At 71.4% G+C, this 230,686-nt stretch carries 187 protein-coding genes, 1 tRNA gene, 2 rRNA genes, 4 pseudogenes and 1 riboswitch (2 of these 195 running past the window's edge); of the genes and pseudogenes, 126 read left to right on the plus strand and 68 right to left on the minus strand.

The features are described 5' to 3' along the window. The 4 genes from QOL88_RS29150 to QOL88_RS29165 all read left to right on the plus strand — a co-directional run. Nucleotides 1-2,666: ribosomal RNA gene (locus QOL88_RS29150) — 23S ribosomal RNA — on the plus strand (it extends 455 nt beyond the left edge of the window). A 96-nt stretch (nucleotides 2,667-2,762) separates the two neighbouring features. Beyond that, nucleotides 2,763-2,879, plus strand: a 5S ribosomal RNA gene (gene rrf, locus QOL88_RS29155). A 114-nt stretch (nucleotides 2,880-2,993) separates the two neighbouring features. After that, nucleotides 2,994-3,656 (plus strand): DegT/DnrJ/EryC1/StrS family aminotransferase, encoded by a 663-nt coding sequence (locus tag QOL88_RS29160; protein WP_097221255.1) that lies wholly within the window; start codon nucleotides 2,994-2,996, stop codon nucleotides 3,654-3,656. A gap of 74 nt (nucleotides 3,657-3,730) precedes the next feature. Beyond that, a tRNA-Thr gene (locus QOL88_RS29165) sits at nucleotides 3,731-3,803 on the plus strand. Nucleotides 3,804-3,851: 48 nt separating this feature from the next. On the opposite strand, the gene QOL88_RS29170 is transcribed toward QOL88_RS29165, so the two are convergent. Continuing rightward, nucleotides 3,852-6,605: a SpoIIE family protein phosphatase gene (locus QOL88_RS29170; protein WP_097221257.1), complete on the minus strand. Its 2,754-nt coding sequence runs from the start codon at nucleotides 6,603-6,605 to the stop codon at nucleotides 3,852-3,854. A gap of 378 nt (nucleotides 6,606-6,983) precedes the next feature. Between QOL88_RS29170 and QOL88_RS29175 the strand changes: the two genes are divergently transcribed. The 9 genes from QOL88_RS29175 to QOL88_RS29215 all read left to right on the plus strand — a co-directional run bounded on the left by QOL88_RS29175 (nucleotide 6,984) and on the right by QOL88_RS29215 (nucleotide 21,636). After that, nucleotides 6,984-12,455: a HAMP domain-containing protein gene (locus QOL88_RS29175; protein WP_097221260.1), complete on the plus strand. Its 5,472-nt coding sequence runs from the start codon at nucleotides 6,984-6,986 to the stop codon at nucleotides 12,453-12,455. A 307-nt stretch (nucleotides 12,456-12,762) separates the two neighbouring features. Then, complete coding sequence (locus QOL88_RS29180) at nucleotides 12,763-13,443, plus strand: response regulator (protein WP_097221262.1); 681 nt, start codon at nucleotides 12,763-12,765, stop codon at nucleotides 13,441-13,443. Nucleotides 13,444-13,570: 127 nt separating this feature from the next. Then, nucleotides 13,571-16,339, plus strand: coding sequence for a DNA translocase FtsK (locus tag QOL88_RS29185; protein WP_179878993.1), 2,769 nt, complete (start codon nucleotides 13,571-13,573; stop codon nucleotides 16,337-16,339). Nucleotides 16,340-16,602: 263 nt separating this feature from the next. Further along, the gene (locus QOL88_RS29190) at nucleotides 16,603-17,448 is read left to right on the plus strand and encodes a helix-turn-helix domain-containing protein (protein WP_097221265.1); all 846 of its coding nucleotides are present in this window, start codon (nucleotides 16,603-16,605) and stop codon (nucleotides 17,446-17,448) included. Nucleotides 17,449-17,540: 92 nt separating this feature from the next. Next, nucleotides 17,541-19,040 carry a 30S ribosomal protein S12 methylthiotransferase RimO gene (gene rimO, locus QOL88_RS29195; RefSeq protein ID WP_097221266.1) on the plus strand — a complete coding sequence of 500 codons (1,500 nt, stop codon included), beginning with the start codon at nucleotides 17,541-17,543 and terminating at the stop codon, nucleotides 19,038-19,040. After that, nucleotides 19,037-19,924: a CDP-diacylglycerol--glycerol-3-phosphate 3-phosphatidyltransferase gene (pgsA, locus tag QOL88_RS29200; protein ID WP_097221268.1), complete on the plus strand. Its 888-nt coding sequence runs from the start codon at nucleotides 19,037-19,039 to the stop codon at nucleotides 19,922-19,924. Before rimO ends, pgsA begins: the two co-directional genes overlap by 4 nt. After that, nucleotides 19,921-20,466 carry a CinA family protein gene (locus tag QOL88_RS29205; protein ID WP_097221270.1) on the plus strand — a complete coding sequence of 182 codons (546 nt, stop codon included), beginning with the start codon at nucleotides 19,921-19,923 and terminating at the stop codon, nucleotides 20,464-20,466. The genes pgsA and QOL88_RS29205 overlap by 4 nt, the downstream gene beginning before the upstream one ends. 109 nt (nucleotides 20,467-20,575) lie before the next feature. Continuing rightward, complete coding sequence (locus QOL88_RS29210; RefSeq protein ID WP_030853394.1) at nucleotides 20,576-20,956, plus strand: helix-turn-helix domain-containing protein; 381 nt, start codon at nucleotides 20,576-20,578, stop codon at nucleotides 20,954-20,956. Between the two features lie 209 nt (nucleotides 20,957-21,165). After that, nucleotides 21,166-21,636 (plus strand): Dps family protein, encoded by a 471-nt coding sequence (locus QOL88_RS29215; RefSeq protein ID WP_097221272.1) that lies wholly within the window; start codon nucleotides 21,166-21,168, stop codon nucleotides 21,634-21,636. 371 nt (nucleotides 21,637-22,007) lie between these two features. On the opposite strand, the gene QOL88_RS29225 is transcribed toward QOL88_RS29215, so the two are convergent. The 3 genes from QOL88_RS29225 to QOL88_RS29235 form a co-directional block, all read right to left on the minus strand. Then, the gene (locus tag QOL88_RS29225) at nucleotides 22,008-22,772 is read right to left on the minus strand and encodes an SDR family NAD(P)-dependent oxidoreductase (protein ID WP_097221277.1); all 765 of its coding nucleotides are present in this window, start codon (nucleotides 22,770-22,772) and stop codon (nucleotides 22,008-22,010) included. 32 nt (nucleotides 22,773-22,804) lie between these two features. Continuing rightward, nucleotides 22,805-23,626 (minus strand): Fpg/Nei family DNA glycosylase, encoded by an 822-nt coding sequence (locus QOL88_RS29230; protein ID WP_097221279.1) that lies wholly within the window; start codon nucleotides 23,624-23,626, stop codon nucleotides 22,805-22,807. A 62-nt stretch (nucleotides 23,627-23,688) separates the two neighbouring features. Next, complete coding sequence (locus QOL88_RS29235; RefSeq protein WP_097221281.1) at nucleotides 23,689-28,602, minus strand: ATP-dependent helicase; 4,914 nt, start codon at nucleotides 28,600-28,602, stop codon at nucleotides 23,689-23,691. A gap of 285 nt (nucleotides 28,603-28,887) precedes the next feature. Here QOL88_RS29235 and QOL88_RS29240 point away from each other — a divergent pair, with 285 nt between their 5' ends. The 3 genes from QOL88_RS29240 to QOL88_RS29250 are packed head-to-tail and all read left to right on the plus strand — an operon-like array spanning nucleotide 28,888 to nucleotide 30,775. After that, the gene (locus QOL88_RS29240; RefSeq protein WP_097221283.1) at nucleotides 28,888-29,718 is read left to right on the plus strand and encodes an AraC family transcriptional regulator; all 831 of its coding nucleotides are present in this window, start codon (nucleotides 28,888-28,890) and stop codon (nucleotides 29,716-29,718) included. 23 nt (nucleotides 29,719-29,741) lie between these two features. Then, on the plus strand, nucleotides 29,742-30,467 hold the full coding sequence (locus QOL88_RS29245; RefSeq protein WP_097223229.1) for an AzlC family ABC transporter permease: 726 nt from the start codon (nucleotides 29,742-29,744) through the stop codon (nucleotides 30,465-30,467). Then, a complete protein-coding gene (locus QOL88_RS29250) occupies nucleotides 30,464-30,775 on the plus strand; it encodes an AzlD domain-containing protein (protein ID WP_097221284.1) in 312 nt (103 codons plus the stop codon). Before QOL88_RS29245 ends, QOL88_RS29250 begins: the two co-directional genes overlap by 4 nt. On the opposite strand, the gene QOL88_RS29255 is transcribed toward QOL88_RS29250, so the two are convergent. After that, nucleotides 30,776-31,720 (minus strand): hypothetical protein, encoded by a 945-nt coding sequence (locus tag QOL88_RS29255; RefSeq protein ID WP_097221285.1) that lies wholly within the window; start codon nucleotides 31,718-31,720, stop codon nucleotides 30,776-30,778. 80 nt (nucleotides 31,721-31,800) lie between these two features. Between QOL88_RS29255 and QOL88_RS29260 the strand changes: the two genes are divergently transcribed. The 5 genes from QOL88_RS29260 (at nucleotide 31,801) to recX (ending at nucleotide 36,488) form a co-directional block, all read left to right on the plus strand. Next, nucleotides 31,801-31,995, plus strand: a complete 195-nt coding sequence (locus tag QOL88_RS29260) for a DUF3046 domain-containing protein (protein ID WP_030853368.1) — start codon at nucleotides 31,801-31,803, stop codon at nucleotides 31,993-31,995. Between the two features lie 365 nt (nucleotides 31,996-32,360). Further along, the gene (locus QOL88_RS29265; RefSeq protein WP_097223230.1) at nucleotides 32,361-33,632 is read left to right on the plus strand and encodes an AI-2E family transporter; all 1,272 of its coding nucleotides are present in this window, start codon (nucleotides 32,361-32,363) and stop codon (nucleotides 33,630-33,632) included. Between the two features lie 269 nt (nucleotides 33,633-33,901). After that, nucleotides 33,902-34,306 (plus strand): hypothetical protein, encoded by a 405-nt coding sequence (locus QOL88_RS29270; RefSeq protein ID WP_097221286.1) that lies wholly within the window; start codon nucleotides 33,902-33,904, stop codon nucleotides 34,304-34,306. A gap of 235 nt (nucleotides 34,307-34,541) precedes the next feature. After that, nucleotides 34,542-35,666: a recombinase RecA gene (gene recA / locus QOL88_RS29275; protein ID WP_097221287.1), complete on the plus strand. Its 1,125-nt coding sequence runs from the start codon at nucleotides 34,542-34,544 to the stop codon at nucleotides 35,664-35,666. A gap of 3 nt (nucleotides 35,667-35,669) precedes the next feature. Then, nucleotides 35,670-36,488 carry a recombination regulator RecX gene (recX, locus tag QOL88_RS29280; RefSeq protein WP_097221288.1) on the plus strand — a complete coding sequence of 273 codons (819 nt, stop codon included), beginning with the start codon at nucleotides 35,670-35,672 and terminating at the stop codon, nucleotides 36,486-36,488. A 22-nt stretch (nucleotides 36,489-36,510) separates the two neighbouring features. Here the strand turns inward: recX and QOL88_RS29285 are convergent, their stop codons facing one another. The 8 genes from QOL88_RS29285 to QOL88_RS29315 form a co-directional block, all read right to left on the minus strand. After that, complete coding sequence (locus QOL88_RS29285) at nucleotides 36,511-36,930, minus strand: rhodanese-like domain-containing protein (protein WP_257027916.1); 420 nt, start codon at nucleotides 36,928-36,930, stop codon at nucleotides 36,511-36,513. Continuing rightward, entirely contained in the window at nucleotides 36,927-37,463 is a 537-nt protein-coding gene (locus QOL88_RS29290; protein ID WP_097221289.1) for a cupin domain-containing protein, read from the minus strand. Before QOL88_RS29290 ends, QOL88_RS29285 begins: the two co-directional genes overlap by 4 nt. 96 nt (nucleotides 37,464-37,559) lie before the next feature. After that, a complete protein-coding gene (locus QOL88_RS38680; protein ID WP_324605734.1) occupies nucleotides 37,560-37,721 on the minus strand; it encodes a putative leader peptide in 162 nt (53 codons plus the stop codon). Nucleotides 37,722-37,824: 103 nt separating this feature from the next. After that, a complete protein-coding gene (locus tag QOL88_RS29295; protein WP_097221290.1) occupies nucleotides 37,825-39,432 on the minus strand; it encodes an FAD-dependent monooxygenase in 1,608 nt (535 codons plus the stop codon). Between the two features lie 176 nt (nucleotides 39,433-39,608). After that, nucleotides 39,609-40,502 (minus strand): amino acid ABC transporter permease, encoded by an 894-nt coding sequence (locus QOL88_RS29300; protein WP_097221291.1) that lies wholly within the window; start codon nucleotides 40,500-40,502, stop codon nucleotides 39,609-39,611. Beyond that, a complete protein-coding gene (locus QOL88_RS29305) occupies nucleotides 40,499-41,164 on the minus strand; it encodes an amino acid ABC transporter permease (protein WP_097221292.1) in 666 nt (221 codons plus the stop codon). Before QOL88_RS29305 ends, QOL88_RS29300 begins: the two co-directional genes overlap by 4 nt. 84 nt (nucleotides 41,165-41,248) lie before the next feature. After that, the gene (locus QOL88_RS29310; RefSeq protein WP_097223232.1) at nucleotides 41,249-42,088 is read right to left on the minus strand and encodes a glutamate ABC transporter substrate-binding protein; all 840 of its coding nucleotides are present in this window, start codon (nucleotides 42,086-42,088) and stop codon (nucleotides 41,249-41,251) included. Between the two features lie 79 nt (nucleotides 42,089-42,167). After that, nucleotides 42,168-42,944, minus strand: a complete 777-nt coding sequence (locus QOL88_RS29315; RefSeq protein ID WP_097221293.1) for an amino acid ABC transporter ATP-binding protein — start codon at nucleotides 42,942-42,944, stop codon at nucleotides 42,168-42,170. Nucleotides 42,945-43,233: 289 nt separating this feature from the next. Between QOL88_RS29315 and QOL88_RS29320 the strand changes: the two genes are divergently transcribed. Together QOL88_RS29320 and QOL88_RS29325 are read left to right on the plus strand one after the other, a co-directional pair. Next, nucleotides 43,234-43,920 (plus strand): response regulator transcription factor, encoded by a 687-nt coding sequence (locus tag QOL88_RS29320; protein WP_097221294.1) that lies wholly within the window; start codon nucleotides 43,234-43,236, stop codon nucleotides 43,918-43,920. A 9-nt stretch (nucleotides 43,921-43,929) separates the two neighbouring features. Beyond that, the gene (locus QOL88_RS29325) at nucleotides 43,930-45,336 is read left to right on the plus strand and encodes a sensor histidine kinase (RefSeq protein ID WP_097221295.1); all 1,407 of its coding nucleotides are present in this window, start codon (nucleotides 43,930-43,932) and stop codon (nucleotides 45,334-45,336) included. A 52-nt stretch (nucleotides 45,337-45,388) separates the two neighbouring features. Here QOL88_RS29325 and QOL88_RS29330 read toward each other — a convergent pair whose 3' ends face one another. Further along, a complete protein-coding gene (locus QOL88_RS29330; RefSeq protein ID WP_097221296.1) occupies nucleotides 45,389-46,390 on the minus strand; it encodes a TAXI family TRAP transporter solute-binding subunit in 1,002 nt (333 codons plus the stop codon). A gap of 97 nt (nucleotides 46,391-46,487) precedes the next feature. Here QOL88_RS29330 and QOL88_RS29335 point away from each other — a divergent pair, with 97 nt between their 5' ends. Further along, nucleotides 46,488-46,895: a pyrophosphohydrolase domain-containing protein gene (locus QOL88_RS29335; protein ID WP_030853323.1), complete on the plus strand. Its 408-nt coding sequence runs from the start codon at nucleotides 46,488-46,490 to the stop codon at nucleotides 46,893-46,895. A 135-nt stretch (nucleotides 46,896-47,030) separates the two neighbouring features. Here the strand turns inward: QOL88_RS29335 and QOL88_RS29340 are convergent, their stop codons facing one another. Both QOL88_RS29340 and QOL88_RS29345 read right to left on the minus strand, forming a co-directional pair. Continuing rightward, a complete protein-coding gene (locus tag QOL88_RS29340; RefSeq protein ID WP_097221297.1) occupies nucleotides 47,031-48,248 on the minus strand; it encodes a cation:proton antiporter in 1,218 nt (405 codons plus the stop codon). A gap of 4 nt (nucleotides 48,249-48,252) precedes the next feature. Then, the gene (locus tag QOL88_RS29345; protein WP_031103500.1) at nucleotides 48,253-48,738 is read right to left on the minus strand and encodes a cation:proton antiporter regulatory subunit; all 486 of its coding nucleotides are present in this window, start codon (nucleotides 48,736-48,738) and stop codon (nucleotides 48,253-48,255) included. A gap of 138 nt (nucleotides 48,739-48,876) precedes the next feature. Between QOL88_RS29345 and QOL88_RS29350 the strand changes: the two genes are divergently transcribed. From QOL88_RS29350 to QOL88_RS29365, 4 genes are all read left to right on the plus strand, one after another. After that, a complete protein-coding gene (locus QOL88_RS29350) occupies nucleotides 48,877-49,938 on the plus strand; it encodes a sensor histidine kinase (protein WP_097221298.1) in 1,062 nt (353 codons plus the stop codon). After that, nucleotides 49,938-50,591, plus strand: a complete 654-nt coding sequence (locus QOL88_RS29355; protein WP_097221299.1) for a response regulator — start codon at nucleotides 49,938-49,940, stop codon at nucleotides 50,589-50,591. Before QOL88_RS29350 ends, QOL88_RS29355 begins: the two co-directional genes overlap by 1 nt. Nucleotides 50,592-50,655: 64 nt before the next feature. Continuing rightward, nucleotides 50,656-52,170 (plus strand): tRNA (N6-isopentenyl adenosine(37)-C2)-methylthiotransferase MiaB, encoded by a 1,515-nt coding sequence (gene miaB / locus QOL88_RS29360; protein ID WP_097221300.1) that lies wholly within the window; start codon nucleotides 50,656-50,658, stop codon nucleotides 52,168-52,170. 64 nt (nucleotides 52,171-52,234) lie between these two features. Continuing rightward, nucleotides 52,235-52,948, plus strand: a complete 714-nt coding sequence (locus QOL88_RS29365) for a class III extradiol dioxygenase subunit B-like domain-containing protein (RefSeq protein ID WP_097221301.1) — start codon at nucleotides 52,235-52,237, stop codon at nucleotides 52,946-52,948. Between the two features lie 174 nt (nucleotides 52,949-53,122). On the opposite strand, the gene QOL88_RS29370 is transcribed toward QOL88_RS29365, so the two are convergent. Both QOL88_RS29370 and QOL88_RS29375 read right to left on the minus strand, forming a co-directional pair. Next, complete coding sequence (locus tag QOL88_RS29370; RefSeq protein WP_097221302.1) at nucleotides 53,123-53,485, minus strand: antitoxin; 363 nt, start codon at nucleotides 53,483-53,485, stop codon at nucleotides 53,123-53,125. Nucleotides 53,486-53,511: 26 nt separating this feature from the next. Beyond that, nucleotides 53,512-53,790 (minus strand): hypothetical protein, encoded by a 279-nt coding sequence (locus QOL88_RS29375; protein ID WP_097221303.1) that lies wholly within the window; start codon nucleotides 53,788-53,790, stop codon nucleotides 53,512-53,514. Between the two features lie 182 nt (nucleotides 53,791-53,972). Between QOL88_RS29375 and miaA the strand changes: the two genes are divergently transcribed. The 6 genes from miaA to hflX all read left to right on the plus strand — a co-directional run bounded on the left by miaA (nucleotide 53,973) and on the right by hflX (nucleotide 62,397). Next, on the plus strand, nucleotides 53,973-54,911 hold the full coding sequence (gene miaA / locus QOL88_RS29380; RefSeq protein ID WP_097221304.1) for a tRNA (adenosine(37)-N6)-dimethylallyltransferase MiaA: 939 nt from the start codon (nucleotides 53,973-53,975) through the stop codon (nucleotides 54,909-54,911). Nucleotides 54,912-55,019: 108 nt separating this feature from the next. Further along, nucleotides 55,020-55,532, plus strand: coding sequence for a hypothetical protein (locus QOL88_RS29385; protein WP_097221305.1), 513 nt, complete (start codon nucleotides 55,020-55,022; stop codon nucleotides 55,530-55,532). 28 nt (nucleotides 55,533-55,560) lie between these two features. Next, the gene (gene dapF / locus QOL88_RS29390) at nucleotides 55,561-56,433 is read left to right on the plus strand and encodes a diaminopimelate epimerase (protein ID WP_097221306.1); all 873 of its coding nucleotides are present in this window, start codon (nucleotides 55,561-55,563) and stop codon (nucleotides 56,431-56,433) included. Between the two features lie 297 nt (nucleotides 56,434-56,730). Further along, nucleotides 56,731-58,908: a RelA/SpoT family protein gene (locus tag QOL88_RS29395; protein WP_097221307.1), complete on the plus strand. Its 2,178-nt coding sequence runs from the start codon at nucleotides 56,731-56,733 to the stop codon at nucleotides 58,906-58,908. Between the two features lie 231 nt (nucleotides 58,909-59,139). Beyond that, a complete protein-coding gene (locus tag QOL88_RS29400; RefSeq protein ID WP_257027920.1) occupies nucleotides 59,140-60,777 on the plus strand; it encodes a M1 family metallopeptidase in 1,638 nt (545 codons plus the stop codon). A 126-nt stretch (nucleotides 60,778-60,903) separates the two neighbouring features. Next, a complete protein-coding gene (gene hflX / locus QOL88_RS29405; protein ID WP_097221308.1) occupies nucleotides 60,904-62,397 on the plus strand; it encodes a GTPase HflX in 1,494 nt (497 codons plus the stop codon). A 79-nt stretch (nucleotides 62,398-62,476) separates the two neighbouring features. Here the strand turns inward: hflX and QOL88_RS29410 are convergent, their stop codons facing one another. Together QOL88_RS29410 and QOL88_RS29415 are read right to left on the minus strand one after the other, a co-directional pair. Continuing rightward, on the minus strand, nucleotides 62,477-63,676 hold the full coding sequence (locus tag QOL88_RS29410) for a trypsin-like serine peptidase (protein ID WP_097221309.1): 1,200 nt from the start codon (nucleotides 63,674-63,676) through the stop codon (nucleotides 62,477-62,479). 259 nt (nucleotides 63,677-63,935) lie between these two features. Then, on the minus strand, nucleotides 63,936-65,159 hold the full coding sequence (locus tag QOL88_RS29415) for a trypsin-like serine peptidase (protein WP_097221310.1): 1,224 nt from the start codon (nucleotides 65,157-65,159) through the stop codon (nucleotides 63,936-63,938). Between the two features lie 347 nt (nucleotides 65,160-65,506). Here QOL88_RS29415 and QOL88_RS29420 point away from each other — a divergent pair, with 347 nt between their 5' ends. From QOL88_RS29420 to QOL88_RS29435, 4 genes are all read left to right on the plus strand, one after another. Next, nucleotides 65,507-66,961 carry an aminotransferase class III-fold pyridoxal phosphate-dependent enzyme gene (locus QOL88_RS29420; RefSeq protein ID WP_097221311.1) on the plus strand — a complete coding sequence of 485 codons (1,455 nt, stop codon included), beginning with the start codon at nucleotides 65,507-65,509 and terminating at the stop codon, nucleotides 66,959-66,961. A gap of 236 nt (nucleotides 66,962-67,197) precedes the next feature. Then, on the plus strand, nucleotides 67,198-69,186 hold the full coding sequence (locus QOL88_RS29425; RefSeq protein ID WP_179878994.1) for an IucA/IucC family protein: 1,989 nt from the start codon (nucleotides 67,198-67,200) through the stop codon (nucleotides 69,184-69,186). An 84-nt stretch (nucleotides 69,187-69,270) separates the two neighbouring features. Continuing rightward, nucleotides 69,271-69,996, plus strand: a complete 726-nt coding sequence (locus QOL88_RS29430; RefSeq protein ID WP_097221312.1) for a GNAT family N-acetyltransferase — start codon at nucleotides 69,271-69,273, stop codon at nucleotides 69,994-69,996. 276 nt (nucleotides 69,997-70,272) lie between these two features. After that, nucleotides 70,273-72,264, plus strand: coding sequence for an ATP-dependent DNA helicase (locus QOL88_RS29435; protein WP_283445910.1), 1,992 nt, complete (start codon nucleotides 70,273-70,275; stop codon nucleotides 72,262-72,264). A gap of 169 nt (nucleotides 72,265-72,433) precedes the next feature. On the opposite strand, the gene lexA is transcribed toward QOL88_RS29435, so the two are convergent. Further along, on the minus strand, nucleotides 72,434-73,213 hold the full coding sequence (lexA, locus tag QOL88_RS29440; protein WP_031108030.1) for a transcriptional repressor LexA: 780 nt from the start codon (nucleotides 73,211-73,213) through the stop codon (nucleotides 72,434-72,436). 621 nt (nucleotides 73,214-73,834) lie between these two features. Between lexA and nrdR the strand changes: the two genes are divergently transcribed. Continuing rightward, entirely contained in the window at nucleotides 73,835-74,395 is a 561-nt protein-coding gene (gene nrdR, locus QOL88_RS29445; RefSeq protein WP_097221313.1) for a transcriptional regulator NrdR, read from the plus strand. Nucleotides 74,396-74,559: 164 nt separating this feature from the next. Continuing rightward, nucleotides 74,560-77,451 (plus strand): vitamin B12-dependent ribonucleotide reductase, encoded by a 2,892-nt coding sequence (locus QOL88_RS29450; RefSeq protein WP_097221314.1) that lies wholly within the window; start codon nucleotides 74,560-74,562, stop codon nucleotides 77,449-77,451. Nucleotides 77,452-77,534: 83 nt separating this feature from the next. On the opposite strand, the gene QOL88_RS29455 is transcribed toward QOL88_RS29450, so the two are convergent. Continuing rightward, nucleotides 77,535-78,068 carry a TerD family protein gene (locus QOL88_RS29455; protein WP_097221315.1) on the minus strand — a complete coding sequence of 178 codons (534 nt, stop codon included), beginning with the start codon at nucleotides 78,066-78,068 and terminating at the stop codon, nucleotides 77,535-77,537. A gap of 154 nt (nucleotides 78,069-78,222) precedes the next feature. Here QOL88_RS29455 and QOL88_RS29460 point away from each other — a divergent pair, with 154 nt between their 5' ends. From QOL88_RS29460 to QOL88_RS29470, 3 genes are all read left to right on the plus strand, one after another. Then, entirely contained in the window at nucleotides 78,223-78,828 is a 606-nt protein-coding gene (locus tag QOL88_RS29460) for a YdbC family protein (RefSeq protein WP_097221316.1), read from the plus strand. A gap of 193 nt (nucleotides 78,829-79,021) precedes the next feature. Further along, complete coding sequence (locus tag QOL88_RS29465) at nucleotides 79,022-79,681, plus strand: histidine phosphatase family protein (RefSeq protein ID WP_097221317.1); 660 nt, start codon at nucleotides 79,022-79,024, stop codon at nucleotides 79,679-79,681. Between the two features lie 12 nt (nucleotides 79,682-79,693). Beyond that, nucleotides 79,694-80,599, plus strand: coding sequence for an ADP-ribosylglycohydrolase family protein (locus QOL88_RS29470; protein ID WP_097221318.1), 906 nt, complete (start codon nucleotides 79,694-79,696; stop codon nucleotides 80,597-80,599). A gap of 356 nt (nucleotides 80,600-80,955) precedes the next feature. Here the strand turns inward: QOL88_RS29470 and QOL88_RS29475 are convergent, their stop codons facing one another. Then, nucleotides 80,956-82,503, minus strand: coding sequence for an MFS transporter (locus tag QOL88_RS29475; RefSeq protein WP_097221319.1), 1,548 nt, complete (start codon nucleotides 82,501-82,503; stop codon nucleotides 80,956-80,958). A 187-nt stretch (nucleotides 82,504-82,690) separates the two neighbouring features. Between QOL88_RS29475 and QOL88_RS29480 the strand changes: the two genes are divergently transcribed. From QOL88_RS29480 to QOL88_RS29490, 3 genes are all read left to right on the plus strand, one after another. Next, complete coding sequence (locus QOL88_RS29480; protein WP_097221320.1) at nucleotides 82,691-83,311, plus strand: TetR/AcrR family transcriptional regulator; 621 nt, start codon at nucleotides 82,691-82,693, stop codon at nucleotides 83,309-83,311. Nucleotides 83,312-83,459: 148 nt separating this feature from the next. After that, on the plus strand, nucleotides 83,460-84,161 hold the full coding sequence (gene rnhB, locus QOL88_RS29485; RefSeq protein ID WP_097221321.1) for a ribonuclease HII: 702 nt from the start codon (nucleotides 83,460-83,462) through the stop codon (nucleotides 84,159-84,161). A 68-nt stretch (nucleotides 84,162-84,229) separates the two neighbouring features. Beyond that, nucleotides 84,230-84,859, plus strand: a complete 630-nt coding sequence (locus tag QOL88_RS29490) for a hypothetical protein (protein ID WP_097221322.1) — start codon at nucleotides 84,230-84,232, stop codon at nucleotides 84,857-84,859. A 279-nt stretch (nucleotides 84,860-85,138) separates the two neighbouring features. Here QOL88_RS29490 and QOL88_RS29495 read toward each other — a convergent pair whose 3' ends face one another. Both QOL88_RS29495 and QOL88_RS29500 read right to left on the minus strand, forming a co-directional pair. Further along, a complete protein-coding gene (locus QOL88_RS29495; RefSeq protein WP_097221323.1) occupies nucleotides 85,139-85,750 on the minus strand; it encodes a hypothetical protein in 612 nt (203 codons plus the stop codon). Between the two features lie 310 nt (nucleotides 85,751-86,060). Beyond that, nucleotides 86,061-88,226, minus strand: a complete 2,166-nt coding sequence (locus QOL88_RS29500) for a RecQ family ATP-dependent DNA helicase (RefSeq protein WP_097221324.1) — start codon at nucleotides 88,224-88,226, stop codon at nucleotides 86,061-86,063. A gap of 142 nt (nucleotides 88,227-88,368) precedes the next feature. Between QOL88_RS29500 and QOL88_RS29505 the strand changes: the two genes are divergently transcribed. From QOL88_RS29505 to QOL88_RS29535, 7 genes are all read left to right on the plus strand, one after another. Continuing rightward, nucleotides 88,369-90,234, plus strand: coding sequence for a DUF4192 domain-containing protein (locus QOL88_RS29505; protein ID WP_097221325.1), 1,866 nt, complete (start codon nucleotides 88,369-88,371; stop codon nucleotides 90,232-90,234). Between the two features lie 620 nt (nucleotides 90,235-90,854). Further along, nucleotides 90,855-92,774, plus strand: coding sequence for a glycogen debranching N-terminal domain-containing protein (locus QOL88_RS29510; RefSeq protein WP_097221326.1), 1,920 nt, complete (start codon nucleotides 90,855-90,857; stop codon nucleotides 92,772-92,774). A gap of 129 nt (nucleotides 92,775-92,903) precedes the next feature. Then, nucleotides 92,904-93,662 carry an NUDIX hydrolase gene (locus QOL88_RS29515; protein WP_097221327.1) on the plus strand — a complete coding sequence of 253 codons (759 nt, stop codon included), beginning with the start codon at nucleotides 92,904-92,906 and terminating at the stop codon, nucleotides 93,660-93,662. A gap of 146 nt (nucleotides 93,663-93,808) precedes the next feature. Then, nucleotides 93,809-96,184: an ATP-binding cassette domain-containing protein gene (locus tag QOL88_RS29520; RefSeq protein WP_097221328.1), complete on the plus strand. Its 2,376-nt coding sequence runs from the start codon at nucleotides 93,809-93,811 to the stop codon at nucleotides 96,182-96,184. A 161-nt stretch (nucleotides 96,185-96,345) separates the two neighbouring features. Continuing rightward, complete coding sequence (locus QOL88_RS29525) at nucleotides 96,346-97,233, plus strand: FadR/GntR family transcriptional regulator (RefSeq protein ID WP_097221329.1); 888 nt, start codon at nucleotides 96,346-96,348, stop codon at nucleotides 97,231-97,233. 426 nt (nucleotides 97,234-97,659) lie between these two features. Beyond that, entirely contained in the window at nucleotides 97,660-99,201 is a 1,542-nt protein-coding gene (locus QOL88_RS29530; protein WP_097223234.1) for an RNA polymerase sigma factor, read from the plus strand. 137 nt (nucleotides 99,202-99,338) lie between these two features. Next, a complete protein-coding gene (locus QOL88_RS29535) occupies nucleotides 99,339-100,187 on the plus strand; it encodes a S1 family peptidase (RefSeq protein ID WP_097221330.1) in 849 nt (282 codons plus the stop codon). A 221-nt stretch (nucleotides 100,188-100,408) separates the two neighbouring features. Here the strand turns inward: QOL88_RS29535 and QOL88_RS29540 are convergent, their stop codons facing one another. Next, on the minus strand, nucleotides 100,409-100,639 hold the full coding sequence (locus QOL88_RS29540; RefSeq protein WP_031103326.1) for a DUF7455 domain-containing protein: 231 nt from the start codon (nucleotides 100,637-100,639) through the stop codon (nucleotides 100,409-100,411). Between the two features lie 441 nt (nucleotides 100,640-101,080). Here QOL88_RS29540 and QOL88_RS29545 point away from each other — a divergent pair, with 441 nt between their 5' ends. From QOL88_RS29545 to QOL88_RS29570, 6 genes are all read left to right on the plus strand, one after another. After that, a complete protein-coding gene (locus QOL88_RS29545; protein ID WP_097221331.1) occupies nucleotides 101,081-103,204 on the plus strand; it encodes a DNA gyrase/topoisomerase IV subunit B in 2,124 nt (707 codons plus the stop codon). Nucleotides 103,205-103,575: 371 nt separating this feature from the next. Then, entirely contained in the window at nucleotides 103,576-104,100 is a 525-nt protein-coding gene (locus QOL88_RS29550) for a DUF1453 domain-containing protein (protein WP_097221332.1), read from the plus strand. Next, nucleotides 104,097-105,248 (plus strand): sensor histidine kinase, encoded by a 1,152-nt coding sequence (locus QOL88_RS29555; RefSeq protein ID WP_097221333.1) that lies wholly within the window; start codon nucleotides 104,097-104,099, stop codon nucleotides 105,246-105,248. Before QOL88_RS29550 ends, QOL88_RS29555 begins: the two co-directional genes overlap by 4 nt. Then, nucleotides 105,245-105,928, plus strand: coding sequence for a response regulator transcription factor (locus tag QOL88_RS29560; RefSeq protein ID WP_097221334.1), 684 nt, complete (start codon nucleotides 105,245-105,247; stop codon nucleotides 105,926-105,928). The genes QOL88_RS29555 and QOL88_RS29560 overlap by 4 nt, the downstream gene beginning before the upstream one ends. Nucleotides 105,929-105,996: 68 nt before the next feature. Continuing rightward, nucleotides 105,997-106,557: a DUF485 domain-containing protein gene (locus QOL88_RS29565; protein ID WP_097221335.1), complete on the plus strand. Its 561-nt coding sequence runs from the start codon at nucleotides 105,997-105,999 to the stop codon at nucleotides 106,555-106,557. After that, nucleotides 106,554-108,146: a monocarboxylic acid transporter gene (locus QOL88_RS29570; protein ID WP_097221336.1), complete on the plus strand. Its 1,593-nt coding sequence runs from the start codon at nucleotides 106,554-106,556 to the stop codon at nucleotides 108,144-108,146. Before QOL88_RS29565 ends, QOL88_RS29570 begins: the two co-directional genes overlap by 4 nt. Before the next feature lie 72 nt (nucleotides 108,147-108,218). Here QOL88_RS29570 and QOL88_RS29575 read toward each other — a convergent pair whose 3' ends face one another. The 4 genes from QOL88_RS29575 to QOL88_RS29590 form a co-directional block, all read right to left on the minus strand. Next, nucleotides 108,219-108,899, minus strand: a complete 681-nt coding sequence (locus QOL88_RS29575; RefSeq protein WP_097221337.1) for a response regulator — start codon at nucleotides 108,897-108,899, stop codon at nucleotides 108,219-108,221. Further along, entirely contained in the window at nucleotides 108,899-110,572 is a 1,674-nt protein-coding gene (locus tag QOL88_RS29580) for a sensor histidine kinase (protein ID WP_097221338.1), read from the minus strand. The genes QOL88_RS29575 and QOL88_RS29580 overlap by 1 nt, the downstream gene beginning before the upstream one ends. A gap of 144 nt (nucleotides 110,573-110,716) precedes the next feature. Further along, nucleotides 110,717-111,661 (minus strand): ferredoxin family protein, encoded by a 945-nt coding sequence (locus tag QOL88_RS29585; RefSeq protein ID WP_097221339.1) that lies wholly within the window; start codon nucleotides 111,659-111,661, stop codon nucleotides 110,717-110,719. A 53-nt stretch (nucleotides 111,662-111,714) separates the two neighbouring features. Next, nucleotides 111,715-113,013 carry a citrate synthase gene (locus QOL88_RS29590; RefSeq protein ID WP_097221340.1) on the minus strand — a complete coding sequence of 433 codons (1,299 nt, stop codon included), beginning with the start codon at nucleotides 113,011-113,013 and terminating at the stop codon, nucleotides 111,715-111,717. Between the two features lie 110 nt (nucleotides 113,014-113,123). Here QOL88_RS29590 and QOL88_RS29595 point away from each other — a divergent pair, with 110 nt between their 5' ends. Then, nucleotides 113,124-114,284, plus strand: coding sequence for a citrate synthase/methylcitrate synthase (locus QOL88_RS29595; RefSeq protein WP_097221341.1), 1,161 nt, complete (start codon nucleotides 113,124-113,126; stop codon nucleotides 114,282-114,284). 258 nt (nucleotides 114,285-114,542) lie between these two features. On the opposite strand, the gene QOL88_RS29600 is transcribed toward QOL88_RS29595, so the two are convergent. After that, nucleotides 114,543-114,770 carry a hypothetical protein gene (locus QOL88_RS29600; protein WP_037818801.1) on the minus strand — a complete coding sequence of 76 codons (228 nt, stop codon included), beginning with the start codon at nucleotides 114,768-114,770 and terminating at the stop codon, nucleotides 114,543-114,545. A 275-nt stretch (nucleotides 114,771-115,045) separates the two neighbouring features. Continuing rightward, a complete protein-coding gene (locus QOL88_RS29605; protein WP_097221342.1) occupies nucleotides 115,046-115,603 on the minus strand; it encodes a DUF6082 family protein in 558 nt (185 codons plus the stop codon). A 321-nt stretch (nucleotides 115,604-115,924) separates the two neighbouring features. On the opposite strand from QOL88_RS29605, the gene QOL88_RS29610 reads away from it, so the two are divergent. Then, nucleotides 115,925-116,992, plus strand: a complete 1,068-nt coding sequence (locus QOL88_RS29610; RefSeq protein WP_097221343.1) for a CobW family GTP-binding protein — start codon at nucleotides 115,925-115,927, stop codon at nucleotides 116,990-116,992. On the opposite strand, the gene QOL88_RS29615 is transcribed toward QOL88_RS29610, so the two are convergent. Further along, entirely contained in the window at nucleotides 116,989-119,445 is a 2,457-nt protein-coding gene (locus QOL88_RS29615) for a DNA gyrase/topoisomerase IV subunit A (protein WP_097221344.1), read from the minus strand. The two genes, QOL88_RS29610 and QOL88_RS29615, sit on opposite strands and share 4 nt — an antisense overlap. A gap of 342 nt (nucleotides 119,446-119,787) precedes the next feature. Between QOL88_RS29615 and QOL88_RS29620 the strand changes: the two genes are divergently transcribed. From QOL88_RS29620 to QOL88_RS29635, 4 genes are all read left to right on the plus strand, one after another. Beyond that, nucleotides 119,788-121,170, plus strand: a complete 1,383-nt coding sequence (locus QOL88_RS29620; protein WP_179878995.1) for a M16 family metallopeptidase — start codon at nucleotides 119,788-119,790, stop codon at nucleotides 121,168-121,170. Beyond that, nucleotides 121,167-122,555: a M16 family metallopeptidase gene (locus tag QOL88_RS29625; RefSeq protein ID WP_097221345.1), complete on the plus strand. Its 1,389-nt coding sequence runs from the start codon at nucleotides 121,167-121,169 to the stop codon at nucleotides 122,553-122,555. The genes QOL88_RS29620 and QOL88_RS29625 overlap by 4 nt, the downstream gene beginning before the upstream one ends. 190 nt (nucleotides 122,556-122,745) lie before the next feature. Then, a riboswitch (cyclic di-AMP (ydaO/yuaA leader) is annotated at nucleotides 122,746-122,910 on the plus strand. A 12-nt stretch (nucleotides 122,911-122,922) separates the two neighbouring features. Next, complete coding sequence (locus QOL88_RS29630) at nucleotides 122,923-123,711, plus strand: M23 family metallopeptidase (protein ID WP_097221346.1); 789 nt, start codon at nucleotides 122,923-122,925, stop codon at nucleotides 123,709-123,711. Between the two features lie 188 nt (nucleotides 123,712-123,899). Beyond that, complete coding sequence (locus QOL88_RS29635; RefSeq protein ID WP_097221347.1) at nucleotides 123,900-124,595, plus strand: GntR family transcriptional regulator; 696 nt, start codon at nucleotides 123,900-123,902, stop codon at nucleotides 124,593-124,595. A 284-nt stretch (nucleotides 124,596-124,879) separates the two neighbouring features. Here QOL88_RS29635 and QOL88_RS29640 read toward each other — a convergent pair whose 3' ends face one another. Then, nucleotides 124,880-125,161 carry an HPr family phosphocarrier protein gene (locus QOL88_RS29640; RefSeq protein ID WP_003993478.1) on the minus strand — a complete coding sequence of 94 codons (282 nt, stop codon included), beginning with the start codon at nucleotides 125,159-125,161 and terminating at the stop codon, nucleotides 124,880-124,882. A 179-nt stretch (nucleotides 125,162-125,340) separates the two neighbouring features. Between QOL88_RS29640 and QOL88_RS29645 the strand changes: the two genes are divergently transcribed. From QOL88_RS29645 to QOL88_RS29660, 4 genes are read left to right on the plus strand one after another with little or no spacing between them, the layout of a single operon-like run. Beyond that, nucleotides 125,341-128,175: a bifunctional acetate--CoA ligase family protein/GNAT family N-acetyltransferase gene (locus tag QOL88_RS29645; protein WP_097221348.1), complete on the plus strand. Its 2,835-nt coding sequence runs from the start codon at nucleotides 125,341-125,343 to the stop codon at nucleotides 128,173-128,175. 43 nt (nucleotides 128,176-128,218) lie between these two features. Then, nucleotides 128,219-128,815, plus strand: coding sequence for a DUF5998 family protein (locus tag QOL88_RS29650; protein WP_097221349.1), 597 nt, complete (start codon nucleotides 128,219-128,221; stop codon nucleotides 128,813-128,815). Then, entirely contained in the window at nucleotides 128,815-130,011 is a 1,197-nt protein-coding gene (locus QOL88_RS29655) for an alkaline phosphatase family protein (protein ID WP_179878996.1), read from the plus strand. The genes QOL88_RS29650 and QOL88_RS29655 overlap by 1 nt, the downstream gene beginning before the upstream one ends. A gap of 58 nt (nucleotides 130,012-130,069) precedes the next feature. Next, complete coding sequence (locus QOL88_RS29660; protein ID WP_031108015.1) at nucleotides 130,070-130,720, plus strand: thymidine kinase; 651 nt, start codon at nucleotides 130,070-130,072, stop codon at nucleotides 130,718-130,720. 104 nt (nucleotides 130,721-130,824) lie between these two features. Here the strand turns inward: QOL88_RS29660 and QOL88_RS29665 are convergent, their stop codons facing one another. Next, nucleotides 130,825-131,628, minus strand: coding sequence for a VOC family protein (locus tag QOL88_RS29665; RefSeq protein ID WP_097221350.1), 804 nt, complete (start codon nucleotides 131,626-131,628; stop codon nucleotides 130,825-130,827). Nucleotides 131,629-131,879: 251 nt separating this feature from the next. Here QOL88_RS29665 and QOL88_RS29670 point away from each other — a divergent pair, with 251 nt between their 5' ends. Further along, the gene (locus tag QOL88_RS29670; protein ID WP_097221351.1) at nucleotides 131,880-132,728 is read left to right on the plus strand and encodes a sulfurtransferase; all 849 of its coding nucleotides are present in this window, start codon (nucleotides 131,880-131,882) and stop codon (nucleotides 132,726-132,728) included. A 117-nt stretch (nucleotides 132,729-132,845) separates the two neighbouring features. On the opposite strand, the gene sepH is transcribed toward QOL88_RS29670, so the two are convergent. Continuing rightward, nucleotides 132,846-133,874 (minus strand): septation protein SepH, encoded by a 1,029-nt coding sequence (gene sepH, locus QOL88_RS29675; protein ID WP_097221352.1) that lies wholly within the window; start codon nucleotides 133,872-133,874, stop codon nucleotides 132,846-132,848. Between the two features lie 470 nt (nucleotides 133,875-134,344). Between sepH and QOL88_RS29680 the strand changes: the two genes are divergently transcribed. Next, a complete protein-coding gene (locus QOL88_RS29680) occupies nucleotides 134,345-135,169 on the plus strand; it encodes a hypothetical protein (RefSeq protein ID WP_097221353.1) in 825 nt (274 codons plus the stop codon). Here the strand turns inward: QOL88_RS29680 and QOL88_RS29685 are convergent. Both QOL88_RS29685 and QOL88_RS29690 read right to left on the minus strand, forming a co-directional pair. Next, nucleotides 135,093-136,412 carry a D-arabinono-1,4-lactone oxidase gene (locus QOL88_RS29685; protein ID WP_097221354.1) on the minus strand — a complete coding sequence of 440 codons (1,320 nt, stop codon included), beginning with the start codon at nucleotides 136,410-136,412 and terminating at the stop codon, nucleotides 135,093-135,095. The two genes, QOL88_RS29680 and QOL88_RS29685, sit on opposite strands and share 77 nt — an antisense overlap. Beyond that, entirely contained in the window at nucleotides 136,372-137,613 is a 1,242-nt protein-coding gene (locus QOL88_RS29690; protein WP_097221355.1) for an MFS transporter, read from the minus strand. The genes QOL88_RS29685 and QOL88_RS29690 overlap by 41 nt, the downstream gene beginning before the upstream one ends. 171 nt (nucleotides 137,614-137,784) lie before the next feature. Between QOL88_RS29690 and QOL88_RS29695 the strand changes: the two genes are divergently transcribed. Both QOL88_RS29695 and QOL88_RS29700 read left to right on the plus strand, forming a co-directional pair. Then, nucleotides 137,785-138,912, plus strand: a complete 1,128-nt coding sequence (locus tag QOL88_RS29695; RefSeq protein ID WP_097221356.1) for a ferrochelatase — start codon at nucleotides 137,785-137,787, stop codon at nucleotides 138,910-138,912. 8 nt (nucleotides 138,913-138,920) lie between these two features. Continuing rightward, on the plus strand, nucleotides 138,921-139,736 hold the full coding sequence (locus QOL88_RS29700) for an inositol monophosphatase family protein (protein WP_097221357.1): 816 nt from the start codon (nucleotides 138,921-138,923) through the stop codon (nucleotides 139,734-139,736). A gap of 121 nt (nucleotides 139,737-139,857) precedes the next feature. Here QOL88_RS29700 and QOL88_RS29705 read toward each other — a convergent pair whose 3' ends face one another. Continuing rightward, the gene (locus tag QOL88_RS29705) at nucleotides 139,858-140,031 is read right to left on the minus strand and encodes a hypothetical protein (protein WP_179878997.1); all 174 of its coding nucleotides are present in this window, start codon (nucleotides 140,029-140,031) and stop codon (nucleotides 139,858-139,860) included. Between the two features lie 414 nt (nucleotides 140,032-140,445). Between QOL88_RS29705 and QOL88_RS29710 the strand changes: the two genes are divergently transcribed. From QOL88_RS29710 to QOL88_RS29725, 4 genes are all read left to right on the plus strand, one after another. Continuing rightward, nucleotides 140,446-141,099: a response regulator transcription factor gene (locus QOL88_RS29710; protein WP_003993508.1), complete on the plus strand. Its 654-nt coding sequence runs from the start codon at nucleotides 140,446-140,448 to the stop codon at nucleotides 141,097-141,099. A 6-nt stretch (nucleotides 141,100-141,105) separates the two neighbouring features. Continuing rightward, the gene (locus QOL88_RS29715; protein ID WP_097221358.1) at nucleotides 141,106-142,338 is read left to right on the plus strand and encodes a sensor histidine kinase; all 1,233 of its coding nucleotides are present in this window, start codon (nucleotides 141,106-141,108) and stop codon (nucleotides 142,336-142,338) included. A 405-nt stretch (nucleotides 142,339-142,743) separates the two neighbouring features. Then, nucleotides 142,744-143,040 (plus strand): DUF4193 domain-containing protein, encoded by a 297-nt coding sequence (locus QOL88_RS29720; RefSeq protein WP_003993510.1) that lies wholly within the window; start codon nucleotides 142,744-142,746, stop codon nucleotides 143,038-143,040. 13 nt (nucleotides 143,041-143,053) lie between these two features. Beyond that, complete coding sequence (locus QOL88_RS29725; protein WP_097221359.1) at nucleotides 143,054-144,022, plus strand: hypothetical protein; 969 nt, start codon at nucleotides 143,054-143,056, stop codon at nucleotides 144,020-144,022. Nucleotides 144,023-144,068: 46 nt separating this feature from the next. Here the strand turns inward: QOL88_RS29725 and QOL88_RS29730 are convergent, their stop codons facing one another. After that, nucleotides 144,069-144,527 (minus strand): DUF3093 domain-containing protein, encoded by a 459-nt coding sequence (locus QOL88_RS29730; RefSeq protein ID WP_097221360.1) that lies wholly within the window; start codon nucleotides 144,525-144,527, stop codon nucleotides 144,069-144,071. Nucleotides 144,528-144,585: 58 nt separating this feature from the next. Here QOL88_RS29730 and QOL88_RS29735 point away from each other — a divergent pair, with 58 nt between their 5' ends. The 8 genes from QOL88_RS29735 (at nucleotide 144,586) to QOL88_RS29770 (ending at nucleotide 152,522) form a co-directional block, all read left to right on the plus strand. Next, a complete protein-coding gene (locus tag QOL88_RS29735) occupies nucleotides 144,586-145,170 on the plus strand; it encodes a PaaI family thioesterase (protein WP_097221361.1) in 585 nt (194 codons plus the stop codon). 95 nt (nucleotides 145,171-145,265) lie between these two features. Continuing rightward, entirely contained in the window at nucleotides 145,266-145,835 is a 570-nt protein-coding gene (gene dut, locus QOL88_RS29740; RefSeq protein WP_031106684.1) for a dUTP diphosphatase, read from the plus strand. A gap of 1 nt (nucleotide 145,836) precedes the next feature. Then, on the plus strand, nucleotides 145,837-146,589 hold the full coding sequence (locus QOL88_RS29745; RefSeq protein WP_031106683.1) for a DUF3710 domain-containing protein: 753 nt from the start codon (nucleotides 145,837-145,839) through the stop codon (nucleotides 146,587-146,589). A 159-nt stretch (nucleotides 146,590-146,748) separates the two neighbouring features. After that, entirely contained in the window at nucleotides 146,749-147,924 is a 1,176-nt protein-coding gene (locus QOL88_RS29750; RefSeq protein WP_097221362.1) for an alginate lyase family protein, read from the plus strand. A 174-nt stretch (nucleotides 147,925-148,098) separates the two neighbouring features. Further along, on the plus strand, nucleotides 148,099-150,642 hold the full coding sequence (locus QOL88_RS29755; protein WP_097221363.1) for a sensor histidine kinase: 2,544 nt from the start codon (nucleotides 148,099-148,101) through the stop codon (nucleotides 150,640-150,642). Further along, on the plus strand, nucleotides 150,639-151,322 hold the full coding sequence (locus QOL88_RS29760) for a response regulator (RefSeq protein ID WP_097221364.1): 684 nt from the start codon (nucleotides 150,639-150,641) through the stop codon (nucleotides 151,320-151,322). Before QOL88_RS29755 ends, QOL88_RS29760 begins: the two co-directional genes overlap by 4 nt. 63 nt (nucleotides 151,323-151,385) lie before the next feature. After that, nucleotides 151,386-151,784: an OB-fold nucleic acid binding domain-containing protein gene (locus QOL88_RS29765; protein ID WP_097221365.1), complete on the plus strand. Its 399-nt coding sequence runs from the start codon at nucleotides 151,386-151,388 to the stop codon at nucleotides 151,782-151,784. Between the two features lie 3 nt (nucleotides 151,785-151,787). Beyond that, a complete protein-coding gene (locus tag QOL88_RS29770; protein WP_097221366.1) occupies nucleotides 151,788-152,522 on the plus strand; it encodes a DUF3159 domain-containing protein in 735 nt (244 codons plus the stop codon). Nucleotides 152,523-152,611: 89 nt separating this feature from the next. Here QOL88_RS29770 and QOL88_RS29775 read toward each other — a convergent pair whose 3' ends face one another. After that, nucleotides 152,612-153,286 carry a potassium channel family protein gene (locus tag QOL88_RS29775; protein WP_097221367.1) on the minus strand — a complete coding sequence of 225 codons (675 nt, stop codon included), beginning with the start codon at nucleotides 153,284-153,286 and terminating at the stop codon, nucleotides 152,612-152,614. Beyond that, complete coding sequence (locus tag QOL88_RS29780) at nucleotides 153,286-153,957, minus strand: potassium channel family protein (RefSeq protein WP_094053911.1); 672 nt, start codon at nucleotides 153,955-153,957, stop codon at nucleotides 153,286-153,288. Before QOL88_RS29780 ends, QOL88_RS29775 begins: the two co-directional genes overlap by 1 nt. Before the next feature lie 248 nt (nucleotides 153,958-154,205). Here QOL88_RS29780 and QOL88_RS29785 point away from each other — a divergent pair, with 248 nt between their 5' ends. From QOL88_RS29785 to QOL88_RS29800, 4 genes are all read left to right on the plus strand, one after another. Next, nucleotides 154,206-155,180: a PfkB family carbohydrate kinase gene (locus QOL88_RS29785; protein ID WP_097221368.1), complete on the plus strand. Its 975-nt coding sequence runs from the start codon at nucleotides 154,206-154,208 to the stop codon at nucleotides 155,178-155,180. A 352-nt stretch (nucleotides 155,181-155,532) separates the two neighbouring features. Further along, nucleotides 155,533-157,584 carry an APC family permease gene (locus QOL88_RS29790; protein WP_097221369.1) on the plus strand — a complete coding sequence of 684 codons (2,052 nt, stop codon included), beginning with the start codon at nucleotides 155,533-155,535 and terminating at the stop codon, nucleotides 157,582-157,584. Between the two features lie 156 nt (nucleotides 157,585-157,740). Beyond that, the gene (locus QOL88_RS29795; RefSeq protein WP_097221370.1) at nucleotides 157,741-159,069 is read left to right on the plus strand and encodes a class I SAM-dependent RNA methyltransferase; all 1,329 of its coding nucleotides are present in this window, start codon (nucleotides 157,741-157,743) and stop codon (nucleotides 159,067-159,069) included. Nucleotides 159,070-159,482: 413 nt separating this feature from the next. Next, nucleotides 159,483-159,905 carry an alcohol dehydrogenase catalytic domain-containing protein gene (locus QOL88_RS29800; RefSeq protein WP_257028092.1) on the plus strand — a complete coding sequence of 141 codons (423 nt, stop codon included), beginning with the start codon at nucleotides 159,483-159,485 and terminating at the stop codon, nucleotides 159,903-159,905. 116 nt (nucleotides 159,906-160,021) lie between these two features. Here QOL88_RS29800 and QOL88_RS29805 read toward each other — a convergent pair whose 3' ends face one another. Continuing rightward, nucleotides 160,022-160,858 (minus strand): helix-turn-helix domain-containing protein, encoded by an 837-nt coding sequence (locus QOL88_RS29805; protein ID WP_179878998.1) that lies wholly within the window; start codon nucleotides 160,856-160,858, stop codon nucleotides 160,022-160,024. A 334-nt stretch (nucleotides 160,859-161,192) separates the two neighbouring features. Here QOL88_RS29805 and QOL88_RS29810 point away from each other — a divergent pair, with 334 nt between their 5' ends. From QOL88_RS29810 to QOL88_RS29825, 4 genes are all read left to right on the plus strand, one after another. Continuing rightward, a complete protein-coding gene (locus QOL88_RS29810) occupies nucleotides 161,193-162,362 on the plus strand; it encodes an MFS transporter (RefSeq protein WP_257027922.1) in 1,170 nt (389 codons plus the stop codon). Nucleotides 162,363-163,010: 648 nt separating this feature from the next. After that, nucleotides 163,011-163,319 (plus strand): hypothetical protein, encoded by a 309-nt coding sequence (locus QOL88_RS29815; RefSeq protein WP_097221373.1) that lies wholly within the window; start codon nucleotides 163,011-163,013, stop codon nucleotides 163,317-163,319. Nucleotides 163,320-163,367: 48 nt separating this feature from the next. After that, nucleotides 163,368-164,627, plus strand: coding sequence for a nucleotide sugar dehydrogenase (locus tag QOL88_RS29820; RefSeq protein WP_097221374.1), 1,260 nt, complete (start codon nucleotides 163,368-163,370; stop codon nucleotides 164,625-164,627). A gap of 196 nt (nucleotides 164,628-164,823) precedes the next feature. Beyond that, a complete protein-coding gene (locus tag QOL88_RS29825) occupies nucleotides 164,824-165,354 on the plus strand; it encodes an EF-hand domain-containing protein (RefSeq protein WP_097221375.1) in 531 nt (176 codons plus the stop codon). 112 nt (nucleotides 165,355-165,466) lie between these two features. Here QOL88_RS29825 and QOL88_RS29830 read toward each other — a convergent pair whose 3' ends face one another. The 6 genes from QOL88_RS29830 to QOL88_RS29855 are packed head-to-tail and all read right to left on the minus strand — an operon-like array spanning nucleotide 165,467 to nucleotide 171,348. Further along, on the minus strand, nucleotides 165,467-165,913 hold the full coding sequence (locus tag QOL88_RS29830) for a DUF6917 domain-containing protein (protein WP_097221376.1): 447 nt from the start codon (nucleotides 165,911-165,913) through the stop codon (nucleotides 165,467-165,469). Further along, complete coding sequence (locus tag QOL88_RS29835) at nucleotides 165,910-166,860, minus strand: Gfo/Idh/MocA family protein (RefSeq protein ID WP_097221377.1); 951 nt, start codon at nucleotides 166,858-166,860, stop codon at nucleotides 165,910-165,912. The genes QOL88_RS29830 and QOL88_RS29835 overlap by 4 nt, the downstream gene beginning before the upstream one ends. Next, nucleotides 166,857-167,984, minus strand: a complete 1,128-nt coding sequence (locus tag QOL88_RS29840; protein WP_097221378.1) for an Ldh family oxidoreductase — start codon at nucleotides 167,982-167,984, stop codon at nucleotides 166,857-166,859. Before QOL88_RS29840 ends, QOL88_RS29835 begins: the two co-directional genes overlap by 4 nt. Nucleotides 167,985-167,994: 10 nt before the next feature. Further along, nucleotides 167,995-169,368: a M20/M25/M40 family metallo-hydrolase gene (locus QOL88_RS29845; protein WP_097221379.1), complete on the minus strand. Its 1,374-nt coding sequence runs from the start codon at nucleotides 169,366-169,368 to the stop codon at nucleotides 167,995-167,997. After that, nucleotides 169,365-170,270 (minus strand): sugar phosphate isomerase/epimerase family protein, encoded by a 906-nt coding sequence (locus QOL88_RS29850; RefSeq protein ID WP_097221380.1) that lies wholly within the window; start codon nucleotides 170,268-170,270, stop codon nucleotides 169,365-169,367. Before QOL88_RS29850 ends, QOL88_RS29845 begins: the two co-directional genes overlap by 4 nt. Nucleotide 170,271: 1 nt before the next feature. Then, complete coding sequence (locus QOL88_RS29855; protein WP_179878999.1) at nucleotides 170,272-171,348, minus strand: Gfo/Idh/MocA family protein; 1,077 nt, start codon at nucleotides 171,346-171,348, stop codon at nucleotides 170,272-170,274. A gap of 356 nt (nucleotides 171,349-171,704) precedes the next feature. Between QOL88_RS29855 and QOL88_RS29860 the strand changes: the two genes are divergently transcribed. The 9 genes from QOL88_RS29860 (at nucleotide 171,705) to QOL88_RS29900 (ending at nucleotide 184,588) form a co-directional block, all read left to right on the plus strand. After that, nucleotides 171,705-172,799 (plus strand): DegT/DnrJ/EryC1/StrS family aminotransferase, encoded by a 1,095-nt coding sequence (locus tag QOL88_RS29860; RefSeq protein ID WP_257027924.1) that lies wholly within the window; start codon nucleotides 171,705-171,707, stop codon nucleotides 172,797-172,799. Next, nucleotides 172,796-173,938 (plus strand): DegT/DnrJ/EryC1/StrS family aminotransferase, encoded by a 1,143-nt coding sequence (locus tag QOL88_RS29865; RefSeq protein WP_097221382.1) that lies wholly within the window; start codon nucleotides 172,796-172,798, stop codon nucleotides 173,936-173,938. The genes QOL88_RS29860 and QOL88_RS29865 overlap by 4 nt, the downstream gene beginning before the upstream one ends. A 114-nt stretch (nucleotides 173,939-174,052) precedes the next feature. Then, on the plus strand, nucleotides 174,053-175,027 hold the full coding sequence (locus tag QOL88_RS29870; protein WP_097221383.1) for a UbiA family prenyltransferase: 975 nt from the start codon (nucleotides 174,053-174,055) through the stop codon (nucleotides 175,025-175,027). Beyond that, entirely contained in the window at nucleotides 175,024-176,394 is a 1,371-nt protein-coding gene (locus QOL88_RS29875; RefSeq protein ID WP_097221384.1) for a protoporphyrinogen/coproporphyrinogen oxidase, read from the plus strand. Before QOL88_RS29870 ends, QOL88_RS29875 begins: the two co-directional genes overlap by 4 nt. Beyond that, nucleotides 176,381-177,964: a class I adenylate-forming enzyme family protein gene (locus QOL88_RS29880; protein WP_179879000.1), complete on the plus strand. Its 1,584-nt coding sequence runs from the start codon at nucleotides 176,381-176,383 to the stop codon at nucleotides 177,962-177,964. Before QOL88_RS29875 ends, QOL88_RS29880 begins: the two co-directional genes overlap by 14 nt. Nucleotides 177,965-178,326: 362 nt before the next feature. Continuing rightward, on the plus strand, nucleotides 178,327-179,148 hold the full coding sequence (locus QOL88_RS29885; protein ID WP_257027925.1) for a class I SAM-dependent methyltransferase: 822 nt from the start codon (nucleotides 178,327-178,329) through the stop codon (nucleotides 179,146-179,148). Further along, entirely contained in the window at nucleotides 179,145-180,968 is a 1,824-nt protein-coding gene (locus QOL88_RS29890) for a CoA transferase (protein WP_257027926.1), read from the plus strand. Before QOL88_RS29885 ends, QOL88_RS29890 begins: the two co-directional genes overlap by 4 nt. Beyond that, nucleotides 180,965-182,722: a class I adenylate-forming enzyme family protein gene (locus QOL88_RS29895; RefSeq protein ID WP_097221387.1), complete on the plus strand. Its 1,758-nt coding sequence runs from the start codon at nucleotides 180,965-180,967 to the stop codon at nucleotides 182,720-182,722. The genes QOL88_RS29890 and QOL88_RS29895 overlap by 4 nt, the downstream gene beginning before the upstream one ends. A gap of 201 nt (nucleotides 182,723-182,923) precedes the next feature. Next, nucleotides 182,924-184,588, plus strand: a complete 1,665-nt coding sequence (locus tag QOL88_RS29900; RefSeq protein ID WP_179879001.1) for a phytoene desaturase family protein — start codon at nucleotides 182,924-182,926, stop codon at nucleotides 184,586-184,588. A gap of 32 nt (nucleotides 184,589-184,620) precedes the next feature. Here the strand turns inward: QOL88_RS29900 and QOL88_RS29905 are convergent, their stop codons facing one another. The 4 genes from QOL88_RS29905 to QOL88_RS29920 all read right to left on the minus strand — a co-directional run bounded on the left by QOL88_RS29905 (nucleotide 184,621) and on the right by QOL88_RS29920 (nucleotide 190,029). After that, nucleotides 184,621-185,172, minus strand: coding sequence for an EF-hand domain-containing protein (locus QOL88_RS29905; RefSeq protein WP_097221389.1), 552 nt, complete (start codon nucleotides 185,170-185,172; stop codon nucleotides 184,621-184,623). 134 nt (nucleotides 185,173-185,306) lie between these two features. Next, nucleotides 185,307-187,604 carry a molybdopterin-dependent oxidoreductase gene (locus QOL88_RS29910; protein WP_218892921.1) on the minus strand — a complete coding sequence of 766 codons (2,298 nt, stop codon included), beginning with the start codon at nucleotides 187,602-187,604 and terminating at the stop codon, nucleotides 185,307-185,309. A gap of 317 nt (nucleotides 187,605-187,921) precedes the next feature. Next, nucleotides 187,922-189,502, minus strand: a complete 1,581-nt coding sequence (locus QOL88_RS29915; protein WP_097221391.1) for a SpoIIE family protein phosphatase — start codon at nucleotides 189,500-189,502, stop codon at nucleotides 187,922-187,924. Next, on the minus strand, nucleotides 189,499-190,029 hold the full coding sequence (locus QOL88_RS29920; protein WP_097221392.1) for a methanogen output domain 1-containing protein: 531 nt from the start codon (nucleotides 190,027-190,029) through the stop codon (nucleotides 189,499-189,501). The genes QOL88_RS29915 and QOL88_RS29920 overlap by 4 nt, the downstream gene beginning before the upstream one ends. A 268-nt stretch (nucleotides 190,030-190,297) precedes the next feature. On the opposite strand from QOL88_RS29920, the gene QOL88_RS29925 reads away from it, so the two are divergent. From QOL88_RS29925 to QOL88_RS29940, 4 genes are all read left to right on the plus strand, one after another. Next, nucleotides 190,298-190,702: an ATP-binding protein gene (locus QOL88_RS29925; protein WP_097221393.1), complete on the plus strand. Its 405-nt coding sequence runs from the start codon at nucleotides 190,298-190,300 to the stop codon at nucleotides 190,700-190,702. Between the two features lie 254 nt (nucleotides 190,703-190,956). After that, a complete protein-coding gene (locus QOL88_RS29930; RefSeq protein ID WP_257027927.1) occupies nucleotides 190,957-191,313 on the plus strand; it encodes an STAS domain-containing protein in 357 nt (118 codons plus the stop codon). Then, nucleotides 191,313-192,245: an anti-sigma factor RsbA family regulatory protein gene (locus QOL88_RS29935; protein ID WP_097221394.1), complete on the plus strand. Its 933-nt coding sequence runs from the start codon at nucleotides 191,313-191,315 to the stop codon at nucleotides 192,243-192,245. Before QOL88_RS29930 ends, QOL88_RS29935 begins: the two co-directional genes overlap by 1 nt. A 125-nt stretch (nucleotides 192,246-192,370) precedes the next feature. Then, a complete protein-coding gene (locus tag QOL88_RS29940; protein WP_097221395.1) occupies nucleotides 192,371-193,219 on the plus strand; it encodes an RNA polymerase sigma factor SigF in 849 nt (282 codons plus the stop codon). A gap of 568 nt (nucleotides 193,220-193,787) precedes the next feature. Here QOL88_RS29940 and QOL88_RS29945 read toward each other — a convergent pair. Beyond that, on the minus strand, nucleotides 193,788-195,527 hold the full coding sequence (locus tag QOL88_RS29945; protein WP_097221396.1) for a SpoIIE family protein phosphatase: 1,740 nt from the start codon (nucleotides 195,525-195,527) through the stop codon (nucleotides 193,788-193,790). Nucleotides 195,528-195,822: 295 nt separating this feature from the next. Between QOL88_RS29945 and QOL88_RS29950 the strand changes: the two are divergent. Then, nucleotides 195,823-195,987, plus strand: a pseudogene (locus QOL88_RS29950) (Fic family protein); the annotation flags it as partial. A 165-nt stretch (nucleotides 195,988-196,152) separates the two neighbouring features. Here QOL88_RS29950 and QOL88_RS29955 read toward each other — a convergent pair. Further along, nucleotides 196,153-196,425, minus strand: coding sequence for a DUF3253 domain-containing protein (locus QOL88_RS29955; protein WP_097221397.1), 273 nt, complete (start codon nucleotides 196,423-196,425; stop codon nucleotides 196,153-196,155). Nucleotides 196,426-196,785: 360 nt separating this feature from the next. On the opposite strand from QOL88_RS29955, the gene QOL88_RS29960 reads away from it, so the two are divergent. Both QOL88_RS29960 and QOL88_RS29965 read left to right on the plus strand, forming a co-directional pair. Then, the gene (locus QOL88_RS29960; RefSeq protein ID WP_097221398.1) at nucleotides 196,786-198,063 is read left to right on the plus strand and encodes a sensor histidine kinase; all 1,278 of its coding nucleotides are present in this window, start codon (nucleotides 196,786-196,788) and stop codon (nucleotides 198,061-198,063) included. Beyond that, entirely contained in the window at nucleotides 198,051-198,719 is a 669-nt protein-coding gene (locus QOL88_RS29965; protein WP_097221399.1) for a LuxR C-terminal-related transcriptional regulator, read from the plus strand. The genes QOL88_RS29960 and QOL88_RS29965 overlap by 13 nt, the downstream gene beginning before the upstream one ends. Nucleotides 198,720-198,760: 41 nt before the next feature. Here QOL88_RS29965 and QOL88_RS29970 read toward each other — a convergent pair whose 3' ends face one another. The 3 genes from QOL88_RS29970 to QOL88_RS29980 all read right to left on the minus strand — a co-directional run bounded on the left by QOL88_RS29970 (nucleotide 198,761) and on the right by QOL88_RS29980 (nucleotide 201,314). Beyond that, the gene (locus QOL88_RS29970; RefSeq protein WP_097221400.1) at nucleotides 198,761-199,930 is read right to left on the minus strand and encodes a glycosyltransferase family 4 protein; all 1,170 of its coding nucleotides are present in this window, start codon (nucleotides 199,928-199,930) and stop codon (nucleotides 198,761-198,763) included. A gap of 28 nt (nucleotides 199,931-199,958) precedes the next feature. Beyond that, nucleotides 199,959-200,087, minus strand: a complete 129-nt coding sequence (locus QOL88_RS29975; protein WP_257027928.1) for a hypothetical protein — start codon at nucleotides 200,085-200,087, stop codon at nucleotides 199,959-199,961. Nucleotides 200,088-200,162: 75 nt separating this feature from the next. Further along, on the minus strand, nucleotides 200,163-201,314 hold the full coding sequence (locus QOL88_RS29980) for a glycosyltransferase 87 family protein (protein ID WP_257027929.1): 1,152 nt from the start codon (nucleotides 201,312-201,314) through the stop codon (nucleotides 200,163-200,165). Between the two features lie 461 nt (nucleotides 201,315-201,775). Between QOL88_RS29980 and QOL88_RS29985 the strand changes: the two genes are divergently transcribed. Beyond that, nucleotides 201,776-202,609 (plus strand): SDR family NAD(P)-dependent oxidoreductase, encoded by an 834-nt coding sequence (locus tag QOL88_RS29985; RefSeq protein ID WP_097221402.1) that lies wholly within the window; start codon nucleotides 201,776-201,778, stop codon nucleotides 202,607-202,609. A gap of 201 nt (nucleotides 202,610-202,810) precedes the next feature. Here QOL88_RS29985 and QOL88_RS29990 read toward each other — a convergent pair. Both QOL88_RS29990 and QOL88_RS29995 read right to left on the minus strand, forming a co-directional pair. Then, nucleotides 202,811-203,163 (minus strand): annotated as a pseudogene (locus QOL88_RS29990) (transposase); the annotation flags it as partial. A gap of 16 nt (nucleotides 203,164-203,179) precedes the next feature. Next, entirely contained in the window at nucleotides 203,180-206,419 is a 3,240-nt protein-coding gene (locus QOL88_RS29995) for an AfsR/SARP family transcriptional regulator (RefSeq protein ID WP_097221403.1), read from the minus strand. 486 nt (nucleotides 206,420-206,905) lie between these two features. Here QOL88_RS29995 and QOL88_RS38685 point away from each other — a divergent pair. Together QOL88_RS38685 and QOL88_RS30000 are read left to right on the plus strand one after the other, a co-directional pair. Beyond that, nucleotides 206,906-207,169, plus strand: a pseudogene (locus tag QOL88_RS38685) (thioesterase II family protein); the annotation flags it as partial. Between the two features lie 29 nt (nucleotides 207,170-207,198). Continuing rightward, nucleotides 207,199-209,601, plus strand: coding sequence for an AfsR/SARP family transcriptional regulator (locus QOL88_RS30000; protein ID WP_097221404.1), 2,403 nt, complete (start codon nucleotides 207,199-207,201; stop codon nucleotides 209,599-209,601). 320 nt (nucleotides 209,602-209,921) lie between these two features. Here QOL88_RS30000 and QOL88_RS30005 read toward each other — a convergent pair whose 3' ends face one another. Continuing rightward, the gene (locus QOL88_RS30005; RefSeq protein WP_097221405.1) at nucleotides 209,922-210,509 is read right to left on the minus strand and encodes a maleylpyruvate isomerase N-terminal domain-containing protein; all 588 of its coding nucleotides are present in this window, start codon (nucleotides 210,507-210,509) and stop codon (nucleotides 209,922-209,924) included. Nucleotides 210,510-210,755: 246 nt separating this feature from the next. On the opposite strand from QOL88_RS30005, the gene QOL88_RS30010 reads away from it, so the two are divergent. Together QOL88_RS30010 and QOL88_RS30015 are read left to right on the plus strand one after the other, a co-directional pair. After that, on the plus strand, nucleotides 210,756-211,175 hold the full coding sequence (locus QOL88_RS30010; protein WP_257027930.1) for a hypothetical protein: 420 nt from the start codon (nucleotides 210,756-210,758) through the stop codon (nucleotides 211,173-211,175). Further along, on the plus strand, nucleotides 211,145-212,032 hold the full coding sequence (locus tag QOL88_RS30015) for an NAD(P)-dependent oxidoreductase (protein ID WP_097221406.1): 888 nt from the start codon (nucleotides 211,145-211,147) through the stop codon (nucleotides 212,030-212,032). The genes QOL88_RS30010 and QOL88_RS30015 overlap by 31 nt, the downstream gene beginning before the upstream one ends. A 195-nt stretch (nucleotides 212,033-212,227) precedes the next feature. Here the strand turns inward: QOL88_RS30015 and QOL88_RS30020 are convergent, their stop codons facing one another. Then, nucleotides 212,228-212,623, minus strand: coding sequence for a VOC family protein (locus QOL88_RS30020; protein WP_097221407.1), 396 nt, complete (start codon nucleotides 212,621-212,623; stop codon nucleotides 212,228-212,230). A 149-nt stretch (nucleotides 212,624-212,772) separates the two neighbouring features. Between QOL88_RS30020 and QOL88_RS30025 the strand changes: the two genes are divergently transcribed. From QOL88_RS30025 to QOL88_RS30050, 6 genes and pseudogenes are all read left to right on the plus strand, one after another. After that, nucleotides 212,773-212,976, plus strand: a complete 204-nt coding sequence (locus tag QOL88_RS30025) for a mycothiol transferase (RefSeq protein WP_097221408.1) — start codon at nucleotides 212,773-212,775, stop codon at nucleotides 212,974-212,976. Further along, nucleotides 212,964-213,047: pseudogene (locus QOL88_RS30030) on the plus strand (IS5/IS1182 family transposase); the annotation flags it as partial. The gene QOL88_RS30025 and the pseudogene QOL88_RS30030, both read left to right, overlap by 13 nt. A 254-nt stretch (nucleotides 213,048-213,301) precedes the next feature. Continuing rightward, on the plus strand, nucleotides 213,302-214,363 hold the full coding sequence (locus QOL88_RS30035; protein ID WP_097221409.1) for a peptidoglycan recognition protein family protein: 1,062 nt from the start codon (nucleotides 213,302-213,304) through the stop codon (nucleotides 214,361-214,363). Nucleotides 214,364-214,743: 380 nt separating this feature from the next. Next, the gene (locus QOL88_RS30040) at nucleotides 214,744-215,865 is read left to right on the plus strand and encodes an acyltransferase family protein (RefSeq protein WP_257027931.1); all 1,122 of its coding nucleotides are present in this window, start codon (nucleotides 214,744-214,746) and stop codon (nucleotides 215,863-215,865) included. A gap of 56 nt (nucleotides 215,866-215,921) precedes the next feature. Beyond that, on the plus strand, nucleotides 215,922-216,152 hold the full coding sequence (locus QOL88_RS30045) for a hypervirulence associated TUDOR domain-containing protein (RefSeq protein WP_097221411.1): 231 nt from the start codon (nucleotides 215,922-215,924) through the stop codon (nucleotides 216,150-216,152). 6 nt (nucleotides 216,153-216,158) lie between these two features. Then, nucleotides 216,159-216,494 carry a DUF3140 domain-containing protein gene (locus QOL88_RS30050; protein ID WP_097221412.1) on the plus strand — a complete coding sequence of 112 codons (336 nt, stop codon included), beginning with the start codon at nucleotides 216,159-216,161 and terminating at the stop codon, nucleotides 216,492-216,494. Between the two features lie 48 nt (nucleotides 216,495-216,542). On the opposite strand, the gene QOL88_RS30055 is transcribed toward QOL88_RS30050, so the two are convergent. The 5 genes from QOL88_RS30055 to QOL88_RS30080 all read right to left on the minus strand — a co-directional run bounded on the left by QOL88_RS30055 (nucleotide 216,543) and on the right by QOL88_RS30080 (nucleotide 225,138). Then, on the minus strand, nucleotides 216,543-216,713 hold the full coding sequence (locus QOL88_RS30055; RefSeq protein ID WP_179879003.1) for a hypothetical protein: 171 nt from the start codon (nucleotides 216,711-216,713) through the stop codon (nucleotides 216,543-216,545). A 223-nt stretch (nucleotides 216,714-216,936) separates the two neighbouring features. Next, nucleotides 216,937-217,167, minus strand: a complete 231-nt coding sequence (locus tag QOL88_RS30060) for a hypothetical protein (protein WP_097221413.1) — start codon at nucleotides 217,165-217,167, stop codon at nucleotides 216,937-216,939. A 679-nt stretch (nucleotides 217,168-217,846) separates the two neighbouring features. Further along, nucleotides 217,847-218,869, minus strand: coding sequence for a hemolysin family protein (locus QOL88_RS30065; RefSeq protein ID WP_097221414.1), 1,023 nt, complete (start codon nucleotides 218,867-218,869; stop codon nucleotides 217,847-217,849). Further along, nucleotides 218,866-220,209: a hemolysin family protein gene (locus tag QOL88_RS30070; RefSeq protein WP_097221415.1), complete on the minus strand. Its 1,344-nt coding sequence runs from the start codon at nucleotides 220,207-220,209 to the stop codon at nucleotides 218,866-218,868. The genes QOL88_RS30065 and QOL88_RS30070 overlap by 4 nt, the downstream gene beginning before the upstream one ends. Nucleotides 220,210-220,953: 744 nt before the next feature. Continuing rightward, the gene (locus tag QOL88_RS30080) at nucleotides 220,954-225,138 is read right to left on the minus strand and encodes a bifunctional nitrate reductase/sulfite reductase flavoprotein subunit alpha (RefSeq protein ID WP_097221416.1); all 4,185 of its coding nucleotides are present in this window, start codon (nucleotides 225,136-225,138) and stop codon (nucleotides 220,954-220,956) included. 193 nt (nucleotides 225,139-225,331) lie between these two features. Here QOL88_RS30080 and QOL88_RS30085 point away from each other — a divergent pair, with 193 nt between their 5' ends. From QOL88_RS30085 to QOL88_RS30100, 4 genes are all read left to right on the plus strand, one after another. Further along, complete coding sequence (locus tag QOL88_RS30085; RefSeq protein ID WP_030838486.1) at nucleotides 225,332-225,727, plus strand: cell division protein SepF; 396 nt, start codon at nucleotides 225,332-225,334, stop codon at nucleotides 225,725-225,727. Between the two features lie 144 nt (nucleotides 225,728-225,871). Next, on the plus strand, nucleotides 225,872-227,008 hold the full coding sequence (locus QOL88_RS30090) for an AAA family ATPase (RefSeq protein WP_097221417.1): 1,137 nt from the start codon (nucleotides 225,872-225,874) through the stop codon (nucleotides 227,006-227,008). Next, the gene (locus QOL88_RS30095) at nucleotides 227,001-227,324 is read left to right on the plus strand and encodes a nucleotide pyrophosphohydrolase (RefSeq protein WP_097221418.1); all 324 of its coding nucleotides are present in this window, start codon (nucleotides 227,001-227,003) and stop codon (nucleotides 227,322-227,324) included. The genes QOL88_RS30090 and QOL88_RS30095 overlap by 8 nt, the downstream gene beginning before the upstream one ends. A gap of 211 nt (nucleotides 227,325-227,535) precedes the next feature. Then, entirely contained in the window at nucleotides 227,536-228,006 is a 471-nt protein-coding gene (locus tag QOL88_RS30100) for a DUF6099 family protein (protein ID WP_097221419.1), read from the plus strand. Between the two features lie 34 nt (nucleotides 228,007-228,040). On the opposite strand, the gene QOL88_RS30105 is transcribed toward QOL88_RS30100, so the two are convergent. Then, entirely contained in the window at nucleotides 228,041-228,229 is a 189-nt protein-coding gene (locus QOL88_RS30105) for a hypothetical protein (protein ID WP_097221420.1), read from the minus strand. A gap of 241 nt (nucleotides 228,230-228,470) precedes the next feature. Between QOL88_RS30105 and QOL88_RS30110 the strand changes: the two genes are divergently transcribed. Both QOL88_RS30110 and QOL88_RS30115 read left to right on the plus strand, forming a co-directional pair. Beyond that, nucleotides 228,471-229,391: an LLM class F420-dependent oxidoreductase gene (locus QOL88_RS30110; protein ID WP_097221421.1), complete on the plus strand. Its 921-nt coding sequence runs from the start codon at nucleotides 228,471-228,473 to the stop codon at nucleotides 229,389-229,391. 156 nt (nucleotides 229,392-229,547) lie between these two features. Then, nucleotides 229,548-230,686, plus strand: partial view of a 3' terminal RNA ribose 2'-O-methyltransferase Hen1 gene (locus QOL88_RS30115; RefSeq protein WP_179879004.1) — the 5' portion only. Its footprint extends 325 nt past the window's final position; 1,139 of the gene's 1,464 nt are visible here — the first part of the coding sequence; the start codon lies at nucleotides 229,548-229,550; its stop codon lies beyond the right edge, outside the window.

Raw genomic sequence — 230,686 nt, forward strand, 5'->3', positions numbered from 1 at the left:
CCAAGTAGCACGGGGCCCGAGAAATCCCGTGTGAATCTGGCGGGACCACCCGCTAAGCCTAAATATTCCCTGGTGACCGATAGCGGATAGTACCGTGAGGGAATGGTGAAAAGTACCCCGGGAGGGGAGTGAAATAGTACCTGAAACCGTGTGCCTACAAGCCGTGGGAGCGTCGGAATGAAGCTTGCTTCATTCTCGTGACTGCGTGCCTTTTGAAGAATGAGCCTGCGAGTTTGCGGTGTGTTGCGAGGTTAACCCGTGTGGGGAAGCCGTAGCGAAAGCGAGTCCGAATAGGGCGTTTCAGTAGCACGCTCAAGACCCGAAGCGGAGTGATCTAGCCATGGGCAGGTTGAAGCGGAGGTAAGACTTCGTGGAGGACCGAACCCACCAGGGTTGAAAACCTGGGGGATGACCTGTGGTTAGGGGTGAAAGGCCAATCAAACTCCGTGATAGCTGGTTCTCCCCGAAATGCATTTAGGTGCAGCGTCGTGTGTTTCTTGCCGGAGGTAGAGCACTGGATAGGCGATGGGCCCTACCGGGTTACTGACCTTAGCCAAACTCCGAATGCCGGTAAGTGAGAGCGCGGCAGTGAGACTGTGGGGGATAAGCTCCATGGTCGAGAGGGAAACAGCCCAGAGCATCGACTAAGGCCCCTAAGCGTACGCTAAGTGGGAAAGGATGTGGAGTCGCAGAGACAACCAGGAGGTTGGCTTAGAAGCAGCCACCCTTGAAAGAGTGCGTAATAGCTCACTGGTCTAGTGATTCCGCGCCGACAATGTAGCGGGGCTCAAGCGTACCGCCGAAGTCGTGTCATTGCGATATATACCCCCAACGGGGATCGTGATGGGTAGGGGAGCGTCGTGTGCCGGGTGAAGCAGCCGCGGAAGCGAGTTGTGGACGGTTCACGAGTGAGAATGCAGGCATGAGTAGCGATACACACGTGAGAAACGTGTGCGCCGATTGACTAAGGGTTCCTGGGTCAAGCTGATCTGCCCAGGGTAAGTCGGGACCTAAGGCGAGGCCGACAGGCGTAGTCGATGGATAACCGGTTGATATTCCGGTACCCGCTGTGAAGCGTCAAACATCGAGCATCGTGATGCTAAGGCCGTGAAGCCGTTCCGGACCCTTCGGGGAAAGGAAAGTGGTGGAGCCGCCGGACCAAGCGGTTAGTAGGTGAGTGATGGGGTGACGCAGGAAGGTAGTCCATCCCGGGCGGTGGTTGTCCCGGGGTAAGGGTGTAGGCCGTGATCCAGGCAAATCCGGATCACATAAGGCTGAGACCTGATGCCGAGCCGATTGTGGTGAAGTGGATGATCCTATGCTGTCGAGAAAAGCCTCTAGCGAGTTTCATGGCGGCCCGTACCCTAAACCGACTCAGGTGGTCAGGTAGAGAATACCGAGGCGTTCGGGTGAACTATGGTTAAGGAACTCGGCAAAATGCCCCCGTAACTTCGGGAGAAGGGGGGCCACACCTGGTGAGAACACTTGCTGTTCGAGCTGGGGGTGGCCGCAGAGACCAGCGAGAAGCGACTGTTTACTAAAAACACAGGTCCGTGCGAAGCCGTAAGGCGATGTATACGGACTGACGCCTGCCCGGTGCTGGAACGTTAAGGGGACCGGTTAGCTCCATTTCGGTGGGGCGAAGCTGAGAACTTAAGCGCCAGTAAACGGCGGTGGTAACTATAACCATCCTAAGGTAGCGAAATTCCTTGTCGGGTAAGTTCCGACCTGCACGAATGGCGTAACGACTTCTCGACTGTCTCAACCATAGGCCCGGTGAAATTGCACTACGAGTAAAGATGCTCGTTTCGCGCAGCAGGACGGAAAGACCCCGGGACCTTTACTACAGTTTGATATTGGTGTTCGGTTCGGCTTGTGTAGGATAGCTGGGAGACTGTGAACTCTGGACGCCAGTTCAGGGGGAGTCGTCGTTGAAATACCAGTCTGGTCGTGCTGGATGTCTAACCTGGGTCCGTGATCCGGATCAGGGACAGTGTCTGATGGGTAGTTTAACTGGGGCGGTTGCCTCCTAAAGAGTAACGGAGGCGCCCAAAGGTTCCCTCAGCCTGGTTGGCAATCAGGTGTTGAGTGTAAGTGCACAAGGGAGCTTGACTGTGAGACCGACGGGTCGAGCAGGGACGAAAGTCGGGACTAGTGATCCGGCGGTGGCTTGTGGAAGCGCCGTCGCTCAACGGATAAAAGGTACCCCGGGGATAACAGGCTGATCTTCCCCAAGAGTCCATATCGACGGGATGGTTTGGCACCTCGATGTCGGCTCGTCGCATCCTGGGGCTGGAGTCGGTCCCAAGGGTTGGGCTGTTCGCCCATTAAAGCGGTACGCGAGCTGGGTTTAGAACGTCGTGAGACAGTTCGGTCCCTATCCGCTGTGCGCGTAGGAATATTGAGAAGGGCTGTCCCTAGTACGAGAGGACCGGGACGGACGAACCTCTGGTGTGCCAGTTGTTCTGCCAAGGGCATGGCTGGTTGGCTACGTTCGGGAGGGATAACCGCTGAAAGCATCTAAGCGGGAAGCCTGCTTCGAGATGAGTATTCCCACCTCCTTGAGAGGGTAAGGCTCCCAGTAGACGACTGGGTTGATAGGCCGGATATGGAAGCACGGTAACGTGTGGAGTTGACCGGTACTAATAGGCCGAGGGCTTGTCCTCAGTTGCTCGCGTCCACTGTGTTGGTTCTGAAACCACGAACGGCCCCATGCCATCGTTGATGGTGTGGTGCGGCATTGTTCGACAGTTTCATAGTGTTTCGGTGGTTATAGCGTAGGGGAAACGCCCGGTTACATTCCGAACCCGGAAGCTAAGCCTTACAGCGCCGATGGTACTGCAGGGGGGACCCTGTGGGAGAGTAGGACGCCGCCGAACAATCATTGAAAGGGTTGGTCCCGAAACTTCGGTTTCGGGACCAACCCTTTTTTGTTGTGCGTCACTTGAAGTTCACGTTGCGCAACGAGCATCCAGAGCATGGGTACTGCTGCAATGCTCAGGGCCGCCGGTGTCGGACTCGGTGACGAGGTCGTCGTGCCGGCCTTCGGGAACGTCGAGGTCGCCGAGGCCGTGGCCATGGCCGGGGCTCTGCCGGTGTTCGCCGACATAGACCCCGCCACCTACTGCCTCGACCCCGCTGCCGTGGAAGCGGCGGTCAGCTCGCGGACCGCTGGTGTGGTGGTCGTACACCGCTTCGGCCGGCTCGCCGACATCGCGCGGCTGCACGCCGTGGGTCAGCGGCACGGACTGCTGGTGCTGGAACAGGGAGAGTCCGAGGCGCCGTACGACGAGATAGCCCAGCGCCGGGAGCGCGCGGCCTATCTCGACATGAAGCTGAGGGGTGTGCGGACGCCGGACGACGGTGACGGGCACACCTATCAGCAGTACGTCGTGCGGGTTCCGGGCAATGGGCGACCCGATCGGGATGCCTTCGCGCGGGCCGTGCGTGCGAAGGGAGTTGGGTGCCGGGTGCCGGTGAAGACGCCCGTGCACCGGCTGCCCGAATTCCGGCGGTGTGTTTCGCTTCCGGAGACCCAGCGGGCTTCGGACGAGACGCTCGCGCTGCCCGTGGACGCGTCTTTGACCAAGCGGGACATGCAGCGGATCGTGTCCGCCTGTAATGCCCTCGGAGGGCTTCTCCAGCCCGCCTTCTGACGTGGTTGGGAGCACGGGTCTGTTCGGGGTATGATCTATTCCGTTGCCGCGGGGGAGACCTCACAAAGCAACAGGCCCCTATAGCTCAGTCGGTAGAGCGTCTCCATGGTAAGGAGAAGGTCAGCGGTTCGATTCCGCTTGGGGGCTCACATCGAAAAGGCCCCACCCTCACGGGTGGGGCCTTTTCGCGTTCTCCTAGTCCTTGTGGAGACCCGGGACGCGCATCGCCAGGATCGCCATGTCGTCCGAAGGGGCGTCCGACGCGAAGCGTTCCACCGCACGCATGATGCGGGCCGCGACCGCCCCGGCCGTGAGGCCCGTGCAGGTCGTGAGGACGTCGGCGAGGCCGTCGTCGCCGAGCATCCGGGCGCCCTCCCGGCGTTCGGTGACGCCGTCCGTGACGCACAGCAGGACATCGCCCGGGTCGAGGGTGACGGTCTGCTCGTAGAGCTCCAGGTCCTCGATGACGCCGAGGAGGGGCTGGGGCTCCGCGGCCGGTTCGACCGAGCCGTCCTGACGCAGGCGCAGCGGGAGCGGATGGCCGGCGCAGACCACCTTCAGTTCCGCGCTGCCGTCCTCCTGCGGGCGCATCTCGCCGTAGAGGAGGGTGAGGAAGCGGCTGCGGGCGCCTTCGTCGAGGATCGCGGAGTTGAGGCGCTCCAGGACTGCCGGGCCGCTGAGGCCCTCGCGGGCCAGGAGGCGCAGGGCGTGGCGGGCCAGGCCCGTGACCGCTGCCGCGTTCGGGCCCGTGCCGCAGACGTCGCCGATGGCGAAACCGTAGGCGCCGTCGCGGATGGGGAAGACGTCGTAGAAGTCTCCGCCGACCTCGTTGCCCTCGCCGGCCGCGCGGTAGATGACCTCGACTTCGACGCCGTCGATCAGCGGCAGCTCCGGTGGCAGGAGGCTGCGCTGGAGGGCCTGGCTGATCGCCGTGCGCTCCGAGTAGAGGCGGGCGTTGTCCAGGGCCAGGGCCGCTCGGCGGGAGAGGTCCTCGGCGAGTTCCAGAATCTCCTGGCGGAAGTGCTCGTCGGTGGGCTTGCCGAGGGTGAGCATGCCGATGACACGGTTGCGGGCGACCAGCGGGAGGACCACGGTCTCGCCACCGACGGCGGAGGCGGTCGCCAGGGTGGGGCCGATGCCGGGGGTGACCTGGCGGGTCTGGCTGCCACTGAGACCGAGGCTGCGCATGGAGCTGCGCAGGGCCGCCTGGTGGGCCATCTCGCCGGGGGCCGACCAGACGCGGGCTCCGGGGGTGGGGACCGGGTCGGGCGGGGCGATCTTCGACAGCAGGGACTTGATGCCGTCGATGAGTTCCTCGTCCTCGTGCAGGACGTACGACAGGTATGGCTCCGAGGCCTGGTGGGCGATGGTGTAGACGGCGCACCACGTGGCGAGGGTGGGGACCGTCATCTGGGCCATTAGGGCCAGGGTCTGGTCGCGGTCGAGGGTGCCTGCGAGCAGGTCGGAGGCCTCCACCAGGAAGTTCAGGGAGCCGCGGCGCAGGCGTTCCAGTTCGCCGAGCCGGGCCGATTCGACGGCGAGTGCGATGCGGTCGGCGGCGAACTGGAGGCGCAGGGCCTCTTCGTTGGAGTATCTGCCGGGCGCCTCGGCGGCGACGCCGAGGGAACCGGTGAGGCGGCCTTCCACCTTCAGCGGGACCGTGACGATCGAGCGCATGCCCGTGCCGTTCAGCAGCGGTACCGCGCCGGGGACCGCCGTCAGATCGTCGTGGACGGTCGGCATGCGGGCCGAACCGTAGCGGCCGGGGCCTGCCTCGACGGGGACGCGTGCGAAGCGCTGGCGGGCCGAGGGCAGGCCCGTGGAGGCACGGACCTCCAGCTCCGTCTCGTCGTCGGTCGCCAGCAGGAGGAACGCCGAGTCGCCGTCGAGCATGTCGCGGGCGCGCTCCACCGTGCGCTGGAGGAGGCCGTCGAGGTCGTCCGGGGCGGGGTAGCCGATGAACACCTCGAAGGGGTCCGTGTTCTGCCCCTCGGAGCGGGTGGAGGTGTCGGAGGCGGGGACGCGCAGGGGTGTCTGCAGAACGGCCCGTTCGTGGTCCCGTACGAGGAGGCAGACGGTTGACGGTTCGCCGCCGGTGTCGCGGACGCGCAGGTGGGAGGCGTAGACGGGGGTGACGCGGCCGGTGGCGGTGCGGATGCCGTAGCTGCCCTCCCAGCGGGAGAGGCGGAGGGCCTCGGCGATGCCGGTGCTGGTGCCGGGGGTGTGCGGCCAGGCGGCGAGGTCGGGGAGGGGCTTGCCGGTGACCTGCTCGGCCGGGTAGCCGAAGAGTTCCTCGGCGTCCTCGTTCCAGGCGGTGATGTGGCCGGTGCGGTCGATCTGGATGACGGCCACGCGGACCCGGCCGTCGGCGAGGGGGAGGAGCTCTGAGGGGAGGGCCGGTCCGGCCGCTCGGGTGCCCACCGCGCGTGCGGGCAGGTCCAGCTGGAACCAGACGGTCTTGTGGGTGGGGGTGTACTCGACGCCCCAGCGGCCGGCGAGGGCCGCGCACAACTGGAGGCCCCGGCCGCCCTCGCGGTCGGGGTTGCCCATGTTGCTGGCGGTGCCCTGGAGGGGGATCTCGCGTTCGGGGTAGCGGTCGGCCACCTCGATGCGCGCGCCCTCGTCGCTGCGCAGGCACAGCACGTCGGCGGAGGTGCCGGCGTGGACGACGGCGTTGGTCACGAGTTCGCTGGTGAGAACGACGGCGTCATCGACGATGTCGGCGAAGCCCCAGCCCTGGAGGGTGTCTCGAACGAAGGAGCGGGCGCTCGCGACCGATCGGCCGACGGGCTCGAAACTGGCGGCCGCGCGCGCGGTGATCACAGAACTCCTCGACCGGTTCTCGACGTGCTGGGCTGCGTGGCCGACCGGCTCGCACCGCTGTTGCGGCAGGGCGCCCGTCGGCCGGGGGTCCGGGGGCTGTCCCCCCGGGATCAGTCCGGTGGTCATGTGTGCGGCCGCCCCTCCGATGCCCGCTCGTCTTCGTGCCACCGCCCAGGCCGGACGGACCGGCGCGGCTGGACAGCCGGATGCAAGGTTACTTACCTTCGCGGTCCATGCGGATGCCGGTCTGCAGTGTTTCCGTCCGGAGGGTGTGCGGACGATGTGCGAAGCTGCCGAACTGTTATGGCCTGGTTCGGCCAGGGTGAAACACTGGGCAAGCTTCCTGTGAAGGTCCGGGCGGGCCGTGTGCCCGATGCCGACCTTGGGCAGCAGCCCCCTGGAGACGGCCTGGTATGCAGGGCAGAGAATACGCAGTAGTAACTGGTACGCCGAGCGTGGTACCCGAGCACAGCAGTGACGGTCGACCCCTGCGGGAGGGACACAGTGGAGTCTGGCGCAGCGACGCGTGGCAAGAAGGCGCGCGCGAAAGGCGGACAGTCCCCGATCAACCAGGGCAAGGTGCGTAGTGGCACGACCGAGGTGGACACGGCGGCCCTGAACCGGCTGATGGCGGCCCTGGTGTCGATGCGGGACGGGAACTTCCGCAAGCGGCTGACGGTGTCCGGTGACGGCGTGATGGCCGAGATCGCGGCGGTCTTCAACGAGGTGGCCGACCGCAATCTGCATCTGACGGGTGAGCTGTCGCGGGTGCGGCGGATGGTGGGCCGCGAGGGCAAGCTCACCGAGCGGTTGGAGACGGGTGCCTGTGAGGGCTCCTGGGCGACGGCGATCGACAACTCGAACGCCCTGGTGGACGACCTGGTGCGGCCGGTTTCCGAGGTCGGCCGGGTGCTGTCCGCGGTGGCGGAGGGTGATCTGTCGCCGCGGATGGAGCTGCGGACGCAGGTGCCGGACGGCAACAGCCAGCCGCTGCGGGGTGAGTTCCTCAAGGTCGGGCGGACCGTCAACAACCTGGTCGACCAGCTGTCGACGTTCACCGACGAGGTCACGCGTGTGGCCAGTGAGGTGGGCACCGAGGGCAAGCTGGGCGGGCAGGCCCGTGTGCGGGGCATGTCGGGTTCGTGGCGGGACCTGACGGACTCCGTCAACACGATGGCGTACCGGCTGACTGCCCAGGTGAGGGACATCGCGCTGGTGACGACGGCCGTCGCCAAGGGTGATCTGTCCCGGAAGGTCACCGTTCAGGTGGCCGGCGAGATGCTGGAGCTGAAGAACACCGTCAACACGATGGTGGACCAGCTGTCGGCGTTCTCCTCCGAGGTGACCCGGGTGGCCCGTGAGGTGGGCACGGAGGGCGCGCTGGGCGGTCAGGCGCAGGTGCCCGGGGTCGACGGTGTGTGGAAGGAACTCACCGATTCGGTGAACACCATGGCCGGGAACCTCACGGCCCAGGTGCGCGGGATCGCGGAGGTGACGACCGCGGTCGCCAACGGTGACCTGTCGCGGAAGGTGACCGTGCCGGCGCGGGGCGAGGTCGCGCAGCTCGCCGAGACGATCAACCAGATGACCGAGACGCTGCGGATCTTCGCTGACGAGGTCACGCGGGTGGCCAACGAGGTCGGGGCCGAGGGACGTCTCGGCGGCCAGGCGAACGTGCCGGGCGCCGCGGGGACGTGGAAAGATCTCACCGATTCGGTGAACACGGTCTTCCGGAATCTGACCACTCAGGTGCGGGACATCGCCGCGGTGACGACGGCGGTGGCCAACGGCGACCTCTCGCAGAAGGTCACGGTCGACGTGGCCGGCGAGATGCTGGAGCTGAAGAACACCGTCAACACGATGGTGGACCAGCTGTCCGCCTTCGGTGCCGAAGTGACGCGTGTGGCGCGGGAGATCGGTGTCGAGGGTGAGCTGGGCGGCCAGGCGCAGGTGCCCGGCGCGGCGGGAACGTGGAAGGACCTGACGGACTCCGTCAACACGGCGTTCCGGAACCTCACCGGTCAGGTGAGGAACATCGCCCAGGTGACGACGGCGGTGGCCAACGGCGACCTCTCGCAGAAGGTCACCGTCGACGTCTCCGGCGAGATGCTCAAGCTGAAGAACACCGTGAACACGATGGTGGACCAGCTGTCGAGCTTCGCCGACCAGGTGACGCGGATGGCCCGGGACGTGGGCACGGAGGGCCGCCTGGGCGGTCAGGCCCGGGTGGACGGTGTCTCGGGCACCTGGAAGGAGCTCACCGACTCCGTCAACTCGATGGCCGGGAACCTCACTTCCCAGGTGCGCAACATCGCGCAGGTGACGACGGCCGTGGCCCGGGGTGACCTGTCCCAGAAGATCGACGTCGACGCGCGCGGCGAGATCCTGGAGCTGAAGAACACCATCAACACGATGGTCGACCAGCTCTCGGCCTTCGCCGACCAGGTGACCCGGGTCGCGCGCGAGGTGGGTACGGACGGCCGGCTGGGCGGTCAGGCGCAGGTGCCGGGCGTGGCCGGTGTGTGGCGTGACCTGACGGACTCCGTGAACGGCATGGCGTCCAACCTGACCGGTCAGGTGCGCAACATCGCCCAGGTGGCGACGGCGGTGGCCCGGGGTGACCTGTCCCAGAAGATCACCGTGGACGCGCGCGGGGAGATCCTGGAGCTGAAGAACACCCTGAACACGATGGTGGATCAGCTGTCGTCGTTCGCCGAAGAGGTCACGCGTGTGGCCCGCGAGGTGGGTACGGAAGGCATCCTGGGCGGTCAGGCCGAGGTGCAGGGCGTCTCCGGCACCTGGAAGGACCTCACCCAGTCGGTGAACGGCATGGCGAACAACCTGACCATTCAGGTGCGCAACATCGCCGAGGTCACGACAGCGGTGGCCCGGGGCGATCTGTCGAAGAAGATCACCGTCGACGCCAAGGGCGAGATCCTCGAGCTGGTCACGACGGTCAACACGATGGTGGACCAGCTGTCCTCCTTCGCCGAGCAGGTGACCCGGGTGGCCCGTGAGGTGGGTACCGAGGGCATCCTGGGCGGCCAGGCGCACGTGCCGGGTGTCACGGGCATCTGGAAGGACCTGAGCGACAACGTCAACCTGATGGCGAAGAACCTCACCACTCAGGTGCGGAACATCTCCCAGGTCTCGGCGGCGGTCGCCAACGGTGACCTGACGCGGCAGGTCACGATCGAGGCGCGCGGTGAGGTCGCGCAGCTCGCCGACACCATCAACACGATGGTGAAGACGCTGAGTTCGTTCGCCGAGCAGGTCACCAAGGTGGCCCGTGAGGTGGGCACGGACGGCATCCTCGGAGGTCAGGCGCACGTGCCCGGTGTGGCCGGCACGTGGAAGGACCTCACCGAGTCCGTGAACCAGATGGCGTCCAACCTGACCGGTCAGGTGCGCAACATCGCCATGGTGACCACGGCCATCGCCAAGGGTGACCTGACGAAGAAGATCGACATCGACGCGCGCGGCGAGATCCTGGAGCTGAAGACGACCATCAACACGATGGTCGACCAGCTGTCGTCCTTCGCGGAGGAGGTCACCCGGGTCGCCCGCGAGGTGGGCACGGAGGGGCAGCTCGGCGGCCAGGCACGCGTGCGTGACGTCGACGGCACCTGGCGGGACCTGACCGAGTCGGTGAACGAGATGGCCGGGAACCTGACCCGGCAGGTGCGTGCCATCGCGCGCGTGGCGACGGCGGTGACCCGTGGCGATCTGAACCTGAAGATCGACGTGGACGCGTCCGGGGAGATCCAGGAGCTCCAGGACTACATCAACAAGATGATCGCCAACCTGCGCGACACCACGATCGCCAACAAGGAGCAGGACTGGCTCAAGGGCAACCTGGCCCGCATCTCGGCGCTGATGCAGGGCCGCCGCGATCTGGAGGACGTGGCCTCGCTGATCATGAGCGAGCTGACGCCTGTGGTGTCCGCGCAGCACGGGGCGTTCTTCGTGGCGATGCCGCTCGTCGACGGCGAGGACGTGAGCGCCACGGACGAAGACCAGTACGAGCTGCGCATGCTCGGCAGTTACGGCTACTCGATGGGCTCCATGCCGACGTCGTTCCAGCCGGGCGAGGCGCTGGTCGGGACGGCTGCCGAGGAGAAGCGCACGATCCTGGTGGAGAACGCGCCTAGCGGCTATCTGAGGATCTCCTCGGGGCTCGGCGAGGCGCCGCCCGCGCAGGTGATCGTGCTGCCGGTGCTGTTCGAGGGCAGCGTGCTCGGCGTCATCGAGCTGGCGTCCTTCACGCCGTTCACGCAGATCCAGAAGGACTTCCTCAACCAGATCGCCGAGATGATCGCGACGAGCGTCAACACCATCTCCGTCAACACCAAGACCGAGCTGCTGCTGGCGCAGTCGCAGGAGCTGACCGAGCAACTGCGGGAGCGCTCGGCCGAGTTGGAGCAGCGGCAGAAGGCCCTCCAGGCGTCCAACGCCGAACTGGAGGAGAAGGCAGAGCTGCTGGCCCAGCAGAACCGCGACATCGAGGTGAAGAACACCGAGATCGAGGAGGCGCGGCAGGTCCTGGAGGAGCGCGCCGAGCAGCTCGCGGTGTCGATGCGCTACAAGAGCGAGTTCCTGGCGAACATGTCGCACGAGCTGCGTACGCCGCTCAACTCGCTGCTGATCCTGGCCAAGCTGCTCGCCGACAACGCCGAGGGGAACCTCTCCCCGAAGCAGGTCGAGTTCGCCGAGACGATCCACGGGGCCGGGTCCGACCTGCTCCAGCTCATCAACGACATCCTCGATCTGTCGAAGGTCGAGGCGGGCAAGATGGACGTCTCCCCGACGCGGATCGCGCTCGTCCAGCTCGTGGACTACGTGGAGGCCACCTTCCGGCCGCTGACCGCGGAGAAGGGCCTGGACCTGTCGGTGCGGGTCTCGCCGGAGCTGCCCGCGACCCTGCACACCGACGAGCAGCGGCTGCTGCAGGTGCTGCGCAACCTGCTGTCGAACGCGGTGAAGTTCACCGACTCGGGGTCGGTGGAGCTGGTCATCAGGCCGGCGCGGGACGACGTGCCGCAGAAGATCCGGGAGCAGTTGCTGGAGACCGGGTCGCTGACCGATCCGGACGCCGAGCTGATCGCGTTCTCCGTGACCGACACCGGGATCGGCATCGCGTCCAGCAAGATGCGGGTGATCTTCGAGGCGTTCAAGCAGGCCGACGGCACCACCAGCCGCAAGTACGGCGGTACGGGCCTCGGGCTGTCCATCTCGCGGGAGATCGCGCAGCTCCTCGGCGGTGAGATCTTCGCGCAGAGCGAGCCCAGCCGTGGCTCGACGTTCACGCTGTACCTGCCGCTGCACCCGAGCGAACTGCCGCCGCAGGGCTATCAGCAGCAGCTGCCCAGCCTGGAGGCCGGCGACCTGGTCGCGTCGAAGTCCGACCCGTCCGCGCCGGCGGACGCGGAGGTCGAGACGCCGGCCGAGGTGACGTCGTACCGCGAGACGCAGAACGGGCCCGCCGCCCTGTTCCGGCGGCGCCGCAGGATGCCCGAGCTGCCGCCGCAGCCCGCGCAGCTGGAGCAGTGGACCCCCGCCGAGCAGCAGCCGGCGCCGCGGCCGACCCGCGGCATCCGGTTCGGCGGCCAGAAGGTCCTGATCGTGGACGACGACATCCGCAACGTCTTCGCCCTGACCAGCGTCCTGGAGCAGCACGGCCTGTCCGTGCTGTACGCCGAGAACGGCCGTGAGGGGATCGAGGTCCTGGAGCAGCACGACGATGTGGCGGTCGTGCTGATGGACATCATGATGCCCGAGATGGACGGGTACGCGACGACCACGGCGATCCGCAGGATGCCGCAGTTCGCCGGGCTGCCGATCATCGCTCTGACCGCGAAGGCAATGAAGGGCGACCGTGAGAAGGCGATCGAATCGGGCGCTTCCGACTACGTGACCAAGCCGGTCGACCCCGATCACCTGCTGGCGGTGATGGATCAGTGGATGCGAGGGGAATGAGGGGAACGTCGGTCAGTTGCGCGACCATGACGGGAAGGTTCGGTGTTCACGCGGAGGTGCCGACTCGGTGTGCGCATAGTCGTGTAGAAGTACAAGATCTGGGGAACCTTCTGGTCTCCTGCTGCGTTTCTGCTATGTGCACAGTGACATCACGGTGACAGGGTGTGGTGACGGGCGGGGTGCGGCTACGATGACCGGCACAAGGACGGGCGACGCAAGGGAGTCGTCCCCTGGGGCGGCACCCACCGGTGCTTCCACAGGTCCTGCGGACAGGGGAGGCCCCACGCCGGGGCGAGGAGGGCGGGCCATGGTGCAGAAGGCCAAGATCCTCCTGGTCGATGACCGGCCGGAGAATCTGCTGGCGCTGGAGGCGATCCTCTCTGCGCTCGATCAGACGCTGGTGCGGGCATCGTCCGGGGAGGAAGCGCTCAAAGCGCTGCTCACGGACGACTTCGCGGTCATCCTGCTGGACGTCCAGATGCCGGGTATGGACGGCTTCGAGACGGCCGCGCACATCAAGCGCCGCGAGCGGACCCGGGACATCCCGATCATCTTCCTCACGGCGATCAACCACGGCCCGCATCACACCTTCCGGGGTTACGCGGCGGGCGCGGTGGACTACATCTCCAAGCCGTTCGACCCGTGGGTGCTGCGCGCGAAGGTCTCCGTCTTCGTCGAGCTGTACATGAAGAACTGCCAGCTCCGGGAGCAGGCGTCGCTGCTGCGGCTCCAGTTGGAGGGCAACGGCAAGGACGCGGGCGGCGAGGCCAAGGAGTCGGCCGGGCTGCTCGCGGAGCTCTCCGCGCGGCTCGCGGCCGTCGAGGAGCAGGCCGAAGCGCTGACCAAGCAGCTCAACGACGAGTCGACGGACGCCGCCGCGGTGGCCACGGCGGCTCATCTGGAGCGCAAGCTCACGGGGTTGCGGCGGGCGCTGGACGCGCTGGAGCCGGGCACCGGGAGCGCGTCTTCGGTGTCCTCGCAGAACTGACCCACGCACAGGCGGGATTGCCCGTCCGTGAGCGCGTGTCAGTTTCGTGCCTCTCCCGAAGCGACACGAACGGGTGAAGCCGTGGACACGCGTGTCCCCTGTCGTCTCCACCGGTAACCTCACACCCATGGCCTCACGTCCCTCCGCAGCCAAGAAGCCGCCGCCCCCGAAGAAGGCGGCCGCGAAGGCTCCGGCGAAGAAGGCCGCCGCCAAGAAGGCTCTCGCGAAGAAGGCGCCCGCCAGGAAGGCCGCGGCCAAGAAGGTCGCGCCCAGACCGGCACCCAGCCCCACCGGTGGCATCTACCGGCTGGTGCGCGCCGTGTGGCTCGGCGTGGCGCACGCGGTCGGCGCCGTGTTCCGCGGCATAGGGCAGGGCGCCAAGAACCTCGACCCGGCCCACCGCAAGGACGGTGTCGCCCTGCTCCTGCTCGGCATCGGACTGATCGTCGCCGCGGGTACCTGGGCCGACCTCAAGGGCCCCGTGGGCGACCTCGTCGAGATCCTGGTGACCGGCGCCTTCGGCCGGCTCGACCTGCTCGTGCCGATACTGCTCGCCGTCATCGGTGTGCGGTTCATCCGCCACCCGGAGAAGCCCGAGGCCAACGGACGCATCGTCATCGGTCTGTCCGCGCTCGTCATCGGCGTGCTCGGCCAGGTCCACATCGCGTGCGGCTCACCCGCGCGCGGCGACGGCATGCAGGCCATAAGGGACGCCGGCGGCCTCATCGGCTGGGGCATGGCGACGCCGCTGTCTTACGCCATGGGCGACGTGCTCGCCGTCCCGCTGCTGGTGCTGCTGACGGTGTTCGGGCTGCTCGTCGTCACGGCCACGCCGGTCAACGCCATCCCGCAGCGGCTGCGGCTGCTCGGGGTGCGTCTCGGGATCCTGCGCGACCCGGCCGAGGACGAGTTCGGTTTCGTCGAGGACGACGAGCGCTACGAGGAGCAGTGGCGCGAGGCGCTGCCCGCGCGCCCGCGTGGCAGGCGGGCGCCGGCGCCCGAGGCGTACGACCCGGACAGTGCCGAGGAGGAGGCGCTCACCCGGCGCCGTGGCCGCCCCCGCCGCTCGGCGGTGCCGCAGCCCGACATGGACCGGCGCAGGGATGCCGTGGACGTCGCGGCGGCGGCTGCGGCGGCCCTCGACGGTGCCGTGCTGCACGGCATGCCGCCGTCCCCGGTCGTCGCCGACCTCACCCAGGGCGTGCGGGTGGGGGACCAGGAGGCGACCACACCGACGCCCGTCCCCTCCGCCCGGCCGCAGCAGGAGAAGCTCAAGCAGGACAAGCTCAGGCAGGACAGGCCCGAGCAGGACGCGCCCGAATCCCCGAAGCCGAAGCCCGGTGTCCGCGACCTCACCAAGTCCCCGCCCGCCGAGCCCCGCGACCTGCCCGCGCGCGCGGAGCAGCTCCAGCTGTCCGGGGACATCACGTACTCCCTTCCGGCGCTCGACCTGCTGGAGCGCGGCGGCCCGGGCAAGTCCCGCAGCGCCGCCAACGACCTCATCGTCGAGTCGCTGACGACGGTCTTCACCGAGTTCAAGGTGGACGCCAGCGTCACCGGCTTCACGCGCGGGCCGACGGTCACGCGCTACGAGGTCGAGCTCGGCCCCGCCGTGAAGGTCGAGCGGATCACCGCGCTGACCAAGAACATCGCCTACGCCGTCGCCAGCCCGGACGTGCGGATCATCAGCCCGATCCCGGGCAAGTCCGCGGTCGGCATCGAGATCCCCAACACCGACCGGGAGATGGTCAACCTCGGCGACGTCCTGCGCCTCGCGGAGTCCGCCGAGGACGACGACCCGATGCTGGTCGCCTTCGGCAAGGACGTCGAGGGCGGCTACGTCATGCACTCGCTGGCGAAGATGCCGCACATGCTGGTCGCCGGCGCCACCGGCTCCGGCAAGTCGTCCTGCATCAACTGCCTGATCACCTCGGTCATGATGCGGGCGACCCCCGAGGACGTGCGGATGATCCTGGTCGACCCCAAGCGGGTCGAGCTGACCGCGTACGAGGGCATCCCGCACCTGATCACACCGATCATCACCAACCCCAAGCGGGCCGCCGAGGCACTCCAGTGGGTCGTCCGCGAGATGGACCTGCGCTACGACGACCTGGCGGCCTACGGCTACCGGCACATCGACGACTTCAACCGGGCCGTGCGCGAGGGCAAGGTCAAGCCGCCCGAGGGAAGCGAGCGCGAGCTCCAGCCGTACCCCTACCTGCTGGTCATCGTCGACGAGCTCGCCGACCTGATGATGGTCGCGCCGCGGGACGTCGAGGACGCGATCGTGCGGATCACGCAGCTCGCGCGCGCGGCCGGCATCCACCTGGTGCTCGCCACGCAGCGGCCGTCGGTGGACGTCGTCACCGGTCTGATCAAGGCGAACGTTCCGTCGCGGCTGGCGTTCGCCACGTCCTCGCTGGCCGACTCGCGGGTCATCCTCGACCAGCCAGGCGCTGAGAAGCTCATCGGCAAGGGCGACGGGCTGTTCCTGCCCATGGGGGCCAACAAGCCCACCCGTATGCAGGGCGCCTTCGTCACCGAGGAGGAGATCGCGGGCGTCGTCCGGCACTGCAAGGACCAGATGACGCCGGTCTTCCGGGACGACGTCGTCGTGGGCACCAAGCAGAAGAAGGAGATCGACGAGGACATCGGCGACGACCTCGACCTGCTGTGCCAGGCGGCCGAGCTGGTCGTCTCCACGCAGTTCGGGTCGACGTCCATGCTCCAGCGAAAGCTGCGCGTCGGCTTCGCCAAGGCCGGCCGGCTGATGGACCTGATGGAGTCCCGGAACATCGTCGGACCGAGCGAGGGTTCGAAGGCTCGTGACGTTCTTGTGAAGCCTGATGAGCTGGATGGCGTGCTCGCCCTGATCCGGGGGGAGTCTGAAGGGTAGGGAAGCGGGACACGGTGATCGTCTCGCGGCGCGTTACGGCAATCGGGTGTCCGGATCGTGACTCACCCGTAAGGGATCATCGAGCAACCGTTTCCCTTCGGCGTACGTCAAGTTGAGGGAAGCGACAACCAGCGACCCCACCATCGGAATGTCGGGCCATTCCGATGGCGTACAAAGTGACACCGCCCGGTTGCCCCACCCTTTTGGTACCCCCCTAGACTGAACTTCCAGCACAGGCGGCTACACGCTCGAAAGGCGCCCCCGTGTCCATCGGCAACTCCCCTGAAGACGAGCGTCCGTTCGAAAACGAGCACGTCGAAGCAGACCGCGAGGAAGCCCGCCCCTCCATCGGCCGTGCCCTGCAGCAGGCTCGTATCGCCGCTGGGCTGACCGTCGACGACGTCAGTAGCGCCACCCGGGTCCGCATGAACATCGTGCACGCCATCGAGGCGGACGACTTCTCCGCCTGCGGCGGGGACGTCTACGCCCGTGGGCACATCCGGACCCTGGCCAAGGCCGTCCACCTCGATCCCGAGCCGCTGATCGCCCAGTACGGCGACGAACACGGCGGGCGCCCGGCACCGACCCCGGCAGCTCCCCTCTTCGAGGCGGAACGCATCCGTCCGGAGCGGCGCGGCCCCAACTGGACCGCGGCCATGGTCGCGGCGATCGTCGCCGTGATCGGTTTCGTCGGCTTCACGATGTTCCAGGGCGACGACAGCGGCAACGAGGCGAACGTGGCCGAGGGCGCCACGCCCAGCGACTCCGCCTCCCCGACCACCAAGACCAAGAAGCCCGCCGACCCCAAGCCCGAGCCGTCCGACAGCGCCATCGCGGCCGCGCCGCAGGACAAGGTGACGGTCCGGGTGGCCGCCGCCGACGGCCGCAGCTGGATCGCCGCCAAGGACCACAACGGCCGGATGATCTTCGACGGCGTCCTCAAGCAGGGCGACACCAAGACCTTCCAGGACAGCTCGAAGGTCCAGCTCGTCCTCGGAGACGCCGGAGCGATCGACCTCTTCGTCAACGGCAAGAAGATCGAGGAGAACTTCCAGCCGGGGGCCGTCGAACGCCTGACGTACACCAAGGGTGACCCCGAAGCCGGGTGACCGGTCCGAAACGTCCAGTTGATACGGGGTTGGCCGCAAACGGCCAACCCCGTCGACGTGGGGTGTCAGCGGGACGAAGTAGTCTTGAGCCCATGCCTGAACGCCGTACCGTCGCACTGGTCACCCTTGGCTGCGCCCGTAACGAGGTGGACTCGGAGGAGCTCGCAGGCCGTTTGGAGGCGGACGGCTGGCAGCTCGTGGAGGACGCCGAGGAAGCCGATGTCGCCGTCGTGAACACATGCGGCTTCGTCGAAGCCGCCAAGAAGGACTCCGTCGACGCCCTCCTGGAAGCCAACGACCTCAAGGGACACGGCAGAACCCAGGCCGTCGTGGCGGTGGGCTGCATGGCCGAGCGGTACGGCAAGGAACTCGCCGAAGCCCTCCCCGAGGCCGACGGCGTGCTCGGATTCGACGACTACTCGGACATCTCGGACCGCCTCCAGACCATCCTCAACGGCGGCATCCACGCCGCCCACACCCCGCGCGACCGGCGCAAGCTGCTGCCGATCAGCCCGGCGGAGCGTCAGGAGTCGGCGGCCGACGTCGCGCTGCCCGGACACGGCCCGGCCGAGCCCGCCGTCGCGCCGGCGGACCTTCCGGAGGGCCTCGCTCCGGCCTCCGGCCCGCGCGCACCCCTGCGCCGCCGCCTCGACGGCTCCCCGGTCGCCTCCGTGAAGCTCGCCTCCGGCTGCGACCGCCGCTGCTCCTTCTGCGCCATCCCTTCCTTCCGCGGCTCCTTCATCTCCCGTCGCCCGAGCGACGTGCTGAACGAGACGCGCTGGCTCGCCGAGCAGGGCGTGAAGGAGATCATGCTGGTCTCCGAGAACAACACCTCCTACGGCAAGGACCTCGGCGACATCCGCCTGCTGGAGTCGCTGCTGCCCGAGCTCGCCGAGGTCGACGGCATCGAGCGGGTGCGCGTCAGCTACCTCCAGCCGGCCGAGATGCGGCCCGGCCTCATCGACGTGCTCACCTCGACCCCGAAGATCGCTCCCTACTTCGACCTGTCCTTCCAGCACTCCGCGCCCGGCGTGCTGCGCGCGATGCGCCGCTTCGGCGACACCGACCGGTTCCTGGAGCTGCTCGACACCATCCGCGGCAAGGCGCCCGAGGCCGGTGTGCGCTCCAACTTCATCGTCGGCTTCCCCGGCGAGAGCGAGGCCGACCTCGCCGAGCTGGAGCGGTTCCTGAACGGCGCGCGGCTGGACGCCATCGGCGTCTTCGGCTACTCCGACGAGGAAGGCACCGAGGCCGCGACCTACGACGACAAGCTCGACGAGGACGTCGTCGCCGAGCGGCTGGCCCACATCTCGCGACTGGCCGAGGAACTCGTCTCGCAGCGGGCCGAGGAGCGCGTCGGCCAGAGCGTGCGGGTCCTCGTCGAGTCCGTCGACGAGGAGGGCGTGTACGGCCGTGCGGAGCACCAGGCGCCCGAGACGGACGGCCAGGTGCTGCTCACGAGCGGCGCGGGGCTGCGGGTCGGCCGTATGGTCGAGGCGAAGGTGGTCGGCACGGAGGGTGTCGACCTGGTGGCCGAGCCGCTGCAGGGCTCGTTCGCGTCGCCTGCGTGGAGTGAGGAGGCGGGCAGATGACCGGTGTCCCGGCATCCGCGGCGGGAGGCACCTCCGGCGCGCGGAGGGCGGCGGCGGGTGCGGCCGCTGCCGCGTCCACCGCGGCTCCAGGCAAGGTCGCGGGAACAGCGGCCGCGCGGTCGGCCGACGGCGGAGCGCCCGGAGCGGGGCCCGGCACCCCGCCCGGCGGGCGGCATGGCGGGACTTCCGGGGCGGCTGCTGCCGATGAGGCCGTCCCCGGCGAGGACGCCGGACTGGACGCGCAGGACGACGGGAAGACCCCTCGGGGCGCGAAGATCGCTGCCGCCGCCGTCAATCAGGCCAGTGTCTGGAACATCGCCAACCTCCTGACCATGCTCCGGCTGGTCCTCGTACCGGCCTTCGTCGCACTGATGCTCGCCGACGGCGGCTACGACCCGGCGTGGCGGTCCCTGGCCTGGGCGGCGTTCGCCATCGCCATGATCACCGACCTGTTCGACGGTCACCTGGCGCGCACGTACAACCTGGTCACGGACTTCGGGAAGATCGCCGACCCCATCGCCGACAAGGCGATCATGGGGGCGGCGCTGATCTGTCTGTCCGCGCTCGGCGATCTGCCCTGGTGGGTGACCGGCATCATCCTCGGCCGGGAACTCGGCGTCACTCTGCTGCGTTTCCTGGTCATCCGGTACGGCGTCATCCCCGCCAGCCGCGGAGGCAAGCTGAAGACCCTCACCCAGGGCGTGGCCGTGGGCATGTACGTGCTGGCGCTGACGGGGTGGCTGGCCACCCTGAGGTGGTGGGTGATGGCCGCGGCGGTCGTGCTGACCGTGGTGACCGGTCTCGACTATGTGAAACAGGCCATTGTGCTGCGCAGGCAGGGAATCGCCGAGCGCAAGGCCGCGTTGGAGGAGAAGGAAGCGTGAGTTCCACGGCCACCGACGTGGTGCGACTACTCACGGTGAAGGGCGAGACGCTCGCCGTCGCGGAGTCGCTGACCGGTGGCCTCGTTGCGGCGGAGATCACATCCGTCCCCGGGGCATCCAAGGTCTTCCGGGGCTCCGTGACCGCCTACGCCACCGACCTGAAGCATGACCTGCTCGGGGTCGACGCCCCTCTGCTGGCGGCGCGCGGAGCAGTGGATCCGCAGGTCGCGGCCGAGATGGCCGTGGGCGTGCGCAAGGCGCTCGGCACGGACTGGGGCATCGCGACCACCGGTGTCGCCGGCCCCGATCCGCAGGACGGACAGGCCGTCGGCACGGTCTTCGTTGCCGTGGACGGGCCCGTCGGAGCCGATTCCGGTTCTGCCGGCGGCGGAAAAGTGGAGGCTCTGCGGTTGAACGGCGACCGCGCGGAAATTCGTAGAGAGAGTGTACGGAGCGTACTCGCACTGCTCCTGAAGGAGCTTGCGGGCGAACAGACTGGGAATGAGCGGGCACAGGATACGGAACGGAACGGGGGGTTTTGATGTTTGCAGCCCTGAGTGAACACGACATCGCTCCCCGCACGGCCGCGGCGCAAGGCGGTACGGTGGGGCGTAATGGATGCGGCTACGCGGTCCGAGGAGGGAGCCACCGATGATTCTGCTCCGTCGCCTGCTGGGTGACGTGCTGCGTCGGCAGCGCCAGCGCCAGGGCCGTACTCTGCGCGAAGTCTCCTCGTCCGCCCGAGTCTCACTCGGCTATCTCTCCGAGGTGGAGCGGGGGCAGAAGGAGGCTTCCTCCGAGCTGCTCTCCGCCATCTGCGACGCGCTGGACGTACGGATGTCCGAGCTCATGCGGGAAGTGAGCGACGAGCTCGCCCTCGCCGAGCTGGCCCAGTCTGCTGCGGCCACCCCCAGCGAGCCTGTACCCACGGCGGTTCGCCCGATGCTGGGCTCCGTCTCGGTGACCGGTGTGCCACCGGAACGGGTGACCATCAAGGCGCCTGCCGAAGCAGTGGACGTCGTCGCCGCGTGAGGCTCTGCGCTCACACGGCATGACAGAGGCCCCGGCCGGGCCTCTCCGGGAGATCCGGAGGGGTGCCGCCCGGGGTTTTCGCTTGTTCGCGGGTCGGTGTAGTCCTGTCTCCCGCTTGCTCGTGCGGTGTCTGATTTCTGTGCGTTTGCCGGTGTGGCGTGCGGCGGTCATCGTTGAGGGGATGGCGGGGGTATTCCTCGGAGGTGCGGATGTACGTCGTGAAGAGCCCGTTGTCGGACGCGAACCTGAAGACCGTGTCCGAGGCGCTGCAAGGTGCCCTCGTCGATCTGGTGGATCTCGCCCTCGTGGCGAAGCAGATCCACTGGAACGTGGTGGGGCCGCGCTTCCGTTCCGTGCATCTTCAGCTCGACGAGGTCGTCGACACCGCGCGGAAGTACTCCGACACCGTGGCCGAGCGCTCCGCGGCGCTCGGGATCTCCCCTGACGGGCGGGCCGCCACCGTGGCCGTCGGCAGCGGGATCGGGGTGACCCCCGAAGGGTGGGTCGATGACATCACCGCCGTGGGCACGCTCGTCGAAGCGCTCGGTGCGGTGATCGCACGGATGCGGGAGCGGGTCGAGTCGACCGGTGAGCCGGATCCCGTGAGCCAGGACATCTTCATCGGGATCACGGCGGACCTGGAGAAGCACCACTGGATGTTCCAGGCCGAGAACGGGTGACGGAAGAGGGCGTGGGCCCTTTCCCGCTCCAGGACCCCGGAGCGTGTGACGGGCCGGGCGGGGGGTTGTCCCCCGCCCGGCCCGTCACACGGCTGCGCTGCGTGGGCGTCGGCTGGAGGAGGCCGTCATGGCGGGGATAGCGCGCTGGGGGGTGCGTGGGGCCGCGCTCGGGATGGGGGCGCTGTGGTGGTGGGCCGTGCTGCGGCTCGTGACCGTACCCGGGGCGGGGGCCCTGGAGGCCGCGGTCGCGGCCGGGGGCTGGGGGTTGAGCGTGCTGCCCGTGCACTGCGTGCCCAAGGGGCAGGCGCGGGGAGTCGTGAGGGCGGGGCGGTGGCGGCGGATCTGGGCGGCCGGGGTACGGCGGGGCGGTGTCACCACGGCATCGCCACGCCTCCGTTCGGGCGGACGATCTGGCCCGTGGTGAAGGCCGAGGCGTCGGATGCCAGGTGGAGGACGGCGTGCGCGACGTCCTCGGGCTCGCCCACACGGCCCAGGGGTGACATGCGGACCATGACGGATTCCGTGTGCGCCTGGGCCTCGCTGTCGTGCCGGTCGGTCATGGGCGTGCGGATCCAGCCCGGGGCGACCGCGTTGACGCGGATGCCGTGCCGGCCGACCTCCGTCGCGAGGGTCTTCGTCAGCTGCACCACCGCCGCCTTGGCCGCGCCGTAGCAGAGCAGCCCGGGGCCGCCCGTGTCGACGGCGCCCGAGGCCATGGTGACGATGCTGCCCGGGGTGCCGCGGGCGATCATCAGGCGGGCCGCCTCCTGGCAGGCGTACAGGACTCCCTTGAAATTGACGTTCAGCACCCGGTCGAGGTCCTCGTCCCGGGTCTCCAGCACGGGGCTGCTGTGCATGATGCCGGCGACCGCGGCCAGGGCGTCCAGACGCGCGCAGGAGCCGAGGGCCTGCCTCAGCCCGGCCCGGTCGGTGACGTCGAGGGTGTGGGTACGAGCGGTGCCGCCGCCGTCCTTGATCAGGGTCGCCGTCTCGTGCAGGCCCTCGGCGTCACGGTCAGCGCAGTGCACGGTCGCGCCCGCCTCGGCGATCAGAAGCGCCGAGGCGCGGCCGATGCCGCTCGCGGCGCCGGTGACGAACGCGGTGCGGCCGCTGAGGTCGTACGCCGTGACGGGCATACAAGGACCGTACGAGCGTTTCTGACGGATCGTCAATTGGTGCGGCCGCGCCGGGTCGGGGCGGGGGCGGGGCCGGGCTGGCAGGTGGGGCACCAGTAGGTCGGGCGTTCGCGGGAGCCGTCGCCCTGGTCGGCGACGCGGATCGACGTGCGGCAGCGCAGACAGGGACGCGGGGCGCGGCCGTAGACGAAGAGGTCCTGGCCGCGGCGGCCCGTGGTGCTGCGGACGGGGCGGTCGCGGTTGGCCTCCAGCAGCTTCTTGGCGAGCGCCGGCAGCTTCGCGGCCCGGTCGGGGGGCAGGTCGCCGGCCGGGAGCCAGGGGGTGACGCCGAGCAGGAAGCAGATCTCGCTCTTGTAGACATTGCCGACGCCGGCGAGGTTGCGCTGGTCGAGCAGGGCCTCGCCGAGTTCGCGGGCGGGGTCCTGGAGGACGTTGGCGAGGGCGCGGTCGGGGTCCCAGTCCGGGCCGAGGAGGTCGGGGCCCAGGTGGCCGACCGCGCGGTGCTCGTCGCTCGTGCGCAGGAGTTCCAGGACGGGGAGGCGGTAGCCGACGGCCGTGCGGTCGGGGTTGCCGAGGATCGCGCGGATCTGGTGGCCGGGGCCGCCGCTCCAGCGCTGGCCGTTTCCGTACACCTTCCAGGAGCCGTCCATCCGCAGGTGGGAGTGGAGGGTCAGACCGCCCTCGAGGCGGGTGAGGAGGTGCTTGCCGCGCGGGGTGACGTCCAGGACCGCGCGTCCCGTGAGATCGGCCGTGGCGAAGCGGGGCACCCTGAGGTCGCTGCGGGTCAGCACCTTGCCCGCGAGGGCGTCGTGCAACCGCCTCGCGGCCTGCCAGACCGTGTCACCTTCGGGCATGGGTCAAGGGTGGCACGGTCGACGCGTGCTCGGTTGGGGTGGCCGTGGGCGGGTGGTGGTCGTCATGCGCGCAGGCGGAGTCCTCGGGGCGTCGCGATGAAGCCCGCTCCTTCCAGGAGGGTGCCGATGGGGGAGGTCAGGGCTTGTGCGCCGTTGACGCGCTCCACCGTGACCGTGCCGAGCGAGCCGGCGCGGGCGGCCGCGGCGAGGGCTTCGGCGGCGCTGCCCAGGCGGGGGTCGGCGGACGGGTCTTCGTCCGGGTCGGCGGGCCAGGCCAGCAGGGTCTTGCCGCCCCGCTCCATGTAGAGCGTCAGCTCACCATCGACGAGCACCACCAGGGAGCCCGCTTTGCGGCCCGGCTTGTGCCCGGCGCCGGTCGGCGGCTCGGGCCAGGCCAGGGCGGCGCCGTAGGCGTTCGCCGGGTCGGCGGCGGCGAGGACAACGGCCCTGGACGCGCCGTCGGGGCGGTTGCGACGGCCCGCGAACCCCTGGTCGTAGGCTGCGCGCCCGCCGTTCTGCCAGGGCGGGGCGGCCTGCGGGTGGTCGCGGGCCGAGACCCACTCGCCCCGGGACGGATCGGGGGTGGCGAAGGAGGCGTCCAGGTCGGGGAAGCCGTCGGGGCCGGGGTCGCCGGTGTGGTCGTGGAAGGGGGCGGAGTCGTCCGGTCCGGCGAAGTCATGGGCCGGGAACGGGTCGGGTTCGGAGCCGGGCGGCGGGCCGGGCAGGTCCTGGCCGCGGTCGCGGGCGTTGGACACCGCGCGCAGACGGTCCACCGCGCCGTCCATCGCGAACTGCGCGGCGCCGAGGCCCTCCACCACATAGCCGCGGCGGGCCTGGCCGCTCTCCTCGAAGACCGACAGGACGCGGTACATCGCCGAGAAGCCGCCCTCGACACCCTCCGCCGACACCGCGCCCCTGGTGACGACACCGTGCCGGTCGAGGAGGGTGCGGGAGAGGGCGTGGGCCCTGACGGTGGGGTCCGGTTCGTGGGCCGGGAGCAGGGCCCAGCGGCCCGCGACCGTCGGAGGGCCGGAGCGGGACGCCGTGCGGGCCGCGGCCGTCAGGGAGCCGTAGCGGCCGCGCGGCATCGAGCGCTTGGCGCGGTGGGCCGTGGAGCCCGCGGTGCGGCCCGAGCCGAGCAGGGAGCGCATGGGGGTGAGCGTGTCGTTGGTCAGGCGGCCGGACCAGGCCAGGTCCCAAAGGGCGTCGGCCAGGTGGGGATCGGTGGCCTCGGGGTGGGTGGTGGCGCGGACCTGGTCGGCGATCTGCCGGAAGAACAGGCCGTAGCCGCCGGAGAGGGTGTCCAGGACGGACTGGTGCAGGGCAGTCAGCTCCAACGGGTGCGGGGGCGGCAGGAGCAGGGGGGCGGCGTCCGCCAGGTAGAGGGAGACCCAGCCGTCCTTGCCGGGGAGCGAGCCCGCCCCGGCCCAGACCACCTCTCCGGCGGCGGTGAGCTCGTCCAGGATCGCCGGGGTGTAGTTCGCGACCCGGGAGGGCAGCACCAGCTTCTCCAGGGCGGAGGCCGGCACGGACGCGCCCTGCATCTGCTCGATGGCGCGGACCAGACCGTCGATGCCGCGCAGGGAGTGCCCCTTGCCGATGTGCTGCCACTGGGGGAGGAACTGGGCGAGTGCGGCCGGGGGGACCGGCTCCAGTTCGTGGCGCAGGGCGGCCAGGGAGCGGCGGCGCAGCCGTCGCAGAACGGCGGCGTCGCACCACTCCTGGCCGATCCCGGCCGGGTGGAACTCGCCCTGGACGACCCGGCCCGCCGCTGAGAGCCGCTGGAGGGCGCCCTCGGTGACGGCCACGCCCAGACCGAAACGGGCCGCTGCCGTGGTCGAGGTGAACGGGCCGTGGGTGCGGGCGTAGCGCGCGAGGAGGTCACCGAGCGGGTCCTTGACGGGCTCCGTGAAGGCTTCCGGGACTCCGACCGGCAGGGCGGTGCCCAGGGCGTCGCGCAGGCGGCCCGCGTCCTCGATCGCCGCCCAGTGGTCCCTGCCCGCGATCCGGACCCGGATGGCCCGGCGGGTGCCCGCCAGGTCCTGGGCCCACTGCGGTTCGGCGCCCCGCTCGGCCAGTTCCGCGTCCGTGAGCGGGCCGAGGAGGCGGAGGAGGTCCGCGACCCCCTCGGCGTCCTTGACGCGGCGGTCCTCGGTGCGCCACTGGAGCTCCTGCTCCAGCTCCGTCAGCACCTCCGCGTCGAGCAGCTCGCGCAGCTCCGCCTGGCCCAGCAGCTCGGCCAGCAGCCGCGAGTCCAGCGACAGGGCGGCGGCGCGGCGCTCGGCCAGCGGGGAGTCGCCCTCGTACAGGAACTGGGCGACGTAGCCGAAGAGGAGGGAGCGCGCGAAGGGGGAGGGTTCGGGAGTGGTGACCTCGACCAGGCGGACCTTGCGGGACTCCAGGTCGCCCATCAGCTCGACGAGACCGGGCACGTCGAAGACGTCCTGGAGGCACTCGCGGACCGCCTCCAGGACGATCGGGAACGAGCCGAACTCGCTCGCCACCTGCAGCAGCTGCGAGGCACGCTGCCGCTGCTGCCACAGCGGGGTGCGTTTGCCCGGGTTGCGGCGCGGCAGCAGCAGCGCGCGGGCGGCGCACTCGCGGAACCGGGAGGCGAACAGGGCGGAACTGCCCACCTGGTCGGTGACGACCTGATCGACCTCGCCCTTGTCGAAGACGACGTCCGCCGCGCCCACGGGCGCCTGCTCGGCGTCGTACTCCCGGCCCATCTTCACCGGCTCCTGATCCAGCAGGTCCAGGCCCATGAGATCGGCGTCCGGCAGGCGCAGCACGATGCCGTCGTCGGCATGCATGACCTGCGCGTCCATGCCGTACCGCTCGGAGAGCTTGGCGCCCAGCGCGAGCGCCCAGGGGGCGTGCACCTGGGCGCCGAAGGGGGAGTGCACCACCACGCGCCAGTCGCCGAGCTCGTCGCGGAAGCGCTCCACGACGATCGTCCGGTCGTCCGGGATGTGGCCGCAGGCCTCGCGCTGCTCGGCCAGGTAGGAGAGCACGTTGTCCGCGGCCCACGCGTCCAGGCCGGCGGCGAGGAGCCGGAGGCGGGCGTCGTCCTCGGGCAGCGAGCCGACCTCGCGCAGGAACGCGCCCACCGCCCGGCCCAGTTCCAGCGGGCGGCCCAGCTGGTCGCCCTTCCAGAAGGGCAGCCGGCCCGGCACGCCCGGGGCCGGGGAGACCAGGACGCGGTCGCGGGTGATGTCCTCGATGCGCCAGGAGCTGGTGCCGAGCGTAAAGACGTCGCCGACGCGGGACTCGTAGACCATTTCCTCGTCGAGCTCGCCGACCCGGCCGCCACCCTTCTTGGGGTCGGCGCCCGCGAGGAAGACGCCGAAGAGACCGCGGTCGGGGATCGTGCCGCCGGAGGTGACGGCGAGGCGCTGCGCGCCGGGGCGGCCGGTGATCTCACCGGTGACCCGGTCCCACACCACGCGCGGGCGCAGCTCCGCGAACGCGTCGGACGGGTAGCGGCCGGCCAGCATGTCGAGGACCGCCGTGAAGGCCGACTCGGGCAGCGCGGCGAAGGGGGCGGCCCGGCGGACGGCGGCGAGAAGGTCGTCGAACTGCCACGAGTCCAGGGCCGTCATGGCGACCACCTGCTGGGCCAGGACGTCCAGCGGGTTCGCGGGGACCCTGAGGGACTCGATGGAACCGGTGCGCATGCGCTCGGTGACCACCGCCGCCTGCACCAGGTCGCCGCGGTACTTCGGGAAGACCACACCGGTGGACACCGCGCCCACCTGGTGCCCCGCACGGCCCACCCGCTGCAGGCCGGAGGCGACGGAGGGCGGCGACTCGACCTGGACCACCAGGTCCACCGCGCCCATGTCGATGCCCAGCTCGAGGCTGGACGTGGCCACGACCGCGGGCAGCCGTCCCGCCTTGAGGTCCTCCTCGACCAGGGCCCGCTGCTCCTTGGACACCGACCCGTGGTGGGCGCGGGCGATGACCTGGGGGGCGCCCTGGGCCGCTCCCGAGCCGCCCATGAGCTCGGCGGGGGAGTGGTGCTCGTCGAGGGGCTCGCCCGTGGCCCGTTCGTACGCGATCTCGTTCAGGCGGTTGCAGAGGCGCTCCGCGAGGCGGCGGGAGTTCGCGAAGACGATCGTGGAGCGGTGGGACTGGACGAGGTCGGCGATCCTCTCCTCCACGTGCGGCCAGATGGAGGGACGCTCCGCGCCCTCCTGGCCGTCCGCCACCGGGGAGCCGCCCAGCTCGCCCAGATCCTCGACCGGGACGACCACGGACAGGTCGAACTCCTTGCCCGACTCCGGCTGGACGATCTCCACCTTGCGGCGCGGCGAGAGGTACCGGGCCACCTCGTCCACCGGTCGGACCGTCGCGGAGAGGCCGATGCGGCGGGCCGGCTTCGGCAGGAGGTCGTCCAGCCGCTCCAGCGAGAGGGCGAGGTGGGCGCCGCGCTTGGTGCCGGCGACCGCGTGCACCTCGTCGAGGATCACCGTGTCGATGCCGGTCAGGGCGTCGCGGGTGGCCGAGGTCAGCATCAGGAACAGCGACTCGGGCGTCGTGATCAGGATGTCCGGCGGGCGGGTGGACAGCGCGCGGCGCTCGGCGGCCGGGGTGTCGCCGGAGCGGATGCCCACCTTGACCTCGGGCTCGGGCAGACCGAGGCGCACCGACTCCTGGCGGATGCCGGTCAGCGGGCTGCGCAGGTTGCGCTCGACGTCCACCGCCAGGGCCTTCAGCGGGGAGACGTACAGGACGCGGCAGCGCTTCTTGGGGTCGGCCGGGGGAGGTGCGGAGGCCAGCTGGTCCAGGGCGGCCAAGAAGGCTGCCAGGGTCTTTCCGGAGCCGGTGGGGGCGACGACCAGTACGTCCGAACCCTCGTGGATGGCCTGCCACGCACCGGCCTGGGCCGAGGTGGGCGCGGAGAAGGCACCCGTGAACCAGGCGCGGGTCGCGGGTGAGAAGCCGTCCAGGGCTCGGTGCGCATTGCTGGGCATGCGTCCATCGTGCACCTCGCCACTGACAACGGTGCTTCGCCGCCTTGTCACCCGGGGTGCGCGCCGGGATAGGGCGGGGCGGCCCCGGCCTTCGAGCGTGTGCGCCGGGGGTGGCCCTGGCCTTCGGCGGTGCGCGCAGGGGGTGAGGTGGGGGGCCTGGCCTTCGGAGGTGTGCTCCGAGGGGACGAGGTGGGGGCGGCCCCCGGCCTTCTGGGGTGTGCTCCGAGGGACGAGGTGGGGGCCCCGGCCTTCTGGGGTGCTCCGTCGTCCGCCGACAATGGTCGTATGAACGAGCGCGCACGGCACTGGCAGTACGACGAGCTGCCCGGAGTCGATCTGCTGCGGGCCCGGTACGTGCGCAAGACGTTCGTGCGGCACACGCACGAGAACTTCGTGATCGCCGCCATCGCCGACGGGGTGGAGGTCTTCCACCACGGAGGGGGCGACCAGTACGCGGGGGCAGGGGCCCTCGCACTGGTGAATCCCGATACACCGCACACCGGGCGGGCCGGGGTGCCCGAAGGGTGGCGGTACGGAGCCGTGTACCCGCCGGCCGACGTGGTGGCGGAGATCGCGGCCGAGACGACGACGCTGCGCGGAACACCGGGGTTCGTCAGCCCGGTGATGGACGATCCCTACGCCGCCGGGCTGGTGCACCAGGTGCTGCGGGCCGCCGACGAGGGCAACGCCCTGGCCGCGGACACACTGCTGCGGGTGGCGGTGACCAGGCTGCTGCGGCTGAACGGCGGACCCATGCCTCGGCGGGAGGTGCGCACCGCGGGAGCCCGGATCGCGGCACGCGCGCGTGGCGTGCTGGAGGAGCGCATGGCACGGCCGCCGACCCTGGACCGGCTGGCGGCCGATCTCGGGACCAGCCCGTTCGCCCTGCTGCGGGCCTTCCGGGACACCTACGGCATGCCACCGCACGCCTGGCTCACCGACGCGCGCGTACGCCGGGCGCGACGGCTGCTGGACACCGGGACGACTCCCTCCGAGGCCGCCGTGACCGTCGGATTCACCGACCAGCCGCACCTCAACCGGCACTTCAGCCGGATGGTCGGTGTGCCTCCGGGGGCGTACCAGCGGGAGCGCAAGAACGTACAAGACCTGGGGTAGCCGGGGCCCGTAGCGTGCGGGGCGTGGCAGATCGGACAGCTCTCGAAGACGCAGACATCGGTGTGAAGACGGACCGGGCCGTCGTACGCGACGCCCTAGGAGTCGGGGTGGCCGTCGGGCTGTCCGGGTTCGCCTTCGGAGTGACCTCGGCCGGCGGCGGACTCACGCTGCTGCAGACGTGCGCGCTCAGTCTCCTGGTGTTCACCGGCGCGTCCCAGTTCGCCCTTGTGGGGGCCCTCGCCGCCGGGGGCAGCCCGTTCACCGCCGCGGCCGGGGCCTTCTTCCTGGGCGTGCGGAACGCCTTCTACGGCTTGCGCCTGTCGCAACTGCTCGCACTCCCGCGCGCGGTGCGGCCGTTCGCCGCCCAGTGGGTGATCGACGAGACCGCCGCCGTCGCACTCGCCCAGCCCACACGCCGCACCGCACGGCTCGGGTTCGTCGTGACCGGGCTGAGCCTGTACCTCCTGTGGAACCTCACCACGCTGCTCGGCGCCCTGGGCGCCGAGGCCATCGGGGACACGGACGCGTGGGGCCTGGATGCCGCCGGGCCCGCGGTGTTTCTGGCGCTGCTCGCGCCGATGCTGAAGACCGGCACCGAGCGGGCCGTCGCCGGGCTCGCCGTGCTGCTGGGGCTCGGGCTGCTGCCCGTGCTGCCCGCCGGGGTGCCGGTGCTGCTGGCCGCCCTGGCGGCGCCGGCCGTGCTGTGGGCGGACGGCCGGCGCCGCGGGGGACAGGCGGACGCGCGGTGAACGTCTGGATCGCGATCGGGGCGACCGTCCTCGGCTGCTACGCCGTCAAGCTGGCCGGGCTCCTGGTGCCCGCAGGGGCCCTGGAGCGGCCCGTCGTCAAGCGCCTCGCCGCGCTGCTGCCCGTCGCGCTGCTCGCGGCCCTCACGGCCCAGCAGACCTTCGCCGACGGCCAGACGCTGGTGCTGGACGCGCGGGCCGCCGGACTCGCCGCCGCGGCCATGGCGCTGCTGCTGCGCGCCCCGTTCCTGCTCGTCGTCGCCGCCGCCGTCGTGGTGACCGCGGGGGCGCGGGCCATGGGAGCGGGATGATCAGTCGATGACCCTGCCGTAGGCGTGGAGCACCCGTAGGGCCTCGATCGTCACGAGCGGGCGGGCCTCCAGGGCGGGGGCCGGGGCCCAGTGACGCCACCGGACGGGCCAGCCGCCGTCCTCCTGCTGCTGGGCCGCGAGGTGGTCCAGGGAGCGGGCCACCTCGTCGTCCGTGAACCACGCGCGCGCGAGTGAGCGCGGCGTCCGCGCGTAGTCGTACGGGAAGTGGTGCTCCCCCGGGGCGTAGCCGGGGGACACCGGATACGCGTCGAGGCCGTCAGGGTCCAGGGCCGCGAGGCGGTGTTCGCGGACCAGGCGGCCGAGACGGCCGGCGGCCGCCTCCGCGCGCGGGCGATCGGGGGCGGAGTCCAGGAAGGTCACGGCGGCCTCGATCTCGTACGGATGCGACTTCTCCAGGGACTCGACCGCCCGCCAGCAGAAGTCCGTGGCCCGGAAGAGCCAGGCGTGCCACACCTCGTTGCGGTGCAGCAGCCCCACCACCGGCCCGGTGGCCAGGAGGTCGCTGGGCGGATCGTCCACCACCGGCACGAAGGGGGCCGTGGGGTAGTCGCGCTGGCTGGGGTGGATCGCCGGGAGGGCGCCGTCTGACGTGGAGACGGACGTCAGGTAGCGGCAGATGCGTTCCACGCGCTGGCCGGCGCAGCGTCCGACCGCGTCCAGGACGCGCAGCGCGTGCGCGGTGTGCAACGGCTGGCTGACCGGACCGCGCAGATCCGGCTCCAGCGCGTGGCCGTACCCGCCGTCCTCGTTGCGGTAGGCATCCAGGGCGGTCTCCACCGGGTCGGCGGCGGCGCCCCGGAAGTGGTGGGCGAAGCGGCGCTGCTCGAGCACGCGCGCGGTGAGCCAGACGAAACGCTCCGCGCGCGTGACGGGGCTGTGCGGCGGGGGCGTCGGGGGGAATTCGGTAGCTCCTGTTTCGGCCATGGGTCAGACCGTAGGGCGCGAAGCGGCGCCGGCAGGCGGTCCCGGCCCAGGCCCACCCCCAGGGGCGGGATACTGGGGTCATGCGGTTGACGGTCTTCTGGCAGCGGATGGCGGAGCACTTCGGTCCTGGTTACGCCGAAATGTTCGCGCGCGACCACGTGATGTCCGAGCTCGGCGGACGCACGGTGCACGAGGCCCTGGCGGCCGGCTGGGACGCCAAGGAGGTCTGGCAGGTGGTCTGCTCGGTGATGGACGTGCCGCGGGAGAGGCGCTGACCGGCTGACGGTTGCCGATGAGCAGCGGTGACCGCCGGGCGGCGGGGGCGGGCTGCGTGGGCGACTGTCGGGCGGTGGGGCGGGCGGCTTCGGCAGCCACCGGCCGGTTGGCGCGGACGGCTTCGGCGGCCATCGGCCGGTTGGCGCGGACGGCTTCGGCGGCCATCGGCCGGTTGGCGCGGACGGCTCTGGTGGCCATCGGCCTGATCGGCCGGACGGCCGGCCCTGGTGACCGGCGACTGACCGGGCCGTACAGTCTTGGCGACCACCGGCCTGACCAGTCGACCGGCCTCGGACATCGCCGCCCGGTCACGAAGATCGCAGCCGGGCAGACGCCTGTCGGTGGCGTGGGCGAGACTTGGACCGTGGCACCCACTGACGAGACCGGGCAGGCAGCTCAGCAGTCCTCCGCTTCCGGCACGACGCCGCCCGTCCGGCCCCCGGTCGGCGGGGTCGGGACGAACGGCCGCATGCCGCGCTGGCTGCCGCGCGCCATGGTGCTCGCGCTCGCTCTCGTCGCCGCGTTCCAGCTGGGCAGCTGGGCCTTCCACCAGCTCACCGGCCTGCTGATCAACATCCTCATCGCGTTCTTCCTGGCGCTCGCCATAGAACCCGCGGTGAGCTGGATGGCCTCACGCGGCATGCGCAGGGGGCTGGCCGCGTTCATCGTCTTCATCGGCGTGATGATCGTGTCGGCCGGCTTCGTCACCCTGCTCGGTTCCGTCCTCGCGGACCAGATCATCAAGCTGATCGAGGGTTTCCCGGAGTACCTCGACTCCGTCATCAACTGGATCAACACGCACTTCAAGACCGACCTGAAGCGCGTCGACATCCAGGAGGGCCTGCTCCGCTCCGACTGGCTGCGCAACTACGTCCAGAACAGCGCCACCGGCGTCCTGGACGTGTCAGCCCAGGTCATCGGTGGCCTCTTCCAGCTGCTCACGATCGCCCTGTTCTCGTTCTACTTCGCCGCGGACGGCCCCCGGCTGCGGCGCGCGATCTGCTCGGTCCTGCCGCCCGCCCGCCAGGCCGAGGTGCTGCGCGCGTGGGAGATCGCCGTGAACAAGACCGGCGGCTACATCTACTCCCGCGGCCTGATGGCACTGATCTCCGGTGTGGCGCACTTCGTCCTGTTGCAGGCCCTGGACGTGCCCTACGCGCCCGTGCTCGCCGTGTGGGTGGGCCTGGTGTCGCAGTTCATCCCCACCATCGGCACGTACCTCGCGGGCGCCCTGCCCATGCTGATCGCCTTCACGGTCGATCCCTGGTACGCGCTGTGGGTCCTGATCTTCGTGGTGATCTACCAGCAGTTCGAGAACTACGTGCTGCAGCCCAAGCTGACCTCCAAGACCGTCGACATCCACCCCGCCGTCGCCTTCGGCTCGGTCATCGCCGGCACCGCCCTCCTCGGCGCCGTCGGCGCGCTGATCGCCATCCCCGCCATCGCCACGCTCCAGGCGTTCCTGGGGGCGTACGTGAAGCGCTACGACGTCACGGACGATCCCCGGGTGCACGGCCATCGCCGACGGGGGGAGGGGCCGGGCCTGCTCACGCGTGCGAGGGCCTTGTGGGCGCGGCGGCCGGGGGCGGAACGGCCCGGAGACGGGGGCTCCGGGGCCGGGGAGCACTCCTCCTGAGAGGTGCGAGCTGAAAGGCCCGGCTGAGAGGTCCGAGAGCTCAGGCTCCTAGGGCGTCGGAGCCATCAGGCTCCTACGGCGTCGCCACCGTCAGACGACTTCGCCGCTCGTCGGGCGGGATGAGCCCGTCCGGCAGTGTCCGGTCGTCGAGCAGACCGCGCACCAGGTCGGCGTGCTCGGCGAAGCCGGCCCGGCAGAGTGCGCGTTCCGGGTCGTCGCGGTCGCTGCCCAGGAACCGGATCGCCTGCTCGCTGCCGTCCGTCGACGGGATGCGAGAGCTCCGCGACGACCAGCAGGACCTCGACCAGCTCGGCCCGCACCGGCACGGCCGGATCGGCGGCGAGACGGAGTCGGACGGCCGGATCGGCGGCGAGACAGATCAGGAACGGCAGGGCCGTCGGCATGGCCGGACCCATGCTGAAGGGGCTGTCCATCAGGACGATGCAGAGCACCCGCTCGGCCTCCCGAGCCGCGACCGGATCGAGCAGGCCGCGCAGGAGGGCCGGGACCCCGGCGGGGCACTCGGGGAAGTCGGTCCAGGCGATGTCGTCGCAGCCGCACAGCTCGGGGGATCCGATTCGGCCCGCGATGCCGGCCTGGACTCCTGGAGGAGCCGTGCGACGGCGGCTTCCTTGCCCGCCGCGGTGATCCGGCACATCCGTCTCTCCCCCTGAGTGCGCGCCGTCGCGATCAGGGTAGGCGGGGCCGCGTGGTGCGCTTGACACAAAAATCGAACATCCATTCTCATGGAGGCACCGGCGAAGCTCAACGAAGGGCATTTCGACGTACTTTGGGTAGAGAAATGCCCGAGTTATCCACAGGCCGGACGTGCGTCGGGGCGCGTTGTCAGTGGCAGGCGTTAGCGTCTTTGACGTGAAGCGATCGACTCAAGCAAATCGGGTGGAACCCATGGCAGGAACCGACCGCGAGAAGGCCCTGGATGCCGCGCTCGCACAGATTGAACGGCAATTCGGCAAGGGCGCGGTCATGCGCATGGGTGACCGGGTCAACGAGCCCATTGAGGTCATCCCGACCGGGTCCACCGCCCTCGACGTGGCCCTCGGCGTGGGCGGCCTGCCGCGCGGCCGCGTCGTCGAGGTCTACGGACCGGAGTCCTCCGGTAAGACCACCCTGACCCTGCACGCGGTGGCGAACGCGCAGAAGGCCGGCGGTCAGGTCGCCTTCGTCGACGCGGAGCACGCACTCGACCCCGAGTATGCGAAGAAGCTCGGCGTCGACATCGACAACCTCATCCTCTCCCAGCCGGACAACGGCGAGCAGGCCCTGGAGATCGTGGACATGCTGGTCCGCTCCGGTGCCCTCGACCTCATCGTCATCGACTCCGTCGCCGCGCTCGTCCCGCGCGCGGAGATCGAGGGCGAGATGGGCGACAGCCACGTCGGTCTGCAGGCCCGTCTGATGAGCCAGGCCCTGCGGAAGATCACCAGCGCGCTCAACCAGTCCAAGACCACCGCGATCTTCATCAACCAGCTCCGCGAGAAGATCGGCGTGATGTTCGGCTCCCCGGAGACCACGACCGGTGGCCGGGCGCTGAAGTTCTACGCCTCGGTGCGCATCGACATCCGCCGCATCGAGACCCTGAAGGACGGCACGGAGGCGGTCGGTAACCGCACCCGCTGCAAGGTCGTCAAGAACAAGGTCGCGCCGCCCTTCAAGCAGGCCGAGTTCGACATCCTCTACGGCCAGGGCATCAGCCGCGAGGGCGGCCTGATCGACATGGGCGTGGAGCACGGCTTCGTCCGCAAGGCCGGCGCCTGGTACACGTACGAGGGCGACCAGCTCGGCCAGGGCAAGGAGAACGCGCGCAACTTCCTGAAGGACAACCCCGACCTGGCCAACGAGATCGAGAAGAAGATCAAGGAGAAGCTGGGCGTCGGTGTGCGTCCCGAGGAGCCGGCCGCCGAGCCGGGCACGGACGCCGTGGTCTCCGCACCGGCCGACGCGGCCCCGGCTGTCCCCGCCCCGGCGGCGGCCAAGACCGCCAAGTCCAAGGCCGCCGCAGCCAAGAGCTGATCCGTGACACGGCGAACCGACTGGGCGGAGTACGAGTACGCCGCCTCCGGTGCCCCACGGGGGAGGGGCACCGGAGGCGACACGGGCTCAGCCGTGGACGGGGTGGAAGGCCCCGGGGGCATGCCGTACGAGGGCGACGGGCTGCACGAGGACGCGGACGATCCCGGGCCGCACGGGGGCGGCCCATCCAGAGGCGGCTCGCGTGACGGCGGGCCGCGTGGCAGGCGCGGTCGACGTCGGCGTGGCTTCGGCGAGGCGGCGGCTGACATCGAGGACGGAGGTGCCCCCTCCTCGTCGAGGGCCGAGCAGGAGGCACCTCCAGGGGACCCGGTCGAGCGGGCTCGGGCGATCTGCCTGCGCCTGCTCACCGGGACCCCGCGGACCCGCAAGCAACTCGCCGACGCCCTGCGCAAACGGCAGATTCCGGACGACGCCGCCGAGGAGGTGCTGTCGCGGTTCGAAGAGGTCGGCCTCATCAACGACGGTGCTTTCGCCGACGCCTGGGTGGAATCCCGCCACCACGGCAGAGGGCTGGCCCGGCGCGCGCTCGCCCGGGAGCTTCGCACCAAGGGCGTCGACTCCACGCTGATCGACGAGGCCGTCTCCCAGCTCGACTCCGAGCAGGAAGAGGAGACCGCGCGTGAGCTCGTCGCACGCAAGCTCCGCTCCACCCGCGGACTGGACCGCGACAAACGCCTCCGGCGCCTCGCGGGCATGCTCGCCCGCAAGGGCTACCCCGAGGGCATGGCCCTGAGGGTGGTGCGGCAAGCGCTGGAGGATGAAGGGGAGGACACGGAGTTTCTCGGGGAGGAGGGGTTCTGAGGGCGCGTAGGGCACCCGGAGCTCACTCCACCGGCAATCCCGCGCCGCGCCAAGCCTGGAATCCCCCGATCAGGTCCGTGGCCCGGCGCAGGCCCAGCTGGTGCAAGGACTGGGCCGCCAGGCTGGACGCGTAGCCCTCGTTGCAGATCACGACGATACGCAGGGCGTGGCTCGTGGCCTCGGGGAGGCGGTGGCTGCCCTGGGGGTCGAGGCGCCATTCCAGTTCGTTGCGCTCGACGACGTGGGCGCCGGGGATGAGGCCGTCGCGTTCACGCAGGGCGGCGTAGCGGATGTCGACCAGGAGCGCGTCGCCGGCCTGGGCAGCCTCGTAGGCCTTCCGCGCTTCGATCCGCTCATAGCCCGCCCGGATGCGCTCCAGCAACTCGTCAATGCCGACGGGGGGTTGAGGGGCGCTGCCTGCCGGTCCGGATGTGGTGCTCACTGCCAGTCCTCCGGTCGTTCGACCTGCTCGAGCCGCAGGACCGGACCGCTGCGGCTGTAGCGGCGGATCTGCGGCAGGGGCGGGTAGTAGGCGTGGACGGAGATCGCGTGCCGGTCGGGCGACTCGTTGAGCACCTCGTGGACATGGTGCCGGCCGAAGGCGCGGCCCTGGCCGGCCCGCAGCCGGCGCTCCCGGTCCACGTCCCCGGCGAGTTCGAGGGTCTTCCACCCGTCGGTGGGCAGCCGCGCGGCGAGGGAGTTCTCCTTGAGTTCGCCCGACGCGGTCAGGAAGGCACCGACCGAGTCGGCGTGGTCGTGCCAGCCGGTGCCCGTGCCGGGCGGCCAGCCGATCAGCCAGGCCTCGCTGCCGCCGGGCCCGTCCAGCCGCACCCATGTGCGGCCCTCCGGGTCGAGTGGCAGGGAGTCGATCAGCTCGGTGTCGGCGGCGGTGCGCCGGACGAAGTCGTAGAGGTCCGCCTGAGTGGGAGCCGGACCGGTCGAGACCGAAGGGGTCGCAGAAGGGGATACAGACACGGGTGCCGTCCTGAAGGTCCTGGTGAGGGTTCGCGAGCAAGGCGCGGCAGCCGGCAGACAGAGCGCGGCGCGCGCGGAGGCGAGGGGAATGCGAAGTCAGCAGGACGGGCGACACACGCAGCCCGCATAGCGGAGGAGGTCCATATGGACCCTCCGCCACAGGCGCACACAGGTGTCGGTCACGCACCGGAGTACACCATGGCCGCCCGGGCGGGTCAACTCACTGTCACCATGCGGACGCACCGTGACAGTGAGCACATCGTCGCGGCGCCGGCCTTCAGCGTGAACCGGCCGAAGCGCCGGCCTCAGCGTGAACCGGCCGAAGCGCCGGCCTCAGCGGGAACCGGCCGAAGCGCCGGCCTCAGCGGGAACCGGCCGAAGCACCAGCCTCCGCCTGCGCTTTCACCGGCCCGCCGACCGTGGCCTGCGCCGCCGCGTACAGATCGGCCGGGCGCACCCCGCTCAGCGCGGTCACGAGGTGCCCGTCCGGGCGCACCAGCAGCACCGTGTGCGCGGCCGCACCCGGATACCTCTCGGCGACGAGCAACTCGGCCGGGTGCGGAAGTGCCGCGACCGCCGCCGCGAGCTGCGGCATGATGCCCGCGCTGACCCAGTGCTTGCGCTCCCAGACACCCGTGCCCGGCGCGATCAGCACCACGAGCAGCGCACCGCGGCCGAGCCGGTCCCGCAGCCGTACGAAGGTGCCGTCCTCCGCGGTGACCCGTACATCGGTGACCGGTGTGCCGAGCGGCGTGTCGACCGGCACCTCCCCTTCGAGGCGTTGGGGCGCGAGCGGCGAGTCGGCATACGTCCCCGGCGCGCCGAGCTGGCCCTGCCCCAAGTGACCCTCCGTGAGGAGAGCGTCGTGGCCCCGGGACGAGCCGGGGACGACGGAGCGCAGCCCTCCGCCACCACGCAGCAGCGGCAGCGCCTGGTCGGCCGCGCGGAGCCGGGCGGCGACGACCGCCCGCCGTTCCGTCTGGTAACTGTCGAGGAGAACCTCGTGCGGCCCGTGGTGCCAGGCCAGGGCCAGTTTCCAGGCGAGGTTGTCGGCGTCCCGCAGGCCCTCGTCCAGACCGTGCGTGCCCAGCGCGCCGAGCAGGTGGGCGGCGTCCCCGGCGAGGAACACGCGGTCGGCGCGCCAGCGACGCGCCAGCCGGTGGTGGACGGTGTGGACACCGGTGTCCAGCAGCTCGTACGGCGGGACCGTGCCGCCCGCCCAGCCGGCCAGGGTCTCCCGGATGCGGGTGAGCAGCAGTTCGGGGGTGACCAGGTCCTTGCCGGGCGGCAGCAGCCAGTCCAGACGCCAGACGCCGTCCGGCAGCGGGCGCGCGGTGACCTCGCCGGCCGAGGGGCCGGACATGCGCCAGGGCGGCAGGCGGTGCAGCAACGCCTCGTCGTGCCAGGGCAGTTCCGTACGGAGCGCGGCGACGGCGTGACGTTCCACCGCCGTACGGCCCGGGAAGCGGATGTCCTGGATCTTGCGCACGGTCGAGCGGGGGCCGTCGCAGCCCACCAGGTAACTGCCTCGCCACCACGTGCCCTTGGAGCCGCGGGTGTGAGCCGTGACACCGGAGGACTCCTGTTCGAGGCCGTCGAGGCGGCTCTCCACCGCGACCTTGACGAGCCGCTCGTCCGCGAGGGCCGCGCGCAGGGCGCCGGTCAGCACGTGCTGGGCGATGTGCACGGGGGCGGGTTCGGCGCCGTCGAAGACGATCTCGCGCATCACCTGCTTGCGCCGCATCGACCGCCATCCGGCCCAGTGCGCACCGGCCCGGGCGAGGGGCATGCCGGTCAGCCGTTCCACCAGGGCGGCGGTGTCCTCGCGCAGGACGACGGTGCGCGCCGCGCGGGGTTCGTCCTTGCCCGGGCCCTCGTCGAGGATGACGCACGGCACCTCCTGACGCGCCAGCGCCAGGGCGAGCGTGAGCCCGACGGGCCCCGCTCCGACGATGATCACCGGGTCCACGGCGAGGCGCCCCCTGCCCGCGGTGGTGTCCTGAGAGACGTAGGTGAACAGGAAGTTGGAGCAGGGTGCACGATCACAGAACGTATGCAACCCATTGCCGGTGCTTGCGTCAAGTGACCAGGGGCAGTGGCGATCATGCCACTGCCCCTGAGTGTGTCACGTGCGGTGACCGGGTGTCAGATGGTGCCTCCGGCGCCCGTCCCGGCCGTACCGGCGATCTCCGCGTCGTTCGGGCCCACGACCGCGCCTGTCGACTTCTTGGCACGCCGCAGTCGGCGCTCCAGCCAGCTCGCGAACGAGGTGAGGGCGAAGTTGAGCGCGATGAAGATGAGGGCCACGACCGTGAAGCTGGCGATGACGTTGGCGCCGTAGTAGCCGCTCATGGTGTTCGCTGCGGAGAGCAGCTCGGAGTAGGTGAGGACGGCGCCGCCGAGCGCGGTGTCCTTCACGATGACGACGAGCTGGCTCACGATGGCCGGGAGCATCGCGGTGACGGCCTGGGGGAGCAGGATCAGGCGCATCAGCTGGCCCTTGCGCAGGCCGATCGCCATCGCCGCTTCGGACTGGCCCTTGGGCAGGGACAGGATGCCCGCCCGGACGATCTCCGCCAGGACGGAGGCGTTGTACAGCACCAGGCCGGTGACGACCGCGTAGAGCGGACGGTCGTCGGAGCTGACGTTGGTGTATTCGGCGAACAGCGCGAGGCCGAAGATCATCAGCACCAGCACGGGGATGGAGCGGAAGAACTCCACCACGACCGCGGCCGGCACCCTGACCCATGCGTGGTCCGACAGACGGGCGATGCCGAGGACCGCGCCCAGCGGCATCGCGATGATCACCGCCAGGGCGGCTGCCTTCAAGGTGTTCTGCAGTCCCGGCCAGATGTACGTGGACCAGGCCTCGGTGTGGAAGAACGGCTCCCACAGAGGCCATTCCAGCTGGCCCTTGTCCTTGAGGGTCCCGAACACCCACCACAGCAGAGCGGCGACGGCGACCAGGAAGACCACCGTGAGGACGACGTTGCGGCGCTTGGCGCGGGGCCCCTGCGCGTCGTACAGGACGGAGCTCATCGCTTCACCGCCACCTTCTTGCCCACCCAGCCGAGGAACAGGCCGGTCGGCAGCGTCAGGACCACGAAACCGAACGCGATGATCGCCGAGATCAGCAGCAGCTGCGCCTCGTTCTCGATCATCTCCTTCATCAGTACCGCCGCTTCGGCGACACCGATGGCAGCGGCCACCGTGGTGTTCTTGATGAGGGCGATCAGCACGTTCGCCAGCGGCACGACGGACGACCGGAAGGCCTGTGGCAGCACGACCAGACCCAGCACCTGGTTGAAGTTGAGACCGATCGCGCGCGCCGCTTCCGCCTGCCCGACCGGCACCGTGTTGATACCGGAGCGCAGCGCCTCGCAGACGAAGGACGAGGTGTAGAGAATCAGGCCCAGGACGGCGAGCCGGAAGTTGATCGTCTCGACGTCGTTCGCGCCGAGGGAGACTCCCAACGTCTGGTTCAGGCCCAGCGACGTGAACAGGATGATGACGGTCAACGGGATGTTGCGCACGATGTTCACGTACGCGGTCCCGAAGCCGCGCATCAGCGGCACCGGGCCGACGCGCATGGCGGCCAGCAAAGTGCCCCAGATCAGGGAGCCGACGGCGGAGAGCACAGCGAGCTGCACTGTCGTCCAGAAGGCTCCCAGCAGGTCGTAATCCTCAAGAAAGTCGAACACGATCTCCCGTGCTTCCGCGTGTAGGGATGCCCACGCCGGTGCGCCGCCCCTTCCGGTGGGCGGCGCACCCTGTCAGGCGCTGCTTCAGCTCTTGATCTCGCCGATCTTCGGCGCCGGCTCGTTCTTGTAGTTGGCCGGGCCGAGGTTCTTGTCCACGGCCTTCTGCCATGCCTTGTCGGCGACCATGGCCTCAAGGGCCTTGTTGATCTTGGCCTTGAGGTCGCTGCCCTTCTTGACGCCGATGCCGTAGTTCTCGTTGGTCAGCTTGAAGCCGCCGAGCTTGAACTTGCCCTTGAACTGCGACTGGGCGGCGTAACCGGCGAGGATCGAGTCGTCGGTGGTCAGCGCGTCGACGGCACCGTTCTGCAGACCGGGCAGGCAGGCGGAGTACGTCGGGTACGGCTGCAGCTGCGCCTTGGGGGCCAGCTTGTCCTTGACGTTCTGCGCCGAGGTGGAGCCGGTGACCGAGCAGAGCTTGGCGTTGTTCAGGTCCTTCGGCGACTTGATCTTGTTGTCGTCCGCACGAACCAGAACATCCTGGTGAGCCAGCAGGTAAGGGCCGGCGAAGTCGACCTTCTCCTGGCGCTCGGGGGTGATCGAGTAGGTCGCGGCGATGAAGTCGACGTCACCGCGCTGGAGCATGGTCTCGCGGTCGGCGCTCTTCGCTTCCTTCCACTCGATCTGGTCCGCGTTGTAACCGAGCTTCTTGGCGACGTACGTGGCGACGTCGACGTCGAAGCCGGCGTAGCCCTGCGGCGTCTTCTGGCCGAGGCCGGGCTGGTCGAACTTGATGCCGACCTTGATCGTCTTGCCGCCGCCGGAGCCGGAGTCGCCGCCGGTGCTGTTGTCACCGCCGCACGCGGTGGCGGTGAGGGCGAGAGCGAAGACGGTGGCCGAGGCGGCGGTGACCTTGCGGAGCTTCATGATGAACATCCTTTGGCTGGTGAAGAGATGCGGGCCCTCAAGGGGGCGACACAGGGCGCGTCGGGCGCGACCCGCGCCGTCAGTGGTGCAGGATCTTCGACAGGAAGTCCTTGGCACGGTCGCTGCGCGGATTGCTGAAGAACTGGTCGGGCGCAGCCTCCTCGACGATTCGGCCGTCCGCCATGAACACCACGCGGTTTGCAGCCGATCGTGCGAAACCCATCTCATGGGTGACGACGATCATGGTCATGCCGTCGCGGGCGAGCTGCTGCATGACCTCCAGCACCTCGTTGATCATCTCGGGGTCGAGCGCGGAGGTCGGCTCGTCGAAGAGCATCACCTTCGGCTCCATGGCCAGCGCCCGGGCGATCGCGACACGCTGCTGCTGACCGCCGGAGAGCTGCGCCGGGTACTTCTCGGCCTGCGCGCCCACACCGACCCGGTCGAGCAGGGCGCGAGCCCGCTCCTCGGCCGCCTTCTTGTCCTTCTTGCGGACCTTGATCTGGCCGAGCATCACGTTCTCGAGCACGGTCTTGTGCGCGAAGAGGTTGAAGGACTGGAAGACCATGCCGACATCGGCGCGGAGCTTGGCCAGCTCCTTGCCCTCGGCGGGCAGGGGCTTGCCGTCGATCGTGATCGTGCCGGAGTCGGTCGTCTCCAGGCGGTTGATGGTGCGGCACAGGGTGGACTTGCCGGACCCGGAGGGCCCGATGACCACGACGACTTCACCGCGGGCGATCGTCAGGTCGATGTCCTGGAGTACGTGCAACGCGCCGAAGTGCTTGTTGACGCTCTTCAGGACGACCAGTTCTCCGGTCGCGGCCACATCTTCCTTGGCCACCGATACTTCGGTCATCGCTCTCAGGCTCCGTCCTCCTCGGTTTCGGAGGACAGTAGTAACCCTCTACGACCTGCGTCATTACATCTGAGGGGAATCTGAGCATCACGATCCGATAGCAATCGGACACGTGTCGTAGCACTTATGAGCAGCGCTCATATCGGCCGGGTAACGGAAGCGCTCCGCAACCGGAACCCTCTTGACGCCGTCCTCATCCATCAGCGTGACTGCACAAGGTGCACGCGCGCGCGTGCACGCTTTTTGTACACATCTAGATCGTACGGCCAGTGAACCGAAGGGGGCCCGGGTGAGACTGCTGCTCGTCGAGGACGACAACCACGTCGCCGCCGCCCTGTCGGCGGTTCTGGCGCGGCACGGGTTCGACGTCACACACGCGCGCAGCGGTGAGGAGGCCCTCCAGGCCCTCGTTCCCGAGAGCGACTGCTTCGGCGTCGTCCTCCTCGATCTGGGCCTGCCCGACCAGGACGGATACGAGGTCTGCGGCAAGATCCGCAAGCGGACCAGCACCCCGGTGATCATGGTGACCGCCCGCTCCGACGTGCGCTCCCGCATCCACGGACTCAACCTCGGCGCCGACGACTACGTGGTGAAGCCCTACGACACCGGGGAACTGCTCGCCCGTATCCACGCCGTGAGCCGGCGCACCTCCCACGAGGACACCTCCAGCGGCATCGAGACCGAGCTGCGGCTCGGCCCGGTGCACATCGAGCTCCCCAACCGCCGGGTCAGCGTGGACGGGTCGGTGATCCAGCTGACCCGCAAGGAGTTCGACCTGCTGGCCCTGCTCGCGCAGCGGCCCGGGGTGGTCTTCCGCCGGGAGCAGATCATCAGTGAGGTGTGGCAGACCAGCTGGGAGGGGACCGGGCGGACCCTTGAGGTGCATGTGGCGTCCCTGCGCGCCAAGCTGCGCCTGCCGGCCCTCATCGAGACCGTACGCGGAGTCGGATACCGGCTCGTCGCGCCTGCCGGGTAGCGGGGCCGGGTGCGCACTCGTCTGCTCCCGCTGCTCATCATCCTGATGGCGGCCGTGCTGCTCGCGCTCGGCGTCCCGCTCGCCGTGAGCCTCGCCGGGGCGCAGCAGCAGAAGGTCGTCGTCGACCGGATCGACGACACGGCGCGCTTCGCCGCCCTCGCCCAGTTCGTCACCGACTCGCCCGACGGGACCGAGGGCGCTTTCGAGAACGAGCGCCTGGCCACCCTCAGCAGCGAGTTGACCAGCTACTACGACGTCTACGGCATCCGGTCCGGGGTCTTCTACCGCAGCGGCCGTGCCATGGCCCACGCCCCGGCCAAGTGGTCGCTGCCCAACGAGGGCGAGGTACGGGACGCGTTCGACGAGGCGCTGCTCAGCCGCCGCAGCCACGACCCGCAGCAGGTGTGGCCCTGGCAGCGCCGCAACCTCGTGGTGGCCTCGCCGGTCATCCGGGACGGGGACGTCGTCGCGGTCGTCGTCACCGACTCGCCCACCGGACAGCTGCGCTCCCGCACTCTGCACGGCTGGCTGGTCATCGGCGCGGGCGAGTTCGCCGCGATGCTGCTGGCCGTCGGTGCCGCCCTGCGGCTGACCGGCTGGGTGCTCAAGCCCGTACGGGTGCTGGACGCCACCACCCACGACATCGCCACCGGGCGGCTCAAGTCACGCGTGGCCGCCGCCGGCGGGCCGCCGGAACTCCAGCGTCTGGCCCGGTCGTTCAACGAGATGGCGGACAACGTCGAGGACGTACTGGAGCAGCAGCGCGCCTTTGTCGCCGACGCCTCGCACCAGCTGCGCAACCCCCTCGCGGCGTTGCTGCTGCGCATCGAGCTGCTCTCCTTCGAGCTGCCCGAGGGCAACAAGGAGATCGCCTCGGTCCAGGCCGAGGGCAAGCGCCTCGCGCAGGTCCTGGACGACCTGCTCGACCTGGCGCTGGCCGAGCACACCGAGGCGGATCTGAAGATCACCGACATCGGCGAGCTCGCCGCGGAACGCGTCGCGGCCTGGGCCCCGACCGCCGAGGCCAAGGGCGTGCGCCTGGTGGGGGACTGCCCGCCGACGACCGCGTGGGCCGACCCGGTCACGCTGTCCAGCGCGCTGGACGCGGTCATCGACAACGCGGTGAAGTTCACGCCCGAGGACCGGACCGTCGAGGTGACCGTCGCCTCCCACGGCGACACCTCCACCGTCGTCGTCACCGACCAGGGCCCGGGTCTGACCGACGAGGAGCTGGCCCGCGTCGGCGACCGCTTCTGGCGCAGCGGCCGGCATCAGAACATCAAGGGCTCGGGCCTCGGGCTGTCCATCTCGCGGGCCCTGCTCGCGGCGGGCGGCGGTTCGATCGCCTACGACCGTCACGAGCCGCACGGGCTGAAGGTCACGGTGGCGGTGCCGAGGTCGGCACCCACGGCATGACGGAAGGCGACAGCGGCGGTCCCGGCGCTACGGGAGTTGCGGGCAGGAGCCGCTACGGCTTGACCGACTGGTAGTAGCGCTGGGCGCCGGCGTGCAGTTGCAGCGGGTCGGTGTAGATCGCGGTGCGGACGTCGACCAGCTGGGCGGAGTGGACGGTCGCGCCGATGAGGTCCCGACTGTCGAGCACCGTGCGGGTCAGCCACTCGGTGAGTCGCGGGTCCATGTCGCTGCGGGTGAGCAGCACGTTGGACACCGCCAGGGTCGGCACCGCGTGACCGCGCTGGATGGTGGGGTAGGCCGACTCCGGCATCTTGGTGGCACGGTAGTAGCGCGTGGCGCCGCCCTGGTCGTGCAGCTTGGCCACGAGCCGGGCGTCGATGGGCACGAACCGGAAGGCCGATGCCGACTTCTTGGCCGGCCGGCTCAGCCCGTCCGTGGGCAGCCCGCCCGACCAGAAGAACGCGTCGAGGCCGTGCCCCAGCCGCTTGGGTCCGGTGTCGATGCCGTCCGAGGACGGCTGGATGTCCTTCTCCGGGTCGATGCCGGCGGCCCTGAGCACACCGTTGGCTATCAGCCGTACACCGGAGTTGGGCAGCCCTATGGCCACGCGCTTGCCCCGCAGGTCGGAGACGGAGCGGATGTCCGAGTCCGGTGGCACGACGAGCTGGACGTAGTCGTCGTAGAGGCGGGCGAGGCCCCGCAGCCGGTCGGCGCCCGGGGCGTTGTCGAGTTTGTACGTGGCGATCGCGTCGGCCGCGGCGATGGCGAAGTCCGCCTCGCCGGTCGCCACGTCGGCGACGTTCTCCTGCGAGCCGGCGCTGGTCAGCAGCCGCACCTTGAGGTCGGGCATGTCCTTGTCGATCTCGGTGCGCAGGAGTTCCCCGTACTCGTGGTAGACCCCGGCGCGGGTGCCCGTGCTGAACGTGATGGTGCCGCTCGGCGGCTCCTCGGCCCAGGGGCGCAGCCACCACAGCAGCAGGCCGAGGACCACGAGGGCGGCGGTGCCGCCCTGCAGGGCCCCGCGCCTGCCGATACGGGGGAGCGTTCTGGACATGCGGGCGATCCTGCCAGCCGGGGCGCCCCTCTGACCAGGGCAGGGGTCACAGGGCCGGGGCGGGGGAGTGTCAGTGGCCGCCACTACGCTCGCCCCCATGAGCTCTTCGCCCGCCGACCTGGTCCGTGAATTCCACCGCGCCTTCGGGCTGGACGCCCGCAGTACGCCGACGGAGGTCTCCCCGGAACTCGCCGCTCACCGGGGCGAACTTCTCGCGGAGGAGGCCGCCGAGGTGGCGGAGGTGTCGGTGCGGGGCCCGCTCGACCGGCTCGCCCACGAGCTGGCGGACGTGGTCTACGTCGCCTACGGCACCGCCCTGGTGCACGGCATCGACCTGGACGCGGTGCTCGCCGAGGTCCACCGCTCCAACATGACGAAGATCGGCCCCGACGGCTCGGTCTCCCGCCGCGAGGACGGCAAGGTTCTCAAGGGGGAGCACTACGAGGCGCCGGACGTGCCGGGGGTGCTGCGCAGACAAGGGTGGGCGCCGGGCGGGGGCGCCTGACCCGGGCAGCGTCCGGGGTCCCGGTCTCGCACCGCCCGGCCCACCCTCCTCGGGTCGGCGATCGGCGCCCCACCCTCCTCGGTCGGCGATCGGTGCCCCACCCTCCTCTGCCGGCGATCGGCGCCCACCTTGCTCTCAGTCCGCGACCGGTGCCTCGGCCTCGGTCGCCCGGGGCGCCGGCTCCGGGCGGCGGGGCTCGCGGTGTCGCCCCCACCACGCAGCCACCGGCTCGGTGTAGCGCGCGGTGAGCGGGCCCAGCACCACCAGGATCAGGACGTAGGCCGTGGCCAGGGGGCCGAGGGACGGTTCGATGCCTGCCGAGACCGCCAGACCGGCGATGACGATCGAGAACTCGCCGCGCGCCACCAGCGCGCCCCCCGCACGCCAGCGGCCCTTGACGGAGATCCCGGCGCGCCGGGCCGCCCAGTACCCGGTGGCGATCTTCGTCAGTGCCGTGAGGACGGCCAGTCCGAGGGCGGGCAACAGGACGGGCGGGATGCTCGACGGGTCGGTGTGCAGCCCGAAGAAGACGAAGAAGACCGCCGCGAACAGGTCACGCAAGGGACTCAGCAGGGTGTGCGCGCCCTCCGCGACCTCCCCCGACAGCGCGATGCCCACCAGGAAGGCCCCGACCGCCGCCGACACCTGGAGCTGCTGCGCGACGCCCGCGACCAGGATCGTCAGACCCAGCACGACCAGCAGCAGCTTCTCCGGGTCGTCGCTGGAGACGAACCGCGAGATGAGCCTGCCGTAGCGCACGGCAAGGAACAGCACCAGCCCGGCCGCGCCCAGCGCGATCGCCAGGGTCACGCTCCCGGCCATCAGGCCGACGCCCGCCACCAGCGCGGTGACGATGGGCAGGTACACCGCCATCGCCAGGTCCTCCAGCACCAGCACGCTGAGGATCACCGGCGTCTCCCGGTTGCCGACCCGGCCCAGATCGCCCAGCACCTTCGCGATCACGCCGGACGACGAGATCCAGGTGACACCGGCCAGCACGACGGCGGCCACCGGACCCCAGCCGAGCAGCAGCGCCACGGCCGCCCCGGGCAGCGCGTTGAGGGCGCAGTCGACCAGACCGGACGGATAGTGGGTCTTGAGGTTGGAGACCAGATCGCTCGCCGTGTACTCCAGGCCCAGCATCAACAGCAGCAGGATGACGCCGATCTCCGCGCCCGTGGCGACGAACTCCTCGCTCGCGCCCAGCGGCAGCAGACCGCCCTCACCGAAAGCCAGACCGGCCAGCAGGTACAGGGGTATCGGGGAGAGCCGGAACCGGGCGGCGAACCGGCCGAGCAGGCCGAGGCCGAGAATGATGGAACCGAACTCGATGAGCAGAACCGCGGAGTGCAACGGCTCACTCCCGCCCGAGTATGGTCGCGGCCGCGTCGACGCCCTCGCGGGTCCCGACGACGATCAGCGTGTCACCGCCCGCCAGCCGGAAGTCCGGCGCGGGCGACGGGATGGCCTCGGCCCGGCGCAGCACGGCCACCACCGACGCGCCCGTCTCCGTCCGCATCCGCATGTCGCCCAGCACCCGCCCGTTCCAGCGCGAGGTCGCGGCCACCTCGATCCGCTCGGCGACCAGCCCCAGGTCCGTGGTGTACAGCAGGCTCGGGCTGTGGTGGGACGGCTTCAGCGCGTCGATCAGCGATCCCGCCTCCGAGCTGGTCAGCTTCAGGGACTGGGCGCAGGAGTCGGGATCGTCGGACCGGTACACGTTCACCGTGCGCGTGCCGTCGCGGTGCGCCACCACCGACAGATGGCGGTGCTCCCGGGTCTCCAGGTCGTACTGGACCCCGATACCCGGTAGTGGCGTCGCCCTCAGGCGCGGAGCTGACACGTTGCTTCCCCTTGTTCGTCTGGTTCGTTGTTTTTCCGCACGTTGCCGCACGTGGTCGCGCTTTGCCGGTCTGATGAGCGGTGTCGATCACCGGACGGGCCAAGTCCGCATGGTCCCATCCGGCCGTACGGTGACGACATGGGTGTCGTGACGGATATACGCAGCGGCCGCTCGTCGGAGAGGGTGGACGGGGCGGTGCACTGCGCGAAGGCGGGAAGGAGCGGATCCGGGAGCGTGTCGTTGTTCTGGCGGATCTTCTCGCTCAACGCCGCCGGCCTGGTCGTGGCCACGGCGCTGCTGCTCGGCCCTGTCACCGTGTCCACCCCCGTCCTCGCGGGCGAGGCCCTCGTCCTGCTCGGCGGCCTGGTGCTGCTGCTCGCCGGCAACGCGCTCGTGCTGCGCTTCGGTCTGGTGCCCCTGCAACGGCTGGACCGGGCCATGGCCACCGCGGATCTGCTGCGTCCGGGCTCCCGGCCGGTGGTCGCGGGACCGGCGGAGACGGCCGGGCTGATCACGACGTACAACACGATGCTCGACCGGCTGGAGGCCGAACGGGCCGCGGGCGCCGCCCGGGCGCTGTCCGCGCAGGAGAGCGAACGGCACCGGATCGCCCGGGAGCTCCACGACGAGGTCGGGCAGACCCTGACCGCCGTCCTCCTCCAGCTCAAGCGGGTCGCGGATCTGGCGCCGGAGGACCTTCGCGAGGAGGTGGGCCAGGCGCAGGAGGCGACCCGGGCCGGCCTGGACGAGATCCGCCGGATCGCACGCCGGCTGCGCCCCGGCGTACTGGAGGAACTCGGGCTGGCCAGCGCCCTGCGCTCGCTCACCGGCGAGTTCACCACCCACGGGCTGACCGTGCGCCACCACGTCACCGGCGAGCTCCCCGCCCTGACCCCCGAAGCGGAACTCGTCGTCTACCGGGTCGCCCAGGAGGGCCTGACCAACACCGCCCGGCACGCCGCCGCCGACCGCGCCGAACTCCGCCTCCAGCCGGTCCCCGACGGCGTCGAACTCCTCGTACGCGACAACGGCACCGGCCTCGGCGACGCCCCCGAGGGCGCCGGCCTCACGGGCATGCGCGAACGCGCGCTGCTCATCGGTGCCGCCCTGACCCTGGAGACAGCGCCGGGCGGGGGCACCGACGTACGGTTGCGCGTACCGGTGGCCGTGCGCGAACCAGTGAGCGAAGGACCCCGCTGATGCCCACACCGATCCGCGTGCTGCTCGCCGACGACCACACCCTCGTGCGCCGGGGCGTGCGCCTCATCCTGGACGGGGAGCCCGACCTCACGGTCGTGGCCGAGGCCGGGGACGGCGCCGAGGCCGTCGCACGCGCGCGTGAGACCCCCGTCGACCTCGCCGTCCTGGACGTCGCTATGCCCCGCATGACCGGCCTCCAAGCGGCCCGGGAGCTCTCCCGCCGACTGCCCGACCTGCACATCCTGATCCTGACCATGTACGACAACGAGGAGTACTTCTTCGAGGCGCTCAGGGCCGGGGCGAGCGGCTACGTCCTCAAGTCCGTCGCCGACCGCGACCTGGTCGAGGCCTGCCGGGCGGCCGTGCGCGACGAGCCGTTCATCTACCCGGGCGCCGAACGCGCCCTCGTCCGCTCCTACCTCGAGCGGCTGCACCGGGGTGACGGCCTGCCGGAGAGGGCCATCACCGAACGCGAGGAGGAGATCCTCAAGCTGGTCGCCGAGGGCCACACCTCGAAGGAGATCGGCGAGCTCCTCTTCATCAGCGCCAAGACGGTCGAGCGTCACCGCGCCAACCTCCTCCAGAAGCTCGGCATGCGCGACCGCCTGGAGCTGACCCGGTACGCGATCAGGGCCGGACTCATCGAACCCTGAGCCCGGGGCGGAGGTTGTCCACAGGCGGCCGAGCCACTTTCGCCGACCGCCTACCCTTGTCCCCATGAGCAGCATCGACCGGAGCCAGTCAGTGGGCGGCACGCGCACATACGAGGTACGCACCTACGGGTGCCAGATGAACGTCCACGACTCCGAGCGATTGTCCGGACTGCTGGAGGACGCGGGCTACGTCCGTGCGCCCGAGGGCGCCGACGGGGCGGACGTCGTCGTCTTCAACACCTGCGCCGTGCGGGAGAACGCCGACAACAAGCTGTACGGCAACCTCGGCCACCTCGCCCCGAAGAAGGCGAGCCGTCCCGGCATGCAGATCGCGGTCGGCGGCTGCCTCGCGCAGAAAGACCGCGACACCATCGTGAAGAGGGCGCCCTGGGTGGACGTCGTCTTCGGCACGCACAACATCGGCAAGCTGCCGGTCCTGCTGGAGCGCGCCCGCGTGCAGGAGGAGGCGCAGGTCGAGATCGCCGAGTCGCTGGAGGCGTTCCCCTCGACGCTGCCCACCCGCCGCGAGAGCGCCTACGCGGCCTGGGTCTCCATCTCCGTCGGCTGCAACAACACCTGCACCTTCTGCATCGTCCCGGCCCTGCGCGGCAAGGAGAAGGACCGTCGCCCCGGCGACATCCTCGCCGAGATCGAGGCCTTGGTCGCCGAGGGCGTCTCCGAGATCACGCTGCTCGGGCAGAACGTCAACGCCTACGGCTCCGACATCGGCGACCGCGAGGCCTTCAGCAAGCTGCTGCGCGCCTGCGGGAAGATCGACGGCCTGGAGCGCGTCCGCTTCACCTCGCCGCACCCGCGGGACTTCACCGACGACGTCATCGCCGCCATGGCCGAGACGCCGAACGTGATGCCGCAGCTGCACATGCCGCTCCAGTCCGGATCCGACCCGGTCCTGAAGGCGATGCGCCGCTCCTACCGCCAGGAGCGCTTCCTCGGCATCATCGAGAAGGTCCGCGCCGCCATCCCGCACGCCGCGATCAGCACGGACATCATCGTGGGCTTCCCCGGCGAGACCGAGGAGGACTTCGAGCAGACGCTGCACGTGGTGCGCGAGGCCCGCTTCGCCCAGGCCTTCACGTTCCAGTACTCGAAGCGGCCCGGCACCCCGGCCGCCGAGATGGACGGCCAGATCCCCAAGAAGGTCGTCCAGGAGCGCTACGAGCGGCTCGTCGCCCTCCAGGAGGAGATCTCCTGGGAGGAGAACAAGAAGCAGGTCGGACGCACGCTGGAGCTGATGGTCGCCGAGGGCGAGGGCCGCAAGGACGACAGCACCCACCGCCTCTCCGGCCGCGCCCCCGACAGCCGCCTCGTCCACTTCTCGAAGCCGGACGAGGAGGTCCGTCCCGGCGACGTGGTCACGGTCGAGATCACCTACGCCGCCCCGCACCACCTCCTCGCCGAGGGCCCCGTGCTGGGCGTGCGCCGCACGCGCGCGGGCGACGCCTGGGAGAAGCGCAACGCGGCCGAGAAGGCCAAGCCCGTCGGCGTGATGCTGGGCCTGCCGAAGATCGGCGCCCCCGAGCCCCTGCCCGCCGTGGCGAGCGGGTGCGGCTGCGACTGACCCGGGCTGCCGCCGCCCAGAGCGGTGGCAGCGGCTCCCGCTCCTGAGAGTTACCCTGCCGATCATGCTTGTCGCCGCCGCTGTCTGCCCTTGCCCGCCCCTGCTGGTCCCCGAGGTCGCCGCGGGCGCCGCCCCGGAACTGGACGCCGCGCGGGCCGCCTGCACGGACGCGCTGGGGGTGCTCGCCGCCGCCCGGCCCGGCCGGCTCGTGGTCGTCGGACCGGTGGACGGTGCCGGGCCCGAGGCGTACCCGGAGGGAACGGCGGGGTCCTTCCGGGGCTTCGGCGTCGACCTCGACGTACGGCTGGGAACGGGCGAGGGCGCGGACACGGAACAGCGGCTGCCGTACGCGCTGGCGGTCGGGGCCTGGCTGCTGGAGCGGACCGGGTGGTCCGACGCTCCGGTCGAGGGGCTGGGCGTGGGGGAGTCGTACCCGCCCGGGCTGTGCGCGCGGACCGGGAGGGACATCGCCGCCCGGGACGAGCGGGTCGCCCTGCTGGTGATGGGCGACGCGAGCGCGTGCCGGACGCTCAAGGCCCCGGGCTATCTGGACGAACGGGCGGCGCCCTTCGACGCGGAGGTCGCACGCGCGCTCGGCGCGGCGGACGTGGCGGCCCTCACCACGCTGGACACGGGGCTGGCACACGAGCTGAAGGTGTCCGGCCGGGCCCCCTGGCAGGTCCTGGCGGGCGCGGCCGACGGCGCGGACCTCGGCGGCTCACTGCTGTACGAGGACGCGCCGTACGGCGTGGGATACGTCGTCGCAGCCTGGTCGTAGACCGGGCGGCGAGGCACGGACACGGGCGCGGGAAACGGCGGACGGCCGGGAGCCCCCGTGCTCCGCGGCCGTCCGCCGATGTGCCCTTCAGTGTGCCGATGTGCGCATGAACCCTGCTGCCGTGCGCATTGGACCTGCTGCTGTGCGCACGGAACCTGCTGCGCCGATGCGCGCTCAGGAGGTGGGCGGTGGTGCCTCCGGATGTGGAGTGCCGCCCCCGTCCCGCGGCGGAGCCGTCCGGCCGGTGCCGGGCGGCCTCGTCGTGCCGGGCGTCGTCCTGGCATCCGTGCCGGGGGTCGTCGTGCCGCCCATGTCCGGTCTGGTGTCGTCATGGTGCGTGAGTCGGCCCATGGCGTCCTTCGCCCGGCCCGTGCCCGACTGGATCCTGTCGCTGTACTTGCCCTTGGTCGTCTTGTCGACGGCCTGCGCGGCCTTGTCCAGACCGTGGTGGATCTTGCCCTCGTGCCGCTGTGCGAGGTCCGAGACCTTGCCCCTGGCCGGGCCCAGCTTGGCTTTCACGTCGTCCATGAGACCCATGACTCACCTTCCCTCGCGCAGGACGGTCAGGTACGAGCACCCTCGCCGGCCTCGTTGTCTGCCGCCTTCTCGGTGGATTGCTGCTTGGGGATGTCGACACCCTCGGACTCGGTGGACTTGGAAGCCTCGGAGGTGGCCTCGGCGGTCGGCTCCGCCGGTTCCTCCGCTCCGCCGGTGCCCTTCGTCTCCACGGCCTCGGCCGCCTCCGTCTCGGGCCCGGCCTTCGCCGTGTCGGTCTGAGCCTCGGCCGCAGGCGTCTCCGCCGTGGCCTTCGACCGCCGGAGAAGTCGTGCAAAAACGCCCATATCCACTCCATACGTTACTCGTGCGGGCGAAATCCCGCGTTGCCCGGTGCGTCAATTTGCGCGGCCCAGGCCACCGCCTCTGCGATCCGGCGGCAGGAACCTCGCAACGGGCAACGAACCCGCGGCCGTCGCGTCACGTAACTCGTTCGAGACCGGTGGTCGAGGTTTGCGAGACTGGGGCGGTGAGCAGTGCACCCCCCGCCCCCCGCGTCATCGCCGTCGTCGGACCAACTGCGGCCGGAAAGTCCGATCTGGGCGTATTCCTGGCCCAGCGTCTCGGCGGTGAAGTCGTCAACGCCGACTCCATGCAGCTCTACCGAGGGATGGACATCGGCACCGCCAAGCTGACGCCCGAGGAGCGCGACGGTGTCCCCCACCACCTGCTGGACATCTGGGACGTGACCGTCACGGCCTCCGTCGCCGAGTACCAGCGTCTGGCCCGGGAGCGCATCGAGGCGCTGCTCGCCGAGGGCCGCTGGCCGATCCTGGTCGGCGGCTCGGGACTCTACGTGCGCGGGGCCGTCGACAACCTGGAGTTCCCCGGCACCGACCCAGAGGTCCGCGCCCGTCTGGAGGAGGAACTCACGCTGCGCGGCTCCGGAGCGCTGCACGCCCGCCTGGCCGCCGCCGACCCCGAGGCCGCCCGCGCCATCCTGCCGAGCAACGGCCGCCGGGTCGTCCGCGCCCTTGAGGTGATCGAGATCACCGGCAGGCCCTTCACGGCCAACCTCCCCGGCCACGACTCGGTGTACGACACCCTCCAGATCGGCGTCGACGTGGCCCGTCCCGAGCTGGACGAGCGCATCGCGCGCCGGGTCGACCGGATGTGGGACGCCGGCCTCGTGGACGAGGTGAGCGCACTTCAGGCGCAGGGGTTGCGTGAAGGGCGTACGGCCTCGCGCGCGCTCGGCTACCAGCAGGTGCTCGCGGCGCTCGCCGGGGAGTGCACCCTCGAGGAAGCGCGGACCGAGACCGTGCGTGCCACCAAGCGCTTCGCGCGCCGCCAGGATTCATGGTTCAGGCGCGACCCGCGGGTGCACTGGTTGAGTGGGGCGGCGGCCGATCGCACGGAACTTCCGCAGCTCGCGCTGTCCTTGGTCGAACGACCGGTTACAGCCTGATCACGTCATGGCATCGGGACGCTCAGGCCGTCATCCGCTCCTTCGGCGGCGTGCCATCATCGAGCTTCGATCGACCGAGTTGAGTCCTAGTTGGGAGGGCGCGTGGCGATGGAGGCCGGCCCTCGCGACACCGCACGAAGCACCGATCACATCACCGCCGAGCGGGATGATACGGGGCGCGGGGACGCACCGGAGCAGGAGACGGACCACCTCAGCTCCGACGGGCCCGACGAGACGCAGGGCGTGACGGACGACGGCCCGGAGCCCGGCGAGATGTTCGCCGACGAGGTCGAGGTCGAGCTGCGCCCGCAGCGCCGGCTCCGCATCTGGCAGCTGGCTCCCATCGTGAGCCTCGCGGCACTCGGCTCCCTGATGTTCGCCTTCCCGCTCGCCTTCGACTTCGGCGACAGCGGTGCCGTCATCGCCATGCTGGGCCTGCTGATCTGCTCCTGCGCGGCCGGCTGGGGCATGATGGCCGCCCGCCGCGTCGGCTACACCTGGCCGGGCCTGCCGGCCCGCGGCTCCGGCCGCAGACCCGACTGGCGGGTCGCCCTCGCGTACGCCCTGGTCGTGGCCGTCGTGGTGGTCCTCGCCGTGTGGCGGGTGGCACGACTCCGGTAACGGATGCGTGCCCCGTTACGATCGAGGCATGAGCACGCGGATCGCCTTCCTCAAGGGGCACGGCACCGAGAACGACTTCGTGATCGTCCCGGACCCCGAGAACGCCATCGACCTGCCCCCGGCCGCCGTCGCCGCCCTGTGCGACCGCCGCGCCGGCATCGGCGGTGACGGGCTGCTGCACGTCGTGCGGTCCGTCGCCCACCCGGAGGCCATGGGCATGGCGGCCGAGGCGGAGTGGTTCATGGATTACCGCAACGGCGACGGCTCGGTCGCGGAGATGTGCGGCAACGGCGTGCGGGTGTTCGCGCGCTACCTCCAGCGCGCCGGTCACGTGACCGAGGGAGACCTCGCGGTCGCCACGCGCGGGGGAGTGAAGACCGTGCACATCGCCAAGGACGGTGACGTGACCGTGGGCATGGGGCGGGCGGTGCTCCCCGAGGGCGACGTGACGGTGAGTGTCGGCGAGCGCAGCTGGCCCGCACGGAACGTCAACATGGGCAACCCGCACGCCGTGGCTTTCGTGGACGATCTCTCGCACGCCGGTGATCTGCTCTCCCCGCCGCCCTTCAGCCCGGCCGCCGCGTACCCGGACGGTGTGAACGTGGAGTTCGTGGTCGACCGCGGCCCCGGGCACGTCGCGCTGCGCGTGCACGAGCGCGGCTCCGGTGAGACCCGCTCGTGCGGCACGGGCGCGTGCGCGGTCGCCGTGGCCGCCGCCCGCCGCGACGGCGCCGACCCGACGACCACAGGCGTCCCCGCGACCTACACCGTCGACCTCCCGGGCGGCACCTTGGTGATCACCGAGCGGCCCGACGGCGAGATCGAGATGACCGGCCCGGCCGTGATCGTGGCCGAGGGCGAGATCGACGCGGACTGGCTGGAAACCGCCACCACCGCGTGAGCGACATCGGGGCGTCCTGAAACATCCGCCCGGCTTCGGCCACCCGATCCGAAACCACCGTTGATATCCGGCCACTTGGCGGGAACCACGTCGTAAGAGTGGCGGCGTAGGGGGGTACAAACCTCACATTCATCCCTCGAATGGGTGATCAGTTTCACGCTCGGCGAGAGGCGGTCAGTCGGGCGTGGTGGGCTCGGTAGCATCAAGCACCGGCCCGGACGGGGGACCGAAGCCGCTCCCTGAGCCGTGTCCGCTCTGGGGCACCCCGTCCGCCGGTTGACGCAGCCGGAGGTGCCCATGAGTGCGGAGGCCACGAATTCCGTGACCCCAGGCCCGATGCCGGGCGCGGTGTCAGGACAGGTGACGCCGACAGCCCCCCGCAGAAAGGCCCGCCCCCGGATCGACCTGCGCCGCCTCGGCCGCGCGGCCCTGCTCGGCCCCGCCGCCCGCGGCCGGCTGCCCGACGCCATCAGCCATGTCGTCGAGGCCCACCGCGCCCATCACCCCGACGCGGACCTCGAACCCCTGCGTCACGCCTACGTCCTGGCCGAGTCCTCGCACCGCGGCCAGATGCGCAAGAGCGGCGAGCCGTACATCACGCACCCGCTCGCGGTGACCCTGATCCTCGCCGAACTCGGCGCCGAGACCACGACGTTGACCGCGTCCCTGCTGCACGACACCGTCGAGGACACGGACGTGACGCTCGACCAGGTACGCGACCAGTTCGGCGAGGAGGTCCGCTACCTCGTCGACGGCGTCACCAAACTGGAGAAGGTCGACTACGGCGCCGCCGCCGAGTCCGAGACCTTCCGCAAGATGCTCGTCGCCACCGGCAACGACGTCCGTGTCATGTCGATCAAACTCGCCGACCGGCTGCACAACATGCGCACCCTCGGCGTCATGCGCCCCGAGAAACAGGAGCGCATCGCCAAGGTGACACGTGACGTGCTCATCCCGCTCGCCGAACGGCTCGGCGTCCAGGCGCTCAAGACCGAACTGGAAGACCTGGTCTTCGCGATCCTGCATCCCGAGGAGTACGCGCGCACCAGGGAGTTGATCGTCCGCAACGCGGCCCGCGCGGACGATCCGCTCGCCGAGGTCGCGGACGAGGTGCGCGGGGTGCTGCGCGAGGCGGACATCACGGCCGAAGTCCTCATCCGGCCCCGCCACTTCGTCTCGGTGCACCGCGTCTCCCGCAAACGCGGCCGGCTGCGCGGCTCCGATTTCGGCCGCGTCCTGGTGCTGGTGAACGAGGACGCCGACTGCTACGGCGTCCTGGGCGAACTGCACACCTGTATGAAGCCGGTGGTCTCGGAGTTCAAGGACTTCATCGCCGTACCGAAGTTCAACCTGTACCAGTCGCTGCACACGGCCGTGGCGCGCGAGGACGGCCAGGTCGTCGAGGTCCTGATCCGCACGCACCAGATGCACAAGGTCGCCGAGGCCGGTGTCGTCGCCCTCGGCAACCCGTACGCACCGGCCCCCGAGGACCCGGCCGACGGCGAACGCGTCGACCCCACCCGACCCGGCTGGCTCTCCCGGCTCCTCGACTGGCAGGAGGCGGCACCCGACCCCGACCACTTCTGGTCGACCCTGCGCGAGGACCTCGCCCAGGACCGCGAGATCACCGTCTTCCGTCCCGACGGCGGCACCCTCGGCCTGCCCGAGGGCGCGACCTGCGTGGACGCCGCGTACGCGCAGTACGGCGAGGACGCGCACGCCTGTATCGGGGCCCGGGTGAACGGCCGCCTGGCGACGCTGAGCACCGTGCTGAGGGACGGCGACACCGTTCAGCTCCTCATGGGCCAGGACGCGGCGTCGGAGCCGTCCCGGGAGTGGCTGGAGCACGCCCACACCCCCGCGGCCCGGATCGCCATCCAGCGGTGGCTGACCGCCCATCCGGCGCAGGCGGAGTCCCAGCAGCAGAGCGAGGCGCGGATCGCCGGGGACCGGCCGGCCGTGCGGCCCGTCGACGTACCCGACCCGGACGCGGCCCCGGAGCAGCCCGCCGACCGCCCCGGCACCGGCCATGTCCTCGCCGACCTGCCCGGCGCGACCGTCCGGCTCGCCCGCTGTTGCACGCCCGTACCGCCCGACGCGATCACCGGCTTCGCGGTACGCGGAGGAGCGGTCACCGTGCACCGCGTGGAGTGCGCCGCGGTGGCGCGCATGAAGGACGGGGGGCGTGCGGAGGTCGGCGTGCGCTGGGGGGAGACCGCCGAGTGCCGGGTCACGCTGGTGGCCGAATCGTTCGTCCGCCCCCATCTGCTGGCCGACCTCACCGAGGCCATGGCCTCCGAGGGCGCCGAGATCGTCTCGGCGACCGTCGAGCCGCCGACCCAGCAGCAGGTGCGGCACACCTACACCGTGCAGCTCCCGGACGCCGGCCATCTGCCCGCCCTGATGCGCGCGATGCGCAATGTGGCCGGGGTGTACGACGTCAGCCGGGCCCAGCCGCAGCCACAGGGCGGCTGACCGGCCAGGGCCTGCGCACGGCGGTGTCAAGCCGCCGGGCTCGCCCCGCACGGCCCTGCCGGGATGGCCGGGGCCGGGCTTGCGGTGACGCCCCAGGGCGGTGCGAGCCCCGGTCCCGGCGGCCTCACGCCGCGACCGGGACGGCACCCGGCGCAGGCTCCGGTCCCCGGTTCGGGTGGGACGAAAGCGCGCCGTCCCCGCGGCTCACCCGCGCGCTGATAGCCGTGGGGCATGCTCCTGACCCCCCACAGCCAGGCCACCACCCCCACCCGGCGGCGCCGCACCGCCGCCGTCCTGCTCACCTCGGCGATCTCCGTCTGCCTCGTCGCCGCGAGCGCCCCCGTGGTTCCGCTCGGCGTCGGCGACCGACTCTTCCCGTACCTCGGCAACCCGGGCTACGACGTGGCGTCGTACGACCTCTCGTTCACCTATCCGGGCAACAACAGCGAACCGCTGCGGGCCGTCACCACCATCGACGCCTGGACGACCGCCGACCTGGACCGCGTCAACCTGGACTTCGCCCACGGCACCGTCGAGTCGGTCGAGGTCGACGGCGACCCCGCCGAGTTCCGCACCGCCGGCGAGGACCTGGTGATCACGCCCGAGGACTCCGTGTCGGACGGCAACTGGATGCGGATCACCGTGCGGCACACCAGTGATCCCGTGCCCGTCAAGGACCGCGAGGGCGGCTGGGTGCGCACCGCGGACGGCCTCGCCATGGCCAACCAGGCCGACGCCGCGCACATGGTCTACCCGTGCAACGACCACCCCTCCGACAAGGCGATGTTCACCATCCGGGTCACCGCACCCGACGGTCACACGGCCGTCGCCAACGGCCTGCCCGCCGGAGTGGAGAAGTCCGGCGGGTCCACGACCTGGACCTACCGCAGCCAGCACCCCATGGCCACCGAGCTCACCCAGGTCTCCATCGGCCGCTCCACGGTGCTGCACCGCACCGGCCCGCACGGGCTGCCCGTACGGGACGTCGTCCCGACCGAGCACCGCAAGGCGCTCGAACCCTGGCTGGAGAAGACCCCCGGCCAGATCGCCTGGATGGAGAGCAAGGTCGGCCGCTACCCCTTCGAGACGTACGGCCTGCTCATGGCCGACGCCTCCACCGGCTTCGAACTGGAGACCCAGACCCTCTCCCTCTTCGAACGGGAACTCTTCACCGATCCCGTCTACCCGCCGTGGTACGTCGAGTCGATCATGGTCCACGAGCTGGCCCACCAGTGGTTCGGCAACAGCGTCGGCCCCCGCACCTGGTCCGACCTGTGGCTCAACGAGGGGCACGCCACCTGGTACGAGGCGCTGTACGCCGAGGAGCAGGCCGACAAGCCGATGCGGGACCGGATGAAGGCCGCCTACGCCTCCTCCGACCGCTGGCGCGCCGCCGGCGGACCGCCCGCCGCCCCCAAGGCACCCGACCCCGGCCGCAAGACCAGCATCTTCCGGCCCAACGTCTACGACGGCGCCGCGCTCGTCCTGTACGCCCTGCGCGAGGAGATCGGCCGCCCGGCCTTCGAACGCCTGGAACGCGCCTGGTTCGGCCGCCACCAGGACGACACGGCCACGACGGAGGACTTCGTCCGGCTGGCCGCCGAGATCGCCGGGCGCGACCTGGACGGCTTCTTCCAGGGCTGGCTGTACGGCGAGAAGACCCCGCCGATGCCGGGGCACCCGGACTGGAAGCCGAAGGCTCTCGCCGGGAAGCCGGATGCTCTTGCGGGGAGGCCGAAGGTCCCGGCGGGCAAGCCGGAGGCTTCTGCGGGGAGGCCGAAGGTTTCGGCGGCGAAGCCAGATGCCCCCGCGGAAAGGCCGAAGGCTCCCGAGAAGCAGGCCCGGCCGGCGATGACGCCCGCCCGATAACACGGTGACGAGACGCCCCGTGCCGTGCGACCATCTTCAGGTCGGCGCGGCACGGAACGCCGGGAATCTCCCGGCCCGCCCGTGCGTTGCAGACAATGAACGGTTTCCGACCTACGTAAGGATCCAATGACCTCCTCTTCTTCCTTTTCCCAGGACTCCAAGCGCTTCGCGCACAGCCACCCCGAGGGTTTTCGGGCCGATGCCCTGATGGAAGAGGACGTCGCCTGGAGCCACGAGATCGACGGAGACCGGGACGGCGACCAGTTCGACCGCTCCGACCGTGCGGCCCTGCGCCGTGTGGTGGGCCTCTCCACCGAGCTCGAGGACGTCACCGAGGTCGAGTACCGCCAGCTCCGCCTGGAGCGGGTCGTCCTCGTCGGCGTCTGGACCTCGGGAACCGTGCAGGACGCGGAGAACTCCCTCGCGGAGCTCGCCGCCCTCGCCGAGACGGCCGGCGCGCTGGTGCTCGACGGAGTCACCCAACGCCGCGACAAGCCCGACGCGGCCACCTACATCGGCTCCGGCAAGGCCGAGGAACTGCGTGACATCGTCGTCGAGACGGGCGCGGACACCGTCATCTGCGACGGTGAGCTCAGCCCCGGCCAGCTGATCCACCTCGAGGACGTCGTCAAGGTCAAGGTCATCGACCGGACGGCCCTGATCCTGGACATCTTCGCCCAGCACGCCAAGTCCCGAGAGGGCAAGGCGCAGGTCGCTCTCGCGCAGATGCAGTACATGCTGCCGCGACTGCGCGGCTGGGGTCAGTCGCTGTCCCGGCAGATGGGCGGTGGCAAGGGCGGCGGCCTCGCCACCCGTGGTCCCGGTGAGACCAAGATCGAGACGGACCGGCGCCGGATCCGCGAGAAGATGGCGAAGATGCGCCGGGAGATCGCGGAGATGAAGACCGGCCGCGAGATCAAGCGCCAGGAGCGCAAGCGCCACAAGGTGCCGTCCGTGGCCATCGCGGGCTACACCAACGCCGGCAAGTCCTCGCTGCTCAACCGCCTCACGGGCGCGGGCGTGCTGGTGGAGAACGCCCTGTTCGCGACCCTCGACCCGACCGTGCGCCGGGCCGAGACCCCGAGCGGGCGGCTGTACACGCTGACCGACACGGTCGGGTTCGTACGCCACCTGCCCCACCACCTGGTCGAGGCGTTCCGCTCCACGATGGAGGAGGTCGGCGAGTCCGACCTGATCCTGCACGTGGTCGACGGTTCGCACCCGTTCCCGGAGGAGCAGCTGGCAGCCGTGCGCGAGGTGGTCCGGGACGTCGGCGCCACCGACGTGCCCGAGATCGTCGTGATCAACAAGGCCGACGCGGCCGACCCGCTGACGCTCCAGCGGCTGCTGCGCGTCGAGAAGCGGTCCATCGCCGTCTCGGCCCGCACCGGCCTGGGCATCGAGGAGCTGCTCGCGCTCATCGACAACGAGCTGCCGCGCCCGTCGGTCGAGATCGAGGCGCTCGTGCCGTACACGCACGGCAAGCTGGTCGCCCGTGCCCACGACGAGGGCGAGGTGATCTCCGAGGAGCACACCCCGGAGGGCACCCTGCTCAAGGTGCGGGTCCACGAGGAGCTGGCGGCGGAACTCATGCCGTACGTTCCGACGCCTGCGCTCTGAGCCCGAGCCTGGCCCGCGTCTCGTGCGACGCGAGAAGGCCCGCCCCCTGTCAGGGGGGCGGGCCTTCAGCATGTGCGGGTCACTGACCGCCGTACGTCTTGCTCATGTTCTGGTAGAGCGCCTCGGCGTCCCGGCCCAGCTGCGGACCGGCCAGCCACGAGTTGTCGGCCGGGCCGATCGAGGTGTTGGAGACCAGCACCGACTTGCCGTTCAGGACCCGGAACCAGCCGCCACCGGACGAACCGCCGGTCATGTCGCAGCCGATGCGGTACATCGTCGGCAGGGACGGGCTGAGCGAGAACCGGCCCGGCACGTCGACGCACTTGAACATCTTCTCGCCGTTGTACGGCGGTGCGGCCGGGTAGCCCCAGGCGCCCATCTTGCGGGCCTCGGCCGCGGACGGGGCGGAGAAGTCCACGTCCAGCGCGGCGCCGACCGTCTCCTCCAGGGACTTCGCGCCCTGCTCCGGCTTCACGTGCAGCACCGCGTAGTCGTACGCGGCTCCGTCGCCACCGGTCTCCGAACCGCCCTGGATCCACTGGTTCGACGTGGAGGCCCAGTTCGCCCACCAGTTGCCGTACGGGGCGATCTCGCTCTGGTTCGCGTTGCTCAGCTCCGCCTCGGACTTGCCGAGGTCGTTGTAGGCCGGTACGAAGACGATGTTGCGGTACCAGCCGCCGTTGCCGCCGGCGTGCACGCAGTGGCCCGCCGTCCAGACCAGGTTGGACTTGCCCGGGTGGTTCACGTCCTTGACGACCGTGCCGGAGCAGACGGCCGGGCCGTCGGGGGAGTCGAAGAAGACCTTGCCGACCGGTGCCGCGTTGCGGTGGTACGGCGTCTTCTCGGCCTGTGCCCGGACAGGCGCCGGGTCCGGGTCGCTGACCCCCTGGCCGGCCGACGCGTCCTTCGTCGTGACCGTCTTGTCGGCCTCGTCGGCGGACCGCATCCGCTCCGGCTTCCAGAGGCCCTCGATCACCGGGTTGACGAAGTCCTTGGCGTCACTGAGCCACTTGTCCTTGTCCCAGTCCTTCCAGCCGCCGTCCTTCCAGCGGTCGACGTCGATCCCGTGCTCCTTGAGCCTGCCCGCGAGATCGGCCGGGATCTTGACCTTGCCGCCGTCCGCGGCGGCCTGGGAACTGCCGGCGTCGGGCTTGTCGCTCGCCGAGTCCTCGGAGCCGTTGCAGGCGGTCGCGGTGAGCGCCAGGGCGGCGACGAGCCCGGTGGCCGCGAGGGCGGTGCGCCGCCCACGCCTGGATGCGGGCGTACGAGTGGAACGCATGGTGCGATGACCCCCGTTGTGCGTACGTATGTGGTGCTGGTGCTGGTGCTGGTGCTGGTGCTGGTGCGTCGGTGCGGGGGCGCCGCGTGTCCATGTCATGGTGCGGCGCCGGTGCTTCCGCGCGACTCCCCACTATGCCCGTGGAGTTGAGGGGCTACCGGGGTGGGGCGGTGAAGGTTTCCGAGAGCCCCCGGGCCGGGCCTCGTGAGGAAGCCGCCCGGGGTGCGCCGTCCCACCGGCAGCGCGATTCAGCGGCCGGTCAGCGGTTGGCGTACTTCTTGCTGACCGAGTCGTACACACCCTTCGCCACGTCGCCCAGGCGCGGTCCGGCCAGCCAGCCCGACGTCACCGGGCCGATCGAGGTGTTGGACACCAGCGCCGGCTTGCCGTCCGAACCGGTCGCGACCCAGCCACCGCCGCTCGAACCGCCGGTCATGGTGCAGCCGATGCGGTACATCGTCGGATCCGACGCGGTGACCGACAGCCGCCCGGGCCGGTCCTGGCAGCGGAACAGCTTCTGCCCGTCGTAGGGCGGCGCGGCCGGGTAGCCGATCGCCGTGACGCTCTTCACCTGCGGCACCGCAGGCGCCTTGAAGTCGACCGGCAGCGCCGAACCGACCATCTCCTCCAGCGACTTGCCGCCGCTGCCCTTCTCCGGCGTCACATGGATGACCGCGAAGTCGTACGGCGCACCGTCACCGCCCGTCGAACCGCCCTGCTCGATCCACTGGTCCGAGGTCTGCGCCCAGTCGCCCCACCAGACACCGTAGGGAGCGACGTCCTCGCGGGTGGCGTTCTCCAGTTCCGCCACCGGCTTGCCGTCGTCGTTGTACGACGGCACGAACGCTATGTTGCGGTACCAGCCGCCCTTCTTGCCCGCGTGCACGCAGTGGCCCGCCGTCCACACGAGGTTGGACTTGCCCGGGTGCGCCGGGTCCTTCACGACGGTCGCCGAGCAGACCGCCGAGCCCTCGGGGGAGTCGAAGAACACCTTCCCCGCCGTGGGGGCGTTGGCGTGGTAGGACGGCGGCACGGCCTGCGCCTCGACCGGCTCGGGCGTCGGGTCGGTCACGCCCTGGTCACCGGAGAGGTCGCTGTCGTCGACGCCCTGGTCGGGCTCCTCGGCCTCCCGCATGCGGTCCGGGTTCCAGAGCCCTTCGATGATCGGGTTGATGTACTCGTTCGCCTCGCGCAGCCAGTCGTCCCGGTCCCAGTTCTTCCAGGCGCCGTTCTTCCACTTGTCGACGTCGATCCCTTGCTCGCGGAGCCGGTCCCTGATGTCGTCCGGGATCCTGAGCTTGCCGTCGTCGGAGGCGGTGGCCGACGCGGAGGCCTCACCGTCCGCCGTGGCGTCGCCCGACTCGCAGGCGGTGGCGGTCAGCACGAGCGCCGAGGCGAGGGCCACCGCGGCCAGCACGGGGGAGTTCCCGCGGCGCGCCCTCCCTCCTCGGCCGGTATGGGACGACGGTCGTGTGGATCGCATGATCTGACTCCCCCTGGTACGGAACGAACGTGGACGAACCGGCGCTTCGCCCCCGATTCCCGCTGTCTCGCGGGAACTTCGGGGCGACCTCACGGTGTCCGGGAACGGCACCACACACTATGCGGTGGCTGTGGGGGCGATCCGACGGATCCGCAACAGTTCCGTCACGGAAAGGATCTTGAGGCAACCCGTAACCCCGTGAGTGATCCGGGGTTGGTAGCGGATGGGGGGCCTGCTGTCTGGATGCGGTCCTCTGTGCCCGTGCCCAGTGGGAGGTCTTGGAAGCCGTGGCGGAATCCACCGATGGGGGTCATGCGTCAGAGGAGGCCACTGTGGGGTGTACGCAGGTGAAATCCGCCCCCGGCGGGGCCGTCGACCACGCTGCCCCCGCCCCGCGCTCCACGCCCGAGGGAGCCCCGCGCCGCCAAGGCGCACGCGAACCCGCCGCCCGGACCTACGCCCGTGCCCTGCCGATCGTTCCGGTGCGCGCCCGGGGACTGACCATCGAGGGCGCGGACGGCCGCCGTTACCTGGACTGCCTCTCCGGCGCTGGCACACTCGCTCTGGGCCACAACCACCCGGTCGTCCTGGAGGCCATCCGCAAGGTCCTCGACTCCGGCGCACCCCTGAACGCCCTCGACCTGGCGACACCCGTCAAGGACGCCTTCCTCGACGAGCTGCTGCGTACCCTTCCGCCGGGCCTCGCCGCGCGGGCGCGGGTGCGGTTCTGCGGACCGGCCGGCAGCGAAGCCGTGGAGACCGCCTGGGCGCTGGCACGCACGGCGACCGGACGGAGCGGCCTCCTGACGTTCACCGGAGCCGGTCGCGGTGGTACCGCCGGAGTCCTCGACGCCCCGTCCGCGAACACCCATGACGCGCGGGTGGCCCGCCTGCCCTACCCGCAGGACTACCGCTGCCCGTTCGGCGTCGGGGGCGAGCACGGGGCCGACCTCGCCTCCCGCTGGACGGAGTCCCTCCTCGACGACGCGGGGTCCTGGGTGCCGCTGCCCGCCGGGATGCTCGTCGAGCCGGTCCAGGGCGAGGGCGGCGTGATCCCCGCACCGGACTCCTGGCTGCGGCGCATGCGGCAGCTCACCGCCGACCGGTCCGTCCCGCTGATCGTCGACGAGATCCAGACGGGCGTGGGCCGGACCGGCGCCTTCTGGGCCGTGGAGCACAGCGGCGTGACCCCCGACGTGATGGTCCTCTCCAACGCCATCGGCGGCAGCCTGCCGCTGGCCGTCGTCGTCTACCGCGACGACCTCGTCACCCGGGAACCCGGCCACCCCGCCGACGCCTTCCCCGGTAACCAGCTCGCCATGGCCGCCGGCACCGCGACCCTCGCCCACGTCCGCGAGAACGCCCTCGCCGACCGCGCGGCGACCCTGGGTGCGCGCCTGCTGAGTCAACTCCGGCAACTGGCCTCCGATTTCGCGTGTGTAGGGGATGTGCGGGGGAGGGGACTGATGATCGGGGTCGAGCTGGTGGATCCGGACGAGGAGGGGGAGCCCGGCTTCACTGGCGGTCCCGGGGCTGTGGAAGGTGTCGCGGCGGCGTCGTGGGTGCCCGGCAGTGGACGCCGGCCGCTCCCCGCCGCCCCCGAACTGGCTGCCGCGATCCAGCGGGAGTGCCTGCGGCGCGGCCTCATCGTCGGACTCGGCGGCCCTCGCGCGAGCGTCGTGCAACTGCTCCCTCCTCTGACCATCACCGACGAACAGGCGGCGGCCGTACTGGACCGCCTCGCCGACGCGGTCCGGGAAGCGGCCCGGTGCCGAGGGGGTGGCACGGCAGCCACACCGTGAACGCGGCGAGCGCCAGTGGCGTGGGAGCCCACGCCCTGGCCGGGCGTGGGTGCCGGGCCACCAGCCAAACCGTCGCGCGTCGGGCGACCCAGCGCCCACGCGCCCTATGCCCGGCCTGTACTCCCGCCCGCCCGCTGCGCGACATCGCGCCCCCTCGGGCCGCGCCGAGCGGAGTGGAGCTCCTCGGCCCGCCGCCCCCACCCGCATGATCCGAACCACCCCATGAGGTACCTGTCGTGAATGCCACCCCCCACCCCGACGACCCCACCCCGACGCCTGGACACGGCTCCGTCGGCGCCTGGCCGCCGGGGACGTCACCGAACCCGCGGATCCCTCACCAGCGGCCGGTCGCGAAACCCGTCCAGGGGCTGAGCGAAGGCCCGGACGGCGACCCCCTGGAGCATCCCGACCCGCACACCGTCGCCCAGGCCGCCGCCGTGGAGAATCTGCTCCGCTGCTGGGCGCGCGAGACCGACCAGCCGGCCCCGGCAGACGGCGTGCTGCGCATCCCCCTTTCCGCCAGTGGCACGGCTCTCCTCGCGCCGGTCCGCTACTGGTCCCCGACGGGCTGGCACCGCTTCGGTCCTCCTCGTCTCGCCGACGCACCCGACCATGCCCCACCGGCCGACGCCGTCACGATCGCCGCCCTGTTCACGAGGGAGACGCCCTCAGACGGCTCCGGTAACGGATCCGCTCACGACTCCCTTCCCAAGGGCGCCCCCAGCCCCGCCACCGCCGGCTTCGCGGACGGCGCCGGGCTCGTCGCGGGCGTTGCCGACTCCCTCCGCCGGGTCGCCGGTTTCGTCACCGCCCGCCGGGAAGCCCCTGCCGACGGCCCCGACCTCTTCCTGTCCGCGGAACAGGCACTCGTCCTCGGACACCCCCTGCACCCGAGCCCGAAGAGCCGCGAAGGCCTCTCCGACGCCGAAGCGCTGCTGTACTCACCCGAGTTGCACGGCTCCTTCCCTCTGCACTGGATGGCTGTCGCTCCCTCCGTTCTCGCCACCGATTCCTCCTGGACCGAACGCGGGCGCCCTGTCGCCGCGCCCCGGCTCACCGCCCGCCTCGCCGGGACCGCACCGGCGCAGCCCGACGGGTACGCCCTCCTGCCCCTCCACCCCTGGCAGGCACACGAGATCCGTCACCGTGCGGAAACCGCTGCCCTTCTGGACGCCGGGCTGCTCCGTGACCTCGGCACCCACGGCCCTCCCTGGCACCCCACCTCCTCCGTGCGAACCGTCTACCGAACCCACGCCCCCGCGATGCTCAAGCTCTCGCTGGGCCTGCGCATCACCAACTCCCGCCGCGACAACCTCCGCAAGGAACTCCACCGCGGCGTCGAGGTCCACCGTCTGCTCCGCAGCGGCCTCGCCCAGCAGTGGCGGGCCGTGCACCCTGGCTTCGACATCGTCCGGGACCCGGCCTGGCTCGCCGTGGACACTCCCGACGGCGTCCCGGTGCCCGGACTGGACGTGGTGATCCGCCACAACCCGTTCAGCCCCTCCGACGACGTCTCCTGCGTCGCAGGACTCCTCTCGCCGCGCCCGTGCTCCCCGACCTCGCTGGAGGGTGCACCGGGGGGTTCGGAGAAGCACGGCCCGGCCCTGCGGTCCCGGCTGGCCGAGGTCGTCACCCGTCTCGCCCGCTGTACCGGCCGGCCCCGCGGAGCTGTCGCCGCCGAGTGGTTCCTGCGCTACCTCGCGCACGTGGTGCGTCCCGTCCTCTGGCTGGACGGCGAGGCCGGCATCGCCCTGGAAGCGCACCAGCAGAACACCCTGCTCCTGCTGGACCCCGACGGCTGGCCCACGGGTGGTCGTTACCGCGACAACCAGGGCTATTACTTCAGGGAGTCCCGGCGTGCGGAGCTCGACGCCCGGCTGCCCGGCATCGGAGAACGGAGCGACACGTTCGTCCGTGACGAGGTCGCCGACGAGCGGCTCGCGTACTACCTGGCGATCAACAACGTGCTCGGTCTCATCGGCGCGTTCGGCGCCCAGGGGCTGGCGGACGAACGGCTGCTGCTCGCCGCCTTCCGCCGCTTCCTGCGGGACGTCGCCTCCGGCCCGGCCCCGCTGCGCACCTCGCTGCCGGCCCGATTGCTCGACTCACCCGTCCTGCGCTGCAAAGCCAACCTGCTGACCCGGCTGCACGGCCTCGACGAACTCGTCGGCCCGGTCGACACCCAGTCTGTCTACGTCACCATCGCCAACCCCCTGCACTCCTGAGCGCCTTGATCGCCCCTGACCACTGTTGATCTGCCTCCTTCCTCCCTGAGGACATGCCCCACCCCTTCATGAGAGGAGCGTTCGGTGCCTCCCGCCGAGCCGACCGCCGAAACTGGTGTCACCCTCCCTGGCCTGGCCGACGTGGCCTGCGGTGCCGGGCCCCGATCCGACTCCCCGGATCCCGGCAGAGCCTCCGGGGAGTGCTCGGCATCACGCCCTCCCTCCGTCCCGCGTCGTGACGACCTCCTCGACCGCGTCGCCGAATGGGGCCCGGTCGACACACCCGCAGGAGGGTTCCACCTCGTCCCCGTGTGCCTCGAACGCGACCTCCCGCTCATCGGCCGCTGGATGAACGACCCCGCCGCCGCGGCGTTCTGGGAGCTGGCGGGACCGCTGGAGGTGACGCACGACCACCTGTGGGCCCAGCTCGCCGGCGACGGGCGCAGCGTGCCGTGCATCGGTGTTCTCGGCGGAGGGCCGATGAGTTACTGGGAGATCTACCGGGCGGATCTGGACCCGCTGGCCCGTCACTACCCGGCCCGGCCTCATGACACGGGGATCCATCTCCTGGTCGGTGGGGTCGCCCATCGTGGGCATGGCCTCGGGGGTCTGCTGCTCCGGGCCGTGGCCGATCTCGTTCTCGCGCAGCGCCCCGCTTGCACACGTGTCATCGCTGAACCCGACATTCGCAACACCCCCTCCGTAGCCGCATTCCTGACCGCCGGCTTCCGGTTCTCCGCCGAGCTCGACCTGCCCGCCAAGCGGGCCGCCCTCATGGTCCGAGACCGGCCCCTCCGGCACCTGTCGTAGCGCTGTGTCACCGCCCCATCACTCATTGAACGCGGCTCGTCCCGCCGCAGTTCCCGCCCGTCACGCGAAAACTTCTGAGCAATTCCGCCACGACCTCGTTCGCGCAGCTCCGCCACGACCTTGTTCGCGCAGTTCCACCACGGCCTCGTCCCCGTGGCCGATCGGCCCGCCCAGGGACCCCCACCACCTCACCGAGGAGCCCACGGTCTTGATCCCGTCCCCCGTCCCCGCCTTGATCGCCCGTTTGTCAGTGCGGGGTCGTAGGGTGGTCGCGCTATGACGAAGCCCTCACTCCCCGAACTCCTGCATGCTGCCGTCACTGCCGTCGGCGGTACGGAGCGCCCCGGTCAGGTGGCCATGGCCGTAGCCGTCGAGCAAGCGATCGACGACGGCTCCCACCTGCTGGTCCAGGCCGGCACCGGTACCGGCAAGTCGCTGGGCTACCTGGTGCCCGCGCTCGCGCACGGGGAGCGAGTGGTCGTCGCGACCGCCACCCTCGCCCTGCAGCGCCAGCTGGTGGAGCGCGACCTGCCGAGAACGGTCGACTCACTGCACCCCCTGCTGCGTCGCCGCCCGGAGTTCGCGATGCTCAAGGGCCGGTCGAACTACCTGTGCATGCACCGACTGCACGAGGGAGTCCCGCAGGACGAGGAAGAGGGCCTCTTCGACCAGTTCGAGGCCGCCGCGCCCACGAGCAAGCTGGGCCAGGACCTGCTCCGGGTGCGCGACTGGGCCGACGAGACCGAGACCGGTGACCGTGACGACCTCACGCCCGGTATCTCGGACCGTGCCTGGGCCCAGGTGTCGGTGTCGTCGCGGGAGTGCCTGGGCGCCTCGAAGTGCGCGTACGGCGCCGAGTGCTTCGCCGAGATGGCTCGTGAGCGGGCCAAGCTCGCCGAGGTCGTCGTCACCAACCACGCGCTGCTCGCGATCGACGCCATCGAGGGGGCCCCGGTCCTCCCACAGCATGAGGTACTGATCGTCGACGAGGCGCACGAACTCGTCTCCCGGGTCACCGGAGTCGCCACCGGCGAGCTCACCCCCGGCCAGGTCAACCGCGCGGTGCGCCGTGCCGCGAAACTCGTCAACGAGAAGGCCGCGGACCAGCTCCAGACCGCAGCCGAGGGTTTCGAGCGGCTGATGGAGCTGGCGCTGCCAGGCCGTCTGGAGGAGATTCCCGAGGACCTCGGTTACGCCCTCATGGCGTTGCGCGACGCGTGCCGCACGGTCATCTCCGCGATCGGCGCGACCCGCGACAAGTCCGTCCAGGACGAGGACGCCGTCCGCAAGCAGGCCCTGGCCTCCGTGGAGAACGTGCACGACGTGGCGGAGCGCATCACGAACGGCTCCGAGTGGGACGTGGTCTGGTACGAGCGCCACGACCGCTTCGGTGCCTCCCTACGCGTCGCCCCGATGTCCGTCTCCGGTCTGCTGCGGGAGAAGCTCTTCGCGGACCGTTCCGTGGTCCTGACGTCCGCCACGCTGAAGCTGGGCGGCGACTTCAACGGCGTGGGCGCCTCCCTGGGCCTGTCCCCCGAAGGCACCGAGGGCGACGACGTCCCCAGGTGGAAGGGCATCGACGTAGGCTCGCCCTTCGACTACCGCAAGCAGGGCATCCTCTACGTCGCCAAGCACCTGGCCCGTCCCGCGCGGGACGGCGACCGTGCGGACATGCTCGACGAGCTCACGGAGCTGATCCAGGCGGCGGGCGGCCGCACCCTCGGCCTGTTCTCCTCGATGCGGGGGGCCCAGCTGGCCGCCGAAGAGCTCCGGTCCCGGATCCCCGAGTACCCGATCCTCCTCCAGGGTGAGGAGACGCTGGGCGAGCTCATCAAGAACTTCGCGGCCGACCCGAAGACCTGCCTCTTCGGCACGCTGTCGCTCTGGCAGGGTGTGGACGTCCCGGGACCCAGCTGCCAGTTGGTCGTCATGGACAAGATCCCGTTCCCGCGCCCGGACGACCCCCTCATGAGCGCCCGGCAGAAGGCCGTCGAGGACGCGGGCGGCAACGGCTTCATGGCGGTCGCCGCCACCCACGCCGCGCTCCTCATGGCTCAGGGCGCCGGCCGGCTCGTACGGGCGTCGGGGGACCGGGGTGTGGTCGCGGTCCTCGACCAGCGTCTGGCGACCGCCCGGTACGGGAGCTATCTGAAGGCGTCACTGCCCGATTTCTGGTTCACGACGGACCGTAACCAGGTGCGGAAGTCGCTGGCGGCGATCGACGCGTCTGCCCAGCAGGCGGCAGCCGGGCAGACGGACGACGCATGAGCTGCGGGTTGGCCGGTGGCTCAGCCACCGGCCAACCGCCGGCCCTCGCCACACGAGTAGGCGGCCCCGACCTGCCCCCGGACAGCGCAGGGCCCCGGAACCGGCGCAGAGGTCCCGGGGCCCGGTCAGGGGGCGGGCCCGTGGGGCCCACCTGACGCGGTGCGCGCTGTCAGACGCGTCGCAGTACGGCCACCACCTTGCCGAGGATGGTCGCGTCGTCGCCGGGGATGGGCTCGTAGGCCGCGTTGTGCGGCAGGAGCCAGACATGGCCGTCCTCGCGCTTGAAGCGCTTGACGGTGGCTTCGCCGTCGAGCATCGCGGCCACGATGTCGCCGTTCTCGGCGACCGGCTGACGGCGCACCGTGACCCAGTCGCCGTCGCAGATCGCGGCCTCGATCATCGAGTCACCGACGACCTTCAGGACGAACAGCTCGCCGTCCCCGACCAGCTGGCGGGGGAGGGGGAAGACGTCCTCGACGGACTCCTCGGCGAGGATCGGGCCACCGGCGGCGATCCGGCCGACCAGCGGCACGTACGACGCGGCCGGCTTGCCCGCGGTGTCCGTGGGCTGCACCGAGGCGGCCTGGTCGGAGCCCCGCACCTCGTACGCGCGCGGGCGGTGTGGGTCGCGGCGCAGGAAGCCCTTACGCTCCAGGGCCATCAGCTGATGTGCCACGGAGGAGGTGCTGGAGAGGCCGACGGCCTGACCGATCTCCCGCATGGACGGCGGGTAGCCCCGTCGCTGCACGGAGTCCCTGATGACCTCGATCACGCGGCGCTGGCGATCGGTGAGTCCCGAGCTGTCCGCCCGGATGCCGGGAGGTCGGCCCGGCAGGGAGCGCTTGTGCCCCTCAGGGTTCGTGGCTTCGTTCATCGCATGCACCGGCTCCAGTCGGCCCTGGGAGCGGTCCTGGGCAGCGATGGCGGCACTGTCTGCGGTGGTGGTCACGTCGGCCCCTCTCGATGGTCTCCCTGCTGGACAACGGTAGTTGCTTTCGAAAGGTTGCGCCAAACACACGTTCGAGTGAAAAATCGCGAATCATCAGACGCGATCGTGTGTCCGGGTGTATTGGCGGCCGTGCCACCTGGCGGGCAAAAGGGCCCATTGCTGTACTCTTCACCGCCGGGGTGATCACTCGTGCACTGGTGCCCCAGTCTGCCATCCGGCATTCCCCTGCCCCGGGACCAGTCCTCATCTGTGCGGGAGTCCTACGTCCCCTCCTCGCGGCGCCCACGGTATCTCCGCATGTGCCGCGGCGATACGGCTGTGCGGGAACGGATCCGTCCGTGTCCCCGGGAAGGCCGTTCGCGGCGGGGCCTTGGCAGGTGCGCGGGGTCGGTGGGGTTTGGCCCGTCGTACGCCACCTGCGCCTCCGCGCGCGACACGCGGGAGTGACGTCGATGTAAGTGCCAATCCCCACATCTAGTGGTTGGATTGCATCAGCAGCCCAGAAGTTGTGGTCCCCCGGGTCTCGAGGCCCATGGTCATCGCCTATGCTTGGGGCTGCTTCGTGGGGCGCAAGAGGTCCAGCGAGGCTATTGAGTCTGCTGTGAGGAGGGTTGGGAGTTCATGCACTGCCCCTTCTGCAGGCACCCCGACAGCCGTGTCGTCGACAGTCGTACGACCGACGACGGCACATCGATCCGCAGGCGCCGCCAGTGCCCTGACTGCTCCCGTCGTTTCACGACCGTGGAGACGTGCTCGCTCATGGTGGTGAAGCGGTCCGGAGTCACCGAGCCCTTCAGTCGTACGAAGGTCATCAATGGAGTGCGCAAGGCGTGCCAGGGGCGGCCCGTCACCGAGGACGCGCTCGCCCAGCTCGGCCAGCGGGTCGAGGAGGCGGTGCGGGCCACCGGAAGCGCCGAGCTGACCACCCACGACGTGGGGCTGGCCATACTCGGCCCGCTGCAGGAACTCGACCTCGTCGCCTACCTGCGATTCGCCTCCGTCTACCGGGCGTTCGACTCGCTCGACGACTTCGAGGCGGCCATCGAGGAACTCAGGGCGCAGACGGGACACCCCGGCGCGGACGACGAAGACCGCGAGGACACGGCCGCGGGGGGCCAGGAAGACGACCGCGGGTCCGGAGGGGCGGAACAGGTCCCCCAGCCCGCCGGCGCCGCCGACTGACCGGCGGGCCGGACCCGGAAGGCAGCTCCGGGCCCGGCCGGGCGGCGGCGATGTGAAGACCTGTTGCGGGCGACGTGAGTGGGTGCCCGCAACACCAGACAGAACACCGTGCCACGGGAACAACGAGGCACTTCAGGGCGTTTTCGCCCGTACAGGGAGGCGGCATGACAGAGACGGCGAGCGGTCCGGCACGGAGTTCCCGCGCCAAGAGCGCCAAGGCGAGCAAGGGCCTGCGTGTCGAGCGCATCCACACCACTCCTGGGGTTCACCCCTACGACGAGGTGGCCTGGGAGCGTCGTGACGTCGTCATGACCAACTGGCGCGACGGCTCGGTCAACTTCGAGCAGCGCGGCGTCGAGTTCCCCGACTTCTGGTCGGTGAACGCGGTCAACATCGTCACCAGCAAGTACTTCCGCGGTGCCGTGGGCACCCCGCAGCGCGAGACCAGCCTCAAGCAGCTGATCGACCGCATCGTGAAGACGTACCGGAAGGCCGGTGAGGACCACAAGTACTTCTCCTCGCCCGCCGACGCCGAGATCTTCGAGCACGAGCTGGCGTACGCCCTCCTGCACCAGATCTTCAGCTTCAACAGCCCCGTCTGGTTCAACGTCGGCACCAAGCAGCCCCAGCAGGTCTCCGCCTGCTTCATCCTGTCCGTCGACGACTCCATGGAGTCGATCCTCGACTGGTACAAGGAAGAGGGCATGATCTTCAAGGGCGGCTCCGGCGCCGGCCTGAACCTCTCCCGGATCCGCTCCTCCAAGGAGCTGCTGTCCTCCGGCGGCAACGCCTCCGGCCCGGTCTCCTTCATGCGCGGCGCCGACGCCTCCGCAGGAACGATCAAGTCCGGTGGCGCCACCCGCCGCGCCGCCAAGATGGTCGTCCTCGATGTGGACCACCCGGACATCGAGGACTTCATCGAGACCAAGGTCAAGGAAGAAGAGAAGATCCGCGTCCTGCGCGACGCGGGCTACGACATGGATCTGGGCGGCGACGACATCACGTCCGTCCAGTACCAGAACGCCAACAACTCGGTCCGTGTCAACGACGAGTTCATGAAGGCGGTCGAGCAGGGCGGCCAGTTCGGGCTGCGTGGCCGGATGACCGGTGAGGTCATCGAGGAGGTCGACGCCAAGTCGCTCTTCCGCAAGATCGCCGAGGCCGCCTGGGCCTGCGCCGACCCCGGCATCCAGTACGACGACACCATCAACACCTGGCACACCTGCCCCGAGTCCGGCCGGATCACCGCGTCGAACCCGTGCAGCGAGTACATGCACCTGGACAACACGTCCTGCAACCTGGCCTCGCTGAACCTGATGAAGTTCCTCAAGGACGACGGCAAGGGCAACCAGTCCTTCGAGGCCGAGCGCTTCCAGAAGGTCGTCGAGCTGGTCATCACCGCGATGGACATCTCGATCTGCTTCGCGGACTTCCCGACCCAGAAGATCGGCGAGAACACGCGCGCGTTCCGCCAGCTCGGCATCGGCTACGCCAACCTCGGCGCCCTGCTGATGGCCACCGGTCACGCCTACGACTCCGACGGCGGCCGCTCCCTCGCCGGCGCCATCACCTCCCTGATGACGGGCACGGCGTACCGGCGCTCCGCCGAACTCGCCTCGGTCGTCGGCCCGTACGACGGCTACGCCCGCAACGCCGACGCCCACAAGCGCGTCATGAAGCAGCACTCGGACGCCAACGACACGGCCGTCCGCATGGACGACCTGGACACCCCGGTGTGGGCCGCCGCCAGCGAGGCATGGGGAGACGTGCTGCGCATCGGTGAGAAGAACGGTTTCCGTAACTCTCAGGCGTCCGTCCTCGCCCCGACCGGCACCATCGGTCTGGCGATGTCCTGCGACACCACCGGTGTCGAGCCCGACCTCGCGCTGGTCAAGTTCAAGAAGCTGGTCGGCGGCGGCTCGATGCAGATCGTCAACGGGACCGTCCCGCAGGCCCTGCGCCGCCTGGGCTACCTGGAAGAGCAGATCGAGGCGATCGTCGCCCACATCGCCGACAACGGCAACGTGATCGACGCCCCCAGTCTCAAGCCCGAGCACTACGAGGTGTTCGACTGCGCCATGGGCGAGCGGGCCATCTCCCCGATGGGCCACGTCCGCATGATGGCCGCTATCCAGCCGTGGATCTCCGGCGCCATCTCCAAGACGGTCAACATGCCGGAGACGGCGACCGTCGAGGAGGTCGAGGAGATCTACTTCGAGGCCTGGAAGCTGGGCGTCAAGGCGCTCGCGATCTACCGCGACAACTGCAAGGTCGGCCAGCCCCTCTCCGCCAAGACCAAGGAGAAGGAGAAGGCGGAGATCACCGAGAAGACCGAGGAGACCATCCGCACCGCGGTCGAGAAGGTCGTCGAGTACCGCCCGGTCCGCAAGCGCCTGCCGAAGGGACGTCCCGGCATCACCACGTCCTTCACCGTCGGCGGTGCCGAGGGCTACATGACCGCCAACTCGTACCCGGACGACGGTCTCGGTGAGGTCTTCCTCAAGATGTCCAAGCAGGGTTCGACCCTCGCGGGCATGATGGACGCCTTCTCCATCGCAGTCTCCGTGGGTCTCCAGTACGGCGTGCCGCTGGAGACGTACGTCTCGAAGTTCACCAACATGCGCTTCGAGCCGGCCGGCATGACGGACGACCCGGACGTGCGGATGGCGCAGTCGATCGTCGACTACATCTTCCGCCGTCTGGCGCTTGACTTCCTGCCCTTCGAGACGCGCTCCGCGCTCGGCATCCACTCCGCCGAGGAGCGCCAGCGTCACCTCGAGACCGGGTCGTACGAGCCGTCCGACGACGAGGTCGACGTGGAGGGGCTGGCCCAGTCGGCCCCGCGCGCCCAGGAGCTAAAGGCCGTTGCCGCTCCGAAGGCCGAGGAGGCGGTCAAGCCCGCCCCGCAGCAGGCGCACACCAGCGCCGAACTGGTGGAGATGCAGCTGGGCATCCAGGCGGACGCCCCGCTGTGCTTCTCCTGCGGTACGAAGATGCAGCGCGCCGGTTCCTGCTACATCTGCGAGGGCTGCGGCTCGACCAGCGGCTGCAGCTGACGCCGAACGCCTGATTCGATGACGGAGGGGCACCGCCTGCGGGCGGTGCCCCTCTCGTCGTGCGTGCCTCGTCCGCGACCAGGTCAGGGCCGGTGCGCCGCGCCCATCGTCCTGGTGAAGTCCACCGGGTCGCCCTCGAAACCACGGAGTCCGGAGCGCAACTCCCACGGGCCGGAGCCGTCCCGCACGAACTCCGCGACCGTCGCCGCCGTCGCTCCCAGGACGTCACCGAAGTCGCCCTCCGCCAGGACGGTGTACCCCTCGCGGATACGCAGTCCGGGGTTGCGCACGCTGACGAAGGTGCGCTCCGCCGGGCGCTGCTGAATGACGACACCCACCACCACGCGCGCGTAGCGGACGTCGAGCCGGTTGAGCTCCAGCGTCATGACTTCGTCGTAGCCGAAGCCCTGACCGTCCTTGCTGTCCCGGTCGAGCGTGATGGTGCCGTCGGGGGAGCGGCTGTCGAAGTGCACCAGGTACGCGGCGTCACCGTGCGGGTCGTCCGCCGTGTAGGTCGCCGCGACCAGGTCCAGATCGGTGGACGGCTGCCCCGCCGGGCTGGGATCCCACCGCACAGCGATCTCGACCTTGCGAAGCCCCTTGTTGAGCCCGTCCACCAGAGTCCCCTTCCCCGTACGACCTGTCCGTCGGCCCCAACTGCCGGGCGCACATGACTGTTTGTCCATCCTGCCACGCGAGGGGGTGCGGGCGTGGAGGTGCGGTCCAGCCGAGAGTGACCGACGCCACGCTTCCTGGCCTTACCATGGCGCGGTGCTGGTCAAGTGGATTCGCTGCACCGTGGTGGACCGCCGCGGTTTCGAGCGGGGGCAGCGGAAGTGGGCGGGGCTTCTGGGGGAGCCGGGGTTTCGCGGGCAGGGGGGTGGCTGGAGCCGGGGGCGGCCGGGTGTGGCGCACATCTTCGCGTTCTGGGAGAGCCGCGCCTTCTACGACTCCTTCATGGCACGGTCCCACGACCGGCTCGCGTCGACCCAGGCGGGCACCTTCAAGGACGCACAGGTCAGACTCTTCGACCACCGCTTCGACGTGAAGACCGGATTCGAACCCCGCTTCACGGACGCCGACCTGCTCCGCGTGGCGCTCTGCCGCATCCACAAGGAGAGGGCCGAGCACTTCGTGCTGATGCAGGAAAAGGTCTGGAACCCGGCGATGGCCGGCTCGCCCGGCATGGTGCGCGGGCTGTTCGGCGAGGCGCCCGGGAACGAGTTCATGGTGCTGTCGATGTGGCGCTCGGCCGCCGAGCACGGCAAGTACCGCACGGAACGTGTGGAGCGGCTCGCCCTGAGGGCTCAGACGGAGGCGGACGTGGCGGCGCTCACCGGAGACGTCGTGGACATGGAATCGAGCTGGACGGTCTGATTCCGAGCGGTCTCGACCGCTTCTCCGGATGCTGCGACACGGGTCCCTGTGTCACCGAGCGGGCACGGACGGAGTCATTCTGTCCGTACAAGCGTGCGACCCGTGTGACCTGTGGTGCATGAATCGTGTGACCTACACCGTATGGGTGCGGGGGGAGTGCTCCACCGGACCTCACCCGATCTAGGGTCTTGGCATGGCACGACCACGGCGCATCGTCCTTGTCCGGCACGGCGAATCAACGGGCAATGTTGATGACTCCGTCTACGAGCGTGAACCCGACCACGCCCTCGCGCTGACCGAGCGCGGTCGGCGGCAGGCGGAGGCGACGGGAGAGCAGCTGCGCGAGCGGTTCGGCGACGAGCATGTCAGCGTGTACGTCTCCCCCTACCGGCGTACGCACGAGACCCTGCGCGCGTTCCACCTCGACCCCGGACTCATACGGGTGCGCGAGGAGCCCCGGCTGCGTGAGCAGGACTGGGGCAACTGGCAGGACCGGGACGAGGTCCGCCTTCAGAAGGCCTACCGGGACGCGTACGGCCACTTCTTCTACCGATTCGCCCAGGGTGAATCCGGCGCCGACGTCTACGACCGGGTCGGCGGCTTCCTGGAGAGCCTGTTCCGCAGCTTCGAGGACCCCGACCACCCGCCGAACGTCCTCATCGTCACCCATGGCCTCGCGATGCGGCTGTTCTGCATGCGGTGGTTCCACTGGACGGTCGCGGAGTTCGAGTCGCTGTCGAACCCGGGGAACGGCGAGATGCGGATGCTCGTTCTGGGGGACGACGGCAAGTACACCCTCGACCGGCCCTTCGACCGTTGGCGGGATCCCGAGCCGTACGGGATCACCGGATAGAGTGGCAGGGCGATGACCGCTGATACCTCCCCCGACGTGCGCCTGGAGCGCGCCCTGGCCTGCCTGCGCGGACTGTCCGTCGGAGACGCCCTCGGCTCCCAGTACTTCGTGCCGGTGAACTACCCCCTGCTGAAGCGCCGCGAGGTGCCCTCCGGACCCTGGCAGTGGACGGACGACACGGAGATGGCCGGCTCGGTCGTCGCCGTCCTGGCCGCCCACCATCGCATCGACCAGGACGCCCTGGCGCACTCCTTCGCCGAGCACCACGACTTCGACCGGGGCTACGGTCCCGTGGTCAACCGTCTGCTGCGGCTCGTCCGGGAGGGCGGCGACTGGCGGGAACTGGCCGCCGCGCTCTTCAAGGGGCAGGGGTCCTGGGGCAACGGCGCGGCGATGCGGATCGCTCCGCTGGGGGCCTGGTACGCGGACGATCCGGAGCAGGCGACCCACCAGGCGGAGATCTCGGCCTACCCCACCCACCAGCACCGTGAGGCCGTCGTCGGGGCCATGGCCGTCGCCGCGGCAGCCGCGTTCGCCGCCGCCCCAGAGGGGCCGCCCGGAGCCGAAGCCCTCCTCGACGGGGTCATCGACCTGGTACCGAAGAGCGCCGTGGGCGCGGGACTCCGCAGGGCGCGGGACATGCTCGACTACGGCGACCCGGGCACGGTCGCGGCGGTACTGGGGTGCGGGCGGCGGACGACCGCCCACGACACCGTTCCCTTCGCCCTCTGGTCGGCTGCGAGGAGCCTCGGCGACTACGAGCGGGCGTTCTGGACGACCGCCCAGGTCGGCGGGGACGTCGACACCACGTGCGCCATCGTCGGCGGCGTCATCGCCTCGGGGAAGGCGGGGGCGCCGCCCGCCGAATGGGTCGAGCGGACGGAGCCGTTCCCGGACTGGGTGCCCACGTCGGCCTGACGCAGGACTCGCGCCCCGTTCGGAAACTCTCCGTACATCCTGGGAACTCTCCGTGATCGGCCGTCCGTTGTTCCGGCATCCGCTGTGTCAGCCGTCGGGGCGTGCTCACGCCGGATGTCCGTGTTCGTGGAGAGGGGGTGGTCATGGAGGTGCTGCTTGCTGTTCTGATCCGCTGGTGCGGCCTTGTCGCGCGTCGTGCGGGTCGCTCGAGGGTGGTCGTGCCGACGGTCTCGCCGTCCCTCCCTCGCCAGCTCCCCGCCCCGCCGCAGCCGAGCATGAACCGGCCCGGCAGCCGCCGACGGGCCTGCGCTGCTCCCGCCGGCGAGGCGCCGGTGCCGGTTCGTGGTGCTCCTGCGTCAGCCGAGTCCCGGTCCGGCAGAACCGGAGAGGGCCTCCAGGTCGCTCTTGCGGACCCGGATCACCAACCAGGCTGTGGCCAGGGCGAGGACGGCCATCGCGGCAGCAGGGATGAACGCTGTCGAGATGCCGTGGGCCAACACCTCGTGCCCCCAGGGCGCGGGCAGCTGGTGGGTCCTGGCGAACTCCGCCTTCTGCCCCGCGGTCCCCTCGGCCATGAACTGCGGAAGCTGCTTCTCGGCCTCGTTCTTCGTCGCCGTGCCGAAGACGGTCGTGAGGATGGACAGGCCCAGCGATCCGCCCACCTGCTGTGTCGTGTTGAGCAGCCCGGAGGCCGCGCCCGCCTCGTGCGGTGCGACACCGGAGACGGCGGTGAGCGTCAGCGTCACGAAGTTCAGCCCCATGCCGAAGCCGAACACCAGCATCGGGCCGAGGACACCACCGACGTACGAGCTGTCGGAGCTGATGAGTGCCTGCCAGGCCAGCCCGGTCATCGCGAGCGCGGAGCCCACGAGCATGAAGGGCTTGGGGCCCAGCACCGGCAGGAACCGCTGCGACAGACCGGCGCCGAGCGCGATCACGACCGTCACGGGCAGGAAGGCGAGCCCCGCCTGGATCGGGCTGTAGCCGAGCACGTTCTGCACGAACAGCACGATGTAGAAGAACATGCCGAACATCGCCGCCGCCAGGCTCAGCATGATCACGTACGTGCCCGAGCGGTTGCGGTCGGCGAACATCCGCAACGGGGTGATCGGCTCCTTGGCCCGGGACTCGATGACCCCGAAGGCGAGCAGCAGCAGAACGGCGGCGGCGAAGGATCCGATGGTGAGGCGGTCCTTCCATCCCTCGTCCGCAGCGCGGATGAAGCCGTAGACGAGGGACGCCATGCCGGCGGTCGAGGTCACGGCGCCCACGATGTCGAAGCGGGCCGAGTGCCGTTCGGACTCGCTGATGTAGAGCGGGGTGAGCACGGCTATCAGTACGCCGATCGGCACGTTCACGAAGAGCACCCAGCGCCAGTCGAGCCACTCGGTGAGCATGCCGCCGGCGAGCAGGCCGATGGCACCACCGCCCGCGGAGACCGCGGCGAAGACACCGAAGGCCCGGTTGCGCTCCGGTCCCTCGGGGAACGTGGTGGTGATGAGCGCCAGCGAGGTGGGCGAGGCGATTGCGCCCCCCACGCCCTGCAAGACCCGGGCGGCCAGCAACTGCCAGGGTTCCTGGGCCAGCCCGCCGAGCAGCGAGGCCAGGGTGAACAGGAGGATGCCGGTCATGAAGACCCGGCGCCGTCCGAGGATGTCACCGGCGCGGCCGCCGAGGAGCAGCAGGCCGCCGAAGGTGAGGGTGTAGGAGCTGACGACCCAGGTGAGGTCGGTGGTGCTGAACTCGAGCGCTTCTTGAATGTGCGGGAGTGCGATGTTCACAATCGTCGCGTCGAGCACCACCATGAGTTGGCAGGCCGCGATGACGGTGAGCGCTATGCCGGGGCGTCCTTGTCGGCGTGCCGCGCCTGGCTTCTGATCTTGGAGCAATGGAGAGGTTGTCACTATGGGTCCCCCACGAGTGCTTTAGTGAACGCTGGCGTTCACTGCCGCGTCAACGGTAGTGAGTCCCCGACAGTGAACGCAAGCGTTCACTTAAGGCGTCGTCGGTCGGTACGTCCCCCTGTGTGGCCGTCCGGCGCGTCTCCCATCCCCGCAATTTCCGCTTCCTCTGCTCGTTGGAGAGAGTCAGATGGTTACCCCCAGCTGGGCGGATGCCCCCGCTCAGACTGCCGCCCGCCGCCGCGGCGCGGTCCTCGAACGTGCGATCCTCGACGCCGCCCTCGATCAACTCAGCACCGTCGGCTGGAACGGCCTGACGATGGAGGGTGTCGCCGCCGGCGCCCAGACCGGCAAGGCCGCGGTCTACCGGCGTTGGCCGTCCAAGGAGGATCTTGTCGCCGACGCCCTGCGTGCCGGGCTGCCGCAGTTCGACGCCGCTCCGGATGAAGGGAGTGTCCGCGAGGACCTCTTGGCGCTGTGTCTGCTGGCCCGTGACGCGATGTTCTCCCGCCCGGGTTTCGCGCTTCGCTCGGTGATTCACGAATGCGACACGTCGCAAGCCGAACGCTTCCATGGCGTGATCTTCGACGGGGTCGTGGAGCCCACCATGAAGATGCTGCGGCAAGTCGTCGACCGGGGGATCAAGCGCGGCGAGGTGCGCCCCGAGGCGGCCAACAGCTATGTGTTCGACGCCATGCCGGCCATGATGATGTACCGCTCCAAGATGTGCGGCTGCGAATGGCGGGACAGTGAAGTCGAGGAGATGATCGACCAGTTGATGGTTCCGCTGCTGCGGCCGCACGGTGTTTGACACTGCCCGCGAGGAGTCTTGTGCTCGAGTCGAGCGACGGCCCGCGCGGCGACCGACGATGCTCGACGGGGGGCATCGAGGGCGACGAGGTCGCTGTGGCGGACCGGGGTGTCGCGGACAGTTCCCGGCGGCGTAATCTAGGGGCGCCATGCCGTACGAACCGCCTACTCACACCGTCGAGCGCTCCCTTCGAGCCACGACCGGAGCGAAGATCGTTGCAGGTGTCGACGAGGTGGGCCGCGGCGCGTGGGCCGGTCCCGTCACCGTCTGCGCGGCGATCACCGGGCTGCGCCGTCCGCCCGAGGGGCTCACGGACTCGAAGCTGCTCACCATCAAGCGACGCACCACCCTTGCCGAGGAACTGCGGACCTGGGTGACGTCGTACGCACTGGGTCATGCCTCCCCGGAGGAGATAGACGCTCTGGGGATGACGGCCGCGCTGCGGCTCGCTGCGGGGCGTGCGCTGGACGCACTGCCCGTGCGTCCCGAGGCGGTCATCCTCGACGGCAAGCACGACTACCTCGGTGCGCCCTGGCGGGTCCGCACGGTGATCAAGGGTGACCAGTCGTGCGTGGCGGTCGCGGCGGCCTCGGTGATCGCCAAGGTCCAGCGCGACAAAATGATGGCCGAACTGGGTATCGACCATGCAGACTTCGGTTTTGCGGACAACGCCGGGTATCCATCACCCGTGCACAAGGCCGCACTGGCGGAGCGGGGCCCCACCCCCTACCACCGGTTGTCGTGGGCGTATCTTGATGCGCTGCCCCAGTGGCGGCACCTCAAGAAGGTCCGCAGCTGGGCGGACGGAAGTGTTCCGGAGATCGAGGGGCAACTCGGCTTCGATTTCTGACCGTTTCGTTCGCGCACATGCGCCACCCGCCGACGCGGGCCGTACCAACGTTTGATAAATATCAACTCATGCCTCTCATTCCCGAGGAGCCTCAGATTCACGAGAGTGCCCAGGGTCCCCGCGCCACTCCGGCCAGCAGCCGTACCGCGCCGACCCCCCGTCCCGTACCCGGCCCCCGTCCCGCGGCTTCGTCGCGTCCCGGTCGTCCCGGCCCTCTCCGGCCGGCGCCGCCCGCGCAACGGACTCCGCGCGATGTGGCCACCAAGCCCGCTCCGTCGGGTCCCGCCGACGGTGCCGCCGCTCCGGTCACCCCGCAGATCCAGCTGATCCCGGCTTCCGTGGAGGGGGCGCTCGACGCCGCCGAAGAAGCCGTGGACATGCTGCTGGACTCCGGTCGTGCCCCCGGCGACATCCTGGTGATCACGACCGGGGAGCAGCACCCGTGGGCCGCCCACGAGCTGTCCTTCGGCGAAGCCTCCTACTGGGCCCAGCACGACGCCGGTGACGACGTCTTCTACACGGATGTCACCATCGCGGCCCGCGCCGCGTCGCGTCCGGTGACCGTGGTCGCCGTCAACGGCGGTCCCGAGGACGCTGCCGTGCGCGCCCTCTCCCTGGCTCACTCCCGGGCCGGTGCACTGCTGATCGTCTGCGGTGACCCGCAGCGGATCAACTCGGTGCTGGGCGCGGGTGTCTGAGCCTGTGCCGCAACGCCCGGCAGGGCGCTGGGGGTGCCTTCAGGCGCCGCTGTCGCGGCGCCGCCCGGCAGGTTGTTCACCATGCCCGAAGGGCGGGGGACCGTGCCCGCGTGGTGCCCCGGCCCGACCCGGGAAGCACTCCTGCGGCCGTGGCGGACCGCCGTGCTCGCGGCACGTCCAGTGCAGGGGAAGGACGGCCTCTTCCGGCCCGTCGTCGGAGTCGTGGTGTGGCGTGTGAGAAGTGCGGTCCCGGATCGTTTGGAACGGTCTGTCCGGGACTCAGCGTGCCGCCGCTGCGCGGCGCAGTACTTCGGAGGCGCCGCCGGTGCGCGGTATGGGTGGCGGTGCCTCCGACGCGGCGAACGGCTCCGGTGCGGACGCCGAGTGAGGGCGGCGTCCGCCGCGGCCCTCGCCCAGGACCTGCCACCCGTCACGGGTCAGCGTGATGTACGCCCCGCAGCGCAGCCCGTGCAGGGTGCACGCGTCGCGTAGCCCCCACATCCACGCGCCGTCCTCCTCCGTCCAACGCGCGTCGCCCTCACGGCAGTAGAGCAATACCGCGGTGCGCACCGGTGTGCGGCGGCGCAGATCGTGAGGGATGACCCGGCGCAGCTGTGCGAGCAGCGCGTTGCGGAACATCCAGCCGTCGGCGGGGGCCGCACGGCGCACGAACGAGGCGCTCGCCCGCAGCCGCTCGTCCGGGTCGAGCACGGCGACGACAGCCGTCGCCGGCTGCGGGTGGTGCCGGGCGTGCAGTCCGCTGACGATCTCACGGGGATTGCGCAGGAGTGGGATCCCGGCGGCGGCCCATTCCGCGGGTTCGAGAAGGCGGTTGGCGGAAGCGGCGGACATCGACGCCGCTGCCGAGGCCGGAGCGAATCCGAAGGTCACGGTCCTCCCTTCGGCTACGCGCCCACACTGCGGGCGGGGTCGGATTCCTGGGAGCGCGCACCGCAGCAAAGCCCTACCGGAGCGGCCGGCGAGCCGTGCGGGAGCGGACTTCAATTCTTCCTGTCGAACTTGAATGCGGCAACGAGCAATTGAGGCAGCCGACCGTTATCAGATGATGCGCGGCTAATATCCCCACCGTGTGTGTCGCCGGACCACCCATGGGGCGTTCGAGCACGACACGTTCGTACGTCATGGGGGTGTGCGGCGTCCAGAGGCGTGCCGGGGCGGCCGCCCGCCGTCCCCGTCGACGTCAGCCCTGCACAGCCAGCACCAGCGGCAACACCCCCTGAGCGCCGGAGCGTCGGAGCATGCGGGCCGCGACCGCGAGAGTCCAGCCGGTCTCCGTGTAGTCGTCCACCAGGAGGACCGGGCCCTGGGCTTCAGCGAGGGCGGACGCGAGGGCGGGCGGCACGGCCAGAGCCCCGTCGAGCGCCTTCAGCCGCTGGGCGCTGTTGCTGCGAGAGCCCGGGAACCCGTCGCCGGTGTACTCGACGGCGCCCAGCAACGGCAGCCGGCCGACCTCTGCGATGCGCGCCCCAAGGGAGTTGATCAGCTGCGGACGCGTGCGCGAGGCGACGGTGACGACACCGGCCGGGCGCGGCCCGCTCTCCGGAGCGCCCGGGACCCAGCCGCCGGGACCCCTGGCCCAGTCGGCCAGCACATCCACCACGGCCTTGGCCACGTCGTCGGGCACGGGCCCGTCGGGTGCCTGGGGCGCGAGCAGGGGCCGCAGCCGGTTGCCCCATCCGATGTCCGACAGGCGCCCCAGCGCGCGTCCCGACGCGGCCTGTTCGCCGGCCGGGATGCGTCCCTTGAGGTCCACTCCGATCGCCGGCAGCCCGGTGGGCCACATCCGTCGGGGCTCCACCTCGACACCCGCCCGGCCCAGGTCCACGCGCGCGGCGTCGAGCGCCTCCTCGGACGTGTCGGCGGCGAAGCGCGGACCGGCGCAGTTGTCGCAGCGTCCGCATGGTTTGGCAGCATCGTCGTCCAGCTGGCGCTGCAGGAACTCCATACGGCAGTCGGTCGCCGACGCGTACGCGCGCATGGCCTGCTGCTCGGCCTCGCGCTGACGTGCCACCCATGCGTACCGCTCGGCGTCGTACGTCCACGGCTGCCCGGTCCCGATCCAGCCGCCCTTGACCCGCTTGACCGCCCCGTCCACGTCGAGGACCTTGAGCATGGTCTCCAGGCGGGAGCGGCGCAGCTCCACCAAAGGCTCCAGGGCGGGTAGCGACAGGGGCTTTTCCGCGTGCCCGAGGATGTCGAGCGTGCGGCGCACCAGGTCTTCGGAGGGGAAGGCGAGCGACGCGAAGTACTTCCAGATCGCTTCGTCCTCCCTGCCCGGGAGCAGGAGCACCTCGGCATGCTCCACACCGCGCCCGGCGCGGCCCACCTGCTGGTAGTAGGCGATGGGGGAGGAGGGCGAGCCCAGGTGGACCACGAAACCCAGGTCGGGCTTGTCGAAGCCCATGCCGAGCGCCGAGGTGGCGACCAGGGCCTTCACCTTGTTGCCGAGCAGATCCTCCTCGGCCTGCTGGCGGTCGGCGTTCTCCGTCTTGCCCGTGTACGACGCGACCGTGTGCCCCCGCTGCCGGAGGAAGGCGGTGACCTCTTCGGCGGCCGCCACGGTGAGGGTGTAAATGATTCCGGACCCCGGCAGTTCGTCGAGGTGTTCGGCGAGCCAGGCCATCCGGTGTGCGGCGTCCGACAGCCGCAGCACGCTCAGGCTCAGGCTGTCCCGGTCCAGCGGACCGCGCAGCACGAGGGCATCCGAGCTGCCGCCGGTGCCGAGCTGTTCCGCGACGTCGGCCGTCACGCGCGCGTTGGCCGTGGCGGTGGTCGCGAGCACGGGCACGCCAGGAGGGAGATCGGCGAGCATCGTGCGCAGCCGGCGGTAGTCCGGCCGGAAGTCGTGTCCCCAGTCGGAGATGCAGTGGGCCTCGTCCACCACGAGGAGCCCGGTGGCGGCCGCGAGTCGGGGCAGCACCTGGTCCCGGAAGTCCGGGTTGTTGAGCCGCTCAGGACTCACCAGGAGAACGTCCACCTGGCCCGCGGCGATCTCGTCCTGAACGGCGTCCCACTCCTCGGTGTTGGAGGAGTTGATGGTCCGGGCGTGGATGCCCGCCCGAGCAGCCGCCTCGACCTGGTTCCGCATGAGCGCGAGGAGCGGCGACACGATCACCGTCGGGCCGCTGCCCCGCGCCCGCAGCAGCGAGGTCGCCACGAAGTACACCGCGGACTTGCCCCAACCCGTGCGCTGGACGACCAGGGCACGTCGTCTGTCGGCGACCAGCGCCTCGATCGCCCGCCACTGGTCCTCGCGCAGCCTGGCCTCCCCCGAGACGTCCCCGACGAGACGGGCGAGGACCGCATCGGCCGCCGCCCGGAGTTCCGCGTTGCTCGTGTGCTCCATGCGTTCCATACAACAGGACGGCGCTGACATCCGGAGCCGCGCACCGGAACCTGTGGACGCAGTGGCTTTGGGGTGACGTGTCCCTGATCGGACTTATCCACAGGCTCAAGCGGAGGATTGCCTTCCGCGAGATCGTCTTCGCATGACGAACCACAGCGAAACGACCGGATCCTCCGAGAACGGCGACATCACCCGGCCCGCGGCGCAGGGCGGGCACAGGAACGGCGACGAGGTGAGGAAGGGGAGCAACCCGTCCGGGCCGCGCGCCTCCAGCCCCGCGTACGGCAGTCACGGCGACGAGCACCAGGTCACCCTGCGCACCCCGGCCGAACTGGCAGACGCCCTGCCGTACCTGCTCGGATACCGCCCCGAGGACAGCATCGTCCTGGTCGCACTGCACGACAGGGACGGACGCGGGCGGTTCGGCGGCCGGGCCCGGCTCGGTATCCCCGCGAACGCGGACGACTGGCCGTCCGCAGCCCGGCAGCTGTCCCATGGCCTCGTGACGGGCAGCGAGCGCCGAGGGGCCCGGCCCGAGGCGATGGTCGCCTTCCTGTGCCAGGAACCGGAGAAGGGACAGACCGGCCGGCAGGTGATGGAGCGGCTGAGGCCTCTGGCCCAGAGGCTGCGTGTCGAGTGCGGTTCCCTGGACGTGGTGGTGGTCGAGGCGCTGTGCATCTCGGAGGGCCGCTACTGGTCCTACTGCTGCGACAACCCGGCATGCTGCTCCCCTGAGGGAGCCCCCATGGGCCTGCCCGGCACCTCCGTACTGGCCGCGGCGGCCACCTACGCCGGCATCCAGGTTCGCGGCACGCTGCGGGAGCTGCGGGCCCGGCTGCTCCCCTGGGAGAGCGCCGCGGCACTCGAGCAGGAGGCCGCCCTGGACGCCGCCAGCATGGCCCTGGTGCCGAAGATTCTGGACGACACGGGCCGCGTCACCGTGGCCGACGAGACGCTGGAACTGGCCGGGAGGATCCTGGACCGCCTCGCCGAGGCACAGCCCGCCTCCGGCACGCTCCTGGCTGATCTCCGCGACGACGAACTGCTCGGACACGACGAGGCCGCCCGGCTGATCCTCGGCCTCCAGGACCGAGCGACCCGCGACCGCGCTGCCGAGTGGATGGAGGGCGACGAGGCCGGACACGCCCTTCGCCTCTGGAGGACGCTGGCTCGCCGCTGCGTCGGGCCCTACGGCGAACATGCCGCCGCGCCGCTCACCCTGGCCGGCTGGGTCGCGTGGTCCACCGGCGACGAACTGGAGGCCCGAGAAGCCCTGGCCATGGCCCTGGGCGCCGATCCCGACTACCTCTTCGCACGCCTTCTGCACCAGGCCTGCAATGAAGGTCTCGACCCGGAGTCGATCCGAAGCTGCCTGCGGTCGGAGCGCGAAGACCGTGGGCGCGTGGTGGCGGACCTCGTGGAGCCGCGGGCGGCCGGGGACGAGCCCGCCGCCCGCGGGACGACCTCGGCGTCCGAGACCGAGCCACACGACAGGCCTTCACCGGCAGCGCCGCCGTCCGACTCCGGGCCATGCGCTAATCCCTCACCCGCAGGGGCGCCACTGCCCGATTCCGGAGTTCTCGGCAAGTCCTCGCCGGCAGCGGTGACGCCCGATTCCGTGGCCTCCGGCAAGCCCTCACCATCAGTGGTGACGCCCGAGATCGGGTCGTCCGAAGTGCCGTCGCCGGCAGCGGTGCCGTCCCGTCGTCGCCGCCGTTCCCGTCCTGCCGGCACCACCGGCGCAGCCTCCGGACGTACTGGCGTGGAAGACCGTGACAGGGGAGCTCGGGCTCCCCGGCGGCGCACGCCGGCGGACGGCACGCGCCTTGCCGGTGCCACCGAAACCGGTCCTCGCCCGGGCCGTGCCACAACGGCGAGCTCTACGCGGTCCGGCAACGTGCGAACGACCGGTACGCGTGCGCGTCCGTCCAAGAAGATGGCCATGCCCTGCCGGGACACGGGCCCGGAAGCCGTACCGCCCGGTCACGGCGGGGGCGACCAGGAGTGAGCCACCGCCGGGCGACCTCGACGCGCAAGGCGACGGGCGACGGGCGTGACTCGGAGGACGCCCCCACCGTTCACCTGAGTGGCGGAGCGGCTGGACAGGCCGTGACGCCGCACTGCCCCCGCTCCGCCGGAGCCCTCCGGCCCCGGCGCCGAACACGATCGAGGCGCACTGAGCGCAGAGGAAGCCTCCCCATGCAACAGCCGACTCCGCCCGCTGCCCCCGATGACCGTCGCCCCCAGGGTGGGTCCCCGCCACGCCTCGGTTCGGGTCTGGGCCCGCCCGGGGCCGGAGTACCGGGGGCGGGGGAAGAGCAGGATTTCCCTCCGCGACCAGCGGCACGGCTCGACGGTTACGGACCGAGGTTCCCCGGCAGTACGTCAAGCGCCCCTGCCCCCACCGGCCCCGACTCGCGCTCGCCGTCGTCACCGGGCCCGGGCCGATCGTCTCTCCGATGGACGGCCCCGAATCGTCGCCCTGGTGCGGGTTCGGGGTTCGGGGCGGTCTCACCGCCCCTTGCTCAAGGACGGACGCCGGCGCCTCCGGGGTACCCGTCGTCGCCACGGGGTGCCACGGTCCCCGGACTGCGCTGGTCCACCGATCTGCCGCCCGCCCATACCGCGATGATCTGCGTCGCCCTACCCGGTCTGGCCATCTCGACCGATGAAGGGCAGCTGGCCGGTCGCGGGTTGGAGGGGTTCTACCGCGCCGGGCGGCGCGTGCTCTCCCGGTGCGAGATCCGTGTCGCCGGAAGAGAACCCCTCGCGGTGCAGTCCCGGATGGTCTCAGCCGACCGCGCCAGGTTCGTGGGCACGCTCCGCGCGTCACCGCAGGCGGGCCCGGACCCGGACGTGATCGTGGAACGCAACCGCTTCGCGGACGGCACCGAGCGGATCACCCTGCACAGCGCGGCTCCCCGCCCGCTGCGGCTGCCGGTCGAGATCGTCCTGAGCACCGACCTGGCCGACCTCGGGGCGATCGCCTCGGGCAGCGCGGGCCCCGAACTCTCCGCCACCGTCCACGGCTCGGGCCTGCGCTGGTCCTGCGCCACCGGCAACGCGTCCGTCACGGCCGAACCGCCTCCCTCGGACGCCCTCGCCTCGGCCGGGCTGCTGCGCTGGGAGCTCGACCTGCCACCCGGCGGCAGCAGGACCGTGGAGCTGCGGGTGCGGCCGGACGGCGCGGGGCGCCTCCGAGCCGCGGGACGAGCCGCGACCAGCCCTCTGGCCGCGGCGTGTGCGGAAGGCGACGACCCGAGAGGCCCAGACCTGCTGCGGACGAGCATCGAGGACCTCCAGGCCCTCCTCCTGCGCGACTCCGCGAACCCCGCCGACACCCACCTCGCGGCCGGCGCACCCTGGCGCTGCGGTCTGGCCCCCGCCGACGCGCTGGTCGCCGCCCGGATGGCGCTGCCACTCGGCACCGGCCTCGCCGCCGGGACGCTGCGGATCCTTGCCCGGACCCAACTCACCGGACCCGGCACGCAGTCCGGAATGATCCCCGGCCCCAGACGGGACGCAGGGCCGCACCTGCCGCCGCAGTGCACCGGTACAGAGGCCACGCTGCTGTTCCCCGCCCTGCTCGCCGAGGCCCGCCGGTGGGGCCTACCCGACCAGGAGACGGAAGAGCTGCTGCCCGCCGCCGAGCGCTGCCTTGCATGGCTGCGCACCACCGTGGGCGACGGCACCTACCTGCGCGACCCGGACCCGGGCTGGCCCCTCCGTTGTGAGACACAGGCTCACGCCCACCGCGCCGCCCTGCTCGGCGCCGACCTGCTCGACACCTGTGGCCGGGCAGGGGGAGCGGCACTCCGGAAATGGGCACGAGACTTGCGGACCGCGTTCGCACGGGACTTCTGGGTGGAGGACCGCGGGGGTGGCCGACCCGCGGCAGCCCGTGCCCCGGACGGCAGCCTGGTTCCCCACCTCGGCTCGGCCGCCGTGCACCTCCTCGACACCGGCCTGCTGGGCGGGGGCGAACTGGCACCCGGTCTGCTCGACAAGGTCCGGACCGAGAAGCTTGCCCGGCTGCTCGGCGGCCCGCACATGGACTCCGGGTGGGGCCTGCGCGGACTGGGCGCGAAGGAACCCGGATTCAACCCGTTCGGCCACCGAGCAGGAGCCGTACGGATCCAGGAGTCGGCACTCGCCGTCGCCGGACTGGCCGCCGCCGGCTACGAGAAGGAAGCGAGCTCGCTGCTGCGCGGCGTACTCGCGGCCGCCGAGACCTTCGCCCACCGGCTGCCCGAGATGTACGCGGGGGAGCAGCGCACCGCAGGAAGTGCTCCGCTCCCGCACCCGGCGGCCTGCCGCCCGGCGGCCACAGCGGCAGCCGCCGGAGTGCTGCTTCTGACCACCCTCGCCGGCATCCGCCCCGACGCCCCGGCCGGGACGGTCACCCTGCGCCCCATGCGTGGCGCACCCCTTGGGGAGATCGGGTTTACGGGACTGCGTGTGGCGGGTGCCCCGTTCTCCGTGCGGGTGAGCAGGCTGGGCCTCGCCATGGTCGAGGAGGCGGCCGACGGACTACAACTGGGGGTTTGACGTGCGGCGACGTACGAATTCAGGACCAGGTGCCAGGCGGTGGAGTTCGAACCCGACCGAAGTGGATCAGTAAGGGAAGGGACCGAAGAAGGGAGTGTTTATCGTCAGGCAGACGACTATGATCGCCGCATGCCCTACGACCCCTCAGCGTTCCCGCCCTTTGCCGTCACAGTGGACCTGGTCGTACTGACCGTGCGCCGCCATGCTCTGTGTGCGCTGGCGGTACGAAGGGGCGAACCGCCGTTCCAGGGACGTTGGGCGCTGCCCGGCGGCTTCGTACGGGCCGACGAGGACTTGGCGCAGGCCGCGGCTCGGGAGCTGGCCGAGGAGACCGGACTGAGCGTCCACGACCCGTCCGTCCCGGCTCAGGACAACGGCGCACATCTGGAGCAGCTCGCCACCTACGGAGACCCCAAGCGGGATCCCAGGATGCGGGTCGTCAGCGTCGCCCACCTCGCTCTCGCCCCCGACCTGCCCGCGCCCCGGGCCGGCGGAGACGCCAGCAACGCACGCTGGGCCCCGGTGGAAGAGCTGTTGCACCAGGGCGGCTACGGGCGGGACGCCGAGCCGGTGGCGCCACTCGCCTTCGACCACGCTCAGATCCTCGCGGACGGAGTGGAGCGCGCCAGATCCAAGATCGAGTACTCGTCGTTGGCCACCGCTTTCTGCCCGCCCGAGTTCACCGTCGGGGAGCTGCGCCGGGTCTACGAGGCGGTGTGGGGCGTGGCGCTCGACCCGCGCAACTTCCACCGCAAGGTCACGGGCACTCCCGGCTTCCTCGTTCCCACCGGTGGGACGACGACCCGACAGGGTGGACGCCCGGCCCAGCTGTTCCGCGCCGGTGGCGCGACGCTGCTCAACCCCCCGATGCTGCGCCCCGAGGTGTGACGGGCGGGCCTGCCGCACGCACCCGCCGCGGGCCTCGCCGGGCCCGGAACTCGACCCGCACGGAGTCCGGTCGCGGACGAGGGTCCTGCCCGAGGCGGACCTCGGGGTGCCCGAAAAATCGGACATAGCGCGCTATCTTGCTGTGAGTGATCCAGGCCTTCGGACTGACCAGCAATCCGCGAAAAGAGCGTCCGCCCGCAGCCGACGACGTCTCCTTCGAGGCGCGGGCGGGCCGCATCACCGCGCTGCTCGGAGCGCAGGGCGCAGGCAAGACGACGGTCCTCAGACTGATGCTCGAACTGCAACAGGGGCGTGGCATCACCCACTTCCGCGGCCGCCCCCTCCATCGCATCGCCCATCCCTCGCGCGAGGTCGGTGTGCTGCTGGGCGACGTGCCCGGGCATCCCGCCCGCACCGTCCGGGGGCATCTGCGCATGCTGTGTGCCGCCGCGGGCGTCCCGGTCCGGCGTGCCGACGAAGTCCTGGAGGCCGTCGGGCTCGTGAGCCTGCGCGAGGAACGCCTCGGCACCCTCTCCCGCGGCGTGGACCGGCGCCTCGGCCTGGCCTGCGCCCTCCTGGCCGACCCGCACACCCTCGTCCTCGACGACCCGGCCGACGGGCTGTCCACGCGCGAGGGCACCTGGCTGCACGGCATGTTGCGTGCCCACGCCGCCCAGGGCGGCACGGTTCTCTTCACGACGTCCGACCCGAAGGAGGCCGCGCGCACGGCCGACCGGGTCGTCACCCTGGAACGCGGCAGGCTTGTGGCCGACCAGGCGGCCGCTGAGTTCTCGCGCACCCGCCTCCGCCCCAGAGTCGCCGTACGCAGCCCGCACGCGGCCCGTCTGGCGGTTCTCCTGGCCAAGCAGGCCCGCACCTCGCGGCGCTCCGTCGAAGTCGTCCGCGAGGGCGGCAATCGCCTTTCGGTGTACGGCGGTACGTGCGCGGACATCGGCGAGATCGCGTTCCGCCACGGCATCGTCGTTCACCAACTCGCCGACGAGATCGGGGACATGGGGCCCGGTTCGGGGGGTGCTCGGGCAAGCGGAGGTTCTGAGCGAAGTCGCGTCGAGGCAGAGCGCATCACTGACGCGTCGCATGGCCGGGATCCACTAGTGGAGTCAGGACGCATCACGGACGCGGCCTATGACCGACGTCTTGATGAGTCAGACGGCGTCACTGATGCACACCGGACAACCCTCGCGCCCCGGCCCGGAGGACAGGCATCCCCACTCGATCCTTCGAGACCGTCCCCACCAGACCCCACGGCCCACACGACCGAGTCTCGTCCCACGCCTGAGTCGGCGTCCCTCCCGGACGCGCTGGAGTCGGTCACGGACGAGCCTTCTCCCTCAACAGGAGATCCGGCGGCCATCTCGATCGAGACGGAACCCACGCCCGCGCCGGAATCCCTCTCCGGCGCACCGAAGTCGGTCACACGAGAGCTGTCGCCTTCCTCTGGAGTCTCGACAGCCCCTACGATCGCGCCGCCGCCCACACCCGCGCCGGAATCTCACCCGGACGCACCGAAGCCGGTCACGAACGCGCCGTCGCTGGCGTTCGGGCAACCGCAGCTGCCCGACGCCGAGCCGGATGAGCTCTTGGGTGCCTCCTCGGCCGATCACCCAGGCGACGGTTCCCCGGCGGCGACCGCGCCCTCGTCGCACGGGGCGCCGCGCGCCGCCCGGGCCCGCACGGTTCGCACACTCGACACGCTGCCTCCTCTGCCGCCCCCCATCTCCGTCCGCCCCGCCCCCAGTCCTCTCCGCCCTCTCCGCTACGAGATCCGCCGCGCCACCGGGATCGGCACCGGGTTCCTGACCGGGGCCGTCACGCTCGCCCTGTCCGCCGTGATCGCCGTCGTGCTCGCACGCATCGGGCACACCCCGCAGCCGCGCCTGCTGGCCGCGTGGCCGCAGGAGCTTCCCCTGCCACCCGCGGCGCTCGGCGCGGGACTGCTCGGCGCGCTGGCCTTCGGCGACGAGTTCCGCCACCCCGCCCTGGCGGCGGACCGCGGCACCGTGCCCCGCCGACTGGGGCTGCTGGCCGCCAAACTGCTCGTCTCCTCGGCCACCGCGCTGGTGCTGGCCGTCCTCACTGTCGGCTGCGATGCCGAAGTGCTCTATCTCGTCTACGGACGGGAGCTCGCCCAGGTTCCCGTCGACTGGTTCCCACTGGGTGCCAGTTGGGTCGGGCTCGTGGTCGGCTGCGCCTGGGCCGGCGTACTCGCCGCAGGTGTCTTCCGCTCCACCACGGCCGGACTCGCCGCCGTGGGCGCCGTCCCCCTCCTCGTTGTGCCTGTCGTGCACCAGCTCGTGAACGGACCGTCCGTGCGAACGGCGGCCGGACTCCCCGTGCGGCTTCGGGAGGCCCTTCTGCCGCGATGGCCCTTCGGGGGCGAGCGCTACCTGGAGGCCGCCCTCGAAATGGTCTCCCAACCCGTGGGCGGAGCACTGACGTTGTCGCTGACCGCGCTGCTCTGCGCGTATCTGCTCACTACCCTGCGCGGCAGGTTCCGGTGACGACTGTCCGTAACCCTTAGTCCGGCCATGCGCACAACTCCCCGCAGAACGCCCATTTCTTTCCGATAAGGCGTCAATTGCGACGGGGTGAGCGATCACCCTTTCGTGTGCTTTTCACCAAAGACCTCAAGGGAGTTGGAGACGGCGCCGACAAAGGATGCGTGAGTACCCTTGCGCACACCATGATGACCGCCGCCCGCTCCGCTGACTCCGGCCTCGCGAGCCCGGGCGAACTCGACCGCTACCCGTACGCCGAGGCGCCCGCCGTCGACCGTGTCGGGATCCCTGCCTGGGACGGCGGGGACTCCGAGCTGGGCCGCGTGGGCCGCCGCGCCGCGGGCAGCCGCGGGCGCGGGCTGCACGGCCAACTCGTCCAACAGCTGGGTCAGATGATCGTGTCCGGCGATCTGGGCGCGGACCGCCCCCTGGTGCCCGAGGAGATCGGCCAGCGCTTCGAGGTCTCCCGCACCGTCGTCCGCGAGTCGCTCCGCGTCCTGGAGGCCAAGGGTCTGGTGAGCGCCCGTCCGAACGTCGGCACGCGCGTGCGCCCCGTCAGCGACTGGAATCTCCTCGACCCGGACATCATCGAGTGGCGGGCCTACGGGCCGCAGCGCGACGATCAGCGCCGCGAGCTGAGCGAGCTGCGGTGGACGATCGAGCCGCTCGCCGCCCGCCTCGCCGCCGGACACGGGCGCGAGGATGTCCAGCAGCGCCTCGCGGACATGGTCGAGATCATGGGGCATGCGATGGCCCAGGGTGACGCGCTCACCTTCTCCCGCGCCGACGCCGAGTTCCACTCGCTGCTCATCCAGGTCGCGGGCAACCGCATGCTGGAGCACCTCTCCGGGATCGTGTCCGCGGCCCTTCAGGTCTCCGGCAGCCCGGTCACGGGCTGTGACCGGCCGAACGAGACGTCCCTGGGGCACCACGGCCGCATCTGCGACGCCCTCGCCGCCGGCGACGGAACGGCGGCCGAGGCGGCCATGCGCCAACTCCTCACGGTCCACCCCGAGGTGGAACGGGTCGTGCCCGCCCCGCGCGAGCACTGACCGCGTTCCGCGGGCGGCGCGGCCGGGTGTGCCACCCCCCTCCTGTGGCAATGCCTGATCGGTGATCCGCCTCCCGTCGGACCCCGTGGGATCCTTGAGATCCTGCGGGGTCCGACGGCGCGAAGGGGCCGGGGCCCGGCAGGGCGGCCGGGTCGGTACCGTATGTGACCTGCTCTGTCAGCGTCTGACCGTTTTTGTTCGCTTACGGGGTGTGACTCGGGCCACGCGGATTGGGCGTAACGCTCGCGGGAAGAACGCGATGACCTAAGAGGTGGCAGCCGCGGAGGGAATACGGACGTCGTTCACGGCGCTGTGCAACTTCCCGGCCCCCGCCCGCGCCGTCGGCCCATCCCCAAGCCGGCGGTCGGCTCCTGTCCACTGTGGACGGGGCCGGAAGCCGTTTTCCAACGTTCCGAGAGGTTGTTCGTGTCGGCCAGCACATCCCGTACGCTCCCGCCGGAGATCGCCGAGTCCGTCTCTGTCATGGCGCTCATTGAGCGGGGAAAGGCTGAGGGGCAGATCGCCGGCGATGACGTGCGTCGGGCCTTCGAAGCTGACCAGATTCCGGCCACTCAGTGGAAGAACGTACTGCGCAGCCTCAACCAGATCCTCGAGGAAGAGGGTGTGACGCTGATGGTCAGTGCCGCGGAGCCCAAGCGCACCCGAAAGAGCGTCGCAGCGAAGAGTCCCGCCAAGCGCACCGCCACCAAGACGGTCGCGGCCAAGGCGGTGACCACCCGGAAGGCCACTGCCACCGCCTCGCCGGCGGCGCCCGCCGCGGAGCCCGCCGGCGAGGAGGAGGCACCCGCCAAGAAGGCGGCTGCCAAGAAGACGACCGCCAAGAAGGCCGCAGCGAAGAAGACCGTCGCCAAGAAGGCGGTGGCCAAGAAGACCGGCGCCAAGAAGGACGACGCCGAGATCCTCGAGGAGGAGGTGCTCGAGGAGGCAGCCCCCGGCAAGACCGGCGAGGAGCCCGAGGGCACCACCGAGAACGCGGGCTTCGTGCTCTCCGACGAGGACGAGGACGACGCGCCTGCCCAGCAGGTCGCCGCCGCCGGAGCCACCGCCGACCCGGTCAAGGACTACCTCAAGCAGATCGGCAAGGTCCCCCTGCTCAACGCCGAGCAGGAGGTCGAGCTCGCCAAGCGCATCGAGGCGGGTCTGTTCGCCGAGGATAAGCTGGCGAACGCCGACAAGCTGGCCCCGAAGCTCAAGCGCGAGCTGGAGATCATCGCCGAGGACGGCCGCCGCGCCAAGAATCACCTCCTGGAGGCCAACCTCCGTCTGGTGGTCTCCCTGGCCAAGCGTTACACCGGCCGCGGCATGCTGTTCCTGGACCTCATCCAGGAGGGCAACCTCGGTCTGATCCGCGCGGTCGAGAAGTTCGACTACACCAAGGGCTACAAGTTCTCCACGTACGCCACCTGGTGGATCCGTCAGGCGATCACCCGCGCCATGGCCGACCAGGCCCGCACCATCCGTATCCCGGTGCACATGGTCGAGGTCATCAACAAGCTCGCGCGCGTGCAGCGCCAGATGCTCCAGGACCTGGGCCGCGAGCCCACTCCGGAGGAGCTGGCCAAGGAACTCGACATGACCCCCGAGAAGGTCATCGAGGTCCAGAAGTACGGCCGTGAGCCCATCTCACTGCACACCCCGCTGGGCGAGGACGGCGACAGCGAGTTCGGTGACCTCATCGAGGACTCCGAGGCTGTCGTCCCGGCCGACGCGGTCAGCTTCACGCTCCTGCAGGAGCAGCTGCACTCCGTCCTGGACACCCTGTCCGAGCGCGAGGCGGGCGTCGTCTCGATGCGCTTCGGCCTCACCGATGGTCAGCCGAAGACCCTCGACGAGATCGGCAAGGTCTACGGCGTCACGCGCGAGCGGATCCGCCAGATCGAGTCCAAGACCATGTCGAAGCTGCGTCACCCGTCGCGTTCGCAGGTGCTGCGCGACTACCTCGACTGAGCGAGGTCGTACGACACGGAAGGCCCGGTTCCCCGAGGGGGCCGGGCCTTCCGTGATGCTGCCTTGCCGCGGGTGCGGGGTTTCGCGGTGTGAATCACTCTGGGTGTCCCATCGACACCACGGAGTGAGGAGTGCGTATGCGTCGTCGTCTGGCACGAGCTCTGGTCCCGCTGCTGGCCCTGGCAGTCGCGATACCGGCCCTGGCAATGGGCTCCAGTGCCCCTGTGGCCGCCGACAGTGTGGTCATAGGTGGTTTTCCCGTCGAGGCGTCCCAAAGCCCGTGGACGGTGGCCCTGTCCAGCCGTGACCGATTCGGGGGTACGCGCGCGGGACAGTTCTGCGGAGGCGTGGCGGTCGGTCGCTCGACGGTGCTCACCGCGGCCCACTGTCTGGACGAGGACGTGCTGGGAGGGCCGCCCGAGCGCGTAGGTGACCTCAAGGTCATAGCCGGACGCACAGACCTGCTCTCGGGCAGCGGCGGCCAAGAGGTCGTCGTGCGTCACGCGTGGGTGAACCCGGCCTACGACGGTGTCAGCAATGCCGGGGACTTCGCCGTGCTCACCCTGGCCGAACCGCTTCAGGGCGACCCGGTCATCGGCATGGCGGCCGATGGTGATCCCGCGTATACAGCGGGCGAGACCGCCACGGTGTACGGGTGGGGCGACACCTCGGGTGCCGGCGAGTACCCCGACAGCCTGCGGGCGGCGCGCGTGCGTGTGCTCCCCGACGCGCTGTGCGAGGAGGCCTACCCGGGCGGCTCCGACGGCACCTACGACGCCACGAGCATGCTGTGCGCCGGGGAGACGGAGGGGGGCCGCGACGCCTGTCAGGGGGACAGTGGAGGGCCGCTGGTGGCCCAGGGGCGCCTGATCGGGCTCGTGTCCTGGGGGATCGGCTGTGGCCGGGCCGGTAACCCCGGGGTCTACATGCGGGTGTCCGACATCATGCGGACTCTCGGCTGGGCACGGGCTTCGGGCGACGCGTGAGGCTCCGCGGAGCCACGGGCACGGGCTTCGGGGCGGTGCATGACCCGGTGGAGCCCGGGGCACGGGCTTCGGGCGACGCGTGAGGCGTCCGCGGAGCCCTGCATCGGCTGGGCACCTGAACCGGCTGAAAAAGACGAGGACGGGCGGCTGCCCCTGGTGACCAAGGGCAGCCGCCCGTTCACCGGCCTGTGCCGGGCTGGCTCGTCGTAGGACGCGAGGTCTCAGCGCTCTTCTTCGGAGGCGTTCGCGGGAGCGGACGTGAGCCGCTCCGTCTCGTCCTGTATCTCAGCGGCGATCTTCTTGAGTTCCGGCTCGAACTTGCGACCGTGGTGGGCGCAGAAGAGCAGTTCTCCGCCGCTGAGCAGGACGACGCGCAGGTACGCCTGGGCGCCGCAGCGGTCGCAGCGATCAGCGGCCGTCAGCGGGCTCGCGGGGGTCAGAACAGTAGTCACGTCGCCTCTTCTCTAGCTCGACGAGCTGTCGTACCAGGGTCAACATCCAACCAGCCCCAAAACGTTCCCGCTCGTGGCTTTTCCTCGAAAGAATCTTGCGAGGCGGCTGTCTGCTGCCGGTTGGCGGCGAATGTGCCGTATTGCGTGTCTATGTGTCTTACGGGGCTTCGCGTTGTATCGGTGGTCGGTCCTCCCGGCTGGGTTGCCGGTTGTTCATGAGGACGTGCCCGGAGCCTAAATGGTTCATGCCTGGAAGGGAACGTGATGTGTACTTCACTCCATCGAGGGATCGAACACGCATGCGAGTGTGGACTAGTGTGAGTTTCCGACGAGGGTGGCGTTACAACGGCTCTACCAGGCCTCGGTACCCTCTCACCGGTGACTGAAGCCGCGCCCTTACCCATGAGGGCCCCATCTGAAATTCAGCGAGGAGCGAACCGCGTGACCGCCGAAACCTCCGTGCCGTCCACAGCTCTGCTGGCAGGAGCAGACCGGGACGGTTCCAACTACACCGCGCGGCACCTGCTCGTCCTCGAGGGGCTCGAGGCCGTACGCAAGCGCCCGGGTATGTACATCGGGTCGACCGACAGCCGTGGCTTGATGCACTGCGTCTGGGAGATCATCGACAACTCCGTCGACGAGGCCCTGGGCGGGTACTGCGACCACATCGAGGTGATCCTCCAGGACGACGGCTCGGTCGAGGTCCGGGACAACGGCCGGGGCATCCCGATCGACGTCGAGCCCAAGACCGGCCTGTCCGGTGTCGAGGTCGTCATGACCAAGCTGCACGCGGGCGGCAAGTTCGGAGGTGGCTCCTACGCCGCCTCCGGTGGCCTGCACGGCGTCGGCGCCTCCGTGGTGAACGCACTGTCCGCCCGGCTGGACGTCGAGGTGGACCGCGGTGGCCACACCCACGCGATCAGCTTCCGGCGCGGTGTCCCCGGCGCCTTCGCGGGGAACGGCGCGGAGGCCAAGTTCGAGGCCAAGAGCGGGCTGCGCAAGGCCAAGAAGATCCCGAAGACCCGCACCGGCACGCGCGTGCGGTACTGGGCCGACCGCCAGATCTTCCTCAAGGACGCCAAGCTCAACCTGGAGACGCTGCACCAGCGCGCCCGTCAGACGGCATTCCTGGTGCCCGGTCTGACCATCGTCGTGCGCGACGAATACGGGCTCGGCGAGGGCGGCAGCAAGGGCGAGGAGTCCTTCCGCTTCGACGGCGGAATCAGCGAGTTCTGCGAGTACCTGGCCAACGACAAGCCGGTCTGCGACGTCCTTCGCTTCTCCGGGCAGGGCACCTTCAAGGAGACCGTCCCGGTTCTGGACGAGCACGGTCAGATGACCCCCACCCAGGTCACCCGTGAGCTCGATGTCGACGTGGCGATGCGCTGGGGCACGGGCTACGACACGACCCTGAAGTCCTTCGTGAACATCATCGCCACGCCCAAGGGCGGCACCCATGTCGCCGGCTTCGAGCAGGCCGTGGCCGCCACGATGAACGAGGTGCTCCGCACCAAGAAGCTGCTGCGCGTCGCCGAGAACGACATCGTCAAGGACGACGCGCTGGAGGGTCTGACGGCGGTCGTGACCGTGCGTCTGGCCGAGCCGCAGTTCGAGGGGCAGACCAAGGAGGTCCTCGGGACCTCTGCGGCCCGCCGGATCGTGAACACGGTGATCTCCAGGGAATTCAAGGCGTTCCTGACGTCCACCAAGCGGGACGCCGCCCAGCAGGCCCGTGTCGTGATGGAGAAGGCTGTCGCCGCGGCCCGTACGCGCATCGCCGCCCGGCAGCACAAGGACGCGCAGCGGCGCAAGACGGCCTTGGAGTCCTCCTCGCTCCCCGCCAAGCTGGCCGACTGCCGAAGCGACGACGTCGACCGCAGCGAGCTGTTCATCGTCGAGGGTGACTCCGCGCTCGGCACGGCGAAGCTCGCCCGGAACTCCGAGTTCCAGGCGTTGCTGCCGATCCGCGGCAAGATCCTCAACGTCCAGAAGTCGTCCGTGACGGACATGCTGAAGAACGTCGAGTGCGGCGCGATCATCCAGGTCATAGGAGCCGGTTCGGGCCGGACCTTCGACATCGACACCGCCCGCTACGGCAAGATCATCATGATGACCGACGCCGACGTCGACGGCTCGCACATCCGCACCCTGCTGCTGACGCTGTTCCACCGCTACATGCGGCCCATGGTCGAGGCCGGCCGGGTCTTCGCGGCGGTGCCGCCGCTGCACCGCATCGAGATCATCCAGCCGAAGAAGGGCCAGGACAAGTACGTCTACACGTACTCGGACCGCGAACTGCGTGACAAGCTCATGGAGTTCCAGAGCAAGGGCATCCGCTACAAGGACTCGATCCAGCGTTACAAGGGCCTCGGCGAGATGGACGCCGACCAGCTGGCCGAGACGACGATGGACCCGCGTCACCGCACCCTGCGCCGGATCAACCTCTCCGATCTGGAGTCCGCGGAGCAGGTCTTCGATCTGCTGATGGGCAACGACGTGGCGCCGCGCAAGGAGTTCATCTCCAACTCGGCGGCGACGCTGGACCGGTCGCGGATCGACGCGTAGCCGCGGCACCGGGCTGGTTTGCTGTGTGCGGCCGGGATCCGGGACCCTGGTCGGTATCGCGTACGGCCGGGGGCTCGGGACCTGGTCGGTGTCGCGTGCGGCCGGGGGCCGGGACCTGGTCGCTGCCGCGTACGGCCGCGTTCCGGCCCCCGGCCCGTGCCGCAGCGGTCCGGCATGCTTGAGGCGCCGGAACACCCGCACCTTCCCGGCCGCGTCACGGCGTCTCTCCACCCTCGGGTGGAGAGACACACAACCGAGGATCCACCCGTGATCCACCCCCGCTCCGATCCCGTGACCTGGCGATTTCCATAGCGTCGAAGGCGTCGGCAGCACCCGCTGCCGATATCCCCTTCTCGCTCACGGAGGCCGTGATGTCCGGGCTCGTCGACGCGTCGCTGATCGTGCTCGTTGCCGTCGTGGTGATAGCCCGGCAGTTCCGGGCGCGCCGGATCGACAGTGAACGCCGCTGGTGGCTCCTACCGGTGGTCCTGGTCGTCCTCGCGCTGCGCGAGCCCGGCCTGCTCGACGTTCACCACCACACGGCCTCGGCACTGCTGCTCGGTGCCGAGCTGCTCATCGGCCTGGCCACGGGAGCAGGCTGGGCCTGGACCACTCGCATCTGGGCGGAGCCGAACGGCACGGTGTGGAGCAGGAGCAGCACGGCGAGCGTCGTCGTCTGGGCCGTCGGCATCGCCCTGCGCGCCGGTCTCTTCGCGCTCGGAGCAGCGGCGGGCGTGCACCAGGACAGCTCCGCCCTGCTGCTGGGCCTCGCCGGCACCCTGCTCGTCCGGGCCGGAATCCTCGCCCGGCGCGGGCAGTCCCTGCGACCCACCGTGACGTCGAGCGGGGCGTACGGTGACGGCACGGCCTGGTCCGTGGGGAGGGAGCGCGTGTGAAGGAGAACGTTTGGACGCGCTGGCCTTCCCGGGAGGCACTCAGCCGAGAGGGGCTCTCACGTTCCCGGTGCATGCTGGCCTGGACGGTGCGGACGCTGGTCCTCGGACTGCTTCTGTGGGGTGCCTTCTCCGACAGCCACGCGGGCGGCTGGAAGGCGGCGGCCTGCGTCGCGGGAGTTCTGCTGGCGGCCCTGCTCGCCTGGGCATTCTTCCGGACCACGCTCCGGCACCGGCTGTGGCCGTCGCTCGCCTCGCTCGCCCTGCTGCAGGTCATCGCTCTGGCAGCCCAGCTGTCCGGGTTCGGCCTCGCCGCCCTGGTCATGTGGTGCGGCTGCGCCGTCTCGGCGCTGGAGCGGCTGCCGGCGGCGGTCGCCCTGAGCGCCGCTGGAGTGGCACTCGGCGCGTACGGGGTCGCCCAGAGCGACGACGTGCTGACGACGGTGGTCACCGGCCTCGGCATCGCCCTGGCCGGCTACACGCTGCGCCTCGACGCCGAGGCCCGCGGCAGCGCACAGCGGCTCCTCGCCCAAGAGCGGGCGGCGCGTGCGGCCGAGGCGGAGACTGCGGCGCTCGCGGAACGGGCCCGTATAGCGCGGGAGATCCACGACGTACTGGCGCACAGCCTCTCGGCTCAGCTCGTGCACCTGGAGGCGGCCCGGTTGCTGATCGAGCGGGGAGGGGAACGGGAGCAGATCCACGAACGCGTGGTCGCGGCGCGGGAGATGGCGCGAGGCGGCCTCGCCGAGACCCGGCAGGCGCTCTCCGCCCTGCGCGGCGAGCTGACCCCGCTGGAAGACTTCCTGAACGAGCTGGTCAGCGCGGCCGGAGGCGCCGAGATCACCGTCACGGGTGAACGCAGGGCCTTGCCGACCGAGGCGTCCCAGGCCGTGCGCAGAGCGGCACAGGAGGCTCTGACGAACGTCCGCAAGCACGCCTCTGGCGCCAAGGTGCGTCTCAGGCTCGACTACCGTCCGCACGAAGTGACCCTGGATGTACGGGACTCGGGGGGCTCGCCGGGCGAACTGACAGGGTCGGGCGCCGGGTACGGTCTGCTGGGCATGCGGGAGCGTGCCGAGTTGCTGGGCGGCTCCCTCGATGCCGGGCCGGGTGAGGAGGGGTTCGTGGTGACGCTGAAGGTGCCGGTATGACGCAGGAGGCCGCGCCGAAGTCCGCTCGGGTGGTGGTCGCCGACGATCAGACCGTGGTGCGAGAGGGCATCGTGATGCTGCTCGGTCTGCTGCCCGGGATCGAGGTCGTCGGAGCCGCGGGGGACGGGGAGGAGGCGGTGGCGCTCGTCGCCGGACTCGCCCCGGATGTGGTGCTGATGGACCTGCGCATGCCGCGCTGCGACGGTGTGGAGGCGACTCGCAGGATCCGCGCGGAGCACCCCGGGACGCAGGTCGTGGTGCTCACGACGTTCGCGGACGACGAGTCGCTGTTCCCGGCCCTGGAGGCGGGGGCCCGCGGCTATCTCACCAAGGACGCGGGCGGGGACGAGATCGTGCGAGCCGTGCACAGCGTGCTGTCGGGAAACGCGGGCCTCTCACCGGGCGTCCAGAGGCGCCTGCTGGAGCGTCTCGCGCAGGCCGACCCCGCACCGGCCGCGCCGTCTGAGCCACCGGACGGGCTCACCGCCCGGGAGATGGAGGTGCTGCTCCTCATCGCGGAAGGTCTCAGCAACCCGGAGATCGCCCGGAGGCTGCATGTCTCCACGGCGACGGTGAAGACCCACATCAACAACCTCTTCACCAAGACCGGGCTCAAGGACCGTGCGCAGGCGGTGCGTTACGCCTACGCGAAAGGACTCGTACGGCCACCAGCGGGTTAGTCACCTGAAGGGGTGAAGACCGAGGGGAAGAAGAGTCGGGGATCTTCCCGTTCTGTCCATCCTTGGGCATGCAGCGAAGCAAGGGCCGTCCCCGTGGCGGCGGGGCCGGCCAGGAGAGTTGGGTCGAGCCTCTCGACGGTCATGACCCGGTCCCGGCCGATGAGGCCGGACAGCTCAGGTACGACGATCCCTGGTACGACGCCCTCGCCTCCGGGTGGGGCGAGTCGGCCGGTGACGGGGCGCAGGGTCCTGCGGTGGTTCCGTCGGCACGGACGGAGGGCGGGGCGAGGGTCGCGGCGGCCGACGTGTACCTCGAAGTGCAGCGCAGTGCGGCTTTCCAGGAGGTGCGGCGGCGGTACCGGAGGTTCGTGGTGCCCACGTTCGTGGTCTTCTTCGCCTGGTACGTGGGTTACGTCGTGGCCGCCACGACCGTGCCGGACCTGATGGCCCGGCCCGTGGCGGGAGCGGTGAACGTGGCGATGGCGGCGGGGCTCGGGCAGTTCCTGTCCACGTTCCTCCTCACCTGGGCGTACGCGCGGCACGCGCGGCTGCGCCGGGACAGGGCCGCGCTCGAACTGCGGTGGGACACACAGGAACTGACGCGTGGCATGAACGGTGGTACGTCGTGACGGAGGAACACCAGACGCTGGCGCTGCTGCTCTTCAGCGCGTTCGTCGCGGTCACGCTGGGGATCACCACGTGGGTCAGCCGCAACCGGCGGGGCTCGGCGGAGGAGTTCTACGCGGGCGGGCGGTTGTTCTCCCCCATGGAGAATGGTTTTGCCATCGCGGGCGACTACATGTCGGCCGCCTCCTTCCTCGGAGTCACCGGGCTCATCGCCTTGTTCGGATACGACGGGCTGCTGTATGTCGTCGGTTTTCTCGTGGCGTGGCTGGTGGTGCTGTTCCTGGTGGCCGAACTGGTCCGCAACTGCGGCCGGTTCACGATGGCCGACGTCGTGGCAGCGCGGATGAGGGAGCGGCCCGTTCGCATCGCGGCGGGAACCTCCTCGGTCACCGTGTCCGTTCTATATCTGGTGGCGCAGATGGTCGGCGCGGGCAGCCTGGTGGCGCTGCTGCTCGGGGGCACGAGCGAGGCGGCGCGGGACTGGACCGTCATCGGTGTCGGCGCGCTCATGGTGATCTACGTGTCCCTGGGAGGGATGCGGGCGACCACGTGGATCCAGATCGTCAAGGCGGTCCTGCTGCTCGGCGGCACCATCGTGCTGACGGTGCTCGTCCTGGTGCGTTTCCACGGTGATGTGGACCGGTTGCTGCTCACGGCGGCGGAGCGCAGCGGGCACGGCGCGGCGTTTCTGGCGCCGGGGCTGAAGTACGGCGGCGACTGGACGGCCCGCTTCGACTTCATCAGTCTCGGGCTGGCCCTGGTGCTGGGTACGGCGGGGCTGCCGCACATCCTGTCCCGCTTCTACACGGTGCCCACCGCGCGGGCCGCCCGCCGCTCGGTCGTCTGGGCCATCGGGCTCATCGGCGGCTTCTACCTGATGACGATCGTGCTCGGGTTCGGCGCGGCCGCCATCCTGGGGCCGGACGCGGTGCGAGGGTCGAACGCGGCCGGGAACACGGCGGTTCCGTTGCTGGCGCTCGACCTGGGTGGTGGCGCGGGGTCCACCGGGGGGACGGTTCTCTTCGCGATCGTCGCCGCGGTCGCCTTCGCCACGATCCTCGCCGTGGTCGCCGGGATCACGCTCGCGTCCTCGGCGTCCGTGGCCCATGACCTGTACGCCTCCCTGCGGCGCCGGGGCGGGAAGCCGCGCAGCGAGGTGGCCGTGGCCCGTGTCGCGGCCGTAGGCGTCGGCGTGGTGGCGATCGCGCTCGGTCTGCTGGCGCGGGATCTCAACGTGGCGTTCCTGGTCGGCCTGGCCTTCGCCGTCGCCGCGTCCGCGAATCTGCCGGTACTGCTCTACTCCCTGTTCTGGCGCGGCTTCACCACCCGGGGCGCCGTGTGGGCCGTCTACGGCGGTCTCATCCCGGCCGTGGTGCTCGTGGTGCTGTCCCCGGTGGTCTCGGGAAGCCCCGACTCGCTCTTCCCGGGCGTCGACCTCCAGTACTTCCCGCTGCAGAACCCGGGCCTGGCCTCGATCCCCCTCGGCTTCCTCGCGGGCTGGCTGGGCACGGTCACCTCGACAGAGGTTCCGGACGAGGCCAAGCACGCGGAGACCGAGGTGCGCTCGCTGACGGGTGCCGGAGCGGCGTAGGGGCGGTGCCTTGGGTGTCACGGCAGGAGGGCGCCCAGCACCGGTTCGTGGAGGTGCGGGCAGGCCGTCGCCCTAGCCGCGGGTCGCCCACACGTAACGGTGTTCCGGGCGGCCCGCGTCGCCGTACTTGAGGGTGAGTCTGGCCCGTCCCGTGCGTTCCAGGAGCTTCAGATAGCGCTGTGCGGTCTGACGGCTCACTCCGGTCCGCTCGGCGATCTCCTGGGCGGACAGGGGGCCGTCCGCGTTCATGAGGCACTGGCGGACCAGCTCGGCGGTGGTGGGGGAGTGCCCTTTGGGCAGGTCGGGTTCCGATGGTGCCGAGAGCGCCCCGAAGATGCGGTCCACCTCGGCCTGCTCGGCCTCTCCGCCGCCGTCGAGGGTGCGGCGCAACTCGGCGTAGGCATCCAGCTTGGAGCGCAGGCCGGCGAAGGCGAACGGCTTGACCAGGTACTGCAGCGCGCCGTGCCGCATCGCGGCCTGCACGGTGGAGACGTCCCGGGCCGCCGTGACCATGATCACGTCGGTCTGGTCGCCGCGCCGCCGCATCTCCTGGACGACCGCCAGCCCCGTCGCGTCCGGCAGGTAGTGGTCCAGGAGCACCAGGTCCAGCCGGGGCAGCGTCTCCAGTCGGTGCAGCGCTTCCGCCGCGCTGTGGGCCACGCCGGCGACATGGAAGCCCGGCACCTTCTCGACGTAGGCGGCGTTGACCCGCGCGACCCTCAAGTCGTCGTCCACGACCAGGACCTCGATCATCACGGCTTCTCCTCGGTGGTCTGCGGAGCTGACGGCACGGTCAGGACGGTCGGCTCCGGGCCCGGCGCGGCCAGCGCCTCGGGCAGGACGACGGTGAACTCCGCGCCCCCGCCGTGCGCCTCTCCGACGGTCGCGCTGCCCCCCTGCCGCTCCGCGAGCCTGCGCACCAGGGAGAGCCCGATACCCCGCTCGCGGTGAGCCGGCGGCTTCTTCGTAGACCATCCCGTGGTGAAGATCAACTCGCGGTGTTCCGGCGGGATCCCGGGCCCGGTGTCGCGCACCCTGAGGATCGCCGTACGCCCTTCCACGCGCAGTTCGACCTCCACGCGCGCGTGCGGTGTGCCGGCGACGGCGTCGAGGGCGTTGTCGACCAGGTTCCCGACGACGGTGACGAGCCCCTGCGGGTCGACCAGCCGGTCAGGCAGCCGGGTCCGGTCCGACACCCACAGGGCGACGCCCCGTTCGGCCGCGACGGTCGCCTTGCCGACCAGCAGGGCGGCGAGGAGCGGGTCCTCGATCCGCTCCGTGACCTGTTCCGCGGTGGCCCGGTGGTCACCGACCACCTCGCCGACGAACTCGACGGCGTCGTCGTACATCTCCAGTTCGAGCAGTCCCAGAAGCGTGTGCATACGGTTGGCGTGCTCGTGGTCCTGGGCGCGCAGAGCGTCGATCAGACCATGCGTCGAGTCCAGTTCGCGGCCCAGCTGCTCCAGCTCGGTGCGGTCGCGCAAGGTGGCCACGGCGCCGCCGTCGTCGGTGGGCATGCGGTTGGCGACCAGCACCCGCTGCCCGCGCACGGTGAGCAGATCCGTCCCGGTCACGCGTCCGGCCAGCACGTCGGCCGTACGGCCCGCGCCGAGCGCCTCGTCGGGGGAGCGGCCCACCACCGTCTCCCCAATGCCCAGCAGGCGCTGTGCCTCGTCGTTCACGAGGCGGATGCGGCCGGTGCGGTCCAGGGCGACGACGCCCTCCCGGATGCCGTGCAGCATCGCCTCGCGTTCGGACAGCAGCGCCGCGATGTCCGAGAAGGCCAGGTCCCTGGTCTGCCGCTGGACCCGCCGGGAGATGAGCCACGCGGCCAGCGCGCCCACGGCCAGGGCGCCGCCGGCGTACGCGAGCAGGCCCGGGATCGCGTGGATCAGACGGGCCCGGACGCTGTCGTAGGCGATGCCGACGGAGACCGCGCCGACGACGGCACCGTCGCTGTCGCGCAGCGGCACCTTGCCCCGGGCGGAGCGGCCCAGGGTGCCGCTGTCGATCTCCATGACCTCCTTGCCGGCCAAGGCCTGGCCGGGGTCGGTGGAGACGATGCCGCCGATCTGCTTCGGGTCCGTGTGCGACCAGCGCACGCCCCGCCAGTCCATCACCACGACGTACTCGGCCTTGGTGGCCTTCCGGATCCGCTCCGCCTCCCGCTGCACCGGACCGTTCGGCGACGGCGGCGTCCGCCTCACGTCCCGGGCGAGCTCCGGCTGCTGCGCGGTCGTCTGCGCGATCGCGAGCGCGCGGCGCATCGCCTGGTCGTCCAGCTGGTTGCTGAGGGGCGCGAGGAACAACCCGGTCGCGAGCACCGCGACTCCCGCGGCGATCGCCACCTGCATCAGCAGCACCTGCGAGAACACCCGCCGGGGCAGGCCGAGGCGCAGGCGACGTGCGGGGGGAGTGGGGCTCATACCCAAGACGGTACGTGCGGCCGGCTGCCTGCCCTAGACGGGTGTGGCGTGGATCTCCAGATCAATGTGTGCATGGCCGGCGGCATCAATGCACGAGAGCCGGCAGCGTCAATGCACGAGAGCCGACAGCGTCACTGCGCCAAGTCAGCCCGCCAGCGCCGTCGCCATCCTCAGCTCGCGCACCGCCACCACGTCCATACGCGCGGGCGAACCGAGGACGGACGCCCCGCAGCTCTCCGGGCGGGCCGGCAGCGCCGCGCCCTGGGCCACGTCGACCTGCCAGCGGCGCCCGTCGGTGTGGGCGACGGTCACCTCCCAGCGCGGGGCCGAGCCGGCCGTCCGGACGACGCTCAGCGCCTCCGCGGTGTATTCGCCCGTCCTGGTGCGCACGGCGAGCTCGGCCGCCTGACCGGGCCGTTCCCAGGCGGAGCTGCCCCGGCACCCCTCCACGACGATCCGCCCCTCCCGGGCTCCGTGCAGGACCTCCTTGAGGGAGTGGGCCTCCGCCCGGCCGTACGCGTATCCGTACGGCAGCACCAGCACCGTGGGGGAGAAGCGGTGACCACCCAGATGGGTGACCTCCCAGACGCCCTCGACGCCGGACGTCGCCAGCTCGGCCGCGAGGGGCCTGCCGAGGAGGGCGCAGCAGCGGTCGCGCTTGCCGTTGGTGCAGACGAGGGCGAGCGGGTCACCGTCGTGAGGCCGGCCGCCGAGCAGCGCGTCGAATGTACGGTGGTCGCCCCGGCCGAGCGCGACGAAGTCGAGGCCGAGCAGCTGTCCTGGGTCCGAGGTCGAGGCGCTGTGCAGCCACACGTTTCCCGGGACGACATGCGCGACGTACACCCGGCGCGTGGTGGGCATGCGGCGGTCCGCGTGGCGCCCGGGGCGGCGGATGAGCGCGATCCGTACGCCCGTGTCCTTGGCGGCGGCCTCCAGGGCACGTCCCAGGGCGGGGTCCAGGTGGCTCGAAGTGAGCGCCTTGGCACCCCACGGACCGGGCTGTTCGATCAACAGCCAGGTCCTCGCGGTGGCCGCGGTTCCCGAAACGGGCTCGTCGAAGTCCCGGGAGACGCTTGAACACGTACTCACAGAGGTGAGCCTAACCTGACTTCGGCCGCTGCGAATTTCGGCCCCGCCCCGCGCTACTCCGGCAGTGCCTGAGGAGGCCTCGGACCTGTGTAGAGACCGCTGGGGCGCATCCGCAGGGGGCGTTCGCCGTACTCCTCCAGGGCGTGGGCGATCCACCCCGCCGTGCGGGCCACGGCGAAGATCGTCTCGCCCGCGGTCGGCGCCATGCCGGAGGACACCGTGAGCACGGCGAGCGCCAGGTCCACGTTGGCGTGCAGCGGGACGTGCCGGGCGGTGGTCTCGACGATGTCGCGGGCCGCGAGAAGAGCGGGTTCCGCGCGCGGGATCCGCTCCAGGAGGGCGAACAGGGCACGCGCGCGTGGGTCCTCGCCGGGATAGAGCCGGTGGCCGAGGCCCGGGACACGGCGGCCGGCGCGCAGTTCGTCCGCGATCACGGGTGCCGCGTCGCCCTGTTCGAGCACGTCCTGCAGCAGCCGGTGGGCGAGCCCGCTGGCCGCGCCGTGCAGCGGGCCCTCGATCACGCCCAGCCCGGCGGAGACCGCCGCGTAGGGGTGGGCACGGGCCGAGGCGGCGACGCGCACCGCCAGGGTGGAGGCGGCCAGGTCGTGGTCGACGAGGAGGGCGAGGGCGGCGTCCAGGGCACGCAGGGACGCCTCGTCGGGGTCCTTGCGCATCGAGAGCCGGGTCCACAGGCGGTGGGCCATGGGGCCCTCGTCACGGCGGTCGTGTCCCCTCGGCGGCAGGGCGGCGACGAGCGTGGGGATGAGGGTGCGCGCGGTGCCGAGCACGGCGTCCTCGGACAGGTCGAACCGCAGCGGGTCGGCGGTCGCGGCGGCGACCGTCGCCACCCGCAGCAGGTCGGCGGGCGCGGCGTGTTCGGGCAGCGCCTCGACGGCGCGCCGGGCGACGGCCACGAAGGCGGCGGGCGCGGTGAAGGTGCTGCCCGGGAGCATCCGGCCCGTCCAGAGCCACTCGGCGACCTCCTCGTAGGTGTGCCGTGTGGCCAGGTCGACCGCGTCGACACCGCGGAAGAAGTAGCGGTCGCTCTCGATGAGCGTGAGGCGGGTGCGGACGGACAGCTCGCCACCGGAATCGCCCCCGCCGGAGCTGCCCGAGCCGGAACCGCTGGAGCCGGAACCGCTCGAGCCGTCCCGCCTGTTGCGCCGGGCGAGCGCCTCGACCTCCCCGGCGTCGAAGGTGCTGCCCCGCCCGCCGCTCACCCGTCGGCTGCTGAGCTGGCCGCGGCTCACGTACGCGTACACGGTCTCCGGCTTCACACCGAGCAGCTCGGCGGCCTCCCTGGTGCTCAACCGCCGTTCCGCGTCCATGGGGGCGGGCTCTTGATCGCGCATGGGGGTCACCGTATCCGTCCACCGGCCCATTGACTGATGTATTGATTCAATCAATATTGACAGGCGTTGAGTCAATCATGGACAGTCGAATCAAGTCCAGGGAGGAAGTCATGTCCGTCAACAGGTCAGCAGCCACTCTTCTCGAGGTGCCTCGAGGGCTCGCCGGTGTCGTCGTCACCGACACTCGGATCGGTGACGTCCGCGGTCTGGAGGGCTTCTACCACTACCGGCAGTACTCGGCCGTCGACCTCGCGCGGACCCGCGGCTTCGAGGACGTCTGGCATCTCCTCGTCCACGGCGAACTGCCGGACGCGGCGCGGAGCGCGACCTTCGCGACCGAGACCGCCGCGCTGCGTCGGCTGCCCGACGAGGTGCGAGCGGCGCTCCCGGCCATCGCCGCGGCCGGCGGGCGCTCCGGCCCGCTCGCCGGGATGCGTACAGCCCTCTCGCTGCTGGGTGCGGCGAAGGGGTTCCGGCCCGTGTACGACATCGACGCGGACCGGCGCCGGCAGGACACGATCGAGGCGGCCGCGGCGGTGCCCACGCTGCTCGCCGCGCTGCGTCGGCTCGGCGAGGGGCTGGAGCCGGTGGAGCCGCGGGAGGACCTGTCCTACGCGGCGAACTACCTGTACATGTTGACCGGTTCGGTGCCCACCGAGCCGCACGCGCGGGCGATCGAGCAGTACCTGATCTCCACCATTGATCACGGATTCAATGCGTCAACCTTCACGGCCCGGGTCATCGCGTCGACGGGTGCGGACGTGGCGGCGTGCCTCGCCGGCGCGGTGGCGGCGCTGTCGGGGCCGCTCCACGGGGGTGCGCCCAGCCGCGCGCTGGACACCCTGGACGCGATCGGCACCCCGGACCGTATCGACCCCTGGGTACGTCAGCGGGTGCTCGCCGGTGAGCGCATCATGGGCTTCGGGCACGCGATCTACCGCACGGAGGACCCTCGCTCCCGCATGCTGCGCGAGGTCGCCCAGGGGTTCGGCGGGCCGCGGGTGGAATTCGCCGTCGAGGTGGAGCGTCACATCGAGGCGATCCTGGCGGAGCTGAAGCCCGGCCGGGAACTCCACACCAACGTCGAGTACTACGCGGGTGTGGTCATGGAACTCTGCGGCCTGCCACGCGAGATGTTCACCCCGACCTTCGCCGCCGGGCGCGCGGTGGGCTGGAGTGCCAACATCCTGGAGCAGGCGGAGGACACGAAGATCATAAGGCCGGTGGCGCGGTACGTGGGGCCGGAGGCGCCGGCACCGTTGCCCGCCTGAGCGAGGGCGCCGCAGAGCGCGGAGCATGCCGGGCGGGACGTGCGGGAACAGTTCGGGGCCGGCCTCGTGCGGGGGCAGCTCGGTGAAGCGCAGGTCGCGGCCGAGGGCGTTTCCGATCGCGGCGACCTGTCCGGCGTTGGTGATGGGGGGCTGGGCCGGTGAGGCGGTGGGCGGCGCCGTCGTGGCCGTCGTCGAGGAGAAGGCCCGGCACCGCAAGGTGCCGGGCCTTCGCGTCGGGTCCGTGGGTGACCGACGGGATCAGGCGTCGGGGATGTCGCCCTTGGCGTCGATGAGGGTCCTGCGCGAGACCACGACGATGCGCTCGTAGTCCGCCCTGGACGCGTCGGCGGGAAGCTTCCCGTCCAGTTCTTCGGTGAGGTCCGTGCCGATCACAGCGAACCTGCCGTCGGACAGCTCGAAGATATCGGGGCAATTGGCACCAGTCGCACTGCCCCGGGCGCTGGGAGGGGTGCCAATCCGACGGATGATATGGCTCACTGTTCTTGCGTTCCTTTTGATCTCGAGGCGTGGTGCGCACTGCGCCTGCGGTGCGATGCGGCCCTGTGGGGCCGCGGCCTCGACAACCGGGCGGCGTGGAGCGGCGGTTCGGCGGTGGTCGACCCGGTTCGCGGGATGCGCAGTAGTCAACCTTGTGGGCACCTGGGGAAACGCGCCGGTTTATGGGTTCGTTACCGCCCAGCCGTGTGATCCGTTCCGGAGAGTGATCCGTGAGGTGCGGTGCTTACGGCCGGGGCGTGGAGCTACTCGACCGGCGGGTCACCGACCACCCACCACTCGTCGATGTCCGCCTCCTCCAACTGCACGAGCAGATCGTCGACCATGCGGCCCAGTCCGGCCTCGTCGGAGGTGTCGACGAGTGTCGCCCGGTGTGGGCGGGTGGCGTACCAGTACTCCCTGAATAGGGGGTTCTGCAGCATGCTCCGGGCGAAGCCGAAGAACTCCTCTCTGGTCACGTTGCCCATGCGGTAGTAGCACAGGGCGTTGGTGTACAGCGCGTTGGCGAAGAGGAACTGGCGCTGCTTCCTCGGGGAGACGGTTCCGTCGTAGGCGTCGAGCACCTCGGCCAGTTCCGGATCGTCCATCGCCTTGCTCAGCAACTCCCAGTGCAGACGCTGCTGGTGCGCGAAATTGGTCCGGCGCTGCGACTGCGCGGCCTGCTCCAGGTGCTCGATCCGGGCGCGCAACGCGTGGAACGCGGGCCACTGCAGGGCCAGGGCGACGGCGGCACCCGCCGCCAGGCCCATCCCTGCCGAGGCGGTGGCCCTCAGCCCTCGGAACCCAAATTTCTGTGTGGTCATGTCAACCCCCGGTTCAGGCGGCCGTCCGCCGGTCGTCGGGGTGCGGGTCGACTGGAGGGGACCGGCGAGCGGTGGGCGGCGCTTGCCGTCTCCCAGAGTGCCGAGCGGCTCTGATCGGCGGGGAGGCGGAGAGGAGGCGCACGGAGGGAAGCGAGGGTCGCACAAACCGGCGCCATGCCCAACGTCTGCCCCGCGAGTGCTGCTAACAATCGTTCACTCAGGCGTGGATCTCACGGCTCGTATCCTGGGGCGGCATCCCCATTTCCCACGTGTGCCGGGAACGCGAGCCGGTGCACGCGTCGGCGCGAGAGAGGTCGCACGGTGAGCCAGCCGAACCCGAAACCGCAGCAGATCCCGGTCGTCGTCCTGGCTGGATTCCTCGGCTCGGGAAAGACCACCCTGCTCAATCACCTCCTGCACCGCAGCGGCGGCAGCCGTATCGGCGCCCTCGTCAACGACTTCGGGGCGATCGAGATCGACGCGATGGCCGTGGCGGGAGCGCTCGGAGACTCGACGGTCTCCCTCGGCAACGGCTGCCTGTGCTGTGCCGTCGACGCGAGCGAACTGGACCAGTATCTGGAGCGGCTCGCGGAGCCCGGCCTCGGCATCGACGTCATCGTCATCGAGGCCAGCGGTCTGGCCGAGCCGCAGGAACTTGTGCGGATGCTGCTGGCCAGCGAGCACCCGGGAGTGGTGTACGGCGGGCTCGTCGAGGTCGTCGATGCCGCCGAGTTCGACGACACCCGGGCCAGGCACCCCGAGATCGACCGGCATCTCGCGTTGGCCGACCTCGTCGTGGTCAACAAGCTCGACCGGGCAGCGGACGGTGAGCGCGTGCTCGGGCTGGTCCGGACCCTCGTCGATGATGCCGCCGTCGTGCCGGCCACTTACGGCCGGATCGATCCCGAGTTCCTCTTCGACTGCCGGCCGAGCGAGGAACGCATCGGGCAGCTGTCCTTCGACGACCTGCACGAAGCCGACCTGCACGAAGAGGGCGATCACGCCGGTCACCTGCACGCCGTCTACGACAGCCTGTCGTTCGCTTCCCAGGTGCCCCTCGACCCACGCCGGCTGATGACGTTCCTCGACAGCCGCCCCGAAGGGCTGTACAGGATCAAGGGCTACGTCGACTTCGGGCCGTACGACGTCCGCAACCGCTACGCCGTCCACGCCGTCGGGCGGTTCCTGCGCTTCTACCCGGAGCCCTGGCCGGCCGGCGGTGAACGCCTCACCCAGCTGGTCCTCATCGGCTCGGGGATCGACGCCGCCGCGCTCGAGAAGGAACTGGAGGCGTCCAGGAGCGACGCCCCAGATGCCGACGAGCACGGCATGTGGGGCGTCCTGCGGTACGTTCGCGACCCCGAGGAGCAGGGCGCGGACCCGGCCTAGACCGGTCCGGCCACCACCGCCACCGTCTTCGCGAGGGACACCCCCGAGCCGTCGCGGCGCGGGTCGATGTCCGGGAGGTCGGCCGGAGTGCCGTTCTTCTGCGCGGCGAGTGCGGGGACGGGGCCCGCCCAGGCCAGGGACAGGCAGTCCTCGCCCTTGAGGAACCGCTGGCAGCGGACACCGCCGGTGGCGCGGCCCTTGCGCGGGTACTGGTCGAAGGGGGTCAGCTTGGCCGTCGTCTGAACGGAGTCGTCCAGGGTGCCCCGCGAGCCCGCGACGGTGAAGACGACGGCGTCCACGGCCGGGTCCACCGCCGTGAAGGAGATGACCTTCGCGCCCTCGGTGAGCTTGATGCCGGCCACACCGCCGGCCGGACGCCCCTGCGGGCGGACCTGGGACGCCTGGAAGCGCAGCAGCTGCGCGTCGTCGGTGACGAAGACGAGGTCCTCCTCGCCGGTGCGCAGCTCGACCGCGCCGACGATCCGGTCGCCCTCCTTGAGGGTGATCACCTCGAGCTCGTCCTTGTTGGCCGGATAGTCCGGCACCACACGCTTGACGACGCCCTGCGCCGTGCCGATCGCCAGCCCCGGCGACGACTCGTCGAGCGTGGTCAGGCAGACCACCGTCTCGTCGTCCTCCAGGGTGACGAACTCCGCCAGCGGCGCACCCCCCGCGAGGTTCGGCGTCGGCAGCGACTCCGGGAGCTGGGGCAGGTCGACCACGTTCAGCCGCAGCAGCCGGCCCGTCGAGGTGACAGCGCCCACCTCACCGCGGGCGGTGGCCGGCACCGCGGAGACGATCACGTCGTGCTTCACGCGCTTGGCGCCGGGCTCCTCCGTGAAGGGCTCGCCGTTCGCCGTACGGGCCAGCAGCCCGGTGGAGGACAGCAGCACCCGGCACGGGTCGTCGGCGACCTGGAGCGGCACGGCCGCGACCGGTGCGCCACCCGACTCCAGCAGGACCGTACGCCGGTCGGTGCCGAACTTCTTGGCGACATTGGCCAGTTCGGAGGAGACCAGCTTGCGCAGCTCGGAGTCCGAGTCGAGGATCCGGGTCAGCTCCTCGATCTCCGCGGTGAGCCGGTCCTTCTCCGACTCCAGCTCGATGCGGTCGTACTTGGTCAGACGGCGCAACGGCGTGTCGAGGATGTACTGCGTCTGCACCTCGCTCAGCGAGAACTGCTCCATCAGGCGCTGCTTGGCCTGGGCGGAGTTCTCGCTGGAACGGATCAGGCGGATGACCTCATCGATGTCCAGCAGGGCCGTCAGCAGCCCCTCGACCAGGTGCAGCCGGTCGCGCTTCTTGCCGCGGCGGAACTCCGAGCGCCGCCGTACGACGTTGAAGCGGTGGTCGAGGTAGACCTCCAGGAGCTCCTTCAGGCCCAGCGTGAGCGGCTGGCCGTCCACCAGCGCCACGTTGTTGATGCCGAAGGACTCCTCCATCGGCGTCAGCTTGTAGAGCTGCTCGAGGACCGCCTCCGGCACGAAGCCGTTCTTGATCTCGATGACCAGGCGCAGGCCGTGCGCGCGGTCGGTGAGGTCCTTGACGTCGGCGATGCCCTGGATCTTCTTCGAGCCGACCAAATCCTTGATCTTGGCGATGACCTTCTCGGGGCCGACCGTGAAGGGCAGCTCCGTGACGACGAGGCCCTTGCGGCGGGCCGTCACGGGTTCCACCGACACCGTCGCCCGGATCTTGAACGTGCCGCGGCCGGACTCGTAGGCGTCCCGGATGCCGGACAGGCCCACGATGCGGCCGCCCGTCGGCAGGTCGGGGCCCGGGACGTGCTTCATCAGCGCGTCGAGATCCGCGTTCGGGAACCTGATCAGGTGGCGGGCGGCGGCGATGACCTCGCGCAGGTTGTGCGGGGCCATGTTCGTGGCCATGCCGACCGCGATGCCCGAGGCGCCGTTGACCAGGAGGTTCGGGAAGGCGGCGGGCAGAGCCACCGGTTCCTGCTCCTGGCCGTCGTAGTTGGGGTTGAAGTCGACGGTGTCCTCGTCGATCGACTCCGTCATCAGGCTCGTCGCCTCGGCCATCCGGCACTCGGTGTACCGCATGGCGGCCGGCGGGTCGTCGTTGCCCAGCGAGCCGAAGTTGCCGTGGCCGTCGACCAGGGGGACCCGCATCGAGAAGGGCTGGGCCATGCGCACGAGGGCGTCGTAGATCGACGCGTCGCCGTGCGGGTGCAGCTTGCCCATCACCTCGCCGACGACCCGGGCGCACTTGACGTACCCGCGCTCGGGGCGCAGGCCCATCTCGCTCATCTGGTAGACGATGCGGCGGTGCACCGGCTTGAGGCCGTCTCGTGCGTCCGGCAGGGCGCGGGAATAGATGACCGAGTACGCGTACTCGAGGAAGGAGCCCTGCATCTCGTCGACGACGTCGATGTCGAGGATCCGCTCCTCGTACGAGTCGTCGGGCGGCGGGGTCTTCGTGCTGCGGCGGGCCATCGCTGCCGGCTCCTTCTGTTTCCTGGTCGCTCGCCTACGGGCACTGATGCCGGTGATGAGAGGCCGATCGTGCTCAACCCTTCGGGCCTCCGCGCGCTCGCCCTCTCATCACCGGCGCGCCCTTCGGCTCGCTCATGCTGAAGCGTGAACGAGAACTGACGCGGACCATTGTGGACCGCCGCACTGACAACCGGGACCAGGACCCTGCCCCGGGCGTCTCTCGTGCTGTCGGGCCGAGGTCGCCGCCGGGAACTTCACCAGGGCTTCGCGCGCTTGCATACAGTGGCAGGACCGGCAGGAATCCGCGGTCTGAACAACCGCTCAGCGATCGAAGGGACGTACATGCCCATGGGTCACACGGCCACAGCCCAGGCAGGCTCCGGGGGCCTGACAGCGACCGAGCACCGCCTGGCCAACGGCCTGCGCGTGGTGCTCTCCGAGGACCACCTGACCCCGGTCGCGGCGGTGTGCCTCTGGTACGACGTCGGCTCACGCCACGAAGTCAAGGGGCGTACCGGCCTGGCTCACCTTTTCGAGCACCTGATGTTCCAGGGATCCGCGCAGGTCAAGGGCAACGGCCACTTCGAGCTCGTCCAGGGCGCGGGTGGCTCGCTGAACGGCACGACCAGCTTCGAGCGGACCAACTACTTCGAGACCATGCCCACCCACCAGCTGGAGCTCGCGCTCTGGCTGGAGGCCGACCGCATGGGCTCGCTGCTGGCCGCGCTCGACGACGAGTCGATGGAGAACCAGCGGGACGTCGTCAAGAACGAGCGCCGCCAGCGTTACGACAACGTCCCCTACGGCACCGCCTTCGAGAAGCTGACCGCCCTCGCCTACCCGGAGGGCCACCCCTACCACCACACCCCGATCGGCTCGATGGCCGACCTGGACGCGGCGACCCTGGAGGACGCGCGCGCGTTCTTCCGCACCTACTACGCGCCGAACAACGCCGTGCTCTCCGTGGTCGGCGACATCGATCCGGAGCAGACGCTCGCCTGGGTCGAGAAGTACTTCGGTTCCATCCCCGGTCACGACGGCAAGCCCGCCCCGCGCGACGGGTCGCTGCCGGAGACCATCGGCGAGCAGCTGCGCGAGGTCGTCGAGGAGGACGTCCCGGCCCGCGCCCTGATGGCCGCCTACCGGCTGCCGCACGACGGCACGCGCGCGTGCGACGCGGCCGACCTGGCCCTCACCGTCCTCGGCGGCGGTGAGTCCTCCCGCCTCTACAACCGGCTCGTGCGCCGCGACCGTACGGCCGTGGCGGCCGGTTTCGGCCTGCTGCGGCTCGCCGGTGCGCCCTCCCTGGGGTGGCTGGACGTGAAGACGTCCGGTGACGTGGAGGTTCCGGTCATCGAGACCGCCATCGACGAGGAGCTCGCCCGGTTCGCCGAGGAGGGCCCCACGCCCGAGGAGATGGAGCGCGCCCAGGCCCAGTTGGAGCGCGAGTGGCTGGACCGGCTCGGTACGGTCGCGGGCCGCGCCGACGAACTGTGCCGGTACGCCGTGCTCTTCGGAGATCCGCAGCTCGCCCTGACCGCCGTCCAGCGCGTGCTGGAGATCACGGCGGAGGAGGTCCAGGAGGTCGCCAAGGCCCGCCTGCGACCCGACAACCGCGCGGTGCTCGTCTACGAGCCCGTCGCCGACGAGACCGCCGAGGGCGCCGGCACCGCCGACGACACCGCAGCCGCGGCCACCGACGAGAACGAGGAGGCGGCCAAGTGACCGAGCTCGCCACGATGGACTTCCACCCCCGGCCGCAGGCGGGCGACGCCCGGCCGTGGGCCTTCCCGGCCCCCGAGCGCGGCACGCTCGACAACGGCCTGACGGTGCTGCGCTGCCATCGTCCCGGCCAGCAGGTCGTCGCCGTGGAGGTGCTGCTGGACGCACCCTTGGAGGCCGAGCCGGCCGGACTCGACGGTGTGGCCACGATCATGGCCCGGGCCTTCTCCGAGGGCACGGACAAGCACTCCGCGGAGGATTTCGCCGCGGAACTGGAGCGCGCCGGTGCCACCCTCGACGCGCACGCCGACCATCCCGGCGTCCGGCTCAGCCTGGAGGTGCCCGCCTCCCGGCTCACCAAGGGCCTGGGCCTGATCGCCGACGCGCTGAGGGCGCCCGCCTTCGCCGACAGCGAGGTCGAGCGGCTGGTCAACAACCGCCTCGACGAGATCCCGCACGAGCTGGCCAACCCCTCCCGCCGCGGCGCCAAGGAGCTCTCCAAGGAGCTGTTCCCGGCGGACGCGCGCATGTCGCGGCCCCGGCAGGGCAGCGAGGAGACCGTCGCCGCCATCGACTCCGCGGCCGTACGCGCCTTCTACGAGAAGCACGTCCGCCCCGCCACGGCCACCGTCGTGGTCGTCGGTGACCTCACGGGCATCGACCTGGACGCCCTGCTCGGGGACACGCTGGGCGCCTGGACGGGCTCCTCGGCCGAGCCGCGTCCGGTGCCTCCGGTCACCGCCGACGACACCGGCCGGGTCGTCATCGTGGACCGCCCGGGCGCTGTCCAGACGCAGCTGCTGATCGGCCGGATCGGGCCGGACCGGCACGACCGCGTATGGCCCGCGCAGGTGCTCGGCACGTACTGCCTCGGCGGCACCCTCACCTCGCGCCTGGACCGTGTCCTGCGCGAGGAGAAGGGCTACACCTACGGCGTACGGGCGTTCGGCCAGGTCCTCAGGTCCGCCCCGGACGGCACGGGTGCCGCGATGCTCGCCATCAGCGGTTCCGTCGACACGCCCAACACCGGTCCCGCCCTCCAGGACCTCTGGACGGTGCTGCGCACCCTCGCCGCAGAGGGGCTGACCGACGCCGAGCGGGACGTCGCCGTGCAGAACCTGGTGGGTGTGGCGCCGTTGAAGTACGAGACGGCGGCGGCCGTCGCGAGCACGCTGGCCGACCAGGTCGAGCAGCACCTGCCCGACGACTACCAGGCCACGCTGTACCGGCAGCTCGCCGCGACCGGCACCGTGGAGGCCACCGCGGCGGCCGTGAGCGCCTTCCCGGTGGACCGTCTGGTGACCGTCCTCGTCGGTGACGCGGCGCAGATCAAGGCACCGGTCGAGGCCCTCGGCATCGGCGAAGTCACCGTCGTCGCCGCCGAGTAGCCGCACGCGCGCAGGGGCCCTGGTTGTCTTCAAAGGCACCAGGGCCCCTTTATGCCCGAATTGGTATGGGAGTTGCCTGTCTGCCCTGTGGGATGCGCTACAAAAGCCGGGATTCGTTTGGGAATTGAAAGTGGCGCCGCTTAGCGTCATCCGGGCTGTTCGTCAGGCAGTGCGCCGCACCCGCGGCACCGGACAGTCATCGCCGAGTCCCCGTACGGCGCGAGCCAGGGGAGCCGGGGACCCATCGCAGTCCCTGGGGTGAATCGGGCGCCCGCGCGAGTCGCGAGGGAGTCCGTAGGAGACCTTCCTGCTCCGAACCCGTCAGCTAACCCGGTAGGCGAGAGGGAAGGAAAGGACCAGCCACCACATGGCGTTCACTCGCGCCACCGGGAAGCACCGTCGTCCCAGCAGGATGCAGCGCTCCACCGCCCGCGCGGCGGGCGTCGCGGCCCTCGCCACCACCGGCGTGATCGGCACCGTGGCGGCCCCCGCCGCCTTCGCCGCCGAGCCCAGCGCCGAGCAGACCGGCCTCACGCCGGTCGTCACCATGAACGACACCGCGGCCCAGCAGATCGACGCCCAGGCCCTCGCGCAGCAGCACGCCGCCGACGAGGCCGCCGCCAAGCAGAAGGCCGAGGAGGCCGCCCGCAAGCGGGCCGCCGAGCTCGCGGAGAAGGCCAAGGAGGCGGCCGAGAAGGCCCGCGAGGCCAAGGAGCGCGCCGCCCGCGAGGCCGAGCGCAAGCGCCTGAACACCTTCGTCGCCCCGATCTCCGGCTCGTACGTCTCCACCAGCTACAAGGCCAGCAGTGGCCTGTGGTCCTCCGGCAGCCACACCGGTGTCGACTTCCACGCCGCCAGCGGCACCTCCGTCCACGCGGTCGGCGCGGGCACCGTCGTCGAGACCGGCTGGGGCGGCTCCTACGGCAACCAGGTCGTGATCAAGATGCACGACGGGACGTACACCCAGTACGGCCACCTGTCCTCCATCGGCGTCTCGGTGGGCCAGCAGGTCACCCCGGGCCAGCAGATCGCCCTGTCCGGCGCGACCGGCAACGTCACCGGCCCGCACCTGCACTTCGAGGCCCGCACCAGCCCCGAGTACGGCTCGGACATCGACCCGGTCGCCTACCTCCGCTCGCACGGCGTGAGTGTCTGACCGCACCTCTCCGCTCCTCCCGAAAGCCCCGGCTTCCCGAGCCGGGGCTTTCGGCGCTTACGGCCGCCCGCTGTCCAAAAAATATCCATGGATGGTCGCCTGCCGTCGGAAATTCCGGCTCATTGCAATAGAGTCACGGAACGCACGCCGCTCGTCGGCGTTTCACGGGGATTAAGCGGAGGTCGGTCATGCGTATTCCCGCGCACTCGGTGTGCACGGCCATCCGGGACGACATCGTCGCGGGTGTCCACGCACGCGGCAGCCGGCTCACCGAGGAACTCCTCGCACGCCGCTACGGCGTCTCGCGGGTGCCAGTCCGGGAGGCGCTGCGCACGCTCGAGGCCGAGGGTTTCGTGGTGACCCGCCGGCACGCGGGCGCGTGCGTGGCGGAACCCACCGAGCAGGAGGCCGGCGACCTGCTGGAGATGCGCATGCTGCTGGAGCCGCTCGGTGCGGCCCGCGCCGCCCAGCGCCGCACCGAGGCGCATCTGAAGGTCCTGCGCGGCCTGGTCCGGTTGGGCCAGGAGCGGGCCCGCCGCGGGAACAGCGACGACCTGCGCTCTCTCGGCGGCTGGTTCCACGAGACGCTCGCCCAGGCCTCCGGCAGCCCCGCGCTGACCTCGATGCTCACCCAGCTCCGCTACAAGATCGCCTGGATGTACGCCGTGGAGGCGCCGGCCAGCCCGGTGGAGTCCTGGACCGAGCACGGCGCGATCGTGGACGCGGTGGCGCGCGGGGACGGCGAGCGCGCGCGGGCGGTCACGGCGCTGCACACCGAGCGCGCGAAGGGCGCGCACCGGCTGCGGTTCGGCTCCGCCCAGGAACGCGCCCACCGTGTGAGGAACTCGCAACATCCCGTAAACACGGCGAGCCCGCGGCTTTAACACGGCGGCCGTATACAAAGAGCAGTGAATTCTCGGGGGGTCATTTCCGCTGCCCTGATTCTCGGAATTCCGAGCCCCGTCACCCGGGAATGGCGAAGTGCCGCCCGCGCCGAACGGGGAATGGTGCGAGGGCCCGTCCGTGTCGACTGGGAATGGTGAACGTCCCACGCGCGTCGACCGGGGAATGGCGAAGGCCCCACCCGCGTCACCCGGGAATGGCGAAGGGCCCGCCCGGTGAATTCGGACGAGCCCCTCGCTGTGCGCCGGATCGGGCGCTCGGTGGATCAGACGGTCTCGGGCAGTTCCTCGAGACCCTCGGAGACCAGCTTGGCGAGCCGGTCCAGGGCGGCGTCCGCGCCCTCGGCGTCGGAGGCGAGGACGATCTCCTCGCCTCCCTGGGCGCCGAGGCCCAGGACGGCCAGCATGGAGGCCGCGTTGACGGGGTTGCCGTCAGCCTTGGCGATCGTCACCGGGACGCCTGCGGCCGTGGCGGCTCGGACGAAGATGGAGGCGGGGCGGGCGTGGAGACCCTCGGCCCAGCCGACGTTGACGCGGCGCTCAGCCATGTGTTGCTGCCCTTCGGTTTTCAGGGTTGTCTAGACCAGTTTCCCATATCGTGAAGCCACCGGGAGCGGTCCTCGCGTTCCACTCCGGGGGTGCCGTCGGATCGCGGCCTCGACCCGACTGACGCCCTCCACAGACTGCCTCGCGCCCGCTGTCGGACGCTAGCCGTACTCTGGGGCCCATGCAGACCTCGCCGGACCGGCACGAGTATCCCGCCCACTGGGAAGCCGACGTGGTGCTGCGCGACGGGGGTACCGCGCGCATCCGGCCCATCACCGTTGATGACGCCGATCGCCTGGTCAGCTTCTATGAGCAGGTCTCCGACGAGTCGAAGTACTACCGCTTCTTCGCGCCGTACCCTCGCCTGTCCGCCAAGGACGTCCACCGCTTCACGCACCACGACTTTGTGGACAGGGTGGGACTCGCGGCCACAGTCGGCGGCGAGTTCATCGCCACCGTACGCTACGACCGGATCGGCGCGGACGGAACGCCCGCGTCGGCGCCGGCCGACGAGGCCGAGGTCGCCTTCCTCGTGCAGGACGCCCACCAGGGCCGCGGGGTCGCCTCCGCCCTGCTCGAACACATCGGCGCCGTCGCCCGGGAGCGCGGCATCCGCCGCTTCGCCGCCGAGGTGCTGCCCGCCAACACCAAGATGATCAAGGTGTTCACGGACGCCGGCTACACCCAGAAGCGCAGCTTCGAGGACGGCGTCGTCCGTCTGGAGTTCGACCTCGAACCCACCGACCGCTCCCTGGCCGTGCAGTACGCGCGCGAACACCGTGCCGAGGCCCGCTCGGTGCAGCGGCTGCTCGCCCCCGGCTCGGTCGCCGTCATCGGCGCCGGTCGCACGCCGGGCGGCGTGGGCCGCAGCGTCCTCGGCAACATCCGGGACGCCGGGTACAGCGGCCGCCTCTACGCCGTGAACAAGGCCCTCCCCGACGGACAGAAGGAGCTCGACGGTGTGCCCGCCCACCGCTCGGTGCGGGACATCGACGGCCCGGTCGACCTCGCGGTCGTCGCCGTGCCGGCCGAACACGTCACCGAGGTCGTCACCGAGTGCGGCGAACACGGCGTGCAGGGGCTGGTCGTCGTCTCCGCCGGGTACGCCGAGAGCGGCCCCGAGGGGCGCGAACGCCAGCGCGCACTCGTGCGGCACGCGCGCACGTACGGCATGCGGATCATCGGCCCGAACGCCTTCGGCATCATCAACACCTCACCCCGGGTCCGGCTCAACGCCTCCCTCGCCCCCGAGGTGCCGCGCCCCGGCCGCATCGGCCTGTTCGCCCAGTCCGGCGCCATCGGTATCGCCCTGCTGTCCCGGCTGCACCGGCGCGGCGGCGGTGTCACGGGCGTGACCGGTGTCTCCACCTTCGTCTCCTCCGGCAACCGCGCCGACGTCTCCGGCAACGATGTCCTGCAGTACTGGTACGAGGACCCCGACACCGACGTCGTCCTCATGTACCTGGAGTCCATCGGCAACCCCCGCAAGTTCACCCGCCTCGCCCGCCGCACCGCCGCCGCCAAGCCCCTGGTCGTCGTCCAGGGGGCACGGCACGGCGCCGCTCCCCAGGGCCACGCCGTCCGGGCGACAAGGCTGCCGCACGCGACCGTGTCGGCGCTGCTGCGGCAGGCCGGGGTCATCCGCGTCGACACGATCACCGAGCTGGTCGACGCGGGCCTGCTGCTCGCCCGCCAGCCCCTGCCGGGCGGTCCCAGGGTGGCGATCCTGGGCAACTCGGAGTCGCTCGGTCTGCTCACCTACGACGCGTGCCTCGCCGAGGGGCTGCGACCGTACCCCCCGCAGGACCTGACCACCGCGGCCTCGGCGGCCGACTTCCACACCGCCCTGTCGCGTGCCCTGGCCGACGACCGGAGCGACGCCGTCGTCGTCACCGCCATACCGGCGGTGGGGGAGGGCCCGGTCGGCGACGCGGCCCTCGCGGAAGCCCTGCGCTCGGCATCGGCCGCGGCCCCGTCGAAGCCGGTCCTCGTGGTCCACGTGGAGCTCGGCGGCCTGGCGGAGGCCCTGTCGGCGGCGGCGAGCACGGCACCGCAGGCCACATCGGACAACCCGCAGCAAAACTCTCCAAGCCCGACGCCCGCAGCGGAACAACTCCCCGCCGGCGAGGCCTCCGCCGAGGCCCCCGAAGGCGCCCACCTCATTCCCGCGTACCCCGCCGCCGAGCGCGCCGTCCGCGCCCTCGGCCAGGCCGTGGCCTACGCGCAGTGGCGGCGCGACGCCGCCGAGCCGGGCAAGGTGCCCGAGTACGACGACATCAACGAGAAGGGCGCCGCCGCGCTGATCGACGGCCTCCTCGCGCGCGGCCAGGGCCTCACGCTCGGCACGGACGAGACCTGCGACCTCCTCGGTCACTACGGCGTCCAGGTGCACCGCGCCCTGCCCGCCCCGACCCCCGACGCCGCCGCCGAGGCGGCCCGCGACCTCGGCTACCCCGTCGCCCTCAAGGCCACCGCCCCGCACCTCAGGCACCGCGCCGACCTGGGCGGCGTCCGCCTCGACCTCGCGGACGAGGAGCAACTGCGCCGGTCGTACGCCGAGTTGACCGAGCTCTTCGGCGCGCCGGAGGAGCTGCGGCCGGTGGTGCAGCGGATGGCGCCACGTGGCGTGGACGTCGTCGTACGTGCCGTCATCGACCCCGCGGCCGGAGCCGTGCTGTCCTTCGGGCTCGCCGGGGCCGCCTCACAGCTGCTCGGGGACACCGCGCACCGGCTGATCCCGGTCACGGACCGGGAGGCGACCTCGCTGGTGCGCTCGATCCGCACCGCCCCGCTGCTGTTCGGCTGGCGCGGCTCCGCACCGGCCGACACCCGTGCCCTGGAGGAGCTGCTGCTGCGGGTGTCCCGGCTGGTCGACGACCACCCTGAGGTCGTCGCGGTCACCCTGGAACCGGTCGTCGTCGCCTCACAGGGCCTGAGCGTCCTCGGCGCCTCCGTGCGCCTCGCGCACCCGCCCGCCCGCGACGACCTGGGCCCGCGGACACTCCCCGTGTACTGACAGGGGGGCGAGCTGTCCCTCGCAGTCAGTGGTCCCCCGTAGGATGGGCGTCATGGCCAAGACCAGTACGACGACCCAGGGGCTGCGGGCGGCGATCGAGCGCAGCGGCTACTACCCGGCCCTCGTGGCCGAGGCGGTGGAGGCCGCCGTGGGCGGCGAGCCCATCCGGTCGTACCTGGTCCACCAGGAGACGACGTTCGACCAGAACGAGGTACGGCGGCACGTGACCGTGCTCGTCCTCACCGACAACCGCTTCATCGTCAGCCACACCGACGAGCAGGCCGCCGACAGCACCTCCCCGACGCCGTACGCCACGACGTCGACGGAGTCCGTGAAGATCGGCCGCATCTCCTCGGTCGTGGTCAGCCGCGTGGTCGCCAACCCCGAGTCGTACAAGCCCGGGACCCTGCCCCGCGAGGTCGTCCTCACCATCGGCTGGGGCGCCGTCTCCCGCATCGACCTGGAGCCGGCCGCCTGCGGGGACCCCAACTGCGAGGCGGACCACGGCTACACCGGCAATTCGACGGCGGACGACCTCAGCCTGCGCGTCAGCGAGGCCGGGGACGGACCGGAGACCGTGCGCGAGGCGCTCGCCTTCGCGCAGGCCCTCTCCGAGGCGACCGCGGACACGACCCACTGATGGCACAGCCCAAGATGGCCTGGGACCACCATCCCGAACCGCTCTCCCTCGCCTCCGCGCCCGTCCCCGAGTACGGCAGCGGATCGCTCGCCGATCTCCTGCCCACTCTCGCCGCCGGCCTGGGCGTACCGGACATGAGCGCCACGATCACCGAGCTGACCCCCGCCGACCGGAACTGCGTGTTCCTGATCGACGGCCTCGGCTGGGAGCAGCTGCGGGCGCACCCCGAGGACGCTCCCTTCATGACGTCCCTGCTCGCCACCTCCCGCGGCGGCACCGGGCGTCCGCTCACCGCCGGATACCCGGCGACCACGGCGACCTCCCTCGCCTCCGTCGGCACCGGCCTGCCGCCCGGCGCGCACGGCCTGCCCGGCTACACCGTCCGCAACCCGGACACCGGCGAGCTGATGAACCAGCTGCGCTGGCAGCCGTGGACCCCGCCCCGCCCCTGGCAGCCGTACCCCACGGTCTTCCAGCTGGCGCACGCGGCCGGGGTGCACGCCGCACAGGTGTCGTCCCCGACCTTCGAGAACACCCCGCTGACCAAAGTCGCGCTCAGCGGCGGAAAGTTCCTCGGACGGCTGTCCGGTGAGGACCGCGTCGACCTCGCCGCCGAGCAACTGGCCGCGGGCGACCGCTCCCTGGTGTACACGTACTTCGCCGAGGTCGACGGCGCCGGCCACCGCTTCGGCATCGACTCCGACGCCTGGCGCGGCCAGCTCATGTACGCCGACCGTCTGGTCCAGCGTCTGGCCGAGCAACTGCCGCCGCGCAGCGCGCTCTACGTCACCGCCGACCACGGCATGATCGACGTGCCCTTCGACGAGCAGCACCGCATCGACTTCGACGAGGACTGGGAGCTGAGCGCGGGGGTCGCCCTGCTCGGCGGCGAGGGCCGCGCCCGCCATGTCTACGCGGTGCCCGGCGCGGCGAACGACGTCCTGACCTGCTGGCGCGAGGTGCTCGGAGAGCAGTTCTGGGTGGCCTCGCGCGACGAGGCCATCGCGGCGGGCTGGTTCGGCCCGCAGATCGACGAACGGGTGTACGGCAGGATCGGTGACGTGGTCGCCGCCGCGCGGGACGACGTCCTGCTCATCGCCTCCGAGCGGGAGCCGAAGGAGTCGGCGATGGTCGGCAACCACGGGTCCATGACCCCCGCCGAGCAGTTGGTCCCCCTGCTCGAAGTACGCTCCTGAAACAAGCCCACTCCAAGCCTCACCTCGTCCTCCCACGCCGAAAGGTGCTCAACTCCACATGCCCGAGCTGGTGTTCTTCTGCGGAACGATGGACTGCGGGAAGTCGACGCTGGCTCTCCAGATCGAGCACAACCGCTCGGCGCGCGGCCTGCAGGGCATGATCTTCTCGCGCGACGACCGCGCCGGCGAGGGCAAGCTGTCCTCCCGCCTCGGCCTGGTCACGGACGCGGTGGAGGTCGGCGACGGGCAGGACCTCTACGGGTACCTCGTCGACCACCTCTCGCAGGGCGGCCGCGCGGACTACGTGATCGCCGACGAGGCGCAGTTCCTCGCGCCGGAGCAGATCGACCAACTGGCGCGTGTGGTCGACGACCTGAGCCTCGACGTCTACGCCTTCGGCATCACGACCGACTTCCGGTCCAAGCTGTTCCCCGGCTCGCAGCGGCTGGTGGAACTGGCCGACCGGGTCGAGGTCCTCCAGGTCGAGGCCCTGTGCTGGTGCGGAGCCCGTGCCACGCACAACGCCCGCACGATAGGCGGGGTGATGGTCGTCGAGGGCGCCCAGGTGGTCGTCGGTGACGTCACCCACTCCGCCGACGAGGTCGGGTACGAGGTCCTGTGCCGCCGTCACCACCGCCGCCGGATGACGGCTGCGACGTCCCACGCGGCGGCCCTGTCCCCGGACGTGCTGCCGGTGACGTCCGCCTGACCTGCTGCCGGTGGCGTCGGGTCTGACCCGCGGCCGGCCCGCCGGGCCCCCGGTTCGACCGCTGCCGCGGTCCGCCGCCCGACCCGGGCCCCGCTCTTCGGCCGTCAACTCGGCCGCTGCAGCAGCGCGAACCGTGCCCCTTCCGGGTCCGCCACCCTCGCCACCCGCCCGTGGGCGGTGTCGTGCACCGGCTTCAGGACGTGCCCGCCCAGGTGGACGAGATGGTCCAGCGCGTCGTCGACGTCGTCGACCTGGAAGTACGTCACCCAGTGCGGCCCCTGGTCGCGGGGCAGGGCGTGCCCCAGGCCGTGGATGCCGGCGACGGGTTCGCCGCCCAGGTGCAGGGTCACGTAGTCGAAGTCGGCGGAGACCACCGGCTCCTCCTCGAAGCCGAACACCATCCGGTAGAACTTGGCGACGCTCGTGGACTCGAAGGTCAGCAGCTCGTTCCAGGCGGGTGTGCCGGAAACGCCCGAGACGGCGGTGCCGAGGTGCGCGGCGGCCTGCCAGATGCCGAACACCGCGCCCGACGGGTCGGAGCCGATCGCGAGGCGGCCGGCGTCGGCGGCGTCCAGCGGGCCCACGCCGATCGTGCCGCCGCGGCTGCGTACCGTCCCGGCCGTGAGATCCACGTTCTCCGAGGCGAAGTAGGGCGTCCACGCGATGGGCAGATGGCGGTCCGGAGGCAGCCGTCCGATGCCGGCGATCTCCCGCCCGTCGAGCAGGGCGCGCACATACGGCCCGAGCTGCTGGGGCCCCGGCTGGAACTCCCAGCCGAACAGGGCTCCGTAGAACTCCTCGGTCGTGTCCAGGCCGTGCACCATCAGGCTCACCCAGCAGGGCGCGCCGGGCGCGTGCCGAGCGGGTGTGTCACCGTTCGGGCCGGCGGACCCCCGTGCGTCGGTCATCGTCACTCTCTTCTCGGCCTCGCGGTGGCCGTGCTCTCCGCAGCCTGGTGGGGCGGCCCTGTAGGGCGTCCCTCGTCCGGGAGAATGCCCGATGTGCGGGCCCCTGTCCCTCGCGGCGCGCTTGTCGGCATGTGTGGTTCGGCTGTACAGCATGTGCTTGTTCCCGTACGCCGTGTGATCGCTTCGCTCCGGCCGAGCAGAGTAGCCGGACACGGACGGCTCGGCCACCCCCGTGCGCGAGGATGGGAACCATGAACGCCATCATCTCCGCATCCGACCTCGCCAGGGATCTCGCGGGCGCCCGGCCACCGGTCCTGCTCGACGTCCGCTGGCAGCTCACCGCGGCCAAGGCGGCCGGGGAACCACCGTTCGACGGCCGGGCCGCGTACGAGGCAGGGCACCTCCCGGGGGCCGTATATGTCGACCTGGACCGGGAGTTGGCCTCCGCGCCGGGCAAGGGCGGCCGGCACCCGCTGCCCGACCTCGCGCACTTCGGCACCGCGATGCGCCGGGCGGGCGTGTCGGCCGGGACGCCGGTGGTCGTCTACGACGGCGGCCAGGGGTGGGCGGCGGCCCGTGCGTGGTGGTTGCTGCGCTGGACGGGTCACCCGGACGTGCGGGTCCTCGACGGCGGGTTGCCGTCCTGGGAGGGGCCGTTGGACATGTCCGTGCCGGCTCCGGAGGAGGGCGATTTCGTGCCCGAGCCGGGGGAGGGGCTGCTCGACGCGGACGCCGCCGCGGCGCTGGCTCGGTCCGGGGTGCTGCTGGACGCGCGGGCGGGGGAGCGGTACCGGGGCGAGGTGGAGCCGATCGACCCGGTGGCGGGGCACATCCCGGGTGCGGTGTCGGCGCCCACCACGGAGAACGTGGGGGCCGACGGGCGTTTCCTCCCCGCCGGGCAACTGCGGTCACGGTTCGAGGGACTTGGCGTGACCGAGGGGGCGCGGGTCGGCGTGTACTGCGGGTCGGGGGTCTCCGCCGCCCACGAGGTCCTGGCGCTGGCGGCCGCCGGCATTCCGGCGGAGCTGTACGTGGGGTCCTGGTCGGAGTGGTCCTCGGACCCGGACCGGCCGGTGGCCGTCGGTCCGGACCCGCGGTGACCTGACACGAAGGCTGACACGAAGAGCCTGGCACGAGGGGCCCGACACGTAGGGCCTGACACGAAGAGAGGGCCGCGCCCGGACAGCGCGGCCCTCGTCCTTCGGCAGCCGACTCGGCTACTCCTGCTTCTTGCGCCGCGTCCCGAACACGATCTCGTCCCAGCTCGGCACGGCCGCCCGGCGGCCCGGACGTACACCGTCCGCCTCGGCCTGGCGGTCGGTGGCACCGATGAGCCGGTCGCGGTGGCTGCCCACGGATCGCGGCATGAGGACGTCCGCGTAGGCGGAACCGGCCGAGGCCGCGGGAGCCGGAGGCTCCTCCTCCTCGACCTCCGCGACGACGGGCTCCTCCTCGGGCTCCGCCGGGGGGAGTTCCGGAACCACCAGGTCGCCGCGGAAGCTGGGCACTGCCTCGAGCAGGCTGGTCAACGAGTCGCGCTCGCCCGTGGTCTCCTCGATCGGTTCGGACGCCTGCGCGGGCAGGCTGGGTCGCTCGGGGCGATCCAGCGGTCTGTCGCGCGGCAGCCGGGCGATGCGGGGGACGAAGGGGAAGCTGGGCTCGGGCGCGGCCAGGTCGTCGGACTCGCCGATCAGGGAGCGCGCCTCGTCGTCGACGGCCTGGACGAGCCGCCGGGGCGGGTCGTACGTCCAGCTCGCCGCGTGCGGTTCGCCCGCGACGCGGTAGACCAGCAGGACCTCCCACGTGCCGTCGTCGCGACGCCACGAGTCCCACTGGACGGTGTCCTTGTCGGCGCCGCGCAGCAGCAGTCGCTCCTGCACGGCCTCGCCCAGGGGCGGACCGGAGTTCTCGCCGGGGCGGCGGACCGGGGTCTTGCGGGCCCGCTCGGCCATGAAGGCGCGCTCGGCGAGCACGGGGCCCTCGAAACGCCGCACCCGGTCGACGGGGATGCCGGCCATCTGCGCGACCTCTTCCGCGGTCGCGCCTGCACGTATACGTGCCTGGATGTCGCGGGGGCGGAGGTGGCTTTCGACCTCGATCTCGATCTGGCCGAGACGCGGACGGTCGCCGCGCACGGCGGCGCGCAGGCGTTCGTCGATCGGAAGTGTGTACTCCGTGGAGTCGGCAGCCTTCAGCACCAGCCGTGTGCCGTCATTCGAGACGGCCACGACACGCAGTTCGGGCATGGGGACCTCCCGGGTGGTGCCTGCCGACGTCACGTGCGTCGCTGCTTCCGCTAGTCGAGTGTGGCCTGCCCGGGTGCAGCCTGCCACAACCTTGCCGAGTTGCCCGGCGTGTCGGGCGCGGGCCCTGGATCGCCGTTATGGCACGGTTACCTATTCGCAACGCTAAGTGACGAACTCTGTCACCCTGTGCAACTAGCCCCCTCCCGGCGGTCCTTAAAGGCCCTGTACACCCTCACGGGAGACCGGACCCAGGGCTCGCAACAGTACTCCATTCGGGCCACGTGCGTGGATTGGCGCGCCGCCCAACTTCTCGCAAGGGGTGCGACTTGGCCGCCCCTGCCCCCGTTCCGCGATCTTGAACGTGGGGTACTTCACGTAATCACCGGAATCGGAACTAAGGGTTGCGGTCGCACGTCCCCTTCTTGTGCAGATGAACGACCGTGTACGGGAAAGGCAGGCAAGCTCCGGGGATGCGTGAAAGGTCCGATGGTGTCGACGAGCCGAGCGAGCACGGGAGGGAGAAGACCAGGCGGATCGACCTGAACGTGCCCCAGGTCGCGGGCGGTGCCGTGGCGGCGGTCCTGGCGGCCAAGCTGGCCTCGTACTTCGGGGTGTACGGCACGATCCTGGGCGCCGGCGTCGTCAGTGTGGTCGCCACCTGCGGCGGCAGCCTCTTCCAGCACTTCTTCAAGCGCACCGGCGAGCAGATCCGGGACGCGACGGCGGTGGCCGCCAGGCCCGCCGCCGGGCCTGTCGGGCAAGCCCCGCCGAGGCCCGGCGAGTTCACCGAGGGCACCGTCTACCGGACGCGGGCCAGGAGCTGGAAGCGGCCCGTGCTCGCGGCGGTTGTCGTCTTCGGCGTGACGATGGCCGGAATCACCACCTACGAGCTGGCGTCGGGCCACAACCTCAGCGGCGGCCGCAGCACGACGGTCGGCGACGCGTTCTCCCGCGGCGCCGCCACCGCGCCTGGCTCCGGTGAATCGGGCAGCTCGGGCACGAACGGCACGTCCGACTCCGGCACGTCCGGCTCCGATACCCCCGACGGCTCCGGCGCCGACGACGCTCCTACCGCCGACCCGTCCGGTACCGGCGCACCGCGGGGCGACACCCCCTCGCCCTCCACCGGCGAGGGCGGCCGTACGACGCCGAGCCCGAGCCCGACCCCGAGCGCCACCGGGAGCGAGGACGCCGGGAGCACCACCCCCGGTACGCCCTCTACGCCCCCAGCACCCTCCGCAAGTAGTCGTTCTGGAACCGCCGATCAGGATCGAGACGATCCCGCAGCGCCGTGAACTCACCGAAGCGCGGATACACCCGGGAGAAGTACTCGGCGTCCCGCGTGTGGATCTTGCCCCAGTGCGGACGGCCCTCATGGGCGGTGAAGATGCGCTCGGCGGCCGTGAAGTACCGCTGGAAGGGCGTGCCCTGGAACATGTGGACGGCGATGTACGCGCTGTCCCGGCCGGAGGCGGTGGACAGCGCGATGTCGTCGGCCGGGGCGGTGCGCACCTCGACGGGGAAGCTGACCCGGAGGCCGGAGCGGTCGACCATCGCCTTCAGCTCGCGCAGCGCCGCGACGACGGCCGCGCGCGGTACGGCGTACTCCATCTCCACGAAGCGCACCCGGCGCGGGGACGTGAAGACCTTGTAGGGGATGTCCGTGTAGGTCCGCGCGGACAGGGCCTTGCTGGAGATCTGGGCGATGGCGGGGATCGTGGCGGGCACCGCGCGGCCCACCCAGTTGGCCACCTGGAAGACGCCGTTGGAGAGGAACTCGTCCTCGATCCAGCTCTTGAGCTGCGGCACGGGCTTCTCGGGGCCCGCGCTGCGGTTGTTGCGCTTGGTGTTGGTGCTGCCGGTGTGCGGGAACCAGTAGAACTCGAAGTGCTCGTTCTCGGCCCAGAGTTCCTCGAAGTCGGAGAGGACCTTGTCGAACGGCATCGGCTCCTCGCGGGCCGTGAGCAGGAAGACCGGCTCGACGGCGAAGGTGATCGCGGTGACGATGCCCAGGGCGCCGAGGCCGATGCGGGCGGCGGCGAAGACCTCCGGGTTCTCCTTCTCGGAGCAGCTCAGCACCGAGCCGTCGGCGGTGACCAGTTCCAGGCCCTTGATCTGGGCGGCGATCGAGCCCGAATCGCGCCCCGTGCCGTGCGTGCCGGTGCTGGTGGCGCCGGAGACCGTCTGCTCCATGATGTCGCCCATGTTCGTGAGCGACAGACCCTCGCGGGCGAGAGCCACGTTGAGCCTCTTGAGCGGGGTGCCGGCCTCCACCGTGACCGTCATGTTCTCGCGGTCGATGCCGCGGATCCCGGTCAGCAGTTGAGGGCGGATCAACACGCCGTCCGTCGCGGCTATGGACGTGAAGGAGTGCCCGGCCCCGACGGCCTTGACCTTCAGCCCGTCCTCGGCGGCCCGCCGCACGGCGGCGGCCAGCTCGTCGACCGAGGCAGGGGTGACCTCCCGCGCGGGACGTGCGGAGACGTTGCCGCCCCAATTACGCCACGTGCCGTTCTTTCCGTTCGCTGTGCTGCTCAACGGAGCCTCCCCGACCCGGTGCCGGTCGTTTGAGCCGGCGGAAACCGAGGAAACCCACCGCGACCGCGACGGCCCCGGCCACCGCCGGAACCCCGTACCCGGCACGCGCCCCGGCCGCGTCGATCACCCAGCCGGCCATGGAGGAGCCGAGTGCGACTCCCGCCGTGAGCCCGGTACTCACCCAGGTCATGCCTTCGGTGAGCTGCGCGCGTGGTACGTGCTCTTCGATGAGGGACATCGTCGTGATCATCGTGGGAGCGATGGACAGACCCGCAACGAACAGCGCCACGGCCAGAAACGGCAAGTTTCCGACCAGTAGGAGGGGGATCATACTCACGGCCATGGCACAGACGCCCAGCAGCCACCGTCGTTCCGGTGCCCCGGCGAAGTGCAGGAGCCCGAACACCATGCCCGCCACACAGGAACCCGCCGCGTACACCGCGAGGACGATGCTCGCCGCGGCCTTGTGCCCCTCCTCGTCGGCGAAGGCCACGGTGACCACGTCGACGGCCCCGAAGATCGCCCCGGTGGCGACGAAGGTGACCACCAGGACCTGGAGCCCCGGCGCGCGCAGCGCGCTGCCGCCGCCGCCCTTCCGCTCGCGCGGGTGCGGCTCGGGTTCGGTGGCGCGCTGCGAGGTCAGCCAGAACACGCCCACGGCCAGGAAGCAGGCGGCGAGCAGCGGACCGGCCTCCGGGAACCAGGCCGTGGACAGGCCGATGGAGATGATCGGCCCGAAGACGAAGCACACCTCGTCCACCACGGACTCGAAAGAGTACGCGGTGTGCAACTGCGGCGTCCCCCGGTACAGGGCCGCCCAGCGGGCCCGGATCATCGCGCCGACGCTCGGCACGCAGCCGATGCCCACGCACGCCACGAACAGCACCCACTCCGGCCACTCGTAGTGCGCCGCACACAGCAGCAGGGCCGCCGCGGTCAGGGAGATCAGCGTCGCCGGGCGCAGCGCGCGCCGTTGCCCGTACTGGTCGACCAGCCGCGAGACCTGCGGTCCGGCCACGGCGGCGGACAGCGCGACGGTGGCCGACAGCGCACCGGCCAGGCCGTACCTCCCCGTCAGCTGGGAGATCATCGTGATCACGCCGATGCCCATCATCGACACAGGGATCCGACCGAGGAAGCCCGCAGCGGAGAAACCCTTGGAGCCGGGGGCTGCGAACAGGGCGCGGTAGGGGCTGGGCACGGGGTCTCCGAAGGCTCAGTAAGCTGCGAACGCAGTCGACACAGCTTACGGCCCGGGGCGCTCCGATACACCCGTTCGGAGCGGCCTCGCCGGCGCCCGTCAGGCCTGCCTCCCGCGCGGGTGTCACCCCGCCGTTTCCCGGCTGTCGGTGCAGGGTGGCAGGATCGACTCATGCCAGACGCGCGCGATGTCAGCCCCTACGACGCCCTGCTCCTGCTCTCGTTCGGCGGCCCGGAAGGCCCGGACGACGTGGTCCCGTTCCTGGAGAACGTGACGCGCGGGCGCGGCATCCCCAAGGAGCGCCTCAAGGAAGTCGGTCAGCACTACTTCCTCTTCGGCGGGGTCAGCCCGATCAACGACCAGAACCGCGCCCTGCTGGACGCTCTGCGCAAGGACTTCGCCGAGCACGGACTGGACCTGCCGGTCTACTGGGGCAACCGCAACTGGGCGCCGTACCTGACGGACACGCTGCGCGAGATGATTCGCGACGGCCGCCGCCGCATCCTGGTCCTCGCCACCAGCGCCTACGCCTCGTACTCGGGCTGCCGCCAGTACCGCGAGAACCTCGCCGACGCGCTCGCGGCCCTGGAGGCGGAAGGCCTGGAGCTGCCGAAGGTCGACAAGCTGCGGCACTACTTCAATCACCCGGGCTTCCTCGAGCCCATGATCGACGGGGTGCTCCGGTCCCTCGCCGAGCTTCCCGAGGACGTCCGGGACGGGGCGCACCTCGCCTTCTCGACGCACTCGATCCCGACGGCCTCCGCCGACACCTCCGGCCCCGTCGAGGAGCACGGCGACGGCGGCGCGTACGTGAAGCAGCACCTGGACGTGGCGCAGCGGATCGCCGACGCCGTGCGGGAGCGCACCGGCGTCGACCATCCCTGGCAGCTCGTCTACCAGTCCCGTTCCGGCGCCCCGCACATCCCGTGGCTGGAGCCCGACATCTGCGACCACCTCGACGAGCGGCACGCGGCCGGCGTCCCGGCCGTCGTCATCGCCCCCATCGGCTTCGTCTCCGACCACATGGAGGTCCTCTACGACCTCGACACGGAGGCCAAGGCCCGGGCCGAGGAGCTCGGGCTGCCGATGCGGCGCTCGGCCACCGTCGGCGCCGACCCGAGGTTCGCCGCCGCGGTCCGCGAGCTCGTCACGGAGCGTGCCGCCGTCGAGCGCGGGCAGGACGTCACGCCGTGCGCCCTCGGCGCCCTCGGGGCGAGCCACAACCTCTGCCCGGTCGGCTGCTGCCCGGCCCGCGCCCCTCGGCCCGTCGCCGCGGGCGCCGACAGCACCTACGCGTGAGGAGCCCCGTGACCGACCCCCTGCACACGGACCTGCTCGAACTCGCCCAGGAGGCGGCCCGCCGCGCCGGCGCGCTGCTGCGGGACGGGCGTCCGGCCGACCTCGCGGTCGCCGCGACCAAGTCCAGCCCCATCGACGTCGTCACCGAGATGGACATCGCGGCGGAGAAGCTGATCACGGGCCTGATCGCCGAACGCCGTCCGGACGACGGCATCCTCGGCGAGGAGGGCGCCGCGACGGACGGCACGAGCGGCGTCCGCTGGGTGATCGACCCGCTCGACGGCACGGTGAACTACCTGTACGGGCTGCCCACCTGGGCCGTCTCCATCGCCGCCGAGCAGGACGGCGAGACCGTGGTCGGAGTCGTCGCGGCCCCGATGCGCGGCGAGACCTTCCACGCCGTGCGCGGCCGGGGCGCCTGGGCCACCGGTGCCTGGGACGGCGAGCGCACCCTGACCTGCCGACCCGCGCCGCCGCTGGACCACGCGCTGGTCTCGACGGGCTTCAACTACGTCGCCGCCGTCCGCGCCCACCAGGCGGATGTGGCGCAGCGGCTGATCCCGCTGCTGCGCGACATCCGGCGCGGCGGCTCGGCCGCGGTCGACCTGTGCGACGTGGCCGCGGGCCGCCTCGACGGCTACTACGAGCGCGGCCTGCACCCCTGGGACCTCGCCGCGGGGGATCTCATCGCCCGGGAGGCGGGCGCGTTGACCGGTGGGCGCCCCGGAGAGCGCCCGTCGGGTGATCTGGCAGTGGCGGGTACCCCCGGCGTCTTCGAGCCCCTTCAGCGCCTGCTGGAGGACTTCGGCGCCTGGCACGACTGAGAGGGGTGGCACCCCGCCCGGTGACGGCCCACGATGAGCCGGACACGAGGTGGACAGGCACCTGAGACGACAGGCGGGCCCCGGCGCTGGATTCGCCGGGGCCCGCTTTCGTACTGCCTGGTCAGACGCTCGTCGCGCTGACCACCACTCCGTGCTCGGCAGCGAGTCGGCGCAGGTCGTCGAGCTCGCCCTGCTCCACATCGACGAGGAACTCGTCGCCCTCGTCGCGAGCCCGGGACAGATCGGACTCGGTCGCCCTTATGCGCTGCAGAAGTCCTGCGGTGAATGCGTCCATGCTGCGCCCCCTCGTCCTGGGTCGTGGGTCGTTGGCACGGGGGTGTGCCGTTCGGAAGGGACGATCACGCCGCGTGTGGATGCCCAGCGCCGCTCGGCCGGGCGGCGACGGTGCCGGACACCCACGCCCGCCCTGCGCAAAGCGGATTGATGCGCACCGCATGGTGGTGCGGCGCCAGCAGAGCGTGATCGTGGGATGTAAAGCCGTCCTCCCCACGCTCCCTTCCGTGGAAACCTAACCGGAGGAGAAAATCTCGTATTCCCTCCCGGTGTCAGCGCCCCCCACCCGCCTTACCTCCGACTTATGGCCGAAAAGGGCAGGATGGAGGCAACACACCAAGGCACCGTCGAAGACCCCTGCCCGCGTGCGCCCGGTGCCGGGCCGCGCGGGTGGACATGAGGAAGGACCAGGAACGTGCGCGTACTCGTCGTCGAGGACGAGCAACTGCTCGCCGATGCGGTGGCCACCGGACTGCGCCGGGAGGCCATGGCCGTCGACGTCGTGTACGACGGCGCGGCCGCCCTGGAGCGCATCGGCGTCAACGACTACGACGTGGTCGTCCTCGACCGCGACCTCCCGCTCGTGCACGGCGACGACGTCTGCCGCAAGATCGTCGAACTGGGCATGCCGACCCGCGTGCTGATGCTGACGGCCTCCGGTGACGTCAGCGACCGGGTCGAGGGACTGGAGATCGGTGCCGACGACTACCTGCCCAAGCCGTTCGCGTTCAGTGAGCTCATCGCCCGTGTGCGCGCCCTCGGCCGGCGCACCAGCGTGCCGCTGCCGCCCGTCCTGGAGCGCGCCGGGATCAAGCTCGACCCCAACCGCCGCGAGGTCTTCCGCGACGGCAAGGAGGTCCAGCTCGCTCCCAAGGAGTTCGCGGTCCTGGAGGTGCTGATGCGCAGCGAGGGCGCCGTCGTCTCCGCGGAGCAGCTCCTGGAGAAGGCCTGGGACGAGAACACCGATCCCTTCACGAACGTCGTGCGCGTGACGGTCATGACCCTGCGCCGCAAGCTGGGCGAGCCGCCCGTCATCGTCACCGTCCCCGGCTCCGGGTACCGGATCTGATACCCCGTGGCAACGACTCCCGCGCCCCCGCAGGCGCCGCCCAAGCCCACCTGGGACCCCAGAAGGCCCGTACCGCCCTTCCCGTGGCTGCGCCCGACCATCCGCATAAGGCTCACGCTGCTCTACGGCGGCATGTTCCTCATCGCCGGCATCCTGCTGCTGTCGATCATCTACCTGCTGGCCGCGCAGGCCCTGAACGTGGGCAGCGACCTGCCGTTCAAGATCGTCGAGGGCAAGGTCACCAGCGACATCTGCAACCTGCCGGACCAGGCCTCGCCCGCCGAGTTCAACAACGCCATGAACGCGTGCGTCAACGAGCAGCGCCGGCACGCCCTGGACAGCCTGCTCAGCCGCTCGCTGCTGGCGCTGCTGGGCCTGGCGGTCATCGCCTTCGCCTTCGGCTACGCCATGGCCGGACGCGTGCTCTCCCCGCTGGGCCGGATCACCCGCACCGCCCGCGCGGTGGCGGGCTCGGACCTCTCCCGCCGGATCGAGCTGGACGGCCCGGACGACGAGCTGAAGGAGCTGGCCGACACCTTCGACGACATGCTGGAGCGGCTGCAACGGGCCTTCACCGCCCAGCAGCGCTTCGTCGGCAACGCCTCGCACGAGCTGAGAACACCGCTGGCGATCAACCGCACGCTCCTCGAGGTGCATCTGTCCGATCCGAACGCGCCGATGGAACTCCAGCAGCTCGGCAAGACGCTGCTGGCCACCAACGAGCGCAGCGAGCAGCTCGTCGAGGGTCTGCTGCTCCTCGCCCGCAGCGACAACCAGGTCGTCGAGCGCGGACCGGTGGACCTCGCCGAGGTCGCCGAGCAGGCCGTCGACCAGGTGCACGGCGAGGCCGAGAGCAAGGGCGTGCTGATCCGGGGCGAGCAGAAGCCCGCCGTGGTCCAGGGCAACGGCGTGCTGCTGGAGCGGATCGCGCTCAACCTGGTCCAGAACGCCGTGCGCTACAACGTCGCCGAGGACGGCTGGGTCGAGGTCACCACCGACGTCCAGCACGGCCAGGCGGTCCTGGTCGTGTCCAACACGGGGCCGGTCGTGCCGGCGTACGAGATCGACAACCTCTTCGAGCCGTTCCGGCGGCTGCGCACGGAGCGGACGGGCAGCGACAAGGGTGTCGGGCTCGGGCTCTCCATCGTCCGGTCCGTGGCCCGGGCGCACGGCGGGCACATCTACGCCCAGCCGCGTGAGGGGGGTGGGCTCGTCATGCGCGTTACGCTGCCGATCTGAGATCATGTCGCCGATCAACTCGGCGGCGCACGGGGATGTTCGCTTTGCGCGGAATTTCTGAGGCTGTACCGCGCGTGCACCGTGTGTGATCGATCACAGGGACGCCTTTCCGGCCATCTACTCTCCGTGATCATGCACGCTGTCGGAAAGCCGGGAAAATCCCGGTTTTCGGGGGTCTTGATCACGGGAAGTACACGGTGAGACGCCTTTGGCGTGCAGCATTCGGACCGTGTACGGTCCCCATCGCCATCCAAGCCGATCACTCGTCAGGAGTCCGGTTGGGTGTCGATTGAGTAACAGACCTTGATGTGAGGCAAAATCTCCGCCTCAGGTCGGGCACAAGTCCGGCCTCTCACGCGTTAGTGCGCTGGAGACACCGCAGACACCCAGAGGGGGAGAGCGACCATGGCAACCGATTACGACACTCCACGCAAGACCGACGACGACGTCGACTCGGACAGCCTCGAAGAGCTGAAGGCTCGGAGGAATGACAAGTCGGCCTCCGCCGTGGACGTCGACGAGTTCGAGGCCGCGGAGGGCCTCGAGCTGCCCGGAGCCGACCTCTCGAACGAGGAGCTGGCCGTCCGGGTGCTCCCGAAGCAGCAGGACGAGTTCACCTGCATGAGCTGCTTCCTGGTCCACCACCGCAGCCAGCTGGCCCGCGAGAAGAACGGTCAGCCGATCTGCCGCGACTGCGACTGAGGACGGGTCGGCCGTGACTGGCTCGACCCCTCCCTGGAAGCGCCGCTTCTCCAAGCGGAAAGCGGACGAAGGGCCGATGGACGGCCCGCAGTACAGCGCGCGTGACGACGAGCGAGGCTCAACCGCTACGGGGGCGGCCTCGCTCGAACCGGCAGGCCGGGGTGACCTCCCGGCATCCGTGGACGTCCCCGCACCCGTCGCGAGACGGCGGGCGGGGACGATCAGGGAGCGAGCCAGGGAAGGCGCCCGCAAGGGCGGCGTCCGGGCTCGGGCGGGACTCGCCTACCTCGCCGACCGCATCATCGAACTGGCCCCACGCGTCCCCGTACGGGACCTGGCGACGCTGCGCAGACAGTTCCCGGGCCTCGGCCCCGAGGAGCTCGCGGACAAGCTCGTGGCGGGCGCCGCGAACGCGACGGCGACGGTCGGAGCCGGTGTCGGCGCGGCCGCGATGCTCCCCGTGCCCCCGGCGATGCCGACGGAACTGGCCGCCGAGGTCACCGGCGTCGCGGCGATCGAGCTGAAGCTGATCGCCGAACTCCACGAGGTCTACGGCGTACGCCCGCCCGGCAACCTCAAGCAGCGCAGCACCGCGTACCTCGACTCGTGGTCGGGGGAGCGCGGGATCGACGCGACCAAGCCGTCGACACTCAGCGCGGCGCTCAACAGCCGCATGAAGCGTGAACTGCGGCAGCGGATCATGAAGCGCATGGTCCGCAGCATGCCGAACCTGATGCCGTTCCTGGTGGGCGCCGCCGTAGGGGCGGTCATGAACCGGGGCGAGACGAGAAAGCTCGCCGGCCGGATCCGCCGCGACCTGCGCAAGATCCAGGTGCCCTGGGAGGCCCTGGAGGCGCTCCCCACCCTGGAACGTCCGGCGGACGCCCTGGAGATGGGCGAGATCACCAGAGACCCCCTGGGCCGCCACGAGGACCACCGGCCCGACGGCGGACACGGCGGTCGGCACGGCGACGCGCGCTGAGACCGGCCCGTCGCGCGGCGGCCGGGTGACGCCCCGCGCAGGTGTGCTACGCCGACGTCTGCGTCCGCAGCGCCTGCGCCAGCCGCTCCGGCTCGCGCGTGGACAGGTACAGGTACGGAGTCGGGTCCTGCGGGTCCGTGACCTCCACGCGCAGGGCCGTCGGGATGTACGCGCGCAGCAGGAGGAAGGCGCGCGGATCGGCCTTGTAGGTGCGCCAGGCGCGGGCCTCCTCCGCGTCCAGCACCTCCGCCTCGCCCAGTGCCGCCAGCGGGATCTTCGCCTCGCCCGCGATAAGGGAGTCCCCGACCACCCGGATGCGGACCGAGCCGTAGGAGCTCGCGGCGACGGCCGCGACCGCGGTGCCCCCGGCGAGGCCGCCGAGCATCGGCAGCGTGCCGAAGGGGAGCAGGATCAGGGCCATCGAGACGCCCACGAGGAACGAGATCAGCCACCAGGTCCGCGGGGCGGTGAGGCGTTCTTCGTACGGGGCGGCGGAGAGCTGCATGAGGCCAAGCTTGACACGGTGTCCGGAAGGGGCGGACGCGCGGGTAAGGTCTCCGGCTGTGAGTGGTACTTCCGCAGCTCTGCAGCCTCCGGCCGACGCCGTGCAACCGGTGCGGCACCCGGACGCACCCGCGCCCGGCGAGCTCCTCGGCGCGCACTACGGCCAGTGTTTCGGCTGTGGCGGCGAGCAGCCGCACGGGCTGCACCTGGAGGCGCGGGCCGGCGAGGGCGTCTCGCTCACCGCCGAGTTCACCGTGCGACCCGCCCACCAGGGCGCCCCGGGCCTCGCGCACGGTGGCGTGCTGGCCTCCGCCCTGGACGAGACTCTCGGCTCGCTGAACTGGCTGCTGCGCACGATCGCGGTGACCGGACGGCTGGAGACCGACTTCGTACGGCCCGTGCCCGTCGGCACCACGCTGTACCTGGAGGCCGAGGTGACGGCGGTGGCCGGGCGGAAGATCTACTCCACCGCGACCGGACGCGTCGGCGGCCCCGACGGGCCCGTCGCGGTGCGCGCGGACGCGCTCTTCATCGAGGTGAAGGTCGACCACTTCGTGGACCACGGCCGCCAGGAGGAGATCCAGGCCGCCATGAGCGACCCGGACCAGGTCCGGCGTGCCCGTGCCTTCGAGGTGAACCCGTGAGCCCGGCCGGACCCGGGAACGCCACCGGTCCCATGGGGCCCGACAGCACCGCCGGCCCCGTCAGCCCGGAAAGCACCATGACCCCCACGAGCCCCATGACCCCCACGAGCCCCGTGACTCGGCCGCCGCTGGACGTGCTCATCCGGCGCGTCGATCCGGACGTACCGCTTCCGTCGTACGCGCAGCCCGGTGACGCCGGGGCCGATCTGCGCACCACCGAGGCGTGCCAACTGGAGCCGGGCGAGCGGGCCGTGCTGCCCACGGGAGTGTCTGTGGCGCTGCCGGAGGGGTACGCGGCCTTCGTGCACCCGCGATCCGGCCTGGCCGCCCGCTGCGGCGTCGCCCTGGTGAATGCCCCGGGGACGGTTGATGCCGGGTACCGTGGGGAGATCAAGGTGATCGTGGTGAATCTCGACCCGCGCGAGGCCGTGCGGTTCGAGCGCTTCGACCGGATTGCCCAACTGGTAGTCCAGCAGGTCGAGAAGGTTCGCTTCCAAGAGGTGGCAAAACTTCCCGACTCGACGCGGGCCGAGGGGGGCTTCGGATCCACCGGAGGCCATGCGGCGGTGGACGGGACGAGCGGCACAAGCGGTCAGGCCGCCGTGGGCGGTCAGGCGGGTGGGAATCGATACGCTTCGGTCGTATCCGACCGGGAAGGACAGTGACGTGTTCGGACGTCGCAAGAAGAGGGATGCCGCCGAGGACGCGGCCGGCGAGGCCGAGCAGGTCGTCGACGGTGTCGACACTGAGGCGGACGACGAGCGCGAGCGCCTGAGGCTCGAGCCCGCGCCGCGCCCCGACGGGCCCTGGGACGACTCGGAGGTCCGTGACCCGGGCGAGGGCCGGGTCGACCTGGGCGGCCTGTTCGTGCCGGGCGTCGACGGCATGGAGCTCAGGGTCGAGGTCGCGGGCGACGCGATCGTCGCGGCCACGGTCGTGCTGCGCGACAGCGCCATCCAGCTCCAGGGCTTCGCCGCCCCCAAGCGCGAGGGCATCTGGGGCGAGGTGCGCGAGGAGATCGGCACCGGCATCACCCAGCAGGGCGGCATCGTCGACGAGGTCGAGGGGCCGCTGGGCTGGGAGCTGCGCGCCCAGGTGCCCGTACAGCTGCCGGACGGCACCGGCGGCTTCCAGGTCGTGCGGTTCGTCGGTGTGGACGGCCCCCGCTGGTTCCTGCGCGGGGTCATCTCAGGCCAGGGCGCGGTGCAGCCGCAGGCCGCCGGGCTGCTCGAGCAGATCTTCCGGGACACGGTCGTGGTCCGCGGCGAGGGCCCGATGGCGCCCCGCGACCCGATCGTCCTGAAGCTGCCGAACGACGCCCAGATGGTCCCCGAGGGCGTTCAGCAGGAAGAGGGCTCCCGTTTCGCGGGCGGAATGGGCCAGCTCCAGCGCGGACCGGAGATCACCGAAGTCCGCTGACCCCGCAGAGACACCAGGGCCGTACCCCCACCGGGGGTGCGGCCCTTTCTCGTGCGCGGAACCTTGACGACGCATTGGTCTGTACCTACCGTCACCGTTCAACGCGTCTGTTCATAAAGGCGCTTCACGTTCACATACAAGAACGGAAGGCCCCCACGCATGCGCAGAACCGCTCTCCTCGCGGCCTCGGCCGCCCTCGTCGCCGGCGGCCTCGCCCGGCCCGCCGACGCCGCCCCCAGCGCCCCCGCCGACTTCGCCCACCCCGGAGTCACCGTCTCCAAGGGCCAGTTGGACTTCACCCGGTCCAAGGTCAACGCCGGCGCCCAGCCCTGGAAGGGCGCCTTCGACCAGATGATGGCGAGCAAGTACGCCGACCTGAACCGCACGCCCAAGCCCCGGGCGGTCGTCGAATGCGGTTCGTACTCCAACCCCGACCTCGGCTGCACCGACGAGCGCGAGGACGCGATCGCCGCGTACACCCACGCCCTCGCCTGGTACCTCACCCGCGACGAACGGCACGCCCGCAAGGCCATCGAGCTGATGGACGCCTGGTCCGCCGTGATCAGGGACCACACCAACAGCAACGCGCCCCTGCAGACCGGCTGGGCCGGCTCCTCCTGGCCGAAGGCCGCCGAGATCATCACGTACACGTACACCGGCACCTGGGCGAACTCCGGCCGCTTCGCCACCATGCTCCGCACCGTCTACCTGCCCGAGATCATCAACGGCTCGAACTCCAACGGCAACTGGGAGCTGTCGATGATGGAGGCCGCCGTCGGCATCTCCGTCTTCCTGGAGGACAAGGCGTCGTACGACAAGGCCATGGCCAAGTTCCGCACGCGCACGGCCGCCTACGTGTACCTGGAGTCCGACGGCGCGTTGCCGAAGACCGTGCCGAGCCAGAACCTGAACACCCGGGAGAAGATCGTCACGTACTGGCAGGGCCAGTCGACCTTCGTCAACGGGCTAAGCCAGGAGACCTGCCGCGACTTCACCCACACCGGCTACGGCCTCTCGGCCATCTCGCACGTCGCCGAGACCAGCCGCATCCAGGGCCAGGACCTCTACGGCACCGACGTGGGCGAGCGGCTGCGGCACGGGCTCGGCTTCCACGCCAAGTACCAGCTGGGCGCCGGTGCCGAGGGCCGGCTGTGCGGCGGCTCGCTCAAGCTCGGCCTCGGGCCGGTGACAGAAGTCGGCCACAACGCCCTGGCCAACCGTCTCGGGCACGCCATGACCAACACCGCGACGCTGACCCAGCGCGGCCGTCCCGCCGGCAGCAACAACCTCTTCGTCGCCTGGGAGACCCTCACGCACGGCGACAACCCCGCCTGACGCCCCGACCGGCCGGGCGCCGGGCGGGGACGCCGGCGTCCGGTCCGCCCGCCCGGCCGCGTCAGAGTTCCGTCAAAGTGCGCCGCGGAGCCGGGCCGGGGACCCGAATCCCGTGCCTTCCGGCCGTAGGGTCGACGCTGCGCAGTCGGCAGACCACCGGAAGACAATGGGGCCATGGCACGCGGCAAGCTTCGGATCCACCTGGGCGCGGCACCGGGCGTCGGCAAGACCTACGCGATGCTGTCCGAGGCGCACCGCCGCGTCGGACGGGGCACGGACTGCGTGGTGGGCTTCGTCGAGCACCACGGACGACCGCGCACCGAGGTGATGCTGCACGGCCTGGAGCAGGTGCCGCGCCGGGAGCTGGAGTACCGCGGCGGCGTCTTCTCCGAGATGGACCTCGACGCCGTCCTCGCCCGCCGCCCCCAGGTCGCCCTGGTGGACGAACTCGCCCACACCAACGTCCCCGGTTCCCGCAACGCCAAGCGCTGGCAGGACGTGGAGGAACTGCTCGTCGCGGGCATCGACGTGGTCTCGACCGTCAACATCCAGCATCTTGAGTCCCTCGGCGACGTCGTCGAGTCGATCACCGGGGTGCGGCAGCAGGAGACCGTGCCGGACGAGGTGGTGCGCCGGGCCGACCAGGTCGAGCTGGTCGACATGACGCCCGAGGCGCTGCGGCGGCGGATGGCGCACGGCAACATCTACCAGCCCGACAAGGTCGACGCCGCCCTGTCGAACTACTTCCGCCCCGGCAACCTCACCGCCCTGCGCGAGCTGGCGCTGCTGTGGGTGGCCGACCGGGTCGACGCCCACCTCACGCAGTACCGCAGCGAGCACCGGGTGTCGGCGATCTGGGGCTCGCGCGAGCGGATCGTGGTCGGTCTGACCGGCGGCCCCGAGGGCCGCACACTGATCCGCCGGGGCGCACGGCTGGCCGAGAAAGGCGCCGGCGGTGAGGTGCTGGCCGTCTACATAGCCCGCAGCGACGGGCTGACCTCGGCCTCGCCCAAGGAACTGGCATTGCAACGGACCCTGGTCGAGGATCTTGGCGGAACGTTCCACCATGTCGTGGGCGACGACATACCCGCCGCGCTGCTCGCCTTCGCCCGCGGTGCGAACGCCACCCAGATCGTGCTGGGCTCCTCGCGCCGCAAGACGTGGCAGTACGTCTTCGGCCCCGGGGTCGGCGCGACGGTCGCCCGGGAGTCCGGGCCCGACCTCGACGTGCACATCGTCACCCACGACGAGGTCGCCAAGGGCCGCGGTCTGCCGGTGGCCCGGGGCGCGCGCCTCGGGCGCTCCCGGCGGGTGTGGGGCTGGATCGCCGGTGTCGCCGGCCCGCCGCTCCTCGCGGTGCTGCTCAACGCCGTCGACCTCGGCCTCGCCAACGACATGCTGCTGTTCCTGGCGCTGACGGTGGCGGCGGCCCTGCTCGGCGGGCTGCTGCCCGCCCTGGCCTCGGCGGCGGTGGGCTCCCTGCTGCTGAACTACTTCTACACACCGCCCCTGCATCGGTGGACCATCGCCGACCCGAAGAACATCGTCGCCATCGTGATCTTCGTGGCGGTCGGCGCGGCGGTGGCCTCCGTGGTCGACCTCGCTGCCCGCCGCACCCACCAGGCGGCCCGGCTGCGGGCCGAGTCGGAGATCCTGGCCTTCCTCGCCGGCAACGTGCTGCGCGGCGAGACCGGCCTGGAGGACCTGCTCGAACGGGTCCGCGAGACCTTCGGCATGGAGTCCGCGGCCCTGCTGGAACGGGCTGGCGACGTCGAGCCGTGGACCTGCGCCGGGCGCGTCGGCCGGGGACGTCCCGTCGAGCGGCCCGACCAGGCCGACGTGGACATACCCGTCGGGGACCACATGGCCCTGGCGCTGACCGGCCGCGTGCTGCCCGCGGAGGACCGCCGGGTGCTGGCCGCCTTCGCCGCCCAGGCCGCCGTCGTCCTGGACCGCCGCCGGCTCCAGGAGGAGGCCGACCGGGCCCGCACGCTCGCCGAGGGCAACCGCATCCGTACGGCCCTGCTGGCCGCCGTCAGCCACGATCTGCGGACGCCCCTCGCCGGCATCAAGGCGGCGGTGACCTCCCTGCGCTCCGAGGACGTCGAGTGGTCCGAGGAGGACCGCGCCGAGCTGCTGGAGGGCATCGAGGAGGGCGCGGACCGCCTCGACCACCTCGTCGGGAACCTCCTCGACATGTCCCGGCTCCAGACCGGCACCGTCACCCCGCTGATCCGCGAGATCGACCTCGACGAGGTGGTGCCGATGGCGCTCGGCGGCGTCCCCGAGGGCAGCGCCGGCCTGGACGTGCCCGAGACGCTGCCCATGGTCGCCGTCGACCCCGGTCTGCTGGAGCGGGCGATGGCCAACCTCGTCGAGAACGCCGTCAAGTACAGTCCGCCCGGCGCGCCCGTGCTGGTCGCCGCCAGCGCGCTGGCCGACCGGGTCGAGGTGCGGGTGGTCGACCGGGGGCCGGGCGTCCCCGACGAGGCCAAGGAGCGCATCTTCGAGCCCTTCCAGCGCCACGGCGACGCCCCGCGCGGTGCGGGCGTGGGGCTGGGGCTCGCGGTGGCGCGCGGCTTCGCCGAGGCCATGGGCGGCACCCTGAACGCCGAGGACACCCCCGGCGGCGGACTCACCATGGTCCTCACCCTCCGCGCGGCGGGAACCCGCCCGGAGCTCCACCCCGCGGCAGAACCGGAAAGGCAGGCCTCATGACCCGCGTCCTCGTGGTCGACGACGAGCCGCAGATCGTGCGCGCCCTCGTGATCAACCTCAAGGCACGCACCTACGAGGTCGACGCGGCCCACGACGGCGCCACCGCCCTGAAGCTCGCGGCCGCCCGCCACCCCGACGTCGTCGTCCTCGATCTCGGACTGCCCGACATGGACGGCGTCGAGGTGATCAGGGGGCTGCGCGGCTGGACCCGGGTGCCGATCCTGGTGCTGTCCGCGCGGCACTCCTCCGACGAGAAGGTCGAGGCGCTGGACGCGGGCGCCGACGACTACGTCACCAAGCCGTTCGGCATGGACGAGCTGCTGGCGCGGCTGCGGGCCGCCGTCCGCCGGGCCGAACCGGCCGGCGGCGGCGAGGACGACGTGATCGTCGACACCGGCGAGTTCACCGTCGACCTGGCCGCGAAGAAGGTCAACCGCGCCGGCAGGGACGTACGGCTGACCCCCACGGAGTGGCACCTGCTGGAGGTCCTCGTGCGCAACAGCGGCCGCCTGGTCGGACAGAAGCAGCTGCTCCAGGAGGTGTGGGGGCCGTCGTACGGGACGGAGACCAACTATCTGCGCGTGTACATGGCGCAGTTGCGGCGGAAGCTGGAGGCGGATCCCTCGCATCCGAAGCACTTCGTCACCGAGCCGGGGATGGGGTATCGCTTCGAGAAGTGAGGGGCATCGCGTCGGGAAACGGGCTCCTCGCCCTTCGTCAGCAGGCCCCGGTACGCTTCAGATATGAGTGCTGTTCCTCGTTCCGAAAAGCCGGTGGGCCGGTTCCGGCGCATGCTCGACCGGCTCTCCTCGTCGCAGGAGGACCTGGAGTCCGAGGAGCTGCGCGAGGACACCGAGACGACCGGCTGCATCCGGATCGGAGACTGCCAGGACCGGCAGATAGTGACGGTTACTGGTACCTTGCGCACGGTCACCCTTCGGCCGCGCGCCGGAGTCCCGGCCCTGGAGGCCGAGCTGTTCGACGGCTCCGCCGCGCTGGACGTGGTGTGGCTCGGCAGGCGCTCCATCGTGGGGATAGAACCGGGGCGCAAGCTGATCGCATCGGGCCGGATCTCGATGAGCCGGGGCCGCCGGGTGCTGTTCAATCCCAAGTACGAACTGAGACCCCTCGGACGGGAGTAGCCGGTGACGTCGCTCGACAAGCCGACCGAAGAGACATCTGCGGACGACGCCCGGGCGGTGACCGAGGCCGCCCTGTTCGAGGCGTTCGGCGGCGTGCGGGGCATGGTGGAGACGGTGGTTCCCGGTCTCCTCTTCGTCACCATCTACACGATCAACAAGGACCTGCACTTGTCGGCGATCGCGGCGCTGGCCGTGTCGCTGGTGCTGGTCGTGGTCCGGCTGGTGATGAAGGACACCGTCAAGCACGCCTTCAGCGGTGTCTTCGGCGTGGCCTTCGGTGTCGTCTTCGCGATGATGACCGGCAACGCCAAGGACTTCTACCTGCCCGGCATGCTCTACACGCTGGGACTGGGCCTCGCCTACATCATCACCACCCTGTGCGGCGTGCCGCTGATCGGGCTGATCCTCGGCCCGGTCTTCAAGGAGAACCTCTCCTGGCGCACCCGGAACCCCGGCCGCAAGAAGGCCTACGCGAAGGCCAGTTACGCGTGGGGCGCGATCCTGCTCGCCAAGTGCGCGATCCTCTTCCCGCTGTACTGGTGGGCCGACACCACGCAGCTGGGCTGGGTCCTGGTCGCCCTGAAGATCCCGCCGTTCCTGCTCGCGGTGTACCTGACGTGGGTCTTCCTGGCGAAGGCGCCCGCACCCATCGACGTGTTCGCGGAGATGGAGGCGGAGGAGAAGGCGGCCGAGGAGCGGGAGCGGCAGGCCGCCGCCGCTCGGTCCGCCGAGCAGTGACCCTCTGGAGCTGAATGACCCTCCGCAGCTGACGGAAAGGGGCGTCCCGAGCACTCGGGATGCCCCTTTCCGTTCACTCGGCGACCGGCTCAGCTCGCCGCGTCGCGCCGCACCGACAGCAGGTCCTCCAGCTGCTCCTCACGGGCCTGGGCGGCCACGAAGAGGAGTTCGTCGCCGGCCTCCAGGGAGTCCTCCCGGGAGGGGGTCAGGACGCGGTTGCCGCGGATGATCGTCACCAGGGACGTGTCCTGCGGCCACTCGACGTCGCCGACCTGCGTGCCGGCCAGGGCCGACTCCTCCGGCAGGGTCAGCTCGACCAGGTTGGCGTCGCCGTGGCTGAAGCGGAGCAGGCGGACCAGGTCGCCCACGCTCACCGCCTCCTCGACCAGGGCCGACATCAGACGCGGGGTGGAGACGGCCACGTCCACGCCCCAGGACTCGTTGAACAACCACTCGTTCTTGGGGTTGTTCACGCGGGCGACGACGCGCGGGACGCCGTACTCCGTCTTCGCCAGCAGGGACACGACCAGGTTCACCTTGTCGTCGCCGGTCGCGGCGATCACGACGTTGCAGCGCTGGAGCGCCGCCTCGTCCAGGGACGTGATCTCGCAGGCGTCGGCGAGCAGCCACTCGGCCTGCGGGACGCGTTCGACCGAGATGGCGGTCGGCGCCTTGTCGATCAGCAGGACCTCGTGGCCGTTCTCCAGCAGTTCGCCCGCGATCGAGCGGCCGACGGCGCCGGCTCCGGCAATGGCGACCCTCATCAGTGACCGCCCTCCTCTTCGGGACCCTTGGCGAACGCCGCCTCGACCTTGTCGACCTCGTCGGTGCGCATCATCACGTGCACCAGGTCGCCCTCCTGCAGCACCGTCTGCGAGGTGGGCAGGACCGCCTCGCCGAGCCGGGTCAGGAACGCGACGCGCACGCCGGTCTCCTCCTGGATCCGGCTGATCTTGTGGCCGACCCAGGCGGTGGAGGTGTGCACCTCGGCGAGCTGGACGCCACCGGTGGGGTCGCGCCACAGCGGCTCGGCGCCGGAGGGGAGCAGACGGCGCAGCATCTGGTCGGCCGTCCAGCGGACCGTCGCGACGGTGGGGATGCCCAGGCGCTGGTAGACCTCCGCGCGGCGCGGGTCGTAGATGCGGGCGGCGACGTTCTCGATGCCGAACATCTCACGGGCCACGCGAGCGGCGATGATGTTGGAGTTGTCACCGCTGGAGACGGCGGCGAAGGCGCCCGCCTCCTCGATGCCCGCCTCGCGCAGGGTGTCCTGGTCGAAGCCGACACCGGTGACCCGGCGGCCGCCGAACGAGGAGCCCAGCCGGCGGAAGGCGGTGGGGTCCTGGTCGACCACGGCGACCGTGTGCCCCTGTTGCTCCAGGTTCTGGGCCAGTGCGGAACCCACCCTTCCGCACCCCATGATGACAATATGCATCGCGTCACACCGCGCTTCCTGCAGGCCCTCTGACCTTCATGAATGTCGTGCTCATGTCTCTCTTTCGGCTCGCCAGGCATCACGTCGCGGCCTGCGTGCGGGCCGCCGGGCAACATCATGCCGGTGGAATCACGTCATGATGCCCTCCGGGGGCGGTGCCGCGTTCGGCTGCCCGACTCCAACGTATCCGCAAAGCCGAGGGGGTTGCCGAGGGCCCTGCCGGGCCCTCGGCCGGGGGAGGAACTGCCATGAGCCACGAGATCGACGTCCTCGTGCTGGGCGGCGCGGGCGTGGACACCATCGTGCACGTGCCCGAGCTGCCCGTGCCGTTCGCGGACAGCCACATGATCCGGCCCGGGATCGTGACGCGCGCGGGCCAGAGCGGGGACTTCGTGGCCCTCGGGACGACCGCGCTGGGCCTGCGCACCCACCACCTCGACCTCCTCGGCGACGACCCCGAGGGCGACCTCGTCCGCGCGCTGCACCGGGAGCACGGCATCGGACTCACCGCCGTCCCGCAGCCCCTCGGCACCAAACGCGCGGTCAACCTCGTCGGCCCCGACGGCAGGCGCTCGTCCCTCTACGACGCCACCCGGGCCGCCGACACGGACCGGCTGCCCGATGACACCGTCCGCGCACTCGCCGCCGTCAGCCGGCACGCCCACGTCGTCATCACCCAGCCGTGCGCCCACGCGCTGCCCGCCCTGCGCGAGGCGGGCCTCACGATCTCCACCGACCTGCACGACTGGGACGGCGCCAACCCCTACCACGAGCCCTTCGCCCACCAGGCCGACCTGGTCTTCCTCTCCAGCGCGGCCCTGACCGACCCGGAACGGACCATGCGGCGGATCACCGAGCGGGGCCGGGCCCGCGTCGTCGTCGCCACCGCCGGGGCGGACGGGGCGTACCTGCTGGCCGACGGAGAGCTCACCCATGTCCCCGCCGCCGTGCCCCCGGCGCCGGTCGTCGACACCAACGGCGCGGGCGACGCCTTCGCCGCCGCGTTCCTCCACGCCTGGCTGGACGGCACCCCGCCCCGCCGCAGCGCCCTGCACGGCACCGTGGCCGGCGCCTACGCCTGCACGATCCCGTCGACCCGGGCCGCCGGCATCGGGCTGGAGGAGCTCCGCGCGGGGGTGGCGCAGCTGGAGCGGGCCGGGCGGCCCGGTCCTCCCTGTCCTCCCGGCGACGCCTGGGGCACCCGTACGCTCGGTGGTTCCTAGCGCGCCCTCCTCCCGGTGGTTCCTGGCGCGCCCCTCCTCCCGGCACCTCCTAGCGCGCCCCCTGCGACACGTCCTTGCGGCGGCTGATGCTGCGCACGCTCGCCACCGTCAGGATTCCGAGGGCGACGAGGGTGGCCGCGGCGCCGATCAGCTGGGCGGGCGTGTGCATGGAACCTCCAGGGGCGGCAACGGCCGGGAAACGGACGGGGCTTAGTCATATAGGCATGCGAAGCGGGTGACCTGCGGAATCCGCAGCCGCATGTGCCTGTGAATTCACTCGGAGAGCAGACGGAAGACCGATGGGGGGTGGCGGGTGGGCGACCCCGCAATCGAACGCCTACGATCCTCTGTTGTGTCCAAACTGACCGACGTGCCCAAACGGATCCTGATCGGGCGCGCACTGCGCAGCGACCGGCTGGGCGAAACGCTCCTGCCGAAGCGCATCGCACTCCCCGTCTTCGCCTCCGACCCGCTGTCCTCCGTGGCGTACGCGCCCGGCGAGGTACTGCTGGTCCTGTCGATCGCGGGCGTGACGGCGTACCACTTCAGCCCGTGGATCGCCGTCGCGGTCGTCGTGCTGATGTTCACCGTGGTGGCCTCGTACCGGCAGAACGTGCACGCCTACCCCAGCGGCGGCGGCGACTACGAGGTGGCGACCACCAACCTCGGACCCAAGGCCGGCCTGACGGTCGCGAGCGCGCTGCTCGTCGACTACGTCCTCACCGTCGCGGTGTCGATCTCCTCCGGCATCGAGAACCTCGGCTCCGCGATCCCGTTCGTCGTCGAGCACAAGGTGCTCTGCGCGATCGGCGTGATCGTGCTGCTGACGCTGATGAACCTGCGCGGGGTGAAGGAGTCCGGCTCGCTCTTCGCGATCCCGACCTACGTCTTCGTCTGCGGCGTCTTCATCATGATCGCCTGGGGTGCGTTCCGCGGGCTGGTCCTGGACGACAGCATGCGGGCACCGACGGCGGACTACGTCATCAAGCCCGAGCACCAGGGCCTGGCCGGCTTCGCGCTGGTCTTCCTGCTACTGCGCGCCTTCTCCTCCGGCTGCGCCGCGCTCACCGGCGTCGAGGCGATCTCCAACGGCGTCCCGGCCTTCCGCAAGCCCAAGTCCAAGAACGCCGCGACGACGCTCGCGGCGATGGGCCTGCTGGCCGTCACCATGTTCTGCGGCATCATCGCGCTGGCCGCCGCCACCGACGTCCGCATGGCGGAGAACCCCGCCAAGGACCTCGTCCACAACGGTGTCCCGCTCGGCCCGGACTACGTCCAGAATCCGGTGATCTCCCAGGTCGCGGAGGCCGTCTTCGGCAAGGGCAGCTTCCTGTTCATCGTCCTGGCCGCGGCCACCGCGCTGGTGCTGTTCCTCGCCGCCAACACCGCCTACAACGGCTTCCCGCTGCTCGGCTCGATCCTCGCCCAGGACCGCTACCTGCCGCGCCAGCTGCACACCCGCGGCGACCGCCTGGCCTTCTCCAACGGCATCGTGCTCCTCGCCGGCGCCGCCGGACTGCTGGTGGGGATCTACGGCGCCGACTCCACCCGGCTGATCCAGCTGTACATCGTCGGCGTGTTCGTGTCCTTCACGCTCAGCCAGACCGGCATGGTCCGGCACTGGAACCGCCACCTGGCCACGGAGAAGGACCAGGCCAAGCGCCGCCACATGATCCGCTCCCGCGCCATCAACGCCTTCGGCGCCTTCTTCACCGGCCTCGTACTCGTCGTCGTCCTCCTCACCAAGTTCACGCACGGCGCCTGGGTCGCCCTGCTCGGCATGGTGATCTTCTACGCGACGATGACGGCCATCCGGAAGCACTACGACCGGGTCGCCGCCGAGATCGCCGCCCCCGAGGGCCCGAGCGACGACCTCGTACGGCCCTCGCGGGTCCACTCGGTCGTGCTGATCTCCAAGATTCACCGCCCGGCGCTGCGCGCCCTGGCCTACGCCAAGCTGATGCGCTCGGACTCGCTGGAGGCGCTGAGCGTCAACGTCGACCCGGTGGAGACCAAGGCCCTGCGCGAGGAGTGGGAGCGGCGCGGCATCGACGTACCGCTGAAGGTCCTCGACTCGCCCTACCGCGAGATCACGCGGCCGATCATCGAGTACGTCAAGAGCCTGCGCAAGGAATCGCCGCGCGACGCGGTGTCCGTGATCATCCCCGAGTACGTCGTCGGCCACTGGTACGAGCACCTGCTGCACAACCAGAGCGCCCTGCGGCTGAAGGGCCGGCTGCTGTTCACGCCCGGGATCATGGTGACCTCGGTTCCGTACCAGCTGCAGTCCTCCGAGGCGGCCAAGCGGCGAGCCCGCAGGCAACAGGACTGGAACGCGCCGGGCTCGGTGCGGCGCGGTCCCGCGCAGGTGCGGTCGAAGGAGTCCTCCGAGCACAAGAGCTGAAGATCTCCTGAGACGACGGCGCGTGTGACGCGTGCGATCCGTGTGACGGTACGGCTGGTGTGAATCGGTCGGGTGACAGCCACGTAGACTGGTGGGCTGTTGTCCGGCCGTTTCCGTTCGGCCCTTCCCCCTCACGCGTTATGGAGTCACCCCGCCATGCAGGCAGAACCGAGGAAGTCGCTGGTGGGGGAGGAGTACGAGGTCGAGGTCGGCCCCGTCGCCCACGGCGGTCACTGCATCGCCCGCACGTCCGAGGGGCAGGTGCTGTTCGTCCGGCACGCGCTGCCCGGCGAGCGGGTCGTGGCGCGGGTGACGGAGGGCGAGGAGGGGGGGCGGTTCCTGCGCGCCGACGCCGTGACCGTGCTCGACGCCTCCAAGGACCGGATCGACGAGCCCTGCCCGTTCGCCGGCCCCGGCCGCTGCGGCGGCTGCGACTGGCAGCACGCCAAGCCGGGCGCGCAGCGGCGCCTGAAGGCCGACGTCATCGCCGAACAGCTCCAGCACCTTGCCGGGCTCACCCCGGAGGAGGCCGGCTGGGACGGCACGGTGCTGCCGGCGGAGGGCGACAAGGTGCCCGCGGGCCAGGTCCCCGCGTGGCGCACCCGCGTCCAGTACGCCGTCACCGCCGACGGCCGGGCGGGCCTGCGCCGGCACCGCTCGCACGAGGTGGAGCCGATCGACCACTGCATGATCGCCGCGGAGGGCGTCAGCGAGCTCGGCATCGAGAAGCGTTCCTGGACGGGCATGGACTCCGTCGAGGCGATCGCTGCGACGGGCTCCCAGGACCGCCAGGTGATCCTCACCCCGAAGCCGGGCGCGCGCCTCCCGCTCGTCGAACTCGACCGCCCCGTCTCCGTCCTGCGCGTGGACGAGCGCTCCGGCGGTGTCCACCGGGTGCACGGCCGCCCCTTCGTCCGCGAACGCGCCGACGGCCGCACGCACCGCGTCGGCAACGGCGGCTTCTGGCAGGTCCACCCGAAGGCCGCGGAGACCCTGGTGACCGCGGTCATGCAGGGCCTGCTGCCCCGCAAGGGCGACATGGCCCTCGACCTGTACTGCGGCGTCGGCCTCTTCGCCGGCGCCCTCGCCGACCGCGTCGGAGACCAGGGCGCCGTCCTCGGCATCGAGTCCGGCAAGCGGGCGGTGGAGGACGCGCGGCACAATCTCGCGGACTTCGAGCGGGTGCGCATCGAGCAGGGCAAGGTCGAGAGCGTGTTGCCACGCACGGGCATCGAGGAGGTCGACCTGATCGTCCTCGACCCACCGCGGGCGGGCGCGGGCCGCAAGACGGTGGAGCACCTTTCGTCGCTGGGGGCGCGGCGGATCGCGTACGTGGCGTGCGATCCGGCCGCGCTGGCGCGGGACTTGGGGTACTTCCGGGACGGGGGGTACCGGGTGCGGACGCTGCGGGCGTTCGATCTGTTTCCGATGACGCATCATGTGGAGTGCGTTGCCATCCTTGAACCGGCTGTGAAGGGTCACTGACCTGCGGGTTTGATGTTGAGGAGGTCCCTCATTACGGGCTGACGCTCATTCGGCGCTTGTTCTGATGAGGCGTCAGGGTGACGGCCGCCGATGCGGAGGGGCGGGATTCGCCCCCGCCGGGCCCGGATGGAGGTGCCTTGGTGGGACAGCAGAACAGGCGCGCTGGTGACAGCCCGGGAGGATTGAGGTGAAAAAGGCCGACCCGAAGTCGGCGCAGCACCTGGACCCGGACGACATCTCCCTGAACCCGGAGCAACTCGCCGCCCGCGTGGACCGGCACGGCATGACCAGCCCGAAGGGCCCCGCTGGTTCGGTGGTGTTCTTCTCGCCCGAGATCGTGCACGGCTCCGCACCCAACGTGTCCCCGTGGGCCGTCGGTTGCTCATCGCCACGCACAACGCCTGTACGGCGGGATCTGCGGGACGGACCTGCACCTCCAGCAGGGGCATCTGGCCATACCGACCCCTTTGGTCCTCGGTCACGAGGGGTACGGCACCGTCCTCGAACTCGGTGCGGGTGGCGACCGGGACGCCTCGGGGGAGCCGCTGTCGGTGGGTGACCCGGTGATGCGGGCCTCCTCCATCGCCTGCGGCCTGTGTCCGCCGTGCCGGGTGCACCGCGAACCCACCCTGTGCCAGAACCGGCGCACCTACGGGGTCAACCGCGCCAGCACCGACGACGCGGCCCTGTCGGGCTCGTGGGCGGACCACATCGTTCCCCAGCAGGGCACCACCGTGGTGCGGGCGGCGCCGGGCGTGTCCGCCACGGCGGCGATGGCCCTGGCCTGCGCCGGTCCCACGGTCGTGCACGCCCTGTACGAACGGGCCGTGCGGTGAGGGCCCCCGCTCACGGGGCGCTGAAGGGCACGTCTCCCCAGCTGTCGCAACGCGCCGCCGGCACACCGAGGTGAGCCCTGAGGGTCCGTGTCCCGGAACGTCCGGATCCCCGGGGCTCACTCGTTCTCCCGCAGGCGGCGCAGGGCGTCCTCGGAGTCCCGGTCGTCGGGCAGATAGGCCAGGAAGTGGTGACCCGGCTCGTCCACGGCGGCCAGCTTCACGTACCGAAGGCGCAGTTCGCCCACGGCCGGATGCCGGAAACGACGGACCGAGGGCTGGAACCCGGCCGTCTCCCGGCGCTCGTACCAGCGGGCCGCGTCATCGTCCGACAGCAGTTCGCCGATGAGTTCGGCGAACCGCGGATCATTCGGCCGGCGAGCGGCCCGTGACCGGAACTGGCCGAGCAGGGAGCGGGCCTCTTCTTCCCAGTCGGCGAGCAGGGTGCGCGCCGGCGGCCAGCGGAACACCAGCCAGAGGAGGTTGCGCTGCTTGGGGTGCAGCCGCGCCGGATCGGTCAGCAGCGCGGCGTACCCGGCGTTCCACGCCAGCAGGTCCCAGTGCGGGTCGAGGACCACGGCCGGGTGTGGGGCCATGGCCTGCACCAGACTGAGCAGGTTGCGTGACACCCACGTGGGAGCGTCGACGGGTGGCCTGCTCTCCTCCACGAACGACAGGACGTGCGCGGCCTCAGCGGCGTCCAGCCGCAGCACCCGCGACACCGCGCGCAGCACCTGTTCCGAAGTACGCACCCGGCCCTGCTCCAGCCATGTGTACCAGGAGACGCTGATGCCGGCGAGTTCGGCGACCTCGGCCCGCCGCAGCCCCGGGGTCCGGCGGCCCGGGGCCTGCGGCAGGCCCACGTCGGTCGGCGTCAGCCGTTCACGGCGGGACCGCAGGAACGCCCCCAGTTCACGGCGGGGGGACCCGCCCGAGGACGTGGGTACGGCGCTCACCGACCACCGCTCCGACCACCGCGCTCGTGGCTGGCCCCGGCCGGCGCGGAACCTCGGTCCGCACGGGATGAGGTGCAGGTGTCCAGGGGCAACGGCCGGCCGCGCGTCATCGTCCCCCTCCGGACAGCGGGCGTCCGCCCGAACGCGGGCGCCCTCTTGTGATGCTGCCGTCACCAGGCACGATGCCGAACCGGCAGGCTGTGAGTGATGGTAATAGCCAGCGGTCTCCGCCCCGCAGGGCCCGGTGCTGAACTGGTGACAGGCCGCGTCCGCACAGGACCGGCCCCTTCGTCACCCGTTCTCCTCGTACCCTCTCGGAAGGGAGCGTCCACCCGTGACCACCACCGTGGCGACACCGGTGGCGACTTTGCCCGCCTCCTCCCTGCGGCTGCTGCGCACCGCTGGATTCGTCAGCAACTTCGACCGCTTCTGCATTGCGCCCATGCTGGTTCTCATCAGCCTGCGGCTCGGGGCCCCGCTCCCCACCGTGGTGCTGGCAGCGAGCGGCTACTACCTCTCCTACGGGCTGATGCAGCCGGTGTGGGGGATGGCCAGCGACCGTTGGGGCCGCGTGTGGGTGATGCGGGTGTCGCTGACCGGCGCGGCGCTGGCCGCCCTGGCCTCGGCCCTCGCTCCCGACGCTCCCGTGCTGATCGGGGCCCGCGCCCTGGCCGGCGCGTTCTTCGCCGCCTCCATCGCCGCTTCGTTGACGTATGTGGGCGACACGGCGCCCGCCGCGACACGGCAGCGCCCCCTCAGCGAGCTGATGACCGCGTTCGCGCTGGGCACCGCCGTGGCCACGGTCGTCGCCGGAGCGCTGGCGCACTACCTCACCTGGCGGCTCGTCTTCGCGCTGCCGGGTGTCCTCGCGGCGTACCTGGCGGTGGCCCTGCGCCGTCTGCCCGAGCCCGAGCGGCCCCGCTCAGAATCGCTGCTGGCGCCCTTCCGGGTGGTCCTGTCGTCACGGTGGCAGTGGTACGTCATGGCGGTGGCGATGCTGGAGGGGGCGGTGCTGCTCGGCTTCCTGACCTACCTGGCCCCGGCCCTGGAGGGGCACGGAGTTCCCACCACTCTGGCCGGCGCGGTCGCGGCCTTGTACGGCGTTGGATCGATGGCCGCGGCGCAGGTGGTCAAACGGCTCGTGGGACAGTGGTCCCCGGTGGGCCTGATCGTGGCCGGCGGGGTGCAGATGGCTCTGGCCTATCTGCTCGCCGGCTACAGCCAGTCCACCGGGGCGCTCGTCGTAGTTGCCCTGCTCCTCGGGGGCGGCTGGTCCTTCATGCACTCCACGATCCAGTCGTGGGCGACGGCCCTGTCCCCGGCGGCCCGCGCAACGGGCGTGGCCATGTTCGGCGTTGCCCTCTACGTGGGCAGCGCCCTCGCCACCGGGCTGGCGGCCTCCACCGCTCAGGCGCACGACTACCGCCCCCTGTTCTGGCTGGCGGCGCTCCTGACCGTGCCCCTGACGGTGGTCGCGGCGGTGGGCCGGGCACGCTATCGCTGAGGGACGCGATGCTTGAGCCGGTCGCGACGCGCGTTCGACCTGCGCTCTTTCGCCCCGAGCACCTGACTCGAAGAGACACTCGGGCGGCCGGTGCCGTTCTCTTCCACGGCGGTGCGGCGCCGCGGTCCCCCGACGGCGCCAACTCCATGCCTCCCGGTCCGCCGACTGCGGGGCGCCCCGGGGGCATTGCCGACGTTCCAGGCATCGCACAGAGCCGGTGCCGGGCATGGACGCCGGGTGGAGACAGTTCGCCGAGCGTCTCCCGGCGGCGGGGTCGGCGGTGAAGGTCGCCATTGAGGTGCGGGACGCGGGCGGGTGAAGCCGAACGTCGGCGAGCTGGGCCGTTGGCCGAGCCACGGTAGCGACTTGTTGGCGGACATCTGCGGAACTCACTCCATCGAGCGATCGAACTGCGAAGGCGCCCCGAGTCGTTTCTGATGCGAAATCTCGCGTCGGATGCGAAAAACGGTGAACCGGCGCCCGGCCCCGCGCGCGTCGGACACCGGCGGGGCGCGCGGATCACCGACCGTGGCGTCAATTCCATTTGACTGCATCGCTGGTTCGGGCGCATCAGGGTCGGGACATGCTTAGCGGGTGCATCTCCCGAAAAGAATCATTACGACAACGCACTGCCGAAAGGACCAATTCATGCGCTGCGCCCGTGTCTTCATGTTCGCCGCCTCCGGTGCGCTGCTCGCGGCAAGCGCCGCCACCGGCACGGCCGCCGCGGCGGAGCAGGGCGATGTGGTGGTGTTCACCACGGAGGCGACGCCGCTGACTGTCTATCGCGATCCGCAAGGCTGCCAGAAGCTTCCGACTGACGCGCATGTGCTGACGAACCACACCGATCGTCCGGTCACCGTCTACGCCGACCCGTTCTGCCTGACCCCCGGCCTCACCGTGCAGCCCGGACACGGCTCGCACGTCGCGCCCGGCACCGGCAGTTTCTCCGCCTGAGCCATCGCTGTTCCCGTTCACCCCCCACCCTCAGGAGAACGTACGCACATGGCCACCGATCTCGTCGTCATCGGGCTGGGGCATGTCGGGCTGCCGCTCTCCAGAGCCGCGGTCGCGGCAGGTCTGGCGACCAGGGGGTACGACGTGTCCGGCACGGTGGTGTCGGGACTCGCCGCAGGCCGTTCCCATGTCGGCGGCGTCCTCGACGCCGAGGTCGCGGTCATGCTGGACGCGGGCTTTCATGCCACGACCGACCCAGCGGTCCTGGACGGCGCGCAGACCGTGGTGATCTGTGTGCCGACCGGACTCACACCGGAGGGCTTACCCGACCTGTCCGCGGTCGAGGACGCAGCCAGGGCCGTCGCCGCCCGGCTGCGCCCCGGCATGCTCGTCGTCCTGGAGTCCACCAGCTATCCCGGCACCACGGAGGACGTCGTGCGGCCGCTGCTGGAGCAGGGCAGCGGGCTGCGGGCGGGCGAGGATTTCCACCTGGCGTATTCGCCGCAGCGCATCGACCCCGGCAACGAGACGTGGACCATCCGCAACACGCCCAAGGTCGTGAGCGGTTGCAGTTCTCTGTGCGCCAAGTACGCCGTCGCGTTCTACTCCCGGTTCGTGGACCACCTCGTCCTCGCCCGCGGCACGCGGGAGGCGGAGATGGCCAAGCTTCTCGAGAACACCTACCGGTACGTCAACATGGCCCTGGTCGACGAAGTGGCACTGTTCTGCCACGAGACCGGCATCGACATCTGGGACGTGCTGCACTGTGCCGCGTCCAAGCCGTTCGGCTTCGCACCCTTCAGGCCCGGACCCGGCGTCGGCGGGCACTGCATTCCCGTCGACCCCCGCTATCTCACCGCGCGGGCCGAATCCCAGGGCTTCGCCTTCCGCACGCTGGCAGCCGCCCACGAGGTCCTCGGCCGCATGCCCAGCCATGTCGTGGACCGAGCGCTGGCCCTGCTCACCGATGCCCGGGGCCGCTCTGAGGGCGCACGGGCCCTGCTCCTCGGAATCACCTACAAAGCAGATGTGGCCGACGTCCGGGAGACGCCGGCACACCCGGTGGCGGCAGGATTGCTCGCCGCCGGTGCCGAGGTGTACTACCACGACCCGTACATAGCCGAGTTCATTGTCGGCGGCCGGTCTCTGCCGCGCGCCGAGAACCTCCAGGAAGCCATGGCCAAGGCCGATGTGGCGATCCTGTTGCAGGATCACGCCTGTTACGCCAGGGAAGCACTGGGCCAGGCTCGCTGCGCCCTGCTCGACACCCGCGGCACGGCCGTGGGCAGCCGGGTCACCCATCTCTGACCCCCCTCGCGCCGGCTTGAGCCGGTGCCTCCTCGCGCCGGCCTGAGCCGGCGCCCCCCTGCCGGCCGTCGCCGGCCCCAGAGCCCGCGCAGCGGTACCGCCCTGCGCGGTCGCGGCCCTGCCCAGGTGCCGCGGTCCGTCATCCACCCGACACCACTCGACATCATCGGACACCGTCCGAGACTAGGAGAGACACATGAGCACCGCTGTCGCCAACGACCGCCTGGTGAAGCGCTTCGAGAAGTGGGACACCAACGGCAACGGCGTCCTGGAGGCGAGCGACTTCCAGGGCGAGGCCGCCCGCATCGCCCAGAACCTCGGCAAGAGCGCCGGCTCCCCGGAGGTGCAGGAGCTCCACAGTGCCTTCCAGGGGCTCTACGAGCACCTCGCCCAGAAGGCCGGCGTCCCCGGTGGTGCCATCAGCCGGGAGCAGTTCCTCGACGCCACGGGGGAGTTGCTGTTCAAGGAGGGTGAGGCGAGCTTCAACCGTGCGCTCTCTCCCATCGTGAAGGCGTTGGTCCGCCTGTGCGACGACAACCACGACGGTGAGATCGACGCCCGTGAGTTCCAGGCGTGGCTGTCCGCCGTCGGCGTGCCGGCCTCCCAGGCCGGGGAGATGTTCCAGAAGGTGGACACCAACGGCGACGGAAGGCTGTCCGAGGACGAACTGCTGCAGGTCGTCCGTGACTTCCACTTCGGCAGCCTGGAGGTCGACCTGCTCGGCTGACCTGCCGAGCGGCAGCTGTGACCCGGGTGGGTGACCACCCGGGCTCCACCGCCACCGGATGGCGCCGCCCGCTCACCGGGCCGGGGCCATCCGGTGCGCGGCCAGAGGCCCTTCAGGCACCGGGCGGCGCGGGAACCGTGCCCTGGTCCCCGGCCCGGCCCTGGACGAAGGTGACGGCGGTCTCCGGCCGTAGGCCCAAGTCCCTGCCGCTGACCGGACGCGCCGCGTGGATCAGGATGTTGTAGTGGTTCGGTAGGTGGCAGGCGTCGAAGCCGAGCACCGTGCCGACTGTCGTGTCCCCGATCCGGACCAGATCACCCCGGTCGATGACACCGCCGCACAGCAACTCGGTGAAGCCCAGGAAACCGACCCGGTCGATCCGTGCGCCGGGGTGCGGGTCCCACTGGTCGGTGGTGACCAGTTCGTGTACCTCGCCCTGGCGTACGCAGCGTGCCGCGTGCTCCTCCAACCGCATGCCGCGGTCCGTGCGGCGGTGCACGAGCACTTTGACCAGTGACCCGCGCACCACACGTTTCTGGCCGTCCTCCGCCGGATTCACCGGTCCGCCTCCGCTGCGGTCGCGTCCACTCCGGGCCGGGCACAGCGGTAGGCCGCCTCCACCAGTTCCAGCGAGGCCAGGCCGCCGTGCGTCCCCGGGCCAGCCGGGGCACCGATACGGACCAGCGAGGCGAACTCGGTGAGGATCGCCTCGTACTCGTGCCACAGCGACGCCTTGAAGCCGGTGTGTCCGGCCAGCATGTCGGCGTGCAGGACCTCTCCGTCGGCCATCTCCACCTCGATGTCCTTGACTTCCCCCGGGTACGACCAGTCCAGTTCGACCGAGGCCGTGGTTCCCGTGCGACCACGCAGGCGGATCACCGCCTGACGGTCGATGCCGGAGCCGTCGCGGCGGATGTCGCAGCCGGTGACAGAGAGTTCACCGAGCAGCAGCCGCACCAGGTCGAGGGCGTTGGGGCCGTTGTCCGCCACGCAGCCGCCGCCGCAGCGGGCCGGGTCCAGATACCAGTCCTCGCCGCCGAGGTGCTCCTCGATGCGCTCCAGATACCGCACCCGGACGGAGCGGATCTCCCGGCCCGTCGTCCGGCGTGCCAGTGTGCGGACGGCGTCGTTGTAGCGGCGGTGGAACGCGGTCATCAGCGGGACTTCGAAGCGCCGCGCCAGATCCACCAGCACGGACCCCTCGGCCGCGGTCAGGGCGAGGGGCTTCTCGACACAGACGGGGACGCCGGCGGCCAGGGCGTCCCGGCACAGGGGCAGGTGAACGTCGTTGGGCACGGCCACGACGAGGGCGTCCGGTCGCGCCCGGTCCAGCAGCGTGCGGTGGTCGCTGAAGCGTGCCACCGGGCCCGGGAACCGCTCCAGGGCCTCGGCCCGGGCGTCGCACACGGCGGTCAGCCGCCACTCGGGCAGCCGTTCCGCGGCGGCCAGGTAGTAGGGGGAGATGGCGCCGAGACCGACGACGCCGAGCCGCAAGGGCCCGGTCATCGCGGGCTCCCGGGACCGCCGAGGAGGCCGAGGTCGGTCAGCTCCGCATGGAGGTGCGCAGGCAAGGGGATGCCGTGGCGGCGGCGCTCGGCGGCGAGTTCCGCCTCCCGCCAGCCCGGATAGCGCACCGGCTCACCGCCGGGCACCGGTGGGCAGTCGGCGAGCGTGCCGAACAGGGACCGGGTCGCGGCGGCCACGTCCGCGCCGGGGCGCAGCACCTCCGGGGCGATCGCGAGGAGGAAGAAGCCGATGCCGTCGTCGCTGCCGTGCGGCCGGCCGTCGCCTTCCAGCGCGGCGGGCGCGGGCCCCACGGCCGCGCCGGACACCACGGCGGCCAGCAGTTCCACGGCGATGCCGAGCCCGTAGCCCTTGTGTACGCCCGTCTCGGACGTGCCGCCCAGCCAGCGCAGGAAGGCCTCGCCGCGGTCGAAGGCCGACGGGTCGGTCACCGGGGCGCCCGCCGCGTCCTCCAGCCAGCCGGCGGGCACCGGGGTGCCGCGGCGGGCGGCGACTCGGACCCGCCCGGTGGGCGCGACGGTGGTGCTCATGTCCAACAGGAAGGGGTGTCCGTCGAGGGCCGGCGCGGCGACGCTCAGCGGGTTGGTGCCGAGCATCGCCACCGCGCCGCCCGGGGGCCGTGCGATGCGCTGGCCGCCGCAGTTGCTCGCGACCACGCCGATCATCCCGGCGTGCGCGGCGCGTACGGCGTGGAAGCCGGCGCACCCGAAGTGGGTCGCCCCGCGCACCGACACCAGCCCGACCCCGTGCCGTCCGGCCCGTGCCACGGCCTCGTCCATGGCCTCGGCCGCGGCCCACAGGCCCAGGGCGCGGCGGGCGTCGACGACCACGCAGGCGCCCAGGTCGGTGAGGGTCTCCGGCTGGGCGCGGGGGTCGCAACGGCCCGACTCCAGCAACGGCAGGTAGAGCCGGGTGAGGTTGAACACGCCGTGCGAGTCGAGCCCGGTCAGATCGCCGTGACACAGCGCGTCCGCGGCGAGCCGGGCCCGCGCGTCGGGGACGCCGTGACCGGTGAAGAGGCCGGTGAGCGAGGCGTGCAGCTCCGCGTGGTCGACGAGGACGGTGGTGCGCTCGACCGCCGTTCGCGGGGCGGTGGGTGCCGTCATACGGGATTCCTTACGGGGCGGGCCAGTTGTCTTCGCAGGTCGTTCGGTTGGGGGTGTGGTGCTCTACGGAGGTCGATTGGGGCTGTGGTGCTCTACGGAGGTCGCCGCGCCGACGCGCCGGCAGCGCTTCGGCGAAGAGTGTGACGAGCCGGCGGACCACGCCGGCGAACTCCTCCAGGTCGGCGAGGTCGATGAACTCACCGGGCGCATGGGCGCGGTTGGCGGCGAGACAGCCGGGTCCGAGGACGGTGGTGAAGGCGTTGTCCAGACCGGCCGCCCAGATGGCGTCGCACGTGAAGCCGGGGTCGCCGGCCGCCGTCCGGGCTCCTGCGCGGGCCAGGAGTTCCTCGGCCCACGGGTCGGAGTCGTCCAAAGCGGGCAGACCCTGTTTGTCCCAGCTGAGCCGGGTGATCCGTTCCGCGTCCCGCGCCGTGCGGGCGAACTCCCGCGTGGGGGCGAGGCGTTCGGTGAAGTGACGCACACCGTCGGCGAGATGCCGGGTGACCTCGGTCTTCAGACGGTCGCCGTCGGCGGTGCGGCGGTACGACAGGTTCAGCAGCAGCGTGCCGGTGCCGTGGACGCGGTTGTGCGTATGGCCGGTGTGCAGTCCGGCGACGCACACCCGCGTACCGGGTACCGCCCCGTCCAGGCGGGCGGCGAGGTGCTGGGCCAGGAATCCGAGCAGCACGGTGGCGTTGTGTCCGGCGTCCGGGTGGTCGTCCACCGCGTCCTGGCCCGCGACCGTGATGCGCGCGGTCATCGCGGCCGTGGCCCGGGGCAGCGCGCGCATCCCGGTCGGCTCGCAGAACACGTTGAGGCGGCCGTGGTGCCCGGCCTCCAGCAGCGGGCGGGTGCCGTAGGTGCCCAGGGCGCCGCCCTCCTCCCCGGCGACGGCCTGGAGCAGGACGGTGACGTCCCGTCCGACGGAGGGGTGGGACGCGGCGGCCCGCAGCCCGGTGAGGAGGGCCACGGCGGGTCCCTTGGCGTCGACCGCGCCCCGGCCGGTGAACCGCACGCCGTCGAAGGCGGGCGGGGTGTGCCCGGCGACGGTGTCCAGGTGGACGTTGAACATCACGGTGTGCGCACGGGGACGCTCGGGTCCCAGCCGCAGCAGCAGACTGGGCTGGTCCGCGAGGAAGCGCGGATCGCGGGCGGCGGCGCGGACCGTGGACGGCACGCCCGGACGGTCCAGGCAGGCGGCGGGCGGACTGGCGAGCTGGACGGTGCGGAATCCCGCCTCGGCGCCGGCCGTCGCGTACCGCTGGAGGATCTCGGGCAGCCGGGTCGGCGGATCGTCCGGGCCGGCCTCCAGGGGGTTGACGCTCGGCAGGCGCAGCAGGTCCAGCAGTAACTCGCGGTGCCGGCCGGTGAACAGGTCGCTCACACCGGGCCGTCCAGCGGGCCGGTGACCGGCTGTCCGGCGCCCAGCAGCTCGGCGAGCGCCTGTCCGGCCCGTACGAACAGGTCGGCGGCGTCCTCACCGGCCCGGGCCAGCCCCTCGTGGGGGCGCACGGCGAGATGGGGTTCCAGGGAGAGCGCTCCGGTGTAGCCGTGGGCGGCCAGCAACTCCAGGCATTCCGCCACGCCGGCCTCACCCTCGCCGGGCAGGGAGTACGCGGTGCCGCCGTCCGGCGTGCGGACGGCGTCCTTGATGTGCACGTGGACGACGTACGGGGCGAGGTCACGGAGCAGGTCCGGGGCGCGATAGTCGTACGGGACGCCGTTGCCGGTGTCGAACAGCAGCCGAAGGGCGGGGCTGTCCACGGCGCGCAGCAGCCGTAGCGCGCGGTCGGCCCGGTCCCCGGCCCAGCCCGCGCAGTTCTCGTGCGCCAGCACCAGGCCCGCGCGCTCGGCGCGGTCCGCCAGAACGGCCGTGCGGGCCAGGACGCGGTCGGCCCACTCGGTCTCCGTCAACCCGTCGTTGGGGTACGACATGATCCGCACCAGACGGCAGCCGAGGGCGGCGCAACGCTCGGCCAGGACATCGAGTTCAGCCAGGTCCAGGCCGAGGTCACCGGTGACGGGGCGGGACCAGTTGCCGATCCTGGAGGCGACGGCGGTCACGGTGACGCCGGCGTCCGCGAGCCGCCGGGCCAGCGTGCCGAAGGCGGCCACGGAGAGGTCGGCGAGGGCCGTGCCGTCGACCGTGCGCAGTTCGATGGCGTTCCAGCCCAGGCGTCGCAGGACGGCAAGCTGTCCGTCGGTGCCGGGCGCCGCCTCGTCGCCGATGCCGGCGAGCGGCCCGAACCCCCGGAAGCGGGGCCTGTCGGTGCTGTGCCGGGACATGTCAGAGGCTCCCGGCACGGGCGGGCGATGTGACGGCGCAGTGTTCACGGGCCGCGCACAGCAGCCGGGCGGTCGCGCAGGCGAGCGGGAAGTTCCCGACGCCCTCGGTGCCGGAGACGAAGCCGCGGTAGGCGCCGTCCAGGAAGTCGGTCAAGGCGTCGTCCCGGAAGACGTGGTGTCCGATCCCTGGCATTCCGTCCGCGTCGCGGACTCCGGCCGGCGGGGCCGCCGTACCGCGGTCGAACGGGGCGATGACCAACTGTGCGTGGTCGTCGTCCTCGCTGAGCGGGAAGTGGGCCGTGGCCGTCCCGCCTTCGAACTCGCAGACGACGCTGCGTTGCCGGACGGGTGCGCCGAGGTCGGACCGCAGCAGCGTCACCACGCCCGAACGGTGCTCCAGTTCGACATGCGCGCCGCCCAGGCGGGGCAGTCCGCGATCCTCGTAGCGCAGGTCCCAGCAGTGCGCGGACCGGAGTTCGGCCGGTCCGGCCAGATCGAGCGCGAGCGCCAGGGAGTGGGGGATCTCCACGTCCAGGGCGGACGGATGACCGTCGGTCGCCAGGGACCGCAGGAAGCGGGGCTTGTGCTGGTCGACGGTGATACGGCGCAGGGACCCGAGCCGTCCGCCGCTCACCAGCCGGCGCAACCGGCCGGCGAGCCGGGAGGTGATCCAGTGGGCGACGGTCACGAGATCGAGCCCGGACTCCTGACGCAGCCGGATCAGGGCGTCGAGTTCGTCCAGGGACGCGGCGAGGGGTTTCTCCACGATCATTCGGCGAAAGCCGTGTCCGGCCAGCTCCGCGAGGAGGTCGTAGCGCAGCCGGGGCGGTGTGCACACGTGGACCACCGCGGTGGCGGGATCCACGTACCGCAGGGCCTGTTCCAGCGTGGTGACGGCCGTGACCTCGCCGGGCGCGCCCGGGAGCCGCAGACTGCCGGCGCGCGGATCGCAGCCGACCGCTGGCAGGGCGACGAGCGGATCTCCCGTGGCCGCGGTCCGCCGGGCCAGACTGCCCAGCGTGTTCAGATGCAGTCCTGATCCGGACCGGCCGAGCCCGACCACGAGGGGCTGCAGCACAAGGCCTCCTGAGAGGGGAAAAGGGAAGGAAACGCGCGCGCTCATTGGCTTAGCCGCGCACAACTTCGGTGCGCCGCACCACTGTTGCGGCTACGCGCGGAAATGGTCAAGACGTCCAGAACGCCATTCCCCAGAACGTGTGAAGATGATCCTTTCCTTTCTCCGTCGACCGGAAGTCTGATTAGTGTGGGCATTCCGCTGACACGACGGAGACAGGTGAGAGATTGCCTTCCAGTGGACAGATTTCGGCGCGCGCCGTGGGTGCCTTACCGACTGGGCCGGGACAGCCCGATCGAATTCCCTTCTTCTCTCAGGCCGCGACCTTCGAACGCCTGTGGCCGTCCATCGAAAAGGCGTTGGACGACGTTTTCCGCAGCGGTAAGTTCTCCCACGGAAAACAGGTCGGGCAGCTCGAGGCGGCGCTCGCGGACTACACCGGCGCCCGGCATGTGATCGGCGTCAACAGCGGCACCGACGCGCTGGTGTTGCTGCTGCGCGCCTGCGGAGTACGCCCCGGCGACGGTGTCCTGGTGCCGGCGTACTCCTTCTTCGCCACCGCATCGGCCGTCGTACTGGCAGGCGGGACACCGCAGTTCGTCGACATCGACCCGGAGACGTACGCGATGGACCCCGCGGCCCTGGAGGCGGCCGTCACTCCGCGGAGCCGGTTCGTGATGCCGGTGCATCTGTTCCACACGATGGCCGACATGGCGGCCGTCACCGCCGTCGCCCGGCGGCACGACCTGACAGTCGTCGAGGACAGCGCCGAAGCGATCGGCATGCGCCGGCACGGCGTGCACGCGGGCCTGCACGGGGCCGGCGGCGTCCTGTCGTTCTTCCCCTCCAAGACGCTCGGCGCGCTCGGCGACGCGGGAGCCGTACTCACCGACGACCCGGAGGTGGCGGCCACCGTCGCGGCGCTGCGCCACCACGGCAGGACGGGCCGCACGCTCGACAACTTCCCGGCCATCTCCACCGAGAGCGCCCTGCCCGGCGCGAACAGTAAGATGGACGACATGCAGGCGGCCGTCCTGCTCGCCAAGCTGTCCCTCCTGGAGGAGCACATCGCGCGCCGGGCCGAACTGGCGGACGCGTACACCGCCCGTCTGCGCAACGCGCCGGGGATCCTCCGCCTGCCGCGAGCCACCGCCGGAACACCGGACGACCGCGACGTGCACTACGTCTACCTGATCGAGACCGAGCACCGGGACGCTCTCGTCGACCACCTCGGCCGGCACGGCATCGGCACCGAGGTCTACTACCCGGTGCCGCTGCCCCACCAGCCCGCCCTCGCGCACCTGGGCCACCGGCAGGGCGAGTTCCCCCACGCCGAGGCGGCGGCCCGGCACGCCGTCGCCCTGCCCTTCCACCCCGATCTCCGGTCCGACGACCTGGACCTCGTCTGCGACACCATCCGCTCCTTCCTCGCCGGAACGAGGACGACCGCATGACCGCAACGCTCCCTCCCGCCGTCCCGTTCTTCCCTCCCGCCCTCTTCGAAGCCGACCGCTCCGCACTGATCGGGCTGGTCCGCGAGGTGGGCCTCGACCCGGAGCAGCGGTTCATCCTGGGCAGGCGCACCGCCGCCTTCGAGGACCTGCTGCGCGAGGACCTGGGGGCGGCCGACGTGGTCGCCTGCTCCAGCGGCACGTCGGCCCTCTCGCTGGTGCTGCGAGCCATGGACATCGGTCCCGGTGACGAGGTGATCGTGCCGGCGTTCGGCTGCGCGCCCCTGGCCGCCTCGGTGGTCGATGTCGGGGCCACACCACTCTTCGCCGACATCCGGCCGGACACCATGACCATGGACCCGGACGAGGCGGAGCGGCTCGTCACCGAGCGGACCAAGGCGGTGATGCCGGCTCACATGTTCTCCGTCATGGCCGACATGCCACGCTTCGCCGAACTGGCCCGGCGGCACGGACTGCGCCTGCTGGAGGACTCGGCGGTCGCCCAGGGCGGCGTGCTGCGGGGCGTCCCGGCCGGGCTGTGGGGCGACGCGGGGCTCTACTCCTTCGTGCAGGTCAAGACCTGCGGCATGCCCGGCGAGGGCGGCGTGGTCGTCACCCGGGACCCGGCACTGGGCGAGAAAGTGCGGATGCTGCGCAACCACGGCCAGTACGCCGGGCGGCGGTTCGTTCACCACGCCGTCGGACTCAACAGCCGCTTCGACGAGATCCAGGCCGCCTTCCAGACGCACCGCTACCCCGGTTTCCCGGCGCGGCTGGCGCGGCGGGCGGAGATCGCCGCGTACTACACCGAACGCTTCACGCCGCTGGCCGACCGTGGTGTGGCACCGCCGCCGCCCGGCCCGGACGGCCGGTGCTTCTACGTGTACACGGTCCTCGCCGAGGACCGGGAGGCTCTCGGCGCCCACCTGGCCGAGTGGGGGGTGGCCACGCACGTCTACTATCCGCACCCCCTCCCCGCCCACCGTGCGTTCGCCCCCTACGCGCCACCCGGTGCCCGCTGGCCGCGCGCCGAACAGGCCGCCCGCCGCCATCTCGCCCTCCCGGTGCACCACCTGCTGACCGACGCACAGGTCGAGCACGTCGCCGACCTCGTGTGCGCCTTCGCCCACGAGCACCCCTGACGCGCGGCCGCCCGCCTCGGCCACCGTCGACCCGCGACCGCCCGCCTCGCCCCTCCCACTGCCCGGGCGAGCGGCACCCCCCTTCGGACGCAGACACCCCCCAAGAGGTCCCCCATGACGGACAGCATCGCGGCCGACCGCCGCGCCGCGACCGCCCACGGCCACAGTCGGCTGCGCACGTACGCGCGGCTCGGCAAGCTGGACGTGTACGACTACTACCTCGGCATCTTCCTCGCCCTGACCGCCGCGCTGTTCCCGGCCGGCGCCTTCACCGCCCGCCAGGCACTGGTGATGGCGGTGTTCCTGGCCGGCGAAGTCGCGGTCCTCATGGCGATGGTCGCCCTGGACGACGTCACCGGGTTCCGGGACGGCAGCGACCTCGCCAACTACGGCCCCGACAACCCGCTGCGCAGCAAGGCACGCAAACCCCTGGTCGCCGGGGCACTGACGGTGCCTCAGGCGCTGCGCTTCGCCTGGGCCTGCGCGGCGGCCGGGGCGGTGCTCTGGGCGGGCGCCGCCGCGCTCGCGCCGCACCGTCCGCTGTGGGCGCTGGTGACGGCGGGCGCGCTGTTCGTGGTGTCGCTGCAGTACTCGTACGGGTTGAAGATCAGTTACCACGGTTTCCAGGAGGTGTTCCTGGTCGCCCTCGGCGCCGTGCTGGTGATCGTTCCGTACGGCCTGGTGACGGGGGGCTTCTCCGGTTTCCTGATGGTGCAGGCGGTGCTGTTCGGGTTCGGGCCGCTGATGTTCGGCGTCTACTCCAACACCAACGACGTGGCCGGCGACCGGGCCGTGGGCCGTCCGACCGTGGCCGCCCTGGTCTCGGAGCGGGGCAACGCCGTCTTCATCGGAGCCCTGTCGGCCGCCGAGTTCCTCATCGGCGCGGTCGCCTCGGCCACCGGGGTGGCCCCCTGGTGGTTCGTGCTGCTGATGCTGCCGGCGACCGTGCTGCGGGCCCGTCAGTACCTGACCGGATTCGTCCGTGGCGACATCATGACCGCCCGCCGGACGGGCTTCGCGGTGCACCGGCTCAGCGTGGTGCTGATGGCCGTGGCCAACGTCGTCGTCGGAACGGGAGCCGCCCGGTGAAGCCCGAACTCGACGTCGCCGTCGTCGGCGCGGGCATCGCCGGCCTGACCGCCGCCCACGAACTGCGCCGCGCCGGGCTGGCCGTCCGGGTCTACGAGCAACTGCCGGACGTCGGCGGCCGGATGCGCAGCATCCGCCAGGAGGGCTGGACGGTGGACACGGGCGCCGAGCAGGTCCCCTCCCGTGGTTACCGCGCGACCTGGGAGCTGCTGCGCCGGCTGCGCGTCGCCCCCGCGGACGTGCCCCGGGTCGGCGGCGCGGTGGCCCTCTGGCGCGGCGGACGCGCCCACCTGGGCGTCGGCGAGAGCACGGCCGTGGTCACCGGAGCGGGCCTGTCCCCCCGGGCGCGGCTCGACCTGGCCGCCTTCTCCGCCTGGACCGGCCGCCGCCGCGCCGGGTTCGACGGCGACCGTCCCGAAAACAGCCCGCTGGGCGCCGCCACCGTGCGGGAGGTGGCCGCCCGCTACCACCGCGACCTGCACGACTACCTCTTCCAGCCGGTCGCCGGCTGCTTCTTCGGCTGGGACACGGCCCGTTCGGCGGCCGCCCCCATGGTCAGCCTGCTGCTGGAGGCCGGTTCCACCGCCTCCTGGCGCACCTACCGCGACGGCATGGACTTCCTGGCCCGCCGCCTGGCCACCGGCACCGAGGTCGTCACCCACCGGGCCGTACGCGAGGTCACCGACGCGGGCGGGCACGCCGTACTGCGGTTCGACGACGGGCAGGTCACCGCGCGGGCCGCCGTGCTCGCCGTACCGGCACCCGTCGCGGTGGCGCTCCGCCCGGACGCCCCCGCCGACGAGCAACCGTTCCTCACCGCCTGCACCTTCACGCCCATGATGAAGGTCAGCTGTCTGCTGGACCGCCCCCTCGCACCGGCCGCCCGGCGGCCGGTGCACATCCTGCTCACCCCGGCCGCCGAGGAGGACGTGCTCTCCGGCGTCCTCGTCGACCACGCCAAGCACCCCGGCCGGGCCCCCGCGGGCCGGGGCCTGGTCACCCTCGTGGCCGGTCCGCACCGGGTGCCCGAGCTGCTGGAAGGCCCTCCCGAAGAGGCCGCCGACCTCCTCGTGCGCGCGGCGGAACGCTATGTCCCGGGCATCGGCGACGCCTGCCGCCACCGTCTCGTGCACGCCTTCCGCCACGGCCTGCCGGAAGCCACACCCCAGGCCCTGCGGGAACGCGCCGCCTTCCTCTCCCGGCCGGTGCGCGCGGTGGAGTACGCCGGTGACTGGCTCATGCTGCGGCCCGCCTCCGAGGGCGCCGTCCGGGCGGGCGCGCTGTCCGCGTCCCGCGTCCTGAGCAGGCTCGGACGGGACACTCCGGCCAACCACGACCGAGCGGAGGAGATCCATGCGACCGCATGACATGGGCACCCTGTTCGACGAGGCGGCGGCGGGCGGCGCCCGGACGGTGGTCCACCTGGACCGGCCCTTCGACATCGCCCCGCACGCCGGCACCCGATGGACCGTCACCGAACTCGCCGGCCTGGTCCGCGCCACCGCGGCCCGCCTCGCCGACGCCGGAGTCGGGCCAGGGGACCGCGTGGCGATCGTGAAGGACAACCACTGGGACTACGACCTGCTCGCCTGCGCCGTGGTCCGCCTCGGCGCCGTGCCCGCGCAACTGTCCGCCCGGCTCGACACCGCGGACCTCGTCACCCTGCTGGAGCGGCTGCGGCCTGCCGCCCTGGTCACCACCTCAGCGGTGCTGGCCCGCTGCCGGGACACCGCCGCCCGCGAACCGGCCCGGATCCTCGTCACCGTCGACTCCGCCGTGCCCGGCGCGGTCCACCTGGCCGCGCTGGACGCGTCCCGCCCCGGTGTACCGGTGCGGCGCCACGACGACGAACCCCTGATCATCCATCACACCTCGGGGTCGACCGGCCTGCCCAAGCTGGTGGTCCACTCCACGCGGACCCTCGTGCACAAGCTGGCCCGCTTCGAAGCGGTGCGCTACCCGGGCATCGGCATCCGCCGGGACGACGTCCTGGCCAACGCCAGCGCGTACGGCCACGGGCGCACCTTCTGCTGGACGGCCGTCGTCGTGTCACTCGCGCCCGCCGACATCCTGGTCCTCAGCGGAAACGACCCGGAGGCCGCCGACCCGCTCCTGCGGGCCCACCCGCCCACCGTCGTCGAGGCCCTGCCCGCCTCCTACATCCGGCTGCGGCCGCTCACCACCCGGCTGGACAACCCCTTCCGGGACGTCCGCCTGTACATCAGCACCTACGACGCCGTGCACCCACCCGCCCTGCGCGCGTACCTGTCCGCCAGTCGCCACGCCCGCCCGCTGTGGATGCAGGGCTGGGGCCAGACCGAGACCGGACCGCTGACCTTCCGCTTCCACACGCGGCGTTCCGCGCTCGCGCCGGACGCGGAGACCACGGCGCGCCGGCTCGGCCGTCCCGTGCCGGGCCGGACCCGGCTGCGCGCGGTGGACCCGGACACGCTGCGCCCGGTGCCGCGCGGCCACCCCGGCCTGCTCCTCGTCCGCACCTCGGCCCTCGCCTCGGGATACGTCGGCGAACAGGACCGCTGGGAGGCCAAACGCGTCGGTGACTGGTGGGCCACGGGCGACATGGGCGTGCACCACCGCGACGGCAGTGTCAGCATCCTCGACCGCGCCGTCGACGCCCTGCCCGGTATGAGCTGCCTGCGGACCGAGGACGTACTGGAGCAGCGACTGCCGCAGGCCCTGGAATGCGTGATCCTCGGTGCCCCGGACGGCGACCCGCTGCCCGTCGTGGTCACCGCCGACGGCCGACTGGACCCGGACGCCTGGAAGCAGGCCACGCATGGACTGCCCGCGCTGCGCGACCCGACCGTCCTCACCTGGGACGAGGTGCCCCGCACCGGGACCGGCAAGGTCCGCCGCGCGGCCCTGGCCCGGCAGCTCACCGGCGCCGCACCTGCCGGCACCGGCCGGTGGACGTGACCGGGGCGCCGTTCGACGCTGCCGGCCGGTCCGGGCCGTTGGACGGCGCCGGCCTGCCGGGGCCGCTGTCCGGCGGCGGCTGTCCGGGCCGCTCCGATGACAGGCCTCGCCGGAGCGACCGGCTCCCGCCCCTGCGGGCGTTCGCCCACCGGGGCCGGAGCGGCTCCCGCCCCGGCCGGCGTTCGCCCACCGGGCGCATGCCGACGGTGTCGAACCCGCAGCCCCGGCGCGGGCGGGCGCCGGGGTGTCGGCCGCATGCCGACGGTGTCGAACCCGCCGGTGCCGGCCGGATGGCCCCGTCCGGGCCGCACCTGACGACGCCGGGCCCGACCGGGCAGCGTTCTCACGAGAGGAGCCACACCGTGTCCCAGCCCGCTCCCGTCCGGGAGGGCACCCGCGCGGTCTTCGGAAACGGCACCGCGCACAGCCGCGACCAGCACTCCTGCCTGGCTGCCGCCTACGATCCGGTGACCCTGCCCCGCCTCGCGGCCGCAGGTGTCGGCCCGGGCTGGCACTGCCTGGAGGTCGGCGCCGGCGGCGGCAGCATCGCGCGCTGGCTGGCGGGCCGGGTGGCACCGGGCGGCTCGGTGCTCGCCACCGACCTCGACCCGCGCGACCTGACACCCGGCCCGCGCCTGGAGGTCGCGGCCCTCGACGTGGCCCGAGACCCGATGCCGGAGGCGGCCTACGACCTGGTGGTGGCCCGCCTGGTCCTGCAACACCTCCCCACCCGGGACGCCGTCCTGCACAAGCTGGTGCGCGCTCTCAAGCCCGGCGGCCTTCTGCAGATCGACGAGCTCGACGCCTCCTACGAGCCGCCGCTGCTGACCCCGGACGCGGAGGCGGAGGCGCTCTACGTCCGTTTCCTGCGGGCCAAGACCGACGCGCTGCGCGCCGCGGGCGGCGATCCGCACTGGGGACGCAAGGTGCCGGCGGCACTGCGGGCGGCGGGGCTGACCGCCATCGACGTCCACCTCCACATCGGCGTACGGCACGCCCAGGACCCCGGCCTCGGACTTCAGTTGAACCACACCCGCAACCTCCGGGACCGGCTGACGGAACAGGGCATGAGCCAGGAGGACCTGGACCGCGTGGGACGGCTGATGCGGGACCCGTCCTTCCGCGCCGCATCCAGCGTCCTGTACTCGGTGCAGGGCCGCCGGCCCGGCCGGGGGCGATCGTGACGCCACACCTGCGCGCCGCGGCCCGGCCGGACGTCGCTGCCGCGATCACCGGCCGGTTGCTGCGGCACGCCGCGCGGGACCTGCCGGAGACGAGCGGCCCAGGCCGGGACACGCCGCGGTACACCGTCGACTGGGCCGGGCCGGTCGGTGCGGACCTGCCGGACGAGCGCGCCGTACAGGCCGCCTGCGGTCTCATGCAGGTCCACGGCCGGGCGACGGGCGGGCCGCTCCCGCTGGCCGTCGACTACGCCTCGGTGGTGGCGGGGGTGCTCGCCGCCCAGGGCGCCACCGCTCTTCGCGTCGCCCGGGCCCGCGGCCTGGACCTGCGCGAGGTGCGGACCTCTGTGGCGCAGGGGGCGCTGCTGGCGGTCGGTCAGTACCTCGCCGCCGAGACGGCCCGCGACAACTCGCATCCGCCCGAGCCGGATTCGCCGGCCCCGTCGGCGGCCGGACCGGACGCGCTGCCGACGGGCGGTCTGGCGACCCTGGAGACGTCCGACGGCGCCCGAGTAGAGGTCGAGACCCTCGACCCCCTGGCGTGGCGGGAGTTCTGGGCCCGGCTCGGCGTGGCCCCCGCACTCGCCGGCCGTGGCTGGCTGCCGTTCCAGCAGCGGTTCGCCACCGCCGTCTGCCCGCTGCCCGACGAACTGCGCCGGGCCGCCCGCCGCCACACGCCGGCGGAGCTGCGGGCCGCCGCGCACCATACCGGCGTCAGCCTCCTCACCGTCGGCTCCGACCCGGCCCCCGCGGTCCGCCCGGCCGCCTGGTGCCTCACTCCGGGACCGGCACCTTTCCCCAGGGCCCGGGCGCACCCTGACACCGCCGTGCCCGGCCCACGCCCGGCCGTCCCGCTCTCCGGTGCCGTCCTGCCGCTGACGGGCGTGCGGGTGGTGGAGTCCACCCGCAGGGTGCAGGGCCCGCTCGCCGGGCACGTCCTGCGGATGCTGGGTGCCGAGGTGGTCCGGATCGAACCGCCCGGCAGTGATCCGATGCGCTGGCTCCCTCCGCTGGCGGGGGACTGCTCGGCCCGGTTCTCGGCTCTCAACGCGGGCAAGCCGGTGGTCGAGGCCGACCTCACCACCGCGCCGGGCCGGGAGACGGTTCGCGCGCTGGCCGCCGAGGCCGACGTCTTCCTGCACAACTGGGCCCCCGGGAAAGCCGCGCGGCTCGGCCTGGACGCGTCCGACCTGCTGCCCGGCCGCCCCGCCCTGGTGTACGCCTGGGCATCCGGCTTCGGGCACGCCTTCGGCGACCGGCCGCCGCCCCTGGGCACCGACTACCTCGCCCAGGTGCACAGCGGCCTCGCCGCGGCGGTGCGGCCGGCGGACCAGCCCCCGGCCCCCTCCCTCATGACCCTCACCGACGTGCTCGGCGGGCTGGTGTGCGCCCAGGGGATGCTGGCCGCGCTGGCTGCTCGGGAGGCGACCGGCCGGGGCAGCCGCGTCGACTCCTCCCTGGTCTCGGCGGCCGCTCTCGTCCCCCGCCCCGCGCACCGGCCCCGCTGGACGGCGCTGGACCGGCCCCTGCGCACAGCGGACGGCCATCTGTACCTCGGTCCCGAGGCCCGGGCGTGCCCCGAGGCGGTGCTCCGCGTGGTGGACGGCGTCGGCCCCATGGCCGCCGAGTACCTCGCGGCCCGCTTCGCCCGCCGCACCACGCAGGAGTGGACGGCACGGCTGGCCGAGGCCGGCCTGACCGCGACCCCCGTACTCACCGACCTGACGGCTCTGGCCCGCGACCCGGCCTTCCGGGCGGCCGTCGCACCACCTGATCCGTCCACCGGCCACGCACGCCCGTACGCTCCCTGGGAGTTCGCATGACAACCGCCCCCGCGACCCGGCACCGTAGTGCCCCGTCCGCGAGCCGGGCCGGGCAGCCGGTGTGGACCTCACGCGCCGGGGTGCGCTTCCCGGATCTGGTGCCGCGCGCCCAACGCCGTGCCTGGGTGACGGCGGGCCTGTGCCCGGACACCGACCTCTACGCACTGTTCACCGCTCAGGTCCGCGAACACCCGGACCGCCAGGCGCTGGTGGACGACGCCGGAGTGCTCTCCTATGCGGCACTGGACGCCGAAGTGCGCCGGATCGCCGCCCTGTTCGCCCAGGAGGACCTGGGAGACGGGGACGTGGTGGCGCTCCTGCTGCCCAACGGACGCGACGCCGTGGCCGCGGAACTGGCCGTCTACGCGATCGGCTCGGTGGCCCTCCCGATCCCCGCGGGCGGCGACGACCGGGACGTCCGGGCGCTGCTCACCCGCTCGCGGGCCCGCGGCGCCGTCCTCCCATCGGCCAGCCGGGCACAGGCCGTCGCGGATCTTCCGCATCTGCGCACCGTGTTCGCCCCCGGCCCGGGCGACGGACGGACGCGCGGTCTGCATGCCCCGGCCACCCCGGCCCGTCGTCCCTGGCGGCCGCGGCGGGCCGACCCGTACGGGCCCGCCCGCATCCTGGTGTCGTCCGGTTCCGAAGCCGAGCCGAAGATGGTCGCCTACAGCCATCACGCCCTGGCCGGCGGCCGTACCCGGTACGTCGGGAGCCTGCACCCCGACACCACGGTGCCGCCCCGCCACCTGGTCCTCGTCCCGCTGGCCTCCTCTTTCGGTTCCCTGGGCACACCGGTCACCCTCGCCGCCCTCGGCGGCACCCTCATAGTGCAGTCGGCCTTCGACCCGGCCGGAGCGCTGCGGATGGTCGCCGAACATCGTCCCACTCACCTCTTCGCGGTGCCCACCATGCTCCGCCGCATCGCCGACCTCCCGGCGCGGCCGGACGAGGACACATCGTCGTTGCGTGCCGTTGTCTCCAGCGGCGCCCCTCTGCCGGCGGCCACCGCCCAGGCATGCCGCGCACGGTTCGGCCGCCCGGTGGTGACCGTGTACGGCTCGTCGGACGGGGTGAACTGTCACACGGCCGGAGAACGCACCCCGCCGGGCGACAGTGTCGGCACTCCGGACCCCGCGGTGGCCCGCATCCGGATCACCGGACCCGACGGCGCGCCGCTCCCCACCGGGCGGACCGGTCAGATCGAGGCCCTGGGCCCCATGACGCCGCTGTGCTACGTCAACGCGCCTGAACTGGACACCCGTTACCGCACCTCCGACGGCTGGGTGCGCTCGGGCGACCTCGGCCGGCTGGACGAGCACGGAAGACTGCACGTCCTGGGCCGGCTCAAACGCATCGCCGTGCGCGGCGGTCTCAACATCAGTCTCGCCGAGGTCGAACGCGAACTGGGCACCCATCCGGCGGTGGCCGAGGCGGTCTGCGTCCCGGTGCCCGATCCGGACCTCGGGGAACGACTGTGCGCCTGCGTCCGCCCGGTCCCGGGCACACCCGTTCCCACGCTGTCCGACCTCACGACCCACTTGGGGGGCCGCGGCCTGGCCCGCCGGAAACACCCCGAACGTCTCCTGGTGGTGGACGAGATCCCTCTCGCCCACAGCGGGAAGGTCTGCTACCGCACCTTGATGTCCCGGGCGACCGCGCGCTCAGCCCGGGAAAGACCGCAGGGCGGTCGCGAGGCTGATGAGAGCCGCAGGGGCAGATCCCCCGGACTGCCACCTGTGGAGCCGGCGTAGGGGAGCCTTCCCGGGGAGGGGAGACCCCGGCAGCGCGGACGCCTTCGTCGGGGGGCTTCTCGGCAGGTGGGATGCCCACCACCGTCAGGCCTCGGCCAGCCGCAGGTCGTGGTCCGCGGCGAGGCGGTTGCGTGACGGGGGGCGAACAGCTCGTTTTCCCGGTGTATGCAGGCATGCAGAACGGCAGCGAAGGTGGTGGCTGTGACGGGTCGCGTGTTGGTGGGCCGGCCGTTGACGGCGGGCGGGCTGACGGACGAGTACGACGCGGTGGTGGTCGGGTCCGGGGCCGGCGGGCTGACCACCGCGGTATGCCTGGCGCGCCAGGGCCGGCGGGTGGCGGTGTTCGAGCAGCACTACACCGCGGGCGGCTACACCCACGCTTACCGGCGGCGCGGCTGGGAGTGGGACGTCGGAATCCACTACGTGGGACAGCTGAGGGAGCGAGAGCCGGTCCGCGTGCTCTCGGATTATCTGACCGGCGGCACGCTGCGATGGGCCCCGCTGGGGGACCCGTACGACGAGTACCGCCTGGCGGGGGAGGTGTACCAGGCGCCGGTCGGCTTCTCGGCCTATCGGTCCGGTCTGATCGCGCGCTTCCCGGCCGAACGAGCGGGCATCGAGGCGCTGTTCGGGCTGGTCGGGCGGTGCCGGGCGGTCCTGCCGGCGCTCGCACTGGGACGGCTGACAGGCCCGGTGGTGCGGCGGCTGGCGCGGGTCCTGCGGGCAACGGCCGTGCCGCCCGAGGCGCTGCGTCCGGCCCGGGAGGTGGTGGAAGGGCTGGTTCGCGACGAGAGGCTGCGGCAGGCTGTGCTCACCCCGAGCGCGCTGCTGCTGGCCGACTCCACGGCAAGACTGCCGTTCTTCCTCCTCGCGGTGCTGTTCGAGCACTTCCGGACCGGCGCCTGGTACCCGGTGGGTGGCAGTGCCGCGATCGCACGCGCGATGCTCGAACCGATCCGCGCCGCCGGCGGCGAGGTCTTCGTGCGGGCACCCGTCGCCCGGATCGAGCTGGACGGGTCGCGCGCGACGGGCGTGGTGCTGGCGAACGGCACCCGCGTGCGGGCTCCGGTGGTGGTGAGCGCGGCAGGCGCCCAGAACACGTACCGCACCCTGCTGCCACGCCGACCCGACCGCAGCGCGGGCCGGCTGGACGGCATGCGGCGCGGATTCCCGTTCGTGGTGCTCTTCATCGGACTGGACGGCGACCCCGCGGAACTCGGGCTGCCGCGGCACAACCTGATGGTGACCGACGAGGACTGCGACGCCCTCTTCGACGGCACGGGCGGACGGACCAGCGGCTACTTCTTCTCGTTCTCCTGCGCCAAGGACCCGACCTGGACCAGGCGCCACCCCGGCCGGTCGACCGGAGAGATCCTGACCTACGTACGGCCAGAGCTGTTCGAGCCGTTCCACGGCTCACGATGGCGACACCGGGACCCCGCCTACCGGGCCCTGAAAGCCGAACTCACCGCACAGCTCCTTGACCAACTCCACCGCCAACTGCCCCGCACCACAGGCCGGGTGGCCTACCACGAGCTCGGCACCCCGCTGACGGCCGAGCACTTCGCCGGCTGGCCGGGCGGCAGCTTGTACGGGCTGGCCAAGGACGTGGCCGGCTTCGGCGACGGCCACCGCCCCGGCCTGGCGGACTGGCTGCGCCCACGAACCGAGGTCAAGGGCCTGTACCTCTCGGGCCAGGACTGTCTGGCCGGCGGCTTCCTCGGCGCGGTCACCAGCGGCCTGCTGGCCGCCCACGAGGCTCTGGACCGGGCCGGCCGGGCCCGCCTGTGGGCAGGGTTGTTGCGCCAAGGCGTGCGCCCCCGATCGACCAGTTCCGGGCCTACCCCGGCCGTCCAGGAACGGTGAGGGAGGCACCCCAGCGGTCGGATCCCGGGCTGTCAGGCGGTGACCCTGCCGAAGAGGTGGTTGGCGGGAGCATCCGGGTCGTTGCCGTAGAAGAACTCGGTGAGGGCCTGGTGGAATTCGGCGCGGTCCAGCCCGCCGGAGCCGTCCCTGTCCAGAGCGGCGAAGACCGTGGCGCAGTCCGCGCCGGGCACACCGGCGACCGAGTCGAACATCTGCTGGAACTCGGCCTGGTCGATCTTGCCGTCCGCGTTGAGGTCGACGAGGTCGAAGAAGCAGTCGGTGACCGGCGCGATCTGCTGCGGATAGAGGGCGGGGTCGGTCAGGACGCTCCTGAAGCCTTCGGTCATCTCCCGTAGATCGACCTTCCCGTCACCGTCCTGGTCCATGGGGGCGATCACATTCGTCCAGAACCCGTCCATTCCCTCGATGAGCCGTCGGGCGGTCGCGGAGTCCGGTGCGGTGTCTCGGGCGGCGATGTAGCGCTCGCTCATCGCGCGGACGTCCTGCTGGGTGATGAACCCGTCGCCGTCGACGTCGGCGCCCCTGAACCACTGGCCGTACTTGAGGTCTTGAAGTGCAGTCACGACTGCGCACCGTATTCATCTGATTACGCAATTGCAACATGGGGAGGGGAGCCTCTGGCAGCCGGGGCGGCCCGCTGCGCGCTTGACGACGGCGAACACAAAGGACGTGCCCGCAGAGGCAGGCAGCTTGCGTATCAGTGTTCGAGGTGTGGTGGTGCGAAGGCGAGCACATCCGGAAGGGGGCCGTCGTAGAGCTCGACGTCGACGAGCGCGCTGTGGGCGCTCGGTCCCTGGGACAGGCGCGAGCACCCTCGGTCGGCAGTGAGGGTGTTCGGATTGCCGTGGCGGTCCAGGGTGCCGCTCCGGCCTGGCTGGGCCGGGTCCCACCATGCTCCGGTGGACAGTTGGATGACGCCTGGCATGACGTCGTCCGACAGGACTGCGCCCGCCAGGCAGCTGCCGCGGTCGTTGTGGACGCGTACGATCATGCCGTTCTCGATGCCACGGGACGCGGCGTCCAGCGGATTGATCGTCACGGGCTCACGGCCGCGGATCTTCGACTCGAGGCTGTGGCCGCCGTTGTCGTACTGGCTGTGCAGGCGTGAGGCGGGCTGATTCGAGATCAAGTGCAGCGGGAATCGGTCCGACAGGCCGGCACGAAGCCACTCCACCGGTTCGAACCACGCCGGATGCCCGCTGCAGTCGTCATAGCCGAACGAGTCGATCTCCTCGGAGAAGATCTCGATCCGGCCCGACGGGGTCGTCAGGGGGAAACGCTGCGGATCCGCGCGGAGCGCCTCGAAGCTGCCGGGGAACGGGCCGCTCAGCGCCGGCAGTTCAGCGCTGGAGCTTCGCCAGAAGTCGTCGAAGCTCGGCAAGGCCCCGTCGTCGCCGAGGTCGGCCCTGGTCTGCTCGTAGAGGTGCCTGACCCATTCGATCTCGGAGCGTGACTGCGTGAACTCGCGCTCGTATCCGAGCCGGGAGGCCAGGGCGGTGAAGATGTGGTGGTCGGTGCGTGACTCGCCCGCCGGCTCACGGACTTTCGGCATCGCGACGAGGTGGGGGTCGGAGAATCCGGCGGCGAAGTCGTCGCGCTCCAGGCTGGTGGCGACGGGAAGGACGATGTCGGCGAACTTGGCCGTGGTGTTCCACCAGGCTTCGTGCACCACCACCGTGTCAGGGGTCTGCCAGGCGCGGGTCAGGCGGTGGAGATCTTGGTGGTGGTGGAACGGGTTCCCTCCGCACCAGTAGATCAGGCGGAGCTCGGGCAAGGTCAGGCGCCGGCCGTCGTAGTCGATGGTCGTGCCCGGATGCAGCAGGGTGTCGGCGATCCGTGCGACAGGGATGAAATCCGCGACAGGGTTGGGAACCCGGGGAATCGACGCCACGGAGGGCCGGCCGGGGGCGACGCCGGTCGCGTCCATCGTCGCGTAGCCCGCGCCCCAGCCGCAGCCGGGCCGCCCCATCGAGCCCGCCATGGCAGCCAGCACGACCGACATCCAGATCGGCTGTTCGCCGTGGTCCGCCCGTTGAATCGCGTAGTTGACCATGATGAGCGAACGTTGGGTGGACAGGCGGCGAGCCAGTTCGGTGATCGTGTCCCGGCTGATGCCCGTGATCCTCGCCGCCCAGGCGGCATCCTTGGCGACGCCGTCGAATGCGCCGGTCAAGTAGGAGGCGAAGCGGTCGAACCCGACGCAGCAACGGCGAAGGAAGTCCTCGTCGTGCCAGCCGTTGACCAGCATGGTGTGTGCGATGCCGAGCATCGCGGCGGTGTCGGTGTTGGGGATGACGGGCAGCCACTCGGCGTCGAGGAAGCCGGCGGTGTCGCTGCGGATAGGGCTGATGTTCACGAACCGCACCCCGGCCGCACGGCACTTTCGCTGAAGGTCCTGCGTCTGGTGTCTGGCCAGTCCGCCGGGGTTGATCTGGCTGTTCTTGAGGGCCAGCCCTCCGAACGCCACCACGAGCTCACAGTTGTCGGCGATCTCGTCCCACATCGGCATCCGGGACTGGTAGCTCCACGGAGCTCCACCGATCACATGGGGGAGGATGACCTCCAAAGCCGCGGTGCTGTACGTGTTGCGAGAGTCGGTGTATCCCCCGCCCAACGAAAGGAACCGGTGGAGTTGCCCCTGCGCGTTGTGGAACGCGCCCGCACTCGCCCAGCCGTAGGAGCCGCCGAACACGGCGCTGTCTCCGTGCTGTGCGCGCACGCGGCGCAGTTCCTCGCTCACCAGGGTGATCGCGTCGTCCCAGCTCACCTCCACGAAGGCGTCCGTGCCCCTGGCCGTGTCGTGGGCGCGCGGCAGGCCGTTCAGCCAGCCCTTGCGCACCGCGGGGCGCAACACGCGGGCGCTGTCGTCGGCGGCTGTCACCATTCCGGGCCCGATGGGCGACGGTGCGGGGTCGTCGCCCCTCGGCTCGATTCGCACCAGCCGCCCGGAGTCGACCACCGCGACAAAACTGCCCCAGTGCGTCGCAACCGACATGCGTCGTTCCACGATGCATCAACCCCGTCTCTGAAGTTCCCCGGCTCTGGGACAGCGGCCACTTATGTCACAGGGGCTCCACGTCAGTTGACGGGCCGCAGGACACAGACTCCCCCTGCGGCCCGCTGCCCAACCCTGTAGGCGCACGAGCCTCCCGACGGCCGTACGGAAGCGCCGTCCACGCCCCCCTCGCCGGCCCCTACGACCTGAAGATCGTCTGACAGGTCGCCGAAACCTACGGCCACCGGCAGCCGCTCCCGCCCGCCGCATCCGCCGAACGGGAAGACCCTGGAGCCGGGTCGGCGGAGCAGGGCATGTCAGGACGGTGAGGGGAAGCGAACGGTGAGCAGGGCCCGGTCGTCGGGGAACGCCGCCTCGGGCTGGTGGTGCAGGAATCGGTCGCACAGCTCGGCGATGTCCAGGCCGCTGGTGGTGCGGGCGAAATCGGTCAGTCGCCGCATCCCGATGGCGAGGTCTTCGCGACGGCGCTCGATCAGCCCGTCGGTGTACAGCAGCAGCGTGTCGCTCTCGGCCACGGTGGTGTCGGCCTGCCGGTAGCGGATGCCCCGGACGGGGCCGAGGGGCGGGGAGGTGGCGTGGGCGAGGTAGGTGCTGGAGCCGTCGGCGTGGATGAGCAGCGGCGGCGGGTGGCCGGCGGTGGCGTACCTCAGGGTGCGGGTGCGGCGATCGAAGACCAGGTAGCAGGCGGTGGCCATCCGCTCCGGGTGATAGCGGCCGAGGAAGGTGTTGACTTCGTCGAGGACGGCGGCAGGGTCGGTGCCGCAGCGCGGCACGATGTTGCGCAGGGCGGCGGTGACCTGGGCCATGACGGTCGCTTCGTGCAGTCCGTGGCCGGCGACGTCGCCGATGCTCAGGCCGATGTGATCGGCGTCCACGTCGTAGACGTCGTACCAGTCGCCGCCGACCGAGAGCAGGTCACCGCCCGGGGCGTAGCAGGTGGCCGTCTCCAGGCCGGGAAGCTGTGGCAGCTGGGGCAGGAGGCTGAGCTGCAGGCGTTCGGCGACCCGATGCTCGTGTTCGTGCAGGCCCGCCCGGCGCAGGGCCTGGGCGATCTGCTGCGCCACGGCCGTCACATGCTCGGGAGCGGTGGAGCTGTCCGAGCCGTAGACGATCAGCATGCCCAGGTGGACGCCGTCCGCCTCCAGGGACAGGGCCAGGGGAACCGCGTCCGCGGCTTCACGAGTGAGCGGGCCGTCCGAGGAAGAGGGCCGGTCCAGGTCGGTCCAGCCGCCCGCGCCGACCGGAAGGCTGCTGTCCTCCGGCTGGAGGGGCGGTACCAGCCGTGCCGCGTGCAGATAGAGCTCCGCCGCGGTGGCCCCCAGGGCGGCCGGCGCCACCTCGCTGACAGCGCGGGAAACCTCCGCGAGGGTGATCGCTCCGGCCAGGGCGGCGGTCAGGTCGTACAGGTGTTGCAACCGGGCACGGGCGGCCTGTTCAGCGGCCAGCAGCCGCGCCCGGTCCACTTCGGTGGCCCGGCGGAAGGCCACCTCCCGGTTCAGTGCCTCCACCTGCTGGCTGAGCACGACGAACTGGTCCGACGCCCCGGCCTCGACGAGATGCAGCTGCAGAGCCGGCTGCGGGCCGTCCCACCATGTGGCCCGCGCCCCGTGACAGCGGAAGCGCCGCGTGCGGCCGTCGGCGTCCTTGAGGACCAGCGCGCCGGGCACGGGGCTGCCGCTGCGCAGCCACACCGCCAGCTGCTGACGCAGCCGCGGGGTGTCGTCCGGCCGTAGATCGAACACGCTGGTGCCCGGACGCAGCCGGTCGTCACAGCGGACGGCCGCAGGGTTGGCGGCCAGGACGCGGCCGTCGGCCCCGCACAACAGCACCGGATGGGGCAGCGGTCTGGTGATGGCCCGGAAGAGGCCAAGGGTCATGGGGCCACAGTCCGGTCGCCGAAGTACTCACGGCCACTCACCGTGTCGACATCCACGTCGGGCACCAGGTGCACCACCACCCGGCAGCCCGTGTCGCCGCGCGCGATGGTCTCCTCCAGCTCCACCCGCGCGTAGCCCAGATTGCGGGCGGCGACGGTGCCGAAGACGTTGGACGTCATCATGCACATCGACTCCCGGCCCACCACCTTCTCCGCGAACGGGCAGACCCGGTTGCCCAGCACGATCTTCGTCTCGTCGTGCTCGATGACGTAGAAGTCACCGTTGATACGGCGCTTGAGGTCCACGAGCGCCTCGGCGACCTGCTCACCCGTGAGCCGTTCGGTTCCCAGTGCCTTGAGGTACATCTCGTCGATCTGCGTGCCGACGGCCTGCCCCACGAGACTGACGTAGCCGGACGCCTCCTCCAGGCCGATCACCGACTCCAGCGACGTCGCCAACTCGCGTACCAAAGTCCGCAGGAACACGTCACGGTCCAGGGGAATCTCCACATCCGAAACCTTTTCCATGCCGGCTCCCTCACCCTCGGGCCCCGGCGGCAACGCCACCGGCGTGACCTCATGTCGTGTGACGGGATGATTCTGCCAGCGCCCTTCAGCCCTCCACCACCAGTCCCGTCGACAGCGGCGGTCAACCCTTCACAGGATCAGCCCGTCACCCGACGGACACGGATGGTTCACCAGGCAGGCAGTGGTAACCCGGCAGACGACTGCGGCCGGCTGTACGCAGCGCCGGCGGGCGGCAGAGCGGGGCCGCCACCCAGGCTGGAGGAACCTCATGAACGGCGAATCGACCATCCCGTCCTGCGAGTCGCGTTTCCCCGCCGTCACGGCGAGCATCGCGGCCGCCCGGCACTGGGTCCGCGACTGCGTGGAAGGTTTCGGCGGCCCGCTGCACCAGCACCGGATGATCCAGAATGCCGAGCTGCTCGTCTCGGAAATGATCACCAACGCCATCCGCCACGGCGCCGGCTCACCCCTGATCCGACTCACCTGGAACGGCCGGCTGCTGCGCATCGCGGTCAGCGACTCCGGCGACCGCTGGCCGCGCATGCGTGTCACCAAGAACACCGAGCCCGGCGGTTTCGGCATGCAGCTCCTCGATCGGCTCGCGCACCGCTGGGGCGTCATCCCGCGCCACCCCGGCAAAACGGTCTGGGCCGAACTCAGCCCCGCTCCCTGAGATCGCCCCCCTCTTCGGCGGGAGTCAGCATGGGCGGCTGGCGTGAGTCCTCATGGGCGGCTACTGCGGGAGGACACCGACTCGGTCGCATGAGCTCCACCGGCTCTTCTCACCGGGACCCGTGCAGGCCAGGGTCGGCCCGAGTCCCTCGCTCGGCCGGACTGGGCGTCCGCGGTACCCGACCGAGTATCGTGCGAGGTGACCGGTAGAGCCGCCGTGCGGCCGAGCCAGGGGAACTGGGGGGGGGCAAGAGCGTGGATGTCGTACCCGGCGAGGGCGGGACCCCCGTCGCGCCGTCACGTGACGCGGTACTGCAGATCGATCCGTTGCCCGACAGTTCGGGGCTGGGGGCGACAGGGGAGATCAGCATGAACACACGGTCCGCATGGCAGCAGGCGCTTAACCAGCTGGTCGAGCGGCGCACGGACGTGCTGCATGTGGATATGTCCCGGGTGCGGTTCGTGGATGTGGCCGGCGTCACAGACCTGGCGGTCACCGCCCAGCGTCTCCCCGAGGGGCAGCGGATCGTGCTTCACCGACCACCGCCACAGTTGCCGCGCATACTCGAGCTCTTCTGGCCCGGTATCGCCGCGATCGAGGTGGCTGCGTGATGAGCACCGCCACCTCGCACGAGCCGTTCGTCCACCCCGCACTGTTCTACGAGGGGGCGGACCAGTACATCGAGGGCACGGTTCCCTTCTTGCGGGAAGGACTGGACGCCGGTGAGCCCGCGGCCGTCGCCGCGCCGCCGGATCGACTGGAACTGATCCGCGAGGGGCTGGGTGAGCGAGCAGCCCAGGTGCGCTTCATCGACATGACTCAGGCCGGCCGCAACCCCGGCCGCATCATCCCCAACGTGCTGCGCAAGTTCGCCGACGCCCAGCCGAGCGCCCGCCGGGTCCGCATCATCGGCGAACCGATCTGGCAGGGTCGTTCCGCCGTCGAATACCCCGCGTGCGTCCAGCACGAGGCGCTGATCAACACCGCTTTCACCGGGCGCGCGGTAACCATCCTGTGCCCCTACGACGCCGGGCAGCTGGACAAGCAGGCCCTCAGCGACGCCCTGGCGACCCACCCGGTCGTCATCGACGCCGATGGCCAGACGCAATCCACCGCCTACGGCCCCGAGCGGATCATCGCCCGCTACAACGAGCCACTGCTCGCCCCCCTCGAAGCAGCGGCTCGCCCGTTCGCCGCCCAGACACTGCCCGACACGCGCGACTTCGCCGTGTCCCAGGCGCGCTCCCTGGGCGTGTCCGGGGCGAGCCTCGGAGATCTGGAACTCGCGGTGGCGGAGCTGACCACCAACAGCGTCGTCCATGGCGCCGGCTCGGGGACCGTGCGGATCTGGGCCGAGAGCGGCCGGATCGTCTGCGAGGTACACGACGGCGGACAGCTGACCGATCCGTTGGCCGGCCGCCGCCCGCCGCATCCCACGCAGCCCGGCGGCCGTGGACTCCTGCTCGTCCACCAGCTCGCCGATCTCGTCCGTGTCCACACCGGCCCCGACGGCACCACCATTCGCTGCTACCTCCCCGGTTGACCACGACACTGTGCCGGGCCGCTCAACACGGCACAGGTATAGGTACGGGAAGACGGGGTAGGCGGTGCGCCGTCGGCCGTTTTGCAAGCGGTAGCGGTCGGCTCGAACTTTGGGAGGGGCACAGCATGGCGCTCAAGAGCATTCCGGCGGCACTGGACGCACGAACGAGCGAGCTGCCGGAGGTCGCCGACCCCTCCCGGGTGGCGCCCAAGGACGCTCGCCAGCTCTCCCGGCTCTTCTTCGAACAGCTGACGGTCCTGGAAGAGGGCACCCCCGAGTACAGCTACGCCCGCGGAACGCTGATCGAGATGAACATGTCCCTGGTCCGCTACGCGGCCGGCCGTTTCCGCAGCCGCGGCGCGGAGGAGATGGAGGACATCGTCCAGGTCGGCATGATCGGCCTGATCAAGGCCATCGACCGGTTCGAGCTGACGCGCGAAGTGGAGTTCACCTCGTTCGCGATCCCCTACATCGTGGGCGAGATCAAGCGGTTCTTCCGCGACACCACCTGGGCCGTGCACGTGCCGCGCCGCCTTCAGGAGGCCCGCGTCGAACTCGCCCGCGCCACCGAGGAGCTGCGAAGCCGGCTGGGCCGTACGCCCACGGTCCAGGAGCTGTCGGAGCTGATGAGCCTGTCCGAGGAAGAGGTGCGGGAGGCCCGGCTGGCCGCCAACGGCTACAACTCCTCCTCCCTGGACGCCACGATCGGCGGGAGCGAGGACGGCGAGAGCGCCCTGCAGGATTTCATCGGCGCCGAAGACCAGGCGCTGGAACTGGTGGAGGACTTCCACGCTCTCGCCCCGCTGCTCGCCGAACTCGATGAGCGGGACCGGCAGATCATCCACATGCGGTTCGTGGAAGAACTCACCCAGGCCCAGATCGGCGAGCACCTGGGCGTGTCCCAGATGCACGTCTCCCGGCTCCTGTCACGGACCCTGAACCGCCTGCGTGAAGGCATGCTCACCCACCGCTGAGGCCCACCGGCAACGCGATGCCCGGTCCGAGTCCGTCGGCGGATGCCGTCCGGAGACCCTGGTCGGGCCCAGGGTCTCCGGACGGCATCCGGCGGACAGCCGGCCGCGCTCCTCGGCCTGATCCGCCCCGGTGGTGTCCTGGTGAACACCACCGTGTGGATGCCCGCGCCCACCGACGAGGAGCGCGGCGTACGGGCGCCGACCTGTTCGTCCGCAGCGACGCGGAGCAGCTGTCGCACCTGGTGGAGCTGATCGACGGCGGCGAGCTGCGCGTCGAGGTCGCCCGGCGGGTGCCGTCGGCCGAGCTGCCGGTCCTGCACGCTGACGCCGCCGCGGGCGTACTGCCCAGCGGCAAGGTCGTCGTCACACCCCCACGCCTGACGCCCACCCGACTCACCCTCCCCGTGGTCCCGCCGAACGAGAGTCCGGACAGGGCGATGGGCAGTGCGGGGCCTGCGTCGCGCGAAGTCTCTCGCGTGGCGGAGAGAGGCGTTCGAAGCCTCAGCCCACCGGCTCAGGAGATTCGACAGTCTTCCGGTGCGCCCCCTCGGTCTGCCCCACACGCGGGTCAGGCGGGTCCACCGGGAGGGGGTGTGCGCAGCGCGATCATGGCGACGTCGTCATCGTTGTCGCTGGGGCGGACCTGGTCCAGCAGCAAGTCGCAGAAGGAGTCGAGGGGGCGATGGGCGAGGGAGGCCGCGTGCCGGCGCAGCCGGTCAAGCCCCTCGTCGATGGAGTGGTGCGGCGATTCGACCAGCCCGTCGGTGTAGAGCAGGAGCGTGGCCTGAGGCGGCAGGACGGTGACGGCGTCGGGGCGAGGTCTGGTGAGTCCGGTTCCGAGGAGTATGCCGTGAGCCTCGTCGAGGTAGCGGGTCTGACCGTCGTGCGTGACGAGCAGAGGCGGCGGGTGGCCGGCGTTCGTCCAGCGTAGGCGCCACCGTGTGTCATCCCCGAGGGTGAGCCTGGCGAGGATCACGGTGGCCATGGGTACCTCGGCTATGTGCATCACGGCATCGTCGAGCCGTGTGACGACGGCGCTTGGTGCGGCCTCGGGGTGGGACCAGGCGAAGGCACGCAGCATGTTGCGGACCTGCGCCATGCCGGCCGCGGCGTCGAGATCGTGTCCGACGACGTCGCCGATGGCCAGTGCGTGGGCGTGGGAGGCCAGAGCGAAGGCGTCGTACCAGTCACCGCCCACGGACGAGGCGTCCGGAGCGGGTACGTAGCGCGCGGTCATCTCCAGCCCCGGCAGGACGGGCAGCTGGGGCAGCAGATGCCGTTGCATGGTCTCGGCGACTGTGCGCTGGCGCTGGTACAGGCGCGCGTTGTCCAGCGCCAGGCCTGCCCGGCGGGTGAGGTCCTCCAGCAGCGGCAGGTCGGCAGGGGTGAAGGCGTCATGACGCTGGGCGCGGCCCAGGGTCAGGGCGCCGAGTACGTCGCGCAGCCCGCGAATGGGTGCGATGACGGCGGAGTGCATACCTGTCGCGGTGAACAGGCGCTGCTGCTCGACCGCTATGCCGGAGTCGGGCGGACCTTGGTAGGTGGCGGGACCGGCGAGGGAAGAGGCGGCGCCGCGCAGGGCCCGTGACAGGGGCATCGGCGACTCCGCCGGCACCGGAGGCATCGGACCCTGCAGGTCGTCCCGCTCGACCAGAATGCCGTCCTTGTGCTCCATCACGAGGAAACGTCGCACTTCGTCACGTTCGGTGAGCAGGTCGAAGACTGCCCAGTCCGCGAGCCGGGGCACGGTCAGGGCCGCCAGCCGGTGCAGCGCCTCGTCGACGTCAAGGGTGGATGTGAGCTGCGTGGTCGTCTCCGCCAGCAGAGCCAGTCGGTCCAGTTCGGTCAGCGGCGCGGAGTGCCCACCGTCGCTGTGGCGACCGTCCGGTTGCTTGGCCTCGTACAGCAGCGCCAGCGCACCTGTCCCGCCCGGAGCGGGCGCATAGGGCGTGACCAGCCAGGACAACTGGACGAGAGTGCCGTCCCCACGGGCGAACCACTCGGCGTCGCCGTGCCTGGTGTCTCCCGTGAGGAGCGCCTTCCTCATCCGGCAGCGCGTACGCGGCACCGAGTGCCCGTATCTGTCCCGGTGCAGCAGGTCGTGGAAGTCCTGACCGACGAGTTCTGAGGCTTCCCTGTCCAGCAGGCTCCGGGCCGCGCTGTTGACCGTGACGATGAGGCCATCGTCATCGACCGCGAAGGCGGGCGCCCGCAGGTTTTCCAGCGTTCCGTCGAGCAGGGCGCCAGAACGAGCCTGATGCCCGGACAGGGGAACAGTTCCCCTGCCGGGAGCGGCGACGTCGTCCATATCCCTCCTCTGTTCAGCCCGAATTGGGCCGAGTACCCCAACCGGACTCCGCCATGCACCGAAGGCTCATTCCCGCCCGCGACTGCTCGAGCACGTCATGGTGGGGCAGGAGGAAGCTGCCGTTGACGTCGCGAATACGGTCACGGGTGCAGGTGGGCAGAGTCGTCCAACACCGTGACCTGCACAGCGGTCGTCCTCCGCTTGCGTTTCTCGGGTTCAGAGTGTGAGCAGGCTTCGCAACGTGAGACTGATGCCTACGGTGAGGACGGCGAGAGCGGTGGAGGCCGTCGCGTAGCGGGCGCCGAAGGATGTCCGGCTCAGTGCGATGGCGCCCAGCAGGACGACCATGGCCGAGGGGCTGTTGTATCCCACGCCGCACGAGAAGGCTGCGGCACTGCTGCACTCCGTCGCCCGCTGTCGCGCGCTGATCGACGGCAACGAGCGCACCGCCTGGCTCGCGACGGAGCCTCGGCTTACCCGCGCTGACCTGCGGCTGTCGACTGGCGCCTCGTGGGACCTGTTCCCGATGACGCACCACGTGGAGTGCGTGGCGATGGCGATCCTGTAGCCCGCGGGCAAGAGCCCCTGACCCTGTGGTTCGGCAGGGGCGGCGCTGGGGTTTCTGTCAGCGTGCGCGGCGGATGCGGATGGGGCCGCGGGCGTCGGTTTCCGTGACGGGGCGGCCGGACCGGGTCACCTCGGCCTTTCCGGCCGCCGCCAGGCTCCAGGCCGCTCGACGGGCCGGTTCCATCAGGGCTCGCCAGCCTTCGTCGTCGCCTTCGTAGGCCTCGCGGGCGGCGTCGGACGGACAGATCGAAGACGTGGCCGCACGTCGCTCCAGCAGGTTCATGATGACCTGCTCCAGCCGCCGGGTGAGCTGCCGCTCCGTCTCCGCCACGCCATCCAGTGTGCACCCGCTCGTACGGGCGGACGACGCTCGCCTCGCCCGGTGCGTCAGGCGGGCGTCCGCAGGTCCAGCAGGACCTTGGAGGCGACGGTCGGGGGCCGTCTCGAAGGCGGTTCGGGACTCGGCGGGGGAGAAGGTGTGCGTCACGATCGCCTCGACCGGAAGGCCCGGGGCGAGGACGCCGATCGCCTCGTCGAGAGAAGATGCTTCCAGTCCAGCAGCACGGGCCGCCCGGGTCAGTGGAGCTGCGAAGAGTCCTGGGGGGCGGGTTTTCCCTACCGTCCGCCGAGGCCGGCGGCTGATTAGAGTGACCGGCGGACCCGTCCGCGCACGGCCCGGAGGATACGCACCATGACCGTCGCCGTCTGGGAAGCCCTGCGGACACGCCCCCTGCGTTTCGCCCTCTCCACCTGGCCGCCGCGGTGCTGGGCGTTCCTGCTGAGCGGCACCGTCGTGGGCTTCTTCGCCCTGCTCCTGCTGACGGTCCTCCTCTTCGTGGGGGTGGGACTGTCCGTCGTGGGCGTCGGGTTGCTCGTCCTCATGGGAGTCGCCGTGCTGGGCATTCCCGTCGCCGCGCTGGAACGGCACCGGTTACGGCTCGTCGAACCGGAACCGCTTCTCGACCCCCACGGTTCGCTCCCCGGCACGGGGGCCTGGCCCTGGCTGCGCACCCGGCTGCGCGAGCGGGCCACCTGGCGGGAACTGGGGTACACCCTCGCCCTGGGCGTGGTCTTCACCGCCACGGGGATCGGCTTCGCCGCCCTGCTGGGCCTGTCGGTGCTGCTGACGGCGACTCCGGTCATCGTGTGGGCGATCGCGCCCGACACCGTGATGCTGGTGCCCGGCCGGCCCATCTCCGACCCCGTCGCGGCCCTGCCCGGCAGCGCCGCGGGCCTGCTCGGACTGCTCGTCTCCGCCTACGTGGGCGGACTCCTCGCCGGCGCGCAGGTGTGGGTCGCCCAGTCCCTGCTGTCGGCGCGGGACGAGGACTTGAGCAGCCGGGTCATCGAACTGACCCGTTCCCGCGCCCGCTTGGTCGACGCGTTCGAAGCGGAGCGGCGACGTATCGAACGCGATCTGCACGACGGCGCCCAGCAGCAACTCGTGGCGCTCAGCATGACGTTGGGGCTGGCCGAACTGGAGCTGCGCGGCCAGGACTCGCCGGCCACCCCCCTCATCGCCCGCGCCCGAGGCGAGGCCCGCCAGGCACTGGACCAGCTGCGTTCCCTGGTGCGCGGCATCCACCCCCAGGTCCTCACCGACCACGGACTGTCGGCCGCCGTGTCCGAACTGGCCCTGCGCAACCCGATCCCGGTGACCGTGGACATCCACCTGCCGGACCGGTTGCCGTCGGCGGTCGAGACGACGGCCTACTTCACCGTCACCGAGGCGCTGACGAACGCCTCCAAGCACAGCGGCGCCGACCAGGTCAGCGTCGTGGGCCGGTTGCGCGACGACACACTCGTCCTGCTTATCACCGACAACGGGCACGGCGGCGCGGACCCGGCAGCCGGAGCCGGTCTGCAAGGATTGGCGGACCGTGTGGCCATTCTCAAAGGGAGACTCGCCGTGACCAGTCCCGTCGGCGGACCGACCCGACTGCGGGTGGAGGTGCCGTGCTCCGCGTAGTGCTCGCCGAGGACGCCGTCCTGCTGCGCGCCGGTCTGGTGGAGTTGCTGTCCCGAGTCGGGCACGTGGTGACCGCCGCCGTCGGGGACGCCGGAGAACTGGCGCGCGCCGTGGACGCCGACCGGCCGGACGTGGTCATCACCGATGTGCGGATGCCGCCCGGCTTCCGCGACGAAGGGCTGAAGGCGGCCCTGGAACTGCGCAGTCGGCACCCGGGCCTGCCGGTCGTGGTGCTGTCGCAGTACGTCGCCACGGCCTACGCGACGCAGTTGTTCAGCGGCGCTTCGTCGGCCGAGGGAGGACTCGGGTACCTGCTGAAGGACCGGGTCGGGGAGGTCACCGACTTCCTCGACGCCCTGGACCGCGTGGCCGGCGGGCAGACCGTGATCGACCCGGAGGTGGTCCGGGTGCTGCTCCAGCAGCGGACCGCCGACGAACCGCTGCGGCGCCTCACGCCCCGCGAGCGGGAGGTGCTGGCTCTCATGGCGGAGGGGCTCAACAACCAGGCGATCGCGCAGCGGCTCACCATCACGGAGGCGTCGGTGGTGAAGCACTCGAGCAACATCTTCATGAAGCTGGATCTCGACCCGGCCGAGGGCAACCGGCGAGTCCTGGCGGTCCTCGCCCACCTCCGCCGGGAGGCCCCGCAGGTCTGACCGGGGCACCGACGGCTGCCCCGGGGAGGGCCGGAACCGTGTCAGCCCTCCCCGTCGCCCCGGCCGGGCACGGCCGCCTCGAGGTCGGCGCCCGGGGAGAGCAGTCGCGTCAACAGCTGCGCCGACGCGTCCCAGGACCACTGCGACGTCACCCATGCCCGGCCGGACTCGCTCATCGCCGCGGCCCTCTCGGGGGTGCGCAGGATCCCGGACACGGCGCGGGCCACGGCCCCCGTGTCCGCGCCGTCCACGACGGTGCCCGTCACCCCGTCGACGACCGCGTCCGGCGCACCCCCCGAGTCCCCGGCGACCACGGGCAGTCCGCCGGCCGCCGCCTCCAGGAACACGATGCCGAGCCCCTCCGCCTCGAGCCCGGCCTTCCGGGTCCGGCACGGCATGGCGAACACGTCCGCCGCCGCGTAGTACGGGGCCGTCGCCTCGTGGTCCAGCCCGCCGACGAACACCACGTGTCCGTCGGCGTACCGGCGCGCGAGCCTGCGCAGCCGCTCCTCCTCCGGGCCGCTGCCCACGATCACCAGCACCGCCTCCGGCACGGCCCGCCGTATGGCGGGCAGCGCCCGTATCAGCGTGTCCTGCCCCTTGCGCCGGACCAGCCGGGAGACGCACAGAACGACCTTGCGGCCCACGATGCCGTGCCGCTCCCGGATCTCCCGGGCCCGGCCGGAGAGGGGCAGGAACGTCGCCGCGTCCACGCCCGGAACCAGCCGTACCAGTGCGGCCCGCGGCCCCAGCGCCGGCGCGATGCGGCGCCGGGTGTACTCGCCGAGGTACGTCACGGCGTCCACGTGCTCGCCGATGCGCCGCAGCACCCGCCTGGCGCCCGGTGTGCGCGCCCACCAGATCTCGTGACCGTGCGTCGTGGCGACCATCCGCCGTATCCCGCCGCGCCGCAGTGCGGGCGCCATCGCAGCGAGCGGCGCGGCGGCCCCGAACCAGACCCGGTCGCAGCCGTGCCGCCGGGCGATCTCCAGCGTGCGGCGGGTCACCCTGGGGGTGGGCAGCAGCATGCGGCTGGGGTCCCGGAGCACCGGGAACGGCAGAGCGGCGTCGTACGCGGCGGCACCCGGCTCGCCGGACGTGTAGACGACCACGTCATTGCCCGGGACGCGGGTCGCCATGGCGTGGACGAAGGTCTCGATGCCGCCTTGGCGGGGCGGGAAGTCGTTGGTGACGATCAGGGTGGTGCCCATGGTGGTCGCTGCCTTAGGGAAGGGGTGGTCAGGCGGTGAAGAGGTGGTTGCGGCAGTCGTCGGTGACGTGGGCGACGGGGACCCAGTGGCCGCGCCGCCGGCGATGGACCTGATAGCCGAGGCCGCGCAAGTGCCGCAGGACGGCTGCCGGTTGCACGCCGTACTGCGCCAGGTGACGGCGCTCGATCTCCAGCAGCAGCGTGGGCCGGTGGCGGCGCGGCCGAGCCGCTTTTCAGAACCGCGAGCTCTCACCCCGCGCGGCGGGAACCGGGGCCGGGCGAGCAGGCCGGGAGGTCCGTACGACGAGGTCGTGCGCGGGCCTCGCACGGCGGGCGCCGCCCACCAGCCGGGCGAGCACGGCCAGGGTGACCGGCAGGGCGAGATACCCGAAGCGCCCGGCGGGCGCGAGGAGGAACGCTACGCACAGGCCGACGGCGAGCCGGTCGGCGGCCGACACGAGGTCGTGCGGCGGCCGGACCAGGAGGGACACGAAGACGGCCAGCCCGCCGGCCAGCAGCAGTGCGACCGCCGCGTACCAACCGGCCGGCCCGAGGCCGGCGAGCAACCGGCCCGGCAGCGGACTGGCCGCCGGGGTCTCGAACGGCCCGCGCCCGGTCGGGAAGGCGAACACCTGCTGCACCAGGGGCCCCGGTGACAACAGCGCGCTCGGCAGAACGAGCAGGACCGTGCCCCCCACCGCCACGGCCGCCCCGCGCACGGCCGCCCGGGTCCCTCCGTGGTGGGCGAGCAGCGTCACGGCGACCGCGACGGCGGGCCAGGCCGTCCACTTGAGGGAGCAGGCGGCGGCGAGCGCCAGCCCGGCGGCCACCGGCCGACGTCGCGCCGCGAACGCCAGTGCGAGGAACAGCAGTCCGGTCAGCGGCAGGTCAACGCCGCTGACACAGAGCGGAAGCGACACGGCCGGCGAGGCGACGAACGCGCCGACCGCGTAGCCATGCGACGCGCCGCCGCCGACCGCCGAGGGGCCGCCGGCCGGGCGCCGGATCACATGCCGAGCGGCCCACAGGCAGCCGAGGAACGCCACGGCGCACCAGAGCCGGGCGTCACCCAGCACCCCGGGCAGAGGACCGCTCTCGCCCAGCACCGCGCGCGGCAGCCCGAACACGGCCATGCCCGGCAGGTACGGGGTGACCTCGCCCACCGTGTGCGGTTCGGGCAGGTACGGCGTGGCCTGGCGCAAGGTCAGCAGCCCGGAGCGCTCGACCACGCCGACCTCGCTCTGCGCCGTGCCGGTCAGCACCAGGAGCACGAAGGGCACGACGACGGCCCCACCGAGGGCCAGGCAGACCGAGAGGGCGCGGCCGCGCGGTCGCGACGACAGCGCGGCGACCGCCGCGCAGAGGTAACCCAGGCAGGCGCTCATGCCCCACACACGATGCGGCTCGGGCGCCATGATGAACGGAAAGACAGCGGCCCAGGCGGCTGCCACGAGCCAGCCGCCGCACCACGATTTCCGCTTGTCCGCACGAAGTTGAGCCCGATGAATCAGCACCCGTCCATTGCATCCGGAGCGTCGGGTCGGGTCATGACGGCCAGGTCGAGACCTGACGGTCGGGTTTTCCCCACCATCGGGCGTCCCGTCGCACCGGTCGAGGAGTCGGGGAGTCAGCCCTGACCCCGTTGGCTGTCGCGCGAGTTCGGCGGCGACCTCGTCGGCCGTCGGATCGTCGATCTTGCCGACCGTTCCAGACCCGAAGCGCACCGCGGAAGGGCGCTCTTGCCCGCACCGGAAGGACCCACGACCGCGGTGAGGAGTCGTCAACTGGGGATCGGTCGGCCCTAGGCTCGGATGCGTCTCATGATCTCGAAGGAGCCAGAACAGCTGTGACTGACGGACGAGTTGTTGTCGTGACCGGTGGAGGCTCGGGCATCGGGGAAGCCACCGCCCGGCTGTTGCGCGAAGGAGGTCACCATGTGGTCGTCTCGGGCCGGCGGAGCGAGCCGTTGCGCCGCCTCGAGAAGGAGATCGGGGTGCTTGCGCACCCCTCCGACGTGAGGGACCCGGAGGCCGCCGACGGTCTCGTCCAGGCGGCCCTGGCCGCGTACGGACGACTCGACGGACTCGTGCTCAACGCGGGCATCGGGCGCGGCGGGTCCGTGGGCGACCTGTCGTTGGAGGACTGGGACGAGGTGATGCGCACCAACGTCACCGGCCCGCTTCTGCTTCTGCGTGCTGCGATCCCGCACCTGCTGGAGGCGAGGGGTGCGGTGGTCGCCGTCGCTTCGGTGTCCGCCCTGCGCAACGGTACGAGCAACGCCCCGTACGCCACGTCCAAGGCGGCCCTGCTCCAGCTCTGCCGTTCGGTCGCCGTCGACTACGGGCGTCAGGGGGTGCGGGCCAACATCGTGTGTCCGAGCTGGGTGAGAAGCGAGATGGCCGACCGCCGCATGGCGCGCTTCGCCGCCGAGGCGGACCTGCGGGGTGAGGGCGTGGACGGCGCCTATGAGGAGGTGACCGGGCTTCTTCCCCTGGGGCGTCCCGGTGAGCCGCGCGAGATCGCGGAGACCATCAGCTGGCTGCTGTCCCCGGCGGCGTCCTATGTGAACGGCGCCGTGCTCACCGTCGACGGCGGGGCGACGGCCCTGGATCCCGGGACGCTGGCGTTCGACTTCCGTGTCGCGCCCCGCCACGACGATACGCCCGGAACTCCTCTATAGCGGCCCGGACCTAGGGCCCGTCGTTTGGATCACGCCGCAGACGCGGGGTCTGGCACGCACATCTGCCGCGTTGTCGTCGGTTGCCGACGCTCCGCGTCGACGCCCTCCTCCGCCTTGCAGCTGCACGCACCAGACCCCGCTCACCGGCATCGACCCGCACCGTCAGTTTCCTGCGGCCTGATCCAAACGACAGGCCCTAGCGGGGGCGAGTCCTGCGTAAGCGGCGAGGTGGCCGGCGGTCGGGAAGGTGCTGCCGTCGCCGACCTCGATCAGGATGCGGGCTCCGGTCCTGACGCCGACTCCCGGCATCGAGGTCAGAACCTTCGAAAGAGGGTGGGCTGCCGGCAGTTCCTCGATCCGTCCGGCCAGCAGCTTGCGCTGGTCGAGCACGGCGGTCAGGGACCCGGCAAGGCTCGGGACGATCAGCGCGGCCGCCTCGGTCCCCGGAACGGTGACGGTCTGCTCGTCCAGCGCGTCGAAGATGTCGTCGACCAGCCGCTCGGCCATCTCGGAGCCTTCGGCCGCAGCAGGGTGACCAGCCTCCGACGTACTGCCGGACCCTTCCCGGCCTCACGGTTCCCGCGGGCCTGTCTCCGCCAGGGCTTCCGCCTCGTGGGTGCGTCGGGTGCCGGCGGTGAACTCGCGCGTGTACGTCGCCTTGTCCATCGTGGCGCGCAGGCGGGCCGCGATGCGTTGCACGTCGCCCCGTTCCGCCGGGGGGTGCGGGGCGCCCGCCCGTTCCCGGGTCGCCGCCGCCGTGCCGAGGAGGCGGGTCGCGCGGTGCGGGGCGCCTGCCAGGGAGTAGGCGCCGGCCAGCCCTTCGAGGGCCAGAGCGACCGAGCGGGGGTCCTTGGTCGTCGCGGCGGCGGCGAGGCCGTCCCGGTGGTGGGTCAGGGCCCGGTCGGCGTCGCCGCGCTGTTCGGCGATGAAGCCCAGTTCCGCCAGGACCAGCGCGAGGCCGGGGCCGTCACCGCGGCGGCGGTTCCAGGCGAGCCAGGGGCGCAGCCACTCCTCGGCGGCGTCGAGGCTGCCCCGGCGGCGGGCGCTCAGCGCCAGGCCCAGCGCGGCGAACTGCTCGGCCGGCTGGTTGCCCTGCCCGACCGCGATCCGCAGGGCACGCCTGTGCAGGTCGTCGGCCTCGTCGTAGCGCTGGGTGAGAAGCGCGATCCTGCCGAGACCCGACAGCTTCGTGGACATCTCGGGCCAGGTCTCCAGGGCCTGGGCGATCCGCAGGCTCTCCCGGTGCAGCTGGGCCGCCAGGTCGTAGTCGCCGTTGATCTCGGCGAGCCTGCCGAGCACGTCCGTCGTCTTCAACCGGCCCCACAGATCGCCCAGTTCGGCGAACTGGGCGCGGGCCTCCTCGGTGTTGCCGCGCAGCGACTCCAGGTCCCCGCGGGCCAGGGCGAAGCATGCGCGGGTGGTCAGCGCGGCGGCGGTGCCCCACGCGTCGCGCAGGATACGGAAGCGGACCAGGACGCGCTCGACCCGCTGCTCGCCCTCGACCAGGGCCCCCACCGTCCACTGCGCGTGCGCCAGGAACCACTGCGCCCTGGTCGACTCCAGGGTGGACTCGGGCGGGTACTCCTCCTCCAGGACGGCGCACTCCCCGTCGTGCTCGCCGAGCAGCAGCCGGATGCCCGTGTACCAGAACTCCGCCTCCACGCGCTCCTCGGGCGCGGCCTCGCCCGCCGTGTCCAGGGCCGTCGCCAGCGCCCTGCGGGCCTCGCCCAGCCGGCCGCGGACGTACCAGTACCAGGTCAGCGAGTTGACCAGGCGCAGTGCCTCCTGCGCGGCCCCGGTCCGGTCGGCCTCGGCCAGCGCGCGCTGTACGTTGGCCGTCTCCAGGTCCAGGTACTGGAACCAGCGGGACTGCTCCCGCTCGTGCAGATGCGGCCGGGCCCGCTCGGCGAGGCGGACGCAGTGGCGCAGGTGCCGGGCGGCGGTCCCGGCGTGCTCACCCGACTCGGCGAGCTTGTCACGCGCGTAGACCGCGACCGACTCCAGCAGTCGGTAGCGCGGGCCCTGCGGTCCTTCGGTGCGGACGGCCAGCGAGCGCTCCACGAGCAGGCTCAGCGCGTCGAGGACGTCGGTGGGGGACACGCCGCCGCCGGAGCACACCTCCTCCGCGGCCCGCAGCCCGCACCCCTCGCCGAACACCGACAGCCGGCGCAGCACGGTCCGTTCACGGTCGTCGAGCAGCCCCCAGCTCCAGTCCAGCATGGCCTGCAGCGTCCGGTGGCGTGACGGGGCGTCCCGGTAACCGCTGTTGAGCACCTTGAAGCGGTCGTCGAGCCGGTCGTGCAGCTCCCGGATGCCCAGCGACCGCACGCGCGTGGCGGCCAGTTCCAGGGCGAGCGGGATGCCGTCGAGACGCCGGCACACGTCGGCGACCAGGGGAGCGGTGGTGGCGTCGAGCACGAACTCCGGGTCCGTCGCCCTGGTCCTGTCCATGAAGAGACGTACGGCGCCCGCGCTCGTCAGCGCGTCGAGGTCCGGTCCGTCCTCCGGGGGCAGCGACAGCGGCGTCACCGGGTACACCGTCTCGTCCCGGGTGCGCAGGGGTTCCTGGCTGGTCGTCAGGATGTGCAGGTGCGGTGCCCGGCCCAGCAGCAGGCCCGCCAGGTGCGCGACGCCCTCCACGACATGTTCGCAGTTGTCCAGCACGAGCAGCATCCGCCGCCCGGCCAGGGCGTTCGCCAGGCGGTCCGCCGGGCCCCTGGCGTCGTCGTCCGAGGTGTTCTCCCGGATGCCCAGCGTCGCCATCACCTGCTCGGCCAGCGACTCAGCGCCGGCGAACCGCTCCGGGCCCCCGGCGTCCGCGAGCTCCACGAGCCAGGTGCCCTCGCCGAACGCGCCCGCCAGACTCTCCGCCATGGCCTGCGCGAGCCGGGTCTTGCCGACGCCGCCCGGGCCGATGAGCGTCACCAGGCGCCGCTGTAAGAGCAGCGCCCGGATCGCCCGCAGGTCCTGCTCGCGGCCCACCAGAGGTGAGGCCGAACCGGCGGGACCCGGACCCGCCGGCGTCCCCGTGGCGGACGGCGCCGGAGGCTCCGGTCTCGCCAGGGCCGGGTCGTGGCGCAGGATGGCCTGCTGCAGCGCCTCCAGAGACGGGCCGGGGGTCAGCCCCAGCTCCTCGTCGAGCCGGCGCCGCAGATCGTTGAAGCAGTCGAGGGCGTCGGAGGAACGCCCCGCCTGGTACAGCGCCCACATCAGCGCGCCCCGCAGCCCCTCGCGCAGCGGATGCTGCTCCACCAGCTCCGTCAGCTCGCCCACCAGCAGGCTGTGCTCCCCCAACTCCAGCCGCACCGCGGCATGTTCCTCCACCGCCGTCAGGCGCTCCTCCTCCAGGCTCGCCGCGGTCGGCCGCACCGACGGCTGGTCGGCGAACTCGGCGAAGGCCGGCCCGCGCCACAGCGCCAGCGCCTCGGTGTACAGCGCCGCCCGCGTCACCGGGTCCGCGCCGGACCTGGCCCGGGCGACCAGGTCGCGGAACCGCCCGGCGTCGAGCGCCGCGACCGGGACGTCCAGGACGTAACCGGGCGGCCGGTGCGCGATCAGTTCACGGCCGCCCGTCTCCGCGTCCTTTAACGCCCGCCGCAATTGGGAGACTTTGGCCTGGAGCGACGCCGTCGGCCGGGCCGTGAACGTCGAGCCGCCCCACAGGTCCTCGATGAGCCGCGCCGCCGGAACGACCTGCCCGTGGTGGGCGAGCAGATCGGCGAGGAGCATGCGCACCTTGACTTCGGGTACCCGCACGACACGCCCCCCGTCCGTGCGCACCTCCAGCGGCCCCAGCACCCCGAACTCCATGATTGCAGCGTAACCGGCCGACGACCGGTGCGACGTGCGACGAAAAGGGCTCGGCCACCTGCCCCGAAGGGTGCCCCGCAGGGTTTCCGAAGTCGTCCGAAGCGAATCCGAAGGGGCATATGCCAGGGTTCCCCGAGGAACGCGGTTCGGCGCTGGGGCGGAAGGCGGGGGCAGGTGGCCGAGAATGAACGACTGCGGTTGGCGGTCATCATCGGCAGCATCAGGAAGGGCCGGTTCGGGCACGTCGCGGCGGAATGGCCGGCCTCGCGGGCCCGGCTGCGGCCCGACTTCGACGTGGACCTCATTGACCTCGCCACGGCCTGGCTGCCCGACGTGATGTCCGCCGACCCGTCAACGCCCCCGGCCCCATGCCGTCAAGGCCCTCGCGCCCTGGCTGCGAGCGGCCGACGCGTTCGTGGTGGTCACCCCCGAGCACAACCAGACCTTCCCGGCGTCCCTGAAGAACGCGGCTCGCGAGCGGACTACGCGGCCCTCGCCGCGTACTCCTGGACACCCCGGGAGCCGCTGCGCACACCGGTCACCGTGCTGTGCGGCGACGCCGACCCGGTCGTCTCCGTCCAGGAGGCGTCCGGCTGGCGGGCGTTCACCCGTGCCGAGACCGAGGTGCGGGTCTTTCCCGGCGGTCACTTCTCTGTGGACCGGCGTCTCGACGACGTGGCCGAGGTGGTACTGCGCGGCGTCCGCTCGGCGAGCGCCGCTCGGGCGGGCAACGACGCCCGCCATGACTGATCACGGGTGTTCGACGTACGGGGGTAGGCGTGGAATTCAAGGTTCTCGGACCGCTAGAGGTGGTGAGCGGCGGGCGCAGTCTGCCGCTGGGCGGCGTCAAGCAGAGAGCGGTCCTCGGACTGCTCCTCCTCCATGCCAACCAAGTGGTCGCCACCAGCCGGCTCCTGGAGGCCCTGTGGCCCGAGGACGCGAGGCCGGTCACGGCCCGCAAGATGGTGCAGAACGCCGTGTGGGGGCTGCGCGCCCTGCTGGAGAGCGGTGACGGCGAGGGGCACGCGGCGCCCCGACTGCTCACCCGGGCACCGGGATACGTCCTGCGCGTGGACCCCGAGCAGCTCGACGCGACCCGCTTCGAACGTGCCGTCGCCGCCGGCCGGGTACGCCTGGACGCGGGTGAGGCGGCCGAGGCCGCCGAGCTGCTGGGGGAGGCCCTTTCGGAATGGCGCGGCTCGGCCCTGTCCGACCTGGCCGAACAGGGCGTGGAGTGGGCCGAGCTGACGGCACTGCGGCAGCTGCGCCTGGACGCCATGGAGGACCGCTTCGAGGCGGAGCTGGCGTGCGGCCGGCACCACGCCGTGCTCGGGGAACTCACCTCGCTCGCCGAGGCCGAACCCCTGCGGGAGCGGCTGTGCGGGCAGTTGATGCTCGCCCTGTACCGCTGCGGGCGGCAGGCGGAGGCGCTGAGCGTGTTCAGCAGGGTGCGCCTCGCCTTGGTGGAGGAGTACGGCCTGGAGCCGTCCGCCGTCCTGCAGACCGTGCAGCACCGCATCCTGCGCCACGACCAGGCGCTGGCCTGCCCCACGGAGGCCCGCGCGGAGCCGGGCGCCCCCGAGACGAGCACCCCGGGACGACACGCGGCCGGGGAGACGAGTGCCGCGCGGGCCCCGGTCCGGATCACCGCGGACACCGGGTTTCCCGGGGCTGCCGGGCCGGACGTCATGGCACCGGAACCCCCGCGGGCACCCGCCCTCCTGTCCGTCGGTGCCGCGGAGGGCGGGGACCGACCCGGCACGGCGGCCACGTACGGCGTTGCGGAGCGCGGCCAACAGCCGGGCGTGACAACTGGATTCGGCGCCGCCGAGGGGGGCGCCGTCGCCGAGCGGCGGGACGTGTGCGTGCTCGTGGTGTGCACCGAGTCCGCCGGGGACGCCGCGGCCATGGGGAGCGAACAGCTGGACACCTCCCTGCACGACGCGGTCACCGTGCTCACCGAGAGCGTCGAGGACCGCTCCGGGACGGTCGTCGGCTCCATGGGCGGGCTGTGCGCCGCGCTGTTCGGGCTGCGGTCCGAGCGCCCCGAGGCGTCGCTCGACGCGGTGCGCGCGGCCTTCGCGGCCCGTGACCGGCTGGCCTCACGGGCGGGCATGGTGATGCGGGCCGTGGTGATCTGCGGCAAGGCGATCGTGCGGCACGACCCGCACGATCCGAGCGCCGCCGTCTCGGTGGTGGGCACCCTGCTCGACAAGGCGCACGGGCTGCTCTCCGGCGTCCCGGAGGGCGAGCTCTACGTGAGCGAGGACGTGGCCGGCGACACCGGCGCGTGGGTGAGCTACGACGAGACGACCCGCGCCGCCGACGGCGCCCCCGGCATCCGCAGGGCCCGGTCCCTGCACTCGGGTGAGCCCGCCGGGCACGGCACCGACGCCCCGCGCCGACCCGAACTCGCCCTGCTGGAGGACCTGCTGGAGTACTCACGCCACCATGGCGTGCCCTCCCTGCTGACGGTGCTCGGCGATCACGGGGTCGGCAAGTCCCGCCTGCTCGCCCAGTTCGCGCACCGCGTCGCGGGTGACGCCGACGGGGTGCGGGTCGTACGGCCGCGCGTTCCCAGGGACGGCCAGGACGCCGCGGGTGTCGCGGCGGCGCTGCTGGATGCGTGGGCGCCGCGGCACGGGGTGCGGCGCGACCCGCCGGAGCAGCGGATCAGAGCAGTGGTCCGCTTCGCCGTCGACTCCGACGTGGACGCCGCGCGGCTGCTGCGCGTGCTGTGCCCCGCACCCCATCCCGGCCCGGCCGGACGCGGGGTCGACCTGCTCGCCGCCTGGGGCGAGGTGATCGAGCACGAGGCACGCCACCGCACCGTGGTGCTCTGCCTGGACGACCTCCACCTCGCCGACGACGCGGTGCTGGACTGGGCGGAGGGTCTGGGCGGCGCGGGCACCGGGGCGTTGCTGGTCGTCGCGTGCGGCCACGTGGACCTGCTGCGCCGCCGGCCCACCTGGGGCAGTGCCTGCGAGCACGCCGGCCGGCTGACCCTGCCGCGCCTGCGCGAACCGGCCGCCGCTCCACCGCCGCGGCGCACGCTGCCCTACCTGGACTGCCGCCCCCGCCGCCAGGAGGAGCGGGCGCGGCCGTCCGGCCGGAGCCACGCCGGGTTCCGGGGCAAGGCGGCCGAGCCGCTCGAGGTCCGACCCGGGCGACGGGCGGTGTGAGGGAATTCCCGCTGGTACTTACGGCGTTCGTCACCGCTGAGCGGCTTGCCCGGTTCCCAGACGGCGACAGCGTCGGCGGTGTAGAATCTCTCGGCCGTCCCGTAGTCGCCGGCGTTGACGGCCTCGACTTAGCGGGCAGTGTGCTTTTCCAGTTCCGCGACGATCGCGGACATGGCGGGAATCGACCTGCCTTCTTGGCTGGAGAAAAGTTTGAGGGGAACGTTCAGGGAAAGGAACGTCCACCCGGCTGCTGCACGGGCAGTGCGGGTGCTCGTGCATTTCCGTGGCCGACACTATTCGGGCCGGGGCCTGCGGCGGTCTCAGGCCTGGCGCACCCGGCCGTCCCAGCGCCAGGCGCCGCGGCGCGGCAGTCCGGGCAGCGCGGCGCGCCCGGTGCACCACAGCAGCGTCTCGGCGGGGGAGTGACCGGTGGGCGCGTCCGGGAAGAGCCGCTCGACCACGGGCGCCGCAAGAGCGTCCGACGGGGTGTACTCCACGCCTGCCGTCTGCGCGATGTCCCGCCCGTGGACGACGAGTTCGAGCACGCCCATCGCGGCGAAGCCGACCGCGTCGGAGTGGCCGTAGGGGTGCCAGGCGCGGACCTCCGGCGGGGTGTCGCGGACGGTGCCGGCGAGCAGCGTGCCCGCGATCCGGATGCCCTCCAGGGCGGCCGGGACCGGGGCGTGACCGTCGATCGAGGAGAACAGGGTGATGTAGCGGTCGGTGGGGCGGGCGATGAGCAGACCCGCGTACCCCACCACCCCGAGCGCGATGTGCGAAAGGGTCTCCCGACAGCTCCAGTCCAGATCACCCGCCTTTCCGCGCCAGTCCTGATCGGCTCCCTTTTCCAAAGCCGAGGTCGTGTCCTCGGCCGCCGTCGTCACGAGTTCGGGCCATGAAAGAGTCATGCTGGGATGTTCCCATACGGGCCTTTGCGAGCACCGTCCGATCATTTCCCGGACAGTGCCCGGTAATTGTCGGGTCATTGTGCGTCAGATCGCCTCCGGTTTCCGGAGGTACGGCAGTGATGACCAGGCGATGAGTGCGCTCTTACTCATTTCTCCGGGCCCTTCGTTAAGGTTTTGAACTGCCGGGGAGCGTATGGGTTCTCACGCCTCTCGACCGGCAGTAGGAATCACAATCGAGGAGCCGGAATGGCCACGGACGACGACCTGGCAGCCGTACTGGAAGCCGTGGACGGCGCCGACGGGGACTTCACCGCCGCGATGGTGCGCAACCCCGACGGCACCGAGGGCGAGATCATGCCCTGGTCCCATGTCGGACCTCAAGATCGTCGACGACATGGCGGCTCGGTCATCCGGCGCGATGTCCACCTACCGCGCTTCCACCGCGACATCCAGGGCTTCTCGCTGCACGCGCTCGCCAACGCCGACGTCAATCTCGAACTCCGGGGCCGCGTCCTGGTCGGCCTGGAGCCCGGCGCCGTCTTCCTCCTAGTCGACGCCCCGGGCCCCTCTTTCACCGGCGCGCCCCGCGTGCGGGTTCGTTCAGCACACCACTTTCGTACTGGAGGAACTGATTCATGGGTGACAACCACACCTCGGTGTCGGTGATCGGCCTCGGCCTGATGGGGCAGGCCCTGGCCGCCGCCTTCCTGAAGGCGGGTCACGCCACCACCGTGTGGAACCGGTCCGCGGACAAGGCCGACGGTCTCGTCAAGGACGGCGCCGTCCTCGCCGCGAAGCCCGCCGACGCCGTCGCCGCGAGCGACCTCGTGATCGTCTGCGTGTCGACGTACGACGTGCTGCACGACGTCCTCGGCTCGCTCGGCGACGCCCTGCGCGGCAAGACCGTCGTCAACCTGACCACGGGCTCCTCCGAGCAGGCCCGGCAGACCGCCGAGTGGGCGGAGAAGAACGGCGCCAAGTACCTCGACGGCGCCATCATGATCACCCCGCCCGGCATCGGCGCCGAGACCTCCGTCCTCTTCTACGCGGGCGACCAGGCCGTCTTCGACGCGCACGAGCCCGTGCTGAAGCTTCTCGGCGGCGGCACCACCTACCTCGGCACCGACCACGGCAAGCCCGCCCTGTTCGACGTGTCGCTGCTCGGCCTGATGTGGGGAGCCCTCAACAGCTTCCTGCACGGCGTGGCCATCGTGGAGACCGGCGGCGTCAAGGCGCAGGAGTTCCTGCCGTGGGCCCACATGTGGCTCGACGCCATCAAGATGTTCACGGCCGACTACGCCGCGCAGATCGACGCCGGCGACGAGAAGTTCCCGGCCGACGACGCCACCCTGGAGACGCACCTGGGCGCGCTCAAGCACCTCGTCGAGGAGTCCGAGGCGCTCGGCGTCGACACCGAACTGCCCAAGTACTCCGAGGCGCTGATGGAGGGCATCATCGCCCAGGGCCACGCCAAGAACAGCTACGCCAGCGTCGTGAAGGCGTACCGCCGCCCGAACCAGTGAGCACCGGGCCCGGTATTCGCTTCACCCCCTGACGAAGGGGCCGATTCCGCATCCCCCGTCGGAACCGGCCCCTTCCCATGCCCGGAACGTCGGCGCCCCGGAATCGGACGCGCCCATCGTCCTGCGTTTCCGGACCCCATTCGGACCTCGTTTTCCGGACCTTGCTTCCGTCCGCCGATCACGTCGATCCCGCGGCTAGTTCTGCGGTGCCAGGGTGCGTAGGACGTCGAACTCGTTGCCCTCGGGGTCTGCCATGACCACCCAGTTTCGGTGTGAGCCCTGGCCCACATCCGTCTTGGTGGCGCCGAGGCCGAGCAATCTGCTTACCTCGTCCTCGGTGCTGCCGTCGATCGGGCTGACGTCGAGGTGAAGCCGGTTCTTCACGGTCTTGCCCTCGGGTACCTGGATGAACAGCAGGGTGGGCGACATCTGGCGGGCCCGAACGTCCTCAACGGTCGGCACCCAGGAGCCGATCTCGACCTTGCCCTCGCTCCGGTCGATCACTTGGAAGTCCAGGACCTCGCACCAGAAGGCCGCGAGCCTCTCCGGATCGAGGCAGTCAACGACCAACTCAGTGAACCTACTTGTCATGACTCTCCCCGATAGTACGGACGGGGCTCAGAGTATTGGCTAAGGGCTGTCCCACAGTGGCTGTAGCGCCTCCGGCGCCTCGTGGCATGTCCGCCCTCCCGGACTGAGGTGGCCTGGTGGCCCCGCCGACCCGTTGCCATGATCGCTGGATGAATGATGACCAGCGCAGGGCACCCTCCAAGGTGGCCGACGACCGTGCGTCACTGACCTCGTTCCTGGGCTATCAGCGCGCCACCTTGGCCATGAAGTGCCAGGGGCTGGCCGGTGAGCAGCTGAAGGAGAAGGCGGTACCGACTTCGGGCCTGTCCCTGCTCGGCCTTGTCAGGCATGTGATCACACTATGGGCGGTGTGATCACGGCGTCGGAGCCGTCCTGGCGAGCCCCGTTCACCGGGCTTAGCCCGGACCAGTTCGGCAAGCTGGTCGGACCCGGTGTTCACCGAACTCCCGGCCCCACGCCCCCTGGTGCGGCAGCGTCGTAATCGCGCCGAATTTGCGGACGTGGCGCACAGCGAGGTGAGCGGCGGGGTGAGCGGCGCGAGAATGGTGAGGGCCCCCGGGGGCGAGCCGGCATGACCGGCACGCCGCCGTAAGGGCAAGCTCCGAGACCAGGCACGCTCCCCAGATGATCGGACCGTCTTCAGACCGGCACCCACGGGCCGGAACGGAGGACTGACTCATGGCCACCCCGCTCACCGCCGCCCGGCTCGTCGCCGCGTTGAAGGCCGAGGGCTGCGCCGTCCACGAGGTCGCCGGCTGGCGCACCAACAACCGCAACCACAAAGGACCTTGGGGCCCGGTACACGGAGTGGTCATCCACCACACCGTCACCGGCCCCGGCGCCGACGTCGTCGGGCTGATCTTCAACGGTCACAGCGCCCTGCCCGGCCCCCTCGCCACCGGCTGCATCACCAAGGACGGCGTCGTCCACCTCACGGGCAACGGCCGGGCCAACCACGCCGGCGGCGGCGACGGCGACGTGCTCAACGCCGTCATCGGCGAGTCGTACGGCACGTATCCGCCCCCGACACACGAGCACGACGGCTCGGGCGGCGCGGTCGACGGCAACGCCCGGTTCTACGGCTGGGAGTGCGAGAACAAGGGCGACGGCAAGGATCCGTGGCCGCCCGCCCAGTACCTGGCGATGGTCAAGGCCACCGCCGCGATCTGCCGCGCCCACGGCTGGGGCCCCAAGAGTGCCATCGGCCACCTGGAATGGAGCGACTGGAAGGTCGACCCGCGCGGATTCGACATGGCCGGTTTCCGCCGTGACGTCGCCGACGCCCTGGCCCACCCGGCGGGTGGGTGGGAAGGAGAGGACCCCATGCCCCAGTACGTCAACCTCGGTGTCACGGCGCAGTATCGACTCGCGCCCGGCGCCTGGGACTCGGTCGAGTTCACCGCGGAGTGGAGCGACGAGACCGGCGACCACGCCACCGGCGGAAGCGTCTTCGCCCGCGGCCCGGCCCGCTTCAGCGGAACCCTCGGCCTCCACATCGACGGTCTCCCGGCGGGCGCGGTCGTCCAGGCGCGCATGTCGGAGTACGAGGGCGACGAGCACCGTGCGGATCACCCGATCCACGAGATCGTCGGAACCGGCGGCGGCACCTTCGCGGTCCTGCCCGTGACGAAGCGGATCGCGTCGGGCCGCGGCATGCGGGTACGACTGCTGAACCAGGCCGCTGTGCCGGTCACCGTCGCGAGCGCCGTCCTGACCGTGCTCGTGTGGAAGGAGACCTGAGCGCCCCCGCTCCGCGGTGGGCGCCGTCCCGTCGCCCGGATGCTCCGCCACGGTGCCGTCCACGCACGCGTTGCCGCGGCTCGCGAACACCCCGTGGGAGTAGGCGTCGTCGAGGGCGCACGCCCTCGCCCGCGTCCTCCTCGCGCGGCCCCGGGTCCTGAGCTGCGACGAGATCACCTCGGGCCTCGACACCGTGACCCGCCGCGGCCTCCTCGACCTGCACGCATACCCGGGCAGGAACCGAAGCGAGCCAAGCCCGTTACGAGTTGAACGAAAGCACGGCCCTGTGATTAGGGTGCGGGCGATGTTCTGCGCGCACCCCACACCTCTACGCCCGGCCGGACGAGGCACCCTCGCACCGAGTCGCTCCGGGAGGCCCCGTGAGTGACACGGTGACCACGGTCCACGCGGGCGCCGAAGCGGCCCGGGCGGCGCAGCCGACACAGGCGCCGAGGGAACAAGCGGCGGCCCGGCCGCGGGACGCGTTCTTCGACAACGCCAAGTACCTCGCGATCGTGCTCGTGGCCGTGGGGCACGCCTGGGAGCCACTGCGCCAGGGCAGCAGGGCCGTCACCGCGCTCTACATGCTCGTCTACGCCTTCCACATGCCGGCGTTCATCGTCATCTCCGGCTACTTCTCCCGCACCTTCGACGCCGGCCCGGCGCGCCTCAAGCGCCTCCTCACCGGCGTCGTCGTCCCGTACGTGGTGTTCGAGACGGCGTACACCCTGTTCACCCGCTGGACCAGCCAGGACCCCGACCGCCCCGTCACCCTGCTGGACCCCCTGTACCTCACCTGGTTCCTCGCGGCGCTGTTCGTCTGGCGGCTGACCACGCCGCTCTGGCGGCTGGTGCGGTGGCCGCTCCCCCTCGCCCTGGTCGTCGCGATGGCGGCGACGACCGCGCCGTCCATCGGCCACGACCTCGATCTCCAGCGCACCCTGCAGTTCCTGCCGTACTTCGTGTTCGGCCTGCTGCTGCGGCCGGAGCACTTCCGGCTGGTGCGGCGGCGCACGGTACGGATCCTCGCCGTACCGATGGCCGGCTGCGCCCTGGCCGTGGCGTACTGGGCGGTCCCGCGGATGGACTACGCCTGGTTCTTCCACGCCGACAGTGCCCCGGAGCTCGGTGTGCCCCTCTGGTACGGGCCCCTGATGACCCTGGCCGCCTTCGGCTGCTCCCTTGTCCTGGTCGGCTGCTTCCTCGCCTGGGTGCCCGGGCGCCGGACCTGGTTCACCGCGCTGGGCGCCGGCACCCTGTCCGGCTATCTGCTGCACGGTTTCGTCGCGCAGGCCGCGAAGTACTGGGGCTGGTACGAGCCGGCCTGGGTGCGCGGACCCGTCGGCGTGATCACCGCCACCCTGGTCGCGGCCCTCGTCGTCACGGCCCTGTGCACACCGCCCGTACGGCGGGCCTTCCGCTGTGTGACGGAGCCCGGCATGGCCTGGGCCTTCGGTGACAGGGGCGCCGCTGGGGCCGGTGCCCGTCGAGCTGCGCCCTGACCGGCCGGCCCGCACGCTGGAGGGACAGCACACCTTCTCCGCGAAGGAGAATCGGCATGGCGAAAGGCAGCAGCGGGGGCGGAAGGCCGAAGAAGGGCGACAAGGTCACCTGGAGCAGTCACGGCAGCCGCACCGAGGGCGAGGTGGAGCGGGAGATCACCGAGCGGACCGAGACGTCCGGCCGCACGGTCGACGCCTCGCCGGACGACCCCCAGTACGAAGTGCGCAGCGACAAGTCCGGCAGGACCGCGGTGCACAAACCGTCCGCGCTCAAGAAGAAGAAGTGAGACGGCGTGGACGACGGGGAGCGCGAGGAGACCTGGAACGAGTTCCGTGAACTGGTGAACATGGCACCGGCCGACCTGGAGAAGTGGCTGGAGTCCGACGCCTCGCAGAACGCCGGGCAGCACCAGGACGGGGGCGAGTCCACCGGGCACGCCTCCGGCCGGCGGATCGTCGCGATCCTGTGGGCCGGGAAGGGCGACCTCACCGACGACGACTACCGGCACATGCGCAAGGTCGTCGGCTACGTCCGCCGCCACCTGGCCCAGCGGCCCTCCGGGGACGTACGGGACTCACGGTGGCGGTACTCCCTGATGAACTGGGGCCACGACCCGCTCGGCGGGTGACGGCCCGGCCGGGGAGCGTCCGCGCCGGGGCCCGGACGGTCCCCCGGGTCAGGGCGCGCCGGTCTCGTGCGGGGTCGGGGCGACGCCGCTCAGCGCCAGGCTCATCTGGTGCTGGGTCTCCTCGGCCACCACACGGGCCTCCTCCACGACGTCCCCGCGTTCGCGTATGAGGCTCTCGTAGATCGGCAGTTCTTCGGTCCGGGTCGAGTCGGGGCTCACAGCGGTCTTCCAATCGGTTTGCAGCCGGGATCAGAGGGGTCCGAGTAAGTCTGCGTCACGCCCTCGCACCGCGTTACCCACCCCCGTGGTGTCCAGATTTCCGTCACGCTCTTCGCAAATTCCACACCTTTGCGGCCCGACCCGGTGGTCGTGTTCATGGCCGCATGCGCACACGAGAGGGCCCCGGGGATCGCTCCCCGGGGCCCTTCGTGAGCGGATGTCGTCAGAGCGACGTCGTGTGCACGCCCGCGTTCGCGCCCGCGGCCGCGCCCGCCGGCGAGAGGACCGCCTGCACGGTGGCGCAGGCCTCGCCGGTCAGGGGGCCGACCAGGCCGGCGGAGAGGCCGCCCACGAGGCCCGCGGAGACATCGACGCCGCCCGCGTTGCCACCGGCCACGGTGTCCAGGTCGGCGTCGGAGAGCTCGGCGGTGTCGACCCGAGAGGTGAGGTTCATGGGGAGTTTCCCTTCGCGTGAATGTCTCGCAATGGCGGTGAGCGCGGGTGAGCGCCGGAATCCGGGGACCTGGATTCCGCCCCGGTCGCTCCCGCCGTGCGCAGGATCAAAGCACCCCGCGAAGAGGAGATCCAACCGCCCACCGACGAGCCACGGCTCCGTTCCCCGGCCGCCTTCACCGCTATGACCGCGGGGTCACCGGATACGCCCAATCCTTCACACAGCCCGTCGCCCGACCGGGCGCGGGAGTATTGCGCCCCGTTTGCCGAAGCGGGCACTTCACCGCCAAGTCCCCGTGCCCCGACCGGGATACGGCGGCGACCCGACCACGGCCCCGCCTCCGGGCACGCGGTGTGCAGATGTGCTGGATGTTCGGCCCTGGCCCTGGCCCTGGCCCGGCAGGCGGGCGGCCCGGCCTGGTCGGGTGGCCCCGGCCTGGTCGGGTGGCCCCGGCCTGGTCGGCGGCCCCGACCTCGTCGTGCGCCCCCGACCCGGTCGGGTGACCCCCTCACCGCCGGGCAGCTACAACCTCGCCGGGCGGCCCGGCGATGACGGGAACCGGCTCGGCGCCCGCCCCGACCTCGTCGGCTGCCCCGTCTCCGCCTGCCCGCCCCGTCTCCGCCCGGCTGCCCCGTCTCCGCCTGCCCGCCCCGTCTCCGCCCGGCTGCCCCCGTCCCCGTCAGGACGCCGCGGCTGGCTGCATCAGGCGGGCCAGCAGGTCGTCCAGGGTGACCAGGCCGGTGAGGCGGCCGGTGTCGTCGCGGACCACCGCCAGGGACGACCGGCGGCGGCGCAGGACCTCGATCGCGTCGGCGACCGTGGCGGTCTCGGCCAGCTCGGGCACCGGCCGGGCGAGGTCCCGCGCGGTCGTGGTCCGGCCCCGGGCCCGGGCCACCAGGGCGTCCCGGGCGTGCACCGAGCCGAGGACGGTGCCGTTCTCCCGGACCAGCAGCCGGGTGCGGTCGTGCTCGGCGGCGAAGCGCAGCAGCGCCTCGACGTCCGCGCCGCCCTCGACCCAGGTGATCTCCGCGGCCGGGATCCGCAGCGCGGCGACCGGAGTCTCCGGCTCGGTCAGCGAGCGGGTCAGCAGCTCGGAGTCGGCCGCGCTGATCAGACCCAGCCGCTCCGACTCCTCCACCAGGTGCGTCAGCTGCTCCCGGTTGTGCACCGAGGCCAGCTCGTCGCGCGGGGCCACCCGGCACAGCCGTACCAGGGCGTTGCTGACCCGGTTGAGCACCCGGATCAGCGGACGTACGGCCCGCACCACGGCCCGGAAGGGCGGCGACAGCAACATCGCCGAACGCTCCGGGTGGGCGATCGCCCAGGACTTGGGCGCCATCTCGCCGACCACCATGTGCAGGAACACCACCACGACCATGGCCACGGCGAAGGCCACGCCGTAGCTCACGGCGCTGGGCAGGCCCAGTGAGTGCAGCAGCGGGTCGAGTTCATGGGAGATCGCCGGCTTGGACACCGAGCCCAGGCCCAGCGTGCACACGGTGATGCCCAGCTGGGCGCCGGCCAGCATCAGCGACAGCTCGCGCATCCCGGCCAGCGCCGCCCCGGCGCCGCGCCGCCCCTCCGCCGCCGCCTTCTCCAACCGGTGCCGCTTGGCGGCGACCAGAGCGAACTCGGCCGCCACGAAGAAGCCGCTGCCGACCAGCAGCAGCACGGTCACGAAGACCGCCATCGGGAAACTCACGCCATCTCCTCGGCTTCCACGGCCTCCGCCAGCGGGCTGATCCGGACGCGGTCGGCCACGTGCCGGTCCAGAGTCCGGACGTCGATCACGGCCCGGCCGCCCCCGGGCAGCTCGACCGTGACCCGGTCGCCGACCGTCGGGAAGCGGCCGAGCCGGTCCACGACCAGGCCGGCCACGGTGTCGTAGTCGTCGTCCTCCGGCAGCCGGATCCCGGTCGCGTCGGTCACCTCGTCCACCCGGCGGCCGGCGTCCACCAGCCAGCCGTCGCCGTCCGCGACCGCGAGCTCGGTGACCCTGTCGGACTCGTCGGCGATGTCACCGACCAGCTCCTCGGCGATGTCCTCGTACGTGACGATGCCCGCCACGCCGCCGTGCTCGTCGAGGACGACCGCGAACTCGTCGTCCTGCTCCCGCATCCGCGCCACCGCGTCGGGCAGCGCGAGCGTGTCCGGCAGCAGCAGCGGCCGCCGGGCCACGTCACCGGCCCGTGCGCCGGCCAGACGCGCGGCGGGCAGCCCCATCAGCTCGCGCACGCCCAGCACGCCCGCGACGTCGTCCGGATGGTCGCCGAGCACCGGGTAGTTGGAGTGGCCGTGCCGTGCGATCAGGCCGACCGCCTCCTCGGCGCCGGCGTCCTTGCGGACGAACACGGCGTCGGCACGCGGCACCATCACCTCGTCGAGGGCCCGCTCGGAGAATTCCAGCGCGTGGTCCAGCAGCGCGGCCGTGTCCTCGGGCAGTTCACCCTGCTCGTGGGACTCGCCGATCAGATGGCCGAGCTCCTCCAGCGTGGCGCCGTGGTGCAGTTCCTCCACGGGCTCGATCCCGGCCTTGCGCAGCAGCCGGTCGGCCGCGTTGTCGAAGATCCGTACGACGGGGCCGACGACCTTCAGATACGCCAGCGTGGACGGGGCCAGCGCCTTCGCCAGCCGCTCGGGCACGGCGATCGCGAGGTTCTTCGGGGCGAGCTCACCCAGCACCATCTGCACGACCGTGGCCAGCACGAAGGCGAGCACGACGGCGATGCCGCCGACGGCCGCGTCGGGCAGCCCGACCCCCGCCAGGGCGGGCCTGAGCAGCGCCGACACCGACGGTTCGGCGATGAAGCCGACGACCAGCCCGGTGACGGTGATGCCGAGCTGCGCGCCGGACAGCATGAACGACAGCCGCTCCAGCACCTGGAGGGCACGGGCCGCCCTGCGGTCCCCGGCCTCGGCCTCACGCGCGAGGGTGAGCCGGTCGGCGGAGACGTAGGCGAACTCCTGGGCGACGAAGTAACCGGTGCCGGCGGTCAGCACGAACACGGCGAGCAGGCCCAGCAAGGCCTCTCCGGCACTCATCGAACACCACCCCGCCGTGTGCCGCGATCACTCATGTCGTGGCGGGATGGTCGGGGACTGTGCCCCGGAGGGTCCGTCGGTCTGGCGGACAAGAACGTGCTCCTTAGCTGTGGTGTGTCTCCGGTACAACGCGCATCGTCGCGCCGGTGTTCCCGGATTCTACGGCTGTGTAGATGAACTCGCCCGAGGCGCGGGGAGGTGGTGGCCTCAGTGGCGCAGGGGCCGCAACACCCCGATCGGTGTCTGCCGGAACCCATAGGCGCCGCCATCATCCCGCCCCGCGCACCGCCTCCCGCACATTCGCGCTCGACAGGTTCTGCGGCGACGCCGTGAACGCCCGCAGGCGGATCCGGGCCCCCGGCCGGGGCAGCGCGAAGCGACCCGCGGGCGGCCGGAGTTCGTGGCGGGCACTGCCGTGCGGGCAGGGTGCGCGGACCTCGGTCCACCCGCCGGTACGCGTCCATGCCCTGGCGGGTGGTCAGCATGAAGTGCGGGGTGAGGGCGCGGTCCCGCCCCAGCGGCCCTCGGCCTTGCGGGCCCGGCCCTTGCGGTCCCGCCCGGGCGGCTCCGGCCTTGCGGCATCGCCCCGGCGGCTCCGGCTTTGCGGCATCGCCCCGGCGGCTCCGGCTTTGCGGCATCGCCCCGGCGGCTCCGGCTTTGCGGCATCGCCCCGGCGGCTCCGGCTTTGCGGTCCCGCCCCGGCGGCCCGGCCCCGCAGCCCCCGCCCCCGCAGCCCCCCGGGCCTCAGTACACGTCCCGCACGTACCGCTTCTCCGCCGCGAGCTGCTTCACGTACGCGGCGGCCTCCGCCTCGCCCAGCCCGCCGTGTGCCATCGCTACGTCCCTCAGCGCACGGTCCACGTCCTTCGCCATCCGGGACGCGTCGCCGCACACGTAGAAGCGGGCCCCGTCGCACAGCCAGTGCCACAGCTCCGGCCCGTGCTCGCGCATGCGGTCCTGCACGTACACCTTGTTGCGCTGGTCCCGGGAGAAGGCGGTGTCCAGCCGGGTGAGCGTGCCCTCGTCGAGCAGCGCCGTCAGCTCGTCCTCGTAGTAGAAGTCCGTCGCCCGGTGCTGCTCCCCGAAGAACAGCCAGTTGGGGGCCCGGTGGCCGAGCGCCCGCCGCTCCTCCAGGAAGCCGACGAAGGGCGCCACACCGGTGCCCGGGCCGACCATGACCATCGGCGTCGACGCGTCGGCCGGGGGCCGGAAGTGCGGCGAGCGCTGCACGAACACCGGCACCTCCGTGTCCGGTCCGGCGTCCGCGAGGTACGGCGAGCAGACCCCGCCGCGCGCCCGGCCGTGCAGGTTCTCGTACCGGACCACGGACACCGTCAGCGCCACCCGACGGGGGTCGACCAGCGGACTGGAGGATATGGAGTACAGCCGTGGCTGGAGCCTGCGCAGCACCCCGGCCCACTCGTCGGCGCCCGCCCGCACCGCGTACTCGGCGAGCACGTCCACGGCCTGCCGCCCCCAGCTCCACTGCGCCAGCCCGTCCTTGTTGTCGGGCCGCAGCAGCCTGCGCAACTCGTGCTTGTCCCGGGCGCGTTCGGCGACGAAGCGCAGCAGGTCGGGGGTGATCCGGGTGATGTCGAGATGTCGGTGCAGCGCCTCCCCGAACGGCACCTCGCCGACCCCCTCGACCGTTACGGCCGACCCGGCGTCCACCCCGGTCACCGCCAGCCACTCCGCCACGAGGGAGGGCGCGTTGACCGGCCGCACCCCGAGCGCGTCCCCGGCCTCGTACGCCAGGTCCGTGCCGCTGGTGTCGAAGGTGAACCGCCGGACCTCCTTGCCCGCACCGTCCCGGCTGAGCAGCCGGTTGCCGGCCAGCCGGGCGGTGGTGACGGGCTTGGACCTCGTCCTGGGCTTCTCGGCCGGGGCGGCGGGCTGCTCGGCCGGGGCGGCGGGCTCATCGACCGGGGCGGCGGACCCCTCGAACGGGGCTGCGGACCGCTCACCCAGAGCCGACAGCACCTGGTCGAGCCACTCCCCGGCGGACGGCTCGAAGTCCGGCTCGCAGTCCGTGCGCGGGGCCAGCCGTACCCCGCCCAGTTCGTCGAGCCGCGCGTCCAGCCGCCGCCCGTGCCCGCAGAAGTCGTCGTACGAGGAGTCGCCGAAGGCCAGCACGGCGTACCGCACCCCGTCCAGCCGCGGGGCCCGCTCTCCGGAGAGCGCGTCCCAGAAGCCCGAGCCGTTGTCGGGCGCGTCGCCGTCCCCGAAGGTGCTGGTGATGAACAGCAGGTCGGCCGTGCGGGCGAGCGTCCCGACGTCGGCGTCGTCCATGCCGACGAGCGTCGTACGGTGCCCGGTCGAGGTCAGCCGCTCGGCGGTGGCGGTGGCGAACTCCTCCGCGTTCCCGGTCTGCGAGGCCCACAGCACGACGATCTCCCGGACCGCGGGCCGGTCGCCCTGCGGCACGGCCGCCCCGGTCCGTGAGTACATGCCGGCCAAAACCCCGTTCACCCACAGCGCGTGCTCGGGGGAGAAGGGCGCGTCGGGCGGCAGCACCGGCACCCCGGGGGCGCCCGAGCCGAGCCCCGCGAGGAAGCCGGTGAGGTACCGGCGCTCCTGGGCGGAGAGCACCGGGGGAGGGGAGGGTTCGATGCCGAAGGGATCGGCGCCGCCCGGCGTCACGGTCGTGGGGATCAGGGCCGGTTCCTCCGGTGCGGGCGTCGGCGCCGCCACGTCGCCCGACGCCGCCTTTCCCGACACCCCGTTCGCCGACGCCGCCTTCCCCGACACCACGTCCGGCGACGCGGGCGCCGGCGACGCCACCCTCGACAGCGACACGGCGCACACCTTGAACTCCGGCTGGAACGACAGCGGATCCACCGCGTCGCTCGTCACCGCGTTGATGCTCAGGTACTCGCCGAACAGGTCGTTCCAGTGGAACGGCGCGAAGCAGCCCCCCGGCCGCACCCGGTCGGTCACCACCGCCGGCAGCACCGCCCGCCCGCGCCGCGAGGCCACCTCCACCAGATCACCGTCGGCGACCCCGAGAGCGGAGGCGTCCTGGGGGTGCATCTCCACGAACGGCCCCGGATTCAGCTTGGTGAGCTTGGCGACCTTCCCGGTCTTGGTGAGCGTGTGCCACTGGTGCTGCACCCGCCCGGTGTTGAGCACGAACGGATAGTCGTCGTCCGGCATCTCGGCGGCCGGCAGATGCGGCCGCGCGAAGAACACGGCCCGCCCGGAATCCGTCGGAAAGCGCAGCCCCTCGTCCCCCACGTACCGGACCGGATTGCGCTCCGGCCCGTCCTCCCGCGCCGCCGGCCACTGCACGGGAGTCTCCCGCAGCCGCTCGTACGTGACCCCGCGCAGATCCCACCCCGTCCTGGGGTTGTGGAACCGCCGGATCTCCTCGAAGACCTGCTCGGCGCTGTCGTACGAGAACCCCTTCTCGTACCCCATCGCGCACGCCACCTCCGCGATGATCCGCCAGTCGGCCATCGCCTCCCCGGGCGGGTCCGCGGCGGCCCGGGTCAGGGTGAGATTGCGCTCGCTGTTGACGAAGACGCCCTCCGACTCGGTCCACATCGCGCCGGGCAGGACGACGTCGGCGTACGCGTTCGTCTCGGTGTCGGCGAACACGTCCTGCGTGACGACGAACTCGGCGGCCTCCAGCCCCTCGATGACCGTACGGCGATTGGCGACCGAGGCGACCGGGTTGGTGCAGATGATCCAGCAGGCCTTGATCTCCCGGTCCGCCATCCGCCGGAACATGTCGACGGTGCCCTGCCCGGACCCGTCGGCCCGCAGCGTCCCCGGCGGCAGTTCCCACACCTCCTCGGTGAACGCCCGCTCCTCCTCGACGAGCACCGACCGCTGTCCCGGCAGCCCCGGCCCCATGTAGCCCATCTCGCGCCCGCCCATGGCGTTGGGCTGCCCGGTCAGGGAGAACGGCCCGGCGCCCGGACGGCAGATCGCCCCCGTAGCCAGATGCAGGTTGAGCAGGGCGTTGGTGTTCCACGTGCCGTGCGTGGACTGGTTCAGGCCCATGGTCCAGCAGCTCATCCACCGCTGCCCGGCCGCGCCGATCAACCGGGCGGCCTCCCGCAGATCGTCCTCCGCGATCCCGGTGACCTCCGCGACCGCGGCCGGGGCGTAGTCGGCGAGGAACCCGGGCAGTGCCTCCCAGCCCTCGGTGTGCGCGGCGACGAACTCCTCGTCCACGTGCCCGCCGTCGTGCAGCAGCCGCAGCAGCCCGTTCAGCAGCGCGAGGTCGGTCCCCGGCCTGACCTGGAGGAACAGATCGGCCTTCGCCGCGGTCGCGGTCCGCCGCGGATCGACGACGATCAGCTTGGCGCCCGCCTTGACCCGCTCCATCATCCGCAGGAAGAGGATCGGATGGCAGTCGGCCATGTTCGACCCGATGACGAGAAAGGCGTCCGCCCGGTCGAAGTCCTCGTACGACCCGGGCGGCCCGTCCGCCCCCAGGGACAGTTTGTAGCCGGTGCCCGCGCTCGCCATGCACAGCCGCGAGTTCGACTCGATCCGGTTCGTCCCCACGAACCCCTTGGCCAGCTTGTTCGCCAGATACTGCGCCTCCAGGCTCATCTGCCCGGAGACGTAGAAGGCCACCGCGTCCGGCCCGTTTTCGTCGACGATCGCCCGCAGCCGCGCCGCCGTCTCGGCGAGCGCGTCGGCCACGGGCACCGGGGCCGCCTCGTCGCCCCGGTCGTCCCGCACCAGCGCGGTGGTCAGCCGCCCGGGCGCGGCCAGCATGTCGGCCGTGGTCGCCCCCTTGGTGCACAGCCGTCCCGCGTTCGCCGGATGCGCCTTGTCGCCGGACGCCTTCAGCACCGTGCGCCGCCCGTCCGGGCCCGCCCCCACGTCGAGCACGAGACCGCAGCCGACCCCGCAGTACGAGCAGACGGTGCGCACCTGCCGGGTGTCCGGCGGGCTTCCGGGGGTCGAGTTCATGCCTCGACGGTACGAATCGCCCGTTACGCCTCTGTCACACGGCTTGATCATCGGGCGTTACGCCCGTCACACAGCAGCCTTCCGGCCGTTGTGAGGTGCATTGGGGTCGCGGAGCGTGTCGCAGTTGGGCCGAACGGGTGACTCTGCGCAAGAATTGCCCGATGCAGACAGCACGTGCGATCCAGGACGGAGCATGCCGGTGAACAGCCACGATGTCACCGACGAACAGTGGGAGGGGCTCGCCCAGGTCGTACCGCTGCGGGGCCGGGACGCCTGGCCGTCCGCCGTCGGCCACCGGTCCATACCCGAGGCCGAGACGGAGACCCGCCGCCGTTTCGTCGTCCTGCGCGTGAACGTCTTCGCCGACGCCCGCGACGTCGCCGAGCGGCTGATGGCAGGCGTCCCCGTCCTCCTCGACCTCACCGGCGCGGAGACGGAGGTCGCCAAGCGCGTCCTCGACTTCAGCACGGGTGTCGTCTTCGGCCTGGCGAGCGGAATGCACCGGGTGGACCGCAACGTGTTCCTGCTGACGCCGGCGGGAACCGAGGTGACCGGGCTGATGGAGGGAGCGGGCCTCCCCGGGGTGTGACGGCAGGGGTGACCGCAGGGGGCACCGCAAGCGTGACCGCAGGGGTGACCGCAGACGTGACCGTGGGTGTGACCGTAGCTCGATCGTAGGAAGCCCCCGGAGACGGAACGGTTCGTCCTGCCGGCGGAGCCCTACCGTCCGGACATGACCCACCCCGCTCTCCCCGGCCGCCCCCGCATCACCGAACTGCGCCTGTCCGCCTTCACCACCCACCGCCGCGCCGCGTTCCCCCTCGGGCCCCTCACCCTCCTCGCCGGGCCCAGCGGCTGCGGCAAGACCAGCGCGCTGCGGGCGTACGAGGCCCTCGCCCGGCTCGGGGGTGGCGCGGAGCTCGGCGAGGCGTTCCCCGACCCCGTCGCCTGCGTACCTGAACGGGCCCGGCCCGACGCGCAGCGCCGCCGCGGCTTCCGTATCGGCTGCACGGCCGACGGCCCCGCGGGCCCGGTCCGGCTCGACATGGCCGTACAGGCCGAACCCGAACTGCGCGTCGTGGGCGAGCGGTTGTCCGCCGACGGACTGGTCCTCCTGGAGACCGCCCTGCGCGACCCGGGCAAGCGTGCCGTGCAGGCCGCCTGGCACACGGCCGGGCCGACGCCGGTGACCCGTGGTCCGCTCCCGGACGACCGGCTCGGCACCGCCCTGCTGCCGCTGCGCGTGGCGGGCAGGACACCCGGGCAGCGCAGGGTGCTGGCCGCCGCCGAGCAGATGGTCGTCGCCCTGCGCTCCGCCTTCGCCTGCGACCCCGAGCCCGCCCGCATGCGCGGCCCGGTGGCGGCCGGTTCCGGCCACCTGCTCGGCGGCTGCGGCAATCTCGCCGACGTGCTGTGGCGCACCCGCGCCGAGTGCGGGCGGCGGCACGCGCAGTTCGTGGCGGCGGTGCGAGCCGGCTGCGCCGGGCCGGTGGCGGATGTGCTCGCCCGGGCGGAGGAGCCCACGGGAACGATCCGCGCCGCGCTCGACCGGGGCGACGGCGTCGTCACGGACCTGTGCCGGCTGGGCGACGGCGAACTGCGCTACGTGGCCCTCGCGCTGGTGCTGCTCACCGGTCCGGGCGTGCTGGAGGTCGACCCGGCGGGCGAGGTGCCCGCCGCGCTCCAGACGCTCACCGTCCTCGCCGACGGCTTCGACCGGGGCCTGGACGGGCGACAGCGGCTGGAACTGCTGCGGCTGGCGGCCCGGATGTGCGAGCGGGGACACATCCGGCTGGTCGGCGCGGTCAGCGACGGCTCCTGGGCCGCCGGGACGCAGGGAGCCACGGTGGTACACCTGGACCGTGACTGATCCCCTGGACGTGGCCGGACTGCAACGGCGCCTGGCCGATTTCGCGGCCGCGCGGAACTGGCAGCAGTACCACACCCCCAAGAACCTGGTCGCCGCGCTCAGCGTGGAGGCCTCCGAACTGGTCGAGATCTTCCAGTGGTTGACGCCCGAGGAGTCGGCCGGGGTCATGTCCGACCCGGACACCGCGCACCGCGTCACCGACGAGGTGGCCGACGTGCTCGCGTATCTGCTCCAGCTGTGCGAGGTGCTCGGCGTCGACCCGCTGGCCGCGCTGAACGCGAAGATCGACCGGAACGAACGGAGGTTCCCGATCTAGCGGCACGCCCCGCCCACTGTTTCCGCTCACCTGGAGCGAGGGAGTCCACTTGTACGTTGCGTAGTCAAATAGCCGCTCGAATCCGAATCGTTGTCCGCAATTTTCCGCCTTCCTCTGGCTTTTCGTCTCACAGCCCTTCACTCTGGGTAGTGAACAAGGGAGTGCGGGCAGACGGACGCGCGCAGCGCGTCGGACAAGACGGGGGCAGCGCATGGACGCGGTGCGGCTCATCGTGACGAGCAGGCGGTCCCTGGCGGCGGGCGGCGACGCGCGGGAGACCCTGGCCGAGGTGTGGCAGGCGCAGGCCCTCGCGCAGGCCATAGGCAGCCGCCTTGCGGTCGCCGGACCACCCGAACTGCGCGGTGAGGCACTGGGGTTGACGGAGCTCGCGGGCCGGGGCTGCGGCGTCCTCGACCCGCCCGAACTGGGCCCCGGCGAGCTGCGGGCGGGCCAGCTCACCGAGTTGGGCGACGCCCGCCACACCCTGATGTACCTCGGCGGTCTCCTCGGCGAGGTCGGCATCGCCCTCGTCGCCCTGGCCAGCGCCGCCGGCGACGAGGGCACGTACTGGCAGTGCATGGAGGCCATCGACGCGGCGGACGAGTCCCGCGACCGCGTCCTGGAGATGCTCCGCAGACTCGCGGACCGGGAACAGACGCTGCCGGCGAGGGAGGCGGGGTGAGGCGGGGCGGGGAGAGCCCCTGACCCGCCCGCCTCTAGCCCGCCTGCCTCTGACCCGCCCGCCCCTCCTCGACGGCCTCGCGTTCGGCATCCCCCGCCGCCTGAAGATCCGCGTCCAATGCCGACAGATCCGCGTTCAGCGATGCCATCAGCTCCTCCATCTGCTGCAACAGCCCTTTCGGCTGCCCGGTCCCGCCCTGCTGCGGCACGGTCTCTTCGGACATGACGGCCTCCTCGGCCCCCGGCCCCCGGGGAGGCCGACGCGGGTCACGCTCCGGCGGTCCCACCCCCGGCGCGGAAGCCGGGGGCTCCGGCTCCGCCCGAGCCAACGATCACCGTCGGGGCCGGTCACTGGCCGGGTCCGGCGGCGGCTGCGGTATTGACGTAATTTCACCCGACCGGGGACCGGCGTGGACGGGGGACCGATCTCGTGATCGTCCGCCGGGGCGGTGCAGGATGGAGGACATGGATCTTCGCATCTTCACCGAGCCCCAGCAGGGGGCCACCTACGACACTCTGCTCGCCGTCGCCAAGGCCACCGAGGACCTCGGCTTCGACGCCTTCTTCCGTTCCGACCACTACCTCCGCATGGGCACCGTGGACGGCCTGCCCGGCCCCACCGACGCCTGGATCACCCTGGCCGGACTCGCCCGCGAGACCAAGCGCATCCGGCTCGGCACCCTGATGACCGCCGGCACCTTCCGGCTGCCCGGCGTCCTCGCCATCCAGGTCGCCCAGGTCGACCAGATGTCCGGCGGCCGGGTCGAACTCGGCCTCGGCGCGGGCTGGTTCGAGGAGGAGCACAAGGCCTACGGCATCCCCTTCCCCAAGGAGAAGTTCGCCCGCCTCGAGGAACAGCTGGAGATCGTCACCGGTCTGTGGGCGACGGCCCCCGGCAAGACCTTCGACTTCCACGGCACCTACTACGACCTCACGGACTCTCCCGCCCTGCCCAAGCCGGCGCAGCGGAAGATCCCCGTGCTCGTCGGCGGCCACGGCCCGTCCCGCACCCCGCGGCTGGCCGCCAAGTACGCCGACGAGTTCAACATGCCCTTCGGCTCCGTCGAGGACAGCGAGCGCCAGTTCGGCCGGGTCCGCGCCGCCGCGGCGGAAGCCGGCCGCGGCGACGAACTGACGTACTCCAACGCCCTCGTGGTCTGCGTAGGCCGGGACGACGCGGAGGTCGCCCGCCGGGCCGCCGCGATCGGCCGCGAGGTGGACGAGCTGAAGCTCAACGGCCTGGCCGGCTCCCCGTCCGAGGTCGTCGACAAGATCGGCCGCTACGCCGAGGCCGGCTCGAGCCGCATCTACCTCCAGGTCCTCGACCTGGACGACCTCGACCACCTGGAGCTGATCTCCGCGCAGGTGCAGTCGCAGCTGTCGTAGGGGCCCGCCGAGGCGCCCTCGATAAACGAAGGCGCTGGTGGGCACAGGTGTGCGAAGCTGAGGGCGTCGTCCTGCCGAGCCCCCAGGATCACCGTTCCTGGGGGCTCCCGCATGTACGGCACCGCAAGCATCCACCCAGCCGGAGAGGCCCTCCGCATGTTCCTGACGATCACCACCACCGGCACTCCCGAACGCCCCGCCACCGATCTCGGCTACCTGCTGCACAAGCATCCCGACAACGCGCAGGCGTTCTCCACCTCCTACGGCACGGCTCACGTCCTCTACCCCGAGGCCGAGGCCGGGCGCTGCACGGCGGCGCTGCTGCTGGAGGTCGACGCGGTGGCACTGGTCAGGCGCGGCAAGGGCAAGGGCCGCGGCGGCGCCCCGGACGCGGCACTCGCGCAGTACGTCAACGACCGCCCCTACGCGGCCTCCTCCCTGCTCGCCGTGGCGCTGAGCAGCGTCTTCTCCAGTGCGATGAAGGGCGTCTGCAAAGCGAGGCCCGAGCTCCCCGGCCAGGCCAGGCCGCTGCGCGTCGAGGTGCCGGCACTGCCCGCCCGCGGCGGCCCCGACCTCGTACGCAAGCTCTTCGAACCGCTCGGCTGGACCGTCACCGCCGAGCCTGTGGCACTGGACACCGAGTTCCCGGAGTGGGGCGATTCGCGGTACGTGCGCCTCGTCCTGGAATCGGACACGCTCACCCTCGCCGAGGCCCTGCGCCACCTCTACGTCCTGCTCCCCGTCCTCGACGACGCCAAGCACTACTGGGTCGCCCCCGACGAGGTCGACAAGCTGCTGCGCGTCGGTGAGGGCTGGCTGCCCGGCCACCCGGAGCAGCGGTTGATCACCAGCCGCTACCTGTCGCGCCGCTGGGCACTGACCCGGCAGGCCACCGAGCGCCTGGAGCTGGTGCGGCTCGCCGAGACCGACGACAGCGAGGTCGAGGAGATCGACAACGCCGTCGAGGCGGAGACCGAGGCCGAGGAGAAGCCGACCCCGCTGGCCGTGCGGCGCCGCGAGGCGATCGTCACGGCGCTGAGGCAGTCCAAAGCCGCCCGGGTCCTCGATCTCGGCTGCGGTCAGGGCCAGTTGGTGCAGACGCTGCTCAAGGACCCGGCGTTCACCGAGATCGTCGGCGTGGACGTGTCGATGCGTGCGCTCACCATCGCCTCCCGGCGGCTCAAGCTGGACCGCATGGGCGAGCGGCAGGCCTCCCGCGTCCAGCTCTTCCAGGGCTCGCTCGCGTACACCGACGCCCGGCTCAAGGGCTACGACGCCGCCGTGCTCAGCGAGGT

The sequence above is a fragment of the Streptomyces sp. Ag82_O1-12 genome (genome assembly GCF_900182715.1).
Classification (GTDB): domain Bacteria; phylum Actinomycetota; class Actinomycetes; order Streptomycetales; family Streptomycetaceae; genus Streptomyces; species Streptomyces massasporeus.

What these genes read in the sequence shown, in the direction of transcription:
- QOL88_RS29160 (WP_097221255.1), top strand. Translation starts at nt 2,994, where the DNA reads ATGCTCAGGGCCGCCGGTGTCGGACTCGGTGACGAGGTCGTCGTGCCG.
- QOL88_RS29170 (WP_097221257.1), bottom strand. Translation starts at nt 6,605, where the DNA reads ATGACCACCGGACTGATCCCGGGGGGACAGCCCCCGGACCCCCGGCCG.
- QOL88_RS29180 (WP_097221262.1), top strand. Translation starts at nt 12,763, where the DNA reads ATGGTGCAGAAGGCCAAGATCCTCCTGGTCGATGACCGGCCGGAGAAT.
- QOL88_RS29185 (WP_179878993.1), top strand. Translation starts at nt 13,571, where the DNA reads ATGGCCTCACGTCCCTCCGCAGCCAAGAAGCCGCCGCCCCCGAAGAAG.
- rimO (WP_097221266.1), top strand. Translation starts at nt 17,541, where the DNA reads ATGCCTGAACGCCGTACCGTCGCACTGGTCACCCTTGGCTGCGCCCGT.
- pgsA (WP_097221268.1), top strand. Translation starts at nt 19,037, where the DNA reads ATGACCGGTGTCCCGGCATCCGCGGCGGGAGGCACCTCCGGCGCGCGG.
- QOL88_RS29210 (WP_030853394.1), top strand. Translation starts at nt 20,576, where the DNA reads ATGATTCTGCTCCGTCGCCTGCTGGGTGACGTGCTGCGTCGGCAGCGC.
- QOL88_RS29215 (WP_097221272.1), top strand. Translation starts at nt 21,166, where the DNA reads ATGTACGTCGTGAAGAGCCCGTTGTCGGACGCGAACCTGAAGACCGTG.
- QOL88_RS29225 (WP_097221277.1), bottom strand. Translation starts at nt 22,772, where the DNA reads ATGCCCGTCACGGCGTACGACCTCAGCGGCCGCACCGCGTTCGTCACC.
- QOL88_RS29230 (WP_097221279.1), bottom strand. Translation starts at nt 23,626, where the DNA reads ATGCCCGAAGGTGACACGGTCTGGCAGGCCGCGAGGCGGTTGCACGAC.
- QOL88_RS29235 (WP_097221281.1), bottom strand. Translation starts at nt 28,602, where the DNA reads ATGCCCAGCAATGCGCACCGAGCCCTGGACGGCTTCTCACCCGCGACC.
- QOL88_RS29240 (WP_097221283.1), top strand. Translation starts at nt 28,888, where the DNA reads ATGAACGAGCGCGCACGGCACTGGCAGTACGACGAGCTGCCCGGAGTC.
- QOL88_RS29255 (WP_097221285.1), bottom strand. Translation starts at nt 31,720, where the DNA reads ATGGCCGAAACAGGAGCTACCGAATTCCCCCCGACGCCCCCGCCGCAC.
- QOL88_RS29260 (WP_030853368.1), top strand. Translation starts at nt 31,801, where the DNA reads ATGCGGTTGACGGTCTTCTGGCAGCGGATGGCGGAGCACTTCGGTCCT.
- QOL88_RS29270 (WP_097221286.1), top strand. Translation starts at nt 33,902, where the DNA reads ATGCGAGAGCTCCGCGACGACCAGCAGGACCTCGACCAGCTCGGCCCG.
- recA (WP_097221287.1), top strand. Translation starts at nt 34,542, where the DNA reads ATGGCAGGAACCGACCGCGAGAAGGCCCTGGATGCCGCGCTCGCACAG.
- QOL88_RS29300 (WP_097221291.1), bottom strand. Translation starts at nt 40,502, where the DNA reads ATGAGCTCCGTCCTGTACGACGCGCAGGGGCCCCGCGCCAAGCGCCGC.
- QOL88_RS29310 (WP_097223232.1), bottom strand. Translation starts at nt 42,088, where the DNA reads ATGAAGCTCCGCAAGGTCACCGCCGCCTCGGCCACCGTCTTCGCTCTC.
- QOL88_RS29315 (WP_097221293.1), bottom strand. Translation starts at nt 42,944, where the DNA reads ATGACCGAAGTATCGGTGGCCAAGGAAGATGTGGCCGCGACCGGAGAA.
- QOL88_RS29330 (WP_097221296.1), bottom strand. Translation starts at nt 46,390, where the DNA reads ATGTCCAGAACGCTCCCCCGTATCGGCAGGCGCGGGGCCCTGCAGGGC.
- QOL88_RS29335 (WP_030853323.1), top strand. Translation starts at nt 46,488, where the DNA reads ATGAGCTCTTCGCCCGCCGACCTGGTCCGTGAATTCCACCGCGCCTTC.
- QOL88_RS29350 (WP_097221298.1), top strand. Translation starts at nt 48,877, where the DNA reads ATGGGTGTCGTGACGGATATACGCAGCGGCCGCTCGTCGGAGAGGGTG.
- QOL88_RS29355 (WP_097221299.1), top strand. Translation starts at nt 49,938, where the DNA reads ATGCCCACACCGATCCGCGTGCTGCTCGCCGACGACCACACCCTCGTG.
- miaB (WP_097221300.1), top strand. Translation starts at nt 50,656, where the DNA reads ATGAGCAGCATCGACCGGAGCCAGTCAGTGGGCGGCACGCGCACATAC.
- QOL88_RS29365 (WP_097221301.1), top strand. Translation starts at nt 52,235, where the DNA reads ATGCTTGTCGCCGCCGCTGTCTGCCCTTGCCCGCCCCTGCTGGTCCCC.
- QOL88_RS29370 (WP_097221302.1), bottom strand. Translation starts at nt 53,485, where the DNA reads ATGGGTCTCATGGACGACGTGAAAGCCAAGCTGGGCCCGGCCAGGGGC.
- QOL88_RS29375 (WP_097221303.1), bottom strand. Translation starts at nt 53,790, where the DNA reads ATGGGCGTTTTTGCACGACTTCTCCGGCGGTCGAAGGCCACGGCGGAG.
- QOL88_RS29385 (WP_097221305.1), top strand. Translation starts at nt 55,020, where the DNA reads ATGGAGGCCGGCCCTCGCGACACCGCACGAAGCACCGATCACATCACC.
- dapF (WP_097221306.1), top strand. Translation starts at nt 55,561, where the DNA reads ATGAGCACGCGGATCGCCTTCCTCAAGGGGCACGGCACCGAGAACGAC.
- QOL88_RS29395 (WP_097221307.1), top strand. Translation starts at nt 56,731, where the DNA reads ATGAGTGCGGAGGCCACGAATTCCGTGACCCCAGGCCCGATGCCGGGC.
- QOL88_RS29400 (WP_257027920.1), top strand. Translation starts at nt 59,140, where the DNA reads ATGCTCCTGACCCCCCACAGCCAGGCCACCACCCCCACCCGGCGGCGC.
- hflX (WP_097221308.1), top strand. Translation starts at nt 60,904, where the DNA reads ATGACCTCCTCTTCTTCCTTTTCCCAGGACTCCAAGCGCTTCGCGCAC.
- QOL88_RS29410 (WP_097221309.1), bottom strand. Translation starts at nt 63,676, where the DNA reads ATGCGTTCCACTCGTACGCCCGCATCCAGGCGTGGGCGGCGCACCGCC.
- QOL88_RS29415 (WP_097221310.1), bottom strand. Translation starts at nt 65,159, where the DNA reads ATGCGATCCACACGACCGTCGTCCCATACCGGCCGAGGAGGGAGGGCG.
- QOL88_RS29435 (WP_283445910.1), top strand. Translation starts at nt 70,273, where the DNA reads ATGACGAAGCCCTCACTCCCCGAACTCCTGCATGCTGCCGTCACTGCC.
- nrdR (WP_097221313.1), top strand. Translation starts at nt 73,835, where the DNA reads ATGCACTGCCCCTTCTGCAGGCACCCCGACAGCCGTGTCGTCGACAGT.
- QOL88_RS29450 (WP_097221314.1), top strand. Translation starts at nt 74,560, where the DNA reads ATGACAGAGACGGCGAGCGGTCCGGCACGGAGTTCCCGCGCCAAGAGC.
- QOL88_RS29465 (WP_097221317.1), top strand. Translation starts at nt 79,022, where the DNA reads ATGGCACGACCACGGCGCATCGTCCTTGTCCGGCACGGCGAATCAACG.
- QOL88_RS29470 (WP_097221318.1), top strand. Translation starts at nt 79,694, where the DNA reads ATGACCGCTGATACCTCCCCCGACGTGCGCCTGGAGCGCGCCCTGGCC.
- QOL88_RS29480 (WP_097221320.1), top strand. Translation starts at nt 82,691, where the DNA reads ATGGTTACCCCCAGCTGGGCGGATGCCCCCGCTCAGACTGCCGCCCGC.
- rnhB (WP_097221321.1), top strand. Translation starts at nt 83,460, where the DNA reads ATGCCGTACGAACCGCCTACTCACACCGTCGAGCGCTCCCTTCGAGCC.
- QOL88_RS29490 (WP_097221322.1), top strand. Translation starts at nt 84,230, where the DNA reads ATGCCTCTCATTCCCGAGGAGCCTCAGATTCACGAGAGTGCCCAGGGT.
- QOL88_RS29500 (WP_097221324.1), bottom strand. Translation starts at nt 88,226, where the DNA reads ATGGAGCACACGAGCAACGCGGAACTCCGGGCGGCGGCCGATGCGGTC.
- QOL88_RS29505 (WP_097221325.1), top strand. Translation starts at nt 88,369, where the DNA reads ATGACGAACCACAGCGAAACGACCGGATCCTCCGAGAACGGCGACATC.
- QOL88_RS29510 (WP_097221326.1), top strand. Translation starts at nt 90,855, where the DNA reads ATGATCTGCGTCGCCCTACCCGGTCTGGCCATCTCGACCGATGAAGGG.
- QOL88_RS29515 (WP_097221327.1), top strand. Translation starts at nt 92,904, where the DNA reads ATGCCCTACGACCCCTCAGCGTTCCCGCCCTTTGCCGTCACAGTGGAC.
- QOL88_RS29535 (WP_097221330.1), top strand. Translation starts at nt 99,339, where the DNA reads ATGCGTCGTCGTCTGGCACGAGCTCTGGTCCCGCTGCTGGCCCTGGCA.
- QOL88_RS29550 (WP_097221332.1), top strand. Translation starts at nt 103,576, where the DNA reads ATGTCCGGGCTCGTCGACGCGTCGCTGATCGTGCTCGTTGCCGTCGTG.
- QOL88_RS29560 (WP_097221334.1), top strand. Translation starts at nt 105,245, where the DNA reads ATGACGCAGGAGGCCGCGCCGAAGTCCGCTCGGGTGGTGGTCGCCGAC.
- QOL88_RS29565 (WP_097221335.1), top strand. Translation starts at nt 105,997, where the DNA reads ATGCAGCGAAGCAAGGGCCGTCCCCGTGGCGGCGGGGCCGGCCAGGAG.
- QOL88_RS29575 (WP_097221337.1), bottom strand. Translation starts at nt 108,899, where the DNA reads ATGATCGAGGTCCTGGTCGTGGACGACGACTTGAGGGTCGCGCGGGTC.
- QOL88_RS29580 (WP_097221338.1), bottom strand. Translation starts at nt 110,572, where the DNA reads ATGAGCCCCACTCCCCCCGCACGTCGCCTGCGCCTCGGCCTGCCCCGG.
- QOL88_RS29590 (WP_097221340.1), bottom strand. Translation starts at nt 113,013, where the DNA reads ATGCGCGATCAAGAGCCCGCCCCCATGGACGCGGAACGGCGGTTGAGC.
- QOL88_RS29595 (WP_097221341.1), top strand. Translation starts at nt 113,124, where the DNA reads ATGTCCGTCAACAGGTCAGCAGCCACTCTTCTCGAGGTGCCTCGAGGG.
- QOL88_RS29605 (WP_097221342.1), bottom strand. Translation starts at nt 115,603, where the DNA reads ATGACCACACAGAAATTTGGGTTCCGAGGGCTGAGGGCCACCGCCTCG.
- QOL88_RS29615 (WP_097221344.1), bottom strand. Translation starts at nt 119,445, where the DNA reads ATGGCCCGCCGCAGCACGAAGACCCCGCCGCCCGACGACTCGTACGAG.
- QOL88_RS29620 (WP_179878995.1), top strand. Translation starts at nt 119,788, where the DNA reads ATGCCCATGGGTCACACGGCCACAGCCCAGGCAGGCTCCGGGGGCCTG.
- QOL88_RS29630 (WP_097221346.1), top strand. Translation starts at nt 122,923, where the DNA reads ATGGCGTTCACTCGCGCCACCGGGAAGCACCGTCGTCCCAGCAGGATG.
- QOL88_RS29635 (WP_097221347.1), top strand. Translation starts at nt 123,900, where the DNA reads ATGCGTATTCCCGCGCACTCGGTGTGCACGGCCATCCGGGACGACATC.
- QOL88_RS29640 (WP_003993478.1), bottom strand. Translation starts at nt 125,161, where the DNA reads ATGGCTGAGCGCCGCGTCAACGTCGGCTGGGCCGAGGGTCTCCACGCC.
- QOL88_RS29645 (WP_097221348.1), top strand. Translation starts at nt 125,341, where the DNA reads ATGCAGACCTCGCCGGACCGGCACGAGTATCCCGCCCACTGGGAAGCC.
- QOL88_RS29650 (WP_097221349.1), top strand. Translation starts at nt 128,219, where the DNA reads ATGGGCGTCATGGCCAAGACCAGTACGACGACCCAGGGGCTGCGGGCG.
- QOL88_RS29655 (WP_179878996.1), top strand. Translation starts at nt 128,815, where the DNA reads ATGGCACAGCCCAAGATGGCCTGGGACCACCATCCCGAACCGCTCTCC.
- QOL88_RS29660 (WP_031108015.1), top strand. Translation starts at nt 130,070, where the DNA reads ATGCCCGAGCTGGTGTTCTTCTGCGGAACGATGGACTGCGGGAAGTCG.
- QOL88_RS29665 (WP_097221350.1), bottom strand. Translation starts at nt 131,628, where the DNA reads ATGACCGACGCACGGGGGTCCGCCGGCCCGAACGGTGACACACCCGCT.
- QOL88_RS29670 (WP_097221351.1), top strand. Translation starts at nt 131,880, where the DNA reads ATGAACGCCATCATCTCCGCATCCGACCTCGCCAGGGATCTCGCGGGC.
- sepH (WP_097221352.1), bottom strand. Translation starts at nt 133,874, where the DNA reads ATGCCCGAACTGCGTGTCGTGGCCGTCTCGAATGACGGCACACGGCTG.
- QOL88_RS29680 (WP_097221353.1), top strand. Translation starts at nt 134,345, where the DNA reads ATGCGTGAAAGGTCCGATGGTGTCGACGAGCCGAGCGAGCACGGGAGG.
- QOL88_RS29695 (WP_097221356.1), top strand. Translation starts at nt 137,785, where the DNA reads ATGCCAGACGCGCGCGATGTCAGCCCCTACGACGCCCTGCTCCTGCTC.
- QOL88_RS29705 (WP_179878997.1), bottom strand. Translation starts at nt 140,031, where the DNA reads ATGGACGCATTCACCGCAGGACTTCTGCAGCGCATAAGGGCGACCGAG.
- QOL88_RS29720 (WP_003993510.1), top strand. Translation starts at nt 142,744, where the DNA reads ATGGCAACCGATTACGACACTCCACGCAAGACCGACGACGACGTCGAC.
- QOL88_RS29730 (WP_097221360.1), bottom strand. Translation starts at nt 144,527, where the DNA reads ATGCAGCTCTCCGCCGCCCCGTACGAAGAACGCCTCACCGCCCCGCGG.
- dut (WP_031106684.1), top strand. Translation starts at nt 145,266, where the DNA reads ATGACCCCCACGAGCCCCGTGACTCGGCCGCCGCTGGACGTGCTCATC.
- QOL88_RS29750 (WP_097221362.1), top strand. Translation starts at nt 146,749, where the DNA reads ATGCGCAGAACCGCTCTCCTCGCGGCCTCGGCCGCCCTCGTCGCCGGC.
- QOL88_RS29755 (WP_097221363.1), top strand. Translation starts at nt 148,099, where the DNA reads ATGGCACGCGGCAAGCTTCGGATCCACCTGGGCGCGGCACCGGGCGTC.
- QOL88_RS29760 (WP_097221364.1), top strand. Translation starts at nt 150,639, where the DNA reads ATGACCCGCGTCCTCGTGGTCGACGACGAGCCGCAGATCGTGCGCGCC.
- QOL88_RS29765 (WP_097221365.1), top strand. Translation starts at nt 151,386, where the DNA reads ATGAGTGCTGTTCCTCGTTCCGAAAAGCCGGTGGGCCGGTTCCGGCGC.
- QOL88_RS29775 (WP_097221367.1), bottom strand. Translation starts at nt 153,286, where the DNA reads ATGAGGGTCGCCATTGCCGGAGCCGGCGCCGTCGGCCGCTCGATCGCG.
- QOL88_RS29780 (WP_094053911.1), bottom strand. Translation starts at nt 153,957, where the DNA reads ATGCATATTGTCATCATGGGGTGCGGAAGGGTGGGTTCCGCACTGGCC.
- QOL88_RS29785 (WP_097221368.1), top strand. Translation starts at nt 154,206, where the DNA reads ATGAGCCACGAGATCGACGTCCTCGTGCTGGGCGGCGCGGGCGTGGAC.
- QOL88_RS29795 (WP_097221370.1), top strand. Translation starts at nt 157,741, where the DNA reads ATGCAGGCAGAACCGAGGAAGTCGCTGGTGGGGGAGGAGTACGAGGTC.
- QOL88_RS29815 (WP_097221373.1), top strand. Translation starts at nt 163,011, where the DNA reads ATGCGCTGCGCCCGTGTCTTCATGTTCGCCGCCTCCGGTGCGCTGCTC.
- QOL88_RS29820 (WP_097221374.1), top strand. Translation starts at nt 163,368, where the DNA reads ATGGCCACCGATCTCGTCGTCATCGGGCTGGGGCATGTCGGGCTGCCG.
- QOL88_RS29825 (WP_097221375.1), top strand. Translation starts at nt 164,824, where the DNA reads ATGAGCACCGCTGTCGCCAACGACCGCCTGGTGAAGCGCTTCGAGAAG.
- QOL88_RS29835 (WP_097221377.1), bottom strand. Translation starts at nt 166,860, where the DNA reads ATGACCGGGCCCTTGCGGCTCGGCGTCGTCGGTCTCGGCGCCATCTCC.
- QOL88_RS29840 (WP_097221378.1), bottom strand. Translation starts at nt 167,984, where the DNA reads ATGACGGCACCCACCGCCCCGCGAACGGCGGTCGAGCGCACCACCGTC.
- QOL88_RS29850 (WP_097221380.1), bottom strand. Translation starts at nt 170,270, where the DNA reads ATGTCCCGGCACAGCACCGACAGGCCCCGCTTCCGGGGGTTCGGGCCG.
- QOL88_RS29865 (WP_097221382.1), top strand. Translation starts at nt 172,796, where the DNA reads ATGACCGCAACGCTCCCTCCCGCCGTCCCGTTCTTCCCTCCCGCCCTC.
- QOL88_RS29870 (WP_097221383.1), top strand. Translation starts at nt 174,053, where the DNA reads ATGACGGACAGCATCGCGGCCGACCGCCGCGCCGCGACCGCCCACGGC.
- QOL88_RS29880 (WP_179879000.1), top strand. Translation starts at nt 176,381, where the DNA reads ATGCGACCGCATGACATGGGCACCCTGTTCGACGAGGCGGCGGCGGGC.
- QOL88_RS29895 (WP_097221387.1), top strand. Translation starts at nt 180,965, where the DNA reads ATGACAACCGCCCCCGCGACCCGGCACCGTAGTGCCCCGTCCGCGAGC.
- QOL88_RS29910 (WP_218892921.1), bottom strand. Translation starts at nt 187,604, where the DNA reads ATGTCGGTTGCGACGCACTGGGGCAGTTTTGTCGCGGTGGTCGACTCC.
- QOL88_RS29915 (WP_097221391.1), bottom strand. Translation starts at nt 189,502, where the DNA reads ATGACCCTTGGCCTCTTCCGGGCCATCACCAGACCGCTGCCCCATCCG.
- QOL88_RS29920 (WP_097221392.1), bottom strand. Translation starts at nt 190,029, where the DNA reads ATGGAAAAGGTTTCGGATGTGGAGATTCCCCTGGACCGTGACGTGTTC.
- QOL88_RS29925 (WP_097221393.1), top strand. Translation starts at nt 190,298, where the DNA reads ATGAACGGCGAATCGACCATCCCGTCCTGCGAGTCGCGTTTCCCCGCC.
- QOL88_RS29935 (WP_097221394.1), top strand. Translation starts at nt 191,313, where the DNA reads ATGAGCACCGCCACCTCGCACGAGCCGTTCGTCCACCCCGCACTGTTC.
- QOL88_RS29940 (WP_097221395.1), top strand. Translation starts at nt 192,371, where the DNA reads ATGGCGCTCAAGAGCATTCCGGCGGCACTGGACGCACGAACGAGCGAG.
- QOL88_RS29945 (WP_097221396.1), bottom strand. Translation starts at nt 195,527, where the DNA reads ATGGACGACGTCGCCGCTCCCGGCAGGGGAACTGTTCCCCTGTCCGGG.
- QOL88_RS29960 (WP_097221398.1), top strand. Translation starts at nt 196,786, where the DNA reads ATGACCGTCGCCGTCTGGGAAGCCCTGCGGACACGCCCCCTGCGTTTC.
- QOL88_RS29970 (WP_097221400.1), bottom strand. Translation starts at nt 199,930, where the DNA reads ATGGGCACCACCCTGATCGTCACCAACGACTTCCCGCCCCGCCAAGGC.
- QOL88_RS29980 (WP_257027929.1), bottom strand. Translation starts at nt 201,314, where the DNA reads ATGAGCGCCTGCCTGGGTTACCTCTGCGCGGCGGTCGCCGCGCTGTCG.
- QOL88_RS29995 (WP_097221403.1), bottom strand. Translation starts at nt 206,419, where the DNA reads ATGGAGTTCGGGGTGCTGGGGCCGCTGGAGGTGCGCACGGACGGGGGG.
- QOL88_RS30005 (WP_097221405.1), bottom strand. Translation starts at nt 210,509, where the DNA reads ATGACTCTTTCATGGCCCGAACTCGTGACGACGGCGGCCGAGGACACG.
- QOL88_RS30010 (WP_257027930.1), top strand. Translation starts at nt 210,756, where the DNA reads ATGGCCACGGACGACGACCTGGCAGCCGTACTGGAAGCCGTGGACGGC.
- QOL88_RS30015 (WP_097221406.1), top strand. Translation starts at nt 211,145, where the DNA reads ATGGGTGACAACCACACCTCGGTGTCGGTGATCGGCCTCGGCCTGATG.
- QOL88_RS30020 (WP_097221407.1), bottom strand. Translation starts at nt 212,623, where the DNA reads ATGACAAGTAGGTTCACTGAGTTGGTCGTTGACTGCCTCGATCCGGAG.
- QOL88_RS30025 (WP_097221408.1), top strand. Translation starts at nt 212,773, where the DNA reads ATGAATGATGACCAGCGCAGGGCACCCTCCAAGGTGGCCGACGACCGT.
- QOL88_RS30035 (WP_097221409.1), top strand. Translation starts at nt 213,302, where the DNA reads ATGGCCACCCCGCTCACCGCCGCCCGGCTCGTCGCCGCGTTGAAGGCC.
- QOL88_RS30045 (WP_097221411.1), top strand. Translation starts at nt 215,922, where the DNA reads ATGGCGAAAGGCAGCAGCGGGGGCGGAAGGCCGAAGAAGGGCGACAAG.
- QOL88_RS30060 (WP_097221413.1), bottom strand. Translation starts at nt 217,167, where the DNA reads ATGAACCTCACCTCTCGGGTCGACACCGCCGAGCTCTCCGACGCCGAC.
- QOL88_RS30070 (WP_097221415.1), bottom strand. Translation starts at nt 220,209, where the DNA reads ATGAGTGCCGGAGAGGCCTTGCTGGGCCTGCTCGCCGTGTTCGTGCTG.
- QOL88_RS30080 (WP_097221416.1), bottom strand. Translation starts at nt 225,138, where the DNA reads ATGAACTCGACCCCCGGAAGCCCGCCGGACACCCGGCAGGTGCGCACC.
- QOL88_RS30085 (WP_030838486.1), top strand. Translation starts at nt 225,332, where the DNA reads ATGCCGGTGAACAGCCACGATGTCACCGACGAACAGTGGGAGGGGCTC.
- QOL88_RS30090 (WP_097221417.1), top strand. Translation starts at nt 225,872, where the DNA reads ATGACCCACCCCGCTCTCCCCGGCCGCCCCCGCATCACCGAACTGCGC.
- QOL88_RS30100 (WP_097221419.1), top strand. Translation starts at nt 227,536, where the DNA reads ATGGACGCGGTGCGGCTCATCGTGACGAGCAGGCGGTCCCTGGCGGCG.
- QOL88_RS30105 (WP_097221420.1), bottom strand. Translation starts at nt 228,229, where the DNA reads ATGTCCGAAGAGACCGTGCCGCAGCAGGGCGGGACCGGGCAGCCGAAA.
- QOL88_RS30110 (WP_097221421.1), top strand. Translation starts at nt 228,471, where the DNA reads ATGGATCTTCGCATCTTCACCGAGCCCCAGCAGGGGGCCACCTACGAC.